This is a genomic window from Streptomyces sp. NPDC005794 (genome assembly GCF_042871445.1).
Lineage (GTDB): Bacteria > Actinomycetota > Actinomycetes > Streptomycetales > Streptomycetaceae > Streptomyces.
Genome location: NZ_JBIAIN010000016.1, coordinates 1 through 199,177, shown reverse-complemented (window position 1 = coordinate 199,177; position 199,177 = coordinate 1). Strand labels below are relative to the sequence as shown.

173 protein-coding genes and 12 pseudogenes are annotated in these 199,177 nt (G+C 70.5%); 101 read left to right on the top strand and 84 right to left on the bottom strand.

The features are described 5' to 3' along the window. Positions 1–99 precede the first annotated feature (99 nt). Complete coding sequence (locus tag ACFYQ5_RS25360; protein WP_389200682.1) at positions 100–588, top strand: hypothetical protein; 489 nt, start codon at positions 100–102, stop codon at positions 586–588. Positions 589–628: 40 nt separating this feature from the next. On the opposite strand, the gene ACFYQ5_RS25355 is transcribed toward ACFYQ5_RS25360, so the two are convergent. Continuing rightward, positions 629–844, bottom strand: coding sequence for a dodecin (locus ACFYQ5_RS25355; RefSeq protein WP_389200680.1), 216 nt, complete (start codon positions 842–844; stop codon positions 629–631). Between the two features lie 201 nt (positions 845–1,045). On the opposite strand from ACFYQ5_RS25355, the pseudogene ACFYQ5_RS25350 reads away from it, so the two are divergent. The 3 genes and pseudogenes from ACFYQ5_RS25350 to ACFYQ5_RS25340 all read left to right on the top strand — a co-directional run. Next, positions 1,046–1,270: pseudogene (locus ACFYQ5_RS25350) on the top strand (sugar transporter); the annotation flags it as partial. Positions 1,271–1,445: 175 nt separating this feature from the next. Then, the gene (locus ACFYQ5_RS25345) at positions 1,446–2,258 is read left to right on the top strand and encodes a GNAT family N-acetyltransferase (protein ID WP_389200678.1); all 813 of its coding nucleotides are present in this window, start codon (positions 1,446–1,448) and stop codon (positions 2,256–2,258) included. Then, the gene (locus ACFYQ5_RS25340; RefSeq protein WP_389200676.1) at positions 2,255–3,094 is read left to right on the top strand and encodes a lysophospholipid acyltransferase family protein; all 840 of its coding nucleotides are present in this window, start codon (positions 2,255–2,257) and stop codon (positions 3,092–3,094) included. The genes ACFYQ5_RS25345 and ACFYQ5_RS25340 overlap by 4 nt, the downstream gene beginning before the upstream one ends. Here ACFYQ5_RS25340 and egtD read toward each other — a convergent pair. The 4 genes from egtD to egtA are packed head-to-tail and all read right to left on the bottom strand — an operon-like array spanning position 3,037 to position 7,383. Continuing rightward, the gene (gene egtD, locus ACFYQ5_RS25335) at positions 3,037–3,999 is read right to left on the bottom strand and encodes an L-histidine N(alpha)-methyltransferase (RefSeq protein ID WP_389200674.1); all 963 of its coding nucleotides are present in this window, start codon (positions 3,997–3,999) and stop codon (positions 3,037–3,039) included. The two genes, ACFYQ5_RS25340 and egtD, sit on opposite strands and share 58 nt — an antisense overlap. Next, positions 3,996–4,751: an ergothioneine biosynthesis protein EgtC gene (gene egtC / locus ACFYQ5_RS25330; RefSeq protein WP_389200672.1), complete on the bottom strand. Its 756-nt coding sequence runs from the start codon at positions 4,749–4,751 to the stop codon at positions 3,996–3,998. Before egtC ends, egtD begins: the two co-directional genes overlap by 4 nt. Then, entirely contained in the window at positions 4,751–6,088 is a 1,338-nt protein-coding gene (gene egtB, locus ACFYQ5_RS25325) for an ergothioneine biosynthesis protein EgtB (RefSeq protein WP_389200671.1), read from the bottom strand. Before egtB ends, egtC begins: the two co-directional genes overlap by 1 nt. Further along, complete coding sequence (egtA, locus tag ACFYQ5_RS25320; RefSeq protein WP_389200669.1) at positions 6,085–7,383, bottom strand: ergothioneine biosynthesis glutamate--cysteine ligase EgtA; 1,299 nt, start codon at positions 7,381–7,383, stop codon at positions 6,085–6,087. The genes egtB and egtA overlap by 4 nt, the downstream gene beginning before the upstream one ends. Before the next feature lie 148 nt (positions 7,384–7,531). Between egtA and ACFYQ5_RS25315 the strand changes: the two genes are divergently transcribed. Further along, positions 7,532–8,368 carry a TIGR02452 family protein gene (locus tag ACFYQ5_RS25315; RefSeq protein WP_389200667.1) on the top strand — a complete coding sequence of 279 codons (837 nt, stop codon included), beginning with the start codon at positions 7,532–7,534 and terminating at the stop codon, positions 8,366–8,368. On the opposite strand, the gene ACFYQ5_RS25310 is transcribed toward ACFYQ5_RS25315, so the two are convergent. Continuing rightward, entirely contained in the window at positions 8,353–8,820 is a 468-nt protein-coding gene (locus ACFYQ5_RS25310) for a type II toxin-antitoxin system PemK/MazF family toxin (RefSeq protein ID WP_389200665.1), read from the bottom strand. The genes ACFYQ5_RS25315 and ACFYQ5_RS25310 overlap by 16 nt on opposite strands. Before the next feature lie 194 nt (positions 8,821–9,014). Between ACFYQ5_RS25310 and ACFYQ5_RS25305 the strand changes: the two genes are divergently transcribed. Further along, positions 9,015–10,043, top strand: a complete 1,029-nt coding sequence (locus tag ACFYQ5_RS25305; RefSeq protein ID WP_389200663.1) for a LacI family DNA-binding transcriptional regulator — start codon at positions 9,015–9,017, stop codon at positions 10,041–10,043. 60 nt (positions 10,044–10,103) lie between these two features. Beyond that, positions 10,104–10,454, top strand: a complete 351-nt coding sequence (locus ACFYQ5_RS25300) for a hypothetical protein (RefSeq protein ID WP_389200662.1) — start codon at positions 10,104–10,106, stop codon at positions 10,452–10,454. A 64-nt stretch (positions 10,455–10,518) separates the two neighbouring features. On the opposite strand, the gene trxA is transcribed toward ACFYQ5_RS25300, so the two are convergent. Continuing rightward, positions 10,519–10,905, bottom strand: a complete 387-nt coding sequence (gene trxA / locus ACFYQ5_RS25295) for a thioredoxin (protein WP_389200660.1) — start codon at positions 10,903–10,905, stop codon at positions 10,519–10,521. 115 nt (positions 10,906–11,020) lie between these two features. On the opposite strand from trxA, the gene ACFYQ5_RS25290 reads away from it, so the two are divergent. Continuing rightward, complete coding sequence (locus tag ACFYQ5_RS25290) at positions 11,021–12,466, top strand: dihydrolipoyl dehydrogenase family protein (RefSeq protein ID WP_389200658.1); 1,446 nt, start codon at positions 11,021–11,023, stop codon at positions 12,464–12,466. A gap of 145 nt (positions 12,467–12,611) precedes the next feature. On the opposite strand, the gene ACFYQ5_RS25285 is transcribed toward ACFYQ5_RS25290, so the two are convergent. The 10 genes and pseudogenes from ACFYQ5_RS25285 to ACFYQ5_RS25240 form a co-directional block, all read right to left on the bottom strand. Then, positions 12,612–13,430 (bottom strand): ABC transporter ATP-binding protein, encoded by an 819-nt coding sequence (locus ACFYQ5_RS25285; protein WP_389200656.1) that lies wholly within the window; start codon positions 13,428–13,430, stop codon positions 12,612–12,614. Next, positions 13,427–14,392, bottom strand: coding sequence for a FecCD family ABC transporter permease (locus tag ACFYQ5_RS25280; RefSeq protein ID WP_389200654.1), 966 nt, complete (start codon positions 14,390–14,392; stop codon positions 13,427–13,429). Before ACFYQ5_RS25280 ends, ACFYQ5_RS25285 begins: the two co-directional genes overlap by 4 nt. Before the next feature lie 56 nt (positions 14,393–14,448). Continuing rightward, positions 14,449–15,483, bottom strand: coding sequence for an ABC transporter substrate-binding protein (locus ACFYQ5_RS25275; protein WP_389200652.1), 1,035 nt, complete (start codon positions 15,481–15,483; stop codon positions 14,449–14,451). A gap of 42 nt (positions 15,484–15,525) precedes the next feature. After that, positions 15,526–16,431, bottom strand: coding sequence for an SDR family oxidoreductase (locus tag ACFYQ5_RS25270; RefSeq protein WP_389200650.1), 906 nt, complete (start codon positions 16,429–16,431; stop codon positions 15,526–15,528). 82 nt (positions 16,432–16,513) lie between these two features. Beyond that, positions 16,514–16,876 (bottom strand): annotated as a pseudogene (locus ACFYQ5_RS25265) (MFS transporter); the annotation flags it as partial. Positions 16,877–17,155: 279 nt separating this feature from the next. Next, positions 17,156–17,905: an aspartyl/asparaginyl beta-hydroxylase domain-containing protein gene (locus tag ACFYQ5_RS25260; RefSeq protein WP_389200694.1), complete on the bottom strand. Its 750-nt coding sequence runs from the start codon at positions 17,903–17,905 to the stop codon at positions 17,156–17,158. Between the two features lie 332 nt (positions 17,906–18,237). Next, positions 18,238–18,768 carry a copper chaperone PCu(A)C gene (locus ACFYQ5_RS25255; RefSeq protein WP_389200648.1) on the bottom strand — a complete coding sequence of 177 codons (531 nt, stop codon included), beginning with the start codon at positions 18,766–18,768 and terminating at the stop codon, positions 18,238–18,240. An 86-nt stretch (positions 18,769–18,854) separates the two neighbouring features. Further along, positions 18,855–21,125 carry a heavy metal translocating P-type ATPase gene (locus tag ACFYQ5_RS25250; RefSeq protein WP_389200646.1) on the bottom strand — a complete coding sequence of 757 codons (2,271 nt, stop codon included), beginning with the start codon at positions 21,123–21,125 and terminating at the stop codon, positions 18,855–18,857. Beyond that, entirely contained in the window at positions 21,125–21,355 is a 231-nt protein-coding gene (locus tag ACFYQ5_RS25245; protein WP_389200644.1) for a hypothetical protein, read from the bottom strand. The genes ACFYQ5_RS25250 and ACFYQ5_RS25245 overlap by 1 nt, the downstream gene beginning before the upstream one ends. A 180-nt stretch (positions 21,356–21,535) precedes the next feature. After that, positions 21,536–22,597 (bottom strand): ferric reductase-like transmembrane domain-containing protein, encoded by a 1,062-nt coding sequence (locus ACFYQ5_RS25240; RefSeq protein WP_389200643.1) that lies wholly within the window; start codon positions 22,595–22,597, stop codon positions 21,536–21,538. Between the two features lie 499 nt (positions 22,598–23,096). Here ACFYQ5_RS25240 and ACFYQ5_RS25235 point away from each other — a divergent pair, with 499 nt between their 5' ends. Both ACFYQ5_RS25235 and ACFYQ5_RS25230 read left to right on the top strand, forming a co-directional pair. After that, a complete protein-coding gene (locus ACFYQ5_RS25235) occupies positions 23,097–23,891 on the top strand; it encodes a hypothetical protein (protein ID WP_389200641.1) in 795 nt (264 codons plus the stop codon). A gap of 128 nt (positions 23,892–24,019) precedes the next feature. Beyond that, positions 24,020–24,700, top strand: coding sequence for a sigma-70 family RNA polymerase sigma factor (locus ACFYQ5_RS25230; RefSeq protein WP_389200639.1), 681 nt, complete (start codon positions 24,020–24,022; stop codon positions 24,698–24,700). A gap of 157 nt (positions 24,701–24,857) precedes the next feature. Here the strand turns inward: ACFYQ5_RS25230 and ACFYQ5_RS25225 are convergent, their stop codons facing one another. Beyond that, positions 24,858–26,135 (bottom strand): alpha-L-fucosidase, encoded by a 1,278-nt coding sequence (locus ACFYQ5_RS25225; protein WP_389200637.1) that lies wholly within the window; start codon positions 26,133–26,135, stop codon positions 24,858–24,860. A gap of 210 nt (positions 26,136–26,345) precedes the next feature. On the opposite strand from ACFYQ5_RS25225, the gene ACFYQ5_RS25220 reads away from it, so the two are divergent. The 6 genes from ACFYQ5_RS25220 to ACFYQ5_RS25195 all read left to right on the top strand — a co-directional run bounded on the left by ACFYQ5_RS25220 (position 26,346) and on the right by ACFYQ5_RS25195 (position 33,562). After that, complete coding sequence (locus tag ACFYQ5_RS25220; protein ID WP_389200635.1) at positions 26,346–27,935, top strand: ABC transporter substrate-binding protein; 1,590 nt, start codon at positions 26,346–26,348, stop codon at positions 27,933–27,935. Beyond that, positions 27,932–28,924, top strand: a complete 993-nt coding sequence (locus ACFYQ5_RS25215) for an ABC transporter permease (RefSeq protein WP_389200633.1) — start codon at positions 27,932–27,934, stop codon at positions 28,922–28,924. The genes ACFYQ5_RS25220 and ACFYQ5_RS25215 overlap by 4 nt, the downstream gene beginning before the upstream one ends. A gap of 5 nt (positions 28,925–28,929) precedes the next feature. Further along, complete coding sequence (locus ACFYQ5_RS25210; protein ID WP_389200632.1) at positions 28,930–29,832, top strand: ABC transporter permease; 903 nt, start codon at positions 28,930–28,932, stop codon at positions 29,830–29,832. Positions 29,833–29,888: 56 nt separating this feature from the next. Next, positions 29,889–30,839: an ABC transporter ATP-binding protein gene (locus ACFYQ5_RS25205; protein ID WP_389200692.1), complete on the top strand. Its 951-nt coding sequence runs from the start codon at positions 29,889–29,891 to the stop codon at positions 30,837–30,839. Continuing rightward, positions 30,832–31,566: an ABC transporter ATP-binding protein gene (locus tag ACFYQ5_RS25200; RefSeq protein ID WP_389200630.1), complete on the top strand. Its 735-nt coding sequence runs from the start codon at positions 30,832–30,834 to the stop codon at positions 31,564–31,566. Before ACFYQ5_RS25205 ends, ACFYQ5_RS25200 begins: the two co-directional genes overlap by 8 nt. Positions 31,567–31,672: 106 nt before the next feature. Continuing rightward, entirely contained in the window at positions 31,673–33,562 is a 1,890-nt protein-coding gene (locus tag ACFYQ5_RS25195; protein WP_389200628.1) for a LamG-like jellyroll fold domain-containing protein, read from the top strand. Positions 33,563–33,626: 64 nt separating this feature from the next. Here ACFYQ5_RS25195 and ACFYQ5_RS25190 read toward each other — a convergent pair whose 3' ends face one another. Continuing rightward, the gene (locus ACFYQ5_RS25190; RefSeq protein WP_389200627.1) at positions 33,627–34,571 is read right to left on the bottom strand and encodes a LysR family transcriptional regulator; all 945 of its coding nucleotides are present in this window, start codon (positions 34,569–34,571) and stop codon (positions 33,627–33,629) included. A 117-nt stretch (positions 34,572–34,688) separates the two neighbouring features. On the opposite strand from ACFYQ5_RS25190, the gene ACFYQ5_RS25185 reads away from it, so the two are divergent. The 4 genes from ACFYQ5_RS25185 (at position 34,689) to ACFYQ5_RS25170 (ending at position 37,977) form a co-directional block, all read left to right on the top strand. Next, on the top strand, positions 34,689–35,501 hold the full coding sequence (locus ACFYQ5_RS25185) for an inositol monophosphatase family protein (RefSeq protein ID WP_389200625.1): 813 nt from the start codon (positions 34,689–34,691) through the stop codon (positions 35,499–35,501). A gap of 73 nt (positions 35,502–35,574) precedes the next feature. Beyond that, complete coding sequence (locus ACFYQ5_RS25180) at positions 35,575–36,219, top strand: NADPH-dependent F420 reductase (protein ID WP_389200623.1); 645 nt, start codon at positions 35,575–35,577, stop codon at positions 36,217–36,219. 365 nt (positions 36,220–36,584) lie between these two features. Beyond that, positions 36,585–37,421, top strand: coding sequence for an alpha/beta fold hydrolase (locus tag ACFYQ5_RS25175; protein ID WP_389200621.1), 837 nt, complete (start codon positions 36,585–36,587; stop codon positions 37,419–37,421). 22 nt (positions 37,422–37,443) lie between these two features. After that, entirely contained in the window at positions 37,444–37,977 is a 534-nt protein-coding gene (locus tag ACFYQ5_RS25170) for a TetR/AcrR family transcriptional regulator (protein ID WP_389200690.1), read from the top strand. 57 nt (positions 37,978–38,034) lie between these two features. Here ACFYQ5_RS25170 and ACFYQ5_RS25165 read toward each other — a convergent pair whose 3' ends face one another. Beyond that, entirely contained in the window at positions 38,035–38,544 is a 510-nt protein-coding gene (locus ACFYQ5_RS25165) for a hypothetical protein (RefSeq protein WP_389200620.1), read from the bottom strand. Positions 38,545–38,566: 22 nt separating this feature from the next. Then, positions 38,567–39,637 (bottom strand): MerR family transcriptional regulator, encoded by a 1,071-nt coding sequence (locus ACFYQ5_RS25160; RefSeq protein ID WP_389200618.1) that lies wholly within the window; start codon positions 39,635–39,637, stop codon positions 38,567–38,569. A gap of 383 nt (positions 39,638–40,020) precedes the next feature. Here ACFYQ5_RS25160 and ACFYQ5_RS25155 point away from each other — a divergent pair, with 383 nt between their 5' ends. Then, the gene (locus ACFYQ5_RS25155; RefSeq protein ID WP_389200615.1) at positions 40,021–43,977 is read left to right on the top strand and encodes a glycoside hydrolase family 2 TIM barrel-domain containing protein; all 3,957 of its coding nucleotides are present in this window, start codon (positions 40,021–40,023) and stop codon (positions 43,975–43,977) included. Between the two features lie 267 nt (positions 43,978–44,244). Here ACFYQ5_RS25155 and ACFYQ5_RS25150 read toward each other — a convergent pair whose 3' ends face one another. From ACFYQ5_RS25150 to ACFYQ5_RS25120, 7 genes and pseudogenes are all read right to left on the bottom strand, one after another. Continuing rightward, positions 44,245–46,254, bottom strand: a complete 2,010-nt coding sequence (locus tag ACFYQ5_RS25150) for a GxGYxYP domain-containing protein (protein ID WP_389200612.1) — start codon at positions 46,252–46,254, stop codon at positions 44,245–44,247. 577 nt (positions 46,255–46,831) lie between these two features. Next, complete coding sequence (manD, locus tag ACFYQ5_RS25145; protein ID WP_389200610.1) at positions 46,832–48,046, bottom strand: D-mannonate dehydratase ManD; 1,215 nt, start codon at positions 48,044–48,046, stop codon at positions 46,832–46,834. Between the two features lie 40 nt (positions 48,047–48,086). Next, on the bottom strand, positions 48,087–48,941 hold the full coding sequence (locus ACFYQ5_RS25140) for a carbohydrate ABC transporter permease (protein WP_389200608.1): 855 nt from the start codon (positions 48,939–48,941) through the stop codon (positions 48,087–48,089). Continuing rightward, positions 48,938–49,912 carry a carbohydrate ABC transporter permease gene (locus tag ACFYQ5_RS25135; protein ID WP_389200607.1) on the bottom strand — a complete coding sequence of 325 codons (975 nt, stop codon included), beginning with the start codon at positions 49,910–49,912 and terminating at the stop codon, positions 48,938–48,940. The genes ACFYQ5_RS25140 and ACFYQ5_RS25135 overlap by 4 nt, the downstream gene beginning before the upstream one ends. Beyond that, the gene (locus ACFYQ5_RS25130) at positions 49,912–51,231 is read right to left on the bottom strand and encodes an ABC transporter substrate-binding protein (RefSeq protein ID WP_389200605.1); all 1,320 of its coding nucleotides are present in this window, start codon (positions 51,229–51,231) and stop codon (positions 49,912–49,914) included. The genes ACFYQ5_RS25135 and ACFYQ5_RS25130 overlap by 1 nt, the downstream gene beginning before the upstream one ends. A 237-nt stretch (positions 51,232–51,468) precedes the next feature. Then, positions 51,469–52,284 carry a FadR/GntR family transcriptional regulator gene (locus ACFYQ5_RS25125; protein WP_389200603.1) on the bottom strand — a complete coding sequence of 272 codons (816 nt, stop codon included), beginning with the start codon at positions 52,282–52,284 and terminating at the stop codon, positions 51,469–51,471. 159 nt (positions 52,285–52,443) lie between these two features. Next, positions 52,444–52,547 (bottom strand): annotated as a pseudogene (locus tag ACFYQ5_RS25120) (LysR family transcriptional regulator); the annotation flags it as partial. On the opposite strand from ACFYQ5_RS25120, the pseudogene ACFYQ5_RS25115 reads away from it, so the two are divergent. Next, positions 52,524–52,871: pseudogene (locus ACFYQ5_RS25115) on the top strand (EamA family transporter); the annotation flags it as partial. The pseudogenes ACFYQ5_RS25120 and ACFYQ5_RS25115 overlap by 24 nt on opposite strands. A 179-nt stretch (positions 52,872–53,050) precedes the next feature. Continuing rightward, the gene (locus tag ACFYQ5_RS25110; RefSeq protein WP_389200601.1) at positions 53,051–56,059 is read left to right on the top strand and encodes a family 16 glycoside hydrolase; all 3,009 of its coding nucleotides are present in this window, start codon (positions 53,051–53,053) and stop codon (positions 56,057–56,059) included. Positions 56,060–56,132: 73 nt separating this feature from the next. Here the strand turns inward: ACFYQ5_RS25110 and ACFYQ5_RS25105 are convergent, their stop codons facing one another. The 3 genes from ACFYQ5_RS25105 to ACFYQ5_RS25095 form a co-directional block, all read right to left on the bottom strand. Next, positions 56,133–56,789: a hypothetical protein gene (locus tag ACFYQ5_RS25105; RefSeq protein ID WP_389200599.1), complete on the bottom strand. Its 657-nt coding sequence runs from the start codon at positions 56,787–56,789 to the stop codon at positions 56,133–56,135. 369 nt (positions 56,790–57,158) lie between these two features. Beyond that, positions 57,159–58,505 carry an MFS transporter gene (locus tag ACFYQ5_RS25100; protein WP_389200597.1) on the bottom strand — a complete coding sequence of 449 codons (1,347 nt, stop codon included), beginning with the start codon at positions 58,503–58,505 and terminating at the stop codon, positions 57,159–57,161. A 253-nt stretch (positions 58,506–58,758) separates the two neighbouring features. Then, the gene (locus tag ACFYQ5_RS25095) at positions 58,759–59,931 is read right to left on the bottom strand and encodes a 4-hydroxybenzoate 3-monooxygenase (RefSeq protein WP_389200596.1); all 1,173 of its coding nucleotides are present in this window, start codon (positions 59,929–59,931) and stop codon (positions 58,759–58,761) included. A gap of 397 nt (positions 59,932–60,328) precedes the next feature. Between ACFYQ5_RS25095 and ACFYQ5_RS25090 the strand changes: the two genes are divergently transcribed. The 7 genes from ACFYQ5_RS25090 to ACFYQ5_RS25060 all read left to right on the top strand — a co-directional run bounded on the left by ACFYQ5_RS25090 (position 60,329) and on the right by ACFYQ5_RS25060 (position 70,237). Beyond that, positions 60,329–61,624: a YeeE/YedE family protein gene (locus tag ACFYQ5_RS25090; RefSeq protein WP_389200594.1), complete on the top strand. Its 1,296-nt coding sequence runs from the start codon at positions 60,329–60,331 to the stop codon at positions 61,622–61,624. 75 nt (positions 61,625–61,699) lie between these two features. Continuing rightward, complete coding sequence (locus ACFYQ5_RS25085) at positions 61,700–62,422, top strand: response regulator transcription factor (protein WP_389200592.1); 723 nt, start codon at positions 61,700–61,702, stop codon at positions 62,420–62,422. After that, complete coding sequence (locus ACFYQ5_RS25080; RefSeq protein ID WP_389200590.1) at positions 62,406–64,445, top strand: sensor histidine kinase; 2,040 nt, start codon at positions 62,406–62,408, stop codon at positions 64,443–64,445. The genes ACFYQ5_RS25085 and ACFYQ5_RS25080 overlap by 17 nt, the downstream gene beginning before the upstream one ends. Positions 64,446–64,546: 101 nt before the next feature. Beyond that, positions 64,547–64,930, top strand: a complete 384-nt coding sequence (locus ACFYQ5_RS25075; protein WP_389200589.1) for a hypothetical protein — start codon at positions 64,547–64,549, stop codon at positions 64,928–64,930. 95 nt (positions 64,931–65,025) lie between these two features. Beyond that, a complete protein-coding gene (locus tag ACFYQ5_RS25070; RefSeq protein WP_389200587.1) occupies positions 65,026–65,625 on the top strand; it encodes a class F sortase in 600 nt (199 codons plus the stop codon). 286 nt (positions 65,626–65,911) lie between these two features. Continuing rightward, complete coding sequence (locus ACFYQ5_RS25065) at positions 65,912–68,260, top strand: GH92 family glycosyl hydrolase (RefSeq protein ID WP_389200585.1); 2,349 nt, start codon at positions 65,912–65,914, stop codon at positions 68,258–68,260. Between the two features lie 441 nt (positions 68,261–68,701). Continuing rightward, a complete protein-coding gene (locus ACFYQ5_RS25060; RefSeq protein ID WP_389200583.1) occupies positions 68,702–70,237 on the top strand; it encodes a glycoside hydrolase family 43 protein in 1,536 nt (511 codons plus the stop codon). Between the two features lie 61 nt (positions 70,238–70,298). Here ACFYQ5_RS25060 and ACFYQ5_RS25055 read toward each other — a convergent pair whose 3' ends face one another. Both ACFYQ5_RS25055 and ACFYQ5_RS25050 read right to left on the bottom strand, forming a co-directional pair. Continuing rightward, complete coding sequence (locus tag ACFYQ5_RS25055) at positions 70,299–70,637, bottom strand: GNAT family N-acetyltransferase (RefSeq protein WP_389200581.1); 339 nt, start codon at positions 70,635–70,637, stop codon at positions 70,299–70,301. Continuing rightward, entirely contained in the window at positions 70,634–71,638 is a 1,005-nt protein-coding gene (locus tag ACFYQ5_RS25050) for a pirin family protein (protein ID WP_389200579.1), read from the bottom strand. The genes ACFYQ5_RS25055 and ACFYQ5_RS25050 overlap by 4 nt, the downstream gene beginning before the upstream one ends. Before the next feature lie 122 nt (positions 71,639–71,760). Here ACFYQ5_RS25050 and ACFYQ5_RS25045 point away from each other — a divergent pair, with 122 nt between their 5' ends. The 5 genes from ACFYQ5_RS25045 to ACFYQ5_RS25025 all read left to right on the top strand — a co-directional run bounded on the left by ACFYQ5_RS25045 (position 71,761) and on the right by ACFYQ5_RS25025 (position 77,298). Further along, positions 71,761–72,249: a carboxymuconolactone decarboxylase family protein gene (locus ACFYQ5_RS25045; protein WP_389200577.1), complete on the top strand. Its 489-nt coding sequence runs from the start codon at positions 71,761–71,763 to the stop codon at positions 72,247–72,249. A 354-nt stretch (positions 72,250–72,603) separates the two neighbouring features. Then, complete coding sequence (locus ACFYQ5_RS25040; RefSeq protein WP_389200576.1) at positions 72,604–73,779, top strand: polyprenyl synthetase family protein; 1,176 nt, start codon at positions 72,604–72,606, stop codon at positions 73,777–73,779. Next, entirely contained in the window at positions 73,776–75,311 is a 1,536-nt protein-coding gene (crtI, locus tag ACFYQ5_RS25035) for a phytoene desaturase family protein (protein ID WP_389200574.1), read from the top strand. Before ACFYQ5_RS25040 ends, crtI begins: the two co-directional genes overlap by 4 nt. Then, entirely contained in the window at positions 75,308–76,294 is a 987-nt protein-coding gene (locus ACFYQ5_RS25030; RefSeq protein WP_389200572.1) for a phytoene/squalene synthase family protein, read from the top strand. The genes crtI and ACFYQ5_RS25030 overlap by 4 nt, the downstream gene beginning before the upstream one ends. Further along, positions 76,291–77,298 carry a DUF5914 domain-containing protein gene (locus tag ACFYQ5_RS25025; protein WP_389200570.1) on the top strand — a complete coding sequence of 336 codons (1,008 nt, stop codon included), beginning with the start codon at positions 76,291–76,293 and terminating at the stop codon, positions 77,296–77,298. Before ACFYQ5_RS25030 ends, ACFYQ5_RS25025 begins: the two co-directional genes overlap by 4 nt. A 3-nt stretch (positions 77,299–77,301) precedes the next feature. Here the strand turns inward: ACFYQ5_RS25025 and ACFYQ5_RS25020 are convergent, their stop codons facing one another. The 6 genes and pseudogenes from ACFYQ5_RS25020 to ACFYQ5_RS24995 all read right to left on the bottom strand — a co-directional run bounded on the left by ACFYQ5_RS25020 (position 77,302) and on the right by ACFYQ5_RS24995 (position 82,500). After that, positions 77,302–78,864: an FAD-dependent oxidoreductase gene (locus tag ACFYQ5_RS25020; protein WP_389200569.1), complete on the bottom strand. Its 1,563-nt coding sequence runs from the start codon at positions 78,862–78,864 to the stop codon at positions 77,302–77,304. A 32-nt stretch (positions 78,865–78,896) separates the two neighbouring features. After that, positions 78,897–79,118 (bottom strand): annotated as a pseudogene (locus ACFYQ5_RS25015) (ubiquinone biosynthesis methyltransferase UbiE); the annotation flags it as partial. Continuing rightward, a complete protein-coding gene (locus ACFYQ5_RS25010) occupies positions 79,115–80,323 on the bottom strand; it encodes a lycopene cyclase family protein (RefSeq protein ID WP_389200567.1) in 1,209 nt (402 codons plus the stop codon). The gene ACFYQ5_RS25010 and the pseudogene ACFYQ5_RS25015, both read right to left, overlap by 4 nt. A gap of 101 nt (positions 80,324–80,424) precedes the next feature. Continuing rightward, positions 80,425–80,649, bottom strand: a pseudogene (locus ACFYQ5_RS25005) (FAD-dependent oxidoreductase); the annotation flags it as partial. 137 nt (positions 80,650–80,786) lie between these two features. Next, positions 80,787–80,909: pseudogene (locus ACFYQ5_RS25000) on the bottom strand (DUF2945 domain-containing protein); the annotation flags it as partial. A 61-nt stretch (positions 80,910–80,970) separates the two neighbouring features. Next, positions 80,971–82,500 (bottom strand): alpha/beta hydrolase, encoded by a 1,530-nt coding sequence (locus tag ACFYQ5_RS24995; RefSeq protein ID WP_389200565.1) that lies wholly within the window; start codon positions 82,498–82,500, stop codon positions 80,971–80,973. Positions 82,501–82,592: 92 nt separating this feature from the next. Here ACFYQ5_RS24995 and ACFYQ5_RS24990 point away from each other — a divergent pair, with 92 nt between their 5' ends. Beyond that, the gene (locus ACFYQ5_RS24990) at positions 82,593–83,552 is read left to right on the top strand and encodes a MerR family transcriptional regulator (RefSeq protein ID WP_389200563.1); all 960 of its coding nucleotides are present in this window, start codon (positions 82,593–82,595) and stop codon (positions 83,550–83,552) included. A 289-nt stretch (positions 83,553–83,841) separates the two neighbouring features. Here ACFYQ5_RS24990 and ACFYQ5_RS24985 read toward each other — a convergent pair whose 3' ends face one another. Next, positions 83,842–84,003 carry a hypothetical protein gene (locus ACFYQ5_RS24985; RefSeq protein ID WP_389200561.1) on the bottom strand — a complete coding sequence of 54 codons (162 nt, stop codon included), beginning with the start codon at positions 84,001–84,003 and terminating at the stop codon, positions 83,842–83,844. Between the two features lie 55 nt (positions 84,004–84,058). On the opposite strand from ACFYQ5_RS24985, the gene ACFYQ5_RS24980 reads away from it, so the two are divergent. Continuing rightward, positions 84,059–85,234, top strand: coding sequence for an epoxide hydrolase family protein (locus ACFYQ5_RS24980; protein WP_389200559.1), 1,176 nt, complete (start codon positions 84,059–84,061; stop codon positions 85,232–85,234). Next, positions 85,231–85,534, top strand: a pseudogene (locus ACFYQ5_RS24975) (SgcJ/EcaC family oxidoreductase); the annotation flags it as partial. The gene ACFYQ5_RS24980 and the pseudogene ACFYQ5_RS24975, both read left to right, overlap by 4 nt. Before the next feature lie 47 nt (positions 85,535–85,581). On the opposite strand, the gene ACFYQ5_RS24970 reads toward ACFYQ5_RS24975, so the two are convergent. From ACFYQ5_RS24970 to ACFYQ5_RS24960, 3 genes are all read right to left on the bottom strand, one after another. Continuing rightward, the gene (locus tag ACFYQ5_RS24970) at positions 85,582–86,118 is read right to left on the bottom strand and encodes an isochorismatase family cysteine hydrolase (RefSeq protein ID WP_389200557.1); all 537 of its coding nucleotides are present in this window, start codon (positions 86,116–86,118) and stop codon (positions 85,582–85,584) included. Between the two features lie 76 nt (positions 86,119–86,194). Further along, positions 86,195–86,566: a VOC family protein gene (locus ACFYQ5_RS24965; RefSeq protein WP_389200555.1), complete on the bottom strand. Its 372-nt coding sequence runs from the start codon at positions 86,564–86,566 to the stop codon at positions 86,195–86,197. Positions 86,567–86,756: 190 nt separating this feature from the next. After that, positions 86,757–87,644 (bottom strand): SDR family oxidoreductase, encoded by an 888-nt coding sequence (locus tag ACFYQ5_RS24960; RefSeq protein ID WP_389200553.1) that lies wholly within the window; start codon positions 87,642–87,644, stop codon positions 86,757–86,759. A 158-nt stretch (positions 87,645–87,802) separates the two neighbouring features. Between ACFYQ5_RS24960 and ACFYQ5_RS24955 the strand changes: the two genes are divergently transcribed. The 3 genes and pseudogenes from ACFYQ5_RS24955 to ACFYQ5_RS24945 form a co-directional block, all read left to right on the top strand. Further along, positions 87,803–88,708, top strand: coding sequence for a metallophosphoesterase family protein (locus ACFYQ5_RS24955; RefSeq protein ID WP_389200552.1), 906 nt, complete (start codon positions 87,803–87,805; stop codon positions 88,706–88,708). Next, complete coding sequence (locus ACFYQ5_RS24950) at positions 88,705–89,424, top strand: 4'-phosphopantetheinyl transferase (protein ID WP_389200550.1); 720 nt, start codon at positions 88,705–88,707, stop codon at positions 89,422–89,424. The genes ACFYQ5_RS24955 and ACFYQ5_RS24950 overlap by 4 nt, the downstream gene beginning before the upstream one ends. Continuing rightward, positions 89,366–89,608 (top strand): annotated as a pseudogene (locus tag ACFYQ5_RS24945) (TetR/AcrR family transcriptional regulator); the annotation flags it as partial. The gene ACFYQ5_RS24950 and the pseudogene ACFYQ5_RS24945, both read left to right, overlap by 59 nt. A gap of 56 nt (positions 89,609–89,664) precedes the next feature. On the opposite strand, the gene ACFYQ5_RS24940 reads toward ACFYQ5_RS24945, so the two are convergent. Further along, positions 89,665–90,042 carry a tetratricopeptide repeat protein gene (locus ACFYQ5_RS24940; RefSeq protein ID WP_389200549.1) on the bottom strand — a complete coding sequence of 126 codons (378 nt, stop codon included), beginning with the start codon at positions 90,040–90,042 and terminating at the stop codon, positions 89,665–89,667. A 119-nt stretch (positions 90,043–90,161) separates the two neighbouring features. Here ACFYQ5_RS24940 and ACFYQ5_RS24935 point away from each other — a divergent pair, with 119 nt between their 5' ends. Continuing rightward, complete coding sequence (locus ACFYQ5_RS24935; RefSeq protein WP_389200547.1) at positions 90,162–91,127, top strand: pirin family protein; 966 nt, start codon at positions 90,162–90,164, stop codon at positions 91,125–91,127. Positions 91,128–91,342: 215 nt separating this feature from the next. Here ACFYQ5_RS24935 and ACFYQ5_RS24930 read toward each other — a convergent pair whose 3' ends face one another. The 3 genes from ACFYQ5_RS24930 to ACFYQ5_RS24920 all read right to left on the bottom strand — a co-directional run bounded on the left by ACFYQ5_RS24930 (position 91,343) and on the right by ACFYQ5_RS24920 (position 93,999). Continuing rightward, positions 91,343–91,612, bottom strand: a complete 270-nt coding sequence (locus tag ACFYQ5_RS24930; RefSeq protein WP_389200688.1) for a DUF1905 domain-containing protein — start codon at positions 91,610–91,612, stop codon at positions 91,343–91,345. A 19-nt stretch (positions 91,613–91,631) separates the two neighbouring features. Further along, entirely contained in the window at positions 91,632–91,997 is a 366-nt protein-coding gene (locus ACFYQ5_RS24925; protein WP_389200545.1) for a VOC family protein, read from the bottom strand. Between the two features lie 439 nt (positions 91,998–92,436). Further along, the gene (locus ACFYQ5_RS24920; protein WP_389200543.1) at positions 92,437–93,999 is read right to left on the bottom strand and encodes an MFS transporter; all 1,563 of its coding nucleotides are present in this window, start codon (positions 93,997–93,999) and stop codon (positions 92,437–92,439) included. Positions 94,000–94,089: 90 nt separating this feature from the next. Here ACFYQ5_RS24920 and ACFYQ5_RS24915 point away from each other — a divergent pair, with 90 nt between their 5' ends. Next, positions 94,090–94,455 carry a winged helix-turn-helix transcriptional regulator gene (locus ACFYQ5_RS24915; protein ID WP_389200541.1) on the top strand — a complete coding sequence of 122 codons (366 nt, stop codon included), beginning with the start codon at positions 94,090–94,092 and terminating at the stop codon, positions 94,453–94,455. A gap of 87 nt (positions 94,456–94,542) precedes the next feature. Then, positions 94,543–95,820: an APC family permease gene (locus ACFYQ5_RS24910; RefSeq protein ID WP_389200539.1), complete on the top strand. Its 1,278-nt coding sequence runs from the start codon at positions 94,543–94,545 to the stop codon at positions 95,818–95,820. 142 nt (positions 95,821–95,962) lie between these two features. On the opposite strand, the gene ACFYQ5_RS24905 is transcribed toward ACFYQ5_RS24910, so the two are convergent. Then, a complete protein-coding gene (locus tag ACFYQ5_RS24905) occupies positions 95,963–96,376 on the bottom strand; it encodes a MerR family transcriptional regulator (protein WP_389200538.1) in 414 nt (137 codons plus the stop codon). A 418-nt stretch (positions 96,377–96,794) separates the two neighbouring features. Here ACFYQ5_RS24905 and ACFYQ5_RS24900 point away from each other — a divergent pair, with 418 nt between their 5' ends. Both ACFYQ5_RS24900 and ACFYQ5_RS24895 read left to right on the top strand, forming a co-directional pair. Continuing rightward, entirely contained in the window at positions 96,795–98,285 is a 1,491-nt protein-coding gene (locus ACFYQ5_RS24900; protein WP_389200536.1) for a SulP family inorganic anion transporter, read from the top strand. 153 nt (positions 98,286–98,438) lie between these two features. Continuing rightward, on the top strand, positions 98,439–99,554 hold the full coding sequence (locus tag ACFYQ5_RS24895; protein ID WP_389200534.1) for an AI-2E family transporter: 1,116 nt from the start codon (positions 98,439–98,441) through the stop codon (positions 99,552–99,554). A gap of 96 nt (positions 99,555–99,650) precedes the next feature. Here ACFYQ5_RS24895 and ACFYQ5_RS24890 read toward each other — a convergent pair whose 3' ends face one another. The 6 genes from ACFYQ5_RS24890 to ACFYQ5_RS24865 all read right to left on the bottom strand — a co-directional run bounded on the left by ACFYQ5_RS24890 (position 99,651) and on the right by ACFYQ5_RS24865 (position 107,767). Next, positions 99,651–101,528, bottom strand: coding sequence for a CocE/NonD family hydrolase (locus tag ACFYQ5_RS24890; protein WP_389200532.1), 1,878 nt, complete (start codon positions 101,526–101,528; stop codon positions 99,651–99,653). Between the two features lie 359 nt (positions 101,529–101,887). After that, on the bottom strand, positions 101,888–102,703 hold the full coding sequence (locus tag ACFYQ5_RS24885; RefSeq protein ID WP_389200530.1) for a TauD/TfdA dioxygenase family protein: 816 nt from the start codon (positions 102,701–102,703) through the stop codon (positions 101,888–101,890). Positions 102,704–103,039: 336 nt separating this feature from the next. Then, entirely contained in the window at positions 103,040–105,106 is a 2,067-nt protein-coding gene (locus ACFYQ5_RS24880) for an iron ABC transporter permease (RefSeq protein WP_389200528.1), read from the bottom strand. 6 nt (positions 105,107–105,112) lie between these two features. Beyond that, positions 105,113–106,093, bottom strand: coding sequence for an ABC transporter substrate-binding protein (locus ACFYQ5_RS24875; protein WP_389200527.1), 981 nt, complete (start codon positions 106,091–106,093; stop codon positions 105,113–105,115). Then, positions 106,090–106,989 carry an ABC transporter ATP-binding protein gene (locus tag ACFYQ5_RS24870; RefSeq protein WP_389200525.1) on the bottom strand — a complete coding sequence of 300 codons (900 nt, stop codon included), beginning with the start codon at positions 106,987–106,989 and terminating at the stop codon, positions 106,090–106,092. The genes ACFYQ5_RS24875 and ACFYQ5_RS24870 overlap by 4 nt, the downstream gene beginning before the upstream one ends. Before the next feature lie 187 nt (positions 106,990–107,176). Continuing rightward, on the bottom strand, positions 107,177–107,767 hold the full coding sequence (locus ACFYQ5_RS24865; RefSeq protein WP_389200523.1) for a TetR/AcrR family transcriptional regulator: 591 nt from the start codon (positions 107,765–107,767) through the stop codon (positions 107,177–107,179). A 192-nt stretch (positions 107,768–107,959) separates the two neighbouring features. On the opposite strand from ACFYQ5_RS24865, the gene ACFYQ5_RS24860 reads away from it, so the two are divergent. After that, positions 107,960–108,910: an alpha/beta hydrolase family protein gene (locus ACFYQ5_RS24860; protein WP_389200522.1), complete on the top strand. Its 951-nt coding sequence runs from the start codon at positions 107,960–107,962 to the stop codon at positions 108,908–108,910. 174 nt (positions 108,911–109,084) lie between these two features. Here ACFYQ5_RS24860 and ACFYQ5_RS24855 read toward each other — a convergent pair whose 3' ends face one another. Continuing rightward, complete coding sequence (locus ACFYQ5_RS24855) at positions 109,085–110,032, bottom strand: methionyl-tRNA formyltransferase (RefSeq protein ID WP_389200520.1); 948 nt, start codon at positions 110,030–110,032, stop codon at positions 109,085–109,087. Between the two features lie 243 nt (positions 110,033–110,275). Between ACFYQ5_RS24855 and ACFYQ5_RS24850 the strand changes: the two genes are divergently transcribed. The 8 genes from ACFYQ5_RS24850 (at position 110,276) to ACFYQ5_RS24815 (ending at position 129,250) form a co-directional block, all read left to right on the top strand. Then, entirely contained in the window at positions 110,276–110,521 is a 246-nt protein-coding gene (locus ACFYQ5_RS24850; RefSeq protein WP_389200518.1) for a SidA/IucD/PvdA family monooxygenase, read from the top strand. A 90-nt stretch (positions 110,522–110,611) separates the two neighbouring features. Continuing rightward, the gene (locus ACFYQ5_RS24845; RefSeq protein WP_389200517.1) at positions 110,612–111,670 is read left to right on the top strand and encodes a FecCD family ABC transporter permease; all 1,059 of its coding nucleotides are present in this window, start codon (positions 110,612–110,614) and stop codon (positions 111,668–111,670) included. Continuing rightward, on the top strand, positions 111,667–112,731 hold the full coding sequence (locus tag ACFYQ5_RS24840) for a FecCD family ABC transporter permease (protein ID WP_389200515.1): 1,065 nt from the start codon (positions 111,667–111,669) through the stop codon (positions 112,729–112,731). Before ACFYQ5_RS24845 ends, ACFYQ5_RS24840 begins: the two co-directional genes overlap by 4 nt. Before the next feature lie 42 nt (positions 112,732–112,773). Continuing rightward, positions 112,774–113,613: an ABC transporter ATP-binding protein gene (locus tag ACFYQ5_RS24835; RefSeq protein WP_389200686.1), complete on the top strand. Its 840-nt coding sequence runs from the start codon at positions 112,774–112,776 to the stop codon at positions 113,611–113,613. Between the two features lie 115 nt (positions 113,614–113,728). Then, positions 113,729–114,781, top strand: a complete 1,053-nt coding sequence (locus tag ACFYQ5_RS24830) for an iron-siderophore ABC transporter substrate-binding protein (RefSeq protein WP_389200514.1) — start codon at positions 113,729–113,731, stop codon at positions 114,779–114,781. A gap of 43 nt (positions 114,782–114,824) precedes the next feature. Further along, a complete protein-coding gene (locus ACFYQ5_RS24825) occupies positions 114,825–116,612 on the top strand; it encodes an ABC transporter ATP-binding protein (protein WP_389200512.1) in 1,788 nt (595 codons plus the stop codon). Between the two features lie 58 nt (positions 116,613–116,670). After that, positions 116,671–127,563, top strand: coding sequence for an amino acid adenylation domain-containing protein (locus ACFYQ5_RS24820; protein WP_389200511.1), 10,893 nt, complete (start codon positions 116,671–116,673; stop codon positions 127,561–127,563). Then, entirely contained in the window at positions 127,550–129,250 is a 1,701-nt protein-coding gene (locus ACFYQ5_RS24815; RefSeq protein WP_389200509.1) for an ABC transporter ATP-binding protein, read from the top strand. Before ACFYQ5_RS24820 ends, ACFYQ5_RS24815 begins: the two co-directional genes overlap by 14 nt. Positions 129,251–129,253: 3 nt before the next feature. On the opposite strand, the gene ACFYQ5_RS24810 is transcribed toward ACFYQ5_RS24815, so the two are convergent. Further along, entirely contained in the window at positions 129,254–130,369 is a 1,116-nt protein-coding gene (locus ACFYQ5_RS24810) for an alpha/beta hydrolase-fold protein (protein ID WP_389200507.1), read from the bottom strand. 252 nt (positions 130,370–130,621) lie between these two features. On the opposite strand from ACFYQ5_RS24810, the gene ACFYQ5_RS24805 reads away from it, so the two are divergent. The 4 genes and pseudogenes from ACFYQ5_RS24805 to ACFYQ5_RS24790 all read left to right on the top strand — a co-directional run. After that, on the top strand, positions 130,622–131,383 hold the full coding sequence (locus ACFYQ5_RS24805; RefSeq protein ID WP_389200506.1) for an IclR family transcriptional regulator: 762 nt from the start codon (positions 130,622–130,624) through the stop codon (positions 131,381–131,383). Between the two features lie 187 nt (positions 131,384–131,570). Further along, on the top strand, positions 131,571–132,950 hold the full coding sequence (locus ACFYQ5_RS24800) for an alpha-amylase family protein (protein ID WP_389200504.1): 1,380 nt from the start codon (positions 131,571–131,573) through the stop codon (positions 132,948–132,950). A 135-nt stretch (positions 132,951–133,085) separates the two neighbouring features. Next, positions 133,086–134,021: an adenosine kinase gene (locus tag ACFYQ5_RS24795; protein WP_389200502.1), complete on the top strand. Its 936-nt coding sequence runs from the start codon at positions 133,086–133,088 to the stop codon at positions 134,019–134,021. Positions 134,022–134,162: 141 nt separating this feature from the next. After that, positions 134,163–134,426 (top strand): annotated as a pseudogene (locus ACFYQ5_RS24790) (glycoside hydrolase family 11 protein); the annotation flags it as partial. Here the strand turns inward: ACFYQ5_RS24790 and ACFYQ5_RS24785 are convergent. Beyond that, positions 134,368–135,237, bottom strand: coding sequence for an alpha/beta fold hydrolase (locus ACFYQ5_RS24785; RefSeq protein WP_389200501.1), 870 nt, complete (start codon positions 135,235–135,237; stop codon positions 134,368–134,370). The pseudogene ACFYQ5_RS24790 and the gene ACFYQ5_RS24785 overlap by 59 nt on opposite strands. A gap of 99 nt (positions 135,238–135,336) precedes the next feature. On the opposite strand from ACFYQ5_RS24785, the gene ACFYQ5_RS24780 reads away from it, so the two are divergent. Both ACFYQ5_RS24780 and ACFYQ5_RS24775 read left to right on the top strand, forming a co-directional pair. Beyond that, a complete protein-coding gene (locus ACFYQ5_RS24780; protein WP_389200499.1) occupies positions 135,337–135,744 on the top strand; it encodes a winged helix-turn-helix transcriptional regulator in 408 nt (135 codons plus the stop codon). A gap of 131 nt (positions 135,745–135,875) precedes the next feature. After that, positions 135,876–136,763, top strand: coding sequence for an endo alpha-1,4 polygalactosaminidase (locus ACFYQ5_RS24775; protein ID WP_389200497.1), 888 nt, complete (start codon positions 135,876–135,878; stop codon positions 136,761–136,763). A 65-nt stretch (positions 136,764–136,828) separates the two neighbouring features. Here the strand turns inward: ACFYQ5_RS24775 and ACFYQ5_RS24770 are convergent. Further along, positions 136,829–136,924 (bottom strand): annotated as a pseudogene (locus ACFYQ5_RS24770) (arginine deiminase family protein); the annotation flags it as partial. 73 nt (positions 136,925–136,997) lie between these two features. Further along, on the bottom strand, positions 136,998–139,022 hold the full coding sequence (locus ACFYQ5_RS24765) for a heavy metal translocating P-type ATPase (RefSeq protein WP_389200496.1): 2,025 nt from the start codon (positions 139,020–139,022) through the stop codon (positions 136,998–137,000). 98 nt (positions 139,023–139,120) lie between these two features. Between ACFYQ5_RS24765 and ACFYQ5_RS24760 the strand changes: the two genes are divergently transcribed. Beyond that, positions 139,121–139,507 carry an ArsR/SmtB family transcription factor gene (locus tag ACFYQ5_RS24760; RefSeq protein WP_389200495.1) on the top strand — a complete coding sequence of 129 codons (387 nt, stop codon included), beginning with the start codon at positions 139,121–139,123 and terminating at the stop codon, positions 139,505–139,507. A 50-nt stretch (positions 139,508–139,557) separates the two neighbouring features. After that, entirely contained in the window at positions 139,558–140,565 is a 1,008-nt protein-coding gene (locus tag ACFYQ5_RS24755; protein WP_389200493.1) for an MsnO8 family LLM class oxidoreductase, read from the top strand. A gap of 3 nt (positions 140,566–140,568) precedes the next feature. Here ACFYQ5_RS24755 and ACFYQ5_RS24750 read toward each other — a convergent pair whose 3' ends face one another. The 7 genes from ACFYQ5_RS24750 to ACFYQ5_RS24720 all read right to left on the bottom strand — a co-directional run bounded on the left by ACFYQ5_RS24750 (position 140,569) and on the right by ACFYQ5_RS24720 (position 147,432). Then, positions 140,569–140,958 carry a DUF2267 domain-containing protein gene (locus tag ACFYQ5_RS24750; RefSeq protein WP_389200492.1) on the bottom strand — a complete coding sequence of 130 codons (390 nt, stop codon included), beginning with the start codon at positions 140,956–140,958 and terminating at the stop codon, positions 140,569–140,571. Between the two features lie 177 nt (positions 140,959–141,135). After that, the gene (locus ACFYQ5_RS24745; protein ID WP_389200490.1) at positions 141,136–141,327 is read right to left on the bottom strand and encodes a DUF6381 family protein; all 192 of its coding nucleotides are present in this window, start codon (positions 141,325–141,327) and stop codon (positions 141,136–141,138) included. Between the two features lie 112 nt (positions 141,328–141,439). Further along, positions 141,440–142,060, bottom strand: coding sequence for an L-threonylcarbamoyladenylate synthase (locus ACFYQ5_RS24740; RefSeq protein ID WP_031090098.1), 621 nt, complete (start codon positions 142,058–142,060; stop codon positions 141,440–141,442). A gap of 566 nt (positions 142,061–142,626) precedes the next feature. Beyond that, the gene (locus ACFYQ5_RS24735; protein ID WP_389200488.1) at positions 142,627–143,988 is read right to left on the bottom strand and encodes an FAD-dependent oxidoreductase; all 1,362 of its coding nucleotides are present in this window, start codon (positions 143,986–143,988) and stop codon (positions 142,627–142,629) included. A 270-nt stretch (positions 143,989–144,258) separates the two neighbouring features. After that, positions 144,259–145,188, bottom strand: a complete 930-nt coding sequence (locus tag ACFYQ5_RS24730) for a PmoA family protein (protein ID WP_389200486.1) — start codon at positions 145,186–145,188, stop codon at positions 144,259–144,261. Further along, positions 145,185–146,348: a Gfo/Idh/MocA family protein gene (locus tag ACFYQ5_RS24725; protein ID WP_389200485.1), complete on the bottom strand. Its 1,164-nt coding sequence runs from the start codon at positions 146,346–146,348 to the stop codon at positions 145,185–145,187. Before ACFYQ5_RS24725 ends, ACFYQ5_RS24730 begins: the two co-directional genes overlap by 4 nt. Positions 146,349–146,457: 109 nt before the next feature. Continuing rightward, the gene (locus ACFYQ5_RS24720) at positions 146,458–147,432 is read right to left on the bottom strand and encodes an acetylxylan esterase (protein WP_389200483.1); all 975 of its coding nucleotides are present in this window, start codon (positions 147,430–147,432) and stop codon (positions 146,458–146,460) included. A gap of 130 nt (positions 147,433–147,562) precedes the next feature. On the opposite strand from ACFYQ5_RS24720, the gene ACFYQ5_RS24715 reads away from it, so the two are divergent. Next, positions 147,563–147,838, top strand: coding sequence for a DUF2087 domain-containing protein (locus ACFYQ5_RS24715; RefSeq protein ID WP_389200482.1), 276 nt, complete (start codon positions 147,563–147,565; stop codon positions 147,836–147,838). Between the two features lie 51 nt (positions 147,839–147,889). On the opposite strand, the gene ACFYQ5_RS24710 is transcribed toward ACFYQ5_RS24715, so the two are convergent. Continuing rightward, complete coding sequence (locus ACFYQ5_RS24710; RefSeq protein ID WP_389200480.1) at positions 147,890–148,714, bottom strand: aldo/keto reductase; 825 nt, start codon at positions 148,712–148,714, stop codon at positions 147,890–147,892. Positions 148,715–148,975: 261 nt separating this feature from the next. On the opposite strand from ACFYQ5_RS24710, the gene ACFYQ5_RS24705 reads away from it, so the two are divergent. Next, positions 148,976–150,277, top strand: a complete 1,302-nt coding sequence (locus ACFYQ5_RS24705) for an alpha/beta fold hydrolase (protein WP_389200479.1) — start codon at positions 148,976–148,978, stop codon at positions 150,275–150,277. Between the two features lie 26 nt (positions 150,278–150,303). Here the strand turns inward: ACFYQ5_RS24705 and ACFYQ5_RS24700 are convergent, their stop codons facing one another. Next, positions 150,304–150,876, bottom strand: a complete 573-nt coding sequence (locus tag ACFYQ5_RS24700) for a rhodanese-like domain-containing protein (protein ID WP_389200477.1) — start codon at positions 150,874–150,876, stop codon at positions 150,304–150,306. A gap of 253 nt (positions 150,877–151,129) precedes the next feature. Between ACFYQ5_RS24700 and ACFYQ5_RS24695 the strand changes: the two genes are divergently transcribed. The 7 genes from ACFYQ5_RS24695 (at position 151,130) to ACFYQ5_RS24665 (ending at position 157,468) form a co-directional block, all read left to right on the top strand. Then, entirely contained in the window at positions 151,130–151,726 is a 597-nt protein-coding gene (locus tag ACFYQ5_RS24695) for a helix-turn-helix domain-containing protein (RefSeq protein ID WP_389200475.1), read from the top strand. Positions 151,727–151,831: 105 nt separating this feature from the next. Beyond that, positions 151,832–152,800, top strand: coding sequence for an NADPH:quinone oxidoreductase family protein (locus ACFYQ5_RS24690; RefSeq protein WP_389200473.1), 969 nt, complete (start codon positions 151,832–151,834; stop codon positions 152,798–152,800). Further along, positions 152,797–153,987, top strand: a complete 1,191-nt coding sequence (locus ACFYQ5_RS24685) for an acyl-CoA dehydrogenase family protein (RefSeq protein ID WP_389200471.1) — start codon at positions 152,797–152,799, stop codon at positions 153,985–153,987. The genes ACFYQ5_RS24690 and ACFYQ5_RS24685 overlap by 4 nt, the downstream gene beginning before the upstream one ends. Further along, complete coding sequence (locus tag ACFYQ5_RS24680) at positions 153,984–155,105, top strand: acyl-CoA dehydrogenase family protein (RefSeq protein WP_389200470.1); 1,122 nt, start codon at positions 153,984–153,986, stop codon at positions 155,103–155,105. Before ACFYQ5_RS24685 ends, ACFYQ5_RS24680 begins: the two co-directional genes overlap by 4 nt. Positions 155,106–155,334: 229 nt before the next feature. Beyond that, complete coding sequence (locus ACFYQ5_RS24675) at positions 155,335–156,225, top strand: phosphatidylinositol-specific phospholipase C/glycerophosphodiester phosphodiesterase family protein (protein WP_389200468.1); 891 nt, start codon at positions 155,335–155,337, stop codon at positions 156,223–156,225. 136 nt (positions 156,226–156,361) lie between these two features. Further along, positions 156,362–156,556 (top strand): hypothetical protein, encoded by a 195-nt coding sequence (locus ACFYQ5_RS24670; protein WP_389200466.1) that lies wholly within the window; start codon positions 156,362–156,364, stop codon positions 156,554–156,556. Between the two features lie 162 nt (positions 156,557–156,718). Beyond that, positions 156,719–157,468, top strand: a complete 750-nt coding sequence (locus tag ACFYQ5_RS24665; protein ID WP_389200465.1) for a hypothetical protein — start codon at positions 156,719–156,721, stop codon at positions 157,466–157,468. A 6-nt stretch (positions 157,469–157,474) separates the two neighbouring features. On the opposite strand, the gene ACFYQ5_RS24660 is transcribed toward ACFYQ5_RS24665, so the two are convergent. Continuing rightward, positions 157,475–158,089 carry an endonuclease gene (locus ACFYQ5_RS24660; protein WP_389200463.1) on the bottom strand — a complete coding sequence of 205 codons (615 nt, stop codon included), beginning with the start codon at positions 158,087–158,089 and terminating at the stop codon, positions 157,475–157,477. Continuing rightward, entirely contained in the window at positions 158,086–158,268 is a 183-nt protein-coding gene (locus tag ACFYQ5_RS24655; RefSeq protein WP_389200462.1) for a DUF6480 family protein, read from the bottom strand. Before ACFYQ5_RS24655 ends, ACFYQ5_RS24660 begins: the two co-directional genes overlap by 4 nt. Positions 158,269–158,395: 127 nt before the next feature. Here ACFYQ5_RS24655 and ACFYQ5_RS24650 point away from each other — a divergent pair, with 127 nt between their 5' ends. Next, positions 158,396–159,634, top strand: a complete 1,239-nt coding sequence (locus ACFYQ5_RS24650) for an aromatic acid exporter family protein (protein WP_389200460.1) — start codon at positions 158,396–158,398, stop codon at positions 159,632–159,634. Between the two features lie 5 nt (positions 159,635–159,639). Here ACFYQ5_RS24650 and ACFYQ5_RS24645 read toward each other — a convergent pair whose 3' ends face one another. From ACFYQ5_RS24645 to ACFYQ5_RS24625, 5 genes are all read right to left on the bottom strand, one after another. Next, positions 159,640–159,867, bottom strand: coding sequence for a CDGSH iron-sulfur domain-containing protein (locus ACFYQ5_RS24645; RefSeq protein WP_389200459.1), 228 nt, complete (start codon positions 159,865–159,867; stop codon positions 159,640–159,642). Continuing rightward, on the bottom strand, positions 159,851–160,540 hold the full coding sequence (locus ACFYQ5_RS24640; RefSeq protein WP_389200457.1) for a HemK2/MTQ2 family protein methyltransferase: 690 nt from the start codon (positions 160,538–160,540) through the stop codon (positions 159,851–159,853). Before ACFYQ5_RS24640 ends, ACFYQ5_RS24645 begins: the two co-directional genes overlap by 17 nt. 50 nt (positions 160,541–160,590) lie before the next feature. Next, positions 160,591–161,550, bottom strand: coding sequence for an iron-containing redox enzyme family protein (locus ACFYQ5_RS24635; protein WP_389200455.1), 960 nt, complete (start codon positions 161,548–161,550; stop codon positions 160,591–160,593). 108 nt (positions 161,551–161,658) lie between these two features. Continuing rightward, positions 161,659–162,678 carry a PHP domain-containing protein gene (locus tag ACFYQ5_RS24630; RefSeq protein ID WP_389200453.1) on the bottom strand — a complete coding sequence of 340 codons (1,020 nt, stop codon included), beginning with the start codon at positions 162,676–162,678 and terminating at the stop codon, positions 161,659–161,661. A gap of 2 nt (positions 162,679–162,680) precedes the next feature. Further along, positions 162,681–163,124 carry a hypothetical protein gene (locus ACFYQ5_RS24625; RefSeq protein WP_389200451.1) on the bottom strand — a complete coding sequence of 148 codons (444 nt, stop codon included), beginning with the start codon at positions 163,122–163,124 and terminating at the stop codon, positions 162,681–162,683. 134 nt (positions 163,125–163,258) lie between these two features. Here ACFYQ5_RS24625 and ACFYQ5_RS24620 point away from each other — a divergent pair, with 134 nt between their 5' ends. From ACFYQ5_RS24620 to ACFYQ5_RS24555, 14 genes are all read left to right on the top strand, one after another. Then, positions 163,259–163,579, top strand: coding sequence for a gas vesicle protein (locus ACFYQ5_RS24620; RefSeq protein WP_389200449.1), 321 nt, complete (start codon positions 163,259–163,261; stop codon positions 163,577–163,579). Positions 163,580–163,615: 36 nt separating this feature from the next. Continuing rightward, complete coding sequence (locus ACFYQ5_RS24615) at positions 163,616–164,074, top strand: gas vesicle structural protein GvpA (RefSeq protein WP_389200447.1); 459 nt, start codon at positions 163,616–163,618, stop codon at positions 164,072–164,074. Between the two features lie 3 nt (positions 164,075–164,077). Next, positions 164,078–164,827 (top strand): GvpL/GvpF family gas vesicle protein, encoded by a 750-nt coding sequence (locus ACFYQ5_RS24610; protein WP_389200446.1) that lies wholly within the window; start codon positions 164,078–164,080, stop codon positions 164,825–164,827. Position 164,828: 1 nt separating this feature from the next. Further along, the gene (locus ACFYQ5_RS24605) at positions 164,829–165,083 is read left to right on the top strand and encodes a gas vesicle protein GvpG (protein ID WP_389200444.1); all 255 of its coding nucleotides are present in this window, start codon (positions 164,829–164,831) and stop codon (positions 165,081–165,083) included. A 7-nt stretch (positions 165,084–165,090) separates the two neighbouring features. Beyond that, the gene (locus tag ACFYQ5_RS24600) at positions 165,091–165,915 is read left to right on the top strand and encodes a histone protein (RefSeq protein ID WP_389200442.1); all 825 of its coding nucleotides are present in this window, start codon (positions 165,091–165,093) and stop codon (positions 165,913–165,915) included. 6 nt (positions 165,916–165,921) lie between these two features. Beyond that, the gene (locus ACFYQ5_RS24595) at positions 165,922–167,013 is read left to right on the top strand and encodes an SRPBCC family protein (protein WP_389200440.1); all 1,092 of its coding nucleotides are present in this window, start codon (positions 165,922–165,924) and stop codon (positions 167,011–167,013) included. Next, positions 167,010–167,360 (top strand): gas vesicle protein, encoded by a 351-nt coding sequence (locus ACFYQ5_RS24590; RefSeq protein WP_389200439.1) that lies wholly within the window; start codon positions 167,010–167,012, stop codon positions 167,358–167,360. Before ACFYQ5_RS24595 ends, ACFYQ5_RS24590 begins: the two co-directional genes overlap by 4 nt. 5 nt (positions 167,361–167,365) lie before the next feature. Beyond that, positions 167,366–168,187, top strand: a complete 822-nt coding sequence (locus tag ACFYQ5_RS24585) for a GvpL/GvpF family gas vesicle protein (protein WP_389200437.1) — start codon at positions 167,366–167,368, stop codon at positions 168,185–168,187. A 2-nt stretch (positions 168,188–168,189) separates the two neighbouring features. Next, positions 168,190–168,417, top strand: a complete 228-nt coding sequence (locus tag ACFYQ5_RS24580) for a gas vesicle protein (protein ID WP_389200435.1) — start codon at positions 168,190–168,192, stop codon at positions 168,415–168,417. Next, positions 168,414–168,692 (top strand): gas vesicle protein K, encoded by a 279-nt coding sequence (locus tag ACFYQ5_RS24575; protein WP_389200433.1) that lies wholly within the window; start codon positions 168,414–168,416, stop codon positions 168,690–168,692. The genes ACFYQ5_RS24580 and ACFYQ5_RS24575 overlap by 4 nt, the downstream gene beginning before the upstream one ends. 133 nt (positions 168,693–168,825) lie before the next feature. Next, complete coding sequence (locus ACFYQ5_RS24570) at positions 168,826–168,981, top strand: DUF6131 family protein (protein WP_389200432.1); 156 nt, start codon at positions 168,826–168,828, stop codon at positions 168,979–168,981. A 108-nt stretch (positions 168,982–169,089) separates the two neighbouring features. Then, positions 169,090–169,758, top strand: coding sequence for a lytic polysaccharide monooxygenase (locus ACFYQ5_RS24565; RefSeq protein ID WP_389200430.1), 669 nt, complete (start codon positions 169,090–169,092; stop codon positions 169,756–169,758). Between the two features lie 173 nt (positions 169,759–169,931). Further along, on the top strand, positions 169,932–171,614 hold the full coding sequence (locus ACFYQ5_RS24560) for an MFS transporter (protein WP_389200428.1): 1,683 nt from the start codon (positions 169,932–169,934) through the stop codon (positions 171,612–171,614). A gap of 43 nt (positions 171,615–171,657) precedes the next feature. Continuing rightward, entirely contained in the window at positions 171,658–173,475 is a 1,818-nt protein-coding gene (locus tag ACFYQ5_RS24555; protein ID WP_389200426.1) for a serine/threonine-protein kinase, read from the top strand. A 73-nt stretch (positions 173,476–173,548) separates the two neighbouring features. Here ACFYQ5_RS24555 and ACFYQ5_RS24550 read toward each other — a convergent pair whose 3' ends face one another. The 3 genes from ACFYQ5_RS24550 to ACFYQ5_RS24540 form a co-directional block, all read right to left on the bottom strand. Beyond that, complete coding sequence (locus tag ACFYQ5_RS24550) at positions 173,549–174,130, bottom strand: N-acetylmuramoyl-L-alanine amidase (RefSeq protein WP_389200424.1); 582 nt, start codon at positions 174,128–174,130, stop codon at positions 173,549–173,551. Positions 174,131–174,242: 112 nt separating this feature from the next. Beyond that, on the bottom strand, positions 174,243–175,535 hold the full coding sequence (locus tag ACFYQ5_RS24545; protein ID WP_389200423.1) for an SWF or SNF family helicase: 1,293 nt from the start codon (positions 175,533–175,535) through the stop codon (positions 174,243–174,245). Next, on the bottom strand, positions 175,532–178,423 hold the full coding sequence (locus ACFYQ5_RS24540) for a DEAD/DEAH box helicase (RefSeq protein ID WP_389200421.1): 2,892 nt from the start codon (positions 178,421–178,423) through the stop codon (positions 175,532–175,534). Before ACFYQ5_RS24540 ends, ACFYQ5_RS24545 begins: the two co-directional genes overlap by 4 nt. A 258-nt stretch (positions 178,424–178,681) precedes the next feature. Here ACFYQ5_RS24540 and ACFYQ5_RS24535 point away from each other — a divergent pair, with 258 nt between their 5' ends. The 3 genes from ACFYQ5_RS24535 to ACFYQ5_RS24525 all read left to right on the top strand — a co-directional run bounded on the left by ACFYQ5_RS24535 (position 178,682) and on the right by ACFYQ5_RS24525 (position 180,564). Continuing rightward, positions 178,682–179,746, top strand: a complete 1,065-nt coding sequence (locus ACFYQ5_RS24535; RefSeq protein ID WP_389200419.1) for a fatty acid desaturase family protein — start codon at positions 178,682–178,684, stop codon at positions 179,744–179,746. Positions 179,747–179,842: 96 nt separating this feature from the next. Continuing rightward, positions 179,843–180,025, top strand: a complete 183-nt coding sequence (locus ACFYQ5_RS24530; protein WP_014152385.1) for a hypothetical protein — start codon at positions 179,843–179,845, stop codon at positions 180,023–180,025. Then, complete coding sequence (locus ACFYQ5_RS24525; protein ID WP_389200684.1) at positions 180,022–180,564, top strand: MOSC domain-containing protein; 543 nt, start codon at positions 180,022–180,024, stop codon at positions 180,562–180,564. Before ACFYQ5_RS24530 ends, ACFYQ5_RS24525 begins: the two co-directional genes overlap by 4 nt. 34 nt (positions 180,565–180,598) lie before the next feature. Here ACFYQ5_RS24525 and ACFYQ5_RS24520 read toward each other — a convergent pair whose 3' ends face one another. Beyond that, positions 180,599–181,477, bottom strand: a complete 879-nt coding sequence (locus ACFYQ5_RS24520; RefSeq protein ID WP_389200417.1) for a hypothetical protein — start codon at positions 181,475–181,477, stop codon at positions 180,599–180,601. Positions 181,478–181,684: 207 nt separating this feature from the next. Between ACFYQ5_RS24520 and ACFYQ5_RS24515 the strand changes: the two genes are divergently transcribed. Further along, positions 181,685–182,590 (top strand): oxygenase MpaB family protein, encoded by a 906-nt coding sequence (locus ACFYQ5_RS24515; protein WP_389200415.1) that lies wholly within the window; start codon positions 181,685–181,687, stop codon positions 182,588–182,590. 56 nt (positions 182,591–182,646) lie between these two features. Here ACFYQ5_RS24515 and ACFYQ5_RS24510 read toward each other — a convergent pair whose 3' ends face one another. Further along, positions 182,647–183,246, bottom strand: a complete 600-nt coding sequence (locus ACFYQ5_RS24510; protein WP_389200414.1) for a class I SAM-dependent methyltransferase — start codon at positions 183,244–183,246, stop codon at positions 182,647–182,649. A gap of 365 nt (positions 183,247–183,611) precedes the next feature. Between ACFYQ5_RS24510 and ACFYQ5_RS24505 the strand changes: the two genes are divergently transcribed. From ACFYQ5_RS24505 to ACFYQ5_RS24470, 8 genes and pseudogenes are all read left to right on the top strand, one after another. After that, positions 183,612–184,520 carry a zinc-binding dehydrogenase gene (locus ACFYQ5_RS24505; RefSeq protein WP_389200412.1) on the top strand — a complete coding sequence of 303 codons (909 nt, stop codon included), beginning with the start codon at positions 183,612–183,614 and terminating at the stop codon, positions 184,518–184,520. Positions 184,521–184,591: 71 nt separating this feature from the next. Next, positions 184,592–185,509, top strand: coding sequence for a cupin domain-containing protein (locus tag ACFYQ5_RS24500; RefSeq protein ID WP_389200410.1), 918 nt, complete (start codon positions 184,592–184,594; stop codon positions 185,507–185,509). A gap of 208 nt (positions 185,510–185,717) precedes the next feature. Next, positions 185,718–185,842: pseudogene (locus ACFYQ5_RS24495) on the top strand (DUF742 domain-containing protein); the annotation flags it as partial. Between the two features lie 171 nt (positions 185,843–186,013). After that, positions 186,014–186,649, top strand: a complete 636-nt coding sequence (locus ACFYQ5_RS24490; protein WP_389200408.1) for an ATP/GTP-binding protein — start codon at positions 186,014–186,016, stop codon at positions 186,647–186,649. Positions 186,650–186,845: 196 nt separating this feature from the next. Next, positions 186,846–187,256, top strand: coding sequence for a roadblock/LC7 domain-containing protein (locus ACFYQ5_RS24485; RefSeq protein WP_389200406.1), 411 nt, complete (start codon positions 186,846–186,848; stop codon positions 187,254–187,256). Between the two features lie 108 nt (positions 187,257–187,364). Continuing rightward, a complete protein-coding gene (locus ACFYQ5_RS24480) occupies positions 187,365–188,312 on the top strand; it encodes a DUF6397 family protein (protein WP_389200404.1) in 948 nt (315 codons plus the stop codon). Positions 188,313–188,352: 40 nt separating this feature from the next. Beyond that, the gene (locus ACFYQ5_RS24475; protein ID WP_389200402.1) at positions 188,353–188,841 is read left to right on the top strand and encodes a GNAT family N-acetyltransferase; all 489 of its coding nucleotides are present in this window, start codon (positions 188,353–188,355) and stop codon (positions 188,839–188,841) included. Between the two features lie 203 nt (positions 188,842–189,044). Further along, entirely contained in the window at positions 189,045–189,686 is a 642-nt protein-coding gene (locus tag ACFYQ5_RS24470) for an LAETG motif-containing sortase-dependent surface protein (RefSeq protein ID WP_389200400.1), read from the top strand. Positions 189,687–189,821: 135 nt separating this feature from the next. Here ACFYQ5_RS24470 and ACFYQ5_RS24465 read toward each other — a convergent pair whose 3' ends face one another. Continuing rightward, the gene (locus ACFYQ5_RS24465) at positions 189,822–191,915 is read right to left on the bottom strand and encodes a SpoIIE family protein phosphatase (RefSeq protein ID WP_389200399.1); all 2,094 of its coding nucleotides are present in this window, start codon (positions 191,913–191,915) and stop codon (positions 189,822–189,824) included. 178 nt (positions 191,916–192,093) lie between these two features. On the opposite strand from ACFYQ5_RS24465, the gene ACFYQ5_RS24460 reads away from it, so the two are divergent. Beyond that, positions 192,094–193,152 carry an enoyl-CoA hydratase/isomerase family protein gene (locus ACFYQ5_RS24460; protein WP_389200398.1) on the top strand — a complete coding sequence of 353 codons (1,059 nt, stop codon included), beginning with the start codon at positions 192,094–192,096 and terminating at the stop codon, positions 193,150–193,152. A 75-nt stretch (positions 193,153–193,227) separates the two neighbouring features. Here the strand turns inward: ACFYQ5_RS24460 and ACFYQ5_RS24455 are convergent, their stop codons facing one another. The 3 genes from ACFYQ5_RS24455 to rhaI all read right to left on the bottom strand — a co-directional run bounded on the left by ACFYQ5_RS24455 (position 193,228) and on the right by rhaI (position 198,073). After that, positions 193,228–194,709: a rhamnulokinase family protein gene (locus ACFYQ5_RS24455; RefSeq protein ID WP_389200396.1), complete on the bottom strand. Its 1,482-nt coding sequence runs from the start codon at positions 194,707–194,709 to the stop codon at positions 193,228–193,230. Between the two features lie 82 nt (positions 194,710–194,791). Further along, positions 194,792–196,837 carry a bifunctional aldolase/short-chain dehydrogenase gene (locus ACFYQ5_RS24450; RefSeq protein ID WP_389200394.1) on the bottom strand — a complete coding sequence of 682 codons (2,046 nt, stop codon included), beginning with the start codon at positions 196,835–196,837 and terminating at the stop codon, positions 194,792–194,794. A 69-nt stretch (positions 196,838–196,906) separates the two neighbouring features. Next, positions 196,907–198,073, bottom strand: coding sequence for an L-rhamnose isomerase (gene rhaI / locus ACFYQ5_RS24445; RefSeq protein WP_389200392.1), 1,167 nt, complete (start codon positions 198,071–198,073; stop codon positions 196,907–196,909). Positions 198,074–198,284: 211 nt separating this feature from the next. Here rhaI and ACFYQ5_RS24440 point away from each other — a divergent pair. Next, positions 198,285–199,177: ArsR/SmtB family transcription factor (locus tag ACFYQ5_RS24440; protein ID WP_389200390.1), on the top strand; the 893-nt coding region annotated here is incomplete at its 3' end.

Here is a 199,177-nt window from a genome sequence, read left to right as displayed (position 1 = left end):
ACTCCACCTCCTCGATCTCCTCGATACCGACATCGGACAAACCCGCTGGCCACAGACCTGAAACGGTGACCCGCGAAGTCCGGGTCTAGGGTGGGCGCCGTGAGAGACGACACCCGGCCGCTGGCCGTATTCGACCTTGACGGCACGCTCGCCGACAGCGGCCACCGGCAGCACTTCCTGGAGGGCTCGCGACGCGACTGGGACAGGTTCTTCTCTGCGGCGCCCCACGATCCGCCGCTGGAGGAGGGTGTGGGCCTGCTCCTGACGAGTGCCGAGGAATGCGAGATCGTGTATCTGACCGGCCGACCCGAGAGGTGCCGCAGGGACACCCTGGCCTGGCTGCAACGGCATGGGCTGCCGAAGGGCAGCGTCCACATGCGGCGCGACGCCGACCGGCGGCCGGCCCGTCGTACCAAGCTGGAGATCCTGGAACGACTGGGCCGGGACCGCGAGGTGCGCGTTCTCGTCGATGACGACGAGCTGGTGTGTGATGCGGCCGAACAGGCCGGCTTCACGGTCGTACGCGCCCGGTGGGCCGTCGCCCCGCCGTCGCTGAAGGACGCTCAGGAGCGCGAGGGGCGTACCTGAGTGGGCCGGGCACGGCCCCCGTCCGGACCGGCGTAGCCGGTCAGGCGTTCTCGTCGAGCCGGAAACCCACTTTGAGCCCCACCTGGTAGTGGGCGATGCGACCGTCCTCGATATGGCCGCGGACCTGCGTCATCTCGAACCAGTCGAGATTGTGCAACGTTTCGGAGGCTCTCGCGACGCCGTTCCGGATCGCCGCGTCAAGGCCCTTTTCGGAGGTTCCTACGATCTCGGTGACCCGATAGGTGTGATTAGACATCTCATGTCTCCTTTCGTGGTTCCACGGTGCCTCACACCGCGTCGGAGCGCGAGGTATCCGCTTCCTTGCGCGACCGCCGGCCGCGAGACGTGACCCGCCTAGTGGTCCATACCGAACTCCGGTCCCTACGCCCGTGCGAGCGCCGCCCGCATCCCCCACGCGGGTTCTGTCATGTCGTCGCGCCGTGGGGCGGCATCGGCCGACAAGCCCGCCCATGCGGGGGTCGTCGAAGCCCAGGAAGGAACCTCCGCGATGGCGGAAGGCCCCACCGAGGGCCGCGCCACACCCAACTCGCCCCACTGGCCGGACGTCGAGGCGGACAATCCGCTCGAGCCGTACATGACAGCGGTGCTGGAGGGCGGTGATCCGGCGGAAGAGGCCAAGAAGGCGTCCGACCGCATCACCTCCGAGCTGATCACCGGCTGACCGGAACGGGGCGGGGTTGCCGGCACACCACCCGGGGATTCAGCCGTCGCACATCCCTTCGCTCCACAGCGGTCACGTCGAATCCAGCCGGTCACGGAAGAAGTAGGGGGCCGGGCCGTCGTACTTCCGCGACAGCCCGGCAGCCGCACCCGCTGATCCGTCCCCGGAGACTGCCATGACCGTGCTGCCCGCCTCCCCCGCTCCCGCATCCCTCGGCGTTCCCGCGCCGCGTCCGGCCGCTGCCGCCCCTCCCTCGGGATACCGCGTCGCTCTGGCCACCTGCCAGGACGACGTACGCGCCGCCCAGCGTCTGCGCCACATGGTCTTCGCCGGAGAACTCGGCGCCCGGCTCGACAGCGCCGAACCCGGCCTGGACAGCGATGCCTTCGACGCGTACTGCGACCATCTGCTGGTGCGCGAGGTGGCCACCGGAGAGGTGGTCGCCACCTACCGGCTGCTGCCGCCCGAAGGGGCCAGGCTCGCGGGCGGACTCTACGCGGAGAGCGAGTTCGACCTCGGCCGGCTCAGCCCGATCCGCCACGACCTCGTCGAGGTGGGGAGGTCCTGCGTCCACCCCGCCCACCGCGACGGTGCCGTCATCGCGCTGATCTGGGCCGGACTCGCCCGCTACATGGAGCGCACCGGCCACACCTGGCTGGCAGGCTGCTGCTCCGTACCCCTGGCGGACGGAGGGGCCCTGGCCGCCAGGACCTGGGACACCGTACGGACCCACAACCTGGCGCCCGAGGAGTACTGGGTCACGCCCCATCGCCTCTGGGACACCACCGGGCACCCCGGCGGCGGCGCGGGCGGCCGCGCCGGACTGCCGCCGCTGCTGCGTGGCTACCTGCGCCTCGGCGCCTGGGTCTGCGGAGCCCCGGCCCACGACCCGGACTTCGGCGTCGCGGACCTCTACGTCCTGCTGTCGATGCACCGCACCGACCCGCGCTACCTGCGCCACTTCCTCTCGCTGGCGCCGCTCCGATGAGTGCCTGGCTGCCCGTCGCCCCCTGCACCCCGCGCGACTGCGCACACCACGAGGGCGCCACACGTGCGCCTCTGCCCGCCGCGGCCCTGCTGCTCGCCGGGTGCGCCCTCACCTTCCTCGGGGTGCTGTGCGTGCCCGTGGTGCTGCTCCTGGCACCGTCGTACCGCGACCGGCTGACCCGCCGGTGGGCGTACGGGGTGGTGCGGGCCTTCGGCGTACGCATACGGGTCACCGGGTGCCCGGTGGAACGGACCCGGCCACCGGAGGGTGAGCTCGTGGTGGCCCATCACGTCTCATGGCTGGACATCCCGCTCGTGGCCGCGGTGCTCCCGGCCCGGATGGTCGCCAAGAGCGAGATACGGAACTGGCCGGTGCTCGGACCGCTCGCGGCGCTCGGCGGCACGCTGTTCATCGAGCGGGACCGGCTGCGGGCCCTGCCGCACGCGGTGCGGACCGTCGCCGGAGCACTGGCCTCCGGATCACGGGTCGCGGTGTTCCCGCAGGGCAGCACGTGGTGCGGCCGGAGCGGCGGCGGCACCTACCGGCCCGCCGCCTTCCAGGCGGCGATCGACGCCGGTGCCGCCGTCCGCCCGGTCCGCATCAGCTACCGGACGACGCGGACGGACACGGCGGGAGCCGCCGCGTTCGTCGGTGACGACCCGCTCGCCGCCTCGCTGTGGCGCGTGGTGACCGCCGCCGGGCTCACCGCCGAGATCCGGATCCTGCCACCGGTCCTCGTGGAGGGTGAGCCCGACCGGCGGGCACTGGCCCGCGCGGCTCAGTCCGCCGTGGCCAGCGACAGCGCGAACCTGCCCGCCGCGTCCGTCCACCACTGATCCAGCCGCAGGCCGGCCGCTGCCAGCTCGTCGCGCACCGTCTCCTCGCGGAACTTCGCCGAGATCTCCGTGCGCAGTTCCTCGCCCTCCTCGAACTGCACCACGAGGTCCAGCTCCCTGACCTTGACCGTGAGTGCGCGGCGGGCGCGCAACCGCATCTCGATCCACTCGTGGTCCGGATCCCAGAGGGCCACATGACGGAAGTCGTCGAGCGGGAAGTCCGCCCCCAGCTCACGGTTCACCACCGCCAGCACGTTCTTGTTGAAGGCGGCCGTCACCCCGGCCGCGTCGTCGTACGCCGCCACGAGGGTCGCCTCGTCCTTGACCAGGTCCGTACCGAGCAGCAGTCCGTCCCCAGGTGTGAGCCGCGCCCGTACGGACCGCAGGAACTCCGCGCGCTCCTCCGGGAGAAGATTGCCCAGCGTCCCGCCGAGGAAGGCCACGAGCCGTGGTCCGGGGCTCTCGGGCAGCTCCAGCACATGCGTGAAGTCGGCGACGAGCGCGTGCACGGTGAGCCCAGGCCGTTCGGCCAGCAGCGCCTCGGCCGCACCCGCGAGTGCGCTCTCGCTGACATCCACCGGCACGTACGTGTGCAGCGCCGGCAGCGCGTCCAGCAGGTGCCTGGTCTTCTCGGAGGAGCCCGACCCCAGCTCGATCAGGGTCCGCGCGCCGGAGGCCGCGGCGATGTCACGGGCTCGGGTGATCAGGATCTCCCGTTCGGCACGCGTCGGGTAGTACTCCGCCAGCCGGGTGATCTCCTCGAAGAGGTCACTGCCGCGCGCGTCGTAGAACCATTTGGGTGGCAGCGTCTTCGGGTGCCGCGTCAGACCACTCAGCACATCGGCGCGCAGCGCCGCGTCCGTCGCGTCCGCGGGCAGGGTGCGGGTCAGCTGGAAGGGACTCACGCGGTGGGCTCCTTGAGCGGGGTCAGCAGGACATCGGTGCGCGTCGCGGCCAGCAGCGTGCGGTCCGGGACCTCACGCCAGTACGGATCGTCGTCGTACGGCTCCGAGGCCACCACCGTGCGGTGGCCCGGTTCATGGAGATACCAGAGGGAGTCGCCCCACGTGGTCGCCACGATGGTGGTGCCGTCGGTGAGCAGCAGATTGAGGCGTGACCCGGGGGCGGCGGCGCCGACGTCGCGCACCGTGTCGGCGACCGCCCGCGCTATCGCGTCACCCTGCGCGGTCCGGTGGAGGACCAGCGCCCAGAGCAGCGCCGAATCGCTCCGTGCCGCCAGGGAGAGCAGCCTCTCGGGCGGCAGCCCTCCGGCCAGCGGCGCGAGGGAGCCGGGCCAGCCGCGGACCGCACCGTTGTGGCTGAACAGCATGCTTCCCTCGGTGAAGGGCGCGGCGGCGGCCTCCCCGTCCGCCCCCGCGAACGTCGCGTCGCGGACCGCGGCGAGCAGCGCGGTGCTGCGCACCACGCGGGCCAGGTCGGCGAAGGTCTCATCGCCCCAGACCGGCCCGGTGCGGCGGTAGCGGCCCGGCACGGGGTCCCCGGCCGCATACCAGCCGACCCCGAACCCGTCGGCGTTGACGGTGCCGTACCGCTGGCGCCGGGGCTCCCAGGACTGGCGTACGAGCCCGTGAGGGGGCGAGACCAGCACATCACCCAACGCCACCGGCGTCCCCACGTAAGCGATATGACGGCACATCAGGCATCCCTCGCCGTGCGGAAGCCGGAGAAGATCTGGCGCCGCACGGGGAGGTCCCAGTTGCGGAACGTGCCGCGGCAGGCCACCGGATCCACGGCGAACGAACCACCGCGCAGCACCTTGTGACCGGGGCCGAAGAACACCTCCGAGTACTCGCGGTACGGGAACGCGACGAATCCGGGATAGGGCAGGAAGTCGCTCGACGTCCACTCCCACACATCGCCGATCAGCTGGCCGGCGCCCGCCGGGGAGCGGCCGGCCGGGTACGCGCCCGCGGCGGCGGGCCGCAGGTGCCGCTGGCCCAGATTGGCCCGCTCGGGTGTCGGGTCCTCGTCGCCCCAGGGGTAGCGCAGGGACCGCCCCGAGGCGGGGTCGTGACGGGCGGCCTTCTCCCATTCCGGCTCGGTCGGCAGGCGCCGGCCCGCCCAGCGGGCGTACGCGTCCGCCTCGTACCAGCTGACGTGGAGCACCGGTTCCTCCGCCGGTACGGGCTCGGTCACGCCGAAGCGCCGCCGCAGCCACTGCCCGGCGTCCCGGTGCCAGAACAGGGGGGCGGTCAGGCCGTGCTCCCGGACCATCGCCCAGCCCTCGGGTGCCCACCAGCGTTCTTCCGCGTAGCCGCCGTCCTCGATGAAACGCCGGTAGGCGCCACAGGTGACCGGGGCGGTGTCGATGTGGAACGCCGCCACGTCGCGCCGGTGCGCGGGCCGTTCGTTGTCCAGTGCCCAGGGCTCGGTGGAGGTCCCCATGGTGAAGGGGCCTCCGGGGACCAGGGCCTCGGCGGGCAGCGTGGCGCGCTCGGGCTCCGGCGGCTCCGGCGCGCTGAGCACCGCCGGCCCCGAACGCAGCTGATGGGTGATCAACATCGTCTCGTCGTGCTGCTGTTCGTGCTGGGCGACCATGCCGAAGGCGAATCCAGCCCTCTCCAGCGGTGGTCCCCCGCCGTGCAGCGGAGCGCCGCCGAGGATGTCCAGTGCCCTGCCGCGTACGTCGGCGGCGTACGTCCTCGCCTCCGCGGGCGCCAGCAGGGGGAGCGAGGGCCGGCTGGCCCGGGGATGCTCGAAGGCGTCGTACAGCCCGTCGATCTCGGGGCGGATCGCCTCACGGCCGCCCACGGCCCGGAGCAGCCACAGCTCCTCCTGGTTCCCGATGTGCGCCAGGTCCCAGACCAGGGGTGACATCAGAGGGGAGTGCTGCGCGGTGAGCTCGTGGTCGTCGACGCTGTCGGTGAGCAGGGCGGTGCGCTCACGGGCGGTCAGGAGCGCGGCCAGGGCACGCCCGCGCAGCGTCTCCGCGTCGAGTTCCGGGCCGGTGTGCGGAGCGGGAGTGTCGGTCATCGGGCCAAGCCCTTTCCGTGCGGCGCCTGTGCCGGGTCGGGAAGATCATCGGCCGGACATCGGCCTCTGGCCACATAGCGCTCGTCGAAGGCGGCGACCGTCGCGAGGACGTGGTCGCTCGCCCCCATCCTGGGAAGCGCGTCCAACGCGGCCCTGAAGCAGACCGCTGCCGCCGCGCCCAGCTCCGGATCGCTCAGCCCGTCACGGGCGGCGGCCGTCCAGAGCGGGTTGCGGGGCGCGGCCGACAGGCCCGCGCTCTCGGCCAGCGGTTTCACGGTGCGGTACACGGTTTCTGCCGCCTCCGGGTCGTCGAACAGGGCGGTGGCGACGGCCAGGGGCACCAGCCAGCCGTCGGTGCCTGACTGGGCGTCGATCATGCGTAGTTCCAGATGCCCGCGCGGGCGTATCGGGGGGAACAGCGTGGTGAGGTGATAGTCGAGGTCGGCCCGCACCGGCGGCCTCGGCCCCCCTCCACGGATCCAGTCCCGGAACGTCAGACCCTCCGGTACGTCCCAGGGGCCGTCCTCGCTCCGCACGCACATCACCGGCGTGGCGAGCACATGCGCGGCCCAGGCGTCCCGGGGCGCGAGGCGGTTCTGCGGTGCGAGCGACCTGGCCGGGTCGAGATCGGCCCACAACCTCTGCCGCGTCGACCGCCAGCCGGTGCGCCGCCCCTGCCGGTACGGTGAATTGGCGAAGGCCGCCACCAGCACCGCGCCGAGCAGATGCCCGAGCTGCCAGCGCCGCCCGTAGCCCAGCGGACCCGGCTCCTCCTCACCGGCGTCCAGGCAGACCTGGACGGAGGCGGAAGTGCACATCATGGCGCGGCCGGCGGTGCCCGACCGGTCGAGTGCGGCTTCCATGGCGTCGTAGCGCGGTTCCCGGAGCAGACGACGGGGCTGATGCCACGGATCCACGCCGATGCCCGCCAGGGACAGCCCGGCCCGGCCGAGCGTGTCGCGTACGGAGGCCAGATCGGCGTCCGTGGCATCGATGCACGCCATCAGGGAACTCGCGGGCTGGGAGCTGAGCTCCAGCTGACCACCCGGTTCGAAGGTCAGGGAAGCGTCCAGTTCGGTCGCGCGCACGGCCTCGGCCGCGGCGCGAAGACGATCGTGGGAGACAGCGACCTCGGGATGTTCCAGGTCGTGAATGAGCCATTCCAGCTCCACACCGACCGTCCGGGGCGGTCCCGTCTTGAAACATATGCCGCGAAGCAGATCCTCCGCCTCGTCCTCGCCCAGGGGCGTCACATCGACGGGCGGGCCGTGCTGGCCGAGAGTGTCCGGGGGCATGCTGGGCCTCCTCTTCGGGTGCTTGCTTCCCACCCAAACCCTTACCGCGAGTTCGCACAAGGGTGCCCCTGTGCGACGGAAAAGCGGTTGCGTCCATGCCGCCGGGGCGTCCAGCATGCCCCGTATGCACCACACGGGGGGAGCGCCCATGAGCGCACGGCTGCGCGGCATCGCGCGAGAGACCGAGTCCATCGTCCTGGCCGGGCGGTACCGCACGCCGGAGGGGCGCGAGGTGTCCATCGAGCGTGCGCTGAGCACCGCGCTCTCCGGCACCCGGCTGTACGGCCCCGAGCCCGTGCCGGTGGCCGTCCTGGACACCGACCGCAGACCGGTCACCGAGGTGACGGACGAGACGAGCCTGCAGGCGGCACGCCGGATGACGGGCGAATCGGCGGCCGGGGTCGCCGTCCTGAACTACGCCTCCGCCCGCAACCCGGGCGGCGGCTACCTGAACGGCGCGCAGGCACAGGAGGAGTCCTTGTGCCGCGGCTCCGCGCTCCATGCCACGCTGCTGCGCTCGCCCGAGTTCTACGCGCACCACCGTGCCGAACGCAGCGCCTTCTACACCGACCGGGTCATCCACTCACCAGGCGTACCGGTCTTCCGTGACGACCGGGGGAGGCTGCTGGAATCCCCGTACACCACCGGATTCCTCACCTCGCCGGCACCCAACGCCGGAGTCATCCGCAGGCGCGACCCGGACCTGGTCCCGCGGATACCCGCCGCACTGGCGAGCCGCGCCGAACGCGTGCTCGAGGTCGCCGCCGTCCGTGGCTACCGCCGGCTGGTTCTGGGCGCGTGGGGCTGCGGCGTCTTCATGAACGACCCGGCGGACGTGGCCGGCGTGTTCCGCGCCCTGCTCACCGACGGCGGGCGGTTCGCGGGCCACTTCGAGCAGATCGTCTTCGGCGTTCCGGACCGCGATCCCGACTCCGCCGTCCGCGCGGCCTTCACCCGTGCGTTCCGCGGTCAGCGCCAGCCGTAGCGCTCCCGCAGGCGCTCCACGACCCGGTCGAACCTGCCCCGGTCCAGCGCACAGGCCTCGCGCCGCATCCCGTCCTCGTGCACCCGGAGCACCCGGTCCAGATCCACCCAGGACGGCCGACCTGAGCTGTCCCAGGGACCCGCGCCCAGAGACACCCACTCGTGGTCCCCGTCGTGCTGCTTGCTGGACAGCTGCACGGCGAGGAGGGTGCCCCTTTCCTCCCGGGCCACGACGAGAACCGGCCGGTCCTTGCCCCGTCCGTCGTTCTCCTCGAACGGGACCCAGGTCCAGACGATCTCGCCGGGGTCCGGATCGCCGTCGCGGTCGGGGGCGTACGACGTTCTGACGGGCCCCACATCGTGGGGTTCGGCCTCCGCGGTCGCGGCCGGACCGCTGCGGCCGGGAAAGTCCGTCGTGCTGTCGCTGCTGTGGTTGCTGTGCTGGAACGTCATCGCAACACCGTAGGACGTGTACAGGCCGGTCCGTGGAGCGGGTGGGCGAAACGGGCCGCGGGCTCCCTCTCATGATCACCTCCTTCTTCCGCGCACGGTTCCGGGCGTGTCGCCGCCGGATCCCGATCATGGGACGCCTTACGGTGCCCCGGCCCGAAGGCAGGCCGACAGGGTCTGGAAGACTGCCGGACGCCATGAGCCAGTTACCTGAGCCGCCCGCCGCCATCTCCGTACCGACCAGCGCCGATGTCGCGCGGCTCGCCGGAGTGTCCCGGGCCACCGTGTCCTACGTACTGAACAACAACTCGACCGTGCGGATCAGCGAATCCACTCGTCGCCGGGTCAGGGAAGCCGCCGCCGACCTCGGCTACGTCCCGCACGCGGCGGCCCGGAGCCTTCGGGCCGGTCACACCAGAATGGTGCTGCTGCCTACCGCGCCGGCCCTGGCGGGAACCTTGTACCAACGGTTCTTCAGCGGGCTCGAATCCGACCTGCGCCGCCTCGACTACACCGTGGTGCAGTACGGCAGCGTCGGGCTCGACGGCGACGAAGCGGCCAGGGCCTGGGCGGAACTCCGCCCCGTCGCCGTCGTGTCGCCCGGCGGCATCGACCTCACCCCGTACGGCATCGGAGTGCTCACCCGCTCCGGTGCCAAGGCCGTGATCACGCTGGGCCCGAAGCCGGTGGACGGCGCGCACGCCCTCGTCATGGACCAGCGCGAGGTCGGTGGCAGCGCGGTCCGGCATCTGCTCTCCCGTGGGCGACGCAGGATCGGGGTGGTCATGCCCCAGGAACCCGGTCTCGGCCTGTTCGCCGAACCACGCCTGGCCGGAGCGGTGCACGCCGTGGAGCAGTCGGAAGCACACGCCCGCATCCAGCCGCTGGCCCTGCGGTACGAGGAGGAATCGGCCGAGGACCTGGCCGCGCGGTGGCGGTCGCTCGGCCTGGACGCCGTGTTCGCGTACAACGACGAATACGCCATGCTGCTGATGAGAGCGCTCCAGGACGCCGGGATCGGGATACCGGCCGAGACGGCGCTGATCGGCGCCGACGACCTGATGCTCGGCAGGCTCCTGCGGCCCCGGCTCAGCAGCGTCACCATGGAACTGGCCACCACGCAGCCGCCGGCCGAGATGATCGACCGGCTGGTGCAGAACCCCGGCGGCGCGCCGGAGCGTCACTACCTGCTCCGGGCCACGGCGGTGCCCCGCGAATCGAGCTGACCCGGGTCGATCGGGTGTCGCGACATGCGGGGCAGGCGGTGGGTGTCTAGCGTCGTCGGCATGAGCCATCCGCAGAACTACGAGATCCTGCTGTTCCCGGAACCGGAGGAGTCCGCCACCGGGGCACCCGAGCCGGGCACCGCCATCCGCTCCGCGGTCGTGGCAGCCACCGGGGACACCGGGACCTCGGGCTACCCGCGCTACGCAGGGGACGGCATGGAGGCGGACATCGACCCTGCCTCGCACACGGTGGAGGCCCTGCTGGTGGACGGCTCGGAGCTGGACTACGGCCTCACGGTCAGGATCGCCGAGCGCATCGGCGGCACCGGGACCACGGAGTCGGACAACGGCCGGGAAGCGCGTCGGACGGGCGCCGGGGAAGCCGACGTCCCAGGCGCCTCCGCCCCATGACGAAGGCCCGGCCGAAACGGGAAACGGCCGGGCCCTCATCACGTCTGCCACACGTCCGGAGGGACTACTGCTGCTCCTGCGGTGCCTGGGTCTGCTTCTGCTCCTCGACGGACTTGCGTACCTCGTCCATGTCCAGGTTGCGTGCCTGGCCGATGACATCCTCGAGCGCCGCCTCGGGGAGCGCTCCGGGCTGGGAGAAGACCGCCACGTTGTCACGGACGATCATCAGCGTGGGAATGGACCGGATCTCGAAGGCGGCCGCCAGTTCCTGCTGCGCCTCCGTGTCGACCTTGGCGAAGACCAGATCGGGGTGACGCTCGGACGCCGAGTCGTAGACCGGGGCGAACTGCCGGCACGGACCGCACCAGGAAGCCCAGAAGTCGATCAGCAGGAATTCGTTGTCGCTCACGACCTGATCGAAGTTTTCCTTGGTGAGCTCTACGGTGCTCATACTCTCTTACCTCTTCCTGGGACCGTTCGGACGTGTCCGGCACAACGGTGATGTCACGTGCGCTATTCCGCCTGCCCATGTGGCCGCGCCGCACACCCACGAGGACACTGTTCCCATGATTGATATCGATGGTGTGCGGAGCAGTGAATACGACGTCGTTGTCATCGGGGCGGGCCCGGTGGGGGAGAACGTGGTGGACCGTGCCAGGGCGGCCGGGCTGAGCGCCGCGGTGATCGAGTCCGAACTCATCGGCGGTGAGTGTTCGTACTGGGCGTGCATGCCCAGCAAGGCACTGCTGCGCCCGGTCGTCGCACGTGCCGACGCGCGCCGGGTACCCGGGCTGAGCGGCGCGGTCCGGGGGCCGCTCGACGCGGATGCCGTACTCGCCTACCGCGACGAGCAGACCTCCCACTGGAAGGACGACGGCCAGGTCGGCTGGCTGGAGGGCATCGGCGCGGACATCTACCGTGGCACGGGCCGGCTGACGGGAGCCCGTCAGGTGTCCGTGACGGCGGCCGACGGGTCGGTGCGGCACCTCACCGCGCGGCACGCCGTCGCCGTCTGCACCGGGAGCCGGGCCGTCGTTCCCGCCCTGCCCGGTATCGCGGACGTCAAGCCGTGGACCAGCCGCGAGGCGACCAGCGCCAAGGAGGTCCCGGGCCGGCTCGTCGTCGTGGGCGGCGGAGTGGTCGGGGTGGAGATGGCCACCGTCTGGCAGGGGCTCGGCGCTGAGGTGACGATGCTGATCCGTGGGAAGCGTCTGCTTCCCAAGATGGAGCCCTTCGCGGGCGAACTGGTCGCCGAGGCACTGACCGAGGCCGGCGCGCGGATCCTGACCGGAGTGTCGGCCACGGAGGTGCGCAGGGCGGGCCACGACGGTCCGGTCACCGTCGAACTGGACAACGGGGAACGGCTGGAGACCGACGAGATCCTCTTCGCCACCGGCCGGGCGCCGCGTACGGACGATCTCGGCCTCGACACGGTGGGGCTGAAGCCCGGTTCCTGGCTCGCCGTCGACGACAGCTGCCGTGTGGAGGGCAGCGACTGGCTGTACGCGGTCGGCGACGTCAACCACCGCGCGCTCCTGACCCACCAGGGCAAGTACCAAGCCCGCATCGCGGGAGCCGCGATCGCGGCCCGCGCTCAGGAAGCGCCCCTGCTGGAGACGGACCGCTGGGGCGCGCACGCGGCCACCGCCGACCACGCGGCCGTCCCCCAGGTCGTGTTCACCGATCCGGAGGCCGCCTCGGTCGGCCTCACCCTCGCGGAGGCGGAAGCGGCGGGCCACCGGGTCCGCGCCGTCGACTACGACCTGGCCTCGGTCGCTGGGTCAGGCCTCTACGCCCAGGGGTACAAGGGCCGGGCTAGGATGGTCGTCGATCTGGACCGCGAAGTCCTGCTCGGCGTCACCTTCGTCGGACCGGGCATCGGCGAACTGCTGCACTCGGCGACGGTCGCGGTGGCCGGCGAGGTGCCGATCGAGCGGCTCTGGCACGCGGTGCCCGCGTACCCGACGATCAGCGAGGTCTGGCTGCGGCTGCTGGAGACGTACCGCCGTTAAGTGCGAACGGTGCAGACGCGGATGCACGGCCCGGTTCGCAGTTCCCGCGGCATCAGAGCGGTGAGCCAGGCCCGAGGGGACGCGTCCTCCAGGGTGACACGTCGGCCGGGGCGCATCGTCCCCGGTTCACCGAAGGCCCAGTTGGTCAGCTCCCGGAGAACGAGGCCTCAGTGAACGTGCGATCTTCGGCATTCGCCAAGGGACGGGCGGCATACGCGATCCGGACGACGCCGTCGTCGTGCCGAGTCGTGGAGGCCTCGACGCCGAAGACCTCGCGCATCACGTCCGGAGTGAGGACGTCGAGCACGGGTCCGGCCGCGACCGCTCTGCCGTGGTCGAGGACGACGATCAGGTCGCAGAGGCGGGCGGCGAGGTCGAGGTCGTGGAGGACGGCGAGGGTGCTGACGCCGGTGGAGCGGATGAGGTCGAGGAGCTCGAAGCGGGCGCGGATGTCGAGGTGGTTGGTCAGCTCGTCCAGGACCAGCAGGCGCGGCTCCTGGGCCAGGGCGCGGGCGAGGAGGACGCGTTGGCGTTCGCCTCCGGAGAGGGAGGCGTAGTCCCTCGTGGCGAAGGGGCGGATGCCGCAGCGGTCGATCGCGTCGGCGACGGTGCGACGGTCGTCGGGTCCCTCGCGGCCGATCAGCCCGTGGTGCGGGGTCCGGCCGAGTTCCACGATCTCCGTCACGGACAGGCCGCCTGTGCTGCCCGCCGGGTCCTGGAGGACGGCGGCGGTGCGGCGGGCGGCGACGCGTGGCGCGAGGCGCCAGACGTCGTCCTCGCCGACCCTGACGACTCCTCGGGCGGGGCGCAACGACCGGTAGACGGTACGGAGGAGGGTGGATTTGCCGCTGCCGTTGGGGCCGACGAGTCCGACGACGCTTCCGGGCGGGACCTCCAGGTCGACTCCGTGGAGGACGGGGGTGCCCTCCAGTGCGACGTGGACCTGGTCGACGGTGAGCTTCATACGGTGTCCAAGCCCTTGTTGCGGCGGAGCAGCCAGACGAAGAACGGGGCGCCGAGCAGGGCGGTGAGGATGCCGAGCGGCAGTTCGTTCGGGCGGATGAGGGTGCGGGAGAGGAGGTCGACGAGGACGAGGTAGACGGCTCCGAGCAGCGCGGTGAGCGGGAGGAGCCGCCGATGGTCGGCGCCGACGGTGAGGCGGACGAGGTGCGGGATCATGAGCCCGACGAAGCCGATGCCGCCGGCCACCGCGATGACCGAGCCCGTGAGCAGTGCGGTGATGACCAGCAGGACGGCGCGCAGGCGGTTGACGTCCACGCCGAGCGCGGTGGCGGATTCGTCGCCCGCGAGGACGGCGTTGAGCTGCCGTTCGAACAGGCCGAGCAGGGCGGTGCAGGTCAGGACGATCGTCGCGACCACGGGCAGTTGGTCCCACTGGGCGCCGGCGACGCTGCCGAGCATCCAGAACATCACCGTGCGCAACTCGGTGGGCGTCGCCCAGAGCTGGACGAAGCTGGTCGCGGAGAGCAGGACGTAGCCCACCGCCACGCCCGCGAGAACGAGACGGGTGGGCGCCAGGCGTCCGCGCCGGCGGCCCAGGGCGAACACCACCGCTCCGGTGGCGAGAGCGCCGAGAAAGGCCGCTCCCGCCACGCCCACGCCGCCGATGCCGATCCCGCCGAGGGTGATGACCAGGACCGCCCCGAAGGAGGCTCCGTAGGAGAAGCCGAGCACGGTGGGGTCGGCCAGCGGGTTGGCCACCAGTGTCTGGAGAACGGCGCCGGCCACTGCCAGGCCGGCGCCCGCGAGGGCCGCGAGCAGGACCCGCGGCGTGCGGAAGTTCCACACGATCTGGTCCAGTGCCGGATCGTCGGTGGCGCCGCGGCCCGTCAGGTGATGGACCACGATGTTCCAGACGTCCGCCACCGGTATGGTCACCGCGCCGATGCTGATCGCCGTGATCATGGCGGCGATCAGTGCGGCGAGCAGGACGGCGACGCCCAGGGAGAGCCGGGGCCCGGTCAGAGCGCGTCGGGGTGGAGCGTCTTGGCGATCTTCTCCACCGCCACCTCGTTGCTGGGGCCGAGGTAGATCGAGTCGGACAGCACCACGTACGCGTCGTTCTTCGCCGCCGGCCACTGGGGGAACTCCTTGAGCAGTTTCTTGGCATAGGCCGTCGGGTCGGGGTCGTTGTAGCTGATGACGACGAGGGCGTCCACGTCGGCGGCGGCGACCTTCTCCTTGCTCAGGTCGGCGAAGGAACCCTTGGATGCGTTCTCGAAGACGTTGGTCCCGCCCGCCTCGGCGAGGATGTCGTTGTAGATGCCCTTGGCGACGACGGAGCTGAAGTCGTTGCCGCCCATGGTCATGTTGGAGAACAGAACCATGACGTCGGGCTTCTTCTCGCCCTTGACCTTCTCCGCGACCTGGGCGATGCGCCGGTCGGACTCGGCGATGAGTTTCTCGGCGCGGTCGCCGACGCCGAAGACCTTGCCCATGTCGCGGAGCAGGGTACGACTGTCCTCGATGGCCATCTTGGACGTGTCCTGGTCGCAGCCCTGCGGTGAGATGTACGTGTTGGCGCCCACGTCCTTGAGCTGGTCGCGGGTGGCGAAGCCGTTCTTGGCGTCGAAGCCGTACGCCGTGGTGGACAGGACCAGATCGGGCCGCTGGCTGAGCATCGCCTCGCGGGGGATGTCGAAGGCGTCGTTGAGCTTGATGTCACCCTTGGGCAGGGACTTGATCTCATCGGCCCGGCCCGGGACTTCGGACATGCCGTAGGTCTGCTGGTTGACGACGATGCGGTCCTTGAGACCGAGGGCCAGCAGCGTGGAGACCTCGGCGACCGAGGCGCCGTTCATGACCACGACTCTGCTGGGGGCCTTGGTGAAGGTCTGCTTCACTCCGCAGTTCTCCAGCGTCACCGGGTATCCGGCGGCCGAGGAGGAGGCGGGCTTCTCGGCCGTCGTCTTCCTGTCCGACGAGTCCCCGCATCCGGCGGTCGCGAGGCTGACGACGGCTGTCACTGCGAGGGCGGCGAGCCGCTTGGTGGACATGTGTGCTCCTAGCTTGAGGCCGGCCGTCGGCCGGGGTTCGTATCAGGAGTCGGACGGCTCTTGGAGTGAGTTCCCCACTCCTGCGAGCTGTCTGCGGCCGGGCCGGCGGGGGCGGGCAGGCCGCCGCGGGCGACGCAGTGGTCCAGTTGCCGGAAGAAGGCGGCCCGGTCGATGACCGGATGGGCGGGCGGTACGGGGCCGTCCGCCGCCGCGAGGCTCTTGCGTACGTTGTCCGACCGTACGGTCGCCGGTGCGAGGTCTCCGTCCGCCCCGTCCGGGACCTGTGGCAGGGAGCCGAAGAAGGCGAGGACCGCTGCGGCATCCTCGGTGTCCTGAGGTATCCGCTCCCGCCAGGTGCGCAGGGGCAGGGTCGTACTCGGGCAACCAGCGGTGCAGGTCCTTCTGGCGCACCGGGGTTCCAGCGTGGTGATGAACCGCCGCGGCGGGGTGGCGGGTGCCGGGTCCTGCCGTCACGATCTCGGCCGCGACCCGGTCGGCCGGGGTCCAGGACTCCTCCGCGAAGAGGTCGGGCACGAGGCCCGCAGGCACCTCGGCGCGCAGGACGGTCCACAGGAAGTCCTGGCGGTTGACCGTGCCTGTTTCGATCGGGCCGACGACGCGGCCGAGCCGGTGCACGGTGACGGGCAGGCCGCGCTCGGCCGCCTGTTCCACCAGGCGTTCGGCGGCCCACTTGCTCTGCTGGTAGCCGTAGCGCAGCCCTTGGTGGGCGGGGAGGAACGTCTCCGTGAACTCCTCGCGCAGCGCGCGGGGCGGGCCGACCGAGAGAGTGGAGACGTAGTGCACGGGTACGCGGCGCGGGGCGGCCAGCCGGAGCAGGTCACGGGTGGAGTCGGTGTTGGCCGGGCGGAGTGCGGTGTAGTCACGGACGATGCCGACCGCCGCGCCGTTGTGGACGATGGTGCTGTTCCCGGCAACCCTGTCGCTCATCAATACGACCTACGAGGAAGGCCCGGTGCGCAACCGGGCGCTCGCGGTCTGGGGCGCGGCCGGAGCGGGCGGACTGTGCTTCGAGGGAGCCGCCGATCCCCTGGGCCGCGCGGACGGCGAGCAGGACACCGGGCGAGGTGGCGAGGCCGCCGACCAGCGACGAGAGCGCGTATATCGCCGTGGCGAGGACGAACATCCGGCGGCGGCCCAGCAGATCCGCCGCGCGTCCGCCGAGCAGCAGAAAGCCTCCGGTGGTCACGACGTAGGCGCTGACCACCCACTGGAGGTCGTGGTCGGAGAATCCGAGTCCGGCGCCTATCTCCGGCAGGGCCACGTAGACGATGCTGTAGTCGAGCGAGATGACGAGCTGGGCCAGTGCGAGGACGACCACGGGAAGGCCGAGGCGTCGACGTACCGCCGTTGACTCGGCTGCGGTCGTGGACATGATCGTTCCTCTCGGGTCGATGATCGCGATGGAGGGTGTGGCGATACGCGCACGGCCTGGAGCTGAACTCCGCGGACAGGCCAGACCTGGCCCGGCCCGGGGCCAGGACCGACGGTGGTGGGTGATCGGTGGATGTCCGCGGGCGACATGGCGAACGGTGCGGTGCTCTGCGGCGGTCCGGCGCGGCCGGAGCCGAGCGCCGAAGGTCCGTACGGTGCCCGTTTCAGCGGCGGTGGAGCCGGCTCGCCACCGTTCCGCCCGGCGGAACGCCCTTCGGGGTCACATGTCTGTGAGCAGTTTCCGTACCTCGGTCACGAGGACAGTCAGCGCCTGCCGCTCGGGAACGGTCGCCTTCGGGTGCCAGAGATCGATCAGGAGACAGGTGCGTGGGCGAGCCGAGCGGTTCTCCGCGTGATGTTCAAAGGAATAGTCGAAAAGCAGGCAGCGGCCCTCCTCCCAGGCGCGCATCTCGCCGGCAACGGTGATGTCGCAGTCGGCCGGAATGTCGACAGCGAAGTGAAGGTTGATGCTGAAGTTCCACAGATCGCAGTGCGGAGCGATGCGGGAACCCGGCAACAGAGTCGAGAAGTGGCTCTCCAGCAAAGGGCAGATGAGTTCATCGCCGACGGCGACGTCCTTGATGATGTCGAATGCGGTGGGTGCGGTCCCGGCGGCATCCTGGATGAGGTCCCCGTCCCGGTACAAGTACAGGGACTGCCAATTGTCCTGGTGTGTCAAGTAGTGCTCGTAGGCGGAGAACATCTCACGCTTCGTCTGCCAGGCACTTTCGTGTTCCGCCTTGATCGAACTGTGGGCTCCCTCCAAGGCGTCGACAAGTGATGCGATCGCCGGATCGCTCCTCGGATCGTGCCAAGGCCTCTGCGATATTCCCGGCAGGATCCACTTTGCGCCCGCCTGCAGCGGATGTCTGGGCAAGCCTCCCGGCGCCATCATCTCTTCCACCCGTGCAAGCGAATCCGGGCCGAATTCCTCTCGTATCGCGGCGAACTGCTCACTGGTCGACTGCATGACGAATTCCTCCCAGCCCTGCTGACGTGAAGAAGGAATCAGGTGACCCATCCACACGTCCTCCTGCGGCCGCTTCAGTTCATCGGCCGCTTCGTATCAAGAGTCGAACCGGCCTTGGCTCGGGTTCCCGGCGTGGCCGAGAAAAACCGATCGCGTGCGACGGACGAGGGGTGGAAGTCGCCGCCGGCGTCCGAGCGCACCCATGGACCGAGGAGTGACACCGCGGACACCTTGTGCGCGTGCGCGGTTCACGGCCCGCCCACCGACCGGCCCGTCGGCACGGTGCACTCGTAGTGCCGGGAGACCGACGCCGGGGCGATCCGGGCAAGGCCTCACGAGGCGGTTCCCGTGGTTCCCAGCGTGACCGGTCGGACGACGGCCCGGACGGTGACGCGGCCGGTGTGCTCGAAGTCGAGGACGAACGTGATGCGGTCCCCGGGGCGCCATGTCTTCCCGGCGGGAAGGGTCACAGCCGCTCCGGAAGGAGACATGTCGGCTTCTCCGTACGCCGGAACGCTGACGGTCTCCGTCCGTTCGCGATAGGCCCCGGACGCCGCGTTCATGCGATGCGTGGTCAGTTCGATGCCCGACACGACGGAGGGCGAGGAGACCGACCGGAGCCGGTCCGGTGCCCCACCGGTGTTCACGAGCCGGAAGTAGGCGTTGGTGGGACGTCCGGGGATCACCGGAAGCAGTACCCGGGACTCCTGCACCTCGACGCGCGCCGGGCTGCCCGCGAAACCGGCGGCAGCCCACGCGGCGAGGCCGCTGACGGCGACGACGGAGGCGACTGCGGCGACCGCGCCCGTACCGAGCGCCTCCCGTATGCGACGGAGGTCCGGACGCCGGTAGAGATTCTTCATGTGCACGTGCTCCGTCGAGGAGGGGGAGGGGGATGAGGCCGCTTCGGCGGCTGCGGCAGTGTCGGCCGGACCCGTCACCGGAGGCTTCATACCGCTGACCGGGACCGCAGCGACGGTGACGGCTGCCAGGTGCGCAATCGCAGACTGTTGGCCACGACGAGCACCGAGCTGAGGGACATGGCGACGGCGGCCACCATGGGGTTGAGCAGGCCGACCATGGCCAGCGGCATGGTCACGGCGTTGTAGCCGAATGCCCACACCAGGTTGACGCGGATGGTCCCAAGGGTGTGGCGGGCCAGTCGGATCGCATCCGCGAGAGCCTCGATGTCGCTGCGTACGAGGGTGACGTCGGCCGCACCGATCGCCACGTCGGTCCCGGTGCCCATCGCGATGCCCAGGTCCGCGCCGGCGAGCGCGGCGGCGTCGTTGACGCCGTCTCCGACGACGGCGACGCGCCTGCCCTCGGCCCGCAGTCTGCGCACCAGCTCGGCCTTGTCCTGCGGTGTGCAGCGGGCGTGGACCTCCGCGATGCCGAGGTCCTCCGCGACCGCCCGCGCGACGGTGGTCCGGTCGCCGGTGGCGAGCACGGGCCTCACCCCGAGCCTGCGGAGTCGGTCGACGGCACGGTAGCTGCCGGGACGTACGAGGTCCGACACCTCGATGAGGGCCGCTGCCGTGCCGTCCACGCGGACCAGGACACCGGTACGAGCCGCTTCGTCCGACCGTTCCCAGGCGGCCCGCAGAGATGCGGGCAGGATCGCGCCGTCGGGCGCGATCACTTCCACGGTGCGTCCGTCCACCTGCCCGCTCACGCCCTGTCCCGCGGCGGCGCGGAATGCGGATACGGCGGGCAGCGGGGTATCGCCCGTAGCGCGCCGAGCATGTGTGGTGATTGCTCGGCCCAGGGGGTGTTCCGAGCCCTGCTCCACAGCGCCCGCCAACCGGACGGCTTGGTTCACATCCAGTCCGTCGGGGACTCCGGTGACCCGTCCCACACTCATGTGTCCCGAGGTGAGGGTTCCGGTCTTGTCCAGGATGACGGTGTCGATGTGCTGAAGCCCTTCCAGCGCCGACGGACCGCTCACGAGGACGCCCAGCCGGGCGCCCCGGCCCGTGGCCGCCATCAGCGCCGTGGGCGTCGCCAGCCCCAGGGCACAGGGGCAGGCGACGACGAGGACCGCCACGGCCGCGGTGATCGCCGCCTGTGGTTCCGCGTCGGCGCCGAGCCAGAAGCCGAGCGTCGTACCGGCCAGGGCCAGGACGACCGGGACGAAGAAGCCCGCGACCGTGTCGGCCAGCCGCTGCGCCCGCGCCTTGCCCGCCTGGGCGTCCGTCACCAGCTTCGTGATGCGGGCGAGCTGGGTGTCGGCGCCGACCGCTGTGGCGCGGACCAGGAGGAGCCCACCCACGTTGACGGACCCGCCGGTCACAGTCGCTCCCGGGGCGACCTCGACGGGCTCGGACTCGCCGGTGACGAGGGACAGATCGACGGCGGAGCTGCCCTCGGTCACCTCCCCGTCGGTGGCCACGCGTTCACCGGGACGGACCACGAACATATCGCCCACCCGCAGCTGTTCGATCGGCAGCAGCTCGTCCGCGCCCTGGCGGCGGACCGTCACCTCCTTCGCGACGAGATGCGCGAGCGAACGCAGCGCCGCCCCGGTCCCGCGCCGCGCCCGGCCCTCCAGGAACCGGCCCGCCAGGACGAACAGCGGTACGCCCACGGTGGCTTCGAGATAGACGTGAGCCACCCCCTCGGAGGCGGAGGGCAGGAGGCTGAAGGGCATGCGCATGCCCGGTTCGCCGGCGCCGCCCAGGAACAGCGCGTACGCCGACCAGCAGAAGGAAGCCACCACACCGAGGGAGACCAGGGTGTCCATGGTCGCATTGCCGTGGCGCAGGCCGCTCAGCGCTCTGCGGTGGAAGGGCCACGCACCCGCAGTGGCGACCGGTGCCGTGAGCACGAAGCACAGCCACTGCCAGTTGTCGAACTGCAAGGCGGGAACCATCGACAGCACGAGTACGGGGACGGACAGCACCGCGGTGACGACGAGTCGCCCGCGCTCCTGGCGGACTTCGGTCTCCGCGGAGTCCTCGGTTCGCTCGGACGCTCTCCCTGCCGAAGGGATCACCAGGTGCGCCGTGTATCCGGCGGCCTCCACGGCCGCCGTCAGGTCACCGGCGGTGACCGCGCCGGGGTGGCTGACCCTGGCCCTGCCCGTGGCCAGGTTCACTTCCGCCGTAACGCCCTCCAGCTTCCCCAGTGTGCGTTCGACCCGGCTGACACATGCCGCACAGGTCATGCCTTGGACGGCGATGTCCGTGACGATTGCTGGGGCCGCCGTATTCGTGGCCATCAGTGCCCGCCTCCGTGCTGCATGGGCATGTCCTCATCGCTGTCGCCGCCCGGCGAGCCGCCGATGACAGCGGGGCCGTGCATGCCGGGCGAGACCGGCCCGACCGCTGCCCCTACGGCGTAAGCACCCACGAAGAGCATGCCGACGAGCAAGAGGAATCCCCACAGGGCAGGGGGTGGGACGAAGCGGACGATCGTCGTCCGGAGTGCGGGGCCGGCGGTCTGATCCACAGAGCGTTCCTCCACGTCTTCTGCGCGAGCTGTGAAAGGTGAACAGCTCGTGGTAGTCCAGAAGTCGGAGGCGCCGTGCCCGAAGTTCCCCGGCCATCGGGTGAACAGCGTCACAGGCTCCGCTCGGCTGACACGGGGTGTCGTTCCGCTGTGTCAACGAAGGAGCCGTACGGGTCGCGCTCACGCCGGGCCGGAGCCGGCCGGTCGGCTTTCGTCAGAGGTTCCGGCTGGAGTCGAGCGGAGGGACCGGTGCCTGACTCTGATCACCGTGGCGACCACGGCCAGGACGAACAGCACCAGTCCCGCCCAGATCACCCATTTGCCGGGCCAGGGTGCGAGAGGTGCGTCCTCCGGGGAGCGTCCGCCGTCGATGCCCGTGACGACGACAGCTGCAAGCGCCAGGACCGTGGCCGCCGCGATGATCCTGCCGAACAGCCGGGCGCTGATCGGCAGCGCGACGTCGCGATGCCGGGGACCACGCGAGGTGAGGCGTTCGCTCCGGCGGGCGGGTGCCATCAGGCGAGCCAGGAGGAGAAGAGCGAGAGGAATCTGCAGCACCCACAGCATCGTGCGGAACGGGCCGTCGAACCATCCCTGAGTGGTGTAGAGCAGGGTGTGCCAGGCGCTGAGGATGTAGACCACGATGGCGAAGCGGTGCAGAGCCAGCCACACACGTGATCCGGTGCTGTGACGCAGATAGAAGGCGAACCCCAGGGGGATGGCAAGGTAGAAGGCCAGCAAGCCCACCAGGATGGCGACTCGACCGGTGCCGGTGGCGTAACCGCCGGGTACGAACACGTCGACGAACGCGGTCCACACGCTACGCCCGAGGGACCACTGATCCTGATTGGTCCGTATCTGTTCGGTGAAGAAGAAGAGCGCATGCATGAACATCAGACCGATGGTCGTGAGGCTCGTGGTCCGGTGCCATTTCTCCAGTCTCGCCGCGGACAGCCAGCTCCCACGAGGTCTCGGTCCGGAGCGCAACAACCCGAATATCACCGTGACATAAGCCCAGAGCATTGCTGACCAGCCGAATGCCTGGCACATCCAGTACATCCAGAACTCATCGGCGTCCTCAAGCATCGGCATGATCTTTATGGTCGCCGAAGTGCCGTTCTCGATACGGACGTAGAGCAGCCAGTAGACCAGCGCGGTGATCACCAAGGCCAGTGACGCGTCGGGTAGCGCCCCTCGGAGATCGGCGCGTAATGCCGTCCAGTCGAAACGACCGCGTTCCACGGTGCTCCGCGAAGAACTCGTCGCAGATCTACCGGAATTCGCCATAACGCAACTCTGCCTTTCCTGTTGCTGTTACGGAGCTGATAGTGACAACCCGGGCGGAGTTTTCGGCCGGCAAGCTCCTCACGGTGGAGGGTAACGGCACTGTTCGTGTCAGGGAAGACGATGATCGGACTGTTGTCCGCGTGTGTGCAGGGGGTGTGGCTGCCCGGACCTCGGTTCGCGTCTCACTGCTTCGCATTCCTCATATCTGAGAGAACGCGTCGATACGCGTCGAAACTTTCCGCTCGCGGGATGCGAGGGGAATACGCCGGCGGACCACGGGCCGAAGCGTGGTCGGCGGGGTCACGGCATCGGGAACGACGTGGTGTCGACCGCTTGACAGTCTCAAGTCATCGCAACGGCCGACACGGCCTCGCCCGGTCGCCGAACGGGGAGCAGCCCCATCCCGGTACCCGGCTGCGCCGCCACGAGCCCCGGTGGAAGGATGGGGGCCGCCATGAAAGCAGGCCACGGATCCCGAGCGGTGCGGGCTGCGATGTTCGCAGCCGTCTGCGTGCTGCTCGCGGCGACGGGGCACGTCCTCATGTCAGGCGCCCCGGTATCCGGCTCGGCGCTCGCTCTTGCTCTGGTCGTCACGACCGCGGTGGCCTGGGCCTTCGCAGGACATGAACGAGGTCTGCTGGCTGTCACTTCGGCCGCAGTCGCAGCTCAGACCGCCCTTCACACCGGGTTCACCCTGACCCAGTCCCTTGCCGAGTCACGCCCTGATGCCAGTGCGTCCTATGCCCGGGAATGGGCCGAACGGCTCCTCTGCGGAGACGGAGCGACCACTCTCTCCGACGGGGACGCGAAAAGAATCGTCACGGACGCCGGACTGGGCGGCCTCATGTCCCAACCACCGCCCGGTACCGTTCCGGCCGGGGCCGGCGGCGCGGGTCACCATGCGATGCACGGCATGACCGTTGACGCGTCCACGACCGTCGCCTCGGCCGTGCACGGTGGTCACGAGATGACTGCCATGTCACCGACCGGAATGCTCGCGGCCCACCTGCTGGCCGCTGTCCTGTGCGGCCTGTGGCTCGCGTACGGGGAGCGTGCTGTCTTCCGCGTGCTGCGCGCCTTCGCAGGTCGCCTCTGGACGCCGTTCCGGCTCCTTCTTCGGCTCTCGTCACCGCCGCGACGCCCCCGCCCACGAGTGCGCCGTACACGTACCGTCCGGGCGCTGCGGCAGCTGCTCATCGTCCACAGCATCACCTCACGAGGTCCGCCGCGGGGAACAGCTGTCGCCTGACGACAGCAGGGTTCCCCGAGCGCGTAGCGAACTGTGCAGCGCCTCGGGCATCGGCGCTGACTTGCGGCAGCCCGTACTCAATTCCGGCCCGCTGCCGGACATCTCCTGCCCGTAAGGACCTTGTGGCGATGACCCATGCCCAGAACCCATCGATCCGTGCGACGGATCGGCATACGCCGGCCTCGGACGAAGCGACCACGCGCCTCGCTCTCGCGACTCGGAACGGCGATCCAGGGAAAGCCGACCTCTTCGTGCGCGCGCTGCACCGCGACGTGTGGCGGTACGTCGCCTATCTCAGCGCCGACATCGAGGCGGCCGACGACCTGACGCAGGACGTCTTCCTCCGGGCGTTCATCAGCCTGCCCACGTTCGAGGGCCGATCGTCAGCCCGCACCTGGCTGCTCTCGATCGCTCGCCGCACCGTGGTCGACACCTACCGGCGCGCATCCTCCCGGCCCAGACTCGCGGATCGCCGTGACTGGCAGAGTGCGGCCGAACAGGCGCAGCCGAGCGACCTGCCCGGTTTCGAGGAGGGCGTCGCGCTGATGGAACTGCTCTCGTCGATCCCGGCCGAGCGCCGGGACGCGTTCGTCCTCACACAGATTCTCGGGTTGCCGTACGCCGAGGCTGCTGAGGCCGTCGGTTGCCCTATCGGGACCGTACGCTCCCGCGTTGCCCGGGCTCGCTCGTCCCTGATCGAGTTGCTGATGGATGAGGAGGAGGACGATGTTGCCCACGTGCCTGCCGCCACCGCCAGGAACGGACGCTGCGCAGATCGGGCGTTCGCTCGCCGGCTCGTCGCGGCGTGAACCCGTGACAGGGGTGCGGCAGGCAGGCTGAGTGACCCCGTGAGCCGCGTCGGGCGGGCCGCCGTTCAGCGGCCCGCCCGACGCGGCCGTCGGCGCGTCCGCGAAGGAGGTCGATCGTCGAGCGCCAGGACGGGGCGGGGCGCCGCCTGACGCTGATTCAGATACGCCCTGTGCCACGGTAGACCTCGAGTTCACCGTCGAGTTCAAGTGCGAGCACGGTGGCGTACTCGTCGACGTCCCGCGCGGCCGGAGCGTCGATCCAGGTGACGCCCGGCACATCGTGCAGCCCGCCGACGACGCGGTGTGCGAGAGGCGTACCCGTGCCGACGACCGATACCCGCCGCACGCGGCTGCGCAGCCCCCGCACACCCACGTGCTCGCGTGGCGGGTCGAAGCAGACGAGGTAGAGGGTGCGGCGGTCGGCGGACAGGGTGCTCGGCCCGTAGTGGTGCCCGGCCGGAAGGCCCGCGACGGTTCCGTAGACCGCGTCGCGGTGCGCCGCGATCCAGGTGCCCAGCCCTTCCAGGCGCGCCGCCTGTTCGTCCGGGATGGTGCCGTCCTCCCGCGGGCCCACCCCGAGCAGCAGGTTGCCGCCGGTCCCGATCGTCTCCGCGAAGTAGCGCACCAGCTGCCGCACCGACTTGTGGTTCGTGTCGCCGGGCTGGAACCCCCAGGAGTCGTTCACCGTGAGGCACAGCTCCCACGGGCCGTCCGGGGCCCGCAGCGGCACCCCCTGCTCCGGGGTGGCGTAGTCCCCGTGACCGGTCAACCGGGCATTGCACACCGTGCGCGGATCACCGCGGAATATGCGGGCGGCCAGCGCGTCCGTGCCCCACTGTTCCTCGGCGCGTTCCCACTCGCCGTCGAACCAGAGGAGATCCGGGCGGTAGCGGTCGACCAGTTCGCCGACCTGGCCGTCGCGGTAGGCGAGATACCGGCTCCAGGCACCCGGGTCCTCCACGCCTGCGGAGGGTGCGACCCATGGGCTGGTCAGCACGTCCTCGTGATCGGGGGAGGGGCTGGGGTGCAGGACGCTCGCATAGTCGGGATGGTTCCAGTCGGAGTGCGAGTAGTACATGCCGACCTTCAGCCCCTGCTCGCGCAGCGCCGCGGCGTACGGTCCGACCAGGTCGCGTCCGGCGGGCGTGCGCCGGACGACGTCCAGGTCTCCGCACTCGGTGTCCCACAGGGCCACGCCATCGTGGTGACGTGTCGTCAGCACGGCGTAGCGCGCACCCGCACGCGCGAAGAGTGCCGCCCAGTCCCGCGGTTCGTACTGTGACGCGGTGAAACCGTCGAGTTGCTTCATGTACTGCGCGTGCGACACCTGTCCCGTGTAGAAGGCCCAGGACTCGGGCACCCCGTCGACGGCGTAGATGCCGTAGTGGACGAAGATTCCGAGCTTCGCTTCGGAGAACCAGGACTGCATGGGCATCGGGCAACACCTCTGCTCGGGGAAACGCTGACGGACGGGGGCGCGGAAGCGACGATGCGGCAACCTCACCCGGCCCGCAAGGGGGTGAGGGGGCTGCAGGGCTGCCGTCCCGCAGGGCTCGAACCCGGCTGCTCAGGGCGCACCTTACTCAGAACGATTCCTGCAACTAATATGCAATAACTTGGCTGGTGCAGAAGAGGTGAGAGGCGTATGGGGAGATCACGCATACGAGGTGCCGCGGCTGTCGCGGTGACGATGGGCATCACGGTCGCCGCGTGCTCCGCGCCGGGGAGCGGCGCGGAGAGTAAGGGTTCCGCCGATTCGGTCGTGATCGGGGTGGCCTCGGAGCCGGACACACTCAGTCCCCTGCTCGGCTACGGCAAGGACGGCAACTCGAAGCTCTTCGACGGCTTGCTCTCCCGGAACGCCGACATGGAACTGACCCCGGCGCTCGCGTCGTCGCTGCCCGAGGTCAGCGACGACGGACTGACGTACACCTACACCCTGCGCAAGGACGTGGAGTTCAGCGACGGTGAGCCGCTCACCCCCGCCGACGTGGTCTTCACGTATCGCACGGTCCTGGACAAGAAGACGAACAGCGCGGCACGGAGCGAGCTGGACGCCGTCGAGGACGTGAGGGCGGAAGGCGACGACAAGGTCGTCTTCCGCCTCACCTATCCGTATGCGCCCTTCGCCGGGCGCACCGTGCTGCCCATCGTCCCCGAGCACATCGCCGGCGAACAGGACCCCAACACCGGCTCCTTCAATACCGCGCCGGTCGGCACGGGCCCGTACGTCCTGTCGTCCTGGCGCAAGGGCGAGAAGCTCACCTTCAAGGCCAACCCCGGCTACTGGGGCGGTGCGCCCGAGGTGAAGACGCTCACCATGGCGATCGTCCAGGACGACGACGTGCGCGCCACCAGACTGCGCTCCGGGGACCTCGACGGGGCGATCCTCCCGCCGAACCTCGTGGCCACCTTCAAGGACGACGACACCAGGAAGACGTACGAGGCGACGTCCTACGACAACCGCACCGTCACCCTGCCGACCTCGGGCGAGGTCACCGGTGACCGTGCGATCCGGCAGGCCCTGGACGTGGCCGTGGACCGCGAAGCAATGGTCGACAAGATCCTGGACGGCGCGGGCCGCCCCGCCTACGGGCCCGTGCCGGCCGACGACCCCTGGTTCGCGCAGGACATCGAACGCGCTCACGATCTCGCCAAGGCCCGGAACACCCTCGACGGCGCGGGCTGGAAGGCCGGGGCGGACGGCATCCGGACCAAGGACGGCCGCCGCGCCGGCTTCACCCTGCTCTACCCCTCGGGCGACAAGGTCCGCCAGGACCATGCCCTCGCCTACGCGTCCGATGCCAAGAAGGCGGGTATCGACGTCACCGTCGAGAGCGCCACCTGGGAAGTCATCGAGCCGCGGATGAAGGACGACGCCGTCCTCGCCGGCTTCGGAAGCACGGGTGATCCCGACTTCGGGCTCTACACCATGCTGCACTCCACCCTCGCCGGTGACGGGTTCAACAACATGGGCCGCTACGACAACCCAGCTGTGGACGAGGCTCTGGACACCGGCCGCCGCACCCAGGGGCCGGCAGCCCGTAAGGCCGCCTACGACACGGTGCAGCGGGAGCTCGTCAAGGACCCCGGCTACACCTTCCTCACTCACATCGACCATCTGTACGTCCTCGCCGACCGCTGGGACGGGCTGACGACGCAGACCGAACCCCACGAGCACGGTTTCGCCAGCGGTCCGTGGTGGAACGTCGAGGACTGGAAGCCGAAGGGATGACGGCGCTGCCCTGGGGCGCGATGGCACGACTGGCGGGACGGCGGGCTCTGTTCGCCGTCCCGGTCCTCCTCGTCGTCACCTTCGGTGTGTTCGCCGTGGCCGCCGCCTCCCCGTTCGACCCCGTCAGGGCCTACGGCGGCACCGCCGTCCTCGGAGCCGACCAGGAGACCCTGGACCGGCTGCGCGCCAACCTCGGCGCCGACGAGCCGTTCGCCCTGCGCTGGTGGGACTGGCTGACCCGGGCCGCCGCCGGCGATTTCGGCGACTCCAGCGTCATGCGGCAGCCGGTCGCCGAGGTGATCGGCGAACGGCTCGTGTGGTCGACTCTGCTGTGCGCGGTCGCCTTCGGCATCGCGGTGATCGTGGGCACTCTCGCCGGGGTGTTCGCGGCGCGCCGCCCCGGATCGTGGTTCGACCGGACGGTGACCTCGCTCGCCTACTCGCTGGAGGCCGCCCCGGTCTTCTGGGTCGCCCTGCTGGCGATCTGGCTGTTCGCCCTCCAGTGGGATCTGCTCCCGGCCGGGGGCCTCACGGACACCGGCAACGAGAAGGTGTCCGCCGGACAGGTCCTGAGCCATGTGATCCTGCCCGCCGGTGTGCTCGCCGTCGCGCAACTTCCCTGGTTCACGCTGTACGTACGCCAAGGGGTCGGCGACGCGCTGGCGGAGGACCCGGTACGCGGCGCCCGCGCCCGGGGGCTCAGCGAACGCACCGTACTGCTCGGCCACGCCCTGCGCTCCGGACTGCTCCCGGTACTCACCCTCATCGGGTCCCGCGTCCCCGAACTCATCACCGGGGCCCTGCTCGTCGAGAGCGTCTTCAGCTGGCCGGGCATCGCTGCGGCCACCGTCGAAGCGGCCACGTCCGTCGACTTCCCGCTGCTCGCCGCCCTGACGGCCCTCGCCACCGTCGCCGTGCTCGCCGGAAACCTCCTGGCGGACCTGTTGTACGGCCTGACCGATCCGAGAGTGAAGCTGAGCGAACTGTGACCTCCATGACTGACACCGGGACAGGGGCGCCGGCGGGCTCGGAGACCGCGCCGGTCTGGCGGTCGCGCGGCACCGACCGACGGTCCACCCGTACCGTCCGCGTGTACACCTCTGCCACGCTGATCGCCGTCACGGTCCTCGCTGTCCTGCTCGTCCCCCCGATCGTTCAGCTGGACCAGCAGGCCATCGACCTGTCCGCCAAGCTCCTGCCCCCGTCCTGGGAGCACCCGTTCGGCACGGACGACGTGGGCCGCGATCTGTTGTTGCGCTGCGTGTACGGGCTGAGGGTGTCCCTGCTCGTAGGAGTGGCAGCCGCCCTCACGGCCACCGTCATCGGCACCGCGGTCGGAGCGTGCGCCGGAGCGCTGGGTGGCTGGGTCGACCGGGGCGTCATGCGTCTCGTCGACACCTTCTCGTCCGTCCCGCATCTGCTGCTGGGCATCTTCATCATCGCGATGTTCCGGCCGGGGGTCTGGCCCGTCGTCATCTCGGTCGCGCTGACCCACTGGCTCTCCACCGCGCGCATCGTCCGCGCCGAGGTGCTCTCCCTGCGGTCGCGCCCCTACATCGACGCGGCCGTGTCCGGCGGTGCGTCACGGTGGCGGGTGACGGTGCGGCACCTGCTTCCCGGTGTGCTGCCACAAGCCGCTCTGGCCGCCGTACTTATGATCCCGCACGCGATGTGGCACGAGTCCGCCCTGTCCTTCCTCGGACTCGGACTGCCCACCCACACCGCGAGCCTCGGCACCCTCGTCCAGAGCGCCCGCGGTTCCCTGCTCGCCGGGCAGTGGTGGCCGACGCTCTTCCCCGGCCTCTTCATCATCGTCCCCACCCTCGCCATCGCCGGCCTCGCCGGGACCTGGCGAGAACGCCTCAACCCTCGCCGCCGATCGGAACTGATGCTGTGACCCAGCGACCCCGGCCCCCCGTCCTGTCGGTACGCGGGCTGTCCGTACGGTTCCTCATGCCCGGCGGACGCAAGATCGCCGCCGTCACCGACGCGCACTTCGACGTCGCGGCGGGGGAGTGCCTGGCCCTGATCGGTGAAAGCGGATGCGGCAAGTCCGTCCTGGCCTCCGCCCTCCTCGGTCTGCTCCCCGCCAATGCCCAGACCGCCGGGCGGGCCCACCTCGGTGACCTCGACCTGCTGGCGGCCGACGAGCGCACGCTGGCCCGTGCCGTCCGGGGCCGGATGATCGGGCTGATCCCGCAGAGCCCGGCCGCGCACCTCACGCCCGTACGCACCATCCGCTCACAGATGGAGGAGACGGTCGCCCAGCTGACCGGAGCACGAGGACGCGTCACCGTACGGACCGCAGCCGAAGCAGCCGCCGCGCGGGCCGCGTTCCCCGCCGGGCACCTGGACCGCTACCCGCACGAACTGTCGGGCGGTCTCGCCCAGCGTGCCGCCACCGCCCTCGCGCTCGTCGGCGGTGCGCCCCTGCTGCTGGCCGACGAACCGACGACCGGGCTCGACCGCGACCTCGTCGAGCGCACGGTCGACGAACTGCGCCGTCACGTCGACACCCCCTCCGGCACCGGCGGCCTCTCCTCCGACGACGGCGACTCCGGACGCGCCCTGCTGATGATCACCCACGACCTGGCGGCAGCGGAACGCATCGCCGACAAGGTGGCTGTCATGTACGCCGGCCGACTCGTCGAACTGGCTGACGCGCAGGCCTTCTTCGGTGCACCAGGACCCCGCCACCCCTACAGCCGAGGCCTGCTCCGGGCCCTCCCCGACCGGGACTTCACCCCCATACCCGGAATGCCACCCGAACTCGGCGGCCTGCCCGCCGGCTGTGCCTTCGCCGTCCGCTGCGAGCGGGCCACCGACGTGTGCGCGCGCCGGCCCCGGACGACGGACTCCGTCGCCTGCCACCACCCCTACCTGCCGGAGGGTATCCATGCTTGAACTGCGTGCCGTCACCGCCGGATACGACCACCGGGCCCCCGTCGTGCGTGAGGTCTCCCTGACCGTCGAGCCGGGCGAGGCCGTCGGCCTGCTCGGCCCCAGCGGCTGCGGAAAGTCCACCCTGGCCCGGGTCGCGGCGCTGCTGCACCCTCCCTACTCCGGAGCCCTCGTACTGGACGGCGAACCTGTCCGCCGCTGGCGCCACCGTGCCCCGCGCGCTCTGCGCACCACCCTCGGCATCGTCTTCCAGCAGCCCAGGCTCGCCTCCGATCCCCGTCTGCGGCTCGCCGACCTGATCGCCGAACCGCTCCGTGCCACCGGCCGGCGCGAGGAGGCCGCCGGCCGGGTCGCCGAACTGGCCGCCCTCCTCGGCCTGACCCCTGACCTGCTGCGCCGCCGCCCCCACGAGGTCAGCGACGGCCAGTTGCAACGTGCCTGCCTTGCCCGTGCCCTGGTCCTGCGCCCCCGGTGGCTGATCTGCGACGAGGTGACCGCCATGCTGGACGCGTCGACGACGGCGGCGCTCGTCGAGGTCATCGAGCACTACCGCACGACAACCGGAGCGGGACTGCTCGCGGTCGGGCACGACCACACACTCCTGCGCCGCTGGTGTGATCGCACGGTCCACTGGGACGCACTGACGGCCTCGCCCGGGGCCGACCCGCAGCGGCAGTCGGAGGCCCGGCCCGCCGGTGCGGCACTTGCGGGCGCAGCGGAAGGCGCGTGAGCGGTGATCATTGCGCCCGGTGTTCAACTCGGCGCCACCGTACGGTCAGGACGGGTGAGCAGCGTAGGGGCTGATCCCACCCGATGCCCAAACCCGTGGAGCCCCGATGAGCACAGAGGGACAGACCAGCCGCCCATCTCTGGACAGACGCGCGCTGCTGCGCGCAGCGGTTGCCGTGCCGGCGGCCGGCGCCGCAGCCGCCGGACTGGACTCCGTACCGGCTCAGGCGGCCGAGGCGGCAGGGCCGAGGGCGGGCGGCCGGTTCGACGCCGAGAGCCCGCGCTTCGCGCTGGCCGTCCTGCCCGACACCCAGTACCTCTTCGACGCCGACAGCGCCGACCCGGCTCCACTACGCGCGACCTTCCAGTATCTCGTCTCCGAGCGGTCGGCGGCCAACATCGCCTTCATGACGCATCTCGGCGACGTCACCGAGCACGGGACCGAGGACGAGATCGGCCTCGCAGCCGACACGTTCCGCACCCTCCACGGCAAGGTGCCTTACAGCGTGCTCGCCGGCAACCACGACATCAGCTCGTCCACCGACGACCAGCGAGGCGACTCCGCCTACCTCGCGGCGTTCGGCCCCGAGCGCTACTCGGCCATGCCCACGTTCGGCGGCGCCTCGCCGGACGGCTACAACAGCTACCACGTGCTGCGGGCCGGCGGACGCACGTGGCTCGTGCTCGCCCTGGACTGGCGGGTCTCCGACAGGGGCCTGGCGTGGGCGCAGAGCGTGCTCGACGCCCACCCCACCGTGCCCGCGGTGCTCACCACCCATGACATCGCCTGGTCCGGCGACGACGGAGAGGCCCAGCTCTCGGACAACGGCAAGCGCCTGTGGGAGGGGCTCATCAAGGGCAACGACCAGATCTTCCTGGCGCTCGGCGGACATTACTGGCCGCCGGGCCGAACGGTTCTGACCAACGACCACGACAACGATGTCCACGTCCACATCACGAACTACCAGGACCGCTACTACGGCGGCGCCGGAATGATCCGCACATATGGCTTCGACCTGGTGCGCAACGCTGTCGACGTCGAGACGTTCTCACCATGGTTCCTTGCCAGGGGGTCGGAGAAACGTTCCCCGCTGGCCGCCGAGACCGTTGAACTGACCGGGCCCGTCGACCGGTTCAGCCTCTCCGTCGACTTCGAGGCGCGGTTCGCCGGTTTCGCCCCGGCCACGCCGCAGAAGCCCCGTCCGGCCTCGGCCGTGATGCCGCGCGGCACGCTGGCCTACTGGCGGTTCGACGCCTCCGGAACGGGCGCCGCCGGGAGCCCGGGGGCCACTGTGGCGGACGGCGTCGTCGTCCGCGACCTGACCGGCAACGGCAACGACCTGACGGTGAGCCGGCTGCACTCCAGTGGCACCGAGGCGCTCACCTGGTCGGCCGACCACCACCCCGGCCAGCCCGCGCACGCCAGCCTGCGCTTCGACGGGGGCCAGGGGCCCGACCGCGGATCCATTCTCACCACGGCGAACCGGGCTGCCCTGAACAGCGAGAAGTTCACCCGCGGTTACACCATCGAGACTTTCGTCCGGCTGCCGGAGCCGTTCGAGGGCGATCACAGCTGGATGGGAATTCTCAGCTGGGAGGGCCGCAACGGCGACGCGGGCAAGACGACGGGATGGTCGCCGTCGGAGCCGACCTGCAGTCTCAACCTGTCGCCCGAACGCTTCCTGCAATTCGTCGTCTACCCGCACAGGCAGGACGCCGACCCGACGTCCTGGAGTCATGCTGTGCCCGTCGGCCGGTGGATGCACATCGCCGTCGTCAACGACGGCCGCCGCACGGTGATGTACGTGGACGGTTCGAAGATCGCCCGTAATCCGTCGCAGGCGTCGAGCGGCATCGCGACCCTGGGCAAGCCCTTCGTGCTGGGCGCCACCCAGTTCGACGAGGGCTTCGGCCAGGGGTTCTACGGCTGGATGGGCGACACCCGGATCGTCGGCCGGGCGCTGTCGGTGGCCGAGTTCCTCACCCCGTTCGGCTGAGCCCCACCGCGCGGTCCTCCCCGACGCCGCCATGACGTCCGGGACGACCGCGAACGGTCCGTCATCACTGCTCGGTCCGGAGGGTGGGGTGTTGTGGTGAGTCGGTCGGTGGTGCGAACAGCGCCTGGACGGCTTCCGTGGCCAGGTCGCGCAGCCAGGTGTGGGCGCGGTCGTCGTCGTGGCGCTGGTGCCACAACAGGTACAACGGGATGGCGGGCATCCGTAGTGGCAGGGGCAGTGTGATCAGGCCGAGCCGGTCCCGGGCCGCGCGGGTGACCGCGTCGGGAAGAGTGAGCACCAGATCGGTGTCGGGGGCGAGTTGCAGCGCGAAGGCGGCGGTGGGGCCTGCGGCGACGACGCGGCGTTCGTGTCCGTACGCGGTGAGGGCGTCGTCGACCGGGTCACGCAGGCGTCCGCGCCGCGAGACGGTGAGGTGTGCGGCGGCCGCGTAGCGCTCGAGGCTCAGGGGGCCTTCGGTGAGCGGGTGGCCGGGCCGGACGGCGACGACGAGCTGATCGCGGCCGACGAGGCGGTGGCGGATGTCGGGGAGCGTCGGCAGGCCGGAGCCGGATTCGAGGTCGACCTCACCGCGTCGTAGCTCTGGGGTGTCCGTGCCGGATTCGGCGGGCAGCCGCAGCTGGACGCCGGGGGCCTGTCGGTGGACGGCGGAGATCAGGGCCGTGCCGCAGGCGGCGGTCAGGGCGTCGTGCCAGCGCACGGTGAACACCCGCTCCAGAGCGGGCAGGTCGAGTTCCCGCTGTGCCGAGAGAAGCTGGTGGGCCTGCTGCACGAGGGTGTGGACCTGGGCGCGGAGGGCCAGCGCGTGGGGGGTGGGGACCATGCTGCGGCCGGTTCGGACCAGGATCTGGTCACCGGTGGCCTTGCGGATACGGCCCAGGGAGCGGCTCATCGCCGGTGCGGTGACGTGGAGTCGGGCCGCGGCGCCGGCGACGCTGCCCTCTTCGAGCAACGCGTCCAGGGCTGTGAGCAGGTTCAGATCCAATTGCATATGAGTAACTCTACAAGTGCAAAGCATGCACTTGTTGTTAATGATCAGGCGGCCTACCTTCGAAGTGCGGGTGCGGGACGAGCCGCCCCGCACCGACCGAACCCCAGGGAGCCCGCCATGAGTACAGGTATGCCTTTCGACGCCGACACGACGCTCATGTCCGACGTGACCGGCGCGGTGAAAGCCGCCGGACTCACGCTGAGCGACCGCTGCACCCCGCACGCCCGAGGCGTGAGCCTCGCCGAGGTCGTCGACGAGATCCACGCCAACGACGACGCGGTGCTGGAGGTACTGCGGGAACCGCTGTTGCGCGCCCGGCGTGGATCGCGGTGGGCCGAGGACGAGCTGGCCGGCGGTGCGCTCCCGCCCGGGGAGTGGTGGGTCGTCGACCCCGCCGAGGGAAACATCAACCACGTCCACGCCATGCCGGACTGGGCCGTCACCGCCACTCTGGTCCGCGACAACCGGCCGGTACTCACCGTCGTCCATCTGCCGCTGACCGGCGACACCTACACCGCCGTCGCCGGCGGCGGTGCCCGCCTCAACGACCGTCCCCTGAAGGTGTCCGCCAAGACCGACCTGGGCGCCGCGCTCGTGGGCACCGGTCAGGCCAAGCCCGGGGAGGGCGAGCGCACCTTCCGACGGATCGGTGAGTCGGTCACCGCCATGCTCGCCGACGCACTCGTGGTGCGCGTGTCCGTTCCCGCGACGATGCAGCTCATCCACGTCGCCGGCGGACGCATGGACGCGTTCTGGCAGTTCTCCGACGTCCGTTCCGGCCTGGTCGCCGGCGCCCTGCTGGTTTCCGAGGCGGGAGGCACCGTCACCGACCTGGCGGGCGAGCCCTGGACCGCGGGCAGCCGGGACTTCCTGGCCGCCGCGCCCGGCATCCATGCCGCCGCCCTCAAGGTCCTCTCGCCGATCGCCTGACCGCTGAGCGATCTGCCCCGTTCCCCCCTTCCCGCCACCGTAAGCTTCCCGCCACCGCAAGGAGCATCACCTCATGACCAGCATCGGAATCCTGGGCGCCGGCCGCGTCGGCTCCAACCTCGCCGGCAAGCTCGCCGCAGCCGGACACCACGTCATCCTCGGCCGGCGGAGCCCAGGGGAGCGGACCGCGGTGCCCACCGGCGACGTCGACCCCCGCATCTCCTTCTCCGACCAGCGCGCCGCCGCCCGCACCGCGGACATCGTGATCAACGCGACGCCCGGCGACAGCGCCCTGGAACGCCTCACCGGCCTGCGCGCCGAACTCGCCGGAAAGATCCTCGTCGACGTCTCCAACGCCACCCGCGACGCCGGCGGCCTGCCCGGTGACCTGTGCTACCCCGGCAGCAGCCTCGCCGAGCAGCTTCAGGCCACCCTTCCCGACACCCGTGTGGTCAAGACCCTCAACACCATGCTGTTCATGGTCATGACCGCTCCCGACATCCTGGCCACCCCGCCGACCGTCTATGTCTCGGGCGACGACGCGCACGCGAAGAGGACCGTCACCGGCCTGCTCGGCGACCTGGGCTGGCAGCCCGCATGGATCGAGGATCTGGGCGACGTCACCACGGCCCGTGCCACCGAGGCCATGATCCTGGTCGTGCCTCACATCCTGCGACGACACGGCTTCGAGCCCTTCGCGGTCTCCCTCGCCCGCTGACCCGGCCGGGGCCCGTCGGGGCAGCGCTCCTGAGGCGGCCATGAGTCAAGGCGTGACCCTTCTTCGCCTCGGCCGCCGCGTCCCGCCCCGTCTCGCCCGGCGTTCCGGTGACATGTCGATACAGTCCACGCCGCACCGGGTCACCCAGCACGGTCAACGCCTCGAGGGCGGCATCCTCACTGCTCACGGCGCGACTCCATAACCAGCCGCGGTTGGCGGTGGTGTCTCGTTCCGTGAGGCGGTGTGGGGGTGGCCTTCTGCTGTCCTCCCACGCACGGCTGTGCGCGTCGAAGACTCCACCTTGACGAGGATGGCTAATGAGATTAGCTTTTAGCTAACAAACTTAGCCAATCCTGGGAGCGGGCATGACCGAGTACCTCGCCGTCGACGGCGCCACCATCGCTTACGAAGTGGCGGGGTCCGGCCCGCTGGTGGTCCTCGCCCACGGCATGGGTGACAGCCGCGCCGCGTACCGGGCGGTGATCCCGCCGCTGGTGGCAGCGGGCTACCGGGTCGCCGCGGTCGACCTGCGCGGGTGCGGCGAGTCCGACGTCGACTGGCCGGCCTGGAGCCGCACAGCCATCGCCGGCGACCTGCTCGCCGTGATCCGCCACCTGGGCGGCCCGGCCGTGCTCGTCGGCCACTCGGTCTCCGGCGGCGCCGCCACCATCGCCGCGGCGCAGGAGCCCTCGCTGGTCACCGCGGTCGTCGAGCTGGCGCCGTTCACCCGCAAGCAGTCGATCCGCCTCGGCGACCTGCGGGTCACGCGCTACCGGCGTGGCATGCTGCGGCTGCTCGGCGCGGGTGTGTTCGGCAGCGTGCCGCTCTGGCGCTCGTACCTCGACGAGGCCTACCCCGGAGTGAAGCCTGCCGACTGGGCCGAGCGGCTGGGCCGCATCAACTCCCTGTTGCGCGAGCCGGGCCGAATGAAGGCCATGCAGGGAATGGGCCGCAGTGCCCCGACGGACGCCGGCGCGCAGCTCGGCAACGTCCGCTGCCCGGTCCTGGTCGTGATGGGCACGCTCGACCCCGACTGGGCCGACCCGCACGCCGAGGGTTCGGCGATCGTCGACGCCCTGCCGTCCGGCCTCGGCCGCCTCGAGATGATCGAGGGCGCCGGGCACTACCCGCACGACCAGTTCCCCGACCGGGTGGGCTCGCTCGTGCTCGCCTTCCTCCGGGCGGACGCCGCCCGTGCCTAGGGCCGGCCTGGACCCGGCGGCCGTGGTCGCGGCCGGTGCCGCGCTCGCCGACGAGGTGGGCCTCGCCCACCTGACGATGGGTTCGCTGGCCGAGCGTGTGGGGGTGCGTACCCCGTCCCTGTACAAGCACGTGGGCGGCCAGGAGGACCTCAACCGGCGCATCGCGGCCCTGGCGTTGAGCGAGGCCGCCGACGTCGTCGGCGGCGCGGTCCAGGGGTATGCGGGCCGAGACGCCTTGGCGGCCGCGGCGCGCGCCTTCCGCGCCTTCGTCCTGGAACACCCCGGCCGGTACGCCGCGACGCTCGGAGTGGAACCGTCCGGTCCGGACGACCCCCTGGCCACCGGGGGACAGCGGCTGCTCGACGCCTTCATGGCGGTCCTGCGCGGCTACGAGATCGGGGAGCCCGACGTGGACCACGCCCTGCGCATGCTCCGCAGCCTCTGCCACGGCTTCGCCACGTTGCAGTCGGCCAACGGATTCCAGTGGAGCGTGGACATCGACGAGAGCTTCGAGTGGCTGATCGCCTTCGCCGACCGGGGACTGCGCTCTCTGTGAAGGTGAGCGGCACGACACCCTTTCCGTACATGCGGGACCGGCCGGACAACAGATGCGTTACGCAGGGGAACCGGGGGCGGAGGCCCGCCGGGTGCGGTCCCGCCCCTCGACGGACTCGGCCACCTCCCGGATGGCGTGACGGAGAAGGTCACCGTAGGGATCCTGCGGGAGGGCGGGGGTGTGCGCCTCGGCCGCTTCGATGTGTTCGGTGGCGGCTTCGAAGGAGCCGAGTCGGCGGTAGTCGTCGGCGAGGTTGAGGTGCAGGGAGGGATAGAAGCCGGCGATGTGCAGGCCTGTGTGGTGTTCCCGGGCGCGCTGCTCGGTCACGGCGTCGGCAGCGTCCAGAGCCCGGACGTCCCAGGCGAGGGCCTGTGCGGGATCCTCGTAGAGATCCGCCAGGTGGTGAGCGAGGGAGCAGCGGTGCAGCGGGTCGCCGGTGACACCGATCGCGGACCACAGGCCCAGAAGCTTCCGGCGGGCGGCGGCGACGTCACCGGCCCGGCCTTCGGCGACGGCCTGGCCGATGGCTTCCATGGTCGGGTCGGGGACGGCGGGTGCGGTGGTCATGGAGTGTTCCTCGACTTCTTCCTCAGGCGGAGTGGACGGGCCTGACCGGCATGGCCAGGGCGGTGAGATCGCCGCGGTCGGCGGAGCGGATCGTGACGGGCTGGTCGTGTCCTCGCAGGTCGAGCATCACGTCGGGGCCGATCGCGGTGCTCACGGCGGGGTAGAGCGTGGTCAGCTCGAACCGGATCCGGAGGTCCGGCCCCGTAGAGGTGGCCGGGAGCGGGATGCCGGGGTGTGCGTCGTCGGCCGACCGGACGGTCAGCCCGTGGGCGGCGACGTGCAACGCGACGCGTTCGCCGGGGTGTTCTTCCAGGGCTCGCAGGAACAGCTCCTTCGAGACCGTCACACGGGTGGTGACCTCACCCAGTGACGCCAGCATCAGTCGGTGGTCGGGGAACTCCTCGGGCAGCAGCCGGCAATGCCGGTCCTCCCGCTCGGCCACCCGGAGCCAGATCCCGTGCGGCACCGCATCGAGGCGCACCAGCGCGCTGCGGCGGATCTCGGCGACCGCGGCCCGCAGTTCGTCGCCGTCGACCGTACCGGCCCATGGCCGACTCGGTGGTCCGGCGGGCACCAGGGTTCGCGTGGAGAGCCGGTACCGGTCGGTCGCGGTCAGGGTGAGGGACTCCTGGCTCGCCTCGATGCGCAGGCCGGCGAGGACCGGCATCTCCGGCTCACGTGCGGTCGCGGTCAGGACCTGTTCGACCGCATCCGTCAACACAGGGCCCTTCAGCAGCGCAAGCGGCTGACCCGGTACGTCGCCGAGCGCGGACTTGATGAACGCGGCCTTCCGCCGCGCCGCCGCGGCGTCCCCGACGACCTTCGCGACGTGATCGTCCACCAGCCGGGACGCCTCGTCGGCTCCCGCGACGAGGACCGCCTCCACCGCGGCGAGCGGCATCGCGATCTCGCGGAGCTGACGCAGCACGGTCGCTCGCGCCACCTGGGCGGCGCTGTAGTAGCGGTAGCCCGAAATCGGGTCGGTCTCTGCGGGATTCAGCAGCCCGGAGTCTGCGTAGAAGCGCAACGCGCTGGAGGTCAGGCCACTGCGTCGGGCGAAGACCGCGATCGGCATCAGTTCGGAATTCGGCACCTCGCCATCATCGAGCTTCAACCAACTCGAAGGTCAACACCATGAACATCGCCGCCGGTCTCAGCGATCGGGGCGCCGAGAGGCACCGTTGACACCTCCACCACCCGTCACTACCGTCGCGGCAGGATTTCGGACGTGAGACGAGATTTCGAACGTGATGGAGAGGCAACTTCCCCCGCAAGGAGCCGCATCGACATGACGACCAGCAGCGCTTCCACGAACGGCGGCGAACACAGTCGGGCCGGCCGGGACGGCCACCGGGGCAGCTCCGGGCCATGAACTCCCGTTGAGTACCGCGACGACATCGACCGGAACACGACACGCCTACGCGCTGTGCGCCGCACCGACGCACGCAGTACGGCCTTCCCTAGGGGTCCACTGCCATGCAGCACTCGTCTTCCTCGCACCAGCCGCCCCGCCTGGCCGGGAGCGTCAGCCGCCGCCGGCTCCTGGAGGGCGGAGCCGCCGGTTTCGGCGCGCTCGCCCTTTCCGCCCTCCCGGCCGTCGTGTCCGCAGGCGCGGTCGCACGCGCCGACTCCGCCCCCACCGCCGGGGACCCGCCGGCCAACGGCTACCCGGAGTGGAACAACAACATCGCGCTCTTCGACGTCGGCTCCGAGCCACCCCACACCACGCTCATGCCGTACGCGGATGTCGACCAGGCCCTGGCCGGTGACCGGACACGCTCCCCGTGGCGGCTCGACCTCGACGGGACGTGGAAGTTCGCCTACGCCGACCGCCCCGACGACCGCGACCCCGACTTCCACCGGACCGACCTCGACGATCAGTCCTGGGACACCATCCCGGTGCCGTCCTGCTGGCAGTTGCACGGTCACGACTTCCCGATCTACGCCAACATCACGTATCCCTGGTGGGGTGCCAACGGCCACGGTGAGGAGGCGCAGCCGCCCTTCGCGCCGACCCGCTACAACCCCGTCGGCCAGTACCGCCGTACGTTCACCGTTCCGAGGCAGTGGGCGGGACGGCAGGTGTTCCTGCACTTCGAGGGGGTGAAGTCCGCCCACTACGTGTGGATCAACGGCAAGCCGGTGGGCTACCGCGAGGATTCGTACACCTCCGCCGAGTACGACATCACTCCGTACCTCGAACAAGGCCGCAACCAGATCGCGGTGGAGGTCTACCGCTTCTCCGACGGTGACTGGATGGAGGACCAGGACATGATCCGGCTGAGCGGAATCTTCCGCTCGGTCCACCTCTTCTCCACCCCCACCGTCCATCTGCGGGACTTCAAGATCGACACCCCGCTCAGCGACGGCTACACGGCAGCCGGACTGTCCGTCACCGCCTCCGTGCGGGCCTACGGCGACGGCGGCAGCGCCGGGAAAGGGGCGTACACCGTCGAGACGCAGCTCTACGACTCCGACGGACATCCGGTCTGGTCCCGCCCGCTGCGGCAGACCGCCGACCTCGGCTCCGCCCCGGCAGGAGGAGACGTGACCGTGCAGGCGGCCAAGGCCGTGGCGAGGCCGGAACTGTGGTCCGCCGAGCACCCGAACCTCTACACCGCCGTACTGCGGTTGCGTGACCCGGCGGGCAGAGTGACCGAGACGCTGTCACACCGGGTGGGTTTCCGCGAGTTCGCGCTCACGGACGGGTTGATGCGCATCAACGGCAAGCCCGTCTCGCTGCGCGGCACGAACCGGCACGAGATGCACCCCGAGCGGGGGATGTCGCTGACCCGGGCTGACATGGTCAAGGACATAGAGACCGTCAAGCGGCTGAACATGAACACCGTCCGCACCTCCCACTACCCCAACAACCCGCTCTGGCTGGAGCTGGCGGACGAATACGGTCTGTACCTGGTGGACGAGACCAACCTCGAGACCCACGGCATCCGCGACTCCTACCCCGGAAACCACGCCGACTGGACCGAGGCGTGCGTGGCCCGCGCGAAGAACATGGTCCACCGCGACAAGAACCACGCCTCCGCCGTCATCTGGTCGCTCGGTAACGAGGCCGGCACCGGCTCCGCCTTCGTGGCCATGTACGACTGGATCCGTTCCTACGATTCCACGCGTGTCATCCAGTACGAGGGCGACGACCGTCCCGGGATCAGTGACATCCGCTCGGAGATGTACACCAAGCCGGCCCAGGTCGAGCAGCGCGCCAAGGACACCACCGACACACGGCCGTTCGTCCTGATCGAGTACTCCCACGCGATGGGCAACTCCAGCGGCAACTTCAAGAAGTACTGGGACATCATTCGCCGCTTCGACGTCCTGCAGGGCGGCTGGATCTGGGACTTCGCCGACCAGGCACTCACCTGGCCCACGCCGACGCGCAAGCTGTTCACGGAAACCGGGCCCGGTGCGGTGAGCGGGGAGCTCCTCGCCCCCAGCGGAACCTTCGACCGGGACAAGGGAGTATCCGGGGGCACGCTCTTCGGACGCGACGCAGGCCTCGACATCACCGGCTCGCTGACCCTGGAGGCATGGGTCACGCCGAAGGTGACGGGCCGTCACCAGCCCATCCTCACCAAGGGAGACACCCAGTACGCGCTCAAGCAGACCGACGACCATGTGGAGTTCTTCATCCACTCCGGAGGCCGGTGGATCACCGCGAGCTGGACGCTGCCGCAGAACTGGACCGGCACCGAACACCACATCGCGGGGGTCTTCGACGCGGCGGCGGCCACGCTGACGCTCTACGTCGACGGCGAGGCCAGGGCCACCCGGGCGGCGCCCCAACGGTCCGACCGCAACAACGCGCCGGTCGCGCTCGCCACGGACGCGGACAACTCGACCCGTGAGTTCAGCGGCACCATCCGGCAGGCGCGCGTCTACGCCCGGGCCCTGACCGCGGCCGAGCTCGCGTCCCGCTCCCGCGGCCCGGGCGACGAGGGCGTGCGACTCTGGTTCGACGCCGCCACCGTCGGTCTCAAGGAGGTCCGGCCCTCCACCCCGACGTTCCACGCCTACGGTGGTGACTTCGGCGACAACCCGAACGACGGCAGTTTCAGCGCCGACGGCATCGTCACCGCCGACCGTGGGTACACCGGCAAGGCCGCGGAGATCAAGCGGGTCCTCCAGGCGATCGACGTGGCGAACGCAGAGGGGGACGCGGACGCCCGGCGGATCACCGTCACCAACGAGTTCTTGTTCACCAACCTGCGGGAGCTCACCGGCAGCTGGGCCCTGGTCGCCGACGGCAAGGCGGTACAGCGCGGAAAGCTGACCCGCGCGCAGCTCGACATCGCACCTCTGTCCAGCAAGGCCATCACCGTCCCGTTCGCCCTGCCCGACGACCCGGCGCCGGGCGCGGAGTACTTCCTCCAGCTGTCGTTCACCACGAAGGAACCCTCGAAATGGGCGAAGGCCGGATTCGAGGTGGCCGCACAACAGCTCGCCCTCGACGCCGGCAGCCCGGCCGTGACGCACCGGCCGCTGGACTCCGTACAGCAGTTGACCCACCAGGACGGCGACGGTTCCGTGACGGTGACCGGCGAAGGCTTCTCCGTCACGGTGGACAAGAGCAGTGGCGTCATCACCGCCTACGAGGCGGGTGGCGACCAGCTGATCACGTCGGGCCCGGCCCCGAACTTCTGGCGGGCCCCCACGGACAACGACGTCGGCAACGGCCAGCCCGGCCGGAACGGCACCTGGCGCTACGCGGGCAGCGACCGGGAGGTGACGGGAGTCCAGGTACGCGGGCTGGGTGACCGGGCCGTCGTGATCACCATCAGTGGCACCCTGCCCACCTCGACGGAGTCCACGTACACCACTACGTACACGGTGTTCGGCAACGCCGAGATCAAGGTCGACCACACCCTCCACCCGGGTGAGGGCCTCCCGTACATCCCGGAGATCGGCACCCTGCTCCTCCTGCCCGGTCGTCTGGAGCACCTGCACTACTACGGCCGCGGCCCGCAGGAGAACCACTGGGACCGCAACAACGGCACCGATGTGGGCCTGCACTCCGGCACCGTCTCCGAACAGTGGACCCCCTACGTCCGCCCGCAGGAGAACGGCAACAAGACGGACGTGCGATGGGTGGCGCTGACGGACGGCAGCGGCAAGGGGCTGCTCGCCTCCGGCGAGCCGCTGCTCGAGGTCAACGCCTCGCACTTCACCCCGGAGGACCTGTCGGCGGGCGTCCGCCACGACTACCAGCTGACCTCGCGGAAGGACGTCGTACTGCGGTTGAACCACCGCCAGATGGGTGTGGGCGGTGACGACAGCTGGGGCGCGCACACGCATGACGAGTACAAGCTCTTCGCGGACAAGGACTACTCCTACACCTACCGGCTGCGCCCGCTGACCGACCCCGACGACGCGATGGCCGCGTCGCGACGGCCGACGGCGACGGAGTTCCCCGCCTAGCCAGGGCGGGTTTCGAAAGTCCCGCCTGTCCGGCGGCATTGCGGCAGTCGCCCTGCGGCGTCCCTTCCACTACTTCCCCGGCGGAAGTACGACCCGCCATCTGCAGGCCGAGGGCGGGGCCGCACCTGGCCTGGACGCCGACCGGGAGGCTGCGGCCTTGCCGGCCGGCATCCAGGGCGGCGTGCTGATCCTCATGACCACGGGCGGCCTCCACCCACCGGGAGGCCGCCCTCGACGCGGGCATCGCTCACCTGCGGGCCGATAGCTCTATGCCGCCTGGTTCACCAGGTCGAAGAACGTGTCGCCGCGGACGACTTCGAACGGCTCGCCGAGCAGGTCGCAGAGCTCGGTGATGTCACTCGGTGTCCAGCTCCAGGCGTTGATGGCGCCGGCGATGAACAGTGGCACGGTGCGGTCCCAGCCCTCGACGTGCCGCAGCAGGGCGTCCCGGTACTCCGCGGCTTTCCCTTGCGGAAAGAAGTTGCCGATCACCGGCATACCGGCCGGGCGGATCTGCAGGTCTCCGGTCTCCCAGGATTGGATGATGCCGCGCAGCGGGGTGTTGTCCCGGTAGGAGCGGACGACGCGCTCGTCGAACGGGATCCATCCGTCGCCCGTCGGGTTGCGGGGGTTGTACGCGTAGACCAGGTCCATGCCGGTTCGGTGCAGGAGGCGTCCGGTGAGTTCCGTGTACGCGGCCAAGGCGCTCTCGGGCCACGAGCCGGGGTAGGTGTAGCCGGCGCCGGAAGGGCCCGCGATCAGCAGGTCGTTGTCGGTGGCGGTGTTCTGGTAGTACGCCAGCAGAGCGGGCCCGATGTCCGCGAGCAGCGGGCTGACGGTCCAGTTGACCGGCACGCGGCCCCGCTCCGGGTCGTCCCAGATACTGCGCATGCGGCGTTGGCAGTACTGGATGTTGTCGCCCTCGCCGACGGTGAGGGTGAGGTAGACGCGGTTGCGGAGCGCGGCCTGCGGCCTCGGCGGGACCTTGTCGGAGACCCTCGCGGGGACGCCCGCGTGCACGGTGCCGTTCATGTAGTAATCGGCGGGCACCACTTCGATGCCGTGCCGAGAGGCTCGGTCGACGCCTCCCCACTCTCCTGCGACGTCGTGGGAGAACCAGCCGGCGTAGGGGGTGGTGGGCGCGACCCGGCTGAAGATCTCGTCGAGAAGCGTGCCCGTCTCGCCCGACGGAGGCAGCCAGACGACCATCGCCCGGCTCGCGACGGCGTAGTCCCGGAAGTAGGGGAACGGCTCGACCCTGGTGGGTGCGGTGGTGGTGGAGGAGACGAGATACTGGTTCCACAGCTCGACCTCCACCAGGAGCTGTCGCGTGCCGGCCGGCGGGGTGAAGTGGTAGATGAAGTACCCGTCACCATCGCAGAATCGGTTGGCGTCCCCGCCGATGGAGGAGTTGGAGCCGTCGAAGAGGTACGGCACCTCCTCGGCCGTGCCGGGAGTGAAGGAGAGGATCACCTCGTCGCCGTCGGCCTTCGCCCTGACAGAACCGACCGAAGCGCCCCAGCCGTCGTCGCCGAACGAGTCCTGGAAGCGCAGGTAGACGCCGCCCCCGCCGGCGATGTCCGCGCTCAGATCGAAGGTGCGAACCTGTCGGTTCGACGAGTCGCGGATGCGCTCGGTCTCCCGTGCGATCTCGCGCCACTGCACACTGCCCGAACGTACCGTCCGGGTGGGCGGCAGCCCGGCCAACAGGGTGTGGGCGCAGCGCGGGAACAGGTGGTCCAGTTGCCAGCGGTAGGTGGCGAGCACGTCGTGCGCGTCGAAGCGGCCCCGCAGATCGACGACGGTTTTCAGACGGTGCTCACGAGCCTGTTCGGCGGTGGCGGCGACGGCGTTCTCCAGGCCGGCCAGGGTGGTCGCCACGTTCACCGAGTCAGGGACCTCGGGATCGTGCAGGATGGCGCCGCGTGTGTCGTTCCGATAGCGGGCGACGAGGTCCAGCGCGCGGTCGTGACGGGTGACCGAGGCGCCGGTGCCGGGCAGCCAGCGCAAGTCGACGTTGCTGCCGTCGAAGTTGAAGTAGAGGCGTGGACGACGGCGGTTGACGACGCCCTGAAGGGTCGTCAACAGCAGCTGGTCGTCTCCGTCGAGGGAACTGATGTCGGCAACGTCGAGCCGGGTGGGGCGGCCGAAGGACGGCAGGAGAGGGACCGGGGTGCGGGCCTCGGCCGCGCCTGCCCGATCGGGCAGGGTGATCCCGAGCCCACCGACCGTGAGAGCTGATCCGCCTGCCTGCAGAAGGGTTCTTCGGGACACCATCGGCGATCACTGCTCCTTGGAAGAGGCGGCGTGACATCGTTGTCAAACAATCGGTGAACGTAGCGGCAGGGGCGGGGTGTTGTCCATGGTGTGCGCAGGAATCGACCGGAGGCGCGTCCTCTTGGTCCTGTGGAGCAGCGCCGATCAGCGCAGGTCCCGGAAGTTCGGGCGGAGCATCGAGCTCCCTCCTCGGGCAGCCTCTCGCGTCCCCTGCGCAGGCGTCCTCGCGCCGCGTCGTCCGTCACCGCTCCACAGGAACCTCCCGCAGCCGCACCGCTCGTCGGCCGCCGTCGAGAGGCCTGATCGCCACGCACGCCGCCGACGCGGTCCGAGGAGGAACGAGACGGTGCCGAAGGGAACGTGGAGGTCGACTTGGTCGAGGACGGTCTCCTCGCCGCAGGGCTTGTGCGACCCGCCGACGGCGTTCCGTCCGGACCAGGCCCTGTCACCGGCCGAGGCCGTGGCAGGGGGCGGGGATCATGAGGCCATGCGTCGGGATTCCGGGCTGGTTGGCTGTCACCCCTGTTCATGACACATGTCATGAACAGGGGTGACAGCGCCGAGCGCCCCCGCGAGGTCACCAGTCGTGGACCGTTCCGTCATGCAGCCGGTTGACCGGGAGGTACGCCGCTTCGTAGGGGTGCGCGGCTGCCAGGTCCTCGTCCAGGTCCACCCCGATCCCCGCGGCTTCCCCCGGGTGCAGGTAGCCGTCCGTGAAGGTGTAGGCGTGGCGGAACACCTCCTCGGTGAGCGGGGTGTGGCCCGAGTACTCCTGGATACCGAAATTGTGTACGGCGAGGTCGAGGTGGACGGCGGCTGCCATGCCGACCGGGGAGATGTCCTCCGGCCCGTGGATCGCGCTCTTGATCTGGTACTGCGCGGCGAAGTCGAAGAGCTTGCGCAGCGGAGTGACTCCTCCGAAGTGCGTGACAGCGGAACGTACGTAGTCGATCAACTGCTCGGTGACCAGGGACTGGTAGTCGTACACCGTGTTGAAGACCTCGCCGATGGCCAGCGGCGTGGTGGTGTGGCGGCGGACGGTGCGCAGAGCCTCCTGGTTCTCCGCGGGTGTGCAGTCCTCGAGCCAGAAGAGACGGTAGGGCTCCAGATCCTTGCCGAGCCGGGCGGCCTGGAGGGGGGTGAGCCGGTGATGTGCGTCGTGCAGGAGGGGCAGTTCGGGGCCGAACTCGGCGCGCACGGCCTCCAGCACGGCCGGCATGTGACGCAGATAGGCGTCGGTGTCCCAGTCCTCCACCAGCGGCCGGACCTGCTGGTGCAGCACGGGCGCGCCGCTGGCGTCCGTGCTCGACACGCCGTAGACCGCCTTCAGTCCCGGGATGCCGGACTGCACGCGCACGGCGGGGTAGCCCTCGGCGAGGCGGGCCCGGACGGAATCGAGGAGCTCGGGGATGTCGCGGCCGTTGGCATGGCCGTAGGTCCCCACGCGGTCCCGGCTCGCGCCACCGAGAAGCTGGTAGAGGGGGAGGCCCGCGGCCTTCGCCTTGATGTCCCACAGCGCGACGTCGACGGCCGCGATCGCGGCCATCGTCACCGGGCCGCGTCGCCAGTAGGCGCCTCGGTACAGGTACTGCCAGGTGTCCTCGATGCGGTGCGGGTCGAGGCCGATGAGGAGCGGCACGACGTGGTCCTCGAGATAGCTGACCACGGACAGTTCCCGGCCGTTGAGCGTGGCGTCGCCGAGGCCCGTGAGCCCTTCGTCCGTCGTCAGTTTGAGGGTGACGAAGTTACGTCCGGGGCTGGTGACGATGACCTTCGCGTCGACAATTTTCATGCGGGGTACTTTCTTTCCGAATGCGGTGGTGAGGGGTTGTTCAGCCCTTGGTGGCGCCCGAGGTCAAGCCGGCCACCAGGTATTTCTGTCCGAGGACGGCGGCCAGGACGACGGGGACGGTGATGAGCGTCGCGGCGGCCATCAGACCGCCCCAGTCGGTGCTCGCGTACGAGATGAAGTTGAAGAGGGTCACCGGAACGGTCTGGGTGCGGTCGTCGGCGAAGATCAGCGCGAACATGAAGTTGTTCCAGCTGAAGACGAAGGCGAGCAGCGAGGCCGTCGCCGTCCCGGGGGCCGCGAGGGGCAGCGCGATGCGCCAGAAGGCACCGAAGGCGCTCAGCCCGTCGGTGCGCGCGGCTTCCTCCAGTTCGACCGGCAGGCCGGCGAAGAAGCTGATCATGACCCACATGATGAGCGGGACGGAGACGAACATCTGGCTGAGGATCAGCACGGTGTAGGAGCCGACGAGGCCCATCTGCGCGAACAGGTAGTACCAGGGGACGAGCAGCGAGATCGCCGGCACGATGCGCGCGACAAGGATCAACGAACCCGTGCGGTGCATGTCGAACCGTCCGACCGCCCAGGCGGCGGGCACCGCGATCACGGCGGAGAGCACGGTGGAGACCACACCGACCAGCAGTGAGTTGCCCATGGACCGCAGGATCTGCCCGGCCTCCACGATGTTCCGGAAGTTCTCGAGGGTCGGGCTGAACCACAGGCCCACGGACGGGTCGGTCACCTGGACGTTGGTCTTGAAGGCGGCGGCGAACATCCACACCAGGGGCAGCGCGAAGACGAGCGTCACCAGGGCGATCGCGGTGCCGCGCAGCCACGAGCGGACGGCGCGTCGGCGCAGGTGTGCCGGGACGGGTACGGGGGTGACGGTGGCACTCATGCGGTCTTCTTCCTTCCGCCCCGGCGGCGCAGCAGCACCACGACGCCGATGATGAAGAGCGTGAACAGGACCAGGACGGCGGCGGCCAGGCCGTACTCCTGGTAGTCGAAGGTGAGTCCGTAGGCGTAGACGTTCAGGGTCTCCACCTCGAAGTCCGAGCCGCCGCCCGCACCCTTGGTGGCGTAGAGGATGTCGAAGGTCTTGAGGGCGTCCACGGCGCGCAGCACCAGTGCGGTGGCGAGCGTCGGCCCGAGCATGGGGAGCACGATGTGCCGGAACCGCTGCCAGCCGTTCGCCCCGTCGACGCGGGCCGCCTCTTCCGGCTCCTCGGGCAGCGTGGTCAGCCCGGCGAGGAGCAGCAGGGTCATCATGGGCGTCCACTGCCAGACGTCGATGAGCATCAGGGTCGGCAGTGACTGGCTGACGGAGCCGAGGAACTCCTGCCGGGGGAGCCCGACTCCGGCGAGGAGGTGGTTGGCTATGCCGTTGGTGGGGTCGAGGATCAGCAGCCAGAGGATGCCGATCGCCACCGGTGTGGTGAGCAAGGGGATGATCAGGATCGTTCGCACCCACCGCATGCCCCGGAACGGCTTGCGCATGAGCATCGCCAGGGCGAGACCGAGCACGGTCTCCAGGATCACCGCCCCGACTGTGAAGATCACCGTGCGCTGCGCGGCGGGCCAGAAGCGGCGGGTGTCCCCGAGGGCGTCGGTGAAGTTCTGCAGGCCGACATGTTCCTTGCCCGCGTTCACCGCGCCGAAGGCGTCCGTCAGGCTGAGATTGATGGTGTAGACCAGCGGGAAGACGATCATCAGGCCGACGAAGAGCAGGGCCGGAGCCAGCATCATCCACTTCAGCCGCCGGTTGGCCTGTTCGAAGGTGCGGGGGCGGCGCGTGGGGGCCGTAGTCGACGCGGGGGCCGTAGTCGACGCGGGGGCCGGGCGGGCCGGGGAGACCTCGGTGGTGGACATCAGGACTCCTTGTGGCGGTTGTCGCGAACGAGGAAATCGGCGAACTCCGCATCGGCGTCACGCGCCACCGGACGTACGTCGTTGCCGAGGATGCCCGCGACCAGCGGCCGCCCGACGATGTCTCTGGCCCGGCCGACCTGCAGGACGCGGGGCCTGTCGTAGCCCAGGCCCCGCTCCGCGTTGAGCCGCATGGTCTCGGCGAGTTCCGGCGGGAAGGACGCCAGGGACGAGGGGTCGGACCACACCGAGCTACGGGCGCCGGGGATGCCGTCCTTCTGGAGGGCCGCGGTCATCTCGGTACTCGCGGCCCACTTGATGAACTCCCAGGCATCGTCGCGCAGCAGACTGAAGGTGCTGATGCCGAGGCTCCATGACGGGATGTTGTGCGGTCGGGCGCCTGCCGGTCCGGCCGGGAAGGGCGCGAAGCCGACGGTGTCGCGCACGGTCGACACCTGCGGGTCGAGAATGCTGCTGTAGATCGCGTCGGCGTCGATGTAGAAGGCGGCCTTGCCCTGCGCGAAGATCGGCATGGCCTGTTCGAGGCTCATGTTGGTGGCGCCGGGCGGGCCCGTCCTCGCCAGAAGTCCGCCGTAGTACTCGTACGCGGCGAGCGCCTCGGGCGTGCCGATGCCGGACTTGCCCCGCACCACGAAGTCCCCGCCGTACGAGTACAGGAAACTCGACCACTGGGATACGGCGCCGCTGCGCTGGCCTCGGCCGACGAAGCCGTAGAGGCCCTTCTTCTTGTCGGTGAGTTCCTGGGCGGCCGACATCAGTTCCGCCAGGGTGCGTGGCGGTCCGCCGAGGTCCTCCACGAGGTCCTTGCGGTAGTACAGCGCGGGGCGTTCGGTCACCACGGGGACGCTCAGTACCTTGCCCGCCGTCAAGGAAGCCTCACGCGGGGCCTTCTGGAAGTCCCGCCAGGCGAACTCGTCGTCCTGGGTGACGCGGTCGCTCAGGTCGGTCAGCCAGCCGTTGTGCGCGAAGAGGAGCTGCTCCTGGAGCGCACGGACCATCATGACGTCCACGTCGGTGCCCGAGGCGTTGAGCTTCACGTTGTAGCTGCTCGCCAGTTGGTCCGCGGTGAGCAGGGTCATGGAGACGCGCCGGCCGATGCGCTCCTCGAGCTCCTCCGTCCGGCGTCGGATCGCCTGGGACCAGACGTGGTTGATCGCCATGATCCGCAACGGGGTGTCGGCGGAGGGCCGCTCGCCCCTGGTCGTACACGCGCCGAGCGCTCCCATCCCGGCGGCTCCCGCGACTCCTGCCGCCAGCCTGCCGAAGGAGCGCCGGCTGAGGAGCTGGCTGCTCGTGGACATCGTTGTCCTCGTCTCTCTGCGCTGTCGTGCCTCGCGCTCACCTGCGGACCTGCTGACTCCGCGGAGCATCCGATTGTCTGGCCCAACTGGTAGGACCAGTTGGGCCAGAGGGACGTTAGCAGGAGAGTGGCGTATCGAACAGCCCTTTCACGGGCCGGATTCGTCGAAGGGCACGGATGACCTCGCCGAGACGCGGAGCCGGTGCAGCGTCGCGTCCAGGGCGGCGGTCCCGGGGAGCTACTCGCCCGTCCTGCCGGTGCTGTACCGGTCCCCGGTCTCGTCCAGCAGCGCTTCGATATGGTTGCGCGCCATGATGTCGACCTGGACGTCGAGGTCCTTCCCGTAGGTGCGCAGACCGAGCATCAAGTGCTCCCGCATCCGTTCACAGGCCAGTTCCGTGTCCCGTGCCTCGATCGCCTCGAAGATCTCAGGGTGGTGCGGAACTCCGGGCTCGCCGATCGAGGGGTCGGAGTTGGAACGGAGCATCATCTCGAACATCATGCCGCTGATCGACGAAAGCATGATCCGCAGAACCGGGTTCTTGCTCGCCTCGGCGACGGCGTCATGAAAAGCCATGTCGGCCCGGGCTTTGACGACGACGTCGCTCGCCGACTCCAGGGCGTCGCGTGCGGACCTCATCGCCTCGATGTCCTCGTCCGTGGCGTGCTCGGTCGCCAGGCGCACCGTTTCGACCTCGAGCGGCAGCCGGGCTTCGATCAGCTGCCGGACGGTGGGCCGACCCGCCCGGTACAACGCGTCGTACCCCCTGGCCTGCCCGGAGGTCTGCTCACGCACGAAGGAACCGCGGCCCGGAGCGACCTCGATCAGGTGCTGGGCCTCGAGTCGCCGCAGAACCTCGCGCACGACGTTCCTGCTGGCGCCGAACTGAGCCGCGAACTCGCGCTCCGAGGGGAGCTTCGTCCCGACGGGGATGTCACCGGACCGGATGTCGTGCTCGAGTTCCCGCGCGATCCGTTCCGTCAGGAGCCCACGCTGGGCGGGAGCTGCGGCCTGGTCGGACCGCGCGGAAGAGGAAGAGGCGGACGGCTGCATCCGAGCAGCGTACAGGCTGGTCCAGGGCGGTACAGCGGCCCTCAGGCCAAACATGGGCGCCTCGGCGTACGGGAGAACGCAGGCCCGTCGTACGTCAGGCGGCCGGTCGGTTCTCGTTCCCCCCGCGCGTCAGGGCGAGGACGTGCTCGCCGCGTCCCGGCGGCCGGTGGCGACGGCGGCGAGCCAGTCGTCGATGTCATGGATGTATTCGACGACGGGCTGGTCCTGTTCGGCCACAGGGCGAGGGTGGTGGTGCCGCGGCGGCAGCCGTCTCCGGCGCCCTCTACCTGCCCATCGGTACGTGGGCGCTCTGGCACCACCCGCCGAGCCCCGCCGCGCTGGGCTGCGCCCCGGCAGCCGGGGTGCTCTCCTCCGCGGTGCCGTTCCTGGCCGACCTGCTGGCCCTGCGCCGCGTCCCCGCGCACTTCTTCGGCGTGTTCACGAGCGTCAACCCGGTCTCCGCGGCTCTGGTCGGTCTCGCCGTCCTCGGTCAGCACCTGGACGCCCTCTCCTGGCCGGCCGTCGCCGTGATCGTCGGTACGAACACCGCCGCTGTCTCCACCGCCCCCGGGCGGCGCCGTGTGTGAGGTGACGCAGCCGGGCTGCCGACCGGCCGCGAAGACCAAGAACGGACTTTGAACTGACAGATGACAAAGTATGGACTTCCTCAGCAGAAGTCCCCTAGCGTGGCGGCGCAACCCAGGCCTGTTGCTCTTTCGCGGATCCGTACAGCCCGACCGGAGTGCCACCCCGTTCTGGAGGACCGATGCATTCACGGCTGTTCCCACATGCTCGAAGACACCTCGCCGCCCTGCTCGTCGGCGGCTTCCTCGCGGGAGGGATCTGGGCAGCCCCTCCGGCCGCTGCCGAACCCGAGGACATCCCACCCCAGGAACCGGGCGTCACCCTGCGGGTGTTCGACACACAGGTGCCCCTCAGCAAGCTGTGTACGCTCAAGCCGGGCCAGACCCCGAACTACGACACGTTGATGCCGACCGTGGACTGGTCCACGGTCGGCGACTTCGGCGGCTTCGCCGACAACTTCGTGGCCGAGGCCTCCGGTTACCTCGTCATTCCCGCCGACGGGACGTACACCTTCCGCCTCAACAGCGACGACGGCTCGCGGCTCACCATCGACGACCGGGAAGTCATCGACCACGACGGGCTGCACGGCGCCGAGCCCAAGGACGGAGCCGTCCAACTCGGCGCGGGTACGCACCCGTACCGCGTCGACTACTTCGAGCGCGGCGGTGAGCAGCAACTGACGCTCTCGTGGAAGCCGCCGGGCGCCGACGACTTCAGCGTCGTACCGAACGAGGCCCTGAGCACCGACGCCGGGGTCGTCCGGGTCACCGCGCCGGGCCGCAAGGAGTGCGAGTCCGGGGCGGACAGCCCCGGCGACGGCCTGCCGCTCGCCGATGTACGCCCCGACCTCGACCTCACCGACCTGCGCCCGGACGGATTCGAACCACAGGTCACCGGGATGGACTGGCTGCCCGACGGACGTCTGGCACTCTCCACCTGGGGAGGCACGGACAACCTGACCGGCGAGGTGTACCTCCTCGACCACGTCACAGGTGACACCAGCCGCGACAAGGTGACGGTGAAGAAGGTCGCCGAGGGCCTGCGCGAGCCGATGGGCATCAAGTACGTCGACGGCTCGCTGTACGTCTCGCAGAAACATGAGCTGACGCAACTCGTCGACACAGACAAGGACTTCGTCACCGACGAGTACCGCACGATCGCCACCTGGCCGTACAGCGGAAACTTCCACGAGTTCGCCTTCGGACTGCTCTACCGCGACGGCCACTTCTACGTGAATCTGTCCGTCGCCATCAACTACGGCGGTGCGACGACCACTCCGCAGCCGGCACCGGGCCGCGGCACGACGTACAAGATCAGCAAGAAGACGGGCAAGATCCATCCGATCGCGGGCGGTCTGCGGACCCCGAACGGAATCGGCTGGGGCCCCGGCGGCGACATCTTCACCACCGACAACCAGGGCGGCTGGCTGCCCGCGTCGAAGCTCGTCCAGATCAAGCAGGACCGCTTCTTCAACCACTACACCGAGCCCTCGGGCCCGTTCGACAGCCGGCCCGTCACCCAGCCGGTGGTCTGGCTGCCCCAGAACGAGATCGGCAACTCTCCCAGCACACCGCTGCATCTGAAAGAGGGCCGCTTCGCAGGCCAGATGCTGATCGGCGACGTCACCTACGGCGGTCTCCAGCGTGCCTACCTGGAAAAGGTGAAGGGCCAGTACCAGGGTGCCGTCTTCCGCTACACGCAGGGACTCGAAGCAGGCGTCAACCGCATCACCATGGGACCCGACGGTGCGATATACGCGGGCGGTCTCGGTGCCGACGGCAACTGGGGACAGGAAGGAAAGCTGAAGTTCGGCCTGCAGAAACTCACGCCGAACGGCGGCAACACCTTCGACATCAAGGAGATGCGCGCCGTTCCCGGCGGCTTCGACCTCGAGTACACGCAACCCGTGTCGGAGGCCACCGCGGCGGAGCTGACGGCCCGCTACCAGGCGGAGCAGTGGCGCTACACCCCGACCTCCGACTACGGCGGCCCGAAGATCGCCGAGGAGCAGCTCGCGGTGAGCTCGGCGACCCTCTCCGACGACAGCCGCACCGTGCGGCTGCGACTCGACGGGCTCAAGCCCGGCCGGGTCGTACACCTCCGCTCGCCGCGCCCCTTCGCGTCCGCGTCCGGCGAGGCGCTGTGGAGCACGGAGGCCTGGTACACGCTCAACGCGCTGCCGGGCAAGCAGCCCCCGGCGGCCACGCTGTACGAGGCGGAGGAGGCGCGGCTCACCGGAACGGCCGGCGTCCACACCGACCACACCGGCTACTCGGGCAGCGGCTTCGTCGACCGCTACAACACGGAGGGCAAGGCCGCCACGACATTCGACGTGACGGTCCCCAAGGCCGGTGACTACGACGTGAACCTGCGCTACGCCAACGGTCCCGACCCGTTCCGGGGCACCAAGAACCTCTCCCTCCACGTCAACGGGAAGAAGCTGAGACAGACCGCACTCGCCTCGACCGGCACCTGGGACGACTGGTCGACGCAGACCGAGCGGATCCGGCTGCGCGCCGGGTCCAACACCCTCTCGTACCGCTTCGACCAGGGCGACACCGGGCATGTCAACCTCGACCTGATCACCGTGCTGCCGCACGGCGCCCCCGTCGCTCTCTTCGACGGCACCGCCGCCTCCCAGGCCCAGTGGCAGCACACGGACGGGCGGCGCCTCGAATGGCCGCTGTCGGCCGAACAGTCGATGGAGGTGTGCTGCGGTGACATCCGCACCAAGGACGCCTACCAGGACTTCAAGCTGAAACTGGAGTTCCGGGTGCCGCAGCTGCCGGACGACGTGACCGGCCAGAACCGCGGCAACAGCGGCATCTATCTCCAGGACCGCTACGAGCTCCAGATCCTCGATTCGTTCGGCGACACCACCCTCGCCACGAATGAGGCCGGGGCCATCTACGAGAAGAAGGCACCGGACGTCAACGCTGCCACGGCCCCGGAGACGTGGCAGAAGTACGACATCACCTTCCGCGCGGCGCGCTTCGACGACAGCGGCCGCAAGACCGCCGACGCGCGGGTGACGGTGGTGTGGAACGGCCAGAAGGTCCACGACGACGTCGCGATCGACGGACCGACCGGCGCGGGCAGACCGGAGGGCCCTTCGGCCGGAGCGATCCGTCTCCAGGACCACGGGAACACGGTTCGGTTCCGTAACATCCGGATCGAACCGCTGAGCTGAGGCCCGGCCTCCGCCGACGACGCGGTGCACCTGCGATCCGCAGGTGCACCGCGTCGTTCCGCTGGGGCGGGCGTCAGCCGGGCACGGTCTCCGACGCGCGCCAAGCCGTCGCGAGCCCTTCCAGCCACGCCGGGGGAAGTTCGGCGTGCTCCCATTCCGCCCGGAGCGCGGTCGGTGCGGCGGTGAGGCGTTCGAGTACGGCGATGCTGGTGGGGGAGTGGAGCAGGGAGTGGCGGCCGTGGACGGCGATGCGACTGCCCGGCCCGTACCGTGCGTACAACTCGGCCAGCCGCTGCCGACGGGAATCGGTGAACCGCTCCAGCTGTCCGGCGTACCCGACCCGTCCCACGACGCCCATCGTGCCGAGCACGGCTGTGAGGACCTCGTCCGACACCTCGGGGTCGAGGTCCGAGGAGTCGCTGAACGAGAGGTAGAGCGGCATCACGGCGACCTTCGCACGCTCCACGTCCACCCTCCCGACGGGGAGACGGCCCCGTGCGGCGTCCCCCGCCGAGCCAGGCGTCGCCTGGCCGATGGCACGCTCGAGTGCTCGCTCGGCGACACGGTCGAGCGCGTCGCCGACGGCGCGGGCGCCGTCGTACCAGCCGGTGCCGTACGGCTCCCCGCTCCCGGCCGGCTCGCCCACCGCCTTCCCGGCCTCGCTGTGCGCGTCAGCGATCGCGCCGGCCTCCACGATCGCGATCAGCTCCTCGGCTTCGTCGCGGAGCATTCCGGCGCGGCCCAGGAGTTCGAAGAGGGTCTCCTTCGCGTTCAGGACGCTGGCGGAGTCCAGTGGGTGCCGGCCCGTTTCGGCGCTGTTGATCGTGTCCTCCTCGTCGGCCTCGGTCTCTGAAGCCCTCCACCGACAGCTGCCGCCGCCGAGCTTCCCAAGTCTCCACGATTCGACCTGTCATCGCCGCACCCAGGGCTGTTTCGGCAGCAGGAGCCGCGGGCGGGATCCGGTGTCCGCTGTCGTCCGTGGACCGGCGAGGCCGCCCGGCCCCGCGGTCCTACTCGGTCAGCAGGCGTGAACCGGAGAACGACCGCTTCTGCCCATGGGTACGCAGGACACATCCCCCGTGATGCCGTCGTCCGGATCTCAGCCAGTCGCGGGAGTGGGAGCGGGGGCCGTGTCCGTGCCGCGCCCGCGGCGGTGGCGCGCGGCCAGAGGTACCAGGGAGATCGCCACGGCGCCGAGGACGGCCGCCACGGCGAACGTGGTGAAGCCGAGGCCCGCGTTTCCGCCCGCGAGGACCGCGCCGCCGAGGGTCGGGCCGACCACCGCGCCCGTACGGCCGATGCCGGTGACCCAGCCCAGGCCGGTGGCGCGTTCGCGGGGCGCGTAGACGCGGGACGTGGCGGCGTACACCATCACCTGGGCGCTGAACAGCCAGATGCCGGTGATGAAGACGACCACGTACGCGGCGCCGAGCGGTAGCTGTGCCCTCAGCAGGAAGGTGCCGACCGCGGTCAGTACGAACCACAGCGCGGAGACCTTCACCGGGCCGAACCTGTCCGCCGTACGGCCCGCTATCAGCATGCCGACGATGCCACCCGCGTTGATCACCATCAGGAAGGTGACCGACGAGGAGAGGGAGTAGCCGGTGGCGCGCATCAGTTCGGGCAGCCAGGTGGAAACGCCGTAGACGAGGAGGAGACCCGCGAAGGACGCGATCCACAGCAGCGGGGTCGCCCAGCGGGTGCCGGGCGCGAACAGGGCGGTGATCGCGGCCAGCCGGCCCTTCGCGCCGGCCTGGGGAGCCTGCTGCGCACCCGGCCGCTCCAGCCGGTAGCGGTCGGCGACCGCGTACGCCTGTTCGGTTCGCCCCCGGGTGAAGAGCACCCCGGGAGACTCGGGAAGCCACTTCAGTACCAGCGGCACCGCGATCAGGGCGGGCAGCACTCCCGCCCAGAACACCCAGCGCCAGCCGTGCTCGGGGGCTACGACGAGACCGATGCCCGTGGCCGCCATGCCGCCTGCGTGGTACGAGGTCATCATCAGGCCGGTGGCGAGGGCGGCCCGGCGCGGCGGTGCGAACTCGGCGACGATCGCGAGACTGATCGGCATCAGCCCGCCCAGGCCGAGGCCGGAGAGGAAGCGGCCTGCGCCGAACAGGGTGGCGTCGGGGGCGACGGCGCACAGCGCGGAGCCCACCGAGAACAGCACGACGCTGCCCATGACCAGCGGCTTCCGGCCCAGCCAGTCGGTGAGCGTGCCCGTGGCCAGTGCGCCGATCAGCATGCCGAAGGTGGTCCAGCTGCCGATGGTGCCGGCCAGTGCGGGTGTGAAGCCGAGGCTTTCGTCGGCCAGGAGGTGCGGCATGGTCGCGCCGTAGATGTTGACGTCCATGCCGTCGAAGAACACGGCGAGCCAGCACAGGGCGATGACCGGAGCGACCACCCGGAAGGAGCGGTCGGGTGGTGGGGACGTGGTCGAGGCAGCCACGGGGCACTCGCTTTCTGCCACGGCGTTGTGGCGGGTGGGCCGTCCCGTGCGGGGAACAACGCCACGGTCGGAAGTGAATGTTCGCGAGGTGAAAATATTTCCACTCTTGGGCCGTGCGAGTTTCTCCTTGGCCTCCGCCCGTGTCAATGGTCGGCGCGGGCCCGCTCCTTGGCGCCCGGCTCCGGCAGGGCGCGCGCCCGTGACCGCGTGCCTACGGGGATCGCCCTCTGCCGGGGCTGCCGCTCCGGCGCTGTCACACCAATGGCAACCCCGCGTAGTTCATGGCGAGTTCGGCTGCCGCGTGGGGTGACGCGGCGATGCGGTCGAGCTGGGCGATCTGGAGGCGCGTGTCGAACGGGCTCTGGTCCGGATCGGTATGCAGCGTCGTGGTCATGAAGTACGAGAAGTGTTCGGCGCGCCATACGCGGCGCAGGCATGTGTCGGAACAGGCGTCCAGCAGATCCGACGCACCGGTCCTGTGCTGCCGGATCAGCGCCCGGCCCAGCACCACGACGTCGGCCACGGCCAGGTTGAGCCCCTTGGCGCCGGTGGGCGGCACGATGTGCGCGGCGTCGCCGGCCAGGAAGACCCGGCCGTACCGCATCGGCTCGGTGACCGAACTCCGCAGCGGCAGAACGCTTTTGGAGGTGATCGGGCCGCGTTCCAGTTTCCAGCCGTCGAGTGCGAACCTGGCGTCGAGCTCGTCCCAGATCCGCTCGTCCGGCCAGTCCGCCGGGTCCGTGCCGTTGGGTACCTGCAGGTACATCCGGCTGACCTCGGGGGACCGCATGCTGTGCAGGGCGAAGCCGCGCGGGGAGTGGGCGTAGATCAACTCGTCGCAGGACGGCGGCACGTCGGCCAGGATGCCGAACCAGGAGAAGGGGTACACCCGCTCATAGGTGCGCCGGACGCCCTCGGGTACGGCTGCCCTGGTCACCCCGTGGAAGCCGTCGCAGCCGACCACGTAGGCGCACGTCAGGGTCTTGTCCTGGCCGTCGTGCGTGTAGCGGATCGTCGGGCAGTCGGTGTCCGCGCCCTCGACGGAGCGGACCTCGGCCCCGAAGTGGAGGGCCGCGCCGTCGGCGAGCTGCAGGGCGATGAGGTCCTTGACCACCTCGGTCTGCGCGTACACCCACACACGGCGGCCGTCCGTCAGTGACGGGAAGTCGATCCGGTGGGCCCGGCCTTCCCAGCGCAGCTCCACGCCGTCATGGACGAGTCCCTCGGCGTCCAGCCGTTCGGCCGCCCCGACCTCGCGCAGGGCGTCGACGGTGGACTGTTCGAGGATGCCCGCCCGCTGGCGCTGTTCGGCGTAGGCGCGGTCGCGGCTCTCCAGGACGACGCAGTCGACGCCCGCCCGGTGGAGCAGGCGTGACAGCAGCAGGCCGGCAGGGCCGCCCCCGATGATTCCCACGGTCGTATGCACCGCTCGTTCTCCTTTGCGTTCGGGGACGTTCGCAATCCCTGGGGCGCCCCTGTGCCGGCGTGCCTGCGTGTTCGCGTAGTGAAGGTTTCTTCACGGAGTGGCGTGAGTTTGCCGCCCGGATCGCAGCCCTGTCAATGGTTCTGTCCGGATACCGGCGCACGCCTCTCCGTCCCAGGAGGCTTCCGCATGGCGAGACGGTCAAGCATCCGGAGCGAGTCCATCCGTATATTCGTACGCATGTCTGCATCGGCCCTGTCGCTGTGCCTCGCGCTGTTCGCGCAGTCGGCGTGGTGCGTCGACAACGGACTCTGTCGCGGCTGAACCCCGCGTCGGCAGCGCCTGCTGCCGGCGTCGACCCCACTGCCGCCGTCCGTAGAGCATCCTCCGGAGACCTTTCGTGACCACCGCGCCACCTGCCGGGCCGGCCGCGCCGCCGCGCGCAACGCCCGCCGCCTTTCTCGTTCCTTCCCCCACCTCGGTGCCGCGACCGGAGGCGCCGCCCCTGCCCCCGGTGCGCAGGACGCCACTCGTCGTGTCCGGGCTGCTCGCCGTAGCTCTGACCGCGTACGTATGGTTCGCACACGGCGCCAAACCGGGCGTACTGCTCCTGCTGGGGCTCGGACTGGGCGTCTCCCTCTTCCACTCCCGCTTCGGCTTCACCTCCGCCTGGAGGCAGCTCGTCGCCGTCGGCAACGGCACCGGGCTGCGGGCGCACGCCCTGCTGCTCGGCACCACGGCCACGCTGTTCGCACTGATCATCGGCACGAGCACCGGGCTGTTCGGCTCACAGCCCGCGCCGTCCGCCGGGTCGATCGGAGTCGGCCTGATCGTCGGCTCACTGCTCTTCGCGGTCGGGATGCAGCTCGGCGGCGCCTGTGCCTCGGGAACCCTGTTCGCCGTCGGCTCGGGGCAGACCTCGGTGGTTCTGACCCTCGGCGGATTCATCGCGGGCGCCACGCTCGCCGCCTGGCAGTTCGACCTGTGGAAGGACCTGCCCGCCTGGGAGCCGGTGGTCCTCTCCGACCACATCGGCTGGTTCGGCTCATGGGCGGTGACGATCGCCGCACTGCTGCTCGTGGTCCTGGTCACGCGACGCGTCCAGGCCCGTCGTAACCCGCCGCCGCTCGGAGCCGTACCCTCCGCGCGCACCGCGGCCGTACGGGCCTTCCGCGGCTCCTGGCCGCTGGCCGCCGGCGCCCTGGTACTGGCCCTGCTCGGAGCCGGCGTGCTCCTGGTGTCCGGCGGTGCCTGGGGCGTCACGAGTGCGTTCAGCCTGTGGGGCTCGGAACTGGTGGGCGCCCTCGGCGGACACCCGGAGAACTGGACCTGGTGGCGGCAGCCCGGCAACGCCGAGATGCTGGCGGGCCCGGTGCTGGCCGACAAGACCAGCCTCACCGACATCGGCATCATGATCGGTGCGGCGGTGGCGGCCGCACTCGGCGGTACCTGGGCCCTGCACCGTGGCATCCCGTGGCGTACGGCCGTCGCGGCGGTGCTCGGCGGTGTGCTGATGGGCATCGGCGCCCGGCTGGCCGGAGGCTGCAACATCGGTGCCTACCTGGCGGGCGTCTCCTCCGGCAGCCTGAGCGGCTGGCTGTGGGGCGCGGTCGCACTGGCCGGCACCTGGCTCGGGCTCAAACTGCGCCCGCTGTTCGGCCTGGGCAACCCCAAGCCGGGCGACGGCGTCTGCTGACCACCCCGGCAGGGTGATCGGCCCGTTCCCACGGCGGAGGACCGCAGTGCGCAGGTCTCCTCTACGATCGTCCGCGTGTGCGCAAACGTCATAGTCGCTGAAGACGACGCGAAACAGGCCGAGCTGGTCCGGCGCTACCTCGAACGCGAAGGCCACGCGGTCACGGTGGTGCCGGACGGCCTCGCCGCCCTCGAACAGGCCCGGCAGGGAGCACCGGACCTGCTCGTTCTCGACGTGATGATGCCGCGCGCCGACGGGCTCGACGTGGTCCGCATACTGCGTGCCGAGGAACGGGAGTTGGCGGTCCTCATGCTGACCGCCCGGGCCACCGAGGACGATCTGCTGCTCGGACTGGACCTGGGCGCCGACGACTACATGACCAAGCCCTACAGCCCGCGGGAGCTCATGGCGCGAGTGCGCACGCTCCTGCGGCGCACCCGGCGGGACGGGAAACGCGAGGACGGCCATGTGCTGCGGGTGGGATCACTCGCCGTCGATCCCGTGCGTCACGAGGTGGCGGTCGACGGTGTGGAGGTCGAGTGCACACCGGGGGAGTTCCGGCTCCTCTCGGCGATGGCCGCCGAACCCGAACGGGTCTTCACCCGCGAGCAACTGCTCGCCGAACTCCACGGGTTCGACCGGTACATCAGCAGTCGTACGGTCGATGTGCACATCATGAACCTCCGCAAGAAGATCGAGCGCGCACCCCGGCGACCGGTCAGGCTGCTCACCGTATTCGGAGTGGGCTACAAACTGATGGACCCGTTGAAGGGGACCCCGCGTGCTCCGGCGCGCTGAGCGCGGTGGGCAGCGCCTGCGGCTGCCGCTGCGCAAGAGCCTGCTCGGCCGGCTGCTGGCGGTGTCGGCGCTCGTCGCGGCCTGTTCGGTCGCCGCCACCGCGTGGCTGGCCGTACAGACCACGTCCGGCGCGATCGAGCAGGAGCAGGGACGTAATCTCGCGGCCGACACCCGCGTCCTCGACGCCCTGCTCGCCTACGCGGCCGAACACCCCACCTGGGACGGTGTGGGGGCCACCGTGAACGAGCTGGCCGACACCTCCGACCGGCGGATCACGCTGACGACGCAGAACCGGGACGTACTCGCGGACTCCGCCGGCTCCTCCCCGCAGCCACCGGCGCTGCCTCCCCAGGCGTCAGCGGTCGTTGACCCCCTGTCCGTGACCGCCGTGTCCTCCGGGTCGGAGCCGGAGTCCGGCTCCGGCCCCGTGACGGTCGCGGAAACCGGTACGGCCGTGGAGCAGCGCTCCGGGGGTGACCGGGTGGACCCGCGCGCCGTCGGACCGTTCAGACTGCCGCAGACGGAGCGTACGTCGTTGCGGCGCACCGCGGACGAGGCCGTGCGGTGCCTCAGCCGGTCCGGGATCGCCTCGGACGTCGTCGAGGGCCCGAGCGGCCGGCCCCGTATCCAGGTCGTGGGCAACGATCCGGACCGTGTGCGCGGCAGCCGGTGCTCGACGGACGCCCTGGACAGCCCCACCGAAACCGAGACGAAAGCGCTCACCGCGCTCAACGAGCTCGTCAACGCGTGTCTGGACCGGCAGGGGCGCGAAGCCGTACGCCTCGATCTCGACCTCTCGTGGAACACGGGGGCGGAACCCGTGGCCGCGTCGGCCGTCCCCGAGCCGTCGTCCGAGCCCAGCATCAGCATGCCGCAGGAGCCCCGACCGACCGCGCTCCCCACCCCCACGCCCTTCGACAGCGAGATCGACCGTGACATCGCCTCGTGCGTCGGCATCGCCCGCCAGGAGCAGCTGAGTTCGTACGTCGCCTCACCCGCACTGCTGTTCATCGGTGACCCGGGCGGCGGTGCCGTTCCCGGCTTCGACCTGTCCCCCGGGAACACGGCGAAGATCATCGGGGTGGCGGCGCTCGTCCTCGCGCTCACCGTCGGTGCCTCGATCCTCGCCGGAGTCCGGCTCGTTCGGCCGCTGCACGCGCTCACGGGCGCGGCCCAGCGCATGCGGGACGGGGAGGACCCGTCACATGTGGTCGTCGCCGCGGACAACGAGATCGGCCGGCTGGCCGCCGCCTTCAACGACATGTCGGCCCATCGCGCCCGCCTGGAGGAGCAGCGCAAGGTGATGGTCAGCGATGTGGCGCACGAGCTGCGCACCCCCCTGAGTAACATCCGGGGGTGGCTGGAGGGAGCCCAGGACGGCATCGCCGACACGGACGCGCAATTCGTCTCCTCGCTCCTGGAGGAGGCGCTTCAGCTGCAGCACATCATCGACGACCTCCAGGACCTGTCGGCGGCCGATGCCGGCGCCCTGCGTCTGCACCCCGAACCCGTACGGATCGACGAACTGCTCGCCCATGTGGTGGCGGCCCATCAGGCCCAGGCCGATGCCGCCGGGGTGGCCCTCACCGCGGCCGTTCCGGACGGGCACGATCCGGTCCCCGAGCTCACGGCCGACCCCGTACGGCTACGGCAGGCGATCGGCAACCTGGTGTCCAACGCCGTACGCCACACCCCGGAGGGAGGACGGGTGACGCTGCGGGCGTACGCGACCCAGGCCGGGGGAGCGTCCGGGGGAGTGGACGAAGCGGTGGTGGTGGAGGTCGCCGACACCGGCAGCGGCATGGCGCCCGAGGACCTGCCGTACGTCTTCGACCGGTTCTGGCGCGCGGAGAAGTCACGCAGCCGCCGCACCGGGGGCAGCGGTCTGGGCCTGGCGATCGTCCGCAAGCTCGTCGAGGCACACGGCGGGACGACGGCCGTGGCCAGCACCGTGGGCGAAGGATCGGTGTTCAGCCTGCGGCTGCCACCGGCCGGCCCTGATCCGATGAACACAGCGGCCTGACAGCTTCCTCATAACTTCACTCCAGTCTGTGGGCAAGCCCGGCCCCCGACGCGCATCCGTGCGCGGGCACCATCAACGCCGAGCTGGAATCGGAGTTCTTCATGTCCCTTCGCCCGACCCTGCGTACCGCGGTCCTCGCAGCCGCCGCCATCGGCGCGGTCCTCCTTCCGTCCGGAGTGGCAGCCGCCGACGGCACGCCCACGCCGGCACCCGCCGACGGCACGCCCACGCCGGCACCCGCCGAACGCACTGCCAGCCCCAGCCCCGCGCCCGAAGGAGCCGAGCCCTCCCAGGCCGCGACCCCGGTCCCGGCCGAGTCCGTCCCGGCGGGAACGATGCCGCGGGGCGGCGTCGACGCCGGGGAGCGTCCGGCCGCCGAGGCCGCCGACACCGCGCTGTACGGTTCCGCGGCCGGCGCGGTGCTGCTCGCGGGCGCCGGCACCTTCGTGCTGCGTCGCCGGTCCGCCGCACAGCGCAACGGCTGATCCCGCACGGTGGCGCCGCTTCCCCGAACGGGGGCGGCGCCACCCGCCGTTCCTCCTCCAGCCTTCGCCCAGCAAACCGCACCGGAGTACCGCTCATGCCCCTTGCACCGAAATCGTCGTGGCGTACAGCCGTGTCCGTGGCGGCAGCCGCCCTGCTGCTCGCCCCCGTCACCGGTTGCGGCGCGCCCGACGCGCCCGCGCCTTCCGCCGCAGCGGCATCAACCGCGCCCCCGTCCCCGGAAGCGCCCAAGGCGCCGGCCCCGACGCGGCTGACGGTCCCGTCGCTGGGGATAGACAGCACGCTGCTGAGACTGGGACTCAACGAGGACGGCACGGTCGAGGTCCCCCCGGCCGAGAAAGGCATGACGGCCGGCTGGTACGCGGGCGGGGCCGTGCCCGGCGAATCCGGCGCCGCCGTGCTCATCGGCCACAACGACACGCGGTTCGGCAAGGCCGTCTTCCATGACCTGCACAAGATCGCCAAGGGGGCGGACATCGCGGTGTCCGGTGGGGGAGGGGAGAAGACACACTTCAGGGTCACCGGCACGGAGAGCGTCAGCAAGAACGCCTTCCCCACCGAGAAGGTCTACGGAGCCACCGGCGAGCGAGTGCTTCGCCTGATCACCTGTGACGGAGACTTCGACGCCGACGGCCACCCGGTGGACAACCTCATCGTGTACGCCACGCTGCGCTGACCTGGACGGTGTCCCTGTCCCGCCCGGCGGCGGCCATCGTCCCGTACGACGGCACCTCGCCGCGTGTGAACTCGGCCGACATGTGCCCTTGCACGGCGAATCCGTCGATGGAGGTCGTGTGCGAACCGCTCAGCACGGTGTGAACCGTTGCGGTCGCCGTCGGACACCCCGCAGGCCGCGCCCGACGTGGCCTGCCGCAACTCTTGACGAGTGCACGCGTGCAGGCCAAGAATGATCGCACAGTGCGCATGACAACGTTGTCGACGTCTCGAGAGGTGCTCGTTCCATGAGATGGACCCAATGGATTCGCGGTGCGGGGACGGCGGCCGCCACGGCCGCTCTCCTCGGCGGCGCCGTCGCCGCACCAGCCGCGGCGGACGGAGGGGGGCACGCCGAGCGTGGCCGGCTCACCGACCTCGTCAACCCGTTCATCGGAACCGAGAACGAGGGCAACACCTACCCGGGTGCCGCGGTGCCGTTCGGCATGGTGCAGTTCTCGCCCGACACGGGGCACAACACCGGCTACGACTACTCCGAGACCCATATCCGGGGCTTCTCCACCGTCCACATCTCCGGCGTGGGCTGCGGCCTCGGCGGCGACCTCCCGGTGCTTCCGACGACCGGTGGCATCACGTCGACGGACAACGCCACGTACGCCGCCGAGTTCAGCCACGACGACGAGAAGGCGAGCCCGGGCGCCTACGAGGTCGGCCTCAAGACGGGCATCAAGGCCGAGCTGAGCGCCACCGAGCGCACCGGGGTGCAGCGGTACACCTTCCCCGCCACGGACAAGGCCAACGTCCTCATCAACGCGGGTCAGTCGCTGCACAAGACCGTGAAGACCGATGTCGAGATCCTCGACGACCGCACCGTGCGCACGGCCATCACCGGCAGCGGCTTCTGCCAGGACACCAAGCCGTACACGGTGTACACGATCACCCGCTTCGACCGGCCTTTCACCACCTCCGGCACCTGGAAGGGCGACGCGGTCACCGAGGGCTCGAAGGCGTCGTCCGCGGCAGCCGAGCGCAACGGCGCCTTCGTGCGCTTCGACACCTCCAAGGACCGCACGGTCGAGGCCACCACCGCGATCTCGTACGTGGACGCCAAGGGCGCCGCCCTCAACCTCCGCGCCGAAGGCGGCCGCTCGTACGACCGTGTCGCACGCGCCGCGCAGGCCGCGTGGGAGGACCGCCTCGACGACGTCCAGGCGAAGGGCGGCAGCCAGACCCTGCGCCGGACCTTCTACTCGTCCCTCTACCGCTCGTTCCTCGCGCCGAACATCGGCAGCGACGTCGACGGCCGCTACACCGGCTGGGACCAGAAGACCCACCGCGCCGAGGGATTCACCTATTACCAGAACTGGTCGCTCTGGGACACCTACCGCACCCAGGCCCAGCTCCTGTCGCTGCTCGCCCCGCACGAGTCCCGGGACATGGCGATCTCCGTCCTCAAGATCGACGAGGACAGCGGCTGGCTGCCCAAGTGGGGATACGGCACGGTCGAGACGAACATCATGACCGGCGACCCGGTCACCCCGTTCCTCACCAACGCCTACCAGCAGGGTCTGCTCAAGGGGTACGAGGAACAGGCGTACCGCGCGCTGAAGAAGAACGCCGACGGCGTGCCCCCCGCCGCATCGGCCCCGGTGGGCCGCGAGGCCAACAAGGAGTACCTCGCCGACGGCTTCGCGCCGTACATCAAGGGCCGTGCCCATGTGAAGCCGGGCGACTCCGACTACGACCACGGTGCCTCCGCGACCCTGGAGTACGCGCTCTCCGACGCGATGCTCGGGCAGATGGCGAAGGAGCTAGGGCACGAGGACGACGCCGCGCGGTACGCGGCGCGGGCGCAGAACTACCGGAAGATCTTCGACAGTTCGACCGGTTTCTTCCGCGCACGGGATGCGAACGGAGCCTTCACCGGCCCCGCCGACCCGGCCAAGAGCGAGGGCTTCCACGAGGGCACGTCCTGGCAGTACCAGTGGCTCGTCCCGCAGGACCTGCCCGGCATGGTCTCCCTGATCGGCGGAACCGAGGCCGCCAACGAACGCCTCGACTCGTTCTTCGCCTACGAGCAGCTGCTGCGGGACCCGGCGAAGACCGCCCGAGAGGTGTGGGTGAACGGGCCGTACGACTACTACAACGCGGACAAGTACAACCCGCAGAACGAGCCCGACCTGATCGCCCCGTACACCTATCTCTCCACAGGGCAGCCCTGGAAGACCACCGACGTGGTGCACGCCGCGCTCACGCTCTTCACGGACACCCCGACCGGCATGACCGGCAACGACGACCTGGGCACGATGTCCGCCTGGAACGTCCTGTCCTCGATCGGGATCTTCCCGGTCCAGCCGGGCACCGACACCTGGAGCCTGTCGACCCCCGTCTTCGAGCGGGTGGACCTGGCCCTGGACCGGCGCTACTACCCTAAGGGCAAGCTGACCGTGCGGGCCCCGGGCACCTCCGAGTCGGCGCGCTACATCCAGTCGGCGCGGACCGACGGGACCGCGTACGGGAAGACCTACCTGACCACCGAGGACATCCGCGGCACACGTGACCTGTTCTTCGAGGTCGGTACGACGCCCTCGGAGTGGGGCACCTCGGCGGACGCGGCGCCGCCCGCCCTGAAGTAACGCGGCTGCACGACCCTGTGTGTACACGGCCCGCCCCTCGCCGAGGGGCGGGCCTGCGGGCCGAACGCCACGGCACCGACCGGAGCGGCGACGGCCTGCCGGCGGTGCTCCGGGGCGAGAGGCGTTCGCCCGGACGCAGATGGCCATGGTCCTGCCCACCCTCGTGACCCGCTGGAGTCTGCACCGGATCACGGACCGACCGGTCGAACCCGTTGCGACGTTCACCTTGACCACGGGCGCGCGACCCCTCGCGATCCGTCGGAGGTGAGGACGGCCATGACCGTGGAACGCCGAGGGCCGGGCGAGGGATTCGAAGCGCTTCGACACATCGCCGGTACCGGTGGGGATCTATTGACACCCCTCCGCCTGCCTGCCATCTTCGAAGCGCTTCAATGATCACGGCCTGGTGCCCCGTCCCGGCCTGAGCCCCGAGGACGGACCATGGCGCACTTCGACAATCCCGTGATACCCGGCTTCAGCCCGGATCCGAGCATCTGCCGCGTGGGCGAGGACTACTACGTAGCGACGTCCAGCTTCGAGTACGTACCCGGGGTGCCGCTGTGGCACAGCCGGGACCTCGTCCACTGGCGGCTCATCGGGCACGCCCTGGACCGCCCTTCACAGCTGACGTTGCCTGACACGGCCCCGTCCTCGTGCGGGGTGTACGCCCCCACCCTGCGGCACCACGACGGCCGTTTCTGGATGATCACGACCGTGGTCGCCGGTGCGGACACCATCCTGGTGACCGCCGAGGACCCCGCCGGCCCGTGGTCGGACCCGGTGCCGGTCGGTATCCCCGGCATCGACCCCGACCTGGCCTGGGACGAGGAGGGGAACTGCTGGTGCGTGTTCTCCCACGACGGGATCCGGGCGGTGCGCATCGACCCCGAAACGGGCGAACTGCTCGGCGAACCGGTGGAGATGTGGTCGGGCAGCGGGCTCCAGTACCCCGAGGGCCCGCACCTCTACCGGGTCGGGTCCTGGTGGTACCTGCTGTTGTCGGAGGGCGGGACGGAACGCGGGCACGCGATGTCCGTGGCCAGGGCCCGCACTCTTACGGGACCCTTCGAACCGCATCCGGACAACCCGGTGCTGTCCCACCGCAGCACGGGCCACCCGGTGCAGAACACCGGTCACGGTGATCTGGTGCGGGCGCACGACGGAACGTGGTGGATGGTCCTGCTGGGCACCCGGCCCCGTGGCGACACCCCCGGGTTCCACGGTCTGGGCCGGGAGACCTACCTGGCGCCGGTGCGGTGGGAGGACGAGTGGCCGCTGCCCGGACCGCTGGAACTGCGCGCCGAGGCACCGGAGTTGACACCGCACCCCTGGCCCGCCGAGCCGGACCGTGACGACTTCGATTCCGTCGCGCTCGCCCCCTGCTGGGTGTCCCTGAGGCGCCATGACCCTGCGGCCGCGCGCCTGGACGAGCGGCCGGGCCACCTGGTGCTGCATGCCCGCGCGGACCGTCTGGACCAGCCCGGCGCACTGTTCGTGGGAAGGCGTCAGCGCGATCCCGACTGCAGCGCACGGGCGCGGGCCGACGCCGGTGAAGGCGGCCGGGGCGGGCTTGCCGTACGGCTCGACGAGGCGCACCACTACCAGGTGGAGACGGAGGGCGGCACGGTACGTGCGGTCGCCCGCATCGGCCCGGTGCGTCAGACGATCGCCGAACGGGCCGTGCCACCAGGCCCGGTGACGCTGCGGATCGACGTGACCACCACGGACGTCCTGCCGCCCACCGTGACCGTGCGCCCGGAGGGCCCCGACGCGGCGCCTTCCGGGCTCCGCATCGGCGGCCCCGACACTCTGCGCCTGGGATTCGAGACCGACGACGGAGACTTCGAGGTCCTCGCCGAACTCGACGGCCGCTACCTCACCACCGAGGTCGCCGGCGGTTTCACCGGCAGGGTCGTCGGCATGTACGCGACCCAGGGCGCCCCGGCCTTCGACTGGTTCGAGCTGCGGCCGGCCTGACGGCGTCCCGGGGCCGCGATCCGGCCGCCGTCGCGGCGGCCGGATCGCGGTACGAGGGCGCTCAGCGAGCGAGAGTGGTCTCCAGCCACTGCCGGATCTCCGGCGTGACCGTGTCGGTGATGTCGGCGAATTCCTCGTGCTTCTTGAGGAACTTCGCCACATACGGGCAGACCGGCACGATCCGCTTTCCCGAGGCCCGTACGTGGGTCAGCGCCTCCCGCACGAGGACGGAGGCCAGTCCCTGGCCGGCGAAGGCGTCGTCGATCTCGGTGTGGAAGAAGACGCGTTGCCCGTCGCGGTCGCGGTAGGCGGTGAATCCGGCGCTGACCTCGTCGACCAGGATCTCGTAGCGGTACCTGTCGTCCACGTTCCGGACGATCGGGGTGGGGGCCTGAGTCATCGTGTGCTGCCTTTCGGGCGTGTCGGATTGCCGCGCGGTGCGATGGTGGCGTTGGGGAGGGCCGGGGCGGGAAGACGGTCGCCGGGGTAGCCCTCGACCTGGCCGAAGCGCTCGGAGGCGTCCTCCCAGTCCTGGCGTGCGTCGACGATGTCCTCGTGGCTGCGGCCCACGAAGTTCCACCACATGACGATCCGTTCCCCGAACGGGGTTCCGCCCACGAGTACCGCCCGGGCGGGGGCGTCCGTCTCGTTCGTCAGGGTCAGCTTGTCGCTCCCCGGGCCGACGTATCCCAGCTCGGCCCGGCGCAGAGTCGTTCCGGCCATCCGGATGCTTCCCTGGTCGACGAGGAGACCGTGCTCGAAGACGGGGTCCGTGTCGAGTGTCGTGGTCGCGTGCGGCTCGAGGACGATCTCGGCTCCGAGCAGAGGGGTGAACGTCGGGACCGGTGAGGTGTCCCCGGCGAGGGAGCCGAGGAACACCCTGAGCACGGCTCCGTCCCGGCGTACCGGGCTCGGCGCGTGGTGCCGGAAGTCGCGCCCCGTGTCCCGGTGCTCCTCGGGCAGGGCCACCCACAGCTGCACCCCGTGCAGGACCGAGGTGCCGGGGGTGGAGACCTCCGTGTGGCTGATTCCGTGGCCACCGGTCATCAGGTTCAGCTCTCCGGGACGTACGAAGGCGTGGCTGCCCAGACTGTCGCGGTGCTCGATCTCCCCGCTGAACAGCCAACTGACCGTCTGCAGGCCGATGTGCGGATGCGGAGCCACGTCCATCCCGCCGGTCTCGGCGACGTCGTCGGGGCCGTAGTGGTCGATGAAGCACCAGGCGCCGATGAGTGAGCGGGCCCTCTGCGGCAGTGTGCGCCGCACCGTCATCGCCCTCGGACCGCCCAGGGGCACGTCTCGCGCCGTCAGCACATCGACATCGACACCGGTGCCGGACGCGGGCTCCTGGCCTTCCGCGTCCCTGTGCGGCGCGCCCCGTCCCGTGCCGACGCCGCTCATCGTGGGCCCCCCTGGGCACCAAAGGTGCTTTCATGTTCAACGATCATGCTTGATGATAAGCCGTCGCCCATTCGGACGCACGGCACGACGAGGGGCGGGTACGTCCCGGTGAGGAGTCCAGGGTGAACGGTACGCAGGCGGGCCATGCGGGCAAGCGGGTCTACGTCGACAAGCAGAGCCCGAAGGCCTATCACGCTCTGACGGCCACGGCCGAGGCGGTCCGCACCGTCGCCCAGGAAGCGGGGCTCTCACGCACCCTGGTCGAACTGGTCAACCTCCGGGTGTCACAGATCAACGGCTGCGCGTACTGCCTGGACGTCCACACCAGGGCCGCGCTGCGTGCGGGCGAGGCCGCCCAGCGGCTGGGCGTGCTCGCCGCCTGGCGTGACACCGAGGTGTTCACCGCGCAGGAGCGTGCCGCTCTCGCTCTGGCCGAGGCGACGACACACCCCGCCGACGCCTTCCTGCAGGAGGACGCCTACGCCACGGCCCGCCGCGACCTCTCCGAGGACGAGATCTCGGCCGTGGTCTGGGTCGCTGTCACCATCAACGCCTTCAACCGGGTCTCGATCATGAGTAAGCACCCCGTGCGCGGTGTTCCCCGGCAGTGACGGGACCACCCTGATGGAGCGGTGACCGAGGACATGAGCCCGCACATTCCACTGGGAGATGTTCCGGAGCGACCGCGTGGGCGCGGCCACCTTCGCCGGCCGGACTGGTCCTGGGCGGCGTACGGCCTGGGTGTCGGACAGCGAGTGAGCAGTCCGGCGGGCCGGCACGACCGCGCTCCCCGCTCGTGACGGAACCGCCGCGCTCGGCTCCGCTCCAGCCTGTTCCCGTCCGCCGTCCGAGTGAACTGCGCTCCGATCGTGCCCTACGCCGGGCAGGCATAGGGCGTCCGCGACCCTCGCGGGCGGAAGCACCGGTGGACGCGGAAGCGGCCGACCGGGCGAAAGGGGCTCTCCATGCTCGGTCCACGGGCCACGCGGGCAGGGACCGGGGGAGACGCAGGATCCCGGCCCGACAGCGGCGCGGACACCGGCCGGGCCCCGCACACGGCCGCCGAGGCGGCCGCGGCCGTCGACACCGTCCTCGCGGAGCACCTGCACACCAGGCTCCGGGAAGCCCGGCGGGTGGACGCCGTGTTCGCCGAGGAAGTGGCCTCCCGGGTCGCCGGATTCGTCCTGCACGGCGGCAAACGGCTGCGGACGGCCTTCGTGTGGTGCGGGTGGCTGGCCGCAGGAGGCACCGGCGACCCCCGGACGCCGCTGCGCATCGGTGCCGCCCTGGAGCTGCTGCAGGCCTGTGCGCTGGTGCACGACGACGTCATGGACGAGTCCCCGGTACGCCGGGGCGCGCCCGCCGTGCACGCGGACTTCGCCCGCATGCACCGGGCGGGCCGCATGCGCGGTTCCGCCGCGTCCTACTCGGCCACCGCCGCGGTGCTCGCCGGAGACCTGGCGCTGGCCTGGGCCGACGACCTGCTCACCGAGACCGCACTGGCCTCCCCGTACGGCGGGCAGCTGCACCAGGAGTGGCAGGCCATGCGCGGCGAGATGGTCGCCGGGCAGTACCTGGACATGCGGGCGCAGGCGACCGGTTCCTCCGACCGCGCCGAGGCCAGGAAGATCGCGACGCTCAAGAGCGCGCTCTACACCGTGGAGCGGCCGCTCGCTCTGGGCGCGATCCTGGCGGCGGCCGATGCCCGGGCCATGGAGGGGCTGCGTTCCGCAGGACGGTGCGCGGGACTCGCCTTCCAGCTCCGTGACGACCTGCAGGGCGCGTTCGGCGACCCGGCCGTCACGGGGAAGCCCGCCGACGAGGACCTGCGGGCACGCAAGCTCACCCCTCTCCTCGCTGTCGCCCTGCGGCTCGCCGGCGAGTCGGGTGACACCGAGGCTCTGGCCACGCTCGGCCCCGAGGGCACCGCACCCTGCGGGGGGACGGTCGAGCGGATGCGTGCCGCGCTGGAACGTACGGGTGCGCGGGCGGTGCTGGAGGAGGAGATCGCCGGCCTCTCGGAGTCGAGCCTGCGTCACTTCGCGTCCGTCGGACCGGATGCCCGGGCCCGGCGCGAGTTCGCCGCGCTGGTGGCCAGGACCGTGGGCACCGGCCCCGCGCGGGAATGGGAGGGCGCATGAGGACCGTCCCCGGCCCCACCGACCATGTGGTGGTGGTCGGCGCCGGACTGTCGGGGCTGGCCGCCGCCCTTCACCTGCTCGGCGCGGGCCGCAGGGTGACCGTCGTCGAACGGGACGCCGGACCCGGAGGCCGTGCGGGACGGCTGGAACTCGGCGGGTACCGGGTCGACACCGGGCCGACGGTGCTGACCATGCCGCACCTGGCCGACGAGGCCTTCGCCGCCGTCGGGGACAGCCTCCACCGCCGTGTGGAGCTGGTTCCCCTGCACCCGGCCTACCGAGCACGGTTCGCGGACGGCAGCGGGCTGGACGTCCATACGGACGGTGACGCCATGGAGGCCGAGGTCCGGCGGTTCGCCGGGGCCACGGAGGCCGCCGGATACCGCAGACTGCGGACCTGGCTCCAGCGGCTGTACCGGGCGCAGATGCACCGCTTCATCGACACCAACTTCGACTCGCCCTTCCAGCTCCTGCATCCGGACCTGGCCCGACTGGCGGTCCTGGGGGGCTTCGGCCGGCTCGATCCGCAGATCGGCAGATTCCTCTCGGACCCACGGCTGCGCCGGGTGTTCTCCTTCCAGGCGCTGTACGCGGGAGTCGCCCCGGCCCGCGCGCTCGCCGCCTACGCCGTCATCGCCTACATGGACACGGTCGCGGGGGTCTGGTTCCCGAAGGGCGGAATGTACGCGCTTCCCCGGGCGATGGCGGACGCGGCGGCCGACGCCGGGGCCCGGTTCCGATGGTCCGCCGAGTTGACCGCACTGGAACGGTCGGCGGGGCGGGTGCGAGCCGTCCGGCTGGCGTCGGGCGAACGGATCAGCTGCGACGCTGTCGTCCTGACTCCGGATCTGCCCGTCGTCCACCGGATCCTGGGCCGGGCCCCGCGCCGCCCCGTGCCGCTGCGCCACGCGCCGTCGGCCGTGATCCTGCACGCCGGCACGGACCGCACCTGGCCGGAACTGGCGCACCACACGCTCTCCTTCGGCGCCGCCTGGGAGCGCACCTTCGACGAACTCACCCGGACCGGGCGGCTGATGAGCGATCCGTCGCTGCTCATCACCCGGCCGACGACCCATGACCCCTCCCTCGCCCCGCGGGGCAGACACCTGCACTACGTCCTGGCCCCCTGCCCCAACACCACGACCGGACCGTCCGCCGGCACCTGGCGCGGCCTGGGACCGCGCTACCGGGACAGTCTGCTGGCCGAGCTGGAGCGTCGGGGCCTCGACGGTTTCGAGGCCTCCATCGACCGGGAGCTGCTGGTCACCCCGGTGGACTGGACGGCCCAGGGCCACGCGGCGGGCTCCCCGTTCTCCGTGTCGCACACCTTCGCGCAGACCGGCCCCTTCCGGCCCCGCAACCTCGTACGCGGCTACGACAACGTCGTCCTCGCCGGGTGCGGAACCACCCCCGGGGTGGGCGTGCCGACCGTACTGGTCAGCGGCAAGCTCGCCGCGGCCCGCATCACGGGCCTTCCCCGCACGAGGGGTGTGCGCCGTCGTCCCCCGGTCCCTGAAGGGCAGAGCGCATGAACCGCCGTGAACTGGACGCCGCCGGGATCACCGGACCCGCCCTGCGCGCCGCCTACACCCACTGCCGGCGGCTCAACGCCCAGCACGGCCGGACGTACTTCCTCGCCACCCGGCTGCTGCCGGCCGAACGCCGCTGCGCCGTACACGCGCTGTACGGCTTCGCCCGGTGGGCCGACGACATCGTGGACGACCCGGACCGACGGCGGTCCCCCGGGGAGCGCGACCGTCTGCTGCGCGTGCTCGGGAGCGACCTGGCCCATGGGCTGCGTACGGGAGGAGGCGACGAGCCCGTGGTCAGGGCCGTGGTGGACACCGCCGGGCGCTACGCCATCGACCACGGTCTGTTCGCCGACTTCCTGACGTCCATGCGCAGCGACCTGACCGTGACCGACTATCCGACGTACGCCGATCTGCGCGCCTACATGCACGGTTCGGCAGCGGTGATCGGCCTCCAGATGCTGCCCGTGCTCGGGACGGTCGTGGCCCGCGAGGAGGCTGCCCCGCACGCGGCCGCTCTCGGAGTGGCCTTCCAGCTGACCAACTTCCTGCGGGACGTGGGCGAGGACCTGGACCGCGGGCGCGTCTACCTGCCGGCGGACCTGCTCGCCACCCATGGCGTGAACCGGCCCCTGCTGGAATGGAGCCGCCGCACCGGACGGCACGACCCGCGCCTCCGGGCCGCCTTCGCCGAGGCCGACGCGATGATCCGGACCGTGTACCGGGAGGCGGAACCAGGCATCGCGATGCTGGAACCGCGGGTACGGCCCTGCATCCGTACGGCCTTCGTCCTGTACCGGGGCATCCTGGACGCGATCGCCGCCGACGACCACCGGGTGCTGCACCGCCGTGCCGTGGTGCCGCGCAGGCGCCGGGGCGTCACCGCCGCGGGCGGGCTCGTACGGATCCTGGGAGCGCGGATGCGGGCCGCCCGGCCGGCTGCCCCGGCGCCGGAAACCGCCGGGGCGGAGGGTTCCCTGAGATGAACCGACCATGGAACCGGACGACCTGGACCGCACCGCTGCGGGTGCGGCGCGCCCCCCGCTGGGAGCGGCAGGCCCCGACCTGGCGTGAGGCGAGGCCCACCGTGATCGCCGAAGCGCTGAAGCGGGCCGCCGCCCGGCCCGCGGGCAACTGGTACGTCGTCGGGGCCTCCCGGGAGATCGGGGCGCGGGACCGCCCGTACGGCCGGACGGTCGCCGGGACGGACGTCGTCCTGTGGCGGTCCGAGGACGGTGTGCTGCGCGCCGGCCCGGGGGAGTGCCCGCATCTGGGGGCCCCGCTGCGGGACAGCCGGGTGGTCTGCGGGACGCTCCTGTGCCACTGGCACGGTCTGGCCCTGGACGGCGGGCCGTTCGCCGGGTGGGAGCCGTATCCCGTGCACGACGACGGGGTGCTGGTCTGGGTGAGGCTGGACCGGGCGGGGGGCGAGACCGCGCTGGATGACCCGGTCGTCCCGGTGAGACCGGCAGCGCATGACGCGGTGGACGCGGTGTTCACGGCGGTGGGCCGGTGCGAACCCGAGGACGTGGTCGCCAACCGGCTCGACCCCTGGCACGGATCCTGGTTCCACCCGTACGCGTTCGCCGGCCTGAAGGTGGCCGGCACCCCCGAGGACGGCGAGGAGGACGCCTTCGCCGTCGATGTCTCGTTCAAGGTCGCGGGCCGCCTGGTGGTGCCGGTACGGGCGGTGTTCACCGCGCCCGGACCCCGCACGGTGGTCATGCGCATCACGGACGGTGAGGGCGCCGGGTCGGTGGTGGAGACCCATGCCACGCCACTCACCGCGCTCGGTTCAACGCACCCGCGGACGGCGGTGGTCGAGGCCGTCGTCGCGGCCTCGGACCGGCCGGGCTTCGCCCTGGCGCGCGCCGTCGCGCCCGCACTCCGGCCGTTGATGCGCCGCACGGCGGGCCGCCTCTGGCGTGACGACCTGGCGTACGCCGAGCGCCGCTGGTCGCTGCGGAGCACCGGGCGCTTCCCCGGCTGAACGTCACTGCCTCGCGGCCAGGCCCGCGAGGGCGCGCAGGACCCGGGAGCGCCCGGCGCGCGGCACGGTCCAGAGCATCTGGCCCCGGATGCCCCAGCCGGCGAGAAGAGCGTTGGCGGCCAGGAAACCCGAGGTCGCCGCGCGCTCCATCAGGGCGACGGGGAGATCGGTGCGGACCAGGTCGCCCGCCAGCGTGACGCGAGGATGGGGTGTGCGTACGGCCGGCCGGCGGTGGTAGCCGCCCACGGAGAAGACGGGGCAGTCGGCGCGCCACTCGTGGCGGGCGTCGACGATCCGGGCGTCCGTGGTCTCGGGATAGACCTCGTGCAGCCGGTCGAGCATCCGGCGCCGGACCTCCTTCGTTTCGGTGCCCTCGTCGACGGCGTAGGCGTGGAGTTCCACCACGGAGCCGCCCGTCCGGGCGGCCCACCGGGCCGATTCGCCTTCCCAGCGGTCCAGGACACTGACGTTGTCGAGTCCGTCGAAGCCACTGGTGCCGAGGAACCCCGCGCGGTCCTCGCGCACGGGGCGGTCGAGCCACATCCGGGACACGAGGAACGGTGGCGCCGTGCGCAGGGCCGCGATGTCCGCGCGCCAGGAGGCGTCCCCCAACTCCTCCGAGGCGCGCACGACATGGCGCAGGCCGCAGGTGTCCAGGGCGAGGACCACGGCCTGGTGGCGGTCGGCCGCCCCGTCGGTCTCCACGGTCAGGTCTCCGCCGGCCGCCGGGCGGACGCGAAGAACCGGAGCGCCGGTGCGCACCACGGCACCGAGCCGCCGCAGGTAGCCGCCCAGAGGTTCCCAGAGCGCCTGGGGGAACGGCTCGCGCGGCACGTCGAAGAGGAGCCCCTCGGACGATCCGAGGAAGTAGATGTGGAACATCAGCAGCAGTTCGGCGGCGGACAGTTCGCCCGGGTCGGCGAAGAAGCTGCGGGAGAACACCTCGAAGGCCAGGTGCCGGGCAGCTTCGGGGAAGTTGATCCGCCGCAGGAAGTCCTCGGCGCTGACCCCGTCGAACCGCTCGTACACCTCGGGGACCCGCACGTCGAGGAGGGGCAGGGCCTCGCGGGGGTCCATCGCGGTGAGGTCGCGCCAGCCGAACGAAGGGCTCAGCGCCACGAATCCGAGCGCGCTCCACGGCGGGGTCCTCGGCACGCGGGCGAAACTGTCCACCATGCCCTCTCGGTGCCGGAGCGGATAGTCCGGCAGCGGGGTGAGCGCTGTGAGTCCGGGATCCGTACGACGCAGCAGTCCGCGCAGGTTGTAGTACTGGCGGAAGAAGGCATGGAAGCCGCGGCTCATCGTCGCCCCGGACCCGTCGGCCAGGCGCACAGGCCACCCGGCGAGACGTCCGCCGAGGGTCTCCGCCTGTTCGTACAGCGTCACCCGGACACCGCGTTCGGCGAGTGCGGTCGCCGCCGCGAGGCCCGCGACACCGCCGCCGATCACCGCCGCCGAAGGCGCGTCGCGGGTGAAGCGCTCGCGTCCCGGCTCCGGCACGAGCACCTCCGCCCGGCGGTCACGTCCGTGCCGGGTGGCGTCGGGGCGGCGCCTTCGGGCACTCATGACGCCTCGCGCCCCGCGGGCCCCACGCCGCTCCGGGCGTACGGGGCCGTCCGCAGCGGTGCCCGCGTGGACGCGCCCGTTCCGCAGCGGAGGCCGAGCACCCGCGGTCCCCTCCCGCCACGGGGCAGCAGGAGGCGGTGGGCCGGGCGGAGGAGGCCGGAGCGGTAGTCCGGGTTCAGCGCGGTGAGCCGGTCGTACGTGTGTGACGCGTGATCGAAGGCGCGTGCCAGGTCGTGGTCCCGCAGGAGGGTCATCGAGGGCTCTCTTCGGATCGGCCGGTGGCCCGGCGGGCGAGAAAGGGGAGTTCGGCCGCGGTACGGAGCATCGGGCCCACGGGCGTACGCAGGCCGATGCCGAACTCCTCCCACGGAGTGCTCCCCCCGTCGAGGAAACGCAGCAGCCGCTCCATGGGGATGCGGCGGAAGAGCTCGGTGAAGAAACGCGGCCCGTCCACGCGCCCGGTGTCGAGGGCCCGGAGCAGCACCGCGTCCATGGCGAGCGCGCGGCGGCCGTGCGGTGGTGGAACGCCCGGAGGCCCGTGGTGCAGGGCGGTGGCGATGGCCCGGCTCTGGCGCTGCACGGCGGAGAACGTGTAGCCGGTGGCCGGCCGGGTGGCGCCTCCGGCGGCGCCGATACGGAAGACGGCGCGGCCGGTCCGGCGGGGGAAGCGGGCGTCGGTCATGGGGATGACGCCCTGCTCGGCCGACTCCACGGTGAGCGGGCCGAGCCGCAGGACGTCTCCGGTGTACTGCCGCAGAGCCGCTTCGTACGCGGCCGTCGCGAGCGGGGCACGGGAGAACTCGGTGTACTCCACCAGCGCACGGTCCGGCGAGAGCGGCAGTACGTAGCCGAACGCGAGCCCGTGGCCGGGCTGCGGGACCCGGAAGTCCATGAGGTCCGCCACCCCGGGATCGAAGCGGGGGACGGCGGTGCGTACGAACCAGCCCCGGAAGTGCTGCAGGAGAAGCGTGCGGTGCGGCGGTGTGCCTCGCACGGGCCGCGAGTCGAAGACGTATCTGCCGCGGAGGGTGAGTGGTTGTCCGCCGGCTGTCGTGCAGCGCACCTCGGCGCCGTACGGTGCGTCGCGCACCTCATGGGCGATGGCACGCAGGACGTGGGCGGCCGGTGACGCCGCGAGGCGGGATTGGACCAGCCGTTCGAAGGGGCCCGAGCGCACCATGCGGTAGCGCAGGGGGGCGGGCTCCGACTCGATGACCTCGCCGTCCGGCCCCCGCACCCGCAGCCGCTGCCAGGAGGCGACGACGGCCTCCTCGTACTCGCCGGTGCCCGCCTCCCAGTAGCACCAGGTGCGTTCCGCCGGGCGCAGTGGTCCGTCGGGGGCCTCGACCAGGGTCACTCCCGCGCCGGTCCTGGTGAGCCGGTGCGCCAGGCAGAGTCCGGCGGCGCCGCCGCCCACGATGACCGCGTCGTCCACCCGCCCCTGAACGAGGCCGGTCACTTTTCGGAGGTCCGTGCCGACGCCCGGTCGGCCAGCACCTCGCGTGCCGCCCGGCTGCCGGAGGCCAACGCGCCCAGAGGTGACCGCTCGGCCGCGTGGTAGCGCTTCTTCACCTGCGAGTAGGAAGTGGTGAAGACCTGGAAGCCGCGGTCCAGGAGGAAGCCGTCCTCGCGGTCCGTGCGCATCCGGCCGCCGACCCCGTCGGACGCCTCCAGCAGTTCGACGCGGAGGCCCGCGCCGCAGAGGTCGAGGGCGCAGGCCAGTCCCGCCAGTCCGGCGCCCACGACGACGGCGTCCGGTGGCGGCGCGCTCTGTCGGTTCGTCATCCGCGTCCCTCGGCTCGGCCCCCACAGCTGACGGGTGTCAACCCGATCATGTTCCGGGGTCCGAAGCCAGTAGCCGCCACGGGGATCGCCCCTTCGTGTGACCCGTGTGCCAGCTCAGGAGTGCCATTCACCGGAGTTCATGAGTTGCCGCGCTTCTTCCGCGGGGCGTCGGGCCTGTGCACGGCGGAACGGCCGGACCGGTCGCTCTCCACCTCGTACTGCGGATCCTCCCCCGAGGCGTCGACGGTCCGCCCCGCCGCGCATCGTCGAGCTTCGGAAGGTCCCGGGGCGGGCTCCTCCCGCCCCGGAGTACGTGATCCGTCAGTTCGTCAGGTGCCGCAGAACCGTGCGCATCGCGCGGTGCACGGCACCGCGTGATTCATCGGTCCGGTCGATCGTCTCGAACGCGTGGTGGCCGTTGGGCACGTCGACCACCTCGACGTCCGCCCCGCTGTCCCACGCAGCGGTCAGGAACTCCTCCACGGTGGCCGCGATCTCGGCCGTCTCCAGCCCGGCCCGGACGAGCACGAGAGGCAGAGCCCCTGCGTGAGCGACTGCCTCCGCCGGATAGAAGCGGCTGTCGAGCCGCCCCCAGTTCGGCAGCGGCGCCATGATGGGGTAATCGGCCGCCAGGCAACGCAGCCACGGCGGGGGCTTCCCCATCCAGTCCGCTGTGAGCGGGCCGCTGCCGGAGAAGAACCACAGGGCGACCCGGTCCTCGTCCACCCGCGGATCGGCCCGGACCCGCGCCACCGCGTCCGCCACATCGGCCGCGGCCCGTTCGTAGTCGGTCACGGCGTGCAGACGGTGGTCCAGTGTCACCCCCACCACCCCGTGGCCGGCGGCGTAACGGGCGTATCCCGTAAGGACCGGCCAGTCCCGGGGGGTGGGGCGTGCAGCGGACGGTACCGGCCCACCGTGGACGAAGACCAGCGCCGGCCGGGGGCCACGCGCGGCGGGCGGCGGGTACAGGTCGATGTTGTCCGTCCGCTCGCGGGGTACCTCGGGCACGTCCAGCAGGAACGGACGCAGGTGTGCGGGCTGCTGCGTGGCGTCCACCGGAGTCAGCCGGTGTCCCTCACCCGCGGCGGCCTTCAGCAGCGTCACAGCCAGTGCTGTAGGACTGGACAGCATCGGCCAGTGTCCTGTGGGCAGTTCGAGGAAGGTCACCCGAGGGTCGGTCAGCGCCTGCAGGGTGGGCTCGCCGACGTCCACTCTCATCTGGACCATCGCGATGCTCGCTCCGTTGCCGGTGCACAGCACTCCCGACATGGGCAGTGCGGCCCCCGCTCCGGTCAGCGTCAGCGGCTGCAGCAGTGTGCCCAGGGGATGCGGCGAAGCGAGGGCACTGAGCCGGTCGAGGGCCGTGTCGGGGACGTCCGAGGTGCTGCCCCAGAGCTGCCATGCGTCGCGTGCCGGAGGAGACAACGTCGCGCCCGTCCCCCGCGTCCCGTCTTCCGCGGCCCGCAGCACCTCTTCGCGCAGGCCACGGTCGGACACGGCCGCCAGGGCCGGGACACCGTCCTGGGGCAGCCCCGAGTCCAGGTACACGATCCGGGCGACCGACTCCGCCCGCCGGTCGGCCGCGCCCACGACCGGATGGATGCCGTAGTCGTGGCCGACCAGCACGACCTCCTGCCCGGCCTCCTGTCCGACCGAGTCGATCACCGCGAGGACGTCCGAGACGTGTGTCTCCAGGTCGATGTCCGTACCGACGGGCGGCCGGGTTCCGCCGAGTCCGGTCAGGGCCACCGCATGGACCTCGGCCCCCGCGGCGGTCAGGCGCGCGGCTGTGTCCTCCCACACCTGCGGGCCGGTGAACACACCGGACACCAGGATGAACGCGGTCATGGTCTCTCCTCGATACGCCGTCGTCCTCGGACCGGCCCGATCACCGGCCCCACTCACGGGTACCGTAGGAACTCCCCCTGAGGGAGGTTCAAGTGTTCTCGTCGTACGACGGGCTGTGCGGCATCGGCGAACTCGCCGAGCGGGCGGGAGTCAGCGTCAAGACGGTCCGCTTCTACTCCGACAGCGGCCTGCTCCCCGAGGCGTCCCGCAGCGTCGGCGGTCACCGCAGGTACGGCCCGGACTCACTCGAACGGCTGCGGATGATCCGCTCCCTGCGCACCATGGACCTGCCGGTCTCCGTGGTACGCCGCGTCCTGGACGAGGAGGACACCGCGGGGCGTGTCGGCGGCGCTCTGGAGGACGCCGTCGCCGGGCAGTTGCGCACACTCGGCTCCCAGCTGAGAGCGCTGCACTGGAGAGAGGCGGCGCTCCGCTCGGTGCAGGAGTGTCCGGCGGCCGAACGCGCGGGCCGGCTCCGGCTGATCGGCGCGGTGAGCGCGCCGCCGAACACCGCACCCCTGGCCCGGTTCTGGCGCGGCTGGCTGCCGCCGAGGATGCCGGCCCGCTCCGTCGCGGCGTTCCTGGAGGCGGCGGTCCCACAGCCGCCCGACGACCCCGCCCCGGCCCAGGTACTGGCCTTCGCCCGGCTGTACGCCATGGTGTCCCGCCCCTGCGACGGGGACGAGCCGACCCAGCCCCACGCGCACAAGGCCTCGGGAGGCCGAGCCTCGGCCGTGCTGTACGCCGGCCTGGCCGAGGCGTACGACCTGGCGGGCACCGAGATGCGCCAGGACAGGGAACCCTGCCCGGGGGAGGCGTTGGACGGGTTCGTGGACGCGTACGCAAGCGCTCGGAACACCGCGGACACCCCGGACTTCCGCCGCACCCTCGCCCGGCAACTCGCCGCCGATCCGCGCATCGACCGGTACTGGGAACTGGCGGCCGAGCTGGTCAGCCCGCCGGCCGGCCCGACCGAGCCGACACCCGGGTCCGCGCACGACTGGCTCCTCGCCGCACTGAACACCCAGTCGGGGACGCCGCTGCCCGCGTAGGACCGTGGAGGCGGGGGGCCGGGGAACCGGTCCGGGACGTACGGTCAGGCCCTGCGCAGTGCCTTCCACAGCCGTCACATAGGCGCGGGCGACCTCGGACACCGGAGTGCCGTCCGCCCCGTCAGCACCCATGCTTTCCAGGGTGCCGCGTTGCGGACGAAGCCCTCCAGGCCGGTGTTGATGAGGGCCCCCAGCGAGCCGCCGGCCAGCGGGGTGGAGAAGGCACCGCCGGTCAACGCGATGGGGACACCACTGGCGCCCACGTTCCGTCCGTACCCCTTCGCACGCGTCACAGCCAGCGGCGGATCGGCAGGACCGCCGACTCCCGCATCCTCTGCACGGGCGAGCGGCGCTTCCACCGGCCCCCGTCGATCAGCGTGCTCAGCTCCACGTCCTGTTCGAAGTGACCGTCCAGCGTGAAGGTGAACTCCCGGTCGAGGACCGCGAGCACGGATCGCCGTCGAGGTTGTTGATCCACAGCGCGGTGCGATGTCTAGGATGCGCCCATGCCGGACGCCGAGCCCCGCCCCGAGCCGTTCATCCAGGAGACCGCTCCAGCGGCGCTCGAAGACCTGCGCGCGCGGCTGCGCGCGACACGCTGGCCGGACGCGCCCGAGGACGCCGGGTGGTTGCTCGGGACCGACCTGGACTACCTCCGTGAGCTCGTCGCCTACTGGGCGGAGAGCTTCGACTGGCCGGCGCAGGAGGCGGCGCTCGCCGGCCTTCCGCGTTTCCGGGTCCCACTGGGAGGCCTCGGGATCCACTTCGTGCACGCCCGGGCCGTCGCGCCTTCCGGACCCGTGCTGCCGCTGGTCCTCAGCCATGGATGGCCGGACTCGTTCTGGCGCTACTCGAAAGTCATCCCGCTCCTCACCGACCCGGGCGCGCACGGAGCCGATCCGGCCGACGCGTTCGACGTGGTCGTGCCCGACATGCCGGGCTTCGGATACTCCGACCGGCCCGTCGGCCCGCCCCTCGACTCCATCGCCGTCGCCGGTCTGTGGGCCGAGCTCATGTCCGTCCTCGGCTACGAGCGGTTCGGCGCCGCCGGCGGGGACATCGGCAGCCACGTGAGCCGCTATCTCGGGCTCGACCAGCCCGAGCGGGTCGTGGCCGTCCACCGCACCGACGGAGGTGTACCCGTCCTCCCCGGCGACCTGGCGGATCTCACCCAGGAGGAGCGGGCCTGGTTCGAGGGCGCCGCGGCCTGGGGCGCCGCCGAGGGCGCCTACGGGGCGATCCACCGCACGAAGCCCCAGACCGCCGCCTTCGGACTCAACGACTCACCGGCCGGGCTCGCGGCGTGGATCGTGGAGAAGCTACGGGCCTGGAGCGACTGTGGCGGCGACGTCGAGCGGAGCTTCACGAAGGACGAGATCCTGACGAACGTCACGCTCTACTGGCTGACCGGAACGATCGGATCGTCCATGCGCATGTACCGCGCGAACGCCGCCATCCCGCCCGCACAGCCGGCCCGGCGGGTCGAGGTGCCGTCCGGCTTCTCGATCTTCCCCGGCGACCTCGTCCGCCCGCCGCGGGCGTGGCTGGAGCGCACGACCAACATGGTGCGCATGACCGAGCCGTCGCGTGGTGGGCACTTCGCGCCGTTCGAGGAGCCCGAGATCTACGCGGAGGAGCTCCGCGCCTTCTTCCGCCCCTACCGCGCGGCGGCGAACGGCTGAGGTACACCCGCAGCGAACAGGCGGTCGCCGCCGTGGAGCGCACCCGGCGAGACAAGGACGCCGACAGGTTTCTCGCGCTCTTTCACCCGCGCCGTCCTGCCCGCCGCCGAGTGGGACGGTGAGGTGACCTACGAGGTGGTTCACACGCAGTTCCTGCGGCCCGACGTGGCGGCCGTCAAGGCCCGGCAGGTCTACCGATCGGCAGACGGGGAATCGGACGGGGCGCCCCTCTACGTCATGACGAAGCGAGGTGACGGTGAGTGGCTGCTGCACGCCTGCCGGAACACCGAGGTCCGCGCCGGGAAGCAAGGCCAGGGCAGGACATGGGGCCCTCGGCACGGCGGAACTCAGAAATCGACGTCCGCGGCCTTCCGGATCGACGCGTTCATGTTGCGCTCCATCATCCGGAGGGACGCCTGCGCCAGGTCCTCGTGGATATGGGCCACGGCGTCGTGGGGAATCGTCACGTCGAGATGTCGGATATGGGCGTCGAGGGCCGAATACAGGACGCATTGCTCGGTGACCTGCCCGCACAGGACCACGCGGTCCACATCCAGTTGCGACAGGAGGTAGCTGAGCGGCGTCTCGTAGAAGATCGAATGCCTGGCCTTGACGACGAACAGTGAGTCGTCGTCCGGCAGTACGGGCTCCACCAGGCCGCGGTGCGGCCCCGACATCGTCGTCTCGATGATTTCGCCGTGGTGCGACCGCCATTCCCCGAAATTGTCATTCGCGTAGATCACCGGCACACCGCCGTCCCGGGCCCGTTCGATGAGACACACGATGCGGGGGAGTGCCTCCCTCACGGAGGGAATGAGGATGTCGGCATCCGGGTGGCTGTATGCGTTGATCATGTCGATGACAATGAGGGCACTTCGGCTCATGGCTCCACATTCTCATCATGCCGCGCGACGAGCGCGAAGAGGCCGCCCTCGGCAGGTGGCCGTCCGCGCGGACACGTCACTGGAGGCAGAGGCAGAAGGGGTGCCCCGCCGGGTCGGCGTACACACGGAAAGCACGCTCACCGCCCCGGTCGTCGACGTCCAGAGGTGTCGCACCGAGCGCCAGTACCTCCGTGTGGGCGCGCTCGATGTCCGTCACGTCGAGGTCCAGGTGCTCCTGCTGCGAATTGCGGTCCCCCCGGGGCCACTCCGGCGGCCGGTGGTCCGCCACTCGTTGGAAAGCGATGCGTGCGCCGCTCGGGACATGGAGGACGTACCAGTCCTCGTTGTCGCTCTTGACCTCGCCGCCCAGAACAGCCTGGTAAAAGGCGGCCAGGGACTCGGGGTCGGGGCAGTCCAGAGCGACAAGACCGTAGGTGGCGATGGGCATGTACGGATCCTTTCGTCAGGGGCCAGGTGAAGCCGCGCGCTGTCCCTGGTCACTTCCCGGAGCCTACGTCGTCCGCGCGACACGGACCGTCCGCAAGCTCGGGTCGGCCGGATCAGGGACGTTCATTCCCGCTTCATGGTGATCTGCAGGCATATGCATCGCCTTCCCTGAGGTGTGCGGGTCGATCGCGTCAGGGCAGCGGAGTGCCGCCGGTCGCGTTCATGATCTCGCCGGTGATGAACGAGGCGTTCGACGAGGCGAGGAAGACGTAGGCGGGCGCCATCTCGGCGGGCTGAGCGGGCCGGCCCAGAGGGCTCTGCTTCCCGAACTCCGTGGTGTCGGGCATGGTCGCGGGGATGAGGGGTGTCCAGACCGGCCCGGGAGCGACCGCGTTGACACGGATTCCGTCGGACGCCAGCATCTGGGCGAGACCCTGGGAGAAGGTGACGACGGCCCCCTTGGTCATGGCGTAGTCCAGCAGGTGAGGACTGGGCTTGTACGCCTGTACCGAGGTGGTGTTGATGATCGATCCCCCGGACGGGATGTGCGGCAGAGCGGTCTTGCACAGCCAGAACATTCCGTACAGGTTGGTCCGCACCACACGGTCGAACTGGGATGTCGAGATGGCGGCGATGCCGTCGGGCTGAGACATCTGGTAAGCGGCGTTGTTCACCAGGATGTCGATCCGGCCGAACTCGGACACGGCCTTCTCGATGAGGGCTTGGCACTGCTTCTCGTCACGGATGTCGCAGTCCACGGGAACCGCCCTGCGGCCTGCCTGTTCGACGAGGCGACACGTCTCCCGTGCTTCGCCCTGCTCCTCGGGCAGGTGCGTCAGCAGCACGTCCGCCCCTTCCCGCGCGAAGGCCAGTGCCACCGCCCGGCCGATACCGGAATCGCCGCCGGTGATGACGGCCTTGCGGTCGAGAAGCAGACCGTGTCCCTCGTACGAGTCCTCTCCGTGGTCCGGCGGCGGATCCATCGGCCCGGTCAGGCCCGGATGCTCCTGGGACTGCTGGGGATACTCCGGACGTGGGTGGCGCTGTGTCGGGTCCTGCGGCAGCTCGGCATCAGTCATCGACGTCTCCCTCTGTCCGTTGCGGCTGCGGGCGGGCATGCTTCACACGTGCCGCCGCGTTCCCCGAGGGCCTTCGGTCAATCATCCCGGGCGGATGAACAGCGGGCATGTTGAGCGAGGAGGCCCCGGCGGAACCGCGGAGACGGTAAATTCGAACGATGAGTTCCACGACCGAACCCGTCCCCCATCCGCCGAGTGGTGGTGGCCGGCTCCTCGCAGTGAGCGACCTCCACGTCGGAATCGCCGACAACCGTCCCGTTGCCGACCGTCTGCGCCCGTCTTCCGACGAGGACTGGCTCATCGTCGCGGGGGACGTCGCGGAGCAGGCGGAAGAGGTGGAGCGTGCGCTCGAGTTGCTTGCGGGGCGCTTCGCCCATGTGGTGTGGACCCCCGGGAACCACGAGCTGTGGACCGTCGACAAGGATCCCGTACGGCTGCGTGGCCAGGCGCGGTACGAGCACCTCGTCCAGGTGTGCCGCGAACTCGGCGTGACCACGCCCGAGGACCCCTACCCCCGGTGGCGGGGTGCCGGCGGCCCGGTGGCCGTGGCGCCCGTGTTCCTCCTGTACGACTACTCCTTCAGGGTCCCGGGTACGGCGACGAAGGAGGAATCCCTGGCCCGCGCACACGAGGCGGGCGTCGTCTGCACCGACGAGTACCTGCTGCACCCCGACCCCTATCCGGCCCGGGACGACTGGTGCCGGGCGCGGGTGGCGCTCACCGAACAGCGGCTGACCGCGCACGACCCGGAGGTCCCCCTCGTGATCGCCGGGCACTGGCCGCTGCTGCGCGAACCCACGTCCGTGATGTGGTATCCGGAGTTCGCCCAGTGGTGCGGCACGGAGCTCACCGCCGACTGGCACCGCCGCTTCAACGTCGCCGCCGTCGTCTACGGCCACCTCCACATCCCCCGAACGACCTGGCACGACGGCGTGCGGTTCGAGGAGGTCTCGATCGGCTACCCCAGGGAGTGGCGAAAGCGAGGCCACCCAAGGGGACTGTTGCGGCAGATCCTTCCGTACGACGGGCAGCGGTCCGGGGCCACTCAGGGCGACGCGTCGTGATCGAACGGCTTCTTCCCGCGCACGTCGCGTGCGCGGACACCTACGAGACGGACGCTCCGGCCGGCAGCCTGTACCCGGAGGAAGCGCGACTCGTGGCCACGAGTGTGGATCGGCGCAGACACGAATTCGCGGCCGTACGCGCCTGCGCGAGACGCGCCATGGCCACCCTGGGGCTGCCCCCGGCACCGGTGCTGCGCGGCCATCGCGGCATGCCCTTGTGGCCCGAGGGGACCGTCGGCAGCATGACGCACTGTGACGGATACCGGGCGGCGGTTCTGGCCAGGGCGTCCGAGGTGCGAGCGGTCGGTATCGACGCCGAGCCGAACGAACCGCTGCCGGCCGGTGTGTGGGAGCTGATATCCGTGCCGTCGGAACGGGCGAGAACGCCCATGGGCGCGGACGGCCCGGCGATCCACTGGGACCGGCTGCTGTTCAGCGCCAAGGAGAGCGTCTTCAAGACATGGTTTCCGCTCACCCTGACCGAACTCGACTTCGGCGAGGCGGACGTGACCTTCCGTACGGCCCCGGGTACGGCCACCGAAGGCACCTTCACCGCCGACCTCTCGCTGACGGCCCCCGGGATGCCGAGGTCGTACGAGGGCAAGTGGCTGGTCCACGGCGGCTTCGCGGTGACCGCGATCGTACTTCCCGCGAACCCTGCTCGTCTCCCGCCCCGCGACCTTCCCGGACGCGGGCGTATCGGTCCGTGTGCGTGACGCCGTGCACGCCGCCGTCTTCAGGCCGGACATGTGCGCGAGCGAGCCGGCGGACACCGAAGTCCCCTCCACGGCGGCCAGGCTGGGCGCCCTGCTGCGTCGTTCGCACGGATCCGGGCTCAGCACCGCTGAATCGGCACTGATGACCGAGTGGCTGGACCGGGTGTCGAACGCGGAACGGTGAGCCGACGACGGGGCGGGCCGGGGAACTCCCCGGCCCGCCCCGTCCCCAGGTCCGTGTCACCCCTGGCTCTGCTGCTCCTGCGCCAGAAGCTCGGGCCCGATGCCTTCGGTCATCGCCTGCGCCATCCGCAGGTGCGTCGCAGCCTCCTCGTGCCGGCCCTGGCGTTCGAGGGTGCGCCCGAGCATCAGCCGCGCGTAGTCCTCGACGGGGTTGCGCTCCAGCACCTCACGCAGCTCCGCCTCGGCCTTGGCCAGCCGTGCCGAGTGGTAGTAGGCGCGCGCCAGCAGCAGACGCGGAGCCACCTGCTCCGGCACCTCCTGCACCAGCCCGCCGAGGATCCGGGCCGCGGTCAGGTACTCCTTCGCCTCGAAGAACAGCTGCGCCCGGTCCCAGCGGTCCGCAGGCGTACCGAACTCGTAGTAGGTGTCGTCCACTTCTCCTCCTCGGCCGGAATGTTCCAGACGCGTCAACACGCCAAGGTTGTTAAACATTCCACTACATTTTCGGCGTGGGGCCCGGCGCTCCACGACCACCGGGGAATAGGTTGTGCGCCATGAGTAATCTCGATCGCCAGGCCGCTCTCTCCGTCTGCGGAGGACGCGGCTTCGTCGTCGCGGAACCGGTACGTGAGCTCCTCACCCCGCGCCGCGTCCAGCTCGGCGAGTCCACCGAGGTACGCAGACTGCTGCCCAACCTGGGGCGCCGCATGGTCGGTGCCTGGGCATTCGTGGACCACTACGGCCCCGACGACATCGCGGACCAGCCGGGGATGCAGGTGCCTCCCCACCCTCACATGGGCCTGCAGACGGTCAGCTGGCTGCACGCCGGTGAGGTCCTGCACCGTGACAGCCTGGGCAGCCTCCAGCAGATCCGACCCCGTGAACTGGGCCTGATGACGTCCGGCAGGGCCATCAGCCACTCCGAGGAGAGCCCGAAGCCGCACGCCCGGCTTCTGCACGGCGCTCAGCTCTGGGTGGCCCTGCCCGACGCCGACCGGCATGTCGAGCCGCACTTCCAGCACCACACCGACCTGCCCACCGTCACGGCCCCCGGCCTCACCGCCACCGTGATCCTGGGGGAGCTCGACGGAGCCACATCGCCCGGCAGGGCCTACACCCCGATCGTCGGAGCCGACCTGGCCCTGACCGCCGGAGCCGAGGCCCGCCTGCCGCTGGACCCCGACTTCGAGTACGCGGTGCTCTCGATGTCCGGCGAGGCCGAGGTCGACGGGGTCCCCGTCCTGCCCGGTTCGATGCTCTACCTGGGCTGCGGGCGCACCGAACTGCCGCTGCGCGCCGGATCCGATGCCGGGCTGATGCTCCTCGGAGGAGAGCCGTTCGAGGAGGAGATCGTCATGTGGTGGAACTTCATCGGGCGGTCCCAGGCAGACATCGAGGCGGCCCGGCTGGACTGGATGGAGGGTCCGCGCTTCGGCGAGGTGAAGGGTTACGACGGTGGTCGGCTCCCTGCGCCGGCTTTGCCGCCGGTGGCGCTGAAACCGCGAGGAAGGGTGCGCTGAGCTGCTTTGATGTGGCCAGGGCCCAGCGCGTTCCCAGGCGCGTCATCACTGACCCGGTGCCCATGCGGAGGATCCGCAGCAACCGCGGGCCGTCATCGTCATCGATCTCACGAACGCGTACTCGCCCTGCCACCGGCACATCATGCCGGGGCGCACCGGCTCGGAGATCAATCCAGACGGCGCGCCACATCACGCCAGGGAAAACGTTCCGGATGCTAGACGTCCACCCGCTCCTCCAGACGGACGGTCACGGTGTCCCCTTCCTCCTTGCCGATCGCCTTGCGCACCTCCGCCTTCACAGGCAGCTTGTGCCTGCCGTCCCCCAGGGCCATGAAGGAACTCTGGAAGGGATGACCGTCGATCCTGCCCCGGACCTTCACCAGGCCGCGGGTGCCGAAGAACTCGGCCGACTCAGGCCACACGACGTACGTCCAGCCGCCCTTGTCCGGGCTCTTCTGCAAGGTCGCGGTGAACTGCTTGTCCATCATGGGTACCGCCTCCTGTTCAGGAGCTTTCGATGAGAACGAGGTTGTTGCCGTCCGGGTCACGCACAGCGAACATCGGCGGTACTCCGGGCCCCATCCGCACAACCTCCGCATCCGCGTCGAAGCCGCGTGTACGCAGGTCCGCGTGGTCGGCGTCGGCGTCCCGGGTCGTAAGACGGATGCCGGCCGGGACGCCTTCGGGAACGAGCGCGACAGTCGTCGTCGCCCCAGGCGGTGCCACCTCGATCCAGCGCCCATCGCCGAAGGGGACGTCCCGTCGTACTTCGAAGCCGAGCTCACCGACGTAGAACTCGGTTGCCTTCTGCTGGTCGGTGACGCGAATCCCGACCGCGGCCACCTGTGTGATGTGTGTGGTCCTGCTCATTCCCTGCCTCCGCTTCCTTGGCGTTCACCAGGTAAGACGGAGACCGGCGGGGAAACTCATCGCTGGCCACGAAGACCGACCGGACCGGGCTTCTCGACAGGTCGAACGTTGCCTGATGCGGCATCGGTGTGATGCATCGAAATTTCAGGTCAAGTCTGCTGTTGGTTTTCGGCAGCCGGTGGAACGATCTTGGTGAGGTAATCGGCGAGAGAGCCGAGGATTTCGTCGGTGGTCCTGGTCCTGGTCCTGGTCCAGGTGAACGGTGTGCCCAGCGCCTGCTCACGCCGGGCGACAGTAGGCGTCGACCCGGCGGGGACGGTCAACCGGGTCCATGAGAACCCTTCGCGAATCCGATGACCCACGGAACCAACGAGTGAGCCCTTGTTCCGCGGATGGTGGCAGGAGCGGTGCAGGGCCCGGTGGCCCTGGCGTGTTCTTTTCATCGCTTCCTCGGCGGACGCAGCAGGAAGGCCGCCATGGTGGCCGTGGCGACCAGGCCGATGGAGGCGAGGGTCAGCACAGTGGTGAAGCCCTGATCGTAGACCTGTCGTGCCGCGTGCAGCAGTGCCTGTGCCGTGTGGTCCGGGAGGCCGGCGGCGAGATCCTCGGCGCCTGAGAACGATTCCTCGGCTGCTGCCCGCTGAGCCGGATCGAGACCTGGTACCTGGGGCAACCCGGTCCGGTACACGGCGGCAAGGACGGTGCCGAGGAGGGCGACACCAAGGCCCGCGCCGAGTTCGAAGGAGGTCTCCTGGATCGCGGCCGCCTCCCCGGAGCGCTCCGGGGAGGCGGCACTCATGAGGGAGTCGGCGCCGAGCGTCATCACGATGCCGGCGCCGTATCCCGCGCCCAGCAGCGGTACGAGCAGTAGCCCGTAGTGGCCGGTGTCCCCGGTGACGGCCATGGTCGCGAGGGCGACAGCGAAGAGAGTGAGTGCCCCGGTGAGCGCCCACCGGTTGCCCCATCGGCTCGAGGCCCACGGGGCTGTGACCGCGCCGATGGCGTTGGCGGCGGCCAGGGGCATCAGGGCGAGTCCGGCGCGCAGGGGTGTGTACTGGCCCACCTGCTGGAGCCACTGGGTGAGGAAGAACAGCAGGGCGACGTAGGAGCCGAAGCAGCCGATGACACACAGGGTGGCGGTGGTGAAGCGGCGCTCGCGGAAGAGGGAGAAGTCGAGGAGTGGCTCGTCGATGCGCCGCTGGCGGCGTACGAAACGGTAGATCAGGAGGCTCCCGATGGCGGCCGTGACGGCGATGAGCCAGTTCACCCCCGCGTGTTCGCCGGCCTGCTTGAGCGCGTAGACCACGCAGCCCAGGCCGGTGACGGACAACGCCGCGCCGGCCAGGTCCCAGCGGCGGGGAACGGGGTTCTTGGACTCGGGGATGACCCGGGCGCCGACGGTCAGGAGGACGAGGATGACGGGGACGTTGATCAGGAAGACCGCGCCCCAGCCCCACCGGGCGGTGACCAGACCGCCGACCAGCGGGCCGATCGTCGCACCGACACTGTGCGCGGAGGTCCAGATTCCGATGGCGAAGGCCCGCTCGCGGTCGTCAGTGAAGACGACCCTGATGATCGCTACCGTGGAAGCCATGATCATGGCTGCGCCGACTCCGAGCGCGGCCCGTGCCACGATGAGTTGCGCCGTCGACGTCGAGAAGGCAGCCGCCGCCGAGGCGAGGCCGAAGACGGTGAACCCGCTGAGCACCATGCGGCGCCGGCCGAGGCGGTCGCCGAGCGTGCCACAGGTCACGAGCATGGCCGCAAGCGCGAGCGAGTAGACGTCGACGATCCACAGCAGCCCGGCGGGCGTGGGATCGAGTTCCCGGCTCATGCTGGGCACGGCGACGTGCAGCACGGTGAGGTCGATGCCGCACAGCAGCAGGCTTCCTGACACCACGGCCAGCACCAGCCACCGTCGCCCGCCCAGGGGGTCCGAAGGCCCCGTGCGTTCCGTCTCCCCGGCTGCCCGCACCGCTGCCGGTGCCTTCTTGTTCGACATACGCTCAGCCTCAGGGAGTACCAACACAGACGACAAGTACGGTCTTTGATGTCCCCAAGGCACAGTCTGTATACCGATGGAGGCCAGCAAGTGCGTTCCAGCGTCGAGGACGTCCCGGACGAGTGCGCGGTCGAGTTCGCCATGGAAATGCTCGGGGGCCGTTGGAAACTGGCCGTTCTCAAGCAGCTGGTCGAGGGCACCCACCGTTTCGGTGAACTGAGGCGCGCGCTGCCGGGTGTCACGCCGCGCATGCTGACCCGCCAGCTGCGGGAGCTGGAAGCCGACGGCCTGGTGACACGAACCGTGTACGCCGAGGTGCCGCCGAGGGTCGAGTACGCGCTCACCGAGGTCGGGCACAGTCTGGACTCCCTCACTGACGAGCTGGACAAATGGGGCCGCTGGTACCGCGCGACGGTACGCCGCGAGGTACCCTCCGGCCATCGCCCCCCGGCATGATGTGAGGCGAAGGCCGGATGAGCAGGCCCCTCATATATCGTCTGCGCGATATCGGAGTCTGCAGGGCGTGCCGCCGAGGAGCGAACCATGAGTGAGCCATCGATCCCCGCCGGGTCTCCGGACGAGTTGCAGCGTCGGCTCGGTGTGCCCGACGCCGTGGTGATCGGCCTGGGATCGATGATCGGCGCGGGGATCTTCGCCGCCCTGGCCCCGGCCGCGCACGCCGCCGGCTCCGGTCTGCTGCTCGGCCTCGCGGTCGCAGCGGTGGTGGCGTACTGCAACGCGACCTCTTCCGCCCGGCTGGCCGCCCGCTACCCGGCCTCGGGCGGTACGTACGTCTACGGCCGCGAGCGGCTCGGTGATTTCTGGGGTTACCTGGCGGGTTGGGGGTTCGTGGTCGGCAAGACCGCGTCCTGTGCGGCCATGGCGCTCACAGTCGGCTCGTACGTGTGGCCGGGGCAGGCGCACGCGGTGGCGGTGGCCGCAGTGGTGGCACTGACCGCGGTGAACTACACCGGGGTGCAGAAGTCCGCTTGGCTGTCCCGGGCCGTCGTCGCCGTGGTCCTGGCCGTGCTCGCCGCCGTGGTGGTCGCCGCCTTCACCTCCGGTGGGGCGGATGCCGCGCGGCTGGACGTCGGTTCGGATGCCGGCTTCGGCGGCGTACTCCAAGCGGCGGGGCTGTTGTTCTTCGCGTTCGCCGGTTACGCCCGCGTCGCCACTCTGGGTGAGGAGGTCCGCGATCCCGCGCGCACCATCCCCCTCGCCATCCCGATCGCGCTGAGCATCACCCTGGTCGTCTACGCCCTTGTCGCCGCTTCCGTCCTCATGGCGCTGGGTCCGCAGCAACTGGCGGACGCCACCGCACCGTTGGCGGACGCCATGCGGGCCGCCGGTGCCGGCTGGATGGCGCCGGTCGTGCGCATGGGCGCCGCCGTCGCGGCGCTCGGCTCGCTGCTGGCGCTGATCCTCGGCGTCTCACGCACGACGCTGGCGATGGCGCGGGACCGGCACCTGCCGCACGCCCTGGCCGCCGTCCACCCCCGCTACAAAGTGCCGCACCGGGCCGAGCTGGTGGTCGGTGTCGTGGTGGCGGTGCTCGCCGCGACGGCGGACGTGCGCGGGGTGATCGGATTCTCCTCCTTCGGCGTACTTGCCTACTACGCCGTCGCCAATGCCTCCGCGTGGACGCTCACCCCTGCCGAAGGCCGCCCGCACCGCCTCATCCCTGCAGTCGGGCTGGCCGGCTGCCTGGTCCTGGCCTTCGCCCTGCCGGTCTCCGCGGTCACCTCCGGGGCCGCGGTGCTGGCCTTCGGCGCCGCCCTCCATGCCGTCCGTCGCGCCGTCACCACCCGCCAGGCGCCGTAGCTCGAGGAGCTGGCGCGCGAGATCATCGGCGCCGACACCGCGGACTGACTGCCGCGTCGTTCATCGGCCTGCGCGCGCACGGCGGGCTGTGTGCAGCCGCACCGCGCTCCTCTGGAACTCCCGCAACCCGTCCACCTCCCCATCAGGACCGGACCGTGGCGCCGTTCGGTTCCAGGCGGGCGCCCAGAGTGGCGGCGAACTCCTCGGCACGGGACAACTGGACACGCAGCTTCTCCACCTGCTCGACAGCGGCCTGCTCGTAGACGCGCACACGCGCCACCAGGGCCTCTCGCTCGCCCGAGTCGACCACGTCGTCGGCATCGAGACGGTCGGTGGCGTCCAGCAGGTCGCGCATCTGTTCCAGGGTGAAGCCGAGAGGCTTCATGCGGCGGATGACCATGAGCCGGGCGACGTCGGACTCGGTGTAGAGGCGGAACCCGCCCTGGGAGCGGGCCGAAGGGATGACCAGGCCCGTTTCCTCGTAGTGGCGGATGGTGCGCAGGGACAGTTCGGTCCGTGCGGCGACTTCGCCGATCTGCATGTGCTTGTCGTCCACGCCCGTGGTCCCGGCCCTTCTCGTCGTGGCGAGCCGCGTTCCGGGCCCACCGAACTCCACTCTAACGTTAGGGTAGAGTTGTTGATGGCGAGGGCGGCCGGGCTGCCCCGCTACTGCCGTTCCGGGGCCGATGACGCCCCCGACGAAGAACCGAGCCTTGCAGGAGAGAGCGTGCGTGAGCCCATGACGTCCATCGCCGCCGCCTGCCCTCCGTGACCCTTCGCGACCGGACCTGAGCCGCTGGGACGTGTGCCCGCGCCAGGCCCCTGCTCTGTTTCGTCTCTCTCGACTTCCGGCCCGCCCCACGGGCCGTCCGCGGGGTGCCGGCCCGGTCCCTACGCGGTCTTTCGCACGCCCCGGCCTGCCGGTGGGCTGTGCCCGAGCACGACAGGTTTCTGCTTCCTTGTCTTCTTCCGTAGTGACTCCCGCTGCGCGGCCGCGCGGACTGCGCCCGGACTGGCTGAGCAACCCGAAGGTCTGGCGGACCGAGATCCTGGCCGGTCTGGTGGTCGGCCTGGCCCTGATTCCCGAGGCGATCTCGTTCTCGATCATCGCCGGGGTGGACCCCGCGGTCGGTCTGTTCGCCTCGTTCACCATGGCCGTGGTCATCTCGGTCGTCGGCGGACGGCGAGCGATGATCTCCGCCGCCACCGGCGCCGTCGCCCTCGTCATCGCTCCGTTGAACCGCGAGTACGGCCTGGGGTACCTGATCGCCGCCGTCATCCTGGCGGGGATCATCCAGATCGCACTCGGCGCGCTCGGGGTGGCGAAACTGATGCGGTTCGTCCCGCGCTCGGTGATGGTCGGCTTCGTCAACGCACTGGCGATCCTCGTCTTCATGGCCCAGGTGCCCGAGATGCACGACGTGCCCTGGGCGGTGTACCCGCTGATCATCGGCGGCCTCGCACTGATGGTGTTCTTCCCGAAGGTCACCAAGGTGATCCCGGCCCCGCTGGTCTCCATTCTCATCCTCACCGTCATCACGGTCGCGGCAGGCATCGCCGTGCCGACCGTCGGCGACAAGGGCGAGCTGCCCTCCGCTCTTCCGGTGCCCGGCCTGCCGGATGTGCCCTTCACGATGGACACCCTGACCACCATCGCCCCCTACGCGCTCGCGATGGCGCTGGTCGGCCTGATGGAGTCGCTCATGACCGCCAAGCTGGTCGACGACATCACCGACACCCACTCCTCCAAGACCCGTGAGTCGATCGGCCAGGGCATCGCCAACATCGTCACCGGCTTCTTCGGCGGGATGGGCGGCTGCGCCATGATCGGCCAGACGATGATCAACGTGAAGGTCTCCGGTGCCCGCACCCGCCTGTCCACCTTCCTCGCCGGAGCCTTCCTGATGGTGCTCTGCATCGTCTTCGGCCCGGTCGTCTCCGACATTCCGATGGCCGCCCTGGTGGCCGTGATGGTGATGGTGTCGTTCGCGACCTTCGACCGGCACTCCGTCGCGCCGAAGACCCTCAGGCGGATGCCCGCCGGTGAGACCGCTGTCATGGTCATCACCGTGGTCGTGGTGGTCGCCACCGAGAACCTCGCCGTCGGCGTCGTCGTCGGCTCCGTCACCGCGATGGTCATCTTCGCCAAGCGCGTCGCCCACCTCGCCCGCGTCACCGCCGTCACCGACCCCGACGGCACCAGCGTGGTGTACTCCGTGACCGGCGAACTGTTCTTCGCCTCCTCCAACGACCTCGTCGGTCAGTTCGACTACGCCGGCGACCCGGACAAGGTCGTCATCGACCTGTCCGCCGCCCACATCTGGGACGCCTCCTCCGTGGCCGCCCTCGACGCCATCGAGACCAAGTACGCCCAGCGCGGCAAGACCGTGGAGATCACCGGCCTGAACGACCCGAGCGCCGACCTCCATGGCAAGCTCACCGGCGAACTCACCGGGAGCCACTGAACCGTCCCCGCGAAACCCGGAGGGCCCGGCCGGCCGCCGGTTCCCCGCTTGCCCGGGGCTGCCCGGCACGTGCGCATGGCTTCGGCTCGTCCGCGCGACCTCTGAGCCGGGCGGGCCGACGATTGCGGCACCGGGGACCCATAGGGTGACTCCATGTCTGTCACGCTGAGTTCCACCAAAACCCGCGCCGCTCTTCGCGCTTCGGCGCGCGTATCGGGCGAGTTGCTCTTGGTCCTTGTCATGACCGCGCTGGCGGTGTGGGTGCTGGGGCGTATGTGGTCGGTCGTCTGGCCTCTCATAGTCGGCTTGTTGCTCACCACTCTGACCTGGCCCGTGACACGCTTCCTGCGCCGGCGCGGGTTGCCGCCGGCACTCGCGGCCTCGGTGGTGACGGTGCTGTTCCTCCTGGTCGCAGGAGGAGTCGTGGCACTGATCGCGGTGCCGGTGGCCTCCCAGGCCGGGGAGCTGACCGACGGTGTGGTCGAAGGCATCCAGCGAGTGCGTGAGTGGGCCTCCGGGCCCCCGCTCAACATCGGTGACGACCAGATCACCAGTGCGTTCGACACCGCTACCGCCCGCATACAGGACAGCATCGGCAGCATGGTGACGACCGTCGTCACCGGGGTGAGCACGGTGGTCAACGGTGTGGTCACCGCCGTCCTGGCGGTCTTCCTGATGTTCTTCATGCTCAAGGACGGCCCCAAGTTCCTGCCGTGGCTCGCACGTCAGATGCCCGGCCGGTTCGCCACCGATGTTCCGGCCGTGGCGTCGCGCGGTTGGGAGACCCTGGGCGGGTTCGTGCGTTCCCAGGCGTACGTCGGTCTCCTCGACGCCGTCCTCATCGGCATCGGCCTGTGGATCGTGGGCGTGCCGCTGGTGCTCCCACTGGCGGTACTGACCTTCGTGGCGGCGTTCGTGCCGATCGTGGGAGCCCTGTTCGCCGGCTTCGTCGCCGTACTCATCGCCCTCGTGTCGAACGGACCGACCGACGCGCTGATCGTGCTGGCGATCATCATCGGGGTGCAGCAGCTCGAAGGCAACGTGTTCCAGCCCATGATCCAGAGCCGCGGGCTCGGACTGCATGCCGCGGTGATCCTGCTGGCGGTGACGTTGGGCGGCAGCCTGGCGGGCATTGTGGGCAGTCTCCTCGCCGTACCTGTCGCCGCGCTGATCGCGGTGGTCTGGAACTATCTGCGGGAGCAGCTGAGCGAGCCGTGGGCGGAGCCGGAGACCGACGGCTCGCCGAGTGGCGTCGGCTCCGCTTCGTAACGCCTCCCTGCTCGTTCCGGTGGTCGGAAGGGGCCGGCGTCGGCCGACGTTCCCGGTGGAGTCCGGGAGCTCCGGCGGCCGACGCCGGCCCAGGAGTCAGAGGCGGCCGCCGGGGACGACCGTGAACGTGGCGGGGCCGGCCGGCAGGTCCACCGTGTACTGACGCAGGTAGGTGTCCAGATACGGCGAGCGGGCACCTCCGGTGGCGACGTCGCCGGACGGGTCGTCGAGGTCCAGTCGGAGCTGGGCCTTTCCGACCTGGATGGTCTCGCCGGAAGGCGTGTCGCGCCACGAGCCCGTCCGGATGGACCCGATCTCCACCGCCAGGACGTGCCCGGCCGCCAGGGTCCAGTCGGTCGCCTTGAGATCGACGGTGAGCCTGCCCGTGGTCAGCAGCGAGACCTGCTCGTCGAACATGACGGCCGTGCCGTCCGGGGCGACGTCGTACAGCTTGAGCATGACGTTCCCGTCCCCCTTGGCGGTCAGGGAGATCTGTGGGGTCCCGGTGATCCGCACGGCCTTCTTGAGCGTCTCGGACCACACGAAGTAGCTCGATGTGACCGCCCCGGACCTCTGGAGCAGGGCTTGTCCCTCGGCGAGGCCCTTCGGGGCGGCCGGATCGGTGGTGGGGGCGTTCTCCATGTCCCATTCACCGGAGGACTTCACGCGTTCCCGGAGTGCCGGCACGCCCGACGTGCTCAGGGCGGCGAGGGTGGAGAGGCCGCCGTCGTCCACGTACGCGCCGCCGCCGAGGGGGAGTGCGACGGAACGGTCCACGACCGGCCATGTCTTCTGTGCCCGCCACTCTCCGGCGGAGTCCTCGACGGAGTAGGCGGGGTAGCGGACCGCAGGCCTGACACCCTTGAGGTACTGGTCGTAGAAGGAGAGCGTCTCGTCGTACCAGCCCTCACGCCCCATGGACAGGCGTCCGTCACTGGTGCGGTCCCCGCCCCGTACGTGTTCCCACTGGCCGACCCAGCCGCGCTCCGGACCCCGGTGGTTGTCCAGGTACTCCTGCATCTCCTCGGGCTTGGTGTTGTTCTCGATGAACCCCTGGGTCACGAAGAGCGGGGTGTCGGTGCCCTCGGCGGCCTTCGCCAGGTCGCGGGAGGTCCAGAACTCGTCGCCCTGGTCGGCGATACGGTACCCGGCCGCATTCTGCGTGAGGCACTCAGGATGGGCGTCCTCGTAACGGGAGTTGGCCAGGTAGCGCGGATCGTCGTCCGGCAACTGGTCCAGTGTGGCAATGGAGTTGTAGGCATCGGCGGTGCCGGTGACGTTCGGACGGGGTACGCCGTTCGAGTAGATGTACTGGTACATGTCCCACACGGGCTCCTGGGCGACGACGGCCTTGAGCGCGCGCTGGTCCAGGTTGTTGCCGATGAGGCCCGTCAGTGCGTCGTAGGACTTGCCGTACAGGCCGACCGAGCCCGTGGACCAGGGCTGCTTCGAGGCCCAGTCGATCGCCGCCTTCACATCCGCCTGTTCGCCGGGGCCGCCCCAGTCGAGGCAGCCGGTGGAGCCGCCGAAGCCGCGCAGGTCCACCATGACGAAGGCGTAGCCCTGGTCGAACAGGTCGGTGCCCTCGATGAAGTCCTGGAAACGGCCGGAGGGGCCGGTGTGCGTCCAGCCTTCCGCACCCGACTGTCCGGAGTGCCCGAAGTACGGGCCGACCGACAGGATGACGGGCACCTTCGCCCTCTTCGGGAGTCCCGCGGGCAGCAGCACGTCGGCGTGCAGTTCGGTGCCGGAGCGGTCCGATGAGGGGAAGTAGTGCTGCGTCCAGAGCGAGCCCTCCGGAACGCGGTCGTTCTCCTCGTGGGTGACCGGGGTGGTCGCGGCGGCGACCGGTCCGGTGCGGTCCTGCGCCGCGACGGGCCCGGAGGCGGCTGCGGGGCCGGCGAGGACGCCGGTCGCGGCGAGGGTGGTGACGAGTACCGAGGTGGCCCATCTGGCCGTGCGACGTGCTCTCACATGCTTCTCCCGGCTGGGTGGATACGGGGTTTCGCAGTGGTGCAGGCCGAGCAGCGGCCCCCGGACCGCCGTGAGGAGCGCGACGGTGGTCGCGCACATCCGCGGAGCTGGATCACAGCGCGGACGTGAACCGGAGCCGACGGTGAAGGAGTCTATGATCACTCCGCACAGGCTTCAACACGCAGGTGTGTCCCCCGTGTTACTGATGTGAGGGGCGGGCCGGTCCCCTCCCGGGGCACAGGCGTCGCACGTCGCCGCCATGGCGGCAGCGCCCGTTCGCCGCAGCTCGACGGCGCCCGGCACGAGGACTCTTCGTCAGGGTGCCGGGCGCCGGGTGCCTCGCTGGTGGAACGGCGACGTCAAGCAGCCGAAGTGTCCCCAGGCCGCTCGACCCCGATCACCTTCCGGTACACGCGTGCACCGTCGCCGTAGTCGTCCACTGCGTAGTGCCAGGTCGCCTGGTTGTCCCACAGTACGAAGTCGCCGGGGTTCCAGCCGAAGCGGATGGTGTAGTCCGGAGACGAGGCGTGCCTGAGCAAGTGGTCCAGCAGGGTCCTGCCCTCCTCCGGAGTGACACCGGTGAGCCCGAGGGCGGAGGTGCTGATGAACAGCCCCTTCCGGCCCGTGGCGGGGTGTTTCAGGACGAGGGGATGCTCGACGGTCTCCACGACGGAGCTCCGCGTCGCGCCCTGGGCGTAGTTCTGCGGGTCGGCGTCGTAGACGGCGCTCACCGATTCGAGCAGCACCTTGAACGGCTCCGACAGGTCGTCGTAAGCCGTCTGCAGGTCGGCCCACAGCGTGTGCCCGCCGAGCTCGGGCACCTCCTCGTAGGTGAGTGACTCGATGGCGAAGACGGGGCTGCGCCACAGCCCACCTATGTGCCAGGTGCTCGCCTTTCCGGTGTGCCGGACGTTGTACGGGTAGACCAGCGGATGGGCGGAGTCCTTCGCGGCGGTGGGGTGGTCGAACGGCTCCGCGAAGATGCGAACGGCCGCCACATGCTGATCGGGCGTCAGGTTCTGGTCGCGGAACACCAGTACCTTGTGTTCCTGGAAGGCCTGGCGAAGCTGGTCAGCGGTGCCTTCGTCGACGCTGTGCGTGAGGTCGATGCCGATCACCTCGGCGCCGAACCTCGGCCCGACGCGACGGATCTCGTGAGTGGTGACGGTGGCCATGTCCATCTCTCCCTGTGCTCGTGCCTGTTGTCGTGCGGGGACGTCGTCAGGCTCGTCGACAGAGGGAGGCGGAGGTGTGCGCCAGATCCACATGCAGTCTTCGGTACAGCGTGGGAAGGGTCACCCGGGACACGCTAGACGGCGTGGCCGGGGCAGGCCAGAGGCGAGCCGTTTCACTCGTGTGAACAACCGGCGGACGCTTCGGAGTGACCGTGGCGGTCCGACCGGGCAGTGGCTCATCCGTCTCCAGGACCGGCTCCGGCAGCCATCAGGCCGGATGCGGCCGGGAGGGCGGGGCGGGCCCGGTCCACGGACCGGGCCCGCCCCGCCCCGGTCTCAGTGCCGCGTGCGGACCAGCAGGTACACGAAGTACGGCGCACCGATGACGGCCGTCATCAGACCGGCGCCGAGCTGGGCCGGAGCGATCACCGTGCGACCCGCCAGATCCGCGAGGCAGACCAGCACGGCCCCGAGCAGGAGCGCGACCGGGACCACCCGTACGTGACGCCGGCCGACCAGGGCGCGTGCCGCGTGCGGGGCGACGAGTCCGACGAAGGCGATCGTGCCCGCGGCGGCCACCGCGGTGGCGCTGAGCAGGACGGCCACCACGAGGAAGCCGAGACGTGCCCGGGGGAGACCGAGGCCCAGGCGCCTCGGGGTGTCCTCGTCGAGCGCGACGAGGTCCAGTTCCCGTCGGCAGACCACCGCCACCACGATGCCGACGCCGAGTGCGAGGGCCACCGGCAGTGAATCGGGCATGGTGCGCCCGTACGTCGATCCCGACAGCCAGGTGAGGGCCTTCGTCGTGTCGAAGGGGTCGCTGAGCACGATGACCAGGCTGATCAGTGCCGCCGCGGCGGAGGACACTCCCATCCCGAGCAGGACCAGCCGGTTCTGCCGGAAGCCGCCCCGGGCGGCCAGCCCGAAGACGATCGCCGCGGTGACGGTCGCCCCGCCGAACGCCGCTCCCGCGACCTCCCACGACCCGGCGGACTGCGTGGTGGTGACCAGCAGGACGGCGCCGAGACCGGCGCCCCCGGAGACTCCCAGGACACCCGGTTCCGCGAGCGGGTTGCGGGTCACGGCCTGCACCAGGGTGCCGGACAGGGCGAGCGCGGCACCCGCCAGGAGGGCTGCGGACACCCGGGGCACCCGGGTGTCGAGGACGAACGTGACGACCCGGCCGGCCCTGCCCTGCGCCCAGTTCACGACGTCGCCGAGCAGCAGCTTCGCATCGCCGAGGAGTACTGCCGCGAAGAGCAGGCCCAGGAGGACGAGGGCGAGCGCGACCACGGTGACGAGGAACGCCGTCCGCCCGGGAATCCTCAGCCGGTCCGGCGCCTCCGCTGAGGCCGTGTCGCGAGTACGGAGCGCCATCACGACGAGGAAGACCCCACCGACGACGGTCGTCACGACTCCGGTCGGCACCTCCGCGGCGGTGTCGGCGGGCACGACCGCACGCAGCAGCACGTCCGAGCCGAGAACGAGCGCGGCTCCCACGAGTCCGGCCACGGGCAGGCTCACCCGGGAGCGGACGAGCCCCCGGAACCGGCGGGCCAGCGGCCGGACGAGCGCGGGCGCGCAGAGGCCGACGAAGCCGATGGGGCCGGCGACGGTGGCCGCCGCCGCGGAGAGCAGGGTGGCGAGCACGACCGCGGTGACCCGGGTCCCACGGACGGGTACGCCCAGCCCCCGGGCGGCGTCGTCACCCAGGGCCAGGGCGTCGATCCGCCGGGCGACGAGCAACAGCCCGACGAGGCCGACAGCGATGACCGGGGCCATCTGGCGGACGCCGTCGAACCCGTTCTGTCCGATGCTTCCCTGGTTCCACCGGTAGATCCCCTCGGTCTGCTGGGGGAACAGCAGAAGCAGTGCCTCGGTCACCGCGTTGAGGCCCAGCATGAGGGCGGTACCGGCGAGGACCAGGCGGACACTGCCTTTGCCCAGCCCGGACACCCCGAGTACGAGCGCCGCGGCGGCGAGTCCGCCGACGAAGGCGGCGCCGGACGAGGCGAGGAGCGGGAGGGTGGTGCCGGTGACGGCGAGCATCCCGAGCGCCAGGTAGGAGCCGGCGTTGACGGCGAGGGTGTCCGGTGAGGCGAGCACGTTCCGGCTGACTGCCTGGAGGGCGGCGCCGGCCATGCCGAGGGCCAGCCCGACGAGTACGGCGGCGACCATTCTCGGCAGCCGGGACGCGATGACGACGGAGGCGTCTGCGGCCCCGGCGTTCCCGGTGAGCGCGTTCCGGACGTCCGACGCGCCGACGTCGGCGGTGCCCTGGGTGATGTCGACGGCGGCGAGGACCATGACCAGCAGCACGAGCGCGGCCGTCACGGCGACCGCGCCCGTCGTGGCCGCGGCGGTGCGGTCACGGCCGACCGCGGTCTTGTCGATGACGGCCACGGCGTGCTACTTCGTCAGGGCGTCGACGAGGGAGTCGGCGTACGCCTCCATCGAGCGAGGACCGCCGAACATCCAGACACCGTCGGGCAGCCGGTGCACGTTGCCGTCCTTCACGAAGGGCAGCGACTTCCACACGGCGTTCTTCGCGAGGGGGCCGGTGAACGGGTCGCCGTCGACATCGTTCGCGACGTATGAGAACTGGACGTCGCCGAGGCCGGTGAGCCCTTCGACGTCGGTGGTGGCGAGGCCGTAGCTCTTGTCACCTTCCATGGTCCAGGCGTTCTTCAGACCGAGCCGCTCGTTGACGGCGCCGAGGAGGGATCCGCCGGTGAAGGCGCGGACGGAGACCTGGTTCGACGCGACGTAGCCGTCGGCGGAAGCGATCCCGGCGCCGTCGAGACCGGCGTCCGCGAGAGTCTTCCTGCCCTCGGCGAGGCTCGCCTCGAACTCCTTCTTGACGGTGTCCGCCTCAGCCTCCTTGCCGGTGGCCTTCGCGATGAGGTCGAGGCCTTCCGTCATCGCGCCGATCTGGTCGGCGGCGTCGGCGGAGCTGATCTCCAGTACCGGTGCCACCTGGCGGAGCTGCTTCACCACCGCGGGCGCGAGGTCGCTCGTGGCGACCACGAGATCGGGCGCGAGGGCCGCGACGGTGTCGATGCTCGGTTCCCCGCGGGTGCCGATGTCCTTGGGGGTGCCGGTGAGGGGAGCCGCGGTGTTCCAGGCGGCGTAACCCTTCACGTCAGCGACGCCCACGGGGGCGACTCCCAGGGCGACCAGGTCCTCGGCGACGTTCCACTCGGTGGCGACGACCTTGGTGGCGGGGCCGTCGAGGGTCACCTTCGTGCCCTTGGCGTCGGTGAGGGTGATCTTCCCGGCGGGCTTGCCCGAGGCCGCGGCGTCGTCGGAGGAGGGCTCCGTGGTTCCGCAGGCGGCCAGGGAGAGGGCGGCGACGGCGACGACGGCCGAGGCGAGGAAGTGGCGTCTCATGGGGAGGTGCTGAGCCTTTCGGATCTGGAGTGGTGGCGGCCCATCGCGCGGGTGCGCAGGCGGCCGGTCGAAGGATCGGCGTCCACGTCGATACGAATGCCGTAGACGTCCGACAGGAGTTCCGGGGCGAACACGACCTCGGGCGTGCCGTCGGCGACGACGCGTCCCGCGTTGAGCAGGGCGACGCGGTCGGCGACGGCCGCGGCCTGGTCGAGGTCGTGGAGGACGACGCCCACCGCGATGCCGTGGTCGTCGGCGAGGTCGCGTATCAGATCGAGGAGCTCGACCTGATAGCGGAGATCGAGATAGGTGGTGGGTTCGTCCAGCAGCAGGACGCCTGTCTCCTGTGCGAGACAGCTCGCGAGCCACACGCGCTGGAGCTGCCCGCCGGAGAGTTGTTCGACGCCCCGCCCGGCGAGGTCCGCCACACCGGTGAGTCCGAGCGCCCGGTCCACCGCGGCGGTGCCGCGAGGGTCGGGGCGGCCCCAGCGGCCCCGGTAGGGGTAGCGGCCGAAGTCGACGACGTCCCGGACGGTGAGCCCGCCCGGCGTCGACCGGGACTGTGTCAGGAGCGCGACGCGCCGCGCGAAGTCGCGGGCGTCGAGCGCGAAGCCGTCCGTGGCCTCGTCCGTTCCCGCGTCGACGGTGAGCGAGCCTGTGCGCGCGGTCTGGAGCCGGGCGAGCGTGCGCAGCAGCGTCGACTTCCCGCTGCCGTTGGGGCCCACGAGGGCGGTCACTTCGGCGGGCCGCAGGGCGATGGCCGCGTCGTGTACGACGTCGACCCGGCCGTACGCCACCGTCACCCCGGTGGCTGACAATCCGTGGCCGCGTGAACGCGGCACAGCAGTAGCCACTGGGGTGTCCACAGCACGGGAAGTGCTCTCACCAGCTCTCATGCCCGTTAGGTTAGCCTGCCCTTACAGTGACGTGGGCGGGGGTCCTCCGTCAGGAGGACTCACCCCGGTTCCGGCAGAGCCGTCCCTGGCGAGCCTTGGCGGGGCCGCGGACGGTCGCCGGGCCCTGCCGGGAGAGTCGCAGCCATGTCCCCGCTGGGGCTGGTGCGCGCCGCGGTCACGTGGCGGGTCAACTCGATTGTCGAAGCCCCGCGATGAGGAGCCCGACCAGTTGACGTGCGTCGTAGCGTGGATTGGTGCCGGAGCCCGCGCAGAGGCCCCCGACGCCACGCATGAGCGCGTAGGCGTCCATGCCCGGACGGATCTCACGCGAAGCGGCTGCGGCGTCGAGCAACTGGGTGCATACGGGTACGAGCCGCTCGAGGAAGTAGGAGTGCAGGGGGTCGAAGCAGGGGTCGTCCGACTGCAGCACGGAAGCGAGTCCCTGTTTCGTGACCACGAAATCCACGAAGAGTTCGATCCATCGGCCCAGAGCTTCGTACGGCGTCGCGCTGGTGGTCAGGAGCGCCGGGCCGGCCTCGGCGAGTGCCTCGACCTGGTGCCGGTAGACGGCGACGATGAGGTCCGCCCGCGTCGGGAAGTGGCGGTAGATCGTGGCCGTCCCCACGCCGGCCTCGGCCGCGATGTCGCGAATCGGCGCCTCGACACCTGACGTGACGAAGACCGCGGCGGCCGCCTCGAGCAGGACCCCTTCGTTGCGCCGCGCGTCCGCCCGTTTCGTCTTGGGTGCGTTACCTGCGCCTCGCTCGCTGCCGCTCACCGCACGGTCCCCTTCGTTGTCGACTAGCTATACGGGACACTGTCCCGTATGTTCTATCCGGGACGGCGTCCCGTTTCTTCATGATGGCAGACCGAAGAGACGGCAGCCACTCCGCACCCGGTCGGCACGCTGCGCCCGCTCGGGCTTCGCACCCGGTACGGCACGTGCAGAAACTCGAAGGAAGGCCTTCTCATGACCGCATCAGACGTGGCGACGACGGACGTCGCCCTCAATGTGTCCACGTCCGTCGTCTCGGTGAAGCCGGTCGTGCTGGAAGCGCCGGGCCGAGGTGAGGACCTGCAGATGAGGGTCTCGGCGCCGACGGCCGGCGATGCGCTGCCGATCGTCCTCTTCGCGCACGGCTTCGGCTCGTCACTGGACGGCTACGGCCCCTTGGCCGACTTCTGGGCCGCGCACGGCTTCGTGGTGATTCAGCCCACCCATCTCGACTCCAGGACAGTGGGCCTGGCTCAGAGCGATCCCCGCACGCCGCGGATCTGGCGCTTCCGCGTCGAGGACATGAAGCGCATCCTGGACCAGCTCGAACTGCTGGAAGCCGCCGTTCCGGGTCTCAGCGGCCGACTCGACCACAGCCGCATCGCCGCTGCGGGCCATTCCTTCGGCGGCCAGACCGCGGGCAATCTGCTGGGCCTGCGCGTTCTCGACCCGGTGAGCGGGAAGGCGGAGGACCTGTCCGACCCGCGGATCAAGGCGGGCGTGCTGCTCGCCACCGCGGGCAGAGGTGGCGCCGACCTGACGTCGTTCGCGGCCGAGCACTTCCCGTTCATGAATCCGAGCTTCGCGAACATGGTCACGCCGACCCTCGTGGTCGTGGGGGACAGGGATGACTCGCCACTGTCCGTCAGGGGACCGGAGTGGCTTGCCGACCCCTACTTCCTGAGCCCGGGTGACAAGAGCCTGCTCACCCTGTTCGGGGCGGAACACTCGCTGGGTGGAATTCCCGGCTACGAGGTCAAGGAGACAACGGACGAGAATCCCGAACGCGTCGCCCTGATCCAACGGGTCACCTGGGCCTACCTCCGACATGCGCTCGACATCGAGCATGCGAGCTGGGCGGCCGTGCGGAAGACCCTGTCGGAGAGTGTGGCACCCATCGGGCGGATCGAATCCAAGTCCTCCTGAGCGGCGTCTCGTTCCGCAGTTCCCTCCAGGAGTGTCAGGTTCCGTGGGATTCGGCGCGGGTGGGCTCCGTGGTCGCGGGCGAGGCGGCAGAGGTGGGTGAGCCGGCCCGAGGTCCGCTCGTACGCACATCCGCCGCAAACGCCGACGCGCGGCAGTCCCGGCAGGAACCCGACCTCAGGGGCGACTGCTCAGATAGCCGCCCATGGACGTGAAGTGCTCCGTCGCGGGCACTTCCCGGCCGTCTTCGGTGCGCACCCGGGTGATGGCCAGGCCATGGTTGCGTCCGGTGCGGGCGTCGGCACCGGCGACGATCACCACGCCGTCGCCCTCACGGTAGAAGACGCGGCCGGGCGTTCCGCCGTAGCGGCCCCGGGACACCACGGCGGCGAGGACCTCGATGCGCTTGCCCCGATGGAAGGTGAAGGCGCTGGGGTACGGCTCGGACTGGGCGCGGACCAGGCGTTCGAGGTCCTCCGCAGGCCAGGTCCAGTCGATGCGGATGTCCTCGGCGGACCGTTTGTGGAAGAAGGTTGCCCGGGAGCGGTCCTGGGGGGTGAACTCCGTCTTCCCCGCCGCGATGAGATCGAGTGCGCCGATGGTGACCGGGGCGATGAGGTCGACGGTCCTGTGGAAGAGGTCGGTGGCCGTGTCCGCAGGGCCGACCGGGACGGCCTCCTGCCGGACGATGTCGCCGGCATCGAGTTCGTCGTTCATCACGTGCGCGGTGACGCCCACTTCGGGCTCCCCGTTGATCAGGGCCCAGATCAACGGGGAGAAGCCGGCGTACTTCGGCAGCAGTGAGTCGTGGATGTTCAGCGTGCCGTGGCGCGGGAGGCCGAAGATGTGCGGGGGTATCCACGTCCGCCAGTTGTTGGCCACGATGATGTCCGGGGCGGCCTCCTCGAGTCGCCGGAACAGCTCGTCGTCGTCGGGCCGGTTGCGGATCAGTACGGGAACGCCCCGGGCTTCGGCGAGGTCGGCGACGGAGTCGCTCCAGATCTTCTCGTAGGCGTGTTCGCTCTTGGGGTGCGTCACGACCAACACCACGTCGTGCTCGGAGTCCAGGAGGGCTTGCAGGGTGCGGTGCCCCCAGGTCTGGTACCCGAACATGACAACCCGCATGGGTTCCTCCTTGACGCAGGGGATGACGAGCAACTCGGTGAAGCGAGGCTTACCTTACTGTGCAACAGGGTCTCGTGGCGGGCCTGTTGACGGATACGGATGTCCGCTGCCCGCGCCGTCCCCTATCGACAGAGCCGGGTAATGAGCTTAGGCTCACCTAAGCCGTATCGGGTCATCCGTCGGCGTGCCCGAGTTCTGGTTCCTCGTGCGTTCAGGCGGCGTCCCCGCATGATTGGGAGTGACATGGCACAGGTTCTGCCTGGCGACGCACCACCGGTCCACGACCTCGTCGGCATCGGCTCCGGACCGTCCGAGGTGGCCATGGCGACCGCGCCCGGCGAGCACCGCGCGGGCTCCTGCCCGCACCAGCCGGTCACGGCTCACTTCTTCGAGTGCCAGCCGGGCTTCGGCCCGCACCACGGGGTGCTGATCGACGAGGTGACCGGCTTCTTGTCCCTCCCGGAGAGGACCGGCAGCACCGCCGGCTGACGGGGTGATGCCGAGAGCGAGCCGCCCCAGCGCTCAGGAGCCCAACTGCCCATGCTTCAGCCACAGATCAAAGGGATACCGTACGTCGACATGAGCACGACTGCAGTGGAGCGTCCCGCGCCCAGGGGCACGACGGAAGCCCGGCGAAGGCGGGGTGCGGGCCTGGGTGTGCTGGTGGCGGTCCTCGTGATCGGGACAGTCGTGTCGCTGGCTGTCGGTGCGCGCGCGTTGAGCCCCGCGGAGGTGTGGCACGGGCTGTTCGCGGCGCCGGACAGCGATCAGCGGCTCACCGAGATCAGGCTCATCGTGCGGACGGTGCGGGTGCCCCGGACGGTGCTCGCGCTCGTCGCGGGCGTCGCGCTGGGGATCGGCGGGGCACTGATCCAGGGATACACACGCAACCCGATCGCGGACACCGGACTGCTGGGCGTGAACTCCGGTGCCTCGTTCGCCGTGGTCACGGTGATCGCCCTGTTCGGCTTCGCCGACCCGTTCCAGTACGTCTGGTTCGCCTTCCTGGGGGCGGCGGTCGCCGGAGTCGTCGTGTTCGGGCTGTCGAGTATCGGCCGCGGGGCCGGCAACCCACTGACCCTCGCACTGGCCGGCCAGGGAGTCACGGTGTTCCTCGCGGCGATGACCACGGCGGTCGCGCTGTCGGACCTGAAGTCGCTGAACGCGTTGCGGTTCTGGAACGCGGGGTCCGTCGCAGGGGTCGGGTTCGACGTCATCTGGCCGGTGACCGGGTTCATCGCGGCCGGGGTGGTGCTGGCACTGACCACGCTGCCCTCCCTCAACCTGCTCAACCTGGGGGACGACGTGGCGCGGGGCCTGGGCGTGAACATCGCGTTGAGCCGGACCGTCGGCATCCTCGCCATCACTCTGCTCGCGGGAGCGGCGACGGCGGCATGCGGCCCCATCGCGTTCCTCGGGCTGATGGTGGCCCATGTGGCCCGGTATCTGACCGGTCCGGACTACCGCCGGCTCGTGCCGTACGCGGGTCTTCTCGGCGCCGCCGTCCTTCTGGTCTGCGACATCGTGGGGCGCGTGGTGGTGCGGCCGGGAGAGCTGGACGCGGGTGTCGTGGTCGCCCTTCTCGGCGCGCCGTTCTTCGCGGTGCTCGTATGGCGAGGAAAGTTCAGGAGCGCATGAACGGGACGACAGAGGTGAAGAGGCCGGTGACGCCCGGCGTGCGCTTCGGCCAGGTGTCGTTCGTCTGGCGGCCCTGGACCGTATCCGTGACGCTGCTGCTGGCGACGGCCGCCTTCCTGGTGTTCTGTCTGTCCATCGGGGTCGGGGACTTCCCCATCGGCCTGTCCCGGGTGATCGCCACGCTCCTGGGCCGGGGTGAGCAGGTGGACGAGTTCGTGATCATGGACCTGCGGATGCCGCGTGCGCTGGCCGGGCTCCTCGTGGGGATCGCTCTGGGGGTGTCCGGGGCGATCACCCAGTCCATCGCCCGCAATCCGCTGGCCAGCCCGGACATCCTGGGGATCACCGGAGGTGCCGGCGCCGTCGCGGTGTTCCTGGTGACGGCGTCGGGCGGGACCGCCGCCGCGGTCGTCAGCACCGTGGGGCTCTCCGCTGCGGCGCTCGCGGGCGGCCTCGGGACGGGGCTGCTGGTCTACTTCCTGGCGTGGCGGCGCGGGATCGACGGCTTCCGGCTCATCCTCATCGGTATCTCGGTGACCGCCGTGATGGAGGCCGTCACCACCTGGCTCCTGACCACGGCCGACATCAGGGACGTGGCCCGGTCGCAGGCGTGGCTGGTCGGCTCGCTGGACAACAGGTCGTGGGACGAGGTCCGCGTGGTGTTCTGGTGCACTCTCGTCCTCATGGTGGTCGTGACGGGTGCCGCGTTCCAGTTCAAGCCCATGCACCTCGGCGACGAGGTCGCCGCCGGGCTGGGCGTCCGCTTCTCGAGGGTGCGGGCGGTCCTGTTGTTGTGCGCGGTACTTCTGGCTGCCGCGGCGGTGAGCGCGGCGGGCCCGGTCCCGTTCGTGGCGCTGGTGGCTCCGCAGGTGGCGATGCGCCTGGCCAGGTGCCCGACGCCACCCCTGGTGGCCTCCGGCCTGGTGGGCGCTCTGCTTCTGACCGGCGCGGACCTGACCGCCCGCTCGGCGCTGCCGATCACTCTTCCGGTCGGCGTGGTCACCGCGGCGATCGGCGGCCCCTTCCTCGTATACCTGCTGGTGCGGGCGAACCTCAAATAGATGACGAACAAGACCGTACGGAACGGGACAACGGGGGAACCTGTGAGTGCTCAGCACATCGTGAAGACCGATTCAGAGGTCGAGGACGTCGCGCGGCTGGCAGCCAGGGGCATCTCCGTCGGTTACGGAGGCCGGACCGTCATCGACGGTCTCGACGTGGTGGTCCCGCCAGGACTGATCACCACGATCATCGGCCCCAACGGCTGCGGGAAGTCGACCCTGTTGCGCACCCTGTCACGGCTGCTGAAGCCGACCGCCGGGGCGGTCGTGCTGGACGGCGAGGACATCGCCGGACTCCGGACCAGGGACGTGGCGAAGAAGCTCGGTCTTCTGCCGCAGGCCCCGGTCGCGCCGGAAGGGCTGACCGTGGCCGACCTGGTCGCCAGAGGGCGCCATCCGCACCAGAGCTGGCTGCGGCAGTGGTCGTCGGACGACGCCTCCGTCGTGGAGCGCGCGCTGGCCATGACCGGGGTGTCCGAGCTGGCCGGCCGCCCGGTCGACTCGCTGTCCGGCGGGCAGCGCCAGCGTGTCTGGATATCGATGACGCTGGCTCAGGGGACCGATCTGCTGCTGCTGGACGAACCCACCACGTATCTGGACCTGGCCCACGCCATCGACGTGCTCGATCTGGTGGACGACCTGCACGAGTCGGGCCGCACCGTCGTCATGGTGCTGCACGACCTCAATCTGGCCACCCGATACAGCGACCACCTGGTCGTCATGAGGGCGGGGGCGATCCTGGCGCAGGGACACCCGCGCGACGTGATCACGGCCGAGCTGCTGCACGAGACGTTCGGGCTGAGGGCCAAGGTGATCGACGACCCGGTGGGTGACCGCCCGCTCATCGTGCCCATCGGGCGTACACACGTGCGGCTCAACTGATGCTCCCGTAAAGGTATTAGATAAAGTTAGGCTAGGCTCACCTCACTCCGTGCGGATAGGGTTTGGCTGCCCTCGGGCGGGGTTCAGCGGACAGCGCGAAAGCAGGGGATTTCGGATGCTCTTCCACAGATCGACGTTTCTGAAGCCATGGCGACGGCTGGCGGCGACGCTCTCCGCGGCGACCCTCGGTGTCGGCCTCCTCGCGGGTTGCGGATCCGACGCGGCGGACGACAGGAGCGACAAGGCCCCGGCTGCCGCCGACGGCGCGTTCCCGGTGTCGGTGGAGCACGCGTTCGGCTCCACGGAGGTCGCCAAGGCCCCCGAGCGGGTCGTCTCGGTCGGCTACACCGACGACCAGGCCATCCTCGCGCTCGGCATCAAGCCGGTGGGCATGGTCGACCAGTACCCGAACCCGGCCGGCACGTCCCCCGACATCAACACCCAGTGGCCCTGGGTGAAGGACAAGTGGGGCGACACCCGCCCCGAGGTCGTGATGAGCAACGGCGACGCGGGCCCCAACTACGAGAAGATCGCCTCCCTGCGGCCGGACCTGATCATCGCGGTCTACTCCGAGATCGACCAGGCCGCCTACGACAAGCTCTCGAAGATCGCCCCCACCGTGGGTCGCACCAAGGCCGAGGAAGAGCCCTTCAGCGCACCGTGGCAGGACAACGCGGTCCACATCGCCAAGGCGCTCGGCAAGGAGGACGAGGGCGCCGCACTGGTGAAGGGCATCCAGGACAAGCTCGACGCGGCCGGTGAGGCGCACCCGGAGTTCGCGGACCAGACGGCCGTCGCGCTGTCCTGGTACGAGAACTCGGTCGCACCCTTCACCACCACCGACGTACGTGGACGGCTGATCACGGGCATGGGCTTCAAGGGCGCGACGAAGATCGACGAGATCGCGGGCGGCAAGTTCTACACCAAGCTTTCCCCCGAGCGCATCGACCTGGTCGACGTCGACCGCGTCTTCGTCATCAACGACAAGGCGGACCAGGAAGCGCTGAAGAAGTTCGAGCTCTTCGCCAACCTGTCCGCGGCCAAGGAGGGGAAGGTCTCCTACCTGCTGGACAGCGAGGGCCCGGCGGTCGGCGCGGCCATGTCGCAGGGCACCCTGCTCTCCCTGCCGTACGCGATCGACGAGCTCGTGAAGTCGGTCGACCAGTGAGGCGTGCCTGCCGGCTTCGCCGCCGGGCGGACGTGGTTCCTGAGTGACCGGGACCGACACGCGCGTTGCCCCGGCCGCCCTGCGCACGGCGGCCGGAGGCGAGTCCACCCGATGGGTCGCCGCGCGCTGCCGCGAGGTGCCGTGGCTCACGGCCGCCACCGTGCTCACCACGGTGGCCGGGGCGGCGCTCCAGGTGCTGCCGGTGCTCCTGCTCGGCCGGGTGGTCGACGGTGTGGTGGAGGGTGACGGGCGCTCGGTCCTGGTCACGATCGGGGTACTGATGGGAGCCGCCGCGCTGCTCGGCGCGGCTGCCACCGCGGTGTCGACGTACCTGATCGGGCGGCTGGGCGCGGATCTCCTGGCGCGGCTGAGAGAAGCCGCGGTCCGGGCGGTGCTGGGTATGCCGAGCGCACGGATCGAGCAAGTCGGCCGGGGTGATGTGCTGTCACGGGTCGGCGACGACGTGGCCGTGCTGTCCAGAGGTATCCGTACGGCCGTCCCCACGGTGTTCTCGGCGGGCGTGCTCGTCGCCATCGCCACGGTCGGCATGTTCGGGCTGGACTGGCGGCTCGGTCTGGCGGGCGCGGGCGCGCTGCCCGCGTACGGACTCGCCCTGCGCTGGTACCTGCCCCGGTCCGCACCGCTCTACCAGCGGCAACGGGCGGCCCAGGCCGACCGTGCGCAGGCCCTGATCAGCGGCCTGAACGGGATAGACACCGTCCGGGCGTACCGGCTCGAGGACGCCTTCCGTGAGAAGGTCACCGCCAGGTCATGGCGCGTGCGCGAGCTCGGCATCGACGTCTTCCGGATCTTCGGCCGGTTCGTGGGCCGGGAGAACCGTGCCGAGTTCATCGGGCTCGTCCTCATTCTCGTGGTGGGGTACGTCCTGCTGGAGGCCGACGCGGCGAGCCTCGGCGAGGTGGCGGCGGCCCCGCTCATGTTCCACCGGTTGTTCACGCCGCTGGGCGCCATCATGTTCACCTTCGACGAGGCGCAGAAGTCGGGTGCGAGCCTCACCCGGCTCGTCGGGGTACTGGGGGAGTCCGCGGAGGACCGGTTGGTCGGTGACCCCTCCGTGACCTCCGCGGACGTCGTGCCGTACCCGGTGACGGTGGAGGGGCTGACCTTCAGCTACCCCGGCGCGGGGGAGCCGGTCCTGCGGGACGTCGGTCTGACGATCCCGGCCGGTGGTTCACTCGCCCTGGTGGGGGCGACAGGCGCGGGCAAGTCGACGCTGGCGGCACTGATCGCCGGCATCGGGACTCCGCAGGCCGGTTCGGTGCGGATCGGACCGAACGATCTCGCCGTCCTGGACGAGGCGGGCGCGCGGGCTCTGGTGAGCATCCTGACGCAGGAGTCGCACGTGTTCTCCGGGCCGCTCGCCGACGACCTGCGGCTGGCCGAGCCACGGGCGACCGATACGGAGCTGATGGACGCGCTGCGTACCGTCGGTGCCGGGCACTGGGTCGACGCACTCCCCGACGGGCTGGACACCGTGGTCGGCGAGGGCGGTGAGCGGCTGGACGTCACGAAGGTCGCCCAGATCGCGCTGGCCCGGCTGGTCCTGAACCGGGCGCCGGTGGTGGTGCTCGACGAGTCGACGGCGGAGGCCGGCAGCGAGGGCGCCGCCGAGCTGGAGAGGTCCGTACGGGCCGCGTGCGCGGGCCGGACGACCCTGTTCGTCGCGCACCGGCTGACCCAGGCCATGGCGGCGGACCGGATCGCCGTGCTGGAGGCGGGACGCGTGGTGGAGCAGGGAACCCACGAAGAGCTGGTGGCCCTGGGCGGACGGTACGCGCGACTGTGGCGGGCCTGGCGCGAGGGCAGTTAGACATCCCTGAGTTGAGGTTGGTCCAACTCTCGTACGGTGGAAGGAAGATGAGTCTTCGATGGCGTATCCGACTGCTCGCTCCGTGCTGCTTTCTCACGCGAGCCTGGACGGTCTGCGCAGGCGAGCCGGTGACTACTCCGACCGGACCCTCGCCGAGGCGTGTGCCATCGGGCTGTCGTACTGGGCGACAGGCCGTAGCCCCGACGGCATCGACCTCACCTCCGGCACCCTGTTCGCCGATGTCCTGCGGTGGGTCGACAACGGCGGCTCCGCGCCCGCCGGGTGGGAGGTCGGCCCCGACGGCCGGAGCATCCTCGCTCCCGAAGGCGTCGTTCCGGCCGACGCGCAGCTCGCGCTGGACGACCTTGCCGACTTCCCGGACCGGCCCGTCGGGACCATCGGTCCCGTCGGCACGGCGGCGAGGATCGAGGCGCTGACCGAGTGGAACGACACCGAGGCCGGACGAGTCCGCCCGACCGTCGTGGAGATGTTCCGCGAACAGGCACTCAGCAGGCCGGACGCCGTCGCGATCGTGGACGAGCACCGGTCACTGACGTACCGTGAGGCGGCCGCACACGCCAGCCAGTTGGCTCACCACCTGATCGAACGCGGGCTCACCGCCGAACAGGTCGTCGGCATATCGCTGGGCCGCTCCGCCGACATGGTGATCGCGCTGCTCGGCGTACTGCAGGCCGGGTGCGCGTTCGTGCCGCTCGACCCGCAATGGCCGGCCGAGCGTCGAGCCGTCGTCATCGAGGACGCCGGCATCGTGCTTCAGCTCAACGACTCCGGTGAGCACCCGGCCGGCGAACCGCCTGCTGCGGCCGTCGGTCTCGGCGCCTGGCGATACGGCTCCTGCCCCGTCGAGGGGCCCGAGGTGACCGTGCCCGGAGCCGCCCTGGCGTACGTGATCTTCACGTCCGGGTCGACCGGCCGGCCCAAGGGCGCCATGATCCGGCACGAGGCGATCAGCGAGCGCCTGCTGTGGCAGTCCGAGGAGATCCTGGGCTTCGGCCACGACGACGTGTCCCTGTTCAAGGCGCCGTTGTCCTTCGACATCTCCGTCAACGAGATCTTCCTGCCACTGGTGCGCGGCGGAAAGCTGGTGGTCCTGAGGCCCGGCGGCGAACGCGACCCCCACCACCTGCTGAGCGTCCTGGCCGATCAGCGCGTCACCTTCACGTACCTCGTCTCGTCCATGCTGGACGTGCTCCTGGAGATGGCGGGCGACTCCGGGCGGCTGGACAGCCTCCGGCACGTGTGGTGCGGCGGCGAGGTCCTGACCCCCGAACTGTACGAGCGATTCCGCACCCGGCTCGACATCCCCATGTACCACGGCTACGGCCCGGCCGAGACGACGATCGGCGTCTCGCACGTCATCTACCGCGGCGCGGCGGAGCGCCTGTCGACGTCCATCGGCAAGGCCAACCCCAACACGCAGCTGTACGTGCTCGACGACGAGCTGCGTCCGGTTCCGGTCGGCGTCGGCGGCGAGCTGTACGTCGGCGGCTTCCTCCTGGGACGCGGATACGTCAACGCGCCCGGCATGACGGCGTCCCGCTTCGTCGCGAACCCGTTCGCGGCGGACGGGTCCCGGCTGTACCGGACCGGTGACCTCGCGCGGTTCGCCCCCGACGGGTCGCTGGACTTCCTCGGCCGGGCCGACAACCAGATCAAGATCCGCGGCATGCGGCTGGAGATCGAGGACGTCGAGGTGGGCCTCGCGGAACACCCCTCCGTACGGCACACCTGCGTCGTCGCGAAGAAGAACACGGTCGGCGGAACCTACCTCGTGGGGTACGTCATCCCGGCCGCCGGCAGCGAGGTGCTGCACGGCGACGAGGTCAAGGCGTGGGCCGTCGAGCACATGGTGGAGTACATGGTGCCCACCCACATCGTCGTGCTGCAGGAGTTCCCGCTCACCGCGAACGGCAAGCTCGACCGGGGCGCCCTCCCGGAACCCCGCATCGGTACCGGCGCCTTCGTCCCGCCCACCACCGACAACGAGCGCGCGGTGTGCGCGGCGGTCGCGACCGTGCTGCGACTGGACGAGGTCGGTGTCGACCAGGACTTCTTCCGGCTCGGCGGGGACAGCATCCTGGCGATCTCGCTGCTGAGCGCGCTGCGCGGCGCGGGTCTCTACGCCACGGCACGGCAGATCTTCACCCACAGCGTCGTCGGGGTGCTGGCGGCGGTCGTGAGCCGGGAGGAGGTCGCCACCGCGGAACACGGCGATGTGGCGACCGGGCCCGTCGTCGGATCGCCCATCGTGCAGTGGCTCGGCGAGACGACGGACGCGATCGACGGCTTCGTGCAGTCGGTCGTGCTGAACACCCCGTCGGACCTGACCGCCGAAGCCCTCGACGCCGTCCTCACGGCGGTCGTCGGGCGGCACGACATGCTGCGTGCCCGCCTCGTGCGCGGCGACCGATGGAGCTTCGACATCCCGGAGGCGGACCAGGCGGACCAGGCGGGCGCGGTGTGGCAGGAGAGCGACCTGCCGCTCGACGCCTGTGTCGCACTCGCCACCGACGCGCTCGACCCGGACCACGGCGTGATGCTGCGCGCCGTCCGGCGCCGCGATGCACGGCAGTTGGTCGTGGTGGTCCATCACGTGGTCGTCGACGGCGTGTCGTGGCGGATCCTGATGGACGATCTGGCTGCCGCATGGCGGCAGTTCGCGTCCGGGGTGCCGGTCGACCTGCCGCCGGTGGGCACGTCGTTCCGACGCTGGACGCAGATGCTGGAGGGTGCGGCGTTCGCATCGGACCGTGCGGCCTTCCAGCGTCCCCTGCCGGCGGCGGACGCACCGGTGGGCAGGCGCGCGCTGTCCGAAGCCGACACCGTCGCCCGGGAACGGACCCGGACCGTCTCGGTAGGTCCCGGGGCCACCGCCGCGCTGCTGGGGGAGATACCCGCGCAATTCCACGCGGGCGTCAACGACGTGCTGCTGACCGCGCTCGCCGTCGCCCTCGCCCGGTGGCGCCGCGACCTCGGGCAGGACCAGACGTTCGCGCACATCGAACTCGAGGGGCACGGCCGCGAAGGGCGGTTCGTGGCGGAGACCGCCGGCTTCGAGCCGGACCTCTCGCGGACCGTGGGCTGGTTCACCACCCTGTTCCCGGTCGTCGTGGACCCGGGTACGACGACCGACCCCACCGCCCCCGCATACCTGGTCGCCGCGCTCAAGGCGGTCAAGGACGACCTCGCACGGGTGCCGGGAAACGGCCTCCCCTACGGTGCACTGCGCTATCTCACCGGCACCGGACTCGACGCGCCCGCCCCGCAGGTGCTGTTCAACTACCTGGGCCGCTTCGACTCGGACACGTCCGGGGACTGGCAGCCCGCAGGCGCCACGGGGCAGTTGGGCGAGAAGCGCGATCCGAGGATGCGCCTGCCGCGCGCCCTGGAGTTCAACGCGATCGCCGAACCCGCGGCGAACGGCGAGTACGAGCTGATCACCACCATCTCCTGGCCCGACGGGATGTTCACCGACGAGGACACCGCGACCATCGGCGGGTACCTGCGGGAAGCCCTGACCGGGCTGGCCGCACTCGACCAAGGCGGCCACTCTCCCGGCGACTTCGCCCTGGTGCCGCTCACGCAGGCAGACGTCGACGCCCTGGACGGACCGGCTCTGCGCGACATCCTGCCCCTGACCCCGTTGCAGGAAGGCCTGTACTTCCACTCGGTCTTCGACGACGACTCGGCGGGCAGCTACGTCGAGCAGCAACTGCTCACGCTGGAAGGCGAGGTGGACGCCGGCCGGCTGGCCGCTGCGGCGACACGGCTGCTCACGCTGTACCCCAACCTCGCCGCGCGGTTCGTGGCTCTCGCCGACGGCCGGGTCGTCTCCGTACTGGAGAGCGGGATGGAGGCGCCCTTCACCACCCTGGACCGCGCCGGCATCACCGACGCCGAGATCCGGGCGCACGCCGAGCGGGACCGCCGCGCCGGGTTCGGCCTGGCCACGGGCCCGCTGATGCGGTACACGCTCATCCGCGCGGGCTCCGGCAGGAACGTGCTGGTGCAGACCGTGCACCACATCATCGCCGACGGCTGGTCGGTGCCGCCCATGCTCCGCACCCTGCTGGCCGAGTACCACGCCCCGGGGGCCCTGTATCCCCTCGGCGGCGGCTTCCCCGACTACGTACGCCGGCTCGCCGGGCTCGACGACGACGAGAGCGACCGGGTCTGGAGCGATCAGCTCGCCGGTCTGCCCGGCCCCTCCCTGGTCGCCGACGGGCACGCCCCCTCCGAGCGCTTCGACGACACCGCGGAGGAGCCGCGGGACGACATCGACGCGGCGGCCCGGTCGGCGGGCGTACCGCTGAGCGTGGCGGTGCACAGCGCCTGGGCGGTGACGTTGGGCGGCATTCTGCAGGGCAGGGACGTGGTGTTCGGCTGCACGGTGTCAGGCCGTGACGCGGACGTGCCCGGCATCGAGGACATGGTGGGTCTGTTCATCAACACGATCCCCCTGCGTGCCCGTTGGACCGGTGCCACCACGGCCCGCGACCTGCTCGCCTCGGTACGGGAACACCAGAGCGCGGTGCTGGCCCACCAGCACGTCTCGCTGGCGAGGATCGGCCGCCGGGCCGGCGGCGGCGCCCTGTTCGACACCCTGGTGGTCTTCGACGTGGCGACCGATGTGGAGGCTCTGCGGCAGCCCGGCGACGAGCTGGTCGTCACGGGCATCGTGAACGAGGGCGCCCCCCACTACCCGCTGACCCTCGTCGCGGAGCGCACACCAGCCGGTCGCCCACGCTTCAACCTGATCTACGACGGCGAGCTGCTCAAGGACACGAGCGCCAGGGCGATCCTCCGCACGTTCACCCGGACCCTCACCGGGCTGCTCGGCAACCCGGACGCCCTCGTCGACCAGCTGGCGCCCGACGGCGCCCGGCAACCCGAGCGGATCGCCCCGACGACCTTGGGCGGACTGTTCGACGCCGCCGCGCAGCGCGATCCGGAGGCCACCGCCGTCACCCACTGCGCCCTCGACGGCACGACGAGGTCGATGACGTACGGCGAACTGGCGGACGCGAAGAACGAGCTGGCCGCCACACTGCGCGCGGCCGGTGTCGGGCCCGGCCGACGCGTGGCCGTCGCCGTGCCGCGCTCCCTGGAACAGGTCGTCGCCCTGCTGGCCGTCGTCAGCGCGGGCGGCGCCTACGTACCGCTGGATCTCGCCTACCCGGACGAGCGCCTGGAGTACATCCTCGACGACGCCGCTCCCCAGGCCGTCCTCGTGGACCCGGGACAGCGAGACCGGTTCACGCAGGCGCAGGCCCGCGTACTCGTGCTGGGGGAGGAGCCCGCGCCGCAGGACGAACTGCCCCCGGCGGCAGCGGAGTCCGCGCCCGGATGGCACGATCCCGCCTACGTGATCTACACGTCCGGATCGACCGGCAGGCCCAAGGGCGTCGTCGTCCCGCACTCCAGCGTCGTGACCCTGCTCGCGAACATGCGGCCCGACATGGAGTTCGGCCCGCACGACGTGTGGGTCCAGTTCCACTCCTACTCCTTCGACTTCGCGGTCTGGGAGCTGTGGGGCGCGTTGGCGCACGGCGGTGAACTGCTCGTTCCCGACTACGGGTTGACCCGGTCCCCGGTGGACTTCCACCGGCTGGTCCGCGAGCGCGGGGTGACCGTCCTCAACCAGACCCCCTCGGCCTTCTACCGGTTCATCGAGGCCGACCGGCACTCCGGCGAACCCGTCACCGCGCTGCGCCGGATCATCTTCGGAGGCGAAGCCCTGGATCCCGCGCGGCTGCGCGGCTGGGCCGAGCGGCACGGCACCGGGTCGCCGGAGCTGGTCAACATGTACGGCATCACGGAGACCACCGTCCACGTCACCCACCGGGTGCTCACCGATGAGGACCTCGGCGGTGACGTCAGCCCGATCGGCGGGCCGATTCCCGGTCTGGTCACCCATCTGCTCGACGACCGGCTCCGGCCGGTGCCGCCGGGCCGGGTGGGCGCCATCTACGTCGCCGGCGACCAGGTGGCGCTCGGCTACCTCGGCAGGCCGGGGCTCACCGCCGGCCGGTTCGTGGCGAACCCGTTCGCGGACGACGGCTCCCGGATGTACCACACGGGCGACCTCGCCCGCCGCACGCTCGACGGCGAGTTGGAGTTCACCGGCCGCGCCGACGACCAGGTGCAGCTCAAGGGCTTCCGCATCGAGCTGGGCGAGGTGGAGTCCGCGATCCGGGAGCTCGACGGCGTGGCCGACGTGGCCGTCACGGTCGCGGCCGACGGCGACCACCTCGTGGCCCACCTCGTGGGCAGGGTGCCCGGCGACCTGGCAGCCCTCCTGTCCGCGAAACTGCCCGTGCACATGGTTCCCGGACGGGTGCTCCCGGTCGACGCCCTGCCGCTGACGGTCAACGGCAAGCTGGACCGGAAGGCCCTGACCGAGCGTGCCGCGCAGGACGACACCCCGGCCGCCGCCGCGAGCGATTCCGCGCTCGACGCACTGGTCGGCATCTTCGCCGAGGCACTGCCGGGCTCCGCCGCCGTGGACGGCGACACCGACTTCTTCATGGCAGGTGGCGACAGCATCGTCGCCATCACGGTGATCAACCGGGCCAGAACGCTCGGACTGAGGATCGCACCACGGGACCTGTTCCTCCTCAAGACGCCACGCGCACTCGCCGGGCATCTGGGCACGCGCGCCCCACAGGCTCCGGCAGCCGAACCCGCCGCCCATGAGGACGGCCCGCTGACGCCGACGCCGGTCATCCTGCGCCAGCGGGAACTGGGCGGCTCGCTCGCCCGGTTCGCCCAGGCCAGGACGCTGGTGGCGCCCGAGGACACCGGATTCGCCGAGGCCGCGCGCGCCGCGAACGCGGCCGTGGCCGCGCACCCGGCACTGAGGCTGCGGCTGCAGGTCGACCACGGGGTGTGGGCGCTGCGTACCGAGCCGGCCCGCGAGGTCACCGTGGTACGGACGGACACGACCGACGTGACGACCGCCGCGAACGAAGCCGCCGGACGCCTCGACCCGGAGGCCGGGGAGGTCATCGCCTTCTCGTGGCTGGAGGAGAGCCGGACCCTGGTGGTCGCCGTGCACCACCTCGCCGTCGACGCGGTCTCCTGGCTGATCCTGCTGGACGACCTGGCCGCAGCCCTGCGCGGGGCGACGCTGCCGGCGCCGACCACGTCCTACGCCGCGTACGCCGAGGCCCTGAGCTCCGGGTCCGCCCAGGTGACCGGCGACCTCGGGCACTGGATCACCACACTCCAGGCGCCCCCGCTCCTGCCCGGCACCGGGAGGCCGCGCGAGACATCGGTCGTGCTCGCACCCGAGGTGAGCGACCGGCTGACCCGTACCGCGCCCGCGGCACTCGGGATCGGGCTGACCGAGCTCCTGTGCGGCGCGCTGCGCACGGCGCTCACCCGGATCCAGCCCTCGCCCACCGATCTCGCGATCGAACTGGAACGGCACGGCCGGGTACCGGTGCTGGAACACCACGACTACACCCGCACCATCGGCTGGTTCACCTCCATCGCCCCCGTGCGCCTCACCGCCCACACCGACCCCGTCGAGGCGGCACGTGAGGTCGCCGAGCGCCAGCCGGACGAGCGCGGGCACCTCGCCTACGGGCAGCTCCGCCACCTCAACCCGCAGACCGCCCCGCTGCTGACCGCCCGCCCCCAGGTGCTGTTCAACTACCTCGGCCGGGGAAACGAGTCCCAGGCCCCCCGGATCACCGGCGGCGACCAGGGCAGTCCTTACGCCGTCGAGGTCAACGCCTGGACCGACGAGGCCACCGGCAGCCTGCACACGGACTTCATCTTCGCCGAAGGGATCCCCGACGAGCTGACCGAGCACTGGCACCGCGCACTGGAACGCCTCGCGGACGCCTCCACGACGGCGGAGCGCACGGCGCCGGTGACCCCGCTCCAGCGGGGCCTCTTCTTCCAGGCCCAGATGGCAGGTTCGGCCGGGCACTACGTCGCACAGAGCTACTTCACCTTCGACCGACGCCTGGACACCGGCGCACTGTCCGAGGCGATGGCATACGTCATCGCGCGGCACCCCGTGGTGGGCGCCGGCTTCACCACCGACGACGAGGGGAACCCCGTCCAGGTACTCAAGGCGGGCCGACGGGTCGATGTCCGTACGGTCCGGTCGGAGACGGACGCGGACGTCGACGCCCTGCGCGCCACGGACCGCGACACGGGCTTCGACCCGGGCGAGCCGCCACTGATCCGGCTGACCGTCGTACGGCTGCCCGGCGGACGCGACGGTCTGCTGCTGAGCTACCACCTGCTGCTCTGGGACGGCTGGTCCCGGGAAATCCTTCTGCGGGACCTGTTCGACGCCTATCAGGCCGTCCTCGCGGGCGACGAACTGGACGCGGCCCCGGCGACGCCGGGCTTCGAGGAGTACGCCCGGACGCTGGCAGCCAAGGACTCCGCCGTATCGGAGCGCTTCTGGGCGGAGCATCTTGCCGGCCTCACCGGTCCGACACTGCTGGCCGGACCTCGACCGTCCTTCTCGGACGACCTGCCCCGCGCGCTCGTGCACACGTTGTCCGCCGCACAGTCGGACGTCCTGAGGGACGCGGCCAGGACGCACGGCGTCACGCTGAACTCGGTGCTGACCGGTGCCTTCGGACTTCTGCTGGGTGCGCACACGGGCCGCAGCGACGCCGTCTTCGGTGTGACCGTCTCCGGCCGGGAGGGTGAGGGACTGTCCGGTATCGTCGGCGTGCTGCTCAACACCGTGCCCATGTGGACGCGGGCTCGGCCCGAGGACACGGCCCGGGCTTATCTGGCGGCGGTCCAGGCGGCCAGGGTCGAGGCGATGGAGCACGAGCACCTGGGGCTCGGCGAGATCCAGCGGGCCAGTGGGCACGACACTCTGTTCGACAACCTGTTCGTCCTCCAGAACTTCCTGGACATGGACGCCTTCGCCGAGATGAACGCCAGGCACGGAATCACCGAGGTGAAGGCCGACGACTCCACGCACTACCCGTTCACCTGGGTCGTCACCCCCGGCGACCGGCTCACGGTCAAGCTGGAGTACCGCGACGGCGACAACGGACGGGCCCGCCGGCTCGTCGACGACTACCTGCGAGTGCTGGAGGACCTGGCCCGTTCGACCGGACCGGTCGGCGCGCTGCGCGGGCTCGGGCCGGCCCCCGAGCCCGCCGGGCGCACGGACATCGGCACGGACACGGTCGTCGACCGCTTCGACCGGGCCGCGGACCGTGCCCCGCGGCGGGTCGCCCTCGTAGCCCACGGTTCCGCGCTGACCTTCGCCCAACTCCGGGACCGCAGCCGCTCGGTGGCGGGTGTTCTCGCGAGGCGCGGCATCGGCCCGGAGAAGACCGTGGGACTCGCGATCCCGCGCTCCCTCGACTCGATCGTGGCACTGTTCGCCGTGCTGCGGACCGGCGCCGCGTACGTTCCGCTGGAGCTCGACCACCCGGACGAGCGGATCGCCGCGATCGTCGACGCGGCACGCCCGGACGTGATCCTCACGGTGAGCGCGGTGTCGCCACGTCTGACCGGCGAGGTGATCGAACTCGACCGGCCCCTGCCCGAGGGCGAGCCGTACGTGACGTTCGCACCGGACGCTCCGAACCGCCTGCGGCACCCCGCGTACACGATCTACACCTCCGGATCGACCGGGAAGCCGAAGGGCGTGGTGACCGAGTACGCCGGGCTCACCAACATGCTGATCAACCATCAGCGCCGCATCTTCGAGTCGGTGCTGGCGGAACACGGGCACCGGGTCTTCAAGATCGCGCACACCGTGTCGTTCGCGTTCGACATGTCGTGGGAGGAACTGCTGTGGCTCGCCGACGGCCACGAGGTGCACATCTGCGACGAGGAACTGCGCCGCGACGCCCCCCGGCTGGTCGAGTACTGCGCGGAGCACGGGATCGACGTCATCAACGTGACCCCGACCTACGCGCAGCAACTGGTCGCCGAAGGTCTGCTCGACGCCCCCGCACGCCGTCCGGCCCTGGTGCTGCTGGGGGGTGAGGCCGTCACGCCGGCCCTGTGGCAGAGGCTCGCGGAGACCGAGGGGACGGCCGGATACAACCTGTACGGGCCCACCGAGTACACCATCAACACCCTCGGCGTCGGCACCTTCGAATGCCAGGACCCGGTGGTGGGCGTGGCGATCGACAACACCGACGTGTACGTGCTCGATCCGTGGCTGCGGCCCCTGCCGGACGGCGTTCCCGGTGAGCTGTACGTCGCGGGCATCGGCATCGCCCGCGGCTATCTCGGCCGGCCCGCCCAGACCGCGCACCGCTTCGTCGCATGCCCGTTCGGCGCGCCGGGGGAGCGCATGTACCGCACCGGGGACCTCGCGGTCCGCCGGCCGGACGGGAATCTGATGTACCTCGGCCGCACCGACCAGCAGGTCAAGATCCGAGGCCACCGGGTCGAACCGGGCGAGGTCGAGGCCGCGTTCACGGCTCACCCGGCGGTGCGGTTCGCCGCCGCGGTCGCCCAGCCCGACCCGCAGGTCGACGGAGCGTACCGGCTGGCCGCCTACCTCGTGCTGACCGGCAGCGACCTGGCGGCGGTGGCCGCCGAGGTGGGTGCCGGGCTGCCCGACTTCCTGCGCCCGACGCACTACGCGCAGGTCGACAGCATCCCGCTGACCGTGAACGGGAAGGCCGACACGAAGGCGCTCCCGGAGGCCAGACCGCTCGGCGTGCTGACCACAGGGGGCGAGCGCGCCCCGGAGACCGAGACGGAGATCGTGGTCTGCGAGTTCTTCGCCGAGGCGCTCGACCTGGACGACGACGAGGTGAGCGCGGTCGGCGACTTCGTGTCCCTCGGCGGGCATTCCATGCTGGCGGTGCGGCTGATCGGGCTGCTCCGCCGGGAGTACGGTCCTGTGATCACGATCCGTGATCTGCTCACCCTTCGAACCCCGGAAGCGATTGCCCGCCATCTTGATGACAACTCCTGACACGAAGCGGCCCCGGCCGGGGGCCGGCATCCTCAAGGCCGCCCTGCGCCGCAACGCCGGCGCGGTGGCCTGGGGCACCGTCCTCATGGGCCTCTACCAGGCGGGCGAGACCGCCTTCCCCATCGCGCTCGGCCTGATCGTCGAGCACACGTTGCGGGACCGCAGCCTGGGCTCGCTCGGCCTGTCGGTCGCGGCGCTGGCCGTGATCATCACGACCGTGTCGCTGTCGTGGCGGTTCGGGATGCGTGTCCTGCAGAAGGCCAACACGACCGAGGCGCACCGATGGCGGGTACGGGTCGCCGCCTGCGGGCTCCAGCCGGTGGCCAGGGACGTCGACCTGAAGTCCGGCGAGGTGCTGACCATCGCCACCGAGGACGCCGACCAGACCGCCGACATCGTCGAGGTGGTGCCGCTGCTGGTCAGCTCCCTGGTCGCGGTGGTGGTCGCGTCGGTGGCACTGGGCCTGGCCGATGTCCGGCTCGGCCTGCTGGTGATCGTGGGAACCGTCGCGATCCTGACGATCCTGAGCGTGATGTCCAGACGGATCGGTTCCAGCACCCAGGAACAGCAGGCCCGGGTGGCGCGGGCGGGTGCCAAGGTCGCCGACCTGATCACCGGTCTGCGCCCGCTGCACGGCTTCGGCGGCAACCACGCGGCCTTTCTGTCCTACCGGAAGGTCAGCACGGAGGCGAAGCACCAGGCGATCACCGTCGCCAGGGTGAACGGCGTCTACGCGGGCACCGCACTGGCCCTCAACGCGGTCCTCGCCGCCTCGGTGACCCTGACGGCGGGCTGGCTGGCGTACGAGGGGCGGATCACCATCGGGGAACTCGTCATGGCCGTGGGCCTGGCGCAGTTCATCATGGAACCGCTCAAACTGTTCTCGGAGATGCCGAAGTACGTGATGATGGCGCGCGCCTCGGCCGAGCGGATGGCCCTGGTCCTCTCCGCGCCACCGCTGACGGTCCCGGGCCAGGACCGCCCGGCCACCGGCGGGGACCTGGAGATCGACGGCGTCCGGTACGGATCCCTGCACGAGCTCACGTTCCGGGTGCGCGCCGGTGAGTTCGTGGCGATCGCCCCCTATCAGCCACGCGCGGCGGCGGACCTCGTATCGGTCCTGGGCGTGAACGTCGCACCCGAGGCGTACGAGGGCGTGGTGCGGGTCAGCGGGCGCGCGATCACCGACCTGTCGTTCGAGGCACTCCGCGAGCACATGCTGGTGAACCCGTACGACGGGGAGATCTTCGCCGGCAGCCTCCGCACGAACATCGATCCGTCGGGCACCAGCCGGATGGTCCCCGAGGCCGTGGAGGCCTCCCTCCTGACCGACGTCGTCTCACTGCACCCCGAGGGACTGGACCACGGGGTCCGCGACCGCGGCGCGAACCTCTCCGGGGGGCAGCGCCAACGGCTGTCCCTGGCCCGCGCCCTCGCCGCCGACTCCGACGTCCTGGTCCTGCACGACCCGACGACAGCGGTCGACGCGGTCACCGAACAGCTCATCGCGCGGAACGTCGCGAAACTGCGCGCGGGCCGCACCACCCTCGTGATCACCAGCAGCCCCGCCTTGTTGGACGCCGCCGACCGTGTCCTCGTGCTGGACGGCGGCGTCATCGCGGCCGACGACACCCATCGCCACCTCCTCGCCTCCGACGAGGGCTACTGCAGGGCCGTGGCCCGGTGACCACTACCGGGCGAGGGCCCAGGCGACGTCCCTGAGCAGCGCGTGCCGCCAGCCCGCCCGGTCATGGCCCGAGGGCGACCGTGAAACGCGCACGGTCGCACCGGCCCGCTCGGTCAGTGTCTCGGCCAGCTCGCAGTGGGGGAGCATCCGCGTCTCGTGTTCCCCCACGTCGAACGCGATCCGCAGCGCGGACAGATCCGGGTGCTCCCGCAGTCGCTCGGCGACGGCGCCGCCGACCGGACCGTCCAGGGGGTCTGCCCGCTGCAGGGCTCCGGGTGCCCACCAGAACGACGGGGACTGACAGGCGACGCGTGACACCAGGTCCGGGAATTCCAGTGCCGCGTACATCGCGCTCAGCCCCCCGAGGCTCTGTCCGGCGACCACCAGCCGGTCCCAGTCGGCTGGTACGCCGGATCGGGCCACCAGCGGCGGCAGTTCGTCCCGGACCGCTTCCCACAGCTCGGGCCCGCACCCGAACTCGGCCTCCCTGTCCTTGGCCGGCAGGAAGACGAGGGTGACCGGGGGCATCGCGCCGGCGGCGACGGCCGCGTCGAACGCGGTCATGGCCGGGTGGAGGTACAGCCAGTCGTCCCCGTCCAGCAGCAGGACCACCGGGCCCCCGCCGCCCACCGGGTGGACCCGCACGGTGCGCCGCCCGCCGAGCCGCTCGCTCGCCCAGCGGATCCGGGTGCGCGGTACGGGCAGGACGTCGTCGGCGCTGACGAGGGGCCAGTACGGCTGGTGCGGGGCATCGGGCGTCGCGACGACGGACCGGTCACCACCGGCACCGACCGGGTTGAACGGGTCGGCGTACGCCCCGTCGTCCGCGAGGAACTGATACGTCACCCGAAGTCGCGGGGGCATGTGGACCTCCGCGTACCAGCAGTCGGTGGCGCCCCACCGGTGCAGGGGTACGGGCTTCGACCAGCTCTCGAAGCCGACGCTCGCCGACGAGCCCCGCCACAGGAACAAGGTCGTCCAACCGCCGCCGTCGGCCGGCGCGGACGCGGGCGTCCGAGCTGTCGCCCAGAACGCGTCGGTGCCGGGTACGCCGGACAGCCCGAACTCCGCGAAGGCGTCCTCCGGACCGGACACGAGGCCGTCCGTGGGCCCGGTCATGTGCGGACCTGTTCCGTCACGCGGCGCATGAACGTCTCCTTGCGAGGGGGAAGGCGAAAGGCTGAGATCGCGTCAATTAGGTGACCCTAACTCGATGGTGGACCTCTCTTCCACAGCCCAGTGATCCTTCGTGGACCGAATCGATCCTCTGCTCGCGTCTTCCCCGACGTACCGCGTCCTCTGTCCGGACCGCGATCATGGGTGCCGGGCGCCGCACCACGCACGGCCCCGTGACCCGACCGAGAGGACCTCGTGGCCGACCCCAAGAGCTACATCATCGAGTCATTGGACACCGGGCTGCGCCTGATGCGTCTCTTCCTCACCCATGACACCCTGTCGGTCACCGGCGCCGCCAGGGAACTGGGCGTGGCCCGCTCCACCGCGCACCGCGTGCTCAGCACGCTCGAGTCGCGCGGCTTCGCCACCCGTGACACCTCGGGCCGGGGCTACTCCGCGGGACCCGAACTGGTCACGCTGGGCCGCCCGGCCGGCTACGGCCCCGAGATCCGGGCCCGTCTGCAGACGGTGCTGGACGCGGCGGCCACCGCCACCGGGGAGACGATCAGTACCGCCGCACTGATCGGCGACCAGGTGATCATCACCGACGGCCGGGAGTCGCCACACCCCGTGCGTGCCGTTCTGGAGACCGGCCGTGTCCACCCCGCTCACGCCACCGCGGCGGGCAAGGTGCTGCTCGCCCACCTGACCAGCGAACAGGTCTGCGCCCTCTACCCGGAGGAGCGGCTGCCCGGTGTCACCAACCGCACCCTGATCTCCCGTACCGCCCTGCTCGCCGAGCTGGCCGGAATCCGTAGCCTCGGCCGCGCCGACAGCGCCGGTGAGTCGGTGCGGGGGATGAACGCGGTCGCCGTGCCGCTGGCCGGCAACAGCTGGCGCGACCGGCTCGCCCTGATGGCGTCCATGCCGGCGGACCGGGGCAGCGCACCCGAGCTGGCCCGGCACGCCGTGGCGATGCGGAGGGCCGCGGGGCTGCTGCCACCACCGTCCTCCTGACCGATTCCTCGTCCACCGACGGGAGTTGCCCGGCTCACGAGCTTGCGCAAAGATCTGTAAGACCTTGCGGAAATCCTTGACGGCTGCACACGAAGGGCGGCAGGCTCCGAGACGTTCCCCCCACGGCAGCCTGGCGCGTGGCTGTCTTCGAGGGCACAGCTGTGCCCTGTCGTCGAAGGAGCCGTACATGCAACACCCATTCCGCCTGGTCGGCGGAACCCTGGCCGGGGTGATGGCCGTCGCCGGCCTCACCGTGCTCGCCCCCTGGCAGTCACAGGCGACACCCCCTGGCGAGAAAACCGTCACCGTCACCATGTTCGAGCGGCCGTACGCGGATGTGGCGTCCGCCTGCACCGATCAGCTCGGCCCCGCCGGGTACGGCTACGTACAGGTCTCACCCGCCACGGAGCACATCCAGGGCGACCAGTGGTGGACCTCCTACCAGCCGGTCAGCTACGAGATCGCGGGCCGGCTGGGCGACCGCGACGCGTTCGCCGCCATGGTGGAGGCCTGTCATACCGCAGGCGTCAAGGTCATCGCCGACGCCGTCGTCAACCACATGGCAGCCGGGTCCGGGACGGGCACGGGCGGGACGGCCTACACGAAGTACGACTACCCCGGGTACTTCGGCGAAGCCGACTTCCACACCTGCCGCTCGGACATCAAGGACTACACGAACCGCGACGACGTACAGAACTGCGAACTGGTGGGGCTGTCCGATCTCGACACCGGAAGGGATGAGGTCCGCTCCACCATCGCCGCGTACCTCGACGATCTGCGTTCGCTGGGTGTCGACGGCTTCCGTATCGACGCGGCCAAGCACATGGCCGCCGACGATGTCGCCGCCATCAAGGGGAAGATGGGCGATCCGGGCTTCTGGGTCTCGGAGGTCATCCACGGGGGCGGCGAAGCCGTGCAGCCCGAGGAGTACACGGAGATCGGCGACGTGGACGAATTCCGTTACGGAGGCCACCTCAAGAGCGCCTTCCAGGGGGGTGGCATCGCCCAGCTGAAGTCCGTTGCCGACGGCAAGCTGAGCAGTGCCTCGGCCCGTACGTTCGTCGACAACTGGGACACCGAACGCAACGGCTCGACGCTGACCTACAAGGACGGCGCGGCCTACACCCTCGCCAACGTCTTCATGCTCGCCGCTCCGTATGGTTCGCCGAACGTGTACTCGGGTTACGAGTGGTCCGACAAGGACGCCGGCCCGCCCGGCGGCGCCGAAGGCTGGACGGACATCCACGCTCAGCAGGCGATCACGGGCCTCGTCGGTTTCCGCAACGAGGTGGGCGCGGCCGAGCTGACCGACTGGTGGGACAACGGGGGCAGCGCGATCGCCTTCGGCCGTGGCGACAAGGGATTCGTCGTCGTCAACAACGGGGACGGCGACCTGGCCGAGACCTTCACAACCTCCCTGCCGGGCGGCACGTACTGCAACGTCGCCGTGGCCTCGCCGGACAACTGTGACGGCGACACCGTCACGGTCGGCGACGACGGCACCTTCCAGGCCACGTTGCCGGCCCGTGCGGCCCTGGCACTGCACACCGGAGCCCAGGCGGGCTGACCCGCCGGGGCACCACCACGGACCGACGACGCGCAGGACGGAGCATGCTCCGTCCTGCGCGTCGTGTACGGACCGGTCATCCGGCCGAGAACCATGACACACGGCTCCCCTGAACCGAGAGGCACGACCACTCACATGCGCGAGCAGACAGACGTCCTCGTACTGGGCGGCGCGGGCGTGGACACCATCGTCCATGTTCCCGAACTCCCGCTCCCCTTCGCCGACAGCTACATGGTCCGGCAGGGCATCGAGACCCGCGCGGGACAGAGCGGCGACTTCGTCGCGCTCGGGCTGCATGCCCTCGGCCTGGTCACCCACCACCTGGACATGATCGGCGACGACCACGAGGGGGACCTGGTCCGCACCCTCCACCGTGAGAGGGGCGTTCCGTTCACCGAGGCGCACTCCCCGAGCGGAACCAAGCGCGCGGTCAACCTCGTCGGGCCGGACGGACGGCGGCTGTCCTTGTACGACACCACCCGCTCGCACGACTCCGACCGGTTCGACGAGTCGACGGTCCGCGAGCTCGCCGGTGTCACCCGCCACGCCCACGTCGTCATCACGCATCCGTGTGCCCTCGCCCTGCCGCTGCTCCGGGAGGCCGGTGTGACCGTCTCCACCGATCTGCACGACTGGGACGGCGTCGACGCCTATCACGAAGCGTTCGCGCTCCAGACGGACGTGGTGTTCCTGTCGACGACCGCGCTGACCGATCCCGAGCGCACCATGCGGGACATCACCTCACGAGGAAGGGCCCAGGTCGTCGTCGCAACCGCGGGTGCGGACGGGGCGTACCTGCTGTACGACGGCGAACTGACGCACACGCCCGCCGTCACCCCGCCCGCCCCGGTGGTGGATTCCAACGGCGCAGGCGACGCCTTCGCGGCAGGCTTCCTCCTCGGCCGCCTGAACGGTGAACACCCCCTGCGCTGCGCCCTGTACGGGACGGTGGCGGGTGCCCACGCCTGCACCGTTCCTTCGACGCGTACCGACGCCATCGGCCGGGAGGAGCTTCTCGCCCGGGTCGCCGAAGTGGAGACGGCGCGAAGTCGCCACCATGAAGCGATCTGATTCGCATGTGCGTCGAAACATGTGGAACTGTATGGGGCGGCTCGGCTCCAGAAATGAGAGCCTCCGGCGATCGCATTCCCTCCTGTGCGGCTGAGTGGGGATGAGCTGCTGGTTTCCCCGTCGCCAGGCCGTAGGCCGTGGCGTCAGTCGAAGCGGACCGGCGGAAGCATCACCGCCGGCAACCACCTCGACGCGTGGGCCCGTTACGGAATGTCCCTGGGGGGCTTCAACTACTACATGATCATGGCGACGGAGGGCTATCGGAGCAGCGGGAGCTCCGGAATCTCGGTGAGCTGCCCCCCCTGTCGAGCACTACTGCGCCTGGGGCGCGGCCGCCCGGTGCGCCTCAGGCGAGGAAGGGGCGCACCAGGCCAAGGAGCGCCTCGGGGCGGTGCAGCGGGATGATGTGGCCGCAATCCTCGATGATGTGCCCCGTGAGATCGTCGGCGACGGGCCGCAGTTGCTCTTCGAGCACACTCCCCACCGGCCGGGCTCCGACCGCCAGGGTGGGCACCGACAGCCGGCCGTTCTCCACGGCCTCCCGGATCTGCCGGGCGTTGGTGGGCATCGCGCGGTAGTGGGCGAACGCGCTGCGCAAGGCCTCGGAGCCGGTGTAGGCACTGACGAAGGCGTCCCGGATCTCCGGCGCGACCCCCTGCCCCAGGGTGCCCGAGTCGAGGAACCAGTCGACGTAGGGCGCCTCGTTGCCCGGCAGCACGCTTTCCGCGAGGCCCGGAACCGAGTGGAAGCCGAACCACCACGGTGCCCCTCCCGCCAGAAACCGTTCCGCGCCGGGCAGCGTGCCCAGCAGCGATTCCATGAGCACCAGGCGGCGGACTCGCTCAGGGCTGCGCATGGCCATAAGGAAGGCGGGCGGGGTGCCGGCGTCGATGCCGATCACGGCCGCGGACCTCTCGCCGAGCGCGTCCAGGAGCCCCAGGAAGTCCTCGGCGAGAGTCTCGGCGTCGTAGCCCTCCTCGGTGCGCGTGCTCCCGCCGAGGCCCCGGAGGTCGGGGGCGATCACCCGATGCTGTTCGGCCAGACCGCCCATGACGGCGGTCCACAGCCGCCAGGTATGGGGGAACCCGTGGAGCAGCAGCACGGCGGGCCCCGTACCGGCGGTCGCCACGTTGAGACCGACGCCGCCGACGGTGACGCGCCGCAGTTCGACCCCGGGCACCTGACCGGCCGGGACGGGGAGTGGAGTGGCAGGCACGATGCTTCCTTCTGTAGTTACCCATGGTGACAACAGAACGATAGGTAACTACGCTGGAGCGGCCAAGACCGCACTTTCATCGCAGGTGGTGAGCTCCAGGTGACCCCTAGGACCACGCGTACGCCCGAAGGCGCCCGCGGTGATCTGTTCGACCCACTGTGTCCGACCCGGCGGCTGCTCGACCGGCTCGGCGGCAAGTGGACCTCGATGGCCGTCAAGGTGCTGGCGGAAGCCTCCCCGGACGAGGTGCGCTTCGCCGAGCTGCAGCGGCGCATGACCGGCGTCTCGCAGAAGATGCTGTCGGTCACGCTGCAGGCCCTGTGCCGTGACGGTCTCGTCAGCCGGCGTGTGGAGTCCAGCGTGCCGCCGCGCGTGTACTACGGCCTCACCGAGCTCGGACTGTCCCTGGAGGTCCCGCTGGCCGCCGTCCGGCGGTGGGCCGAGGAGCACATGGTCGAGATCGACCGCGCCCAGCAGCTCGCCGACGGGCGCCCCACCAATTTCTGACGGTTTGTCAGTCATATTCCCCGGAGCGCCCGGCGGAAGGCCGGCGCTCCGCGCCCCCGGCGTACCGGCCGAGGGAACGGTGACGGAGGATACGTAGGTCCACTTCCGGATCCCTGACAACTGGAGTTCGTGTGACCCGCATCCTTTCCCTGTTCTTCCGCCGCAGGAGTGCGGTGGCCGGCGTGGCCTCGGGCCTGGCCACCGCTCTCGGGGTGGGCGTGCTGGTGGGCTGTGCCGTCGCGGGCGGGGCGACCCTCGATGCCGCACCGAAGCAGCGCGTCAAGGCCGCCGACGTGCTCCTGCCGACGGCCGGCATGGGCTTCGACTACCAGATCGGCGGTGGCTACACGCCACCCGACGGGGTGCGGGCGGTGTCCCGCGACCGCGAGGACGAGCCGGCCCCCGGCCTGTACAACGTCTGTTATGTCAATGCGTTCCAGACGCAGCCCGGCGCACTGAAGTGGTGGCAGGACACCCATCCCGGCCTCCTGCTGCGTGACGCCGACGGGGAGCTGATCATCGACGAGGGCTGGGACGAAGCCCTTCTGGACACCTCGACGGCCGCCAGGCGCACCCAGCTCACGGAGATCGTGGGGGAGTGGATCGACGGCTGCGCCGAGAGCGGCTTCCAGGCGGTGGAGCCGGACAACCTCGACTCCTTCGAACGCTCGAAGGGCAAGCTGACGAAGGAGCACAACGCCGCCTTCGCCGAAGCGCTGGCGGCGCGGGCGCACAGCGACGGTCTCGCGATCGCGCAGAAGAACACCACCGATCTGCTCGACCGGCACGACGCGATCGGGTTCGACTTCGCGGTGGCGGAGGAATGCGCCCAGTTCGACGAATGCGACGCGTACGCCGACGCGTACGACAACCTTGTCTTCGCGATCGAGTACGAGGGCGAGGGCCATGTGGGCTTCGACGAGAGCTGTTCGACCTGGGGTGACAGGGTCTCCTTCGTCCTGCGAGACCTCGACGTGCTCCCCGCGGGCGAGAAGGGGTATGTGTTCCGGACCTGCTGACTCGGAGGGAGGGCCCGGTTCGTCCTCGACATGACCCGGTGATCTCCACCGGGAAGCCGCCCGGCTCAGAAGTCCACCGGCTCGCGGATGAGCGGGCAGGTCATGCAGTGCCCGCGGACCCGGCCCAGTTCCCCGCCGACGATGGTGATGACCTCGACTCCTGTGAGGTGCGGCGCCGGCGGCGGGCCGCGGTGCCGCCGGGCGGGCGGTGCCGGCCTCCTCGGTGACGGACTGTCAGTCGATTTCGGTGGCTGGCCGGACGGTCGTCGGCGACGCGGCCCTGCTCCGGTCGGCCGCACGGTGCCAGGCCGACTCGCGCTGCAGCCGGAGGCCGTTGAGGCCCACGATGACGGTGGACCCTTCGTGCCCCAGGACGCCCAGGGGGAGCGGCAGATGACCGACGAGATCCCAGACGACCAGGGCCGAGATGAACACGCCGGCGATGACCAGGTTCTGCACGACCAGCCGACGGGTCGCCCGGGACAAGGCCACCACCGTGGGCACGGTGGTCAGTTCGTCGCGGATGATGACGGCGTCAGCGGTCTCCAGCGCGAGGTCGGAGCCTGCGCGTCCCATCGCGATCCCGATGTGCGCGGCGGCCAGCGCGGGCGCGTCGTTCACCCCGTCGCCCACGACCAGCACCTTGCGCCCGGCCTGCTCCAGTTCACGGACGGCGGCCGCCTTGTCCTGGGGGAGGAGCCCGGCCCGGACGTCGGTGATGCCCGCCTCGGCGGCGAGTCGAGCGGCGGCCCGCGGGTTGTCGCCGGTCAGCAGCATCGGGGAGCCGCCGGTCAGGCGGGCCAGTGAGGAGACGGTCGCCGCGGCGTCGCGCCGGATGCGGTCGGCGATCCCCAGGACCCCGACCGGCCGGCCGTCGCGCAGGACGAGCACCGCGGTGTGCCCGGTCTCCTCCAGCGCGGCGGCCACGGCGGTGGCCTGGTCCGCCTCGGGTGCGGCGGTGCCTCGGAGCAGCCGGGCGGGCGAGCCGGCCGAGATCCGGTGTCCGTCGACGGTGGCTGTCACGCCGGTGCCGGGCGCTGAGGTGAACTCCGAGGCCGGGGGCAGCGGCAGCCCACGTTCCTGGGCGGCGTTCACGACGGCGCGGGCCAGCGGGTGCTCGCTGGGGTGCTCTGTGGCGGCGGCCAGGGCCAGCAGCGTGTCCTCGGTCAGCCCGGATCCCGGCAGGGGGTGGATGCCGGTGACGCGGGGGGTGCCCTCGGTGAGGGTGCCGGTCTTGTCCAGTGCCACCGCGTCGGTCTGGCCGAGGCGCTCCATGACGACGGCGGACTTGACGAGGACGCCGTGGCGTCCCGCGTTCGCCATGGCGGAGAGCAGGGGTGGCATGGTCGCCAGGACCACGGCGCAGGGGGAGGCCACGATCATGAACGTCATGGCGCGCAGCAGGCTTCCGGTCACATCGTCGCCGAAGGCGAGGGGCACGAGGAAGACGGCCAGGGTGGCGGCCACCATGCCGAGCGAGTAGCGCTGCTCGACCTTCTCGATGAACAGCTGGGTCGGGGCCTTGGTCCTGGCTGCTTCCTCGGTCATCGCCACGATCCGGGCGATCACCGATTCGGAGGCGTCCCGCTCGACGGCGACCTTCAGCGTGCCCGTGCCGTTCAGTGTCCCCGCGAACACCTCGTCCCCGGGCTCCTTCGCCACGGGCAGCGGCTCACCGGTGATGGTCGCCTGGTCGACCTCGCTCGCACCGTCGAGAACCCTGCCGTCGGCGCCGACGCGCTCACCGGGGCGGATCCGGATGACGTCGCCGACCACGAGGTCCCCGGTGGCTACGCTCTCCTCACCCCCGGCGGTGATGCGCGAGGCGGTGGCCGGGGCCAGGTCGAGGAGCCCGCGGACCGCGTCCTGGGTGCGGGCGGTGGCCAGCGCCTCCAGTGCGCCCGAAGTCGCGAAGATGACGATCAGCAGCGCCCCGTCCATCACCTGCCCGATCGAGGCCGCGCCCAGCGCCGCCACGATCATCAGCAGGTCCACGTCCAGGACCTTCTCCCGGAGCTCCCGCAGCCCCGACAGTGCCGGCTCCCAGCCTCCGGCGGCGTACACGAGGGCGTACAGCGGGCCCCATGTCCAGCCGGGGGCGCCGGTGAGCTCCAGCGGGAGTGCGAGCAGGAACAGCACCAGAGCGATTCCCGCCCAGCGGGCCTCGGCCAGCGCGAGGACGCGCGTGCGACGCCGGGGGACGCCTCCGGCGCCGGCGGAAGCGGTGCGCGAGGGGCGTGGCAGGACATCGGTGGGCATGACGGAACGACCCCTCAATGGGCGGCGGGAACGACGACGTCCTCACCGTACAGGAATACATGAACAGGTCTTCATGTGTCATCCGTAGAATGGGCGCCATGGGCCACGGACGCGACGAGCAGAGCACCGCCACCACCCGCGAGCGGTTGGACGCCGTCGGGGCGGCGGGTGTCGCCTCGACCCTCCAGGCACTGGCCACACCCTCCCGGCTGCGGATCCTGGCGCGCCTCCAGGAGGGTCCGTGCGCGGTCGGTGATCTGGCCGAAGCGGTGGAGATGGAGCCTTCCGCCTGCTCCCACCAACTGCGTCTGTTGCGGAACCTCGGGCTGGTCGCGGGCGAACGCCAGGGGCGGTCCATCGTGTACGCCCTGTACGACCATCACGTCGCCGAACTCCTCGACCAGGCCCTCTACCACGTCGAGCACCTGCGCCTCGGGCTCCGTGACTCTCCCGCCGAGATCACCGCGACGGCCTCGCGGCGCTGACCGTACGGCGGCGCCGGGAATCCCGGCGCGCCCGCGGCGTTGAACCAGGCGTGAGCTCTTCCATCGCATCGACCCGGTTCTCCTTCCTCGACCGTTCCCGCACCCGCGAGGGGCACGGCCATCCGCAGGCGCTGCGGGACACCGTCGCGCTGGCAGGGACGGCCGAGGCGCTCGGCTACCACCGCTTCTGGGTGTCCGAGCACCACAGCGTGCCCGGCGTGGCCGGCTCGGCGCCGACGGTGCTGGCCGCAGCCGTCGCGGCGGCGACCTCCACCATCAGAGTGGGAACCGGTGGGGTGATGCTGCCGAACCATCAGCCCTTCGTCGTGGCCGAGCAGTTCGGGGTGCTCGCCTCGCTCTTCCCCGGCCGGATCGACATGGGGCTCGGACGTTCGGTCGGCTTCACCGACGGGATCCGCAGAGCCCTCGGCCGGGACAAGGAGGACGCCGACGCCTTCGCGGGGCAGCTCGCCGAGCTCCTCGGATGGCTGGACGGAACCCAGCAGGCCCATCCGCAGGTCCACGCCCGTCCCGCGGAGGGCCTGCGCATACCCCCGTACGTCCTGGCGACCGGCCAAGGTGCCGCCATTGCCGCGGCCGCCGGTCTGCCGCTCGTCGTGGGCGATCTCCGCGGCCGCGAGAAGCTCATACGGGCGGTCGAGAGTTACCGCAGTGGATTCCGCCCCTCCGTGTGGGCCGGGGATCCCTATGTGATCGTGGCGGGCACCGTCGCGGTCGCCGGCACCGCCGAGGAGGCGCGCCGGCTGCTGGTCCCGGAGGCCTGGTCCATGGCGTACTCGCGGACCCACGGCTCGTTCCCCCCACTGGCGCCGGCCGAGCGGATCGAAGCGCTGCCCATGACGGAGAAGGAGCGGGGTCTGTTCGAGAACGGACTGCGTGGTCACCTGGCGGGAACCGAGGACACGGTGTCGGCCGGACTCGAGTCGGTGATCAAGGAGACCGGCGCGGACGAGGTGCTGGTCACCACGAGCTCGTACGACCGTGAGGCGCTGGTGGACTCGATGGGGAGGCTCGCGCGGATCGCGGGCCTGGGCTGAGCGTCAGCCGCTGCCGGGGTGGCCGAACAAGAGGTCGTACCCCGGCGGCAGTTGCAGCAGGAGGCGCTGGAGCAGTTCCTCGCCCGAGGCGTCGGCCACCACGCTGAGCACGGCACCGGTGTCCCACGCCGCCGTCTGCTCGTTCGCGCCCTCGATCCAGGCGGACACCGCGCGCACGAACCGTTCGGAGCTGAGCGGTTCGGCGGCCTGCAGAGGGTTCAGAAGAATGAGTGCGAACGTCTCCGGCAGCCGGGCGGCCAGTTCGTTGCGCTCCTCGCCGACCAGATGTGCCCCGAGCAGCGCCAGCACCACGCGTGATGCGCGCTCCGCCTCCAGGGCCGATGCGTAGGCCCCGCGTTCCTGGACCGCTTCCAGGAATGCCTGCCATCTCATGTAGGTCACCGGATCCCTTTCACGGAGCGCGGGCCGGGACGCGGACGGAGGGCGGGCTGGAGAGGGGAAGCCCGGTGTCCGCCCTCCGCGCGTCCACCGCATGTCACCTCAATTCCGGTATTAACATGCGATCCCGATGAGGGCAACCGTGGTCCCGCCCCGCAGCCGCGCCCCGGCCTACTCCATGGGATAGATGTCGCCGCTCGCCATGCCGCTGACCTGCACGCTCTGCGATTCGAGCCGGTGGGCTTCGTCCTGGAGACGTCGGCGTTCCGCAGGGTCGGTGGCCTGCTCGGCGGCCTTCTCGAGATCCTCGGCCCGGTCACGCATCTGCCGCAGGCGGTCCCGGACGTCTTCTGACTCGCTCATGATCACTCCCTGGCGCTGGGCGGAGCGGACCCCTCCACCGAACCAGGCACCCGGGGGTGCGCGCATCTCAGCGGGGGTGCCGGAAGCGCGGAGTGACCGTGCGGGCGGCGTGCTACTCGAACCGGGTCAGGTCGCCGGCTCCCCGGCGTACGACTTCCAGCTCACCACCGGAGAAGTCGATGACGGTGGTCGGTTCGGTGCCGCAGTCGCCGGAGTCGAGCACCACGTCCACGACATGGTCGAGGCGCTCCTTGATCTCCCAGCCCTGTGTCAGCGGCTCCTCCTCGTCCGGCAGGAGCAGCGTGCTGGACAGCAGCGGCTCACCGAGCTCGGCCAGAAGCGCCTGCGTGACGGTGTGATCCGGGATCCGGACGCCGACGGTCTTCTTCTTGGGGTGCAGCAACTGCCGCGGCACCTCTTTGGTCGCGGGAAGGATGAAGGTGTAACTCCCGGGCGTCGCCGCCTTGATGGTGCGGAAGACGTCGTTGTCGACCTGGACGAACTGGCCGAGCTGCGCGAAGTTCTGGCACACCAGGGTGAAGTGGTGTCGGTCGTCGAGGTTCCGGATCGACCGGATGCGGTCGATCCCGTCGCGGCTGCCCAGCTGGCATCCGAGGGCGTAACAGGAATCGGTCGGATACGCGACGAGGGCGCCGGACCGGATGCTCTCGGCCACGTTGGTGATGGTGCGGCGCTGGGGGTTCTCGGGGTGCACATCGAAGTACTTGGCCATTCGGCGAGTCTACGGCCTCGTGCCATCCAGGTTCCGCTTACCAGATGGCGTACGGCCACCTCCACCGCCTCCTGCGGGGTCGTGGTCGCCGCCAGGACTTCGCCCATGTAGGGGGTGCTGACGGTGAACCGGGCGCCCGGTGCCCGGGCAGGCCCTGTCCGCTCGCCCCCGTGCGCAGGTGCTGCCACTCGGACTCGGTCATCCGCAGGGGATCACGGTCGGGCACATCGAAACGGCCGGTCAGGTGGACGAACGGTGAGCTCTGCCGAATGTCGGAAAGCGCCGCTCCGGCGAGCCAGGCCGGTGCGACGCCGGCTGTCCGGGCCAGGTCCTCCGTCTCCCCGTCGATGAGCGCCAGTCCTGGTACGACTCGCAACCACGGATCGACCACCGCCGTTTCCGCGTCCACGCACTGATGACCAGAGCGTTCCGATACGGCACCCCGCTCGCGACCGCGGCGTGCAGCACTGCAACGTCCCCGGGTCCCGACACGAGACCCCCGGACAGCACCGCGCCCTGGCGCCCCCGGGGGAGGGGCGCCAGGGCGCGGAGCGGCTCGTCGGCCGTTAGGCTCCGGACGCGTCCAGCATGGCCGTGCGCTCCACGACCTTGATGCGCTCGCGGCCCTGCTCGGCGCCGAGCGCCTGCTCGTGGGCGTCCAGGCGGTGCCAGCCTTCCTTGGTGGTGTACCGGACGCCGCGCTGCTCCAGGAAGTCGACCACCGCGTCGGCACCCGGCTGTGTGGGGGCGGGCAGCCGGCCGGCGGCGTGGTCCTCCAGCAGGCAGGCCACGGTCTCGTTGGCGTCACCCTTGGTGTGCCCGATCAGGCCGATCGGACCGCGCTTGATCCACCCGGTGACGTACACCGAGGGCATCGGCTCGTCACCGGCCAGTACGCGTCCGGCCGCGTGCGGGACTGTGCCGGAGGCCACGTCGAAGGGGAGCTTCGGGAGCTCCTCCGAGTAGTAGCCGACCGCGCGGTAGACGCTCTGCACGTCCCAGTCCGTGTGGTTGCCCGTGCCCTTGACGTTGCCCGTGCCGTCCAGCTCCATGCGCTCGGTGCGCAGGGCGACGACACGGCCGTCCTCGCCGACGACCTCCACGGGGGACTCGAAGAAGTGCAGGAACAGCTTGTGGGGGCGGTCACCGACGTCGCGGATCGCCCACTTCTCCAGCGTGGAGGCGACCATGTTGGCCTGCTTGTTCTCCCGCCGGGTGGCGATCGAGCCCTCGTCGTAGTCGATGTCCTCGGGGTTGACGATGACCTCGATGTTCGGCGAGTGGTCCAGCTCGCGCAGCTCCATCGGGCTGAACTTCGCCTGGGCCGGCCCGCGCCGGCCGAAGACGTGCACCTCGAGCGCCTTGTTCGCCTTGAGCCCGTCGTAGACGTTCGCGGGAATCTCGGTCGGCAACAGTTCGTCCGCCGTCTTGGCCAGGATGCGCGCCACGTCCAGAGCCACATTGCCGACGCCGAGCACGGCGACCTTCTCGGCCTCCAGGGGCCAGGTACGCGACACCTCGGGGTGGCCGTCGTACCAGGCGACGAAGTCGGCCGCACCGTAGGAGCCGGTCAGCTCGATGCCGGGTATGTCCAGGGCGCGGTCGGCGTCGGCGCCGGTGGAGAAGATCACGGCGTCGTAGAACGACCGCAGGTCGTCCAGGCCGATGTCGTTGGGGTAGTCGACGTTGCCGAACAGCCGCAGCTGCGGCTTGTCCAGGACCTGGTGCAGAGCCTTGACGATGCCCTTGATCCGCGGGTGGTCCGGAGCCACTCCGTACCGGATCAGGCCGAAGGGGGCGGGCATGCGCTCGAACAGGTCGATCGATACGCCCGGCTCCTGGGCGGCCTCGGACTTGAGAAGCGCGTCCGCTGCGTAGATTCCGGCGGGACCGGCTCCGACGATGGCGACGCGGACGGGGCGTGTCATGGAGTGTTGTTCCTTAGGGCGGACGAGCACGGGCAGAGTGCAGCGGGGTAAGGCTTGACTTACCCCGCTGCCCCCACGGTACGGCCTGCGCGCATGAGCTCCCGGAGCGGGGCGAGGGGATATTCCGGAAATAAAGGGACGTATGCTGCTGAAGAGGTTCGGTTTCTGTGAGTGGATTCCTCTTCCATCCGTCTCACGGACGTCCAGGCAGTGAGACGAGATGCGGTGGGCAGGCTGCACGCCGGTGTCCCGACGGCCCTGAGCGGGCCACTACCAGGAGAGCGCCCCGACCTCGGATGCGATCCGGTCGCGGTCCCAGGCCCCGTCGGCGACCAGAACCCGGTAGCGGCGGGCCAGGGTCGCCCCCGGATCCAGTACCAGCTCCTCGTGGAAGGCGAACGACGGAGCGACCGCAGCGAAGGAGGAGTTGCGCACGAACCAGTGCGCGGGATGCGCACCACCCGCGCCGGTGTGGTCGTTCTCGGGGGAGTGGACGAAGACGAGCGTCGCGTGCCCGTCGGCCTCGTCGTGCTCACCGCTGTACGCCAGCCAGGGGGACTGCCGCCCCATCATGTCCGGTCCCTCGGCGTCCTGGGCGATGATCCGCCCGTCGCGGAAGGCGCGCGGCCCCCGCCAGAACAGCCCGGTGTACCCCGCGCCCGGGCGGCCGTGCGTCGTCGGGCTGCCGAACCGCAACGGTTCCTCGCGCCGGTTGGTGACCGCGGACGACCAGGTCAGCGCCCAGCTGCCGCTCACGGCGTCGACGTCGTGCACCTCGATACGGCGCGTCTCCTCGGCCCAGAGCTCCCCGCCGCGCGGATGCCAGGTCAGCCGCTCCGTGAAACGGGCCCCGCCGTCGTGCACGGCGACCTCGTCGAAACCGGCGTGCGCCATGGAGCCGACGCGCTCAGGCAGGGCGAGGTACCCCTCGCCGTGCACGTAGCTGTTGCCGCCCCACAGATTCGCGCCCGACAGGTGCGAGGCGGTCATCTGCAGCCCCTTGTGCCAGCGGTGGTCGTTGGGCCGGTACCCGGTCACCACCTGCCCGGACAGGGTGCGCAGGGGGTGGATGTACGGCTTCGGAGCCTCCCACGCGTCCTCGGCCCGGTAGACGTAGCGCAGCAGTTCCACCCCGCTTCCCGTCGCGATGACGGAGAGATGGTCGCCGTGCCGGTGGACGAGTTCCACGGTCTGCCTCATGCCGGGACCTCCGCGGGCCGTACCAGGTGCTCCGGTGCCCAGCCCGGAGCGTTGCCGTGCAGCGCGCCGTAGTACGGGTCGCCGGGCCCGATCTCGCCCGCCCGCACGGTGCCCCCGGTGAAGGCCGCCTTGTAGAGCGCGGCGACCAGCTCGAGGCTCTTGCGGCCGTCCGCGCCGCTGCTCCGCGGCCTGCGTCCGGCCCGCATGTCCTCCAGCAGACCCTGGAGCTGTGCCTCGTGCGAGCTGGGTACGTCGGGTCCGAAGTCCCGCCAGACGTCGACCTCTTCGGACGCGATTCCGGGGGCCGGTGTGATCCGCCAGTCCGCGTTGCGATGCCCGTACAGGTGGGTGAGCTCGACCGTCGCCCGCTCGCAGTCGATCCGGATCCGGCTGACCTCGTCCGGGCTGAGCACGCTGTTCACGACGGTGGCCATCGCACCGCTCTCGAAGCGGATCAGCGCGGTGGAGACATCCTCCGTCTCCACGTCGTGCACCAGCCGCCCGGCCATGGCGCGGATCTCCGCCCACGGCCCCAGCAGATCGAGCAGCAGATCCATCTGGTGGATACCGTGCCCCATCGCGGGCCCGCCACCCTCGCTGCTCCAACTGCCGCGCCAGGGAACGGAGTAGTACGCCTCGTCCCGGTACCAGGTGGTCTGGCAGTGAGCCACCAGTGGCCGGCCCATGGTCTGTCGGGCGAGCAGCTCCCGAACGTGCCGGGAGCCGGAGCCGAAGCGGTGCTGGAACACGATCGCCGCGTACGGGCCGACGCCGCCGGCGCCCTCGGCCGCTTCGATCGCGTCGAAGTCCTGCAGTGATGGACAGGGCGGCTTCTCGCACCACACCCACGCCCCGGCGCGCAGCGCGGCCACGGTCTGGTCGCGGTGGAACCGGGGCGGGGTGGCGAGAGTGACCAGGTCCGGGCGCTGCTCGGCGAGCATCCGGTCGAGGTCGGTGTACCGGTGGGCGATCCCGGCATCGGCGCAGAACGCCTCGACCGAGGTGGCGTCGACATCGACCGCGGCGACGATCTCCAGCGGTTGCCCGGCGGCGAGTGCGGTCAGCGCGGGCAGATGACTGCCACGCGCGATCGCACCCGTGCCGACGATGGCGACCCGCACCGGATTCCGGCGCGAAGGATTGCTGGTCGTGACAAACACCCCTTCAGACGGAGATATGGGCGCCCACTGGACAGCAAGCGCTTTCTCTCCGGGAAACCTAGGCTCCGCCCGCGAGGCAGGTCAAGGGGGTCCGGGCCGCGCGCGTCCGTCAGGCCTTCAGCAGTCCCGGCAGCCACGTGAGCTGCTTCGCATGCTGGAACGGGCCGCCGCCCTCGTGGTCGTTGAAGTCGTACACCTCGATCTCCTTGTCGGCGTGGGCGTACGCGTTGTACGCGGCGAACACCGTGGACGGAGGGCAGGTCAGGTCCTCCATGGCCACGGAGAACAGCGCGGGTGCCCGCCCGCGTGCGGCGAAGTGGACCCCGTCGAAGTAGGCCAGCGTCTTGTCGGTCTGCTCGGCGCGGCCCCGGTGGGTCTTCAGGTAGTCGCCGATCTCGCGGTACGGCTTGCGGTCGGTCATCCGGGTCGCCCGGGGGAAGTCGCAGAGGAACGGCACGTCCGGTGCGACGGCCGCCAGGCCGGGCACCAGCCCGGCGGCCGCGAGGGCGAGACCGCCGCCCTGGCTCGCGCCGATCACGGCGGTGCGCGACGCGTCGGCCAGCGGGTGTGACCGGGCCGCCTCCACCGCGCGCACCGCGTCCGTGATCACCCTGCGGTAGTAGTAGGTGGCCGGGTCCTCGATGCCCTGGGTCATGAATCCGGCCAGCGAGGGGCCGGAGCCCACGGGGTCGGCGGTATCGCCGGGGGCCCAGCCGCTGCCCTGGCCCCGGGTGTCCATCACGAAGTGGGCCAGGCCGGCCGAGGCCCAGAGCAGGTGGGCGTGGGGCAGGTTCCGCCCGCCGCCGTACCCGATGAACTCGACGGCGACCGGGAGGGGTTCGGTGGTCCCCGCCGGTATGACGAACCAGCCCTTCACGGGGTGGCCGCCGAAGCCGGCGAACGTCACGTCGTACACGTCGACCGTGACGAGACCGAGGCCGGCGCACCGCTCGAAGCGGGCGTTCAGATCGTGGGTTCTCGCCTCGTCGAGCGTGGTCGACCAGAACGCGTCGAAGTCCTCGGGCTCCTCCGACCGGCTGCGGTAGGCGTGCAGTTCATCAAGCGGAAGGTCGAACAGGGCCATGAGGGACCGCCTTGTGTCGCGAGGGTGAATGAATGGTCACACCGTACGACGGTCGGCCCGAACGTCAACCAGCTCTCGTATCGCGGGAAAACACGTTGCCCGTCGGGCCTGTACCTGCGACGCTTCCGGGATGTCCGATACGGAACCCCGCGGTTCGCGCCAGGTGGCCGCGCTCTTCTCGGGCGGGCGCCTGACGGCGATCCCCCGGAAACCCGCCCGCCGCGAGCAGCTGCTGGTGCACCTCGCCGACACGCTCTTCGAGCGCGACCGCGTCTACACGGAGCGCGAGGTCAACGACGCGCTGCGCACCGTGCACGAGGACTGCTCGGCCCTGCGCCGTTACCTCGTGGTCGCCGGTCTGCTGGAACGGCCCAGGGACGGCAGCAGTTACCGGCGCGGGCGGTAGCCGGTGAAGAGCCGACCCCGCCGGCGGGGTCGGCGGGGTCGGCGGCAGAGCTCAGTTGAGGGTGTCGGGATCCGGGCCCGTACGCATGCCGCGGTCCAGGCCCGCGACCGCGTCCATGTCGGCGGCCGAGAGTTCGAAGTCGAAGACGTCGATGTTCTGCCGGATGCGGGCGGGGGTGACCGACTTGGGGATCACGACGTTGCCGAGCTGGAGGTGCCAGCGCAGGACCACCTGGGCCGGCGTCTTGCCGTGGCGTTCGGCGAGGGAGACGAGTACCGCGTCGTCCAGCAGTGCGCCCTGTGCCAGCGGGCTCCAGGCCTCGGTGGCGATGCCGTACTCCGCGTGCACGGCGCGCAGCTCGCTCTGCTGGAGCCCGGGGTGCAGCTCGATCTGGTTGACCGCGGGGACGAGGGAGCTCTCCTCCCGCAGGCGGCGAAGGTGCGCGGGCTGGAAGTTCGACACACCGGCGGCCCGGATCCGGCCGTCGGCCAGCAGCTTCTCCAGGGCGCGCCAGGTGTCGACGTAGAGGTCGCGGGCCGGGGTGGGCCAGTGGATGAGATAGAGGTCCACGTGGTCGAGGCCGAGCTTGGCCAGGCTCGCGTCGAAGGCGGCGAGGGCGGAGTCGTATCCCTGGTCCGCGTTCCAGAGCTTCGTGGTGACGAACAGCTCCTCGCGGGCGAGCCCGGAGTCGGCGAGCGCGCGGCCCACGCCTGTCTCGTTGCCGTAGACGGCGGCGGTGTCGATGGAGCGGTAGCCCGCCTCCAGCGCTCCGGTGACCGCGGCGGTGGTCTCGTCGTCGGGTACCTGGAAGACACCGAATCCGAGCTGCGGAATCGTGACGCCGTTGTTGAGCGTGACGGTGGGGACCGTGGACATGCTGATGCCTTTCGTGGTGTCGGACCGAGCGGTGTCGGGCTGGGCGGTGTAGGGCTGAGCCTATCCGCGTGCGATGGTTACTGGCGTAGACAATAATTGCATACGCGGGTTAATGGTAAACGCCGGTAAAGCGGGCGCGGGTCACGCCTGCGGTCGCAACGCACGGTAGGAGGCGCCGGGACCGGGCGCACACGGGCTGCGGCCGACCGGGTCATGGTGGTGTGCTGAACTGTCCCGGAAGCACCGGATACAGGAGTTCCCTTGAACAGTTATCGCCAGCCCGGCATCGTCCTCACCGACCGACGGTTCACGGTCCCGCTCGACCATGACGATCCGGGCGGCGAGACGATCGAGATCTTCGGCCGCGAAGCCGTGGCCGGCGGGACGTCCGCTGAGGACCTGCCGTGGCTGGTCTATCTGGAAGGCGGCCCCGGCTTCGGTGCCCGCCGTTTCGTCGGCACGGAGGCCTGGCTGGGGCGGGCGGTGCGGGAGTTCCGGGTGCTGCTCATGGACCAGCGCGGCACCGGCTTGTCCACCCCGGCCAACCGGCAGACACTGCCCCTGCGTGGAGGCCCGCGCGAGCAGGCCGACTACCTCGCGCACTTCCGTTCCGACAGTATCGTCCGTGACTGCGAACTGATCCGCCCCCGGCTCACCGGCGGCGCGCCCTGGACCGTCCTGGGGCAGTCCTTCGGCGGCTTCTGTGCCGTCCGCTATCTCTCGGCGGCCCCGGAGGGGCTCGCGGCCGTCCTGATCACCGGAGGCCTGCCCTCGCTGGACGCGCACGCCGACGACGTCTACCGGGCCGGTTACCCGCGCATCGAGCGGAAGGTCGCCGCGCACTACGCCCGCTACCCGCAGGACGTCGCGCGCGCCCGAGCGATCGCCGCGTACCTCGCCGAGCACCGCCCGGACAGCGCCGGGCACACGCTGACAGCCGAGGGGTTCCAGTCCCTCGGCATCATGCTGGGCGGCGGCAACGGCAGCCACCAGTTGCACTACCTTCTGGAGAACGCGTTCGTCGAGGGTCCGCACGGGGCCGAACTGTCCGACGCCTTCCAGGAATCCATGCGCACCGCCACCTCGTTCGCGGGGCACCCGCTGTACGCCCTGATGCACGAGGCGATCTACGGCCAGGGCGCGCGGCCCACCGACTGGGCGGCCGAGCGCGTCCGCGCCGAGTTCCCGCAGTTCGACGCCACCGCCGCGCTGGCCGGTGACGGTCCGGTGCTCTTCACCGGCGAGAGCATTCACCCCTGGCACTTCGACGTCGACCCCGCGCTGCGCCCCCTGCGTGAGACGGCGGAACTGCTCGCCGCCCGCACCGACTGGCCCGTCCTGTACGACGCCGAGCGGCTCGCGGCCAACGAGGTCCCGGTGGCAGCCGCCGTCTACCACGACGACATGTACGTGGACACCGGCCACGCGCTGCACACCGCGTCCTCGATCCGTGGCCTGCGTACCTGGGTGACCAGCGAGTACGAGCACGACGGTGTGCGCGCGGGCGGCTCCCACGTGCTGGACCGGCTGCTCGCTCTCGTGCGGGGCGAGAGCGACCGCTAGCTCTATTGACCCGCGGCCGTCCGTGGTCAGCCCTGGAGGGCGTCCAGTGTGGCGTCCAGCCCGGCCGCCGACTGCGGCGCGCGGTTGTACGGGAGCTTCGCGAGGACGGCCGCCATGCCGCAGGTATTGCTCAGCGCGGAGTAGGTGAGGCCGGCGCCGATGCCGGCCGACAGCCACCGGGCGGCCGGGAAGCGACGGCCCGCCACCAGGCCGACCACCACCAGCGCACCCGCGGCGAGGCGCACCTGGCGCTCCATCGGCCAGGTCGCCCGGGCGTCCACCGGACGGTCCAGGCCATGACCGGCGCCCTCCCAGGCGGAGGTTCCGCCGGTCAGGGCGGCGGCGTCGATGTCGGCGGCGGCGAGTATCTCGCACGCCCTGGTGGACCGCACACCGGAGGCGCACACCACCAGCAGGGAGCCCCTGGCGGAGGCCGACTTCAGGGCCGGCACCGCCTCGTCGAGCCGGTCGAGCGGAACGTTCAGGGCGCCGGGCACGTGCCCGGAGGCGTACTCGCCCGGGGCCCGCACGTCGATGACGGTGAACTCCTCCAGCCGGGCTGCGGCCTCGGAGGGGGAGAGGGGGGCGGGGCTGATCACGAACGGGTTCCTTTCGGTTGCCGGAGCGGTGGCGGTCCGGGGTCCTGCTCACCCCGGCTCGGCGTGACCGGTGGTACGGCGTGTCCGGCCGGAGTGACTCCTTGCTCCCTGCCCCGAACTCCTTCCGGAATGCGTGCATCCGTTCGCCGGAATGTCCGCAGTGCATGCCCGGCCTCTGTGCACGGCTGGGTCCGGCACCTCCGCAGCGGGCGGCTGATTGACAAATGGGCTTGCTGATTCTGCAATGGATGCCATGAAGGAACCGAACCAGGAAGACGCTGGACTCGACGCCGTGCTCACCGGGGTCGGCCCGCGGCTGCGGCGGTTGCGCAAGGACCGGGGTGTGACGCTCGCGGGACTCTCCGAGGCCACCGGAATCTCCGTCTCCACCCTCTCCCGGCTCGAATCCGGTGGCCGGCGCCCCAGCCTGGAGCTGCTGCTCCCCATCGCCCGGGCTCATGAGGTGCCGCTCGACGACCTCGTCGGGGCGCCGCCGGTCGGCGATCCCAGGGTCAAGGCGAAGCCGATCGTGCACGGCGGGAAGACCTCCCTGCCGCTCACCGCCCGGCCCGGGGGTCTCCAGGCGTACAAGGTCATACAGGAGGTCTCCTGCACCGAGGCGCCCGAGCAGCGCACGCACGAGGGGTACGAGTGGCTGTACGTGCTCAACGGCAGGCTGCGGCTCAAGCTCGCCGAGCACGACCTGGTCCTGGCCCCCGGTGAGGCCGCCGAGTTCGACACCAGGCTCCCGCACTGGTTCGGCCCCGCGGGCGACGAGCCGGTCGAGTTTCTCAGCCTGTTCGGGCCGCAGGGGGAGCGGATGCACGTCAGGGCCAAGCCGAAGCGGTGACGAACGGGCCCGGGCCGACCGTCGCGAGGTGTTCCCAGACCGGCAAGCGACCGCTTAGTATGCGCCGGAGCAGTGGTAATGCCGACAGTGTTGTGGAGGCCCCTCATGCAGGCATGGCGAGTGCACCGGAACGGCGAACCGAGCGAGGTGATGGAGCTCGAGGAGACGGACCGGCCGACACCCGGGGACGGGCAGGTGCTGCTCAAGGTGCGCGCGGCGAACATCAACTTCCCCGACGCGCTGCTCTGCCGCGGCCAGTACCAGGTGAGGCCCCCGCTGCCCTTCACCCCCGGCGTCGAGATCTGCGGTGAGACCGAGGACGGGCGCAGGGTGCTCGCCACCCCCGCCCTCCCGCAGGGCGGCTTCGCGGAGTACGTCGTCGCGGACGCCGCAGCCCTGCTCCCCGCACCCGACGCCCTGGACGACGCCGAGGCCGCCGCACTGCACATCGGCTACCAGACCGGCTGGTTCGGGCTGCACCGGCGCGCACACCTGCAGGCCGGTGAAACGCTGCTGGTGCACGCGGCCGCCGGCGGTGTCGGCAGCGCGGCCGTCCAGCTCGGCAAGGCGGCCGGCGCCACGGTCATCGGCGTCGTCGGTGGCCCGGAGAAGGCCGCGATCGCCCGCGAACTGGGCTGCGACCTGGTCATCGACCGCCGGAGCGAGGACATCGTCGCGGCGGTGAAGGAATTCACGGGCGGACACGGCGCGGACGTCGTCTACGACCCGGTCGGCGGAGACGCCTACGCCAGGTCCGTCAAGTGCATCGCCTTCGAGGGGCGGGTCGTCGTCGTCGGCTTCGCGAGCGGGGTCATCCCCACACCCGGCCTCAACCACGCCCTGGTGAAGAACTACTCGATCACAGGACTCCACTGGGGTCTGTACAACACCAAGGACCCGGCCGCCGTCCGCGCCTGCCACGACGAGCTCACCGAGCTCGCGGCACGGGGCGTCGTCAAGCCGCTGATCAGCGAGCGCGTCCCCATGACCGGCGCGGCACGAGCCGTCCAGCGGGTCGCCGACGGCACCAGCACCGGCCGCATCGTCGTCCTGCCGCCAGGAGGCACCCGATGAGCACAGCCATCGACGCGGCACAGATCCGCCGACTCACCCGGGAGCTGCTGGCAGCCCACCCGCCGGCCACCACCGGACGTAACGCCTTCCTGGCGGCGCGCTTCGACGCCGGTCTGGCCTGGGTGCACTACCCCGTCGGGCTCGGCGGACTCGACGCGCCACGCTCCCTGCAGCCCGTCGTCGACGCCGAACTCGCCGCCGCCGGAGCTCCCGACAACGACCCGCGCCGTATCGGCATCGGCCTCGGCATGGCCGCCCCGACGATCCTCGGCTACGGCACCGACGAGCAGAAGCAGCGCTTCCTGAGGCCGCTGTGGATCGGCGAGGAGGTGTGGTGCCAGCTCTTCAGCGAGCCCGGTGCCGGATCCGATCTCGCCGCGCTGGGCACACGCGCGGTCAAGGACGGCGAGGACTGGGTCGTCGACGGGCAGAAGGTCTGGACGTCCAGCGCGCATGTGGCACGCTGGGCGATCCTGATCGCCCGCACCGACCCTGACGTCCCCAAGCACCGTGGCATCAGCTACTTCATCTGCGACATGACCGACCCCGGTGTCGAGGTGCGCCCGCTGCGCCAGATCACCGGCGAGGCCGAGTTCAACGAGGTCTTCCTCACCGGCGTACGCATCCCGGACAGCAGGCGCCTCGGCCCGGTCGGTGACGGCTGGAAGGTCGCCCAGACCACGCTGATGAACGAACGCGTCTCGATCGGCGGAGCCCGCATCCCCCGCGAGGGCGGCATGATCGGCACCGTCGCGAAGACCTGGCGCGAGAAGCCCGGCCTGCGCACCCACGACCTCCATCAGCGGCTGCTCACGCTGTGGGTGGAGGCCGAGGTCGCCAGGCTCACCGGTGAGCGGCTGCGCCAGCAGCTCGTCGCGGGACAGCCGGGCCCCGAAGGCTCCGGCATGAAGCTCGCGTTCGCCCGGCTCAACCAGGAGATCAGTGGGCTGGAAGTGGAACTCCTGGGTGACGAAGGCCTGTTGTACAGCGACTGGACCATGCGCCGCCCGGAGCTCGTCGACTTCACCGGACGCGACGCCGGCTACCGCTACCTGCGCTCCAAGGGCAACTCCATCGAGGGTGGCACGAGCGAGGTCCTGCTCAACATCGTCGCCGAACGCGTCCTCGGTCTGCCCGTCGAGCCGCGTAACGACAAGGACGTCGCCTGGAAGGATCTCGCCCGATGACCGCACAGCCCGAAGCCGCCCAGGCACCCGACCTGCTCTACTCGGAGACCGAGGAGGACCTGCGCTCGGCCGTGCGTTCGCTGCTCGCCGACCGGGCCGACGCGCCGACGGTGATTGCCGCGACCGAGTCCGACACGCCGTACGACCTGCGGCTGTGGGAATCGCTCGCCACGGGGATCGGAGCAGCCGGACTGCTGGTCCCGGAGAAGCTCGGAGGCCAGGGCGCCACCCACCGTGAGGCCGCCGTGGTCCTGGAGGAGCTCGGCCGCAGCGTCGCTCCGGCGCCGTACCTGACGAGCGCCGTCGTCGCGACCGGGATCCTCCTCGCTCTGGGCGACGACGACGGCCCGGTCGCCGAACTCCTCGGTGAGCTGGCGGCGGGCCGCAAGGTCGCCGTGCTCGCCCTGCCGTTCGCCACACCCCCGGCCGACGGAGCCGCCGCGATGACCGGCACCCTGGAGCGCACCGTGACCGGCGTCGCGGAGGCGTCGGCGGCCGACGTGCTGCTGGTGCCCACAGCGGAGGGGCTGTACGCGGTGGAGACCGGCGGGGACGGCGTCACCGTCCAGCCGCTCGTCCCGCTCGACCTGACCCGCCCGCTCGCCACCGTCACTCTGACCGGGGCCACCGGCACCCGGCTCGCGGAGGCGGGCCCCGCTGCGGAGGCCGTGAGCGAGGGCCTGCTGGCCGGCGCCGGACTGCTCGCATCCGAGCAGCTCGGGCTGGCCGAGTGGTGCCTGACCGAGACCGTCCGGCACACCCGCGAACGCCACCAGTTCAACAGGCCGGTGGGCTCGTTCCAGTCGCTCAAGCACCGGATGGCCCAGCTCTGGCTCGAGGTCGTGTCCGCGCGCGCCGCCGCCCGCAACGCCGCGGACGCGCTGGCGACCGGCAGCCCGGACGCACCGCTCGCCGTAGCCGTGGCGCAGGCCTACTGCTCCGAGGCCGCGGTGCACGCCGCGGAGGAATGCGTCCAGCTGCACGGCGGGATCGGAATGACCTGGGAGCATCCCGCGCACCTGTATCTGAAGCGGGCCAAGGCCGACTCGATCGCGTACGGCACCGCGGGACGCCACCGTGAAGCAGTAGCCGGGCTGGTGGAGCTGCCGGCTCCGTAGGGCGGTTCCGGGGCGGGGGCGCGTGAGGACACGTGCCCCCGCCCCGTCATGCCCTGTGGACGCCGGAACGGCGGGCAGGGGGAAACAGCAGGCGCAGCGCAGCCGACGAGCGGACGGCGGACGTTCCAACTCTTGGCAGGTACCTGCCTTTCGGTGCGTCCCCGCCTCCATACTCGTCGCGTCCCCCCACCCGCTCAGCCCGCTCACCCGCTCGCTTCAGGGAGACCCCATGGCACACCTGACCCGTCGCAGAGTCGTCTCCACCGCCCTCGCCACCGCGGCCGCCGGAGCGTTCGTCCCCGCCCAGGCGGCCGCAGCGGCACCCTCCGCGCCCGCCCGTCCCCGTGGTCCCCGCCCGCTGGCCCGCGCCCACGCGCACAACGACTACCTGCACCCGCGACCTCTCCACGACGCGCTCGCGCACGGTTTCACCAGCGTCGAGGCGGACATCTTCCTCGTCGACGGCGAACTGCTCGTCGCCCACGAGGCCGAGAGCCTCGACCCCGCGCGCACCCTCGTCTCGCTCTACCTCGACCCCTTGCTGGCCCGGGTCCGCGCCAACCACGGTTCCGTCCACGCCGGACATCCCGCCCCGCTGCAGCTGCTGATCGACATCAAGACCGACGGCGCCGCCGCCTACCTCGCGCTCGACCGGGTGCTCCGCCGCTACCGCCACATCCTCACCCGCTCCGTCCATGGCCGGATCCGCACCGGCGCGGTGACCCCCGTCATCTCGGGAGACCGCGCGGCCCGCGTCCCGATGGAGGTGCAGACCACCCGGTACGCCTTCTACGACGGCCGGCCGGAGGACCTCGGCACCGCGGCTCCGGCGTCCTTCATCCCGCTCATCAGCAGCAACTGGGCCACGAACTTCAGCTGGCAGGGGTCGGGCCCCTTCCCCGCCGCCGAACGGGCCAGGCTGCGCACCCTCGTCTCAGCCGCCCACGCAAGCAATCAGCGGGTCCGCTTCTGGGGTACGCCCGACATCGCGGGCCCGGAACGCGACGCCGTGTGGACCGAGCTCGTCGCCGCGGACGTGGACCACCTCAACACCGACGATCTGGCGGGGCTCGAGCACTTCCTTCGGCGACGCGAGTCCAGCGGCAGCCGCAGCGACTGAACGGCGCGGCCCGCCGCCACCGGTCACCGTGCGTCAACACCCGTTCGGCGGACACGCCGGTGCGCCGAACGGCTCCTCCGCTGCGCCACACTGGCGGCCGAATGCCGCAATTCCGGCGCGGCGGAGGAGGTTGGCCATGGCCATTTCGATCTCAGTGGTGCTGCTCCTGCTGATCCTCGCAGTGATTTTCCTGCGCAACGGCGGACTCAAGATCTCGCACGCGATCGTCTGCGCCCTGCTGGGATTCCTCCTCGCGAGTACGAGCATGGCTCCCACCATCCACGAAGGGATCACCGCCACCGCGGACGTGGTCAGCGGCCTGAGGCCCTGACTCCGCGCACCGTCCGGGTACGGGACAATGGCGACCTGATCGTGGCAGAGCGCCGCACGGAACCCGGCCGGGGCGATACCGTCGTCCGAGGGCCCCTGCGCGCGCTTCGTCGACATGGCTTGGACCTGACCGATCCTGGCCACGCACCTGGAGAACGCACCCATGGCATTCCCGCCCCCCGGACGACACTCGGGCGCCGCCCACCACGAGTACTGCAACAACGCCCTCTGCTGCCGCTGCCAGCAGCGGCAGTGGACGACGAAGCTCGGTGACGAACGCCTCTGCGGCCCCTGTGCCGCCTGCTGCCGCGACTGCGGCCGGGCCCCCGCACCCCACCTGGACGGGCTCGACGACGGGCTCTGCGCGGAATGCCGCGGCCGGTGCGGCCGATGCCAGCGGGCGCTTCCGGTCGAGGGCCCCTGCGCCTGCCGCAAGTGGCGCGAGCGCGCCGGCGGCGATCCGGTCACCTACATCCTTCAGGCCCTTCCGCAACCGCTGGTCCAGGCGCTCGGCCATCGCCACCCCCGTACGGTGCACGACCTGATCCACCGGGAACTCGCCCGGCGGACTCCCGACCAGCTCCTCGAGCGGCTCGAACGCCGGTGGAACGTCCGCTGGTCCCACGCCCTCCACGAGAAGGACGAGGACGGCCGGCGCCGCTGGGCGCCGCAGGAGATCGCCGAAGCACTCGTGAGCCCCGGCCACTGCGCGAATCCCCAGTGCGAGGACGGCTACCTGCTCACCACCGACACGCCGTGCGGTCAGTGCCTGCGCCCCACCCACCGCTTCGTCACGTCGGTGGCCGACCGGACGGCGACCTCGGAGCACGCCCGCGCGGCCGCCGCACAGATCAGGCGGGCGCTCGTCGAAGGCCGCTCGACCAAGCCGGGCAAGCGGCGGCCGCCACTCTGAGCCGGCTCAGCCCTTGTCCAGTGCGCCCCGCACCAGCGCCGCGGCGAGTATCGCCGGGTCCTGGCCCTTCGCCAACCGGCTGAGCTTGTCCGGCGCCGTGGGCAGACCGAGTCGCTCCGCGCCCTGGAGCGCCTTCGCGTCGAGGTAGGGCGCCGTCTCGGGCCACACCGTCTGCGCCTCACGCAGGAAGATGTCGGCGCCGGCCGGCCCGATCCCGGGGAAGCGTCGGAGCCCCGAACGCAGCATGTCCGTATCACCGTCGGCCTCCCGGCGCAGACGCCGCAGGTCCCCGCCGTACGCGTCGAGCAGGAGCAGAGCACCGTCCCCGAGCTGGGTCGCGGTCCGCTCGTCGTACCGGCGGTAGCCGCCTTCGCCCAGCGCGTCGACACGCTCCTGCCACGTGGCGTCGGCCATACGGCGCGGTGTGCGCAGCCGGTGCGAGAAGAGCGCCTGCGCCGAGGCCACCGCGACCTGCGCACGGATCCGAGCACTCAGCAGGAGACTCAGCACGAGCAACTGGTACAGGGGCTGAGGGGTGTCCCGTAGGCGGATCCCCGCCTCCGCCGCGTACGTGGTGCCGTGCCGTTCCAGCAGCATGTCCAGCGTGCGGCGTGTGCTCATGTGAACCCGAAGACGCGTGCGATGAAGTACCCCGCGACGACGGCCGAGCCCAACAGCACCAGGGTTGCCCAGAGGGCGGGGTGTTCCCAGATCCCTCCGTCGGCGCGCTCTACGTGTGCTTCGCTTATGCAGCCCTCGGCGGGAGGCGTCTCCCCCGGGGGCGTGAGTGAGATAGCCATGTATCCAGCTTCTCTCCGAGCGGCCACGACCGCGAGGCCGGTGCCGATGGCGGCACGCGTACGTCCGTACGGAGTCCGACCGGTCCCTTCGGCGCTGCTGGACCGCGTAACGGGGCACCGTCAAGGAATGCCTGCAGTCACCACGCCCGAGCCCGTCGTCAAACTCGTCCAGCGCACCACCGAGCCGGCCGCGGCCCAGGTTCTGCGGTCGACGGCGGCGGCCGTCATCGCCTTCGCGGTGGCCCAGACGGCCCTCCCCGCCCCGCACCCCGCGCCTCTCACCGCACCCCTCACCGCCCTTCTCGTGGTGCAGGTGACGCTGTACGCCACGCTCACCACCGGGATCCGGCGCGTGAACGCCGTCGTCGTCGGGGTCCTGATCGCCGGCGGCTTCAGCGCCCTGGTGGGCCTGAGCTGGTGGAGTCTCGGGCTGACCATCTTCACCTCCCTGCTGATCGGAAGGCTGGTGCGGGTCAACGAGTTCGTGCCCGAGGTGGCCATCAGCGCGATGCTGGTCCTCGGTGTCTCCCAGGTCGTCGACCTGGCCTGGGAGCGCGTGCTGGAAACCCTGATCGGTGCCGGAGTCGGACTGCTCTTCAACCTCCTGCTGGCACCGCCGGTCTGGGTCGAGCCGGCGGGGGCTGCCATCGGCGGCCTGGGGGAGCGGATGGGAAAGATGTTCCGGGCCCTGGGCGAGGAGATCGGCGGCACTCACCCCGTGCCGGAGGCCGCGGCGCGTCTGCACGAAGCACGCCGCCTGGACCACGACATCGTGGACGTCGACGCGTCCCTGCGGCAGGCGGAGGAGAGCCTGATGCTCAACCCCCGCGTCAAGCAGGGACTGCTCTACCGCGTCGTCCTGCGGACCGGGCTCGACACGCTGGAGATCTGTGCCGTGGTGCTGCGCGTCCTCACCCGCACGCTGACCGACCTCGCCAAGGCACGTGAAGAGGAATCGCTCTTCCCCGCAGATGTGGCCACGGACCTCAAAGAACTGTTCCGGCACATGTCCGACGCCGTCGAAGGGTTCGCGGTGATGATCACCACGCCGATGGCCGAGAGCGGTGAGGAGGCCGAGGAACGCCTGGCCGACGCGCTCGCACGCAGTCGGGCGACGCGCGACCGCGTGGCGGGCCTGCTGCTCGAGGACGTCCAGCAACATCCCAGGCAGTGGCAGTTGCACGGTGCACTGCTCGCCGAGGTCGACCGCATCCTCGACGAACTCGACATCGACAAGCGCACGGAGCGTCTGGCCGAGGAGCTGGACCGCCGGTCGGCCGAGGCCCACGACCGCCACCCGCGGCTGCGGGAGATGTCCCGCCGGCTGCGCGGGGCGAAGCGGCCCCGGTTGCGGACCGGCGGGTGAGGGGCTCAGCCCGCCGGTCGGAGCGGCTCCTCGCCGGACCGCGTACGGCGTCGGTGGCTGGTGTCGCACCACGGGTACATCCGGCTGCGGCGGCACATGCAGACAGCCACGACGAATCGGTCGGAGGCGGCCACAGTGCCGTCCGCGCAGGTGACTTCCACGGGTCCTTCGACCAGAAGGGGCCCTTCGTCGCCGAGGGTGATCCGGCAGGGGCGTTCAGGCTTGTTCGGCACGGATGACCACCAGCTCCTCCTCCGTCTCTTCCCCGTCCACCAGACCCGTGTCCCGGAGCCAGCGAAGCCTGGAGCGCAGCACCGGGCCGAGGGGGACGAGGGCGCGGTCGCTGACAACGGCCCGCAGCCCGGCGTCCGAGAGACGCCGCAGAGTCACGTCGCTGTCGCACAGGCCGGAGTGCACGAGGAGGAGCCGGCCTCCGGGACGCAGCGCGGCCGGCACGGCCTCACAGACCCGGTCGAGGATCGCCCGGCCGTCGCGCCCGGCCTCCCAGGCCCGCGACGCACCGTGCCCGGGGAGCCGGCCCATGGGCGACGGCACATAGGGCGGGTTGCAGATCACCAGGTCGTAGGACCGGCCGGGCAGCGACGCGAGGAGATCGCTGCGCTGGACGGTGATACGCCGACGGTGCAGCAGAGCGTTCAGCCGGGCCGTCATCACGGCCCGCCTGGCGATGTCCACGGCCGTCACCCGCGCACCGAGCCGTGCCGCGTGCAGAGCGAGGGCGCCACTGCCGGTGCCGACGTCAAGGACCTCGGTGCCCTTGCCGATGCCTTCGTGGTCCAGCGCGGCCATGAGCAGGCGGGTGTCGTGCTGCGGTGCGTACACACCCGGGAGGGTCATCAACCGGGCGGGACGGGTGTCCTCGATCAGGTCGGTGGATGCGGACATCTGCGACTCCATTCGTCGGTTCGCCGGAGGGTGCGGATCAGGACGGTGCTTCAGGCCCGCCAGTCCGCCAGCAGCCGGTCTCCGAGCCGGTCCTCGAGACACGAGGTGGCGGTGATGCCGAACGCGATGTCGGCCGCCAGATCGGGTTCGTCCTCGAGCAGCCCGCCGATCACGTCGCGGCGTACCACCTGCTCGTGCACGGCGTCCGCTTCGACGTGTTCGGTGTAGAAGAACTCCGCCGCAGGGCCCGCGCCGGTGCGTTTCATGGCCCGGGCGAGGCGTCGCGAAGCGGGGGAGGAGGTGATCTCCACGGCGGCGAAGTGACCCACCAGCGCTCCGCGCAGCCGTCGGTGCAGTCCGAACAGCGACATCAGGTTCACCAGGGCCAGCATGGGTGCGCAGCCCTCGTCCAGGTAGCGGCCGTACGCGGTGTCGAGGCCCAGATCGGTCATGAGGTCGGCGAACAGCTGGGCGTGGACGCGGTCCGCGCGGCCGGCGCCGAACTCGTCGTACTCGATCGCCGCCATGCCGGCCTTGGCCCGCCCGCTGAGCCGGGGCAGCACCCAGGCATGCGGATCGGCCTCCTTGAGGTGGTACAGCGAACGCTGCATCGCGTAAGCGCGTAGGTGACGCAACTCGCCCCGGTCCTGGAGGAACCAGGAGACGCCGGTTCCACGGACCGGTTCCACGAGGAGGCCGTCCAGGACGTCCTCCAGGCTCGCTGTCACCGGGGCGTTTTGCCGCAGAGCATCGAGGAAGCGGTCCTCCAACGCGGCGCGCACCGCGAGCAGCGACGGATCCCACTCCAGCTCCGGGCGTACGCCGGTGAACCCGCGGTAGTGCATTTCGTAGCAGACGTACAGGGCGAGCTGCAGATCGTCGCCGTACGGCTCGGCGGCCCGGGCAGCGTCCGGATCCGGCAGGGGGCCGTCGTCCCGCAGGAACCCGGTCACCCCTGCGGAGAGCACTCCGCGGGGTCGCGGAAGGGAAGGACCTGTGTGACGTGACATGGGTTTCCTCCTGCCCCGGCATGCCCCGGAGTCACATGGACAACCGTGATCGACTGTACGCCGAACGGCCTCGAACGGCCTTTTCTCGCGACGCACCCCGGTATGGGCCTACGAGCACGGCCCCTCGCTCGTCCAGTCCAGGAGCCGTTCCACGGGCCACGTCGTGACGACACGGTCCGCGGGGACCCCGCACTCCTCCGCCCGCGCACAGCCGTAGAGCTGCCAGTCCAGCTGTCCCGGAGCATGCGCGTCGGTGTCGATCGAGAGCAGAGCACCCGACGCGACCGCATGCCGGAGCAGACGCCGTGGTGGATCGAGCCGCTCCGGGCGGCAGTTGATCTCCACCGCCGTCCCGGCCTCGGCACAGGCCGCGAACACCCGATCGGCGTCGAAGTCCGACTCGGGCCGCTTCTTCCCACCGAGGAGACGGCCCGTGCAGTGCCCCAGGATGTCCGCGTGCGGATTGCGTACGGCGGTGAGCATCCGCTCCGTCATCGCCCGCGCGTCCATGCGCAGCTTCGAATGGACCGAGACGACCACCACATCGAGCCGTTCCAGCACCTCGGGGACCTGGTCGAGTGATCCGTCGTCGAGGATGTCGCATTCGATCCCTGTGAGCAGACGGAAGGGCGCCCACCGCTCGTTGAGCTCCGCCACGACGGACAGCTGATCGAGGAGACGCTCGGTCGAGAGCCCGTTGGCCACGGTCAGCCTGGGGGAGTGGTCCGTGAGTACCGCCCATTCGTGGCCGAGTCCGATCGCCGTCCGGCCCATCTCCGCGATCGGGCTGCCCCCGTCGGACCAGTCCGAGTGCAGATGGCAGTCACCGCGGAGGGCGGCGAGGAGCGCCTCCCCGCCCGAGGCCAACGGCGCCGACGCCTCTTGCTCCAGCGCTTCGAGATACCCGGGCGTCGCGCCCCCCACGGCCTCACGGATCACCTTGGCCGTCTTCGGCCCGATGCCACGCACCGTCTCCAGCGAACCGTGCGCCACCCGCTCGGCGACCTCCTCCCCGCCCATGGAGCCGATCGCCTCCGCCGCCCTGCGGAAGGCCTTCACCCGGTACGTCGCTGCCTGCGACCGCTCCAGGAGGAAAGCGATCCGTCGCAGGGCGTCTGCCGGATCCATCGTCAGGGCCGCGCGGTGTGATCAGGGTGCCCCTGCGTTCGGCGGGCTTCCTTCATCTCCGCCTCGTAGAGATGGCGCCGCCCTCCCACGAGTTCCTGGCGCACCCGCTTCTCGACCTCCAGGAACGGCCGGTAGTACGTGTCGTCGTACGCCTCTACGAGCTGAAATGTCCAGCAGCCCGGGACCACGTTGCGGCCCAGGATCTCCCGCTCCACCAGATCGGCCTGCTCCGCGTGGCCACCGATCCGCAGCAGCTCGACCGCCCGGTCCAGCGTCAGGTCGGCTCCGCCCGTGAGCTGGTGGAACCCGTAGAGCTGCCCCCGGGCCCGCTCCACCGTCTCCAGTGCCTCGGTCAGCGCTCCGACCGCCTCGACGGTCGTGTCGTCAGCCCCTGATGGCCGTACGTGTTCCTCTGCGGGTCCGCTGGTGCCCTCGCTCTCATTCATGCGTACGACTGTGCCTGTGTCCCGTGCGATGCGTCCCGCCGGAACGCCGAAAGGGTGAGTGCGTCCGCCCGCATCCCCGCTCGCTCGTCGAGTTTCGGGATGCGCCGGAACCGATCCTGACCAGACTTGGTTCCATGGCAGAGAACAGGCGTGCCCGCTCCGGGCACACAGCGAAAACGGCAGCCCCCCGCTCCTCGTCCCGGCGCGGCCCCGAGGATGCTGCCCGCGCTGCCTGCGAAAGCTTGGAACGACTGATCTGCCACCCCGCGGAGGGGGTCTCGGCGGTGCGACGACACGACGACGGATGGTGCGTCGTCGTTGACGTACTCGAAGTACCCCGCATCCCGGACACCACGAGCCTGCTGGCCTCCTACGAGGTGCAGATCGATGAGCGGGGCGAACTCATGGAGTACAGCAGGGTCCGTCGCTACCGGCGTGGCTCCGCCGACGAATGACCGTTTCTTTTCGCCTCTCATCCGGAAGGACGCTCCATGACCACGACCATGTACGCCGACGAAGTCGCCCCGTGCCCGCCGAGGGCCGGCACGCTCTACGACGTTCTGGAACTCATCCTCGACCGCGGCATGGTCATCGACGTGTTCATCCGGGTGTCGCTGGTCGGCATCGAGATCCTGAAGATAGACGCGCGCATCGTCGTCGCGAGTGTGGACACCTACCTGCGCTTCGCCGAGGCGTGCAACCGGCTCGATCTGGAGCGTGACTCGGGCAGTACCACCATCCCCGAACTGCTCGGCGGGCGCGCCGCCAAGGCGGTCGGCAAGCGCAAGGTTCGCAAAGCGGCGGAGTCCGTCGGTGACACCGTTCGCAAGGCGGTGGGGCCCGGCGACGACGAGGACGACTACGAGGAGGAGCGGGAAGCGCGGCCGAAGAAGCGCCGGGCACCCGCACGCGACGGTGCGGCGAGCCGACGCCGCCACGCGGAGGCGTGAGCCGTGACCACGAACGGAGTGTACGTGTACGCGGTCATCCCGGCAGGTGAAGCTCTCCCAACCGACGCGGTCGGCGTGGGCAGTCCCCCGGCCGCGCTACGGCTGGCCGATGAGGAGCGGGTTTCCGCAGTCGTGAGCGAAGCACCATCACAACTGCGCGCCAGGCGACGGGATCTGATGGCACATCAAGAAACCCTGCTGCGCCTCGCCGGCAGGGGCCCCGTGCTGCCCATGCGCTTCGGGACGATCGCACCGGACGAGGAGTCGGTACGTGCCCAGCTGGCGGGATCGCAGGCGGAGTACCTTGCCACGCTGAAGCGTCTGGACGGCGGCGTCGAGATCAATCTCAAGGCGCTCCCCGCCCAGGACGCGCTCGCGGCCGTCGTCGCCGAGGAGAAGAACGTACGACGCCTGCGCGAGGCGGTTCGCATGCGTCCTGACTACGAGGCGAACGTCAGGCTCGGTGAGGCCGTGGCCACGGCGCTGTCACGCCGGGCGGCCGACGCGGGGAAGAAGATCCTTCACACGCTCACACCCATGGCGCGTGCGGTGGCCGCCGGGCCGGAGGTTCATGGCTGCGCGCTCAACGTGTCGTTCCTCGTCGACCGGCACGAGAGCGACACCTTCCGGGCGACGGCGCAGCGGTTCGCCGACACGCATCGCCAACACGTGGAGCTCCGAGTCGCGGGGCCACTGCCTTGCTACAGCTTCGTTCACTCCCGCAGTTTCCGGACATCGGTCGCTGGGGGCTGACATGGGGCTGTTCACCGGCCTGCTCCTCCTGCCCCTGGCCCCGGTGCGCGGTGTCATCTGGGTGGCGGAAAAGGTGAACGACGCGGCCGACCGCGAATTGAACGACCCGGGCCTGATCCGGTCCCGGCTCGCCGCACTCAACCAGGAGCTCGAGGACGGCAACGTCAGTTTGGAGCAGTTCGAACGGGAAGAGGAGGAGCTGCTGGACCGGCTCCATGCCGGAGAAGTGCGCTCCGCACCGAACCATCGAAGGTGACTCACTCATGGAAGATCAGACAAAGGTGACGCTCGCGGCGGCCGTGGTAGGCGGATACGTGCTGGGCCGCACGAAGAAGGGCCGCCTGGCCCTCTCCGTGGCGACATATCTGGCAGGCAGGCGCTTTGGCCTGGAACCACGCCAGCTCGCCGCCGAAGGTGTGCGCCGACTGGGCGAGATGCCGCAATTCGCAGAACTTCAGAACCAGTTGAAGGGCGAAGTCCTCGAATCAGGCAAGAAGGCGTTGACGGCTGCGGCGGACCGTGGCATGAACTCGCTGGCCGACGCCATCAGCGACCGGACGGCGCGGCTGGGGGAGCCTGACGAGGAAGACGAGGAAGACGAGCAGTACGAAGGCGAGTACGACGACGAGGACGAGGAGTACGACGAGGACGAGGAACCCGAGGGCGACGAAGAAGACGAAGAAGACGAAGAAGACGAAGAAGACGAAGGGGGCGGAGTCGAGGAAGAAGACGAGGAGCCGGAAGAGCCGCGATCGAGCGCTCGCCGGTCCGGCAAGAAGGCAGCGGCGAAGAAGGCAGCAGCCAAGAAGGCACCTGAGAAGAAGTCCACAGCCAAACCCACAGCGAAGAAGTCCTCCGCCGCCAAGAAGGCCGCTGCGAAGAAGACCGCAGCGAAGAAAACGTCACCGGCCAAGAAGAAGTCGGCACCCGTCAAGAAGTCGGCACCGGCGAAAAAGTCCGCCGCCCGCAAATCGCCTGCCAAGAAGTCGGCACCGGCCAAGAAGTCACCGGCCCGGAAGACTGGTTCGGCCAAGAAGACGACGTCATCGAAGCGAGCCGCGTCCCAGCGCGGCGAACGGCGGAGGTAGGCAGCCATGGCCAGGACGGACAAGGAAGAACCCGAGGCGGAAGAGTCGGGCCTGGACCGCCTTCGCGGGGAAGTATCGAACTTTTTGGGCGCACAGACGGAGAAGCTCGCTCAGAAAGCCGGCGACAAGCTGACCGGTCTCACGGGGCAGCTCACCGACATCGCCGAAAACGGCGGTTCGCTGCCATCAATTGCCTCTCGTGTCCTCCAGGGCGAATCCCCGGTCAAGGCCTTCGTCGCGGACAAGGCCGGAAGTGTCAAAGACAAAGTCGTGGACAAGGCCAAGGACGCGTTCGGGGGTGGCGGGAAGGGCAAGGGGAAGCCAGGCGGCGGCAAGTCCATGAACATCATCGAGGTCCTTGATGTGGGAGTGCCCCTGCGTACCGCGTACGACCACTGGACGCGGTACGACGAGTTCAGCGGCTTCACCAAAGGAGTGCAGAGCGTCTCGATGGACGAGGAGGTGTCGAGCGACTGGAAGGTCAAGATCGGCCCTTCCTCGCGCGGTTTCAAAGCGACGGTGCAGGAACAGGTACCCGACGACCGCATTGTCTGGACCTCCGAGGGAGCCAAAGGATCCACACGTGGTTGCGTCAGTTTCCATGAACTGGCGCCGAGCCTCACCCGGATCGTTCTGGTGGTGGAGTACTACCCTTCGGGATTCTTCGAGAAGACGGGGAACCTGTGGCGCGTGCAGGGCCGCCGCATGCGCCTCGACTTCAAACTCTTCCAGAAGTTCGTCACGCTCACCGACGAGGAGCCCGAGGGGTGGCGCGGCGAAATCCGCGACGGGGAAGTCGTCGTGTCGCACGAGGAGGCAATGGAGAACGAGGAAACGGAGAGCGAAGAACAGGACGGGGCCGACTACGAGGGAGGCGAAGAGCCCGAGGACGAGGAGGAAGACGAGGAGGAAGACGAGGAGGAAGAGGAGCCTGAGGGCGACGAGGAGTACGAAGAAGAGCCCGAAGAGGAGTACGAGGAGGAAGAGGAGCCCGAGGACGAGGAGGAAGACGAGGAGCCCGAAGACGAGGAGGAGTACGAGGAGGACGAAGAGGAAGCCGCGCCCAGGATTCGACGCGGACGGAGGGCGTCAAAGTGACCGATCTCGACCTCGGGCCAGATGCGTACCCCGTGCCGGGGCCGCAGAACACCAACCTCGCCGACATCCTCGAACGCGTCCTCGACAAGGGCATTGTCATCGCGGGTGACATCAAGATCGACCTGCTCGACATCGAGTTGCTCACCATCCGGCTCCGCCTGTTCGTGGCATCCGTGGACACCGCGAAGAAGGCGGGAATCGACTGGTGGGAGACGGACCCCGCACTGAGTTCGCGCGCTGCCCGTAATTGCCTCCTGGACGAGAACCGTGAACTGCGCGAGCGTCTGGAGGCGCTCGAATCGAAGACGGACGATACGTCGGAACAACTGATGAGTAAGGGGACGTGAACCACGTGACGGAGCGGGGAATCGAGCGGACCGCGGAGGAATGCGCCCTCTACGTGTTCGCGGTGTGCCAGGCGCCGGATCCGGCAGCGTTCGTGGGCCTGCGGGGCGTCGTGGAGTGCGAACCCTTGCGCCGACTGCGGTTCGGTGAGCTGACCGCGATCGTGCAGACCGTCCGGGCGGCCGACTTCACGGACGAGGTGTGGAACGCCCGGATGTCCGACCGGGACGAGCTCGAACGATACGCACGCGCGCACCACGACGTGGTCTCGGCAGCCGCCGCGTCCCGCCCCACCGTCCCTCTCCCGATGGCGACGCTTTACCACGATGAGGAGCGAGCCCGGACGGCGCTCCTCGATGAGACCGGGCGCTTCCGCGCCGCGCTGGAGCGCATCGCGGGCCATGACGAGTGGGGTGTGAAGGTCTACGCGGCCGAAGCCCCGGCTCCGGACCCGACGCCCGCTGCCCTTCGCCCGGCGGAGACGCCGGCCGCACGCTCGCGCCCCGCCCCCGGAGCCGGCCTCGCCTATCTGGAGCGCAAGCGCGGCGTGCAGGCGCGGCGCGAACGACGGCACGAAGACGCGCTCCGGGTCGCCGAGGCCGTGGACGCCTCCTTCCGGGCGGTCGCCGCCGCGGGACGCAGGCTGCGCCTGCACGCGTCCGAGCCGTCCGAGAAGGGCCGCGTCCAGGTGCTCAATGCCACCTACCTGGTAGGGGAGCACCGGAAGGCCGAGCTGGGGGAACTGATCCGGACATTGCGGGACTCGACCCGTGCGCAGATCGATGTCTCCGGACCTTGGGTGCCGTACTCCTTCGTCGGCGAGGTGTAGACATGCAACGCGAAGTGGTGCCGTGGGACAGTCCCGAGCCCTTGACCGGCCCCATCGGAGTGCCGCTCGTCGATCTGCTGGACCGGGTGCTGGCGACGGGAGTGGTGATCAGCGGTGACCTTGTGATCGCGATCGCGGACGTTCCGCTCGTGCGGCTGTCACTGAATGCCTTGCTCTCCTCCGTCAACGAACGCGTCCCGGCCCCCTGGGTGGACGGAGGCCCGCTGTGACGTCCTCACGACTCGATGTCGACTCCGACCGGTTGGGGCGGGACCTCGTAGCGCTTGTGCTGACCGTGGTGGAACTGCTGCGCCAGCTCATGGAGCGCCAGGCCATCCGCCGTATCGATCAAGGAGACCTCACCGACAGCCAAGTGGACGAGATCGGGACCACGCTGATGCTGCTTGACCAGCGGATGGCGGAACTCTGCGAGCAGCACGGAGTGCGTCCCGAGGACCTCAACCTGGACCTCGGCCCGCTGGGTACCCTGCTGCCCCGCGATTGACAGGCCGCCGCTCGCCGCTGCCGACCGTTCACGTCGAGAAGCGGTGATGGACATATGGGCATGACGCCAGTCGAGGCATATGCTCATTTATGCGCATACTCTTCGCGTGAGGGTGGAGTGACCGGAGGCAGTCATGATCATCATCGGAGCCATTCTTCTCATCCTCGGCCTGGTGACCGGCCTCGGTGTCCTCTGGACCATCGGGATCGTTCTGCTGGTGATCGGGGTCGCCTTGTGGCTCCTCGGGGCCGTGGGGCATGCGGTCGGAGGCCGTCGCCACTACTGGTGACATCGCGCCGGCATGTTTGACGAGGGGGTGGCGGGGCAAAGCCCCAAGAGGCGCGGGAGCGCTCCCACTCCGGTGGATCCCCCCACCTCCCCGAATGGAGATCGCACCATGATTTGTCATGATCGCGTCAATTTAGGCGGCTGGGCACTGCGCCTCGGCGGCGTGTTCGTCGCCGCACTGCTCTGCCTCCTCCCGTGGACAGGCACCGCGAGCGCCCACGGCTCCGTCGTCGACCCGGCCTCCCGGAACTACGGCTGCTGGCTGCGCTGGGGCGATGACTTCCAGAACCCGGCCATGGCGCAGGAAGACCCCATGTGCTGGCAGGCGTGGCGGGCCGACCCGAACGCGATGTGGAACTGGAACGGTCTGTACCGCAACGGCTCCGGCGGCAACTTCCCGGCTGCCGTACCCGACGGCCAGCTGTGCAGCGGCGGCCGGGCGGAGAGCGGGCGGTACAACTCCCTCGACACGGTGGGTGCGTGGAAGACCACGGACATCACCGGTGACTTCACCGTGAAGCTGTACGACCAGGCGAGCCATGGCGCCGACTATTTCCAAGTGTACGTAACCCGCCAGGGCTTCGACCCCGCCACGGAGGCGCTGACGTGGGGAGACCTCCAGCTGGTCACCGAGACCGGCAGCTACGCGCCCAGTCAGAACTACGAGATCCCGGTGAGCACGTCGGGGCTCAGCGGCAGGCACGTGGTCTACACGATCTGGCAGGCGTCGCACATGGACCAGACGTACTTCCTGTGCAGTGACGTGAACTTCACCTGAGCCCGGCCTCCTGGCCCCGCCGGGCCGCTCATGTCCGGCGGGGTGCCCGGAGGGCCGCGCGTCCGGGAATCCGTGCGTCTGTCGCGTGATCGATTGGCGGACCTGTCCGGCGCGACCTACCGTCGATGAGTGAGCGTTTCCGTTCACCGCCGACCCATACGGCACTGAGTTTCATGACCGGATCCCGAGCGAAGTCCGCGCCTGTTGCCGCATCCCCGGAGCGGGGCCGAGGCAAGGGGATCGCCCTGCTCGTCATCGCCTCGTGCCAGCTGATGGTGGTTCTCGACATCACCATCGTGAACATCGCTCTGCCGCACATCCAGACATCACTCGGCTTCTCGACCGAGAGTCTGTCGTGGGTGATCAACGCCTACACCCTGACCTTCGGCGGGCTGCTCCTGCTCGGCGGGCGGCTGGGCGACATCCTCGGACGCCGCAGAGTCTTCGTCTTCGGCGTGCTGCTCTTCGTGCTGGCCTCGCTGCTGGGCGGCCTCTCGCAGGAATCCTGGCAACTGCTCGCGGCGCGGGCGCTGCAGGGCGTCGGAGGTGCGGTCGCCTCACCGACCGCCCTCTCCCTCATCACCACGACCTTCCGCGAAGGACCCGAGCGGAACCGGGCGTTCGGAGTGTTCGCCGCGGTGTCCGCGGGCGGCAGCGCGATCGGCCTGCTCGCCGGCGGTCTGCTGGTGGAATGGCTCGACTGGCGCTGGGTGTTCTTCGTCAATGTGCCGATCGGCCTGCTGATCGCCCTCGCGACGCCCCGCCACATCAGGGAATCCGCACGTCACCCAGGCCACTTCGACCTCCTCGGGGCCCTCACCTCCACGCTCGGCATGGTGCTGCTCGTCTACGGCTTCATCAGGGCCTCCGAGGACGGCTGGAGCGACAGCCTGACCGTCGCCGCCTTCGGCGCCGCCGTGGTGTTCCTCGTCCTCTTCCTGGCCGTCGAGCGCCGGTCGCGGCAGCCCATCACGCCCCTGCGCATGTTCCGTGACCGCAATCGTGCCGGCGCCTACGGAATGATGCTGAGCCTGGCCGCGGCGATGTTCGGCATGTTCTTCTTCCTGACCCTCTTCGTACAGAACATCCTCGACTTCAGCCCCCTACGCGCCGGGCTGGCCTTCCTGCCGGTGAGCGTGATCATCGCGATCAGTGCGGGAATCGCCTCGCAACTGCTGCCCAGATGGGGCCCCAAACCGTTCATGGTGGTGGGTGCGATCCTGGCGGCGGTCGGGCTGGGCTGGCTCACGTTGACGGATGTCAACAGCACCTACCTGGGCAGCATCCTCGGTCCCGTACTGGTCTTCGGCTTCGGCATGGGCATGCAGTTCGTCTCGCTGACGCTGATGGCGGTCTCGGGTGTGGCGCCGAAGGAGGCGGGCGCCGCGTCGGGGGTCCTCAACGCAACCCAGCAGGTGGGCGGTTCGCTGGGGCTCTCCATTCTGGTCACCGTGTTCGGTACGGCCAGCCGCAACGAGGCGACGGACCGCATACCCCGGTTCCTGGCCGAGGCGACCCCCGCCCAGCAGCTGGAGTTCCGCAGGACGGGTGAGCTCCCCGCACCGTGGGGCGACCAGGTACTGGCCTCGGGTGTTTCCAGCGCGTTCGTCGTCGCCGCCGTCTTCTCCGTGGTCGCGGCGCTGATCGCGCTGCTGGTCATCCAGGTCCGGGCCTCGGATCTGGAACGGCTGCGGGGCGGAGGGGCCATGGGACCACCCATGGCCGACGAGGACGGCGTGCCGGAGGAACGCGCGGCGGCACGTTCCCCCGGGACGGGCCACGCGGACGATGCACACGACGCCGGAGTTCCGACACGGAAACGGCGTGGAGGCGAGGGTTCCCCACCACTTGGATAAGGTTCCGTTCGCCATCAGTGTCCTTCGGGGGAGATACAAGTCAATGAGTGGTCAGCAGCATGAGCGGGGCAACGGCTCCCAGGTCTTCCAGCCGCTGGCTGGGGACGACCCCGCCACGATCGCCGGGTACCGGATCGCCGCCAAGCTCGGCGCGGGCGGGATGGGCAAGGTCTATCTGTCGTACACACCCGGCGGGCGGCCGGTCGCGATCAAGGTGATCCGCCCGGAGTTCGGCGAGGACCCGGAGTTCCGGCGACGCTTCGCCCAGGAAGTACAGTCCGCACAGCGGGTGCAGGGCCTGTTCACCGCGCCCGTGATCGACGCGGACACCGAGGGTGCGCAGCCCTGGCTGGCGACCGCGTACGTGCCCGGCCCCTCGCTCGCCGATGCCGTCGTCGCACACGGGGCTCTGCCCGTGCAGGCGGTGCTCCTGCTGATCGCGGGCATGGCCGAGGCGCTCCACGTGATCCACGGCGCCGGCATCGTGCACCGGGACCTGAAACCGTCCAACGTGCTGCTCGCGGCCGACGGGCCCCGGGTCATCGACTTCGGCATCGCCTACGCGGCCGACGCGACCTCTCTCACCGGCAGTGGGGTGACCATCGGCACGCCGTCGTTCATGGCGCCCGAACAGGCAGCCGGGCACAAGGTGACCCCGGCCACCGACATCTTCGCTCTCGGCCAGGTGGCGGCGTACGCGGCGACGGGCACCCCTGCCTTCGGCGAAGGGACCTCGCACGGGGTGCTCTACCGGATCGTGCACGAGGAACCGGATCTCACCGGGGTTCCGGAGCGGCTGACGGAGCTCGTCACCCGCTGCCTCACGAAGGACCCCGCCGGCAGGCCGTCGATCGCCGAGATCATCGAACTGTGCCGGACCGCGAACGCGGAGACGGTGCTGCGCCGCCCCGAGGACTGGCTTCCCGCGCCGGTGGCCGCCGACATCACCGTACGCATGGCGGCTCCCGCGCCCGTCCAGACCCCGCCGCCTCCGGCCGCCGCCCCCACTGCCGTCCCGGGTGTGGCGTACTCACCCACCGCGCCGGCGGCCCCGGCCACTCCGCCCCCGGCCACTCCGCCCCCAGGGTTCGGGCCGCCGCAGTCCTACCGTCCCCAGCAGTCGCCCTACCCCGCACAACCGGCCGGGGTGCAGGGTCATGCCTACGCACCCACACAGCACCCTTCGAACGCACAGCCGTATCCCGGGCCCGGGCGCCCCGTGACCGTCCCCATGAACCAGGCCACCGCGCCGAGGAAGAGCTCAGGACAGCGGACCCTGTTCATCGCCCTCGCGGCCGCGCTGGTCTTCGGTGTCGCGGGCGGTGGCACGGCGTATCTGCTGACCAAGGACGACGGGAAGCAGACGCAGGGCCACGGCGCGCCCCGGGGCGGTCAGGAGGCGGGCACGGGCGGGACACCGGACCCGGACGCGGAGCCGGCGGCCACGTCGGACGACGTGGCCGAGGTCAAGCCCGACCCGGAGCCCGCCGAGTACAACGGCATCAACCTCACCGCCGGCTACCACCTGACGCTCGCGGACGAGGACGTACGGCCCCAGGAGGGCGAGGACGCCGGGTACGAACTCTCCTACGACACAGGCGGATACCTCGACGCGGAGAGCACCGACGGGAAGCTGGTGCTGCTCGACCCGTCGCAGGAGGGTTCGCTCGAGGCCTGCCGTGCGGACACCAGGTTCACGGAGAACGTCCCCACCGAGAAGCTGTCGAAGGGCCGTCAGGTCTGCGTGATCACGGGTACGGGCCACATGGGGCTCGTGACGGTGCAGGGCTTCTCGGCCGAGGACTCGCCGAGCAAGTACATGACCCTGGACCTGACGGTCTGGCGCAACGCGGCGGGCTGAGACGGTCGCCACCGGCCTCCGGCGGGCGGTGGAGGAGCTGCGGCCTCCCCCACCGCCCGCCGCGAGGCGGGTCTCAGACCAGATTGACGAGGCGGATGTAGCGCACCCAGTCCCAGTGGACCCCGGGGTCGGTGTGGTCGCTGCCCGGCACCTCATGATGGCCGATGATGTGTGCGCGGTCCTTGGGCAGGCCGTAGCGGTCGCAGATGCCCGCAGTGAGCCTCGCGGACCGCTCGTACATCGTGTGGGTGAAGTACGCGGGCTGGTCGACCCAGCCCTCGTGCTCGATACCGATGCTCCGGGTGTTGTAATCCCAATTGCCCGCGTGCCAGGCGATGTCCCGCTCCCGCACGCACTGGCCCACGAAACCGTCCCCCGACCGCACCACATAGTGGGCGGACACCTGTTTGGCCGGATTCTGGAAGATGTCGATCGTCTGGGTGAACGTCTGCTGGGCGACGTGGATGATGACGAAGTCGACCGGATATGCCGAAGGGCGGGCCGACGGTGTGTAGTTCGACGTGGATGCCGGATACCACTGCGCCCCGGGGTGGTCCGTGTCGGCCGTGGGGACGGCCACGGCCCGGACGGACGACGGGAGGAGCGCCGCGGCGGCGGTGACCGCGGCGCCCTGAAGTATCCGTCTGCGCTGCATCGGCACTCCTGTGCGTGGGACGTCGTTCAGATCCACGGCAGAACACGCTCCGCCCCGCCGTACGGTTCCGCGCGAGCGAACACAGTACGCGACGAACGAACCTCCCCGGCCCTCAGGAACCGGACGGGGCTCCGGCCAGTGCGGCCGCCGGATCGTCCTCCGCCGGCCCGGCCGGCACCCACCGTCCCCGTTCCTTGGCGTACGGCCACCACCGCCCGTCGCGCCCGTACCGCAGCTGTGCGGCGGAACCGGCCACGGTCCAGCGGTTGCCGGCGGCCCGGAGCTGCGGGCCCTCGGCCTCCTCCCACGCCACGGCGAGCTGTGCCCGCGCGCGGGCGAGATCGTCAGGGCAGGGCAGCCATTCCTCGTCGTACACCGCCAGCGCGGCCGTCCCGCCGAACCGCCAGGCCAGCACCGCGACTTCGAGCCCGGCAGCCCCGCGTCCGGACGCCGTGCCGAGGCGCGCCGTGAGCCGGGCGTCGGGCCGGCCGTCGGCAGCCAGCCGCACGGCGTCCTGCTCCGGCGTCAACCCGGCTGCCGGCGGGTGCTGGTCGTGGCCCGCGGCGAGTGCCTCCGCCAGCATCGCGAACGCCCGTACGGCGCTGTCCGCGGCCAGGAACTCCAGAGCCGAGGGGTCGACACCCGCAGCCGGATCAGTCTCCGTGTCGAGCGACGGCGGCAGCCCCGGCTCCGCCGGCAGGGGCGGGGGAGGGGGCAGCGGCGGCAGGATGTCCCGCGCCGCGTACGCCTCGTCGGCCCGCACCCCCCGTGAGTCCGGCTCACCGGCCCGATCCTCCGCCGGCTCCTGGCCACCCGCCCCACGGACCGCACGAGCGGCACTGCGCACCTGCAACTCGTCGAGCAGCCGTTGCTCGTCGCGCCCACGCAACAGCAGCAGCACGAACGGATCCTGGTCGAGCAACCGCGCGACCTGATAGCACAGGGCACCCGAATGCGGGCAGTGGTCCCAGGCCTCACAGCTGCACTCCGGCTCCAGGTCCCCGATTCCCGGCAGCAGATCGAGACCGGCGGCGGCCGCGTCCTCCACCAGATGCGGCGGCATCTCACGATCGAGCAGGGCGGCGATGTGCCCGGACCGTTCGGACGCCATGTCCAGGAAGCGGTCCCACTCCTCCTCGCTCAGCTCCTGGAGCAGCACATCACTGCGGTACGCCGTGGAGTCGCGGTCCTGTACGACCGCGGTGAGCCGGCCGGGCCGGACGGACACCGCGCCGACCCTGCCCTCGCGGGCCAGCCTCCGCCCCTTCTTGAGCTGCTGACCGTCGAGCGCCGTGTCCTCCAGCGCCTTCAGCCAGGCCCGCCCCCACCAGGACGACGCGAAGCCGCGGCCCTGTGCGGGAGGAAGCGCGGCAAACGTACGTTCCGGCTCGTGACCCTCGTTCATCGTGCGCCCCCTCGCAGTTCGACCAGTTCGGCCAGTTCCGCGTCACTCAGTTCCGTCAGCGCTGCCTCGCCGCTGCCGAGCACCGCGTCCGCGAGCCCTTGCTTCCGGGCCAGCATGGCGGCGATCCGGTCCTCGATGGTGCCCTCGGCGATCAGCCGGTGCACCTGCACCGGCTGGGTCTGCCCGATCCGGTACGCACGGTCGGTGGCCTGCGCCTCGACGGCCGGATTCCACCAGCGGTCGAAGTGCACGACATGGCCTGCCCGGGTGAGGTTGAGCCCCGTACCGGCCGCCTTGAGCGACAGCAGGAACACCGGGGAATCGCCCGCCTGGAAACGGTTCACCATGGCCTCCCGCTCGGCGACCGGGGTGCCGCCGTGCAGGAACTGGGTGCGTACGCCGCGCGCCGCCAGATGCTGTTCCAGCAGCCGTGCCATTCGTACGTACTGGGTGAACACCAGCACGCTCGCGCCCTCGGCGAGGATCGTGTCGAGCAGCTCGTCCAGCAGCTCCACCTTCCCCGAACGGCCCACGATCCGGGGCTGTTCCTCCTTCAGGTACTGCGCCGGGTGGTTGCAGATCTGCTTGAGTGCCGTCAGCAGCTTCACGACCAGCCCGCGCCGTGCGAAACCGTCCGCGTCGGAGATCTCGTCGAGTGTCTCGCGTACCACCGCCTCGTACAGACCGGTCTGCTCCGCCGTGAGCGACACGGCGCGGTCGGTCTCCGTCTTCGGCGGGAGCTCAGGTGCGATGCCGGGGTCGGACTTGCGGCGCCGCAGAAGGAACGGGCGGACCAGCGAGGCGAGCCGCTCGGCCGCGGCGGGGTCGTTGCCCCCCTCCACCGCGCTCGCGTAGCGGGTGCGGAACGTGCCGAGCCGCCCGAGCAGTCCGGGGGTGGTCCAGTCGAGGATGGCCCACAGCTCGGAGAGGTTGTTCTCCACCGGTGTACCGGTGAGGGCGACGCGGGCCCGCCCACCGATGGTGCGCAGTTGCCTGGCGGTCGCCGAGTGCGGGTTCTTGACGTGCTGTGCCTCGTCGGCGACGACCATGCCCCAGGACGCCTGCGCCAGCCGGGCCGCGTCCAGACGCATCGTGCCGTACGTGGTGAGGACGAACTCGCCGTCCGCCAGGCCCTCCAGCGAGCGCGACCCGCCGTGGAAGCGGCGTACCGGTGTACCCGGGGCGAATTTTTCGATCTCCCGCTGCCAGTTGCCCATCAGCGAGGTGGGGCACGCCACGAGAGTGGGCCCCGCAGCCGCTTCGATCCCCTGCCGGTGCAGATGGAGAGAGATCAGCGTGATCGTCTTGCCGAGTCCCATGTCGTCGGCGAGGCAGCAGCCGAGGCCGAGCGAGGTCATGGTGTGCAGCCAGTTCAGGCCACGCAGCTGGTAATCGCGCAGACTCGCCTCGAGCGTGTCCGGCTGTCCGACCGTCCGGTCACCCGACTCCGGATCGGCGATCCGCTCGCGCAGCCGCTCGAGCCAGCCCGTCGCGGCCACTTCCACGCGGCGTCCGTCGATTTCGGCGGCCCCGGTCAGCACGGCCCCCAACGCGTCGATGGGGGTGACCTTGCGGTCCCGGGTCTCGCGGGCGCGCCTGGCGTCCTCCGGGTCGATGAGCACCCACTGGTCGCGCAGTCTGACCAGGGGTCTGCCGGCCTCGGCCAGCCGGTCGAGCTCCGCCCGGCTCAGCTTCCTGTCGCCCAGCGCGAACCGCCAGTCGAAGGACAGCAGCGCCTCCGGCGACAGGAACGACGGGGTGTCCTCTCCGGTTCGCGCCCTGGTCCCGGCACCGTCGTCATCCGGCCCGATCACGGCGCGCGCGGTGAGCTTCCGCGCCAGTTCCTTCGGCCAGTGAACCTGGACGCCCGTCGTGGCGAGCGCCCGGGCCGCCGGGCCGAGCAGCTCCGCGATCTCTTCGTCGGCGGGCTCGACCGCGTCCGGAACCGCGGCCGAGAGGAGGGGAGCCAGCGGAGGCCAGGCGCGGGCGGCGCGGCGCAGAGCGAGCAGTGCGTCCATGCGGGCGCGCGGACCGAACAGCGACGCGGCGGGGGAGCGGTCGGCCCATACATCCGCCGCGTCGGCGACCAGAGCGGGGTCCTGGACGCTGTGGATCTGCAGGACCGCACGGAAGGAGGGGGCGCGGCCGGCATCGGACCCGGGTTCCCCCGTGGACTCCGCGCCCGTTGCGTCGCCGAGTCCCGAGACCTCGATCCGAAGGGAGAGCCGTACGCCCGCGTCGTGACCGGCCGCCACATCGGCCGCCCACGGCCGCAGTCCGGGCAGATGCTGCGCGGCCCGGGCGGCGTACGCCGGTGCGCACGTGACGAATTCGGCCGCCGGCGTACGTGGCAGTCCGTCCACCACCGCGTCGAGGAACGACCGCAGCAGCGACTCCGGCTCGGCCAGCATCACAGGACCGGCAGCGACATCGAGCGGCACCGCGTGGGAGTCGGGCGGCATGGAAGCCGCCAGCACCCGGATCCGCTCCAGATCGTCCGCGGTCAGCGGGCCGGCACGCCAGGCGTCGCGGTCCGTGGTACTCAGCCCGGGCAGCAGCAGCCCGCGCGCGACGAGTTGGAGCGCGAGAACCCCGGCAGCGCCCCAGAAGGCCGCAGAGGGAGAGGCATGGATGTCCGCCCGCGCCCGTGTCAGAACCGGCAGCGCGTCCCTCACGGGCAGGTGCAACGCCGGGACCACGTAGGGGCGGACGTCGCTTCCGACGACCGTCAGATCCTTCGGACTCCCTGGATCGCAGGGAGGGGTGCTACCGTCCGCATTCCAGAACGCGATCAGGCCGGTACGGGCCGGATCCGCGGGGAGGAAGACTGCGGAACAGCGGGACAGTTCAGAGTTCTCGTTGAGCGTTGCCGCAGGGAGCCTGTGCACAGCGATGTCAGATTCCTCAAATTTGACTAGTGAGCCCGGGGTCGCCGAGGGTACCTCACCCACGGCCCGTCCCGGGAGAAACGCACAGTGACCCATATCACTCGTTTCTGCCTTCTGAAGCTTGGGGTGCAGCCCGCACCACCACCGGACAGGGGGGCTTCCCCCCGTACGGCCGGGGTGATGGCGCCATGGCTGCCGCAGGCCCGCCATCCGTACGTTTGACGAGGTCAGCGCAGATGCCCAGAAACCGGAGACGTCATGCCCCAAGCGGTAGCAGCCACCGTTGCGCAACAGTCACGCGACGGATCGGAGGGCCCGGCGGGCCCTCCGGCTCCCGGAAGTGATTTCGCACCGCTCCTGAAAGCCGTCAAGGGGCAGGGGCTCCTGGACCGGCGCACCGGCTGGTACGCGGCCGGGATCGCCGCCAACCTGGTCGCGCTCGGAGTGGTGATCACCGGCATGGTGCTCCTCGGTGACTCCTGGTGGAATCTGTTCCTCGCCCTGCCGCTGGCCATCCTGTGGACCCGGACCGCGTTCTTCGGCCACGACGCGGGCCACGCCCAGATATCCGGCGACCGCAAGGCCGGCCGGATCGTCGGCCTCGTGCACGCCAATCTGCTCCTCGGTATGAACGAGGCCTGGTGGAACGACAAGCACGTACGCCACCATGCCAACCCGAACCACATAGACAAGGATCCCGACGTCGGTGTCGGCGCGCTGGTGTGGACCCAGAAGCAGGCCGCCCAGCGCGAGGGTTTCGCCCGCTGGCTGACCCGGAACCAGGCGCGGCTCTTCTTCCCGATGCTGCTCCTCGAAGGCATCGCCCTCAAGATCTACGGTTTCCAGTTCCTGCGGCGGCAGCCCGTCCGTGAACGCGCGCTGTCCGGCCTTCTGTTGACCGGACACCTTGCGCTGTACGCCACGCTGCTCCTGACCGTCATGTCTCCGGGCAAGGCCGTCGTCTTTGCCCTGGTGCACCACGCGCTGTTCGGTCTCCACCTGGGCATGGCCTTCGCGCCGAACCACAAGGGCATGGAGATGCCCGACCCCGACGGTGACCGCTGGGGCCACCTGCAGCGCCAGGTCCTCACGTCGCGCAACGTACGGGGCGCAGTCCTCACCGACTGGTTCCTCGGCGGCCTCAACTACCAGATCGAGCACCACCTCTTCCCGAGCATGCCCCGCCCTCATCTGCGTCTGGCACAGCCGCTGGTGAAGGCGCACTGCGCGTCGATCGGGATGCCGTACGCGGAGACAGGCATCATCGAGTCCTACCGGCAGGCCCTGCAGCACATGCACGAGGTCGGCGAGCCGCTCCGGTAGACCGCTGTCGAGTCTGTGCCGCGCAGGCGGAACCTACAGCGGCGCACAGGCGTTCTCTCACCAGGAGCGGCTCCGGCCGCGGAGGAGGCACGGATCATGTCGAACGGTGCAAAGATCGCCATCGGGGGAGTCGTAGCGGCAGTCGTCCTGATTCCGTTCATCGGATTCTGGTGGTCGCTGCTGGTTCTCATCGGCGTGCCCGTGGTGGGGTACCTCATGCTCGACCCGTCACAGAGGCGCAGGCTCCGCAGGATCAGTCGTAAGGAGATCGGACGCTGAACGGCACAGTCACCGCGGTGAGCAGCGACGGCGTGTATTCCTTCACCAAGCCGAACAGGGACAGCGTCACGCTCCTGGCCGGACTCGGTGTGGAGGGTGACATCCACTCCGGTGTCACGGTGAAGCACCGCTCCCGCGTCGCCCAGGACCCGACACAGCCCAATCTGCGTCAGGTCCACCTCATCCACCAGGAACTCTTCGCCGAGCTCAGGGACGCGGGATTCGAGGTCTCCCCGGGTGACCTCGGGGAGAACATCACCACCAGTGGGATCGGTCTCCTGTCCCTTCCCGTGGGCACTCTGCTCCACCTCGGCGACGAGGCCGTCGTCGAGGTGACAGGCCTGCGGAACCCGTGCCTGCAGATCGACAACTTCCAGGACGGACTGCTCAAGCAGGTCGTCGGCCGCGCGGACGACGGAACCGTTGTCCGTAAGGCCGGAATCATGGGCGTCGTCACGACGGGCGGGGTGGTGCGGCCCGGTGACCTGGTCAAGGCCGAGCTGCCCGCCGAGCCGCACCGTCCACTGGACCGCGTGTAGGCCGAGCGGTGCACGGCCGGTGCGGACCGCGGGGTCAGGACGGCCGGACGGCCAGTTCGTCCAGCGACTTCAGCAGGCCCGGCAGTTCCGGGCCGCGGCCGACCGGCATGACCTCGCCCGGCTCCTCGTCCAGCAGGATCAGCGCGATGTCGTCGGTCCTGGCCACCAGGGACCAGCCGGGGCCGTCGGCACGCAGCGTCCGTGCCCCGTCAGGAGCGAACGCCGAGCGGATGCGGCCGGGCGGAGGCGGAGAGCCGACATAGGCCTGGGCCGCTTCCAGTGCCCTGCGTACGCCGGGATGGTGCCCGGCTCCGACGGGCTCCGCCGTGCCGCTGTCTGCCGGGGCCCCATCGGCCCCCGGCCCGCGGGCCGGATCCTCGCCGTCGGGCGCAGGCTCCACGGACCGGCCGAACGCGGTGTCGTCTATCTGCGCGCGCCACGCGCCCCACTGCAGGGCGATCTCGTCCGCCCCGAGGCGCCTCTGGGGCGCACCCCAGGCCTCGGTATCCGGCGGGGACAGGGGCGCCCGCCCCTCACCGTCCGGGTCGGGCGACGGGTCGTGCGGCTCCGGAACACCGGGTGCGGCGACCGCCAGGGCGAGCGGCCACCCCGGGAGCGCGCAGACCACTGAATGGTCGTCGGGCGAGAGGTCGTACTCCATCCCGCAGTCCCACGAGGCGATGGCGACAGCCACCAGCGAGACGTCCTCGACGACCACCGTCCAGCGTGCTCCGCCGCTGTCCTGGCCGAGCACGAGACCGTACCCCTCGGCGTACGGCTCGAGACCGAGCACGGCGCACGCGGCCACGTAGTCGTCGCCGAGCACACTGGGGAACTGCGCGGGGGTCAGCAGCACCGCGGTCAGCACAAACAGCGCGTCGTCGTCGGCGACCGTGTCGTCCGTCCCTGCCACAGCACCCACCCTCATCCCTGATCGCTTGGTCCGTCGGCGCACCTTAACTACTCGGTAACCCTGTCGTCGAGGCCCTGACAAGCGATAACGGCCACGAACCGGACGGCGCGACTCGCCGCCAGGGCGTGTCACAGCGCCCCTCGTGTGCCGTGGTGCCGGCCTGCCCGGCGCACATAGGGTGGTGACTCCGGACGACGAGGGGACAGCATGGTGAAGCGGTTCGAACGCCTGGAGGAGATCCAGCGCCTGGACCCGGAGCGGGACTTCCTGGAGATCTACCGGTTCACCGTGTCGTACGAATTCCCCTGGGACATCACCCGCGCTCTCGAACTCGCCCTGTACCGCACCTATGCCGTCTCCAGCATCGGCCGACTGCTCGCGGAGACAGGGGAACTGACGGAACGTTCACAGAAGAGGTACGACGACACCGCACTTCTTCTCGACGCAGTCGCCGAGCACGGCTTCGACAGCGAGGCGGGCCGTACGGCCGTCCGGCGGATCAACCGGATGCACCGCAGCTACGACATCAGCAACGACGACATGCGTTATGTGCTGTGTACGTTCGTCGTCACCCCCAAGCGCTGGCTCGACACCTACGGCTGGCGCAGACTGTCCGGCCACGAACGGCGCGCCTTCGCCGCGTACTACCGCACCCTCGGCGCCCGCATGGGCATCCAGGACGTGCCGCAGACGTACGAGGACTTCGAGCGTGTCCTGGACTCCTACGAGGAGGAGCACTTCGGCTGGGACGAGGGTGCGCGCGCGGTCTCCGACGCCACCCTGGCCCTGATGGGCTCCTGGTACCCGCGCCCGCTCGCGCCAGTGGTCCGCAAGGCCAGCCTCGCGCTGCTCGACGACTCGCTGCTGCGGGCGTTCAGGTACGAGCGGCCGGGCCCCGTCGCCCGGGGACTGACCCGCGGCGCCCTGCGCCTGAGGGCTCGCGCCGTCCGGCTCCTGCCGCCGCGTTCCGTCCCGCACTACGCCCGCCAGAACCCCGAGATCAAGGGCTATCCGGACGGCTACGACGTGGCCCGGCTCGGTACGTTCCCGACGCCGGGCGCGCGGGGCTGTCCCGTCCCGCACGGGCGGCCCGCCGACGCGCCGGCCGAGTGAGCCGGAGGCGGCCTTGGGCGTCCGGAGCTGTTGGTCATGCGGGACGGGACAGCGGTTCAGCCGGTTCGCACGGCCAGCGCCAGGAATCGGCTGTCCTCGTCGGTATAGGTGTCCAGCCGCCAGCCCGTGGCTGCCAGCAGCGGCCTGAGACGGGGCTCGGCCCGGAGATCGTCGTCGGACAGGGTCCGGCCGTGCCGCGCGGCCAGCACGGCCCGCCCGACGGGGTGGAAGAGAGCGAGCCGGCCACCTGGGCGCACCACGCGCGCCAGCTCCAAGAGTCCGGCCTCCGGATGCGAGAGGTGCGGAAGCAGCCCGGCGGCGAAGACGGCGTCGAGAGCCCCGGCGCGCAGCGGCAGCCGAGCCGCATCCGCCAGCAGCAGGGCGCCGCTCGTCCCTCTTCCCGCTCGCAGGGCCGCCTCCAGCATCGCGGGTGTCAGGTCGGCCCCGAGCACCGTTCCCCCCTGGCCGACCGCCGTCCGCAGGGCCGGCAGTGCCCGTCCCGTACCGCAGCCCGCGTCGAGCACGGTGCCGTCGGGACGCAGACCGAGTTCGCCGACGGCGGCGGCATAGGCGGGGCCGTCATCGGGGAAACGGCTGTCCCATTCCGCCGCCCGCACGGAGAAGAATTCCTGGACGTGTGTGTGGTCGTCGGTCATACGGACATGATCGCCCGGTCGGCACCCGAGCGAAACGGCACGAGGCTGTGCACACGGTCGGACGTTGCCTGACCGTTCGGGGACATCCCCCCGTTTCCCAGCACCTTGCGACATGCGCCTCTGGTGAGCGCCTGACACCGCCGGGCATGTCCTCGTCCGTCACAGCGTCATCCACCGGACGCGCGCAGAGCTCGACGCGCCGCGAGTCGCGCTGACACAGATCGTCAACTGATTGATTCTCACGGGACTGGTCGCTGTCCTGGTCGTGCGTAGGGTTTCAAGAAGGCGGCAGTGCGGCATTCGCGCACGCCGTCCGCTGCCGCGCCGAGTGTTCCGGCGCCTTTACGAGAGAAGGAAACACACCCATGCGCGCCCTTGTGGTCGATCACAGCGAGGCCGGCCCCGTCCGGTTCGCCGATGTCGATGAGCCCGTGCCTTCCAGCGACGAGGCGCTGGTCGAGATACGGCACATCGGTCTCAACTTCGGAGAACTGAACTACGTGCAACAGTGGCCGGCCGGGGCTGTGCACGGTCACGACGCGGCCGGCGTCGTGGTGCGCGCCGCATCCGACGGCTCGGGGCCGCCCGAAGGCACGCGCGTCGCGCTGGGGATGTCTTCCCACGCGTGGGCGGAGCGGGTGGCGGTCAGCCCCGCCTCGCTCGGCACCGTCCCTGAGGGAGTGGATCTGGCCGACGGTGCCGCGCTGGGGATCGCCGGAGTCACCGCGCTCCGGGTGCTGCGCAAGCGTTCCCTGCTGGCGCGCGACGTCCTGGTCACCGGCGCCAGCGGGGGCGTGGGGCACTTCGCCGTCCAGTTGGCGGCGCTGGCGGGCGCGCGGGTGACGGCACTCGTAGGTTCGCCGGACCGGGCCGCCGGACTCCGTGAACTCGGGGCCTGCAAGGTGCTGACCGACCTGTCCGAGACCGAGTACCGGTTCGACCTCGTCCTGGACACGGTCGGCGGGCCGCTGGTGGCCCAGGCGTGGAGTTCCCTCGCCGAGGGCGGCACCATCCACCTGGTCGGTTACTCCTCGGGGCAGGAATCCACGTTCCCGGCAGGGACATTGTTCGGCTTCGGCGATCCCCGCAGCATCGCCACCTACGGCGACATGACGCCGACCAGCGGGGAGCTGACGGACCTGCTGGACCTCATGGCCGCCGGGAGGCTCTCGGCACCGGTCGGGCTGCGAGGCGACTGGCGGGACGTGGACGACGCCGTCCAGGCGCTGTTCGCGCGGAAGGTGCACGGAAAGGTCGTTCTTGACGTGGTCTGAAGCTGTGGACGAGGACACATGCGCCGCTGCCCACCGGTGGTCGGTTCGCGACGGTGGACGAGAATGGACCCATGGACGTGCTGGCGGAGGTCTTGCGTGTTTCGGGTGCGCGTGGGGCGCTCGGAGTGATGCTGAAGGCCGGAGGAACCTGGGGCCTGTGGCTGGACTCCTATCCAGGAGCGGCACTGCACGTGGTGTCCCACGGCACGATGTGGCTCCACGTCACAGGCGAGAAACCTCTTCAGGTCCGGGCCGGAGACGCCGTCCTGGTGTCGCCGGGCACCGCACACGGGATAGCCGGCGGCGCCAGCGTGACGATGGGTTCCTGCGACCGTGAGGCGGCGGCCCGCGCTTTTGGCGACGGCCGAGCGCTGCGGCTGGGCTCGGCGCCGGTGCAGACGGAAGTGATCGTCCTGCACTATGAGCAGGACACGGAGGTGAGCACACCGGTGCTCACCTCCCTCGCCCGGCCGATGCACGTCACGAGCCGGGAGAACGCACAGCTCAGAAGGACCGTCGAGCTTCTCACGGCGGAGCTCGCACAGCCGCAGATCGGCACCACCGCCGCCATCAACAGCATCGTCGACCTTCTGCTCGTCCAGTTCGTACGCGCCTGGCTGGCCCGCCACCCGGAGGAGCAGTCAGGCTCATGGCTGGGCGCGATGCGTGATCCGGTCGTGCGCGACGCCCTGACCTCTGTCCACGCCCGACCGGAACACCCCTGGACCACGGAGACCCTGGCCGCCGCGACGAGCGTCTCCCGGGCGACGCTGTCCAGACGCTTCCGGTCCGCCCTCGGACAGACCCCGGGCGCGTACGTGACGCAATGGCGCATCGACCTGGCGTCCGTCCGGCTCCGTGACACCGATGAGCCGGTCGAGTCGATCTCCGGCGCGGTCGGCTACGCCTCTCCGCACGCTTTCAGCCGTGCCTTCCGACGTGCCCGAGGCGTGCCCCCGGGCGAGTACCGTTCTCGACTTCGCAAATGATCGCAGGCGGGCGATCACCGGCGCTACGTGAGCACGAGCACGAGCACGAGCACGAGCGCGGTCCGGGCGGGTGGGTGAGGGCGACGCGCCTCGTCATCGCTGAGCAGCGATGAGGTCGAGCATGTCGCCAAGCAGGTGGGAGTCGGCGCATCTGAGCTGGGGTCTCATGACTTCACCTCGAACGCCGTGAAAACGGCATCGCAGCGAGTTGCGGGTGCTTCTCGGAGTTTCGCTCGAAGCCGGATGTCTCCGGGGCAGCAGGGCGGCCCCGCCCGCGCAACTGCCCGACGAGGGCATCCTGCGCGAGTGATCGACGGCCTACGGGCGCTCTGAGGGTCGGTAGTTGTCGTGCGCACCGCCTGCTCACGACGGATTGCGACCCTGTCCGGGCATTGAACGAACCCGTCCGGACACATACATCAAAATCCGTTCGCTCTCTTCGGTGACTGCCTCTGCTTGCCATGCTGTCGCCCCAACTGGTGGCACTCGCGAGAGAAGTGATCGATGTCCTCCGAGCAGAGGGACAGCACGGTTGAGGAAGAGGGCGGGGACTCCAAGGCCCTCGCCTTGAAGATGCTGGTCGCCGGCGGCTTCGGAGTCGGCAAGACGACACTCGTCGGCGCAGTGAGCGAGATTCGGCCGCTGCGGACCGAGGAACTCCTCAGCGAGGCCGGGCAGTCCGTCGACGACACCGGCGGCGTGGATCAGAAGACCACTACGACCGTGGCCATGGACTTCGGGCGCATCACCATCCGGTCGGGCCTGTCGCTCTACCTGTTCGGCACGCCGGGGCAGGACCGGTTCTGGTTTCTGTGGGACGAACTGTCGCAGGGTGCGCTCGGAGCCGTCGTCCTGGCCGACACACGGCGGCTCGAGGACTGCTTCCCTGCCGTCGACTACTTCGAGCACCGCCGAATTCCGTTCGTCGTCGCCGTCAACTGCTTCGCGGGCGCACGCACCTACGCCGAGGACGACGTGTCGCGCGCCCTGGATCTGGACCGGGGTACGCCCGTCGTCCTGTGCGACGCGCGTGACCGCGCCTCCGGAAGAGAGGTCTTGATCCGGATGGTCGAGTACGCCGGGCGGATGCATGCGGCGAGACTCCTCGACTCGGTCGGCCAAGGGGCCGACCCGGCGTGAGACGAGGGGCCCGGCAGGGCCATCCGGGTCCAGGTCCTGTGCCGGGCACCTGACTTCGACGGAGGCGGACCGTGGCGCGAAGCAACGCCTCCGGGGTGGAGAGGCGCTTGCCCGCAGGGAAGCCGTACGCGAGGCTTGCGCGGACCGCGCGCAACGCACGGAACGCGGGATACGGAGCAACGGGGAGGACGAGCACATGGCGCTGGACCGGGGACTTGACTGGCTCCTTGACGATCTCACGAGCCGGGTGGAGCACATCCGGCACGCGCTGGTGCTGTCGAACGACGGGCTGGTGACCGGGGCCAGCACCACTCTGGCCAGGGAGGACGCGGAGCACTTGGCGGCGGTCTCGTCCGGGCTGCAGAGCCTGGCCCGCGGCTCGGGCCGTCACTTCGGGGCGGGAAGAGCCCGCCAGACCATGGTGGAGTTCGACGAGGCGCTGCTCTTCGTGACAGCGGCAGGGGACGGCAGTTGCCTGTGCGTGCTGACCGCCGCCGAAGCCGATGTCGGTCAGGTCGCCTATGAGATGACTCTGTTGGTCAACCGGGTGGGCGAACACCTCGGCGTAACGGCACGGCAGGACGTCGAAAGTATCGACCACCTCTGACCTGTGCCTTCTGTAGATGCGCGAGAGTTATCCACAGGCTCCGCGCAGGATTCCTCCCCGAGCTACCGTGGTCACACAGAGTATTCGACCTCATGGGGGAGGAAGGCCATGACCGTTACGGAAGCCACCCGCACGCGCACCGCCGACGAGACAGCGCCGGTGTGCGTGTCCGCGGGACGCGCGGCTCGGGAACTGACCCTGAAACGCGGCGAATTCGATCTCGCCGTCCATCTGGGACTGATCGGTGCGGAGCCGGCGACGGGCGGGGCGAGGCCGCGGATCCGGCAGGAGGAGATCGATCGGCTGCGCGCTCTGCCGGGGTTCCCCGAATCGCTTCGGGACCGGGTGCGCACAGCGGGTACGGCGGAAGGTGCCACGCTGCTCAGGGTCAGCCCCGTGCGCTTCACAGGCCTGGCCCGCGTCGGGTGCATCTCCCCGGTCGCGTTCTATCTGAACCGCTATCGCGCGGTGGTCTGGCTCTATCTGGTGGACGACCTTCTCGCCTTCGCCGCGAGGGAGCCCGATCTGCTCGAGGGGAAGAGCCCGGCGGGGATGCGGACCATGCTGGACGCGGGCACCGACTGGCGTGCGCGTAACTGGCGTTCGCGCAGGATCGACCGACTGCAGAGCCGGACGGAGGATCCGTGGGCACGCGCGGCCTTGCAGGCATCCGCCCTTGACCCGGTCCAGTTGGCGGAGGTGGTGGAGGACCCCTACGAGCGTGCCTACCTGGCTCGGGTCCAGCCGGATTCCGCCTTCGCGCGCCCCGGGTCCGTCTCCGGGAGGGAGGCCATGGTGAGGCTGATACTGGCGGATGACCCGGACGAAATCCTCTGGCGCCGGGTGAATCTGGCGCTGGAGCTGGAACACGCGCGTGAGACCCGCCCCGCCCCGCGACCAGGGTACGACCCCGCGTTCCGCGCGGGGCCGAACGCCTCGGGGCCGGTGTCCGTGCGGACCGGCCGGGTGCCCCGCCGCTCCGGTGCACGGGCCTGTGCCGTGCGAGGGCTGCTCGTCCGGGCCGGTCTGCGTCGGCCTGGACGCAGAGATCGCTGAAGGGATTGCGCCGGGTTGCTGGCCCGGGCAAGTTGGCCCCGTGCTGATCAGAGAAGCCACGGACAAGGACTGGCCCGCAATCTGGCCGTTCTTCCACGACATCGTCGCCGCAGGCGAGACCTTCACCTACCCTGTGGATCTTGATGAGGACCTGGCCCGGGGCTGGTGGCTGCTCTCGGAGCCGGACCGCACGGTCGTCGCGGTCGATGATGCCGGGACGGTCCTCGGCACGGCCAAGATGAACCGCAACCACATGGGTAACGGCTCGCACATCGCCAGTGCCAGCTACATGGTCAGCCCGGAGTATTCCGGCCGGGGCGTGGGCAGGGCCCTGTGTGCGTACACGGTGGACTGGGCGAGTAGGGCGGGATATCGAGCCATGCAGTTCAATGCCGTGGTGGAGACGAACGTCCACGCCGTGCGCCTGTATCGCTCCCTCGGCTTCGAGGTCATCGGGACTCTGCCGGAGGGGTTCAAGCACCCCACCGAGGGCTACGTGGGGCTGCACATCATGCACAAGGCCCTCTGATCGCCCTCACCGGTCCCTGCGGCTGGCCGTGAGCGCAGTGGCTTCCGGCCAATCCTGGAGTGTCCCTCATGCCCCAAGTAGCGATGATCTGGGCATGGTTGGTGCATCGCTGAGGCATGGGGCGGGTGTGCCCCCCTCGGGTGGGGGCAGTACTGTGCGCCCCACCGCCATTCCAGCGGTGAACTCATATGGAGGAAGAATCCATGACCATACCCAGGAGATCGTGGCGTGGCGCGGGAGCATTCGCGGCCGCCGCGGTAGTCGGCCTGGCAGGCGGGGTCATCTCCGCCGGTCCGGCCTCAGCTCACACCCCCACCTGGGCCGTGACCTGCTCCGAAGTGACGCTCAACCTGACGGCCTACTCGGGTGAAGCCACCAACGAGGTGACGGTCTCCGTCGTGGGCGGTGACGACCTGCTTGCCACGACCCAGTTCGGCCGTGACTTCAGCACGAAGACCCCGCTCCAGCTCCCGAAGCACGACAAGGAGCTGACCGTCCGCCTCGTCGTCAAGGCCGGGGACGACGGCAAGTACTCCGTCGACGAGACGAAGACCGCTCCGGTGTGCGAGGGCGACACCCCGACGCCGACCCCGACCGAGGCTACGCCTTCGGAGGCCCCGAGCACGGAGCCGCCGACCGAGGCCCCCGAGCCGAGTGCGACGCCGAGCGAGACCGCCACGGAGGCAGCGCCGGCCCCCGCGGAGCCGAGCAGCAGCGCGCCGGACCTGGCCGAGACCGGTTCGTCGTCCGCCACGCCCGTCATCGGCGGAGCCGCTGTCGCGGTTCTGCTCGCCGGTGGCGGCATCCTGTGGTCCGTCCGCAAGCGCCGCAGCGTGCAGCACTGACGCGTCCTAGAACTCCGGGACGACGGCGGTAGAACGCCGACGGGCCGGCTGGGGGCGTGCCGCATCAACTCTGTTGCGGTGCGCCCCCGTTGCGTTCCATGGCAGCCCGCAGCCCGCAGCCCGCAGCCCGTGAGGTCAGGACACGGGGCCGATCTCGCACCATACGGCCTTGCCCTCTCCACGCGGCTCGATGCCCCAGCGTTCAGCGACCGCATCGAGAAGCAGGAGACCACGCCCGGAGGTCGACGTCTCGCCCGGAGTACGGCGTCGCGGCCAGACACTCGAGCGGTCCTGGACCGACAGCCTGACGCGCCGAACGGGCTCCGGCAGCACCTCCAGCGTCAGCACCGCCCCGCCCTCCGTGTGGAGCAGCACATTGACCAGCAACTCCCCGGTGATCAGCACGGCGTCGTCCGCCAGGACTGCGAGGTCCCAATCCGTCAGCGCCTGACGCACGATCGCCCGGGCCTCCGAGAGCCCTTGTGGGTCCGCCTGATGGACGTACTGATGCAGCCGCGGAGCACGGGGCGACCCGAGATCCGGGGTGCGCCGCAGGACCAGCAGCGCCACGTCGTCGCCCGAACCCCACCGCTCCCACAGCCGGTCCGACAGATGGTCGGCCAGCGCCTCGGCACCGTCGGGTCCGTCGCTCACCTCATGGATCAGCGCGGCGACCCCCGTGTCGACGTCGGCACCCGGTTCCTCGACGAGCCCGTCGGTGTACAGGACGAGGGTCTCGCCCGGCACCAGGTCGAGGCGGGTCTCCGGATACTCCTCGTCCCAGAAATCGGTGGAGATCCCCAGGGGCAGACCTCCGCGCACCTGGGGGACACCGACCCGCCCGTCGGTGTGCTTGATCAGCGGCCCGAAGTGTCCGGCACGCGACACGCGCATCGCCCCCGTGGCGAGGTCCACCTGTGCGTACGTCGATGTGGCGAACCGGTCGGTGTCCAGCTCGGCGAGGAAGCGGGAGGCCCGCGCCAGTACGGTCGCTGGAGGGTGCCCCTCGGCGGCGTAGGCGCGCAGAGCGATACGTAGCTGGCCCATGATCGCTGCCGCGTGCGTGTCGTGTCCCTGTACATCACCCACCACGACGCCGATACGTCCCCTCGGCAGCGTGATCACGTCGTACCAGTCGCCGCCGACCTCGCGCCCGCTCCACGCCGCGTGGTAGCGGACCGCGATCTCTCCGCCCTCGACCTCCTGGATCCGCCGTGGGAGCATGGCCGACTGGAGGCCCGTGGCGAATTCGCGTTCCTCGTCGAAGAGGATCGCCCTCTGCAGCGACTGGGCCACGATGGCGGCCAGCCCCAGGCACAGGATCCTCTCGTCCGCGTTGAACTCCGTGCGTTCACGGTAGAAGAGCGCGAGTCCGCCCAGCGAGCGGGCCTGAGCGATCAGGGGAAGGTAGGCGACGGCGCGGAAGTTCAGTTCGCCGATGTGCGGTGCGAGCACCGGATAGCGCCGGATCAGCGAACCGAGTGAGCTGATCCACCGGGGGCGTCCGCTGAGGATCGTGTCGCCGAGGGGAAGCGTCGCGTCGAGCTGCCCGGAACCCAGGCCTTCGAGTACCTCCACCGAGTCACCGCTCAGCGCGATGATCCTGAGCACGGAATTTTCCACCAGCCCGAGCGCCAGTCCGTCCGCACCGATCCCGACCAGGCCGCCCGGGCCGGTGAGGGCGGTGGTGACGTCATCCACCGTCACCGCACGTGACATCGCGGCGGTGGTGGCTTCGACGATGCTCGTCTGCCGACGGCGCCGCTTTTCCAGATCCAGCACGAAGGCCGAATGGGTGACCTCGGCCGTCGCGTCCCGCACCACACCGATGACGCGGTGCGCCTGGCCGTCCTCAGACCGCAGGATCCGTGCCTGGACATGGGTCCACTGGCGGGTCCCGTCCTCCAGGGGAACCTGGAAATGGACGCTGTAGGAGTTGGCCCCACCGGAGATCGCCTCGTTGATGGTGACGTCCAGACGTGCGCGATCCGCAGCGTCCAGCCGTTCGACCACCGCCGACGGTGACGCGTCGAACGTCGCGGGATCCAGGCCGAAGACCAACAGCCCGGCTTCGTCGATGTCCACGGTCCGGGCGTCCAGATCCCATTCGAAGCTGCCGGTGCGGTTCATGGCGAGGCGCTCCGCGGTCCCGGTCTCACCGGCGTGGCGCCGGTCGGACCGATGCCGCGGATCTGGGTCGTCGTCTGCTCGCCGTGAAGGGTCGGTCATGCCTGCTCCGGAGGTCGTCCGGCGGGGCTGCTGCGTGTCGCGGCCCGTGGATCTCAATTGTCGAGCCCGCGATGCGGGCGTGCCACAGCGGTACCACGGGAGACCCGGCGCCGGACACCCGTGACGGCCGTCGCAGAATGGCACGCGGAGACCGTCCACGGCTGACCGGAGCGCACACATGAACGACGACGAGCCCGTCCTGCTGCATAACGAGGGTCACATCCTGCACATCACCCTCAACCGCCCGAGGGCCCTGAACGCGCTCACCCACACCATGGTGCGCGGCATCGGCGAAGCGCTCACCCTGGCCGCTGCCGACGACGCGGTCACCGCCGTCGTGATCGGCGGATCCGGCGGGCGGGGCCTCTGCGCGGGCGGCGACATCAGGTCGATCTACGAGGACGCCCGCGCGGGCCGTCGCGCCTCCGTGGACTTCTGGCGTGACGAATACCGTCTGAACGCCCAGATCGCGAGATTCCCGAAGCCGTACGTGGCGCTCATGGACGGCATCGTGATGGGTGGCGGCGTGGGCGTATCCGCCCACGGCGACGTGCGCATCGTCACCGAACGCTCACGCGTCGCGATGCCTGAGACCGGAATCGGCTTCGTTCCCGACGTGGGGGGCACCCACCTGCTGGCCGCGGCCCCGGGTGAGCTCGGCACCCACCTCGCACTCACCGGCCGGGCCGTCGAGGCGGCCGACACCCTGCTGTGCGGGCTGGCCGACCATTTCGTCCCGTCGCACCAGCTCGCCGGCCTCACCACCGCGCTCGCCGGATGCGTGACACCCACCGAGGTGACGGAGACCGTGCGGCGCTACGCGACAGACGCCCCGGAAGGGGAACTCGCGGCGCACCGGGCATGGATCGACGACTGCTACGCCGCCGACACCGTCGAGGAGATCATCGACCGGCTGGTGGACAGCGGACTGCCCGCTGCCAAGGAGACCGCCGACGCGCTCCTCACCGCATCACCCACCGCGCTCAAGGTCACCCTGGCCGCCGTACGCCGCAGTGCACGGCTCAGCAGTTTGGAAGCATCCCTGGACCAGGAGTTCCGTGTCTCCTGCCGTGCCTTCACCGGACATGACCTGGCGGAGGGTGTTCGTGCCCGGATCATCGACAAGGACCGCACTCCGCGATGGCACCCCGCCGAGCTCGGCGAGGTCACCGACGCCGAAGTCGCTCGCCACTTCGAGCCGCTCGGCGACCAGGAACTCGGCCTGTCCTCGATCTGACCACCCCTGCCCTGCGGGGCCAGGCGGACCTCCGGGCCCCGCCGCCCGCGTCGGCACAGGGGGCCAGGGGGCCGCTCAGACGCGAACCGTCAGCCGGTCCGCCGCCCGGTCCCAGGCTCCCGGGTCGCCTTGCGGGGTGTAGTGGCGCAGTTCCTGCGTGCGCGCGACCAGCCGGCGCATGTCCGTCAGCCCGCCCACCAGCCCGTGGGACCGGGCCTGCAGCAGGACGTTGCCCAGTGCGGTGGCCTCGGCGGGCCCCGCGGTGACCGGCAGGCCGGTCGCGTCGGCGGTCCACTGGCACAGCAGCTCGTTGCGCGAACCGCCGCCGACCAGATGGATCCGTGTCAGCTCGCGCCCTGCCAGCTCAGCGGCCTCACGCAATGTCCTGCGATGGGCCAGCGCGAGGCTCTCCAGCACACAGCGCACATATCCGCCGGGGCCGTCCGGCGTAGCCTGACCGGTCCGGGTGAGAGCGGCGTCGATCCGCGACGGCATGTCTCCCGGCGCCAGGAACACCGGATCATCCGGGTCGATCACGGCGGCGAACGGCCGGGCACGCGCCGCGTCGGCGAGAAGAGCCGCCAGGCCCGTCGACGTCCCGTCGCGTTCCCACGTACGACGGCATTCCTCCAGCAGCCACATGCCCATGATGTTGCGGAGATAGCGCACCGTGCCGTCCACACCGCGTTCGTTGGTGAAGTTCGCCGCCCGCGACCCCTCGGTCAGCACCGGCGCGTCCAGTTCCAGACCCGCCAACGACCAGGTCCCGCACGACACATACGCGAATCCCGGTTCGGTGGCGGGGACCGCGGCCACGGCCGATGCGGTGTCGTGCGAGGCGACGGTCGTCACCGGTGTGTCCGCCGGCAGGCCGGTGAACCCGGCCACGTGCGGAAGCAGGGTGCCCGCTCGCTCGCCCGGTTCGCGCAGAGCGGGGAACAGCGAACGGTCCAGCCCCAGCTGCCCGATCAGCGCGTCGGACCAGCCGCCGGTACGCGCGTCGAACAGACCGGTCGTCGACGCGTTGGTCACTTCCGCACCCACCGACCCCGTCAGCCAGTACACCAGCAGGTCGGGCATGAGCAGCAGCGTCCGGGCAGCCGGCCACTGAGCCGTCGAACGATGGGCTGCCAACTGGAAGACCGTGTTGAACGGCAGGTGCTGCAGTCCACCGATGCCGTACAGCTCCTGTGCGTCGAAGTGGCGCAGGACCTCCTCGGCGGCGGCCGTGTTGCGCCCGTCGCGGTAGTGGAACGGCAGACCGAGGAGCGATCCGTCGGAGTCCAGTAGACCGTAGTCCACGGCCCAGGTGTCGATGCCCACCGAGGTGACGGGGCCGTTGCGCGCCGCCGCGCGCAGTCCTTCCAGCATGCCCTGGTACAGGGCGAGTACGTCCCAGCGCAGCCCGTCGGGCAGCCGGACCGGCGTGTTGGCGAAGCGGTGCGCCTCGGTCAGCACCAGCTCGTCGGGGCGGACCCTGCCGGTGATCACCCGGCCGCTGGTGGCGCCCAGGTCCACCGCGGCGAACACCGGGTCGTGTCGTGAAGTCGCAGGCATGGAAACTCTCATCCGATCCGGGCAGAGCCGCGCCCCGGGTGCGCGCGGTACGGCATCCGGGGCGCGGCATAGTGGTACCTGGTCAGCGCAGGAACGCCGCCGCCACACCGGCGTCGACGGGAATGTGGAGGCCGGTGGTGTGGGTGAGGTCCCCACCGGTCAGCGCGAAGACGGCGTTGGCGACATGCTCCGGGAGCACCTCGCGCTTGAGGATCGTGCGCTGCGCGTAGAACTCGCCCAACTTCTCCTCCTCGATGCCGTAGGTCGCCGCGCGCTGGGCCCCCCAGCCTGCCGCGAAGATTCCGGAACCGCGCACCACCCCGTCCGGGTTGACCCCGTTGACCCGGATGCCGTGTTCGCCGAGCTCGGCCGCCAGCAGGCGCACCTGGTGGGCCTGGTCGGCCTTGGTGGCCGAGTACGCGATGTTGTTCGGGCCCGCGAACACGGCGTTCTTGGACGCGATGTAGATGATGTCGCCGCCGAGATCCTGGGCCCGCATCATCCGCGCGGCCTCACGGGACACCAGGAACGAACCGCGCGCCATGATGTCGTGCTGCAGGTCCCAGTCCCGGGCCGTGGTCTCCAGCAGCGGCTTGGAGATGGAGATCCCGGCGTTGTTCACGACCAGGTCCACACCGCCGAAAGCGAGTGCGGCGGCCCTGAACGCATCGGCGATCTGCTCCTCGGACGTGACATCCACGGTCACCGCGACGGCCTTGTCAGGGCCGCCGAGCTCCTCGGCGACAGCCGCCGCGTTCACGGCGTTCAGGTCCGCGACGACGACACACGCGCCCTCTGCGACGAGCCGGTGAGCGATGGCCTTGCCGATGCCCGAGCCGGCGCCGGTGACGAGCGCGACCCGCGTGGCCAGCGCCTTCGCCTTCGGCATCCGGCGGAGCTTGGCCTCCTCCAGTTCCCAGTACTCGATGCGGAACTTCTCGGACTCCTCGATCGGCGCATACGTGGAGACGGCCTCGGCGCCGCGCATCACATTGATGGCGTTGAGGTAGAACTCCCCGGCGACCCGGGCGGTCTGCTTGTCCTTGCCGAACGAGAACATGCCGACACCGGGCACCAGCACGATCGCCGGATCTGCTCCGCGCATGGCCGGCGAGTCGGGCGCCGCGTGACGCTCGTAGTACGCGCGGTAGGCCTCCCTGTACTCCTCGTGGAGCACCTCGAGACGGGCCACCGCCTCCTCCAGCGGCGCGTCGGCCGGCAGATCGAGGACCAGCGGGCTGACCTTCGTACGGAGGAAGTGGTCCGGACACGACGTGCCGAGAGCGGCGAGACGGGGGTGCTCGGCGCGGGAGAGGAAGTCCAGCACGGGCTCCGCGTCGGTGAAGTGCCCCACCTGCGGCCGGTCTTCGGACGCCAGCCCGCGGATCACCGGAGCGAGGGCCGCGGCCCGCTCCCGGCGCGCCTCCTCCTCCAGGGGGCCCCGCCCCGGGAGTACGGGGCCGAAGGGCTCGGCCCTGCCGTGCTCCTCGAGGAACGTCTCGGCGGTACGGATCATCCAGAGGGCATTGCGCTCACACTCCTCGGAGGTGTCGCCCCAAGCCGTGATGCCGTGACCGCCCAGGACCACACCGACCGCCTGCGGATTGGCTTCCTTGACGGCCGCGATGTCGAGACCCAGCTGGAAGCCGGGCCGGCGCCAGCCCACCCAGGCGACCTTGTCACCGAAGCACTCGGCAGTCAGCTTCTCGCCGTCGGCAGCGCACGCCAGCGCGATTCCGGAGTCCGGGTGCAGATGGTCGACGTGTGCGGCCTCGACCAGAGCGTGCATCGCGGTGTCGATCGACGGGGCGGCGCCCCCCTTGCCGTGCAGGCAGTAGTCGAACGCCAGGACCATCTCGTCCTCGCGCTCCACCCCCGGGTACACGTCCTTCAGCGCTCGCACGCGGTCCAGCCGGAGCACGGCGAGACCGGCCTCGGTCAGCGTGCCGAGGTCGCCGCCCGAGCCCTTGACCCAGAGCAGTTCGGCCTCGCCACCGGTGACCGGGTCGGTCTCCGTCGCCTTGGCCGAGGCGTTACCACCGGCGTAGTTGGTGTTGCGGGGGTCGGAGCCGATCCGGTGAGCGCGCTCCAAAAGCGCGGCGACTTCGGCGTGCGTCGCGGACGTCATGAGGGTTCCTTCGAGAAGAGGGGACGGGCGGGTGCGGCTGGACGTACGGAGTCAGGGGACGGGCGGGACTCAGGCGCCCCAGCCGGCCTGCTCTCCACCTACGCGGTCGGCGGCGATGCGCTCCTGGTTACCGGAGGCGAGGTAGGCCGCGAACGGGTCGCGCGCCAGACCGAGCTCCTCGCGGACGTCGGCGAGCAGCGGCCGTACGTCCGTGTTGAACGCGTCCATCAGTACCCCGTTCGAGGCCAGGACATCACCGGAACGCTGCGCCTCGGCGAGGGCCTCGGCGTCGATCAGCAGAGCCTTGGCGGTCGCTTCCTGGACATTGGTGACCGAGCGGATGACGGCCGGGATCTTGGCCTCGATGTTGTGGCACTGGTCGAGCATGAAGTTGACGTTGGTCTCGATGTCGAGGCCGCCGTTCTTGGCCACCTCGTGCATGATCCGGAAAAGCTGGAACGGATCGGCGGCGCCTGCCATCAGATCGTCGTCGGCGTAGAAACGGGAGTTGAAGTCGAACGCGCCGAGCTTCCCCTCGCGCAGCAGGAACGCCACGATGAATTCGATATTGGTACCAGGCGCGTGATGGCCGGTGTCGACGACGACCTGAGCCTTCGGCCCGAGCTTGAGGCAGTGGGCGTACGAGGTGCCCCAGTCCGGGACGTCGGTGGTGTAGAAGGCGGGCTCGAAGAGCTTGTACTCCAGCAGCATCCGCTGGTCGTCGCCGAGCCGCTCGTAGACCTCGCCGAGCGCCTCGGCCAGACGGTCCTGGCGGCTCGAAATGTCGTCCTGGCCCGGGTAGTTGGTGCCGTCAGAGAACCACAGTTTGAGGTCGGGCGAGCCGGTGGCGTCCATGATGTCGACGCACTCGAGCAGATGGTCGGTGGCCTTGCGGCGGACCTTCGGGTCCGGGTGGGTGACCGATCCCAGCTTGAAGTCGTCGTCCTGGAAGACATTGGAGTTGATCGCACCGATCCGCAGCCCGAGCTCCTCGGCGTACCGGGTCAGCGCCGCGTAGTCCTCCACCCGGTCCCACGGAATGTGGAGCGACACCTTGGGGGCGACGCCGGTATAGCGGTGCACCTGCGCCGCGTCCGCGAGCTTCTCGAACGGGTCGCGCGGGACACCGGGCTGGGCGAAGACCTTGAAACGCGTCCCGGAGTTGCCGTAACCCCAGGACGGCGTCTCGATGACCTGAGACTTCAGAGCTGCCTTGACGGCCGACACATCAGACATGAACACCTCGTAAGCAGAGTCATCCGGCGACCTGTCAGGATCGGGGATGTGAATCGTTTCATCCGGAACGTACGCTAGGTTTGAGCACTGCTGCTCGTCAAGCAGCTGGTCAGTTTCTTCTGGATTTGAATCAATTCACCGCGTCGCGCGGGCTGCTTCCGGACAAGTGGCCGCATTGACAGGTGACCGAAAGGTCACATATTTTTGCTGTATGGACTCGGTATTCAAAGCCCTGGCCGACCCGACGCGGCGCAGTCTGCTCGACGAGCTGTTCCGCGACGACGGACAGACACTGAGTGAGCTGGAGGCCCGCTTCGAGATCACGCGCTTCGCCGTGATGAAGCACCTCAAGCGCCTGGAGTCGGCGGGCCTGGTCGTCACGCGACGACGGGGGCGGGAGAAGCTCCACTTCCTGAACCCGGTGCCCATCCAGGTCGTCCACGACCGGTGGGTGAGCAAGTACGCGGAGCCATGGGCCGCCGGGCTCAGCGGCCTCAAGACCCCTCTGGAGAATCCCATGGAGAAGGTCTTCGAGATCTACATCCGCACGACTCCCGAGCGCCTCTGGGAGGCGATCACCGATCCCGGCATCAGAAGCAGGTACCACTTCGGCGCCCGCGTGACCTCGGACTGGACCCAGGGCTCACACGTCGAGATGGGTGCTCCCGGTGCTCCCGGCCTGCTCGGCGAGGGGCAGAACCTGGAGGTCGACCCGCCGCGCAAGCTCGTCCAGAGCATGGTGGCGCTCCGGAGCGACGAGGCGAGGAGCGAGGGCCCGACCCGCGTGACCTGGGAGATCGAGCCCGTCGGCGACTCCTGTCGGCTGACCGTCACCCACGACGAGCTTCGCGAGAGTGCCGGCGAGGAGCTGTACGGTGGCTGGCCGATGATCCTGTCCGGTCTGAAGACCTGGCTGGAAACGGGCGAGACCCTCACCACCCCCGGCGCGCTCCTGTACGGCGGGGCGGCGGGGGGGGGGGGGGGGGGGGGGGGGGGGCGGGGGGGGGGGGGGGGGGGGGGGGCGGGGGGGGGGGGGGGGGCGGGGGGGGGGGGGGGGGGCGCGGCCGCGCGCCGGGGGGGGGGGGGGGGGGGGGGCCCCCCCGG

Bases quoted from the DNA above. Each gene is read 5' to 3' on its own strand.
- ACFYQ5_RS25355 (WP_389200680.1), bottom strand. From the start codon at position 844: ATGTCTAATCACACCTATCGGGTCACCGAGATCGTAGGAACCTCCGAA.
- ACFYQ5_RS25345 (WP_389200678.1), top strand. From the start codon at position 1,446: ATGACCGTGCTGCCCGCCTCCCCCGCTCCCGCATCCCTCGGCGTTCCC.
- ACFYQ5_RS25340 (WP_389200676.1), top strand. From the start codon at position 2,255: ATGAGTGCCTGGCTGCCCGTCGCCCCCTGCACCCCGCGCGACTGCGCA.
- egtC (WP_389200672.1), bottom strand. From the start codon at position 4,751: ATGTGCCGTCATATCGCTTACGTGGGGACGCCGGTGGCGTTGGGTGAT.
- egtB (WP_389200671.1), bottom strand. From the start codon at position 6,088: ATGACCGACACTCCCGCTCCGCACACCGGCCCGGAACTCGACGCGGAG.
- egtA (WP_389200669.1), bottom strand. From the start codon at position 7,383: ATGCCCCCGGACACTCTCGGCCAGCACGGCCCGCCCGTCGATGTGACG.
- ACFYQ5_RS25315 (WP_389200667.1), top strand. From the start codon at position 7,532: ATGAGCGCACGGCTGCGCGGCATCGCGCGAGAGACCGAGTCCATCGTC.
- ACFYQ5_RS25310 (WP_389200665.1), bottom strand. From the start codon at position 8,820: ATGACGTTCCAGCACAGCAACCACAGCAGCGACAGCACGACGGACTTT.
- ACFYQ5_RS25305 (WP_389200663.1), top strand. From the start codon at position 9,015: ATGAGCCAGTTACCTGAGCCGCCCGCCGCCATCTCCGTACCGACCAGC.
- ACFYQ5_RS25300 (WP_389200662.1), top strand. From the start codon at position 10,104: ATGAGCCATCCGCAGAACTACGAGATCCTGCTGTTCCCGGAACCGGAG.
- trxA (WP_389200660.1), bottom strand. From the start codon at position 10,905: ATGAGCACCGTAGAGCTCACCAAGGAAAACTTCGATCAGGTCGTGAGC.
- ACFYQ5_RS25290 (WP_389200658.1), top strand. From the start codon at position 11,021: ATGATTGATATCGATGGTGTGCGGAGCAGTGAATACGACGTCGTTGTC.
- ACFYQ5_RS25285 (WP_389200656.1), bottom strand. From the start codon at position 13,430: ATGAAGCTCACCGTCGACCAGGTCCACGTCGCACTGGAGGGCACCCCC.
- ACFYQ5_RS25280 (WP_389200654.1), bottom strand. From the start codon at position 14,392: ATGATCACGGCGATCAGCATCGGCGCGGTGACCATACCGGTGGCGGAC.
- ACFYQ5_RS25275 (WP_389200652.1), bottom strand. From the start codon at position 15,483: ATGTCCACCAAGCGGCTCGCCGCCCTCGCAGTGACAGCCGTCGTCAGC.
- ACFYQ5_RS25270 (WP_389200650.1), bottom strand. From the start codon at position 16,431: ATGAGCGACAGGGTTGCCGGGAACAGCACCATCGTCCACAACGGCGCG.
- ACFYQ5_RS25260 (WP_389200694.1), bottom strand. From the start codon at position 17,905: ATGCAGTCGACCAGTGAGCAGTTCGCCGCGATACGAGAGGAATTCGGC.
- ACFYQ5_RS25255 (WP_389200648.1), bottom strand. From the start codon at position 18,768: ATGAAGAATCTCTACCGGCGTCCGGACCTCCGTCGCATACGGGAGGCG.
- ACFYQ5_RS25250 (WP_389200646.1), bottom strand. From the start codon at position 21,125: ATGGCCACGAATACGGCGGCCCCAGCAATCGTCACGGACATCGCCGTC.
- ACFYQ5_RS25235 (WP_389200641.1), top strand. From the start codon at position 23,097: ATGAAAGCAGGCCACGGATCCCGAGCGGTGCGGGCTGCGATGTTCGCA.
- ACFYQ5_RS25230 (WP_389200639.1), top strand. From the start codon at position 24,020: ATGACCCATGCCCAGAACCCATCGATCCGTGCGACGGATCGGCATACG.
- ACFYQ5_RS25225 (WP_389200637.1), bottom strand. From the start codon at position 26,135: ATGCCCATGCAGTCCTGGTTCTCCGAAGCGAAGCTCGGAATCTTCGTC.
- ACFYQ5_RS25220 (WP_389200635.1), top strand. From the start codon at position 26,346: ATGGGGAGATCACGCATACGAGGTGCCGCGGCTGTCGCGGTGACGATG.
- ACFYQ5_RS25215 (WP_389200633.1), top strand. From the start codon at position 27,932: ATGACGGCGCTGCCCTGGGGCGCGATGGCACGACTGGCGGGACGGCGG.
- ACFYQ5_RS25210 (WP_389200632.1), top strand. From the start codon at position 28,930: ATGACTGACACCGGGACAGGGGCGCCGGCGGGCTCGGAGACCGCGCCG.
- ACFYQ5_RS25205 (WP_389200692.1), top strand. From the start codon at position 29,889: ATGCCCGGCGGACGCAAGATCGCCGCCGTCACCGACGCGCACTTCGAC.
- ACFYQ5_RS25200 (WP_389200630.1), top strand. From the start codon at position 30,832: ATGCTTGAACTGCGTGCCGTCACCGCCGGATACGACCACCGGGCCCCC.
- ACFYQ5_RS25195 (WP_389200628.1), top strand. From the start codon at position 31,673: ATGAGCACAGAGGGACAGACCAGCCGCCCATCTCTGGACAGACGCGCG.
- ACFYQ5_RS25190 (WP_389200627.1), bottom strand. From the start codon at position 34,571: ATGCAATTGGATCTGAACCTGCTCACAGCCCTGGACGCGTTGCTCGAA.
- ACFYQ5_RS25185 (WP_389200625.1), top strand. From the start codon at position 34,689: ATGAGTACAGGTATGCCTTTCGACGCCGACACGACGCTCATGTCCGAC.
- ACFYQ5_RS25180 (WP_389200623.1), top strand. From the start codon at position 35,575: ATGACCAGCATCGGAATCCTGGGCGCCGGCCGCGTCGGCTCCAACCTC.
- ACFYQ5_RS25175 (WP_389200621.1), top strand. From the start codon at position 36,585: ATGACCGAGTACCTCGCCGTCGACGGCGCCACCATCGCTTACGAAGTG.
- ACFYQ5_RS25165 (WP_389200620.1), bottom strand. From the start codon at position 38,544: ATGACCACCGCACCCGCCGTCCCCGACCCGACCATGGAAGCCATCGGC.
- ACFYQ5_RS25155 (WP_389200615.1), top strand. From the start codon at position 40,021: ATGCAGCACTCGTCTTCCTCGCACCAGCCGCCCCGCCTGGCCGGGAGC.
- ACFYQ5_RS25150 (WP_389200612.1), bottom strand. From the start codon at position 46,254: ATGGTGTCCCGAAGAACCCTTCTGCAGGCAGGCGGATCAGCTCTCACG.
- manD (WP_389200610.1), bottom strand. From the start codon at position 48,046: ATGAAAATTGTCGACGCGAAGGTCATCGTCACCAGCCCCGGACGTAAC.
- ACFYQ5_RS25140 (WP_389200608.1), bottom strand. From the start codon at position 48,941: ATGAGTGCCACCGTCACCCCCGTACCCGTCCCGGCACACCTGCGCCGA.
- ACFYQ5_RS25135 (WP_389200607.1), bottom strand. From the start codon at position 49,912: ATGTCCACCACCGAGGTCTCCCCGGCCCGCCCGGCCCCCGCGTCGACT.
- ACFYQ5_RS25130 (WP_389200605.1), bottom strand. From the start codon at position 51,231: ATGTCCACGAGCAGCCAGCTCCTCAGCCGGCGCTCCTTCGGCAGGCTG.
- ACFYQ5_RS25125 (WP_389200603.1), bottom strand. From the start codon at position 52,284: ATGCAGCCGTCCGCCTCTTCCTCTTCCGCGCGGTCCGACCAGGCCGCA.
- ACFYQ5_RS25110 (WP_389200601.1), top strand. From the start codon at position 53,051: ATGCATTCACGGCTGTTCCCACATGCTCGAAGACACCTCGCCGCCCTG.
- ACFYQ5_RS25105 (WP_389200599.1), bottom strand. From the start codon at position 56,789: ATGCTCCGCGACGAAGCCGAGGAGCTGATCGCGATCGTGGAGGCCGGC.
- ACFYQ5_RS25075 (WP_389200589.1), top strand. From the start codon at position 64,547: ATGTCCCTTCGCCCGACCCTGCGTACCGCGGTCCTCGCAGCCGCCGCC.
- ACFYQ5_RS25070 (WP_389200587.1), top strand. From the start codon at position 65,026: ATGCCCCTTGCACCGAAATCGTCGTGGCGTACAGCCGTGTCCGTGGCG.
- ACFYQ5_RS25065 (WP_389200585.1), top strand. From the start codon at position 65,912: ATGAGATGGACCCAATGGATTCGCGGTGCGGGGACGGCGGCCGCCACG.
- ACFYQ5_RS25060 (WP_389200583.1), top strand. From the start codon at position 68,702: ATGGCGCACTTCGACAATCCCGTGATACCCGGCTTCAGCCCGGATCCG.
- ACFYQ5_RS25055 (WP_389200581.1), bottom strand. From the start codon at position 70,637: ATGACTCAGGCCCCCACCCCGATCGTCCGGAACGTGGACGACAGGTAC.
- ACFYQ5_RS25050 (WP_389200579.1), bottom strand. From the start codon at position 71,638: ATGAGCGGCGTCGGCACGGGACGGGGCGCGCCGCACAGGGACGCGGAA.
- ACFYQ5_RS25040 (WP_389200576.1), top strand. From the start codon at position 72,604: ATGCTCGGTCCACGGGCCACGCGGGCAGGGACCGGGGGAGACGCAGGA.
- crtI (WP_389200574.1), top strand. From the start codon at position 73,776: ATGAGGACCGTCCCCGGCCCCACCGACCATGTGGTGGTGGTCGGCGCC.
- ACFYQ5_RS25030 (WP_389200572.1), top strand. From the start codon at position 75,308: ATGAACCGCCGTGAACTGGACGCCGCCGGGATCACCGGACCCGCCCTG.
- ACFYQ5_RS25025 (WP_389200570.1), top strand. From the start codon at position 76,291: ATGAACCGACCATGGAACCGGACGACCTGGACCGCACCGCTGCGGGTG.
- ACFYQ5_RS25020 (WP_389200569.1), bottom strand. From the start codon at position 78,864: ATGAGTGCCCGAAGGCGCCGCCCCGACGCCACCCGGCACGGACGTGAC.
- ACFYQ5_RS24995 (WP_389200565.1), bottom strand. From the start codon at position 82,500: ATGACCGCGTTCATCCTGGTGTCCGGTGTGTTCACCGGCCCGCAGGTG.
- ACFYQ5_RS24980 (WP_389200559.1), top strand. From the start codon at position 84,059: ATGCCGGACGCCGAGCCCCGCCCCGAGCCGTTCATCCAGGAGACCGCT.
- ACFYQ5_RS24970 (WP_389200557.1), bottom strand. From the start codon at position 86,118: ATGAGCCGAAGTGCCCTCATTGTCATCGACATGATCAACGCATACAGC.
- ACFYQ5_RS24965 (WP_389200555.1), bottom strand. From the start codon at position 86,566: ATGCCCATCGCCACCTACGGTCTTGTCGCTCTGGACTGCCCCGACCCC.
- ACFYQ5_RS24960 (WP_389200553.1), bottom strand. From the start codon at position 87,644: ATGACTGATGCCGAGCTGCCGCAGGACCCGACACAGCGCCACCCACGT.
- ACFYQ5_RS24955 (WP_389200552.1), top strand. From the start codon at position 87,803: ATGAGTTCCACGACCGAACCCGTCCCCCATCCGCCGAGTGGTGGTGGC.
- ACFYQ5_RS24935 (WP_389200547.1), top strand. From the start codon at position 90,162: ATGAGTAATCTCGATCGCCAGGCCGCTCTCTCCGTCTGCGGAGGACGC.
- ACFYQ5_RS24930 (WP_389200688.1), bottom strand. From the start codon at position 91,612: ATGGACAAGCAGTTCACCGCGACCTTGCAGAAGAGCCCGGACAAGGGC.
- ACFYQ5_RS24925 (WP_389200545.1), bottom strand. From the start codon at position 91,997: ATGAGCAGGACCACACACATCACACAGGTGGCCGCGGTCGGGATTCGC.
- ACFYQ5_RS24920 (WP_389200543.1), bottom strand. From the start codon at position 93,999: ATGTCGAACAAGAAGGCACCGGCAGCGGTGCGGGCAGCCGGGGAGACG.
- ACFYQ5_RS24910 (WP_389200539.1), top strand. From the start codon at position 94,543: ATGAGTGAGCCATCGATCCCCGCCGGGTCTCCGGACGAGTTGCAGCGT.
- ACFYQ5_RS24895 (WP_389200534.1), top strand. From the start codon at position 98,439: ATGTCTGTCACGCTGAGTTCCACCAAAACCCGCGCCGCTCTTCGCGCT.
- ACFYQ5_RS24885 (WP_389200530.1), bottom strand. From the start codon at position 102,703: ATGGCCACCGTCACCACTCACGAGATCCGTCGCGTCGGGCCGAGGTTC.
- ACFYQ5_RS24875 (WP_389200527.1), bottom strand. From the start codon at position 106,093: ATGAGACGCCACTTCCTCGCCTCGGCCGTCGTCGCCGTCGCCGCCCTC.
- ACFYQ5_RS24870 (WP_389200525.1), bottom strand. From the start codon at position 106,989: ATGAGAGCTGGTGAGAGCACTTCCCGTGCTGTGGACACCCCAGTGGCT.
- ACFYQ5_RS24860 (WP_389200522.1), top strand. From the start codon at position 107,960: ATGACCGCATCAGACGTGGCGACGACGGACGTCGCCCTCAATGTGTCC.
- ACFYQ5_RS24855 (WP_389200520.1), bottom strand. From the start codon at position 110,032: ATGCGGGTTGTCATGTTCGGGTACCAGACCTGGGGGCACCGCACCCTG.
- ACFYQ5_RS24850 (WP_389200518.1), top strand. From the start codon at position 110,276: ATGGCACAGGTTCTGCCTGGCGACGCACCACCGGTCCACGACCTCGTC.
- ACFYQ5_RS24845 (WP_389200517.1), top strand. From the start codon at position 110,612: ATGAGCACGACTGCAGTGGAGCGTCCCGCGCCCAGGGGCACGACGGAA.
- ACFYQ5_RS24840 (WP_389200515.1), top strand. From the start codon at position 111,667: ATGAACGGGACGACAGAGGTGAAGAGGCCGGTGACGCCCGGCGTGCGC.
- ACFYQ5_RS24830 (WP_389200514.1), top strand. From the start codon at position 113,729: ATGCTCTTCCACAGATCGACGTTTCTGAAGCCATGGCGACGGCTGGCG.
- ACFYQ5_RS24820 (WP_389200511.1), top strand. From the start codon at position 116,671: ATGGCGTATCCGACTGCTCGCTCCGTGCTGCTTTCTCACGCGAGCCTG.
- ACFYQ5_RS24815 (WP_389200509.1), top strand. From the start codon at position 127,550: ATGACAACTCCTGACACGAAGCGGCCCCGGCCGGGGGCCGGCATCCTC.
- ACFYQ5_RS24810 (WP_389200507.1), bottom strand. From the start codon at position 130,369: ATGACCGGGCCCACGGACGGCCTCGTGTCCGGTCCGGAGGACGCCTTC.
- ACFYQ5_RS24800 (WP_389200504.1), top strand. From the start codon at position 131,571: ATGCAACACCCATTCCGCCTGGTCGGCGGAACCCTGGCCGGGGTGATG.
- ACFYQ5_RS24795 (WP_389200502.1), top strand. From the start codon at position 133,086: ATGCGCGAGCAGACAGACGTCCTCGTACTGGGCGGCGCGGGCGTGGAC.
- ACFYQ5_RS24765 (WP_389200496.1), bottom strand. From the start codon at position 139,022: ATGCCCACCGATGTCCTGCCACGCCCCTCGCGCACCGCTTCCGCCGGC.
- ACFYQ5_RS24760 (WP_389200495.1), top strand. From the start codon at position 139,121: ATGGGCCACGGACGCGACGAGCAGAGCACCGCCACCACCCGCGAGCGG.
- ACFYQ5_RS24750 (WP_389200492.1), bottom strand. From the start codon at position 140,958: ATGAGATGGCAGGCATTCCTGGAAGCGGTCCAGGAACGCGGGGCCTAC.
- ACFYQ5_RS24745 (WP_389200490.1), bottom strand. From the start codon at position 141,327: ATGAGCGAGTCAGAAGACGTCCGGGACCGCCTGCGGCAGATGCGTGAC.
- ACFYQ5_RS24740 (WP_031090098.1), bottom strand. From the start codon at position 142,060: ATGGCCAAGTACTTCGATGTGCACCCCGAGAACCCCCAGCGCCGCACC.
- ACFYQ5_RS24735 (WP_389200488.1), bottom strand. From the start codon at position 143,988: ATGACACGCCCCGTCCGCGTCGCCATCGTCGGAGCCGGTCCCGCCGGA.
- ACFYQ5_RS24730 (WP_389200486.1), bottom strand. From the start codon at position 145,188: ATGAGGCAGACCGTGGAACTCGTCCACCGGCACGGCGACCATCTCTCC.
- ACFYQ5_RS24720 (WP_389200483.1), bottom strand. From the start codon at position 147,432: ATGGCCCTGTTCGACCTTCCGCTTGATGAACTGCACGCCTACCGCAGC.
- ACFYQ5_RS24715 (WP_389200482.1), top strand. From the start codon at position 147,563: ATGTCCGATACGGAACCCCGCGGTTCGCGCCAGGTGGCCGCGCTCTTC.
- ACFYQ5_RS24710 (WP_389200480.1), bottom strand. From the start codon at position 148,714: ATGTCCACGGTCCCCACCGTCACGCTCAACAACGGCGTCACGATTCCG.
- ACFYQ5_RS24695 (WP_389200475.1), top strand. From the start codon at position 151,130: ATGAAGGAACCGAACCAGGAAGACGCTGGACTCGACGCCGTGCTCACC.
- ACFYQ5_RS24690 (WP_389200473.1), top strand. From the start codon at position 151,832: ATGCAGGCATGGCGAGTGCACCGGAACGGCGAACCGAGCGAGGTGATG.
- ACFYQ5_RS24685 (WP_389200471.1), top strand. From the start codon at position 152,797: ATGAGCACAGCCATCGACGCGGCACAGATCCGCCGACTCACCCGGGAG.
- ACFYQ5_RS24680 (WP_389200470.1), top strand. From the start codon at position 153,984: ATGACCGCACAGCCCGAAGCCGCCCAGGCACCCGACCTGCTCTACTCG.
- ACFYQ5_RS24675 (WP_389200468.1), top strand. From the start codon at position 155,335: ATGGCACACCTGACCCGTCGCAGAGTCGTCTCCACCGCCCTCGCCACC.
- ACFYQ5_RS24670 (WP_389200466.1), top strand. From the start codon at position 156,362: ATGGCCATTTCGATCTCAGTGGTGCTGCTCCTGCTGATCCTCGCAGTG.
- ACFYQ5_RS24665 (WP_389200465.1), top strand. From the start codon at position 156,719: ATGGCATTCCCGCCCCCCGGACGACACTCGGGCGCCGCCCACCACGAG.
- ACFYQ5_RS24660 (WP_389200463.1), bottom strand. From the start codon at position 158,089: ATGAGCACACGCCGCACGCTGGACATGCTGCTGGAACGGCACGGCACC.
- ACFYQ5_RS24655 (WP_389200462.1), bottom strand. From the start codon at position 158,268: ATGGCTATCTCACTCACGCCCCCGGGGGAGACGCCTCCCGCCGAGGGC.
- ACFYQ5_RS24650 (WP_389200460.1), top strand. From the start codon at position 158,396: ATGCCTGCAGTCACCACGCCCGAGCCCGTCGTCAAACTCGTCCAGCGC.
- ACFYQ5_RS24640 (WP_389200457.1), bottom strand. From the start codon at position 160,540: ATGTCCGCATCCACCGACCTGATCGAGGACACCCGTCCCGCCCGGTTG.
- ACFYQ5_RS24635 (WP_389200455.1), bottom strand. From the start codon at position 161,550: ATGTCACGTCACACAGGTCCTTCCCTTCCGCGACCCCGCGGAGTGCTC.
- ACFYQ5_RS24630 (WP_389200453.1), bottom strand. From the start codon at position 162,678: ATGGATCCGGCAGACGCCCTGCGACGGATCGCTTTCCTCCTGGAGCGG.
- ACFYQ5_RS24625 (WP_389200451.1), bottom strand. From the start codon at position 163,124: ATGAATGAGAGCGAGGGCACCAGCGGACCCGCAGAGGAACACGTACGG.
- ACFYQ5_RS24620 (WP_389200449.1), top strand. From the start codon at position 163,259: ATGGCAGAGAACAGGCGTGCCCGCTCCGGGCACACAGCGAAAACGGCA.
- ACFYQ5_RS24615 (WP_389200447.1), top strand. From the start codon at position 163,616: ATGACCACGACCATGTACGCCGACGAAGTCGCCCCGTGCCCGCCGAGG.
- ACFYQ5_RS24605 (WP_389200444.1), top strand. From the start codon at position 164,829: ATGGGGCTGTTCACCGGCCTGCTCCTCCTGCCCCTGGCCCCGGTGCGC.
- ACFYQ5_RS24600 (WP_389200442.1), top strand. From the start codon at position 165,091: ATGGAAGATCAGACAAAGGTGACGCTCGCGGCGGCCGTGGTAGGCGGA.
- ACFYQ5_RS24595 (WP_389200440.1), top strand. From the start codon at position 165,922: ATGGCCAGGACGGACAAGGAAGAACCCGAGGCGGAAGAGTCGGGCCTG.
- ACFYQ5_RS24580 (WP_389200435.1), top strand. From the start codon at position 168,190: ATGCAACGCGAAGTGGTGCCGTGGGACAGTCCCGAGCCCTTGACCGGC.
- ACFYQ5_RS24570 (WP_389200432.1), top strand. From the start codon at position 168,826: ATGATCATCATCGGAGCCATTCTTCTCATCCTCGGCCTGGTGACCGGC.
- ACFYQ5_RS24565 (WP_389200430.1), top strand. From the start codon at position 169,090: ATGATTTGTCATGATCGCGTCAATTTAGGCGGCTGGGCACTGCGCCTC.
- ACFYQ5_RS24560 (WP_389200428.1), top strand. From the start codon at position 169,932: ATGACCGGATCCCGAGCGAAGTCCGCGCCTGTTGCCGCATCCCCGGAG.
- ACFYQ5_RS24555 (WP_389200426.1), top strand. From the start codon at position 171,658: ATGAGTGGTCAGCAGCATGAGCGGGGCAACGGCTCCCAGGTCTTCCAG.
- ACFYQ5_RS24550 (WP_389200424.1), bottom strand. From the start codon at position 174,130: ATGCAGCGCAGACGGATACTTCAGGGCGCCGCGGTCACCGCCGCCGCG.
- ACFYQ5_RS24545 (WP_389200423.1), bottom strand. From the start codon at position 175,535: ATGAACGAGGGTCACGAGCCGGAACGTACGTTTGCCGCGCTTCCTCCC.
- ACFYQ5_RS24535 (WP_389200419.1), top strand. From the start codon at position 178,682: ATGCCCCAAGCGGTAGCAGCCACCGTTGCGCAACAGTCACGCGACGGA.
- ACFYQ5_RS24530 (WP_014152385.1), top strand. From the start codon at position 179,843: ATGTCGAACGGTGCAAAGATCGCCATCGGGGGAGTCGTAGCGGCAGTC.
- ACFYQ5_RS24515 (WP_389200415.1), top strand. From the start codon at position 181,685: ATGGTGAAGCGGTTCGAACGCCTGGAGGAGATCCAGCGCCTGGACCCG.
- ACFYQ5_RS24510 (WP_389200414.1), bottom strand. From the start codon at position 183,246: ATGACCGACGACCACACACACGTCCAGGAATTCTTCTCCGTGCGGGCG.
- ACFYQ5_RS24505 (WP_389200412.1), top strand. From the start codon at position 183,612: ATGCGCGCCCTTGTGGTCGATCACAGCGAGGCCGGCCCCGTCCGGTTC.
- ACFYQ5_RS24500 (WP_389200410.1), top strand. From the start codon at position 184,592: ATGGACGTGCTGGCGGAGGTCTTGCGTGTTTCGGGTGCGCGTGGGGCG.
- ACFYQ5_RS24490 (WP_389200408.1), top strand. From the start codon at position 186,014: ATGTCCTCCGAGCAGAGGGACAGCACGGTTGAGGAAGAGGGCGGGGAC.
- ACFYQ5_RS24485 (WP_389200406.1), top strand. From the start codon at position 186,846: ATGGCGCTGGACCGGGGACTTGACTGGCTCCTTGACGATCTCACGAGC.
- ACFYQ5_RS24480 (WP_389200404.1), top strand. From the start codon at position 187,365: ATGACCGTTACGGAAGCCACCCGCACGCGCACCGCCGACGAGACAGCG.
- ACFYQ5_RS24470 (WP_389200400.1), top strand. From the start codon at position 189,045: ATGACCATACCCAGGAGATCGTGGCGTGGCGCGGGAGCATTCGCGGCC.
- ACFYQ5_RS24465 (WP_389200399.1), bottom strand. From the start codon at position 191,915: ATGACCGACCCTTCACGGCGAGCAGACGACGACCCAGATCCGCGGCAT.
- ACFYQ5_RS24460 (WP_389200398.1), top strand. From the start codon at position 192,094: ATGAACGACGACGAGCCCGTCCTGCTGCATAACGAGGGTCACATCCTG.
- ACFYQ5_RS24455 (WP_389200396.1), bottom strand. From the start codon at position 194,709: ATGCCTGCGACTTCACGACACGACCCGGTGTTCGCCGCGGTGGACCTG.
- ACFYQ5_RS24450 (WP_389200394.1), bottom strand. From the start codon at position 196,837: ATGACGTCCGCGACGCACGCCGAAGTCGCCGCGCTTTTGGAGCGCGCT.
- rhaI (WP_389200392.1), bottom strand. From the start codon at position 198,073: ATGTCTGATGTGTCGGCCGTCAAGGCAGCTCTGAAGTCTCAGGTCATC.